Source organism: Streptomyces sp. NBC_01298 (assembly GCF_035978755.1).
GTDB lineage: Bacteria > Actinomycetota > Actinomycetes > Streptomycetales > Streptomycetaceae > Streptomyces.
The window spans coordinates 4957988-5179711 of the sequence record NZ_CP108414.1; the positions used below are offsets into that span (position 1 = coordinate 4957988).

The 221724-nt window shown below is 71.2% G+C and carries 215 protein-coding genes, 1 tRNA gene, 6 rRNA genes, 1 pseudogene and 1 riboswitch (1 of these 224 running past the window's edge); of the genes and pseudogenes, 118 read left to right on the plus strand and 105 right to left on the minus strand.

The window, feature by feature from the left end; all coding sequences use genetic code 11:
- Positions 1-37: 37 nt before the first annotated feature.
- Positions 38-862, minus strand: coding sequence for a TetR/AcrR family transcriptional regulator (locus OG730_RS22490; protein WP_327305921.1), 825 nt, complete (start codon positions 860-862; stop codon positions 38-40).
- A 345-nt stretch (positions 863-1207) separates the two neighbouring features.
- Between OG730_RS22490 and OG730_RS22495 the strand changes: the two genes are divergently transcribed.
- Complete coding sequence (locus tag OG730_RS22495) at positions 1208-2599, plus strand: NAD(P)/FAD-dependent oxidoreductase (RefSeq protein WP_327305922.1); 1392 nt, start codon at positions 1208-1210, stop codon at positions 2597-2599.
- A 147-nt stretch (positions 2600-2746) separates the two neighbouring features.
- Positions 2747-4561 carry an ATP-binding SpoIIE family protein phosphatase gene (locus OG730_RS22500; protein ID WP_327305923.1) on the plus strand — a complete coding sequence of 605 codons (1815 nt, stop codon included), beginning with the start codon at positions 2747-2749 and terminating at the stop codon, positions 4559-4561.
- 88 nt (positions 4562-4649) lie between these two features.
- On the opposite strand, the gene OG730_RS22505 is transcribed toward OG730_RS22500, so the two are convergent.
- Positions 4650-5936, minus strand: a complete 1287-nt coding sequence (locus OG730_RS22505; RefSeq protein ID WP_327309367.1) for an MFS transporter — start codon at positions 5934-5936, stop codon at positions 4650-4652.
- A gap of 123 nt (positions 5937-6059) precedes the next feature.
- Between OG730_RS22505 and OG730_RS22510 the strand changes: the two genes are divergently transcribed.
- The 6 genes and pseudogenes from OG730_RS22510 to OG730_RS22535 all read left to right on the plus strand — a co-directional run bounded on the left by OG730_RS22510 (position 6060) and on the right by OG730_RS22535 (position 13133).
- Positions 6060-6596: a MarR family winged helix-turn-helix transcriptional regulator gene (locus OG730_RS22510; RefSeq protein WP_327305924.1), complete on the plus strand. Its 537-nt coding sequence runs from the start codon at positions 6060-6062 to the stop codon at positions 6594-6596.
- A 583-nt stretch (positions 6597-7179) separates the two neighbouring features.
- Positions 7180-8704, plus strand: a 16S ribosomal RNA gene (locus OG730_RS22515).
- 283 nt (positions 8705-8987) lie between these two features.
- Positions 8988-12110, plus strand: a 23S ribosomal RNA gene (locus tag OG730_RS22520).
- A 74-nt stretch (positions 12111-12184) separates the two neighbouring features.
- Positions 12185-12302, plus strand: a 5S ribosomal RNA gene (gene rrf, locus OG730_RS22525).
- Together the 16S, 23S and 5S rRNA genes form the textbook arrangement of a ribosomal RNA operon.
- Before the next feature lie 93 nt (positions 12303-12395).
- Positions 12396-12617: pseudogene (locus OG730_RS22530) on the plus strand (hypothetical protein); the annotation flags it as partial.
- 117 nt (positions 12618-12734) lie between these two features.
- Positions 12735-13133 (plus strand): helix-turn-helix domain-containing protein, encoded by a 399-nt coding sequence (locus tag OG730_RS22535; protein WP_327305925.1) that lies wholly within the window; start codon positions 12735-12737, stop codon positions 13131-13133.
- 102 nt (positions 13134-13235) lie between these two features.
- Here OG730_RS22535 and OG730_RS22540 read toward each other — a convergent pair whose 3' ends face one another.
- Together OG730_RS22540 and OG730_RS22545 are read right to left on the minus strand one after the other, a co-directional pair.
- Complete coding sequence (locus OG730_RS22540; RefSeq protein WP_327305926.1) at positions 13236-14081, minus strand: NAD(P)H-binding protein; 846 nt, start codon at positions 14079-14081, stop codon at positions 13236-13238.
- A 521-nt stretch (positions 14082-14602) separates the two neighbouring features.
- Positions 14603-15247 carry a P-loop nucleotide/nucleoside kinase family protein gene (locus tag OG730_RS22545; protein ID WP_327305927.1) on the minus strand — a complete coding sequence of 215 codons (645 nt, stop codon included), beginning with the start codon at positions 15245-15247 and terminating at the stop codon, positions 14603-14605.
- Between the two features lie 58 nt (positions 15248-15305).
- Between OG730_RS22545 and OG730_RS22550 the strand changes: the two genes are divergently transcribed.
- The 5 genes from OG730_RS22550 (at position 15306) to OG730_RS22570 (ending at position 22602) form a co-directional block, all read left to right on the plus strand.
- Positions 15306-15542, plus strand: a complete 237-nt coding sequence (locus tag OG730_RS22550) for a hypothetical protein (protein ID WP_327305928.1) — start codon at positions 15306-15308, stop codon at positions 15540-15542.
- A 1245-nt stretch (positions 15543-16787) separates the two neighbouring features.
- A 16S ribosomal RNA gene (locus OG730_RS22555) occupies positions 16788-18312 on the plus strand.
- A gap of 283 nt (positions 18313-18595) precedes the next feature.
- Positions 18596-21719 (plus strand): 23S ribosomal RNA (locus OG730_RS22560).
- Between the two features lie 74 nt (positions 21720-21793).
- A 5S ribosomal RNA gene (rrf, locus tag OG730_RS22565) occupies positions 21794-21911 on the plus strand.
- A gap of 133 nt (positions 21912-22044) precedes the next feature.
- Positions 22045-22602 carry a GNAT family N-acetyltransferase gene (locus tag OG730_RS22570; RefSeq protein WP_327305929.1) on the plus strand — a complete coding sequence of 186 codons (558 nt, stop codon included), beginning with the start codon at positions 22045-22047 and terminating at the stop codon, positions 22600-22602.
- Here the strand turns inward: OG730_RS22570 and OG730_RS22575 are convergent.
- The 8 genes from OG730_RS22575 to OG730_RS22610 form a co-directional block, all read right to left on the minus strand.
- Positions 22599-24452 carry a type VI secretion protein gene (locus OG730_RS22575; RefSeq protein ID WP_327305930.1) on the minus strand — a complete coding sequence of 618 codons (1854 nt, stop codon included), beginning with the start codon at positions 24450-24452 and terminating at the stop codon, positions 22599-22601. The genes OG730_RS22570 and OG730_RS22575 overlap by 4 nt on opposite strands.
- A 1-nt stretch (position 24453) precedes the next feature.
- The gene (locus OG730_RS22580) at positions 24454-25869 is read right to left on the minus strand and encodes an ATP-binding protein (RefSeq protein WP_327305931.1); all 1416 of its coding nucleotides are present in this window, start codon (positions 25867-25869) and stop codon (positions 24454-24456) included.
- Positions 25870-25888: 19 nt separating this feature from the next.
- Positions 25889-27451 (minus strand): SCO6880 family protein, encoded by a 1563-nt coding sequence (locus OG730_RS22585; RefSeq protein WP_327305932.1) that lies wholly within the window; start codon positions 27449-27451, stop codon positions 25889-25891.
- Positions 27448-28773 (minus strand): hypothetical protein, encoded by a 1326-nt coding sequence (locus tag OG730_RS22590; RefSeq protein ID WP_327305933.1) that lies wholly within the window; start codon positions 28771-28773, stop codon positions 27448-27450. The genes OG730_RS22585 and OG730_RS22590 overlap by 4 nt, the downstream gene beginning before the upstream one ends.
- Positions 28763-29572: a DUF8175 domain-containg protein gene (locus tag OG730_RS22595; RefSeq protein WP_327305934.1), complete on the minus strand. Its 810-nt coding sequence runs from the start codon at positions 29570-29572 to the stop codon at positions 28763-28765. The genes OG730_RS22590 and OG730_RS22595 overlap by 11 nt, the downstream gene beginning before the upstream one ends.
- Positions 29573-29657: 85 nt before the next feature.
- Positions 29658-29966 (minus strand): DUF8827 family protein, encoded by a 309-nt coding sequence (locus OG730_RS22600; protein ID WP_008742356.1) that lies wholly within the window; start codon positions 29964-29966, stop codon positions 29658-29660.
- A gap of 338 nt (positions 29967-30304) precedes the next feature.
- The gene (locus OG730_RS22605; protein WP_327305935.1) at positions 30305-30592 is read right to left on the minus strand and encodes a hypothetical protein; all 288 of its coding nucleotides are present in this window, start codon (positions 30590-30592) and stop codon (positions 30305-30307) included.
- A gap of 189 nt (positions 30593-30781) precedes the next feature.
- Positions 30782-31591: a pentapeptide repeat-containing protein gene (locus tag OG730_RS22610; protein WP_327309368.1), complete on the minus strand. Its 810-nt coding sequence runs from the start codon at positions 31589-31591 to the stop codon at positions 30782-30784.
- Positions 31592-31781: 190 nt separating this feature from the next.
- Between OG730_RS22610 and OG730_RS22615 the strand changes: the two genes are divergently transcribed.
- From OG730_RS22615 to OG730_RS22630, 4 genes are all read left to right on the plus strand, one after another.
- Positions 31782-32390 (plus strand): LysE family translocator, encoded by a 609-nt coding sequence (locus tag OG730_RS22615; protein WP_327305936.1) that lies wholly within the window; start codon positions 31782-31784, stop codon positions 32388-32390.
- 75 nt (positions 32391-32465) lie between these two features.
- A complete protein-coding gene (locus tag OG730_RS22620) occupies positions 32466-33281 on the plus strand; it encodes a thioesterase family protein (RefSeq protein ID WP_327305937.1) in 816 nt (271 codons plus the stop codon).
- Positions 33282-33456: 175 nt separating this feature from the next.
- On the plus strand, positions 33457-34476 hold the full coding sequence (locus OG730_RS22625; RefSeq protein ID WP_327305938.1) for a C40 family peptidase: 1020 nt from the start codon (positions 33457-33459) through the stop codon (positions 34474-34476).
- A gap of 213 nt (positions 34477-34689) precedes the next feature.
- Positions 34690-35403 carry a phosphatase PAP2 family protein gene (locus tag OG730_RS22630; protein WP_327305939.1) on the plus strand — a complete coding sequence of 238 codons (714 nt, stop codon included), beginning with the start codon at positions 34690-34692 and terminating at the stop codon, positions 35401-35403.
- Between the two features lie 141 nt (positions 35404-35544).
- Here OG730_RS22630 and OG730_RS22635 read toward each other — a convergent pair whose 3' ends face one another.
- The gene (locus OG730_RS22635; RefSeq protein ID WP_327305940.1) at positions 35545-35778 is read right to left on the minus strand and encodes a hypothetical protein; all 234 of its coding nucleotides are present in this window, start codon (positions 35776-35778) and stop codon (positions 35545-35547) included.
- Positions 35779-36003: 225 nt separating this feature from the next.
- On the minus strand, positions 36004-36198 hold the full coding sequence (locus OG730_RS22640; RefSeq protein ID WP_327305941.1) for a hypothetical protein: 195 nt from the start codon (positions 36196-36198) through the stop codon (positions 36004-36006).
- Between the two features lie 190 nt (positions 36199-36388).
- Here OG730_RS22640 and OG730_RS22645 point away from each other — a divergent pair, with 190 nt between their 5' ends.
- Positions 36389-37258: an SCO4651 family lipoprotein gene (locus tag OG730_RS22645; RefSeq protein ID WP_327305942.1), complete on the plus strand. Its 870-nt coding sequence runs from the start codon at positions 36389-36391 to the stop codon at positions 37256-37258.
- 148 nt (positions 37259-37406) lie between these two features.
- Entirely contained in the window at positions 37407-37562 is a 156-nt protein-coding gene (locus tag OG730_RS22650) for a hypothetical protein (protein WP_250744641.1), read from the plus strand.
- Between the two features lie 39 nt (positions 37563-37601).
- Here the strand turns inward: OG730_RS22650 and OG730_RS22655 are convergent, their stop codons facing one another.
- Positions 37602-37964, minus strand: coding sequence for a metal-sensitive transcriptional regulator (locus OG730_RS22655; protein WP_327305943.1), 363 nt, complete (start codon positions 37962-37964; stop codon positions 37602-37604).
- Positions 37965-38158: 194 nt separating this feature from the next.
- Here OG730_RS22655 and OG730_RS22660 point away from each other — a divergent pair, with 194 nt between their 5' ends.
- Together OG730_RS22660 and OG730_RS22665 are read left to right on the plus strand one after the other, a co-directional pair.
- A complete protein-coding gene (locus tag OG730_RS22660) occupies positions 38159-38779 on the plus strand; it encodes a DUF47 domain-containing protein (protein ID WP_266878908.1) in 621 nt (206 codons plus the stop codon).
- A gap of 5 nt (positions 38780-38784) precedes the next feature.
- Positions 38785-39783 carry an inorganic phosphate transporter gene (locus tag OG730_RS22665; protein ID WP_266878906.1) on the plus strand — a complete coding sequence of 333 codons (999 nt, stop codon included), beginning with the start codon at positions 38785-38787 and terminating at the stop codon, positions 39781-39783.
- Between the two features lie 99 nt (positions 39784-39882).
- On the opposite strand, the gene OG730_RS22670 is transcribed toward OG730_RS22665, so the two are convergent.
- From OG730_RS22670 to OG730_RS22705, 8 genes are all read right to left on the minus strand, one after another.
- Positions 39883-41337 (minus strand): FG-GAP-like repeat-containing protein, encoded by a 1455-nt coding sequence (locus tag OG730_RS22670; protein ID WP_327305944.1) that lies wholly within the window; start codon positions 41335-41337, stop codon positions 39883-39885.
- Between the two features lie 79 nt (positions 41338-41416).
- Positions 41417-42853, minus strand: a complete 1437-nt coding sequence (locus OG730_RS22675; RefSeq protein ID WP_327305945.1) for an FG-GAP-like repeat-containing protein — start codon at positions 42851-42853, stop codon at positions 41417-41419.
- Positions 42854-43103: 250 nt separating this feature from the next.
- Positions 43104-43880, minus strand: coding sequence for a phosphate ABC transporter ATP-binding protein PstB (gene pstB, locus OG730_RS22680; protein WP_327305946.1), 777 nt, complete (start codon positions 43878-43880; stop codon positions 43104-43106).
- Positions 43881-43909: 29 nt separating this feature from the next.
- Positions 43910-44992, minus strand: a complete 1083-nt coding sequence (pstA, locus tag OG730_RS22685) for a phosphate ABC transporter permease PstA (RefSeq protein ID WP_327305947.1) — start codon at positions 44990-44992, stop codon at positions 43910-43912.
- A complete protein-coding gene (gene pstC, locus OG730_RS22690; protein ID WP_327305948.1) occupies positions 44992-45981 on the minus strand; it encodes a phosphate ABC transporter permease subunit PstC in 990 nt (329 codons plus the stop codon). Before pstC ends, pstA begins: the two co-directional genes overlap by 1 nt.
- A 132-nt stretch (positions 45982-46113) precedes the next feature.
- Positions 46114-47250 carry a phosphate ABC transporter substrate-binding protein PstS gene (pstS, locus tag OG730_RS22695; protein WP_327305949.1) on the minus strand — a complete coding sequence of 379 codons (1137 nt, stop codon included), beginning with the start codon at positions 47248-47250 and terminating at the stop codon, positions 46114-46116.
- A 301-nt stretch (positions 47251-47551) separates the two neighbouring features.
- On the minus strand, positions 47552-48508 hold the full coding sequence (locus tag OG730_RS22700) for a CHAD domain-containing protein (RefSeq protein WP_327305950.1): 957 nt from the start codon (positions 48506-48508) through the stop codon (positions 47552-47554).
- Positions 48489-50819: an RNA degradosome polyphosphate kinase gene (locus OG730_RS22705; protein WP_327305951.1), complete on the minus strand. Its 2331-nt coding sequence runs from the start codon at positions 50817-50819 to the stop codon at positions 48489-48491. Before OG730_RS22705 ends, OG730_RS22700 begins: the two co-directional genes overlap by 20 nt.
- Before the next feature lie 524 nt (positions 50820-51343).
- Here OG730_RS22705 and OG730_RS22710 point away from each other — a divergent pair.
- Positions 51344-51637 (plus strand): hypothetical protein, encoded by a 294-nt coding sequence (locus OG730_RS22710; RefSeq protein WP_327305952.1) that lies wholly within the window; start codon positions 51344-51346, stop codon positions 51635-51637.
- A gap of 124 nt (positions 51638-51761) precedes the next feature.
- On the opposite strand, the gene mshD is transcribed toward OG730_RS22710, so the two are convergent.
- Positions 51762-52694, minus strand: a complete 933-nt coding sequence (gene mshD, locus OG730_RS22715) for a mycothiol synthase (protein ID WP_327305953.1) — start codon at positions 52692-52694, stop codon at positions 51762-51764.
- Positions 52695-53034: 340 nt separating this feature from the next.
- Here mshD and OG730_RS22720 point away from each other — a divergent pair, with 340 nt between their 5' ends.
- Positions 53035-54858, plus strand: coding sequence for a bifunctional metallophosphatase/5'-nucleotidase (locus OG730_RS22720; protein WP_327305954.1), 1824 nt, complete (start codon positions 53035-53037; stop codon positions 54856-54858).
- Positions 54859-54921: 63 nt separating this feature from the next.
- Here the strand turns inward: OG730_RS22720 and OG730_RS22725 are convergent, their stop codons facing one another.
- Entirely contained in the window at positions 54922-55701 is a 780-nt protein-coding gene (locus tag OG730_RS22725; protein ID WP_327305955.1) for an alpha/beta fold hydrolase, read from the minus strand.
- Between the two features lie 124 nt (positions 55702-55825).
- On the opposite strand from OG730_RS22725, the gene OG730_RS22730 reads away from it, so the two are divergent.
- Positions 55826-56395, plus strand: coding sequence for a TetR/AcrR family transcriptional regulator (locus tag OG730_RS22730; RefSeq protein ID WP_327305956.1), 570 nt, complete (start codon positions 55826-55828; stop codon positions 56393-56395).
- A gap of 75 nt (positions 56396-56470) precedes the next feature.
- Positions 56471-57418: a phosphatidylinositol-specific phospholipase C gene (locus tag OG730_RS22735; RefSeq protein ID WP_327305957.1), complete on the plus strand. Its 948-nt coding sequence runs from the start codon at positions 56471-56473 to the stop codon at positions 57416-57418.
- On the opposite strand, the gene OG730_RS22740 is transcribed toward OG730_RS22735, so the two are convergent.
- From OG730_RS22740 to OG730_RS22760, 5 genes are all read right to left on the minus strand, one after another.
- Positions 57398-58843, minus strand: a complete 1446-nt coding sequence (locus tag OG730_RS22740; protein ID WP_327305958.1) for a sensor histidine kinase — start codon at positions 58841-58843, stop codon at positions 57398-57400. The genes OG730_RS22735 and OG730_RS22740 overlap by 21 nt on opposite strands.
- Positions 58840-59586, minus strand: a complete 747-nt coding sequence (locus tag OG730_RS22745; RefSeq protein ID WP_327305959.1) for a response regulator transcription factor — start codon at positions 59584-59586, stop codon at positions 58840-58842. The genes OG730_RS22740 and OG730_RS22745 overlap by 4 nt, the downstream gene beginning before the upstream one ends.
- A 63-nt stretch (positions 59587-59649) precedes the next feature.
- Positions 59650-60876 carry a S1C family serine protease gene (locus OG730_RS22750; RefSeq protein WP_327305960.1) on the minus strand — a complete coding sequence of 409 codons (1227 nt, stop codon included), beginning with the start codon at positions 60874-60876 and terminating at the stop codon, positions 59650-59652.
- A gap of 482 nt (positions 60877-61358) precedes the next feature.
- Positions 61359-62381, minus strand: coding sequence for a LacI family DNA-binding transcriptional regulator (locus tag OG730_RS22755; protein ID WP_327305961.1), 1023 nt, complete (start codon positions 62379-62381; stop codon positions 61359-61361).
- Positions 62382-62462: 81 nt separating this feature from the next.
- Positions 62463-63233 (minus strand): response regulator transcription factor, encoded by a 771-nt coding sequence (locus OG730_RS22760; RefSeq protein WP_243339450.1) that lies wholly within the window; start codon positions 63231-63233, stop codon positions 62463-62465.
- Positions 63234-63743: 510 nt separating this feature from the next.
- Here OG730_RS22760 and OG730_RS22765 point away from each other — a divergent pair.
- From OG730_RS22765 to OG730_RS22810, 11 genes are all read left to right on the plus strand, one after another.
- On the plus strand, positions 63744-63998 hold the full coding sequence (locus tag OG730_RS22765; RefSeq protein WP_327305962.1) for a MoaD/ThiS family protein: 255 nt from the start codon (positions 63744-63746) through the stop codon (positions 63996-63998).
- Positions 63999-64008: 10 nt separating this feature from the next.
- The gene (locus OG730_RS22770; RefSeq protein WP_327305963.1) at positions 64009-65493 is read left to right on the plus strand and encodes a hypothetical protein; all 1485 of its coding nucleotides are present in this window, start codon (positions 64009-64011) and stop codon (positions 65491-65493) included.
- Between the two features lie 185 nt (positions 65494-65678).
- The gene (locus tag OG730_RS22775; protein WP_327305964.1) at positions 65679-66392 is read left to right on the plus strand and encodes an LmeA family phospholipid-binding protein; all 714 of its coding nucleotides are present in this window, start codon (positions 65679-65681) and stop codon (positions 66390-66392) included.
- A gap of 164 nt (positions 66393-66556) precedes the next feature.
- On the plus strand, positions 66557-66640 hold the full coding sequence (locus tag OG730_RS44335) for a putative leader peptide (protein ID WP_350206375.1): 84 nt from the start codon (positions 66557-66559) through the stop codon (positions 66638-66640).
- Positions 66641-66816: 176 nt separating this feature from the next.
- Positions 66817-67662: a sulfurtransferase gene (locus OG730_RS22780; RefSeq protein ID WP_327305965.1), complete on the plus strand. Its 846-nt coding sequence runs from the start codon at positions 66817-66819 to the stop codon at positions 67660-67662.
- 69 nt (positions 67663-67731) lie between these two features.
- The gene (locus OG730_RS22785; protein WP_327305966.1) at positions 67732-68022 is read left to right on the plus strand and encodes a DUF1416 domain-containing protein; all 291 of its coding nucleotides are present in this window, start codon (positions 67732-67734) and stop codon (positions 68020-68022) included.
- 161 nt (positions 68023-68183) lie between these two features.
- Entirely contained in the window at positions 68184-68447 is a 264-nt protein-coding gene (locus tag OG730_RS22790) for a DUF3099 domain-containing protein (protein WP_250744599.1), read from the plus strand.
- Between the two features lie 186 nt (positions 68448-68633).
- Positions 68634-69401: a hypothetical protein gene (locus OG730_RS22795; RefSeq protein WP_327305967.1), complete on the plus strand. Its 768-nt coding sequence runs from the start codon at positions 68634-68636 to the stop codon at positions 69399-69401.
- Positions 69398-70264 (plus strand): hypothetical protein, encoded by an 867-nt coding sequence (locus tag OG730_RS22800; RefSeq protein ID WP_327305968.1) that lies wholly within the window; start codon positions 69398-69400, stop codon positions 70262-70264. Before OG730_RS22795 ends, OG730_RS22800 begins: the two co-directional genes overlap by 4 nt.
- Positions 70261-71226: a hypothetical protein gene (locus tag OG730_RS22805; protein ID WP_327305969.1), complete on the plus strand. Its 966-nt coding sequence runs from the start codon at positions 70261-70263 to the stop codon at positions 71224-71226. Before OG730_RS22800 ends, OG730_RS22805 begins: the two co-directional genes overlap by 4 nt.
- Positions 71227-71530: 304 nt before the next feature.
- Entirely contained in the window at positions 71531-72103 is a 573-nt protein-coding gene (locus tag OG730_RS22810) for a heme-binding beta-barrel domain-containing protein (RefSeq protein WP_327305970.1), read from the plus strand.
- Between the two features lie 36 nt (positions 72104-72139).
- Here OG730_RS22810 and OG730_RS22815 read toward each other — a convergent pair whose 3' ends face one another.
- Positions 72140-72268, minus strand: a complete 129-nt coding sequence (locus OG730_RS22815) for a hypothetical protein (protein WP_327305971.1) — start codon at positions 72266-72268, stop codon at positions 72140-72142.
- 87 nt (positions 72269-72355) lie between these two features.
- Between OG730_RS22815 and OG730_RS22820 the strand changes: the two genes are divergently transcribed.
- Both OG730_RS22820 and ygfZ read left to right on the plus strand, forming a co-directional pair.
- Positions 72356-72823, plus strand: coding sequence for a Fur family transcriptional regulator (locus OG730_RS22820; protein ID WP_327309369.1), 468 nt, complete (start codon positions 72356-72358; stop codon positions 72821-72823).
- Positions 72824-72855: 32 nt separating this feature from the next.
- Positions 72856-73824: a CAF17-like 4Fe-4S cluster assembly/insertion protein YgfZ gene (ygfZ, locus tag OG730_RS22825; protein ID WP_327305972.1), complete on the plus strand. Its 969-nt coding sequence runs from the start codon at positions 72856-72858 to the stop codon at positions 73822-73824.
- 173 nt (positions 73825-73997) lie between these two features.
- On the opposite strand, the gene dtd is transcribed toward ygfZ, so the two are convergent.
- Complete coding sequence (dtd, locus tag OG730_RS22830; protein ID WP_327305973.1) at positions 73998-74423, minus strand: D-aminoacyl-tRNA deacylase; 426 nt, start codon at positions 74421-74423, stop codon at positions 73998-74000.
- 132 nt (positions 74424-74555) lie between these two features.
- Between dtd and OG730_RS22835 the strand changes: the two genes are divergently transcribed.
- The 6 genes from OG730_RS22835 to OG730_RS22860 all read left to right on the plus strand — a co-directional run bounded on the left by OG730_RS22835 (position 74556) and on the right by OG730_RS22860 (position 79071).
- Positions 74556-75203 carry an RsiG family protein gene (locus OG730_RS22835; RefSeq protein ID WP_327305974.1) on the plus strand — a complete coding sequence of 216 codons (648 nt, stop codon included), beginning with the start codon at positions 74556-74558 and terminating at the stop codon, positions 75201-75203.
- Positions 75204-75276: 73 nt separating this feature from the next.
- Positions 75277-76518 carry a GNAT family N-acetyltransferase gene (locus tag OG730_RS22840; RefSeq protein WP_327305975.1) on the plus strand — a complete coding sequence of 414 codons (1242 nt, stop codon included), beginning with the start codon at positions 75277-75279 and terminating at the stop codon, positions 76516-76518.
- 20 nt (positions 76519-76538) lie between these two features.
- Positions 76539-77300, plus strand: coding sequence for a putative protein N(5)-glutamine methyltransferase (locus tag OG730_RS22845; protein ID WP_327305976.1), 762 nt, complete (start codon positions 76539-76541; stop codon positions 77298-77300).
- A gap of 198 nt (positions 77301-77498) precedes the next feature.
- Positions 77499-77939, plus strand: coding sequence for a helix-turn-helix domain-containing protein (locus OG730_RS22850; RefSeq protein WP_327305977.1), 441 nt, complete (start codon positions 77499-77501; stop codon positions 77937-77939).
- A gap of 93 nt (positions 77940-78032) precedes the next feature.
- Positions 78033-78590, plus strand: a complete 558-nt coding sequence (locus OG730_RS22855) for a hypothetical protein (protein ID WP_327305978.1) — start codon at positions 78033-78035, stop codon at positions 78588-78590.
- Positions 78591-78714: 124 nt separating this feature from the next.
- Positions 78715-79071, plus strand: coding sequence for a DUF2516 family protein (locus OG730_RS22860; RefSeq protein WP_327305979.1), 357 nt, complete (start codon positions 78715-78717; stop codon positions 79069-79071).
- A 37-nt stretch (positions 79072-79108) separates the two neighbouring features.
- Here the strand turns inward: OG730_RS22860 and OG730_RS22865 are convergent, their stop codons facing one another.
- The 3 genes from OG730_RS22865 to OG730_RS22875 all read right to left on the minus strand — a co-directional run bounded on the left by OG730_RS22865 (position 79109) and on the right by OG730_RS22875 (position 82704).
- Entirely contained in the window at positions 79109-80356 is a 1248-nt protein-coding gene (locus OG730_RS22865) for a PP2C family protein-serine/threonine phosphatase (RefSeq protein ID WP_327305980.1), read from the minus strand.
- A gap of 330 nt (positions 80357-80686) precedes the next feature.
- Positions 80687-81733, minus strand: a complete 1047-nt coding sequence (locus tag OG730_RS22870) for a C40 family peptidase (protein WP_327305981.1) — start codon at positions 81731-81733, stop codon at positions 80687-80689.
- 161 nt (positions 81734-81894) lie between these two features.
- Positions 81895-82704: a class I SAM-dependent methyltransferase gene (locus tag OG730_RS22875; protein WP_327305982.1), complete on the minus strand. Its 810-nt coding sequence runs from the start codon at positions 82702-82704 to the stop codon at positions 81895-81897.
- A gap of 163 nt (positions 82705-82867) precedes the next feature.
- Here OG730_RS22875 and mshA point away from each other — a divergent pair, with 163 nt between their 5' ends.
- Together mshA and OG730_RS22885 are read left to right on the plus strand one after the other, a co-directional pair.
- Positions 82868-84256: a D-inositol-3-phosphate glycosyltransferase gene (gene mshA, locus OG730_RS22880; RefSeq protein WP_442814989.1), complete on the plus strand. Its 1389-nt coding sequence runs from the start codon at positions 82868-82870 to the stop codon at positions 84254-84256.
- A complete protein-coding gene (locus tag OG730_RS22885) occupies positions 84249-84764 on the plus strand; it encodes a type III secretion system chaperone family protein (protein WP_327305983.1) in 516 nt (171 codons plus the stop codon). Before mshA ends, OG730_RS22885 begins: the two co-directional genes overlap by 8 nt.
- A 4-nt stretch (positions 84765-84768) precedes the next feature.
- On the opposite strand, the gene OG730_RS22890 is transcribed toward OG730_RS22885, so the two are convergent.
- Positions 84769-86058 carry an MDR family MFS transporter gene (locus OG730_RS22890; RefSeq protein ID WP_327305984.1) on the minus strand — a complete coding sequence of 430 codons (1290 nt, stop codon included), beginning with the start codon at positions 86056-86058 and terminating at the stop codon, positions 84769-84771.
- 164 nt (positions 86059-86222) lie between these two features.
- Here OG730_RS22890 and OG730_RS22895 point away from each other — a divergent pair, with 164 nt between their 5' ends.
- Positions 86223-86984: a phosphoglyceromutase gene (locus OG730_RS22895; protein WP_327305985.1), complete on the plus strand. Its 762-nt coding sequence runs from the start codon at positions 86223-86225 to the stop codon at positions 86982-86984.
- 124 nt (positions 86985-87108) lie between these two features.
- The gene (locus tag OG730_RS22900; protein ID WP_327305986.1) at positions 87109-87393 is read left to right on the plus strand and encodes a hypothetical protein; all 285 of its coding nucleotides are present in this window, start codon (positions 87109-87111) and stop codon (positions 87391-87393) included.
- 488 nt (positions 87394-87881) lie between these two features.
- Here OG730_RS22900 and OG730_RS22905 read toward each other — a convergent pair whose 3' ends face one another.
- From OG730_RS22905 to phoU, 4 genes are all read right to left on the minus strand, one after another.
- Positions 87882-88184 (minus strand): hypothetical protein, encoded by a 303-nt coding sequence (locus OG730_RS22905; protein ID WP_327305987.1) that lies wholly within the window; start codon positions 88182-88184, stop codon positions 87882-87884.
- A gap of 166 nt (positions 88185-88350) precedes the next feature.
- The gene (locus OG730_RS22910) at positions 88351-88677 is read right to left on the minus strand and encodes a hypothetical protein (RefSeq protein WP_327305988.1); all 327 of its coding nucleotides are present in this window, start codon (positions 88675-88677) and stop codon (positions 88351-88353) included.
- A gap of 100 nt (positions 88678-88777) precedes the next feature.
- The gene (locus tag OG730_RS22915; protein WP_254386622.1) at positions 88778-88930 is read right to left on the minus strand and encodes a hypothetical protein; all 153 of its coding nucleotides are present in this window, start codon (positions 88928-88930) and stop codon (positions 88778-88780) included.
- A gap of 174 nt (positions 88931-89104) precedes the next feature.
- On the minus strand, positions 89105-89782 hold the full coding sequence (gene phoU / locus OG730_RS22920; protein WP_030858619.1) for a phosphate signaling complex protein PhoU: 678 nt from the start codon (positions 89780-89782) through the stop codon (positions 89105-89107).
- Positions 89783-90004: 222 nt separating this feature from the next.
- Here phoU and OG730_RS22925 point away from each other — a divergent pair, with 222 nt between their 5' ends.
- Positions 90005-91246 carry a two-component system sensor histidine kinase PhoR gene (locus OG730_RS22925; protein ID WP_327305989.1) on the plus strand — a complete coding sequence of 414 codons (1242 nt, stop codon included), beginning with the start codon at positions 90005-90007 and terminating at the stop codon, positions 91244-91246.
- On the plus strand, positions 91243-91923 hold the full coding sequence (locus OG730_RS22930) for a two-component system response regulator PhoP (protein ID WP_007265514.1): 681 nt from the start codon (positions 91243-91245) through the stop codon (positions 91921-91923). Before OG730_RS22925 ends, OG730_RS22930 begins: the two co-directional genes overlap by 4 nt.
- 202 nt (positions 91924-92125) lie before the next feature.
- Here the strand turns inward: OG730_RS22930 and OG730_RS22935 are convergent, their stop codons facing one another.
- Positions 92126-92788: a DUF461 domain-containing protein gene (locus OG730_RS22935; protein WP_327305990.1), complete on the minus strand. Its 663-nt coding sequence runs from the start codon at positions 92786-92788 to the stop codon at positions 92126-92128.
- A gap of 612 nt (positions 92789-93400) precedes the next feature.
- On the opposite strand from OG730_RS22935, the gene OG730_RS22940 reads away from it, so the two are divergent.
- The 6 genes from OG730_RS22940 (at position 93401) to OG730_RS22965 (ending at position 99795) form a co-directional block, all read left to right on the plus strand.
- Positions 93401-93883 carry a CarD family transcriptional regulator gene (locus OG730_RS22940; RefSeq protein ID WP_003953493.1) on the plus strand — a complete coding sequence of 161 codons (483 nt, stop codon included), beginning with the start codon at positions 93401-93403 and terminating at the stop codon, positions 93881-93883.
- A gap of 325 nt (positions 93884-94208) precedes the next feature.
- Positions 94209-94964 carry a 2-C-methyl-D-erythritol 4-phosphate cytidylyltransferase gene (ispD, locus tag OG730_RS22945; RefSeq protein WP_327305991.1) on the plus strand — a complete coding sequence of 252 codons (756 nt, stop codon included), beginning with the start codon at positions 94209-94211 and terminating at the stop codon, positions 94962-94964.
- Positions 94954-95484, plus strand: coding sequence for a 2-C-methyl-D-erythritol 2,4-cyclodiphosphate synthase (gene ispF, locus OG730_RS22950; protein WP_327305992.1), 531 nt, complete (start codon positions 94954-94956; stop codon positions 95482-95484). Before ispD ends, ispF begins: the two co-directional genes overlap by 11 nt.
- Positions 95485-95589: 105 nt before the next feature.
- The gene (gene cysS, locus OG730_RS22955; RefSeq protein WP_327305993.1) at positions 95590-96987 is read left to right on the plus strand and encodes a cysteine--tRNA ligase; all 1398 of its coding nucleotides are present in this window, start codon (positions 95590-95592) and stop codon (positions 96985-96987) included.
- A gap of 126 nt (positions 96988-97113) precedes the next feature.
- On the plus strand, positions 97114-98085 hold the full coding sequence (gene rlmB, locus OG730_RS22960; RefSeq protein ID WP_327305994.1) for a 23S rRNA (guanosine(2251)-2'-O)-methyltransferase RlmB: 972 nt from the start codon (positions 97114-97116) through the stop codon (positions 98083-98085).
- A gap of 144 nt (positions 98086-98229) precedes the next feature.
- A complete protein-coding gene (locus tag OG730_RS22965; protein ID WP_327305995.1) occupies positions 98230-99795 on the plus strand; it encodes a DoxX family protein in 1566 nt (521 codons plus the stop codon).
- A gap of 89 nt (positions 99796-99884) precedes the next feature.
- Here OG730_RS22965 and OG730_RS22970 read toward each other — a convergent pair whose 3' ends face one another.
- From OG730_RS22970 to OG730_RS22980, 3 genes are all read right to left on the minus strand, one after another.
- On the minus strand, positions 99885-100664 hold the full coding sequence (locus tag OG730_RS22970) for a nucleotidyltransferase family protein (RefSeq protein WP_327305996.1): 780 nt from the start codon (positions 100662-100664) through the stop codon (positions 99885-99887).
- A gap of 65 nt (positions 100665-100729) precedes the next feature.
- Positions 100730-101143 (minus strand): hypothetical protein, encoded by a 414-nt coding sequence (locus OG730_RS22975; RefSeq protein WP_266878811.1) that lies wholly within the window; start codon positions 101141-101143, stop codon positions 100730-100732.
- Between the two features lie 237 nt (positions 101144-101380).
- On the minus strand, positions 101381-102469 hold the full coding sequence (locus OG730_RS22980) for an ABC transporter ATP-binding protein (protein WP_327305997.1): 1089 nt from the start codon (positions 102467-102469) through the stop codon (positions 101381-101383).
- A gap of 188 nt (positions 102470-102657) precedes the next feature.
- Here OG730_RS22980 and OG730_RS22985 point away from each other — a divergent pair, with 188 nt between their 5' ends.
- Positions 102658-103326 carry a hypothetical protein gene (locus OG730_RS22985; RefSeq protein ID WP_327305998.1) on the plus strand — a complete coding sequence of 223 codons (669 nt, stop codon included), beginning with the start codon at positions 102658-102660 and terminating at the stop codon, positions 103324-103326.
- A 204-nt stretch (positions 103327-103530) separates the two neighbouring features.
- On the opposite strand, the gene OG730_RS22990 is transcribed toward OG730_RS22985, so the two are convergent.
- Together OG730_RS22990 and OG730_RS22995 are read right to left on the minus strand one after the other, a co-directional pair.
- Entirely contained in the window at positions 103531-103785 is a 255-nt protein-coding gene (locus tag OG730_RS22990) for a zinc ribbon domain-containing protein (RefSeq protein ID WP_327305999.1), read from the minus strand.
- A gap of 5 nt (positions 103786-103790) precedes the next feature.
- Positions 103791-104621 (minus strand): RNA-guided endonuclease InsQ/TnpB family protein, encoded by an 831-nt coding sequence (locus OG730_RS22995; protein WP_327306000.1) that lies wholly within the window; start codon positions 104619-104621, stop codon positions 103791-103793.
- Between the two features lie 159 nt (positions 104622-104780).
- Here OG730_RS22995 and OG730_RS23000 point away from each other — a divergent pair.
- A tRNA-Thr gene (locus tag OG730_RS23000) sits at positions 104781-104857 on the plus strand.
- Between the two features lie 86 nt (positions 104858-104943).
- Here the strand turns inward: OG730_RS23000 and OG730_RS23005 are convergent.
- Positions 104944-106326, minus strand: a complete 1383-nt coding sequence (locus OG730_RS23005; protein WP_327306001.1) for an NAD(P)/FAD-dependent oxidoreductase — start codon at positions 106324-106326, stop codon at positions 104944-104946.
- 159 nt (positions 106327-106485) lie between these two features.
- On the opposite strand from OG730_RS23005, the gene OG730_RS23010 reads away from it, so the two are divergent.
- Positions 106486-107205 carry a DsbA family protein gene (locus OG730_RS23010; RefSeq protein WP_327306002.1) on the plus strand — a complete coding sequence of 240 codons (720 nt, stop codon included), beginning with the start codon at positions 106486-106488 and terminating at the stop codon, positions 107203-107205.
- Between the two features lie 102 nt (positions 107206-107307).
- Here the strand turns inward: OG730_RS23010 and OG730_RS23015 are convergent, their stop codons facing one another.
- Complete coding sequence (locus OG730_RS23015) at positions 107308-107748, minus strand: hypothetical protein (RefSeq protein WP_327306003.1); 441 nt, start codon at positions 107746-107748, stop codon at positions 107308-107310.
- 183 nt (positions 107749-107931) lie between these two features.
- Between OG730_RS23015 and OG730_RS23020 the strand changes: the two genes are divergently transcribed.
- Both OG730_RS23020 and OG730_RS23025 read left to right on the plus strand, forming a co-directional pair.
- On the plus strand, positions 107932-108900 hold the full coding sequence (locus tag OG730_RS23020; protein WP_327306004.1) for an aminoglycoside phosphotransferase family protein: 969 nt from the start codon (positions 107932-107934) through the stop codon (positions 108898-108900).
- Positions 108901-108910: 10 nt separating this feature from the next.
- Positions 108911-109384, plus strand: coding sequence for a GNAT family N-acetyltransferase (locus tag OG730_RS23025; protein WP_327306005.1), 474 nt, complete (start codon positions 108911-108913; stop codon positions 109382-109384).
- Positions 109385-109405: 21 nt separating this feature from the next.
- Here the strand turns inward: OG730_RS23025 and OG730_RS23030 are convergent, their stop codons facing one another.
- Complete coding sequence (locus OG730_RS23030; protein ID WP_327309371.1) at positions 109406-110398, minus strand: zinc-binding dehydrogenase; 993 nt, start codon at positions 110396-110398, stop codon at positions 109406-109408.
- A gap of 136 nt (positions 110399-110534) precedes the next feature.
- On the opposite strand from OG730_RS23030, the gene OG730_RS23035 reads away from it, so the two are divergent.
- Complete coding sequence (locus OG730_RS23035; protein ID WP_327306006.1) at positions 110535-111209, plus strand: pentapeptide repeat-containing protein; 675 nt, start codon at positions 110535-110537, stop codon at positions 111207-111209.
- Positions 111210-111218: 9 nt separating this feature from the next.
- Here OG730_RS23035 and OG730_RS23040 read toward each other — a convergent pair whose 3' ends face one another.
- Positions 111219-112049: a hypothetical protein gene (locus tag OG730_RS23040; RefSeq protein WP_327306007.1), complete on the minus strand. Its 831-nt coding sequence runs from the start codon at positions 112047-112049 to the stop codon at positions 111219-111221.
- A gap of 111 nt (positions 112050-112160) precedes the next feature.
- Entirely contained in the window at positions 112161-112664 is a 504-nt protein-coding gene (locus OG730_RS23045) for a hypothetical protein (RefSeq protein WP_327306008.1), read from the minus strand.
- Between the two features lie 192 nt (positions 112665-112856).
- Between OG730_RS23045 and OG730_RS23050 the strand changes: the two genes are divergently transcribed.
- Both OG730_RS23050 and OG730_RS23055 read left to right on the plus strand, forming a co-directional pair.
- Entirely contained in the window at positions 112857-113585 is a 729-nt protein-coding gene (locus OG730_RS23050; protein WP_327306009.1) for a sensor histidine kinase, read from the plus strand.
- Positions 113586-113605: 20 nt separating this feature from the next.
- Positions 113606-114214, plus strand: coding sequence for a response regulator (locus OG730_RS23055; RefSeq protein WP_327306010.1), 609 nt, complete (start codon positions 113606-113608; stop codon positions 114212-114214).
- Between the two features lie 31 nt (positions 114215-114245).
- Here OG730_RS23055 and OG730_RS23060 read toward each other — a convergent pair whose 3' ends face one another.
- The 3 genes from OG730_RS23060 to OG730_RS23070 all read right to left on the minus strand — a co-directional run bounded on the left by OG730_RS23060 (position 114246) and on the right by OG730_RS23070 (position 116925).
- Positions 114246-114872, minus strand: coding sequence for a nuclear transport factor 2 family protein (locus OG730_RS23060; RefSeq protein WP_327306011.1), 627 nt, complete (start codon positions 114870-114872; stop codon positions 114246-114248).
- Between the two features lie 236 nt (positions 114873-115108).
- Positions 115109-115723: a response regulator gene (locus OG730_RS23065; RefSeq protein ID WP_327309372.1), complete on the minus strand. Its 615-nt coding sequence runs from the start codon at positions 115721-115723 to the stop codon at positions 115109-115111.
- A 68-nt stretch (positions 115724-115791) separates the two neighbouring features.
- Positions 115792-116925 carry a sensor histidine kinase gene (locus OG730_RS23070; RefSeq protein ID WP_327309373.1) on the minus strand — a complete coding sequence of 378 codons (1134 nt, stop codon included), beginning with the start codon at positions 116923-116925 and terminating at the stop codon, positions 115792-115794.
- A gap of 494 nt (positions 116926-117419) precedes the next feature.
- On the opposite strand from OG730_RS23070, the gene OG730_RS23075 reads away from it, so the two are divergent.
- Together OG730_RS23075 and OG730_RS23080 are read left to right on the plus strand one after the other, a co-directional pair.
- Positions 117420-117977: a GlcG/HbpS family heme-binding protein gene (locus tag OG730_RS23075; protein ID WP_327306012.1), complete on the plus strand. Its 558-nt coding sequence runs from the start codon at positions 117420-117422 to the stop codon at positions 117975-117977.
- 60 nt (positions 117978-118037) lie between these two features.
- Positions 118038-119468 (plus strand): M1 family metallopeptidase, encoded by a 1431-nt coding sequence (locus tag OG730_RS23080; RefSeq protein ID WP_327306013.1) that lies wholly within the window; start codon positions 118038-118040, stop codon positions 119466-119468.
- A gap of 13 nt (positions 119469-119481) precedes the next feature.
- Here OG730_RS23080 and OG730_RS23085 read toward each other — a convergent pair whose 3' ends face one another.
- Positions 119482-120000, minus strand: a complete 519-nt coding sequence (locus tag OG730_RS23085; RefSeq protein ID WP_327306014.1) for a GNAT family N-acetyltransferase — start codon at positions 119998-120000, stop codon at positions 119482-119484.
- A gap of 86 nt (positions 120001-120086) precedes the next feature.
- Positions 120087-120662, minus strand: coding sequence for a TerD family protein (locus OG730_RS23090; protein WP_250744549.1), 576 nt, complete (start codon positions 120660-120662; stop codon positions 120087-120089).
- Between the two features lie 186 nt (positions 120663-120848).
- Between OG730_RS23090 and arfB the strand changes: the two genes are divergently transcribed.
- Positions 120849-121274: an alternative ribosome rescue aminoacyl-tRNA hydrolase ArfB gene (gene arfB, locus OG730_RS23095; protein ID WP_327306015.1), complete on the plus strand. Its 426-nt coding sequence runs from the start codon at positions 120849-120851 to the stop codon at positions 121272-121274.
- Positions 121275-121425: 151 nt separating this feature from the next.
- On the opposite strand, the gene OG730_RS23100 is transcribed toward arfB, so the two are convergent.
- On the minus strand, positions 121426-122028 hold the full coding sequence (locus OG730_RS23100; protein WP_442814990.1) for a flavin reductase family protein: 603 nt from the start codon (positions 122026-122028) through the stop codon (positions 121426-121428).
- Positions 122029-122315: 287 nt separating this feature from the next.
- Between OG730_RS23100 and cdgB the strand changes: the two genes are divergently transcribed.
- Entirely contained in the window at positions 122316-124031 is a 1716-nt protein-coding gene (cdgB, locus tag OG730_RS23105; RefSeq protein WP_327306016.1) for a diguanylate cyclase CdgB, read from the plus strand.
- 68 nt (positions 124032-124099) lie between these two features.
- Positions 124100-125119, plus strand: coding sequence for a CBM35 domain-containing protein (locus tag OG730_RS23110; protein WP_327306017.1), 1020 nt, complete (start codon positions 124100-124102; stop codon positions 125117-125119).
- A gap of 19 nt (positions 125120-125138) precedes the next feature.
- Here the strand turns inward: OG730_RS23110 and OG730_RS23115 are convergent, their stop codons facing one another.
- The 3 genes from OG730_RS23115 to OG730_RS23125 all read right to left on the minus strand — a co-directional run bounded on the left by OG730_RS23115 (position 125139) and on the right by OG730_RS23125 (position 128271).
- A complete protein-coding gene (locus tag OG730_RS23115) occupies positions 125139-126059 on the minus strand; it encodes a 1-phosphofructokinase family hexose kinase (protein WP_327306018.1) in 921 nt (306 codons plus the stop codon).
- Between the two features lie 110 nt (positions 126060-126169).
- Positions 126170-127339, minus strand: coding sequence for an N-acetylglucosamine-6-phosphate deacetylase (gene nagA, locus OG730_RS23120; protein WP_327306019.1), 1170 nt, complete (start codon positions 127337-127339; stop codon positions 126170-126172).
- On the minus strand, positions 127339-128271 hold the full coding sequence (locus tag OG730_RS23125; protein ID WP_327309375.1) for an ROK family protein: 933 nt from the start codon (positions 128269-128271) through the stop codon (positions 127339-127341). The genes nagA and OG730_RS23125 overlap by 1 nt, the downstream gene beginning before the upstream one ends.
- Positions 128272-128557: 286 nt before the next feature.
- Between OG730_RS23125 and OG730_RS23130 the strand changes: the two genes are divergently transcribed.
- The 3 genes from OG730_RS23130 to otsB all read left to right on the plus strand — a co-directional run bounded on the left by OG730_RS23130 (position 128558) and on the right by otsB (position 131173).
- On the plus strand, positions 128558-129874 hold the full coding sequence (locus OG730_RS23130; RefSeq protein ID WP_442814991.1) for an extracellular solute-binding protein: 1317 nt from the start codon (positions 128558-128560) through the stop codon (positions 129872-129874).
- A gap of 121 nt (positions 129875-129995) precedes the next feature.
- Entirely contained in the window at positions 129996-130247 is a 252-nt protein-coding gene (locus tag OG730_RS23135; RefSeq protein ID WP_254386650.1) for a DUF3263 domain-containing protein, read from the plus strand.
- A 65-nt stretch (positions 130248-130312) separates the two neighbouring features.
- A complete protein-coding gene (otsB, locus tag OG730_RS23140; RefSeq protein ID WP_327306020.1) occupies positions 130313-131173 on the plus strand; it encodes a trehalose-phosphatase in 861 nt (286 codons plus the stop codon).
- Between the two features lie 55 nt (positions 131174-131228).
- Here otsB and OG730_RS23145 read toward each other — a convergent pair whose 3' ends face one another.
- Both OG730_RS23145 and OG730_RS23150 read right to left on the minus strand, forming a co-directional pair.
- Positions 131229-132701 carry an alpha,alpha-trehalose-phosphate synthase (UDP-forming) gene (locus OG730_RS23145; protein WP_327306021.1) on the minus strand — a complete coding sequence of 491 codons (1473 nt, stop codon included), beginning with the start codon at positions 132699-132701 and terminating at the stop codon, positions 131229-131231.
- 134 nt (positions 132702-132835) lie between these two features.
- Positions 132836-133882, minus strand: a complete 1047-nt coding sequence (locus tag OG730_RS23150; protein WP_327309377.1) for a glucosyl-3-phosphoglycerate synthase — start codon at positions 133880-133882, stop codon at positions 132836-132838.
- Positions 133883-134101: 219 nt separating this feature from the next.
- A riboswitch (SAM riboswitch) is annotated at positions 134102-134260 on the plus strand.
- A gap of 17 nt (positions 134261-134277) precedes the next feature.
- Between OG730_RS23150 and thrC the strand changes: the two genes are divergently transcribed.
- From thrC to OG730_RS23190, 8 genes are all read left to right on the plus strand, one after another.
- Positions 134278-135588, plus strand: a complete 1311-nt coding sequence (thrC, locus tag OG730_RS23155) for a threonine synthase (protein WP_327306022.1) — start codon at positions 134278-134280, stop codon at positions 135586-135588.
- A 35-nt stretch (positions 135589-135623) separates the two neighbouring features.
- On the plus strand, positions 135624-135902 hold the full coding sequence (locus OG730_RS23160; protein ID WP_327306023.1) for a MoaD/ThiS family protein: 279 nt from the start codon (positions 135624-135626) through the stop codon (positions 135900-135902).
- Between the two features lie 429 nt (positions 135903-136331).
- Positions 136332-136538 carry a cold-shock protein gene (locus OG730_RS23165; RefSeq protein WP_008743607.1) on the plus strand — a complete coding sequence of 69 codons (207 nt, stop codon included), beginning with the start codon at positions 136332-136334 and terminating at the stop codon, positions 136536-136538.
- Between the two features lie 369 nt (positions 136539-136907).
- The gene (groL, locus tag OG730_RS23170) at positions 136908-138530 is read left to right on the plus strand and encodes a chaperonin GroEL (RefSeq protein WP_327306024.1); all 1623 of its coding nucleotides are present in this window, start codon (positions 136908-136910) and stop codon (positions 138528-138530) included.
- Positions 138531-138677: 147 nt separating this feature from the next.
- A complete protein-coding gene (locus OG730_RS23175) occupies positions 138678-138911 on the plus strand; it encodes a hypothetical protein (RefSeq protein ID WP_327306025.1) in 234 nt (77 codons plus the stop codon).
- On the plus strand, positions 138911-139303 hold the full coding sequence (locus tag OG730_RS23180) for a type II toxin-antitoxin system VapC family toxin (RefSeq protein ID WP_327306026.1): 393 nt from the start codon (positions 138911-138913) through the stop codon (positions 139301-139303). The genes OG730_RS23175 and OG730_RS23180 overlap by 1 nt, the downstream gene beginning before the upstream one ends.
- 17 nt (positions 139304-139320) lie before the next feature.
- On the plus strand, positions 139321-139956 hold the full coding sequence (locus tag OG730_RS23185) for a phosphoribosylanthranilate isomerase (RefSeq protein WP_327306027.1): 636 nt from the start codon (positions 139321-139323) through the stop codon (positions 139954-139956).
- 247 nt (positions 139957-140203) lie between these two features.
- Positions 140204-140836: a hypothetical protein gene (locus OG730_RS23190; RefSeq protein WP_327306028.1), complete on the plus strand. Its 633-nt coding sequence runs from the start codon at positions 140204-140206 to the stop codon at positions 140834-140836.
- Between the two features lie 46 nt (positions 140837-140882).
- Here OG730_RS23190 and OG730_RS23195 read toward each other — a convergent pair whose 3' ends face one another.
- Positions 140883-141500: a TetR/AcrR family transcriptional regulator gene (locus OG730_RS23195; protein ID WP_327306029.1), complete on the minus strand. Its 618-nt coding sequence runs from the start codon at positions 141498-141500 to the stop codon at positions 140883-140885.
- A gap of 92 nt (positions 141501-141592) precedes the next feature.
- Here OG730_RS23195 and OG730_RS23200 point away from each other — a divergent pair, with 92 nt between their 5' ends.
- The 4 genes from OG730_RS23200 (at position 141593) to OG730_RS23215 (ending at position 145622) form a co-directional block, all read left to right on the plus strand.
- Entirely contained in the window at positions 141593-142414 is an 822-nt protein-coding gene (locus OG730_RS23200) for an SDR family oxidoreductase (RefSeq protein ID WP_327306030.1), read from the plus strand.
- Between the two features lie 109 nt (positions 142415-142523).
- The gene (locus tag OG730_RS23205) at positions 142524-143330 is read left to right on the plus strand and encodes a haloalkane dehalogenase (protein WP_327306031.1); all 807 of its coding nucleotides are present in this window, start codon (positions 142524-142526) and stop codon (positions 143328-143330) included.
- Between the two features lie 122 nt (positions 143331-143452).
- Positions 143453-144913 carry an alanine/glycine:cation symporter family protein gene (locus OG730_RS23210; protein ID WP_327306032.1) on the plus strand — a complete coding sequence of 487 codons (1461 nt, stop codon included), beginning with the start codon at positions 143453-143455 and terminating at the stop codon, positions 144911-144913.
- Positions 144914-145019: 106 nt separating this feature from the next.
- Positions 145020-145622 carry a Uma2 family endonuclease gene (locus OG730_RS23215; RefSeq protein WP_327306033.1) on the plus strand — a complete coding sequence of 201 codons (603 nt, stop codon included), beginning with the start codon at positions 145020-145022 and terminating at the stop codon, positions 145620-145622.
- A 15-nt stretch (positions 145623-145637) separates the two neighbouring features.
- Here the strand turns inward: OG730_RS23215 and OG730_RS23220 are convergent, their stop codons facing one another.
- Entirely contained in the window at positions 145638-145997 is a 360-nt protein-coding gene (locus OG730_RS23220; RefSeq protein WP_327306034.1) for a protease inhibitor I9 family protein, read from the minus strand.
- 390 nt (positions 145998-146387) lie between these two features.
- On the opposite strand from OG730_RS23220, the gene OG730_RS23225 reads away from it, so the two are divergent.
- Positions 146388-147575, plus strand: coding sequence for a S8 family peptidase (locus OG730_RS23225; protein WP_327309378.1), 1188 nt, complete (start codon positions 146388-146390; stop codon positions 147573-147575).
- Positions 147576-147602: 27 nt separating this feature from the next.
- Here OG730_RS23225 and OG730_RS23230 read toward each other — a convergent pair whose 3' ends face one another.
- From OG730_RS23230 to OG730_RS23255, 6 genes are read right to left on the minus strand one after another with little or no spacing between them, the layout of a single operon-like run.
- Positions 147603-148610, minus strand: coding sequence for a pyridoxal-phosphate dependent enzyme (locus OG730_RS23230; RefSeq protein ID WP_327306035.1), 1008 nt, complete (start codon positions 148608-148610; stop codon positions 147603-147605).
- Positions 148531-149565 (minus strand): GHMP family kinase ATP-binding protein, encoded by a 1035-nt coding sequence (locus tag OG730_RS23235; protein WP_327306036.1) that lies wholly within the window; start codon positions 149563-149565, stop codon positions 148531-148533. Before OG730_RS23235 ends, OG730_RS23230 begins: the two co-directional genes overlap by 80 nt.
- Entirely contained in the window at positions 149562-150401 is an 840-nt protein-coding gene (locus tag OG730_RS23240) for a Rossmann-like domain-containing protein (protein ID WP_327306037.1), read from the minus strand. Before OG730_RS23240 ends, OG730_RS23235 begins: the two co-directional genes overlap by 4 nt.
- Positions 150402-150412: 11 nt before the next feature.
- Complete coding sequence (locus OG730_RS23245) at positions 150413-151222, minus strand: ABC transporter ATP-binding protein (protein WP_327306038.1); 810 nt, start codon at positions 151220-151222, stop codon at positions 150413-150415.
- Positions 151219-152355 (minus strand): FecCD family ABC transporter permease, encoded by a 1137-nt coding sequence (locus OG730_RS23250; RefSeq protein WP_327306039.1) that lies wholly within the window; start codon positions 152353-152355, stop codon positions 151219-151221. The genes OG730_RS23245 and OG730_RS23250 overlap by 4 nt, the downstream gene beginning before the upstream one ends.
- Positions 152345-153373 carry an ABC transporter substrate-binding protein gene (locus OG730_RS23255; RefSeq protein WP_327306040.1) on the minus strand — a complete coding sequence of 343 codons (1029 nt, stop codon included), beginning with the start codon at positions 153371-153373 and terminating at the stop codon, positions 152345-152347. The genes OG730_RS23250 and OG730_RS23255 overlap by 11 nt, the downstream gene beginning before the upstream one ends.
- Before the next feature lie 169 nt (positions 153374-153542).
- On the opposite strand from OG730_RS23255, the gene OG730_RS23260 reads away from it, so the two are divergent.
- Both OG730_RS23260 and OG730_RS23265 read left to right on the plus strand, forming a co-directional pair.
- Positions 153543-154802, plus strand: coding sequence for an MFS transporter (locus tag OG730_RS23260; RefSeq protein ID WP_327306041.1), 1260 nt, complete (start codon positions 153543-153545; stop codon positions 154800-154802).
- 151 nt (positions 154803-154953) lie between these two features.
- Entirely contained in the window at positions 154954-155292 is a 339-nt protein-coding gene (locus OG730_RS23265; protein ID WP_327306042.1) for a GYD domain-containing protein, read from the plus strand.
- Between the two features lie 19 nt (positions 155293-155311).
- Here OG730_RS23265 and OG730_RS23270 read toward each other — a convergent pair whose 3' ends face one another.
- The 3 genes from OG730_RS23270 to OG730_RS23280 form a co-directional block, all read right to left on the minus strand.
- Positions 155312-155725, minus strand: a complete 414-nt coding sequence (locus OG730_RS23270) for a PIN domain-containing protein (RefSeq protein ID WP_327306043.1) — start codon at positions 155723-155725, stop codon at positions 155312-155314.
- Positions 155722-155994 carry a CopG family transcriptional regulator gene (locus OG730_RS23275; protein ID WP_327306044.1) on the minus strand — a complete coding sequence of 91 codons (273 nt, stop codon included), beginning with the start codon at positions 155992-155994 and terminating at the stop codon, positions 155722-155724. The genes OG730_RS23270 and OG730_RS23275 overlap by 4 nt, the downstream gene beginning before the upstream one ends.
- Before the next feature lie 138 nt (positions 155995-156132).
- Positions 156133-156714 carry a GNAT family N-acetyltransferase gene (locus OG730_RS23280; protein ID WP_327306045.1) on the minus strand — a complete coding sequence of 194 codons (582 nt, stop codon included), beginning with the start codon at positions 156712-156714 and terminating at the stop codon, positions 156133-156135.
- Positions 156715-156961: 247 nt separating this feature from the next.
- Here OG730_RS23280 and OG730_RS23285 point away from each other — a divergent pair, with 247 nt between their 5' ends.
- Positions 156962-158299, plus strand: coding sequence for a lipase family protein (locus OG730_RS23285; protein WP_327306046.1), 1338 nt, complete (start codon positions 156962-156964; stop codon positions 158297-158299).
- An 83-nt stretch (positions 158300-158382) separates the two neighbouring features.
- Here the strand turns inward: OG730_RS23285 and OG730_RS23290 are convergent, their stop codons facing one another.
- On the minus strand, positions 158383-158511 hold the full coding sequence (locus OG730_RS23290; RefSeq protein ID WP_327306047.1) for a hypothetical protein: 129 nt from the start codon (positions 158509-158511) through the stop codon (positions 158383-158385).
- Between the two features lie 53 nt (positions 158512-158564).
- Here OG730_RS23290 and OG730_RS23295 point away from each other — a divergent pair, with 53 nt between their 5' ends.
- The 3 genes from OG730_RS23295 to OG730_RS23305 all read left to right on the plus strand — a co-directional run bounded on the left by OG730_RS23295 (position 158565) and on the right by OG730_RS23305 (position 163065).
- A complete protein-coding gene (locus tag OG730_RS23295; RefSeq protein ID WP_327306048.1) occupies positions 158565-159767 on the plus strand; it encodes a tyrosine-type recombinase/integrase in 1203 nt (400 codons plus the stop codon).
- Between the two features lie 103 nt (positions 159768-159870).
- Positions 159871-162261, plus strand: coding sequence for a site-specific integrase (locus OG730_RS23300; RefSeq protein WP_327306049.1), 2391 nt, complete (start codon positions 159871-159873; stop codon positions 162259-162261).
- 186 nt (positions 162262-162447) lie between these two features.
- The gene (locus OG730_RS23305) at positions 162448-163065 is read left to right on the plus strand and encodes an SMI1/KNR4 family protein (RefSeq protein WP_327306050.1); all 618 of its coding nucleotides are present in this window, start codon (positions 162448-162450) and stop codon (positions 163063-163065) included.
- A gap of 57 nt (positions 163066-163122) precedes the next feature.
- On the opposite strand, the gene OG730_RS23310 is transcribed toward OG730_RS23305, so the two are convergent.
- The 3 genes from OG730_RS23310 to OG730_RS23320 are packed head-to-tail and all read right to left on the minus strand — an operon-like array spanning position 163123 to position 166707.
- The gene (locus OG730_RS23310) at positions 163123-164682 is read right to left on the minus strand and encodes a PTS transporter subunit EIIC (protein ID WP_327306051.1); all 1560 of its coding nucleotides are present in this window, start codon (positions 164680-164682) and stop codon (positions 163123-163125) included.
- A gap of 50 nt (positions 164683-164732) precedes the next feature.
- Positions 164733-165683 (minus strand): N-acetylmuramic acid 6-phosphate etherase, encoded by a 951-nt coding sequence (gene murQ, locus OG730_RS23315; RefSeq protein WP_327306052.1) that lies wholly within the window; start codon positions 165681-165683, stop codon positions 164733-164735.
- A gap of 58 nt (positions 165684-165741) precedes the next feature.
- The gene (locus OG730_RS23320) at positions 165742-166707 is read right to left on the minus strand and encodes a MurR/RpiR family transcriptional regulator (protein WP_327306053.1); all 966 of its coding nucleotides are present in this window, start codon (positions 166705-166707) and stop codon (positions 165742-165744) included.
- A gap of 117 nt (positions 166708-166824) precedes the next feature.
- Between OG730_RS23320 and OG730_RS23325 the strand changes: the two genes are divergently transcribed.
- Both OG730_RS23325 and OG730_RS23330 read left to right on the plus strand, forming a co-directional pair.
- Positions 166825-167238: a DUF8819 family protein gene (locus OG730_RS23325; RefSeq protein WP_327306054.1), complete on the plus strand. Its 414-nt coding sequence runs from the start codon at positions 166825-166827 to the stop codon at positions 167236-167238.
- A 7-nt stretch (positions 167239-167245) separates the two neighbouring features.
- Positions 167246-167515, plus strand: coding sequence for a DUF4031 domain-containing protein (locus OG730_RS23330; protein ID WP_327306055.1), 270 nt, complete (start codon positions 167246-167248; stop codon positions 167513-167515).
- Here OG730_RS23330 and OG730_RS23335 read toward each other — a convergent pair.
- From OG730_RS23335 to OG730_RS23345, 3 genes are all read right to left on the minus strand, one after another.
- Positions 167512-168099, minus strand: a complete 588-nt coding sequence (locus OG730_RS23335) for a hypothetical protein (protein WP_327306056.1) — start codon at positions 168097-168099, stop codon at positions 167512-167514. The genes OG730_RS23330 and OG730_RS23335 overlap by 4 nt on opposite strands.
- A gap of 95 nt (positions 168100-168194) precedes the next feature.
- Positions 168195-169424, minus strand: a complete 1230-nt coding sequence (locus OG730_RS23340; RefSeq protein WP_327309379.1) for a Cmx/CmrA family chloramphenicol efflux MFS transporter — start codon at positions 169422-169424, stop codon at positions 168195-168197.
- Positions 169425-169478: 54 nt separating this feature from the next.
- Positions 169479-170213, minus strand: coding sequence for an HD domain-containing protein (locus tag OG730_RS23345; protein WP_327306057.1), 735 nt, complete (start codon positions 170211-170213; stop codon positions 169479-169481).
- Between the two features lie 110 nt (positions 170214-170323).
- Between OG730_RS23345 and OG730_RS23350 the strand changes: the two genes are divergently transcribed.
- Positions 170324-171019 (plus strand): copper homeostasis protein CutC, encoded by a 696-nt coding sequence (locus tag OG730_RS23350; RefSeq protein WP_327306058.1) that lies wholly within the window; start codon positions 170324-170326, stop codon positions 171017-171019.
- A gap of 237 nt (positions 171020-171256) precedes the next feature.
- Here OG730_RS23350 and OG730_RS23355 read toward each other — a convergent pair whose 3' ends face one another.
- On the minus strand, positions 171257-173239 hold the full coding sequence (locus tag OG730_RS23355; protein ID WP_327309380.1) for a HelD family protein: 1983 nt from the start codon (positions 173237-173239) through the stop codon (positions 171257-171259).
- A gap of 453 nt (positions 173240-173692) precedes the next feature.
- Between OG730_RS23355 and OG730_RS23360 the strand changes: the two genes are divergently transcribed.
- Together OG730_RS23360 and OG730_RS23365 are read left to right on the plus strand one after the other, a co-directional pair.
- Positions 173693-173881, plus strand: coding sequence for a hypothetical protein (locus OG730_RS23360; protein WP_327306059.1), 189 nt, complete (start codon positions 173693-173695; stop codon positions 173879-173881).
- Between the two features lie 52 nt (positions 173882-173933).
- Positions 173934-174710, plus strand: coding sequence for a glycosyltransferase family 87 protein (locus tag OG730_RS23365; protein WP_327306060.1), 777 nt, complete (start codon positions 173934-173936; stop codon positions 174708-174710).
- Here the strand turns inward: OG730_RS23365 and OG730_RS23370 are convergent.
- The 3 genes from OG730_RS23370 to OG730_RS23380 all read right to left on the minus strand — a co-directional run bounded on the left by OG730_RS23370 (position 174668) and on the right by OG730_RS23380 (position 177721).
- Positions 174668-176311: a DNA repair helicase XPB gene (locus OG730_RS23370; RefSeq protein WP_327253467.1), complete on the minus strand. Its 1644-nt coding sequence runs from the start codon at positions 176309-176311 to the stop codon at positions 174668-174670. The two genes, OG730_RS23365 and OG730_RS23370, sit on opposite strands and share 43 nt — an antisense overlap.
- Before the next feature lie 137 nt (positions 176312-176448).
- Entirely contained in the window at positions 176449-177105 is a 657-nt protein-coding gene (locus OG730_RS23375; RefSeq protein ID WP_327306061.1) for an HAD family hydrolase, read from the minus strand.
- A gap of 7 nt (positions 177106-177112) precedes the next feature.
- On the minus strand, positions 177113-177721 hold the full coding sequence (locus OG730_RS23380; protein ID WP_327306062.1) for a TetR/AcrR family transcriptional regulator: 609 nt from the start codon (positions 177719-177721) through the stop codon (positions 177113-177115).
- A gap of 84 nt (positions 177722-177805) precedes the next feature.
- Between OG730_RS23380 and OG730_RS23385 the strand changes: the two genes are divergently transcribed.
- Together OG730_RS23385 and OG730_RS23390 are read left to right on the plus strand one after the other, a co-directional pair.
- Entirely contained in the window at positions 177806-178390 is a 585-nt protein-coding gene (locus OG730_RS23385) for a peroxiredoxin-like family protein (RefSeq protein WP_327306063.1), read from the plus strand.
- 9 nt (positions 178391-178399) lie between these two features.
- The gene (locus tag OG730_RS23390; protein ID WP_327306064.1) at positions 178400-178882 is read left to right on the plus strand and encodes a GNAT family N-acetyltransferase; all 483 of its coding nucleotides are present in this window, start codon (positions 178400-178402) and stop codon (positions 178880-178882) included.
- 40 nt (positions 178883-178922) lie between these two features.
- On the opposite strand, the gene OG730_RS23395 is transcribed toward OG730_RS23390, so the two are convergent.
- Both OG730_RS23395 and OG730_RS23400 read right to left on the minus strand, forming a co-directional pair.
- Entirely contained in the window at positions 178923-179573 is a 651-nt protein-coding gene (locus OG730_RS23395) for a DUF4291 domain-containing protein (RefSeq protein ID WP_327306065.1), read from the minus strand.
- A gap of 73 nt (positions 179574-179646) precedes the next feature.
- Positions 179647-182139 carry a helicase-associated domain-containing protein gene (locus tag OG730_RS23400; RefSeq protein ID WP_327306066.1) on the minus strand — a complete coding sequence of 831 codons (2493 nt, stop codon included), beginning with the start codon at positions 182137-182139 and terminating at the stop codon, positions 179647-179649.
- A gap of 86 nt (positions 182140-182225) precedes the next feature.
- Between OG730_RS23400 and OG730_RS23405 the strand changes: the two genes are divergently transcribed.
- Both OG730_RS23405 and OG730_RS23410 read left to right on the plus strand, forming a co-directional pair.
- Positions 182226-183158, plus strand: a complete 933-nt coding sequence (locus OG730_RS23405) for a hypothetical protein (protein ID WP_327306067.1) — start codon at positions 182226-182228, stop codon at positions 183156-183158.
- A 410-nt stretch (positions 183159-183568) separates the two neighbouring features.
- Positions 183569-184198: an HAD family hydrolase gene (locus OG730_RS23410; RefSeq protein WP_327306068.1), complete on the plus strand. Its 630-nt coding sequence runs from the start codon at positions 183569-183571 to the stop codon at positions 184196-184198.
- A gap of 21 nt (positions 184199-184219) precedes the next feature.
- On the opposite strand, the gene OG730_RS23415 is transcribed toward OG730_RS23410, so the two are convergent.
- Positions 184220-184492, minus strand: coding sequence for a hypothetical protein (locus OG730_RS23415; protein ID WP_327306069.1), 273 nt, complete (start codon positions 184490-184492; stop codon positions 184220-184222).
- A gap of 252 nt (positions 184493-184744) precedes the next feature.
- Between OG730_RS23415 and OG730_RS23420 the strand changes: the two genes are divergently transcribed.
- Positions 184745-185128 carry a cold-shock protein gene (locus OG730_RS23420; RefSeq protein ID WP_323187858.1) on the plus strand — a complete coding sequence of 128 codons (384 nt, stop codon included), beginning with the start codon at positions 184745-184747 and terminating at the stop codon, positions 185126-185128.
- Positions 185129-185207: 79 nt separating this feature from the next.
- On the opposite strand, the gene OG730_RS23425 is transcribed toward OG730_RS23420, so the two are convergent.
- The 4 genes from OG730_RS23425 to OG730_RS23440 all read right to left on the minus strand — a co-directional run bounded on the left by OG730_RS23425 (position 185208) and on the right by OG730_RS23440 (position 188905).
- Positions 185208-186104: a 1,4-dihydroxy-6-naphtoate synthase gene (locus tag OG730_RS23425; protein WP_327306070.1), complete on the minus strand. Its 897-nt coding sequence runs from the start codon at positions 186102-186104 to the stop codon at positions 185208-185210.
- Positions 186101-186865 carry a futalosine hydrolase gene (locus OG730_RS23430; RefSeq protein ID WP_327306071.1) on the minus strand — a complete coding sequence of 255 codons (765 nt, stop codon included), beginning with the start codon at positions 186863-186865 and terminating at the stop codon, positions 186101-186103. Before OG730_RS23430 ends, OG730_RS23425 begins: the two co-directional genes overlap by 4 nt.
- 13 nt (positions 186866-186878) lie before the next feature.
- Entirely contained in the window at positions 186879-187364 is a 486-nt protein-coding gene (locus tag OG730_RS23435) for a DUF2771 domain-containing protein (RefSeq protein WP_327306072.1), read from the minus strand.
- Positions 187365-187522: 158 nt separating this feature from the next.
- Positions 187523-188905, minus strand: a complete 1383-nt coding sequence (locus tag OG730_RS23440; protein WP_442814993.1) for an MFS transporter — start codon at positions 188903-188905, stop codon at positions 187523-187525.
- A 338-nt stretch (positions 188906-189243) separates the two neighbouring features.
- On the opposite strand from OG730_RS23440, the gene OG730_RS23445 reads away from it, so the two are divergent.
- Positions 189244-190152 (plus strand): DUF3027 domain-containing protein, encoded by a 909-nt coding sequence (locus OG730_RS23445; RefSeq protein WP_327306074.1) that lies wholly within the window; start codon positions 189244-189246, stop codon positions 190150-190152.
- 89 nt (positions 190153-190241) lie between these two features.
- Here OG730_RS23445 and OG730_RS23450 read toward each other — a convergent pair whose 3' ends face one another.
- The 4 genes from OG730_RS23450 to rfbA all read right to left on the minus strand — a co-directional run bounded on the left by OG730_RS23450 (position 190242) and on the right by rfbA (position 194523).
- Positions 190242-191534, minus strand: coding sequence for an acyltransferase family protein (locus OG730_RS23450; protein WP_327306075.1), 1293 nt, complete (start codon positions 191532-191534; stop codon positions 190242-190244).
- Positions 191535-191630: 96 nt separating this feature from the next.
- Positions 191631-192584 (minus strand): NAD-dependent epimerase/dehydratase family protein, encoded by a 954-nt coding sequence (locus OG730_RS23455; protein WP_327306076.1) that lies wholly within the window; start codon positions 192582-192584, stop codon positions 191631-191633.
- 66 nt (positions 192585-192650) lie between these two features.
- Entirely contained in the window at positions 192651-193547 is an 897-nt protein-coding gene (locus OG730_RS23460) for a glycosyltransferase family 2 protein (protein ID WP_327306077.1), read from the minus strand.
- Positions 193548-193647: 100 nt separating this feature from the next.
- Positions 193648-194523: a glucose-1-phosphate thymidylyltransferase RfbA gene (gene rfbA, locus OG730_RS23465; RefSeq protein WP_327306078.1), complete on the minus strand. Its 876-nt coding sequence runs from the start codon at positions 194521-194523 to the stop codon at positions 193648-193650.
- 148 nt (positions 194524-194671) lie between these two features.
- Between rfbA and rfbB the strand changes: the two genes are divergently transcribed.
- The 6 genes from rfbB (at position 194672) to OG730_RS23495 (ending at position 202224) form a co-directional block, all read left to right on the plus strand.
- A complete protein-coding gene (gene rfbB / locus OG730_RS23470) occupies positions 194672-195649 on the plus strand; it encodes a dTDP-glucose 4,6-dehydratase (RefSeq protein ID WP_327306079.1) in 978 nt (325 codons plus the stop codon).
- On the plus strand, positions 195646-197022 hold the full coding sequence (locus OG730_RS23475; RefSeq protein ID WP_327306080.1) for a lipopolysaccharide biosynthesis protein: 1377 nt from the start codon (positions 195646-195648) through the stop codon (positions 197020-197022). The genes rfbB and OG730_RS23475 overlap by 4 nt, the downstream gene beginning before the upstream one ends.
- Positions 197023-197203: 181 nt before the next feature.
- Positions 197204-198946, plus strand: a complete 1743-nt coding sequence (locus OG730_RS23480; RefSeq protein ID WP_327306081.1) for an ABC transporter permease — start codon at positions 197204-197206, stop codon at positions 198944-198946.
- Positions 198947-199014: 68 nt separating this feature from the next.
- Positions 199015-200346 carry an ABC transporter ATP-binding protein gene (locus tag OG730_RS23485; RefSeq protein ID WP_327306082.1) on the plus strand — a complete coding sequence of 444 codons (1332 nt, stop codon included), beginning with the start codon at positions 199015-199017 and terminating at the stop codon, positions 200344-200346.
- A 17-nt stretch (positions 200347-200363) separates the two neighbouring features.
- Entirely contained in the window at positions 200364-200582 is a 219-nt protein-coding gene (locus OG730_RS23490; protein WP_327306083.1) for an NfeD C-terminal domain-containing protein, read from the plus strand.
- Positions 200583-200712: 130 nt separating this feature from the next.
- On the plus strand, positions 200713-202224 hold the full coding sequence (locus tag OG730_RS23495; RefSeq protein WP_327309381.1) for an SPFH domain-containing protein: 1512 nt from the start codon (positions 200713-200715) through the stop codon (positions 202222-202224).
- A 71-nt stretch (positions 202225-202295) separates the two neighbouring features.
- On the opposite strand, the gene OG730_RS23500 is transcribed toward OG730_RS23495, so the two are convergent.
- Positions 202296-202553 carry a hypothetical protein gene (locus OG730_RS23500; protein ID WP_327306084.1) on the minus strand — a complete coding sequence of 86 codons (258 nt, stop codon included), beginning with the start codon at positions 202551-202553 and terminating at the stop codon, positions 202296-202298.
- 310 nt (positions 202554-202863) lie between these two features.
- Between OG730_RS23500 and OG730_RS23505 the strand changes: the two genes are divergently transcribed.
- Positions 202864-203442: an XRE family transcriptional regulator gene (locus OG730_RS23505; RefSeq protein ID WP_327306085.1), complete on the plus strand. Its 579-nt coding sequence runs from the start codon at positions 202864-202866 to the stop codon at positions 203440-203442.
- 8 nt (positions 203443-203450) lie between these two features.
- Here OG730_RS23505 and OG730_RS23510 read toward each other — a convergent pair whose 3' ends face one another.
- A complete protein-coding gene (locus OG730_RS23510) occupies positions 203451-204464 on the minus strand; it encodes a WD40 repeat domain-containing protein (protein ID WP_327306086.1) in 1014 nt (337 codons plus the stop codon).
- 77 nt (positions 204465-204541) lie between these two features.
- On the opposite strand from OG730_RS23510, the gene OG730_RS23515 reads away from it, so the two are divergent.
- Positions 204542-205234, plus strand: coding sequence for a GDSL-type esterase/lipase family protein (locus OG730_RS23515; protein ID WP_327306087.1), 693 nt, complete (start codon positions 204542-204544; stop codon positions 205232-205234).
- A 59-nt stretch (positions 205235-205293) separates the two neighbouring features.
- Complete coding sequence (locus OG730_RS23520; RefSeq protein ID WP_266907522.1) at positions 205294-206283, plus strand: aldo/keto reductase; 990 nt, start codon at positions 205294-205296, stop codon at positions 206281-206283.
- A gap of 114 nt (positions 206284-206397) precedes the next feature.
- Here the strand turns inward: OG730_RS23520 and thpR are convergent, their stop codons facing one another.
- The 3 genes from thpR to OG730_RS23535 are packed head-to-tail and all read right to left on the minus strand — an operon-like array spanning position 206398 to position 208861.
- Entirely contained in the window at positions 206398-206988 is a 591-nt protein-coding gene (gene thpR / locus OG730_RS23525) for an RNA 2',3'-cyclic phosphodiesterase (protein WP_327306088.1), read from the minus strand.
- A 57-nt stretch (positions 206989-207045) separates the two neighbouring features.
- Entirely contained in the window at positions 207046-208398 is a 1353-nt protein-coding gene (locus OG730_RS23530; protein WP_327306089.1) for an MFS transporter, read from the minus strand.
- 25 nt (positions 208399-208423) lie between these two features.
- Positions 208424-208861: a MarR family winged helix-turn-helix transcriptional regulator gene (locus tag OG730_RS23535; RefSeq protein WP_327306090.1), complete on the minus strand. Its 438-nt coding sequence runs from the start codon at positions 208859-208861 to the stop codon at positions 208424-208426.
- Between the two features lie 120 nt (positions 208862-208981).
- Between OG730_RS23535 and OG730_RS23540 the strand changes: the two genes are divergently transcribed.
- Positions 208982-209164, plus strand: a complete 183-nt coding sequence (locus OG730_RS23540) for a hypothetical protein (protein ID WP_030156886.1) — start codon at positions 208982-208984, stop codon at positions 209162-209164.
- Here the strand turns inward: OG730_RS23540 and OG730_RS23545 are convergent.
- Positions 209157-210593, minus strand: a complete 1437-nt coding sequence (locus OG730_RS23545) for an NCS2 family permease (RefSeq protein ID WP_442814995.1) — start codon at positions 210591-210593, stop codon at positions 209157-209159. The genes OG730_RS23540 and OG730_RS23545 overlap by 8 nt on opposite strands.
- 106 nt (positions 210594-210699) lie before the next feature.
- On the opposite strand from OG730_RS23545, the gene OG730_RS23550 reads away from it, so the two are divergent.
- From OG730_RS23550 to OG730_RS23565, 4 genes are all read left to right on the plus strand, one after another.
- Positions 210700-210999: a DUF2530 domain-containing protein gene (locus OG730_RS23550; protein WP_327306092.1), complete on the plus strand. Its 300-nt coding sequence runs from the start codon at positions 210700-210702 to the stop codon at positions 210997-210999.
- Between the two features lie 278 nt (positions 211000-211277).
- Positions 211278-213755 carry a cation-translocating P-type ATPase gene (locus OG730_RS23555; protein ID WP_327306093.1) on the plus strand — a complete coding sequence of 826 codons (2478 nt, stop codon included), beginning with the start codon at positions 211278-211280 and terminating at the stop codon, positions 213753-213755.
- Between the two features lie 68 nt (positions 213756-213823).
- Positions 213824-214135, plus strand: coding sequence for a hypothetical protein (locus OG730_RS23560; protein ID WP_327306094.1), 312 nt, complete (start codon positions 213824-213826; stop codon positions 214133-214135).
- Complete coding sequence (locus OG730_RS23565; RefSeq protein WP_327306095.1) at positions 214132-214575, plus strand: hypothetical protein; 444 nt, start codon at positions 214132-214134, stop codon at positions 214573-214575. Before OG730_RS23560 ends, OG730_RS23565 begins: the two co-directional genes overlap by 4 nt.
- A gap of 4 nt (positions 214576-214579) precedes the next feature.
- On the opposite strand, the gene OG730_RS23570 is transcribed toward OG730_RS23565, so the two are convergent.
- A complete protein-coding gene (locus OG730_RS23570) occupies positions 214580-215770 on the minus strand; it encodes an MFS transporter (protein WP_327306096.1) in 1191 nt (396 codons plus the stop codon).
- 87 nt (positions 215771-215857) lie between these two features.
- Between OG730_RS23570 and OG730_RS23575 the strand changes: the two genes are divergently transcribed.
- Entirely contained in the window at positions 215858-216841 is a 984-nt protein-coding gene (locus OG730_RS23575; RefSeq protein WP_327306097.1) for an ArsR/SmtB family transcription factor, read from the plus strand.
- Between the two features lie 31 nt (positions 216842-216872).
- Here OG730_RS23575 and OG730_RS23580 read toward each other — a convergent pair whose 3' ends face one another.
- Positions 216873-217436, minus strand: coding sequence for a hypothetical protein (locus OG730_RS23580; RefSeq protein WP_327306098.1), 564 nt, complete (start codon positions 217434-217436; stop codon positions 216873-216875).
- Positions 217437-217599: 163 nt separating this feature from the next.
- On the minus strand, positions 217600-220770 hold the full coding sequence (locus tag OG730_RS23585; RefSeq protein WP_327306099.1) for a sacsin N-terminal ATP-binding-like domain-containing protein: 3171 nt from the start codon (positions 220768-220770) through the stop codon (positions 217600-217602).
- Between the two features lie 177 nt (positions 220771-220947).
- Here OG730_RS23585 and OG730_RS23590 point away from each other — a divergent pair, with 177 nt between their 5' ends.
- On the plus strand, positions 220948-221532 hold the full coding sequence (locus OG730_RS23590; protein ID WP_274548219.1) for a TerD family protein: 585 nt from the start codon (positions 220948-220950) through the stop codon (positions 221530-221532).
- A gap of 16 nt (positions 221533-221548) precedes the next feature.
- On the opposite strand, the gene OG730_RS23595 is transcribed toward OG730_RS23590, so the two are convergent.
- Positions 221549-221724 carry the end of a class F sortase gene (locus tag OG730_RS23595; RefSeq protein ID WP_327306100.1) on the minus strand. 469 nt of this gene lie beyond the right edge of the window, so 176 of the gene's 645 nt are visible here — the last part of the coding sequence; its start codon lies off the right edge, out of view — the gene reads right to left on this strand; its stop codon occupies positions 221549-221551.

Below are 221724 nucleotides of genomic sequence, written 5' to 3' on the forward strand. Positions count from 1 at the left end.
TCCCGACCCAAGCCGTCCCCACCCAAGCCGTCCCCACCTAAGCCGTCCGGGACCGCAGCCCTTCGAGCAGGATGTCGAGCAGCCGAGCGGAAGCCGCCGCCTGCTGCGCCGCGTCCGGCAGCGCGGGCGCGGCCGTCGCTATCACCAGCAGCACATCGGCCACCGTGACATCGGCGCGCAGCGCACCGGCCTCCCGGGCCCGGTCCACGAGGCGGCCGACGACCTCCAGCAGCTCACCCGCGCCCGCGTCCTCGGAGGGCTCGTCGTCCAGGCCGGTCCGCGCGGCCGCGGCGACCCGCAGATCGAGCGCTCCACCGGCCGCGACGACCTGACGCTGGTGCGGAACACGCGCGGCCTCGCCGGCCGCCGCCGACCCGTCGGCCGCGTCCGCCCCGTCGACCCCGTCCTCGCCGGGCCCGCCGACCCGCAGCACCTGCGGAGGCAGCAGCCGGCCGGCGCCCGAGGCCACGGAGGTGCGCAGGAAGCGCGACAGCGCCTGCCACGGCTCCTCCTCCTGGCCGAGAGCCGTGCGGGCCTGCTCGGTCAGCCGCGAGGTCTCCTCCTCGGCTATCCGCCGGACCAGGACGTCCTTGCTGGGGAACCGTCGGTACACGGTGCCGACACCGACCCGTGCGCGGCGTGCGACGTCCTCCATCGGAGCCCCGTAGCCGAGCTCACCGAAGACCTCGCGGGCCGCGCGAAGTACGTGTTCGAGATTGCGCTGTGCGTCGACGCGCAGCGGCGTGGAGCGACCCACGCCGTGTGTGGTGGCGCCGCCGACCATCAAGCGCCCATGGCTGTCGGTCGCGGAAGCGGCCGAAGACAGAGCGGTGGCAGAAGCATGGAAATCGGAAATGTTCATGTATATCCCCCGGTAATCATTTGTCTCCCCCCGGAGACACTCCCCGCCTTCATGTCGAGGGGGGCCACGGTCATGAGGGCCCTGGTCCTACTCCTCGACGAGTTACGAACATAGTTGAGCCAGAGTCAATTCAGAAGAGGCAGCCCCGGACGGACCACCGCCCGATCGGAGCATTCACTCTCAATTTTCCGTTCGAAGCCCCCGGAACCACACATTCCGCACCGTCTGACCTGCGCACCTTCCCTTCCATCCGCACCCCCCGACAACCTCGCCCCGCCGTCCACTCCGGTCACACAATTTGTCGGGCCTGTGGACAAACTCCCGGCCACGTTGCGTCATGGGACGGTGAAGGCTGCTAACTCCCGGGGCACGGCCCCCGGTACCCCGCCCCGTACGCGGATCCTCATCGTCGGCGGCGGCTACGTAGGCATGTACACGGCGCTCCGGCTCCAGCGAAAGCTGAGAGCCGACGAGGCCGAGGTCACGGTGGTCACTCCGGAGCCCTACATGACGTACCAGCCCTTCCTCCCCGAAGCGGCCGCCGGCTCCATTTCCCCGCGCCACGTGGTGGTCCCGCTCCGCCGCGTGCTGCCGAAATGCCGCATCGTCATCGGCGAGGCCCGGCACATCGACCACGCCGCCCGGACCGCTACCGTCACCACCCTCGCCACCGACGAGGAGGGCGGCGGCCCCGTAGAGATCGAGTACGACGAACTGGTCCTCGCCCCCGGCTCCGTCTCCCGCACCCTCCCCATTCCGGGGCTCGCCGAATACGCCATCGGATTCAAGACCGTGGAAGAGGCCATCGGTCTGCGCAATCACGTCATCGAGCAGATGGACATCGCCTCCTCCACCCGCGATCCCGCCCTGCGCGACGCCGCCCTCACCTTCGTCTTCGTCGGCGGCGGGTACGCCGGCGTCGAGGCGCTCGGCGAGCTGGAGGACATGGCCCGCTACGCCGCCCGCTACTACCACAACGTCAAGCCCGAGGACATGAAGTGGGTGCTGGTCGAGGCCAGCGACCGGATCCTGCCCGAGGTCGGCCCCGAGATGGGCACGTACACGATCCGCGAACTGCGCCGCCGCGGCATCGACCTGCGCCTGGAGACCCGCCTCGAATCCTGCGAGAACCGGATCGCCGTCCTCAGCGACGGCGCCCGCTTCCCCACCCGCACCGTCGTATGGACCGCCGGCGTCAAACCGCACCCGATCCTCGCCGCCAGCGACCTGCCCAAGAACGACCGCGGCCGCCTCGCCTGCACCTCATTCCTCACCGTCGAAGGCGTAGAGCACGCCTGGGCCGCCGGGGACGCCGCCTCCGTCCCCGACATCACCGCCCCGGAGAAGGGCGTCCCCTGCGCCCCGAACGCCCAGCACGCCGTCCGCCAGGCCAAGGTGCTCGCCGACAACCTCGTCTCGTCCCTGCGCGGCGGACTCCTCACCGAGTACGCCCACAAGTACGCGGGTTCCGTGGCTTCCCTCGGACTCCACAAGGGCGTCGCCCACGTCTACGGCCGCAAGCTCAAGGGCTACCCGGCCTGGCTCATGCACCGCGCCTACCACCTCAGCCGCGTGCCGACCCTGAACCGCAAGACGCGCGTGCTCGCCGAGTGGACGCTCTCCGGCCTCTTCAAACGCGAGATCGTCTCCCTGGGATCCCTCGAACACCCCAGAGCAGAATTCGAACTCGCGGCGGGCGGAGGCCCCAAGGACCCTCCGAAGAAGAAGGAAGGCTGATGCTGTCAGTCCCGTCGGCCACACTGGACGTGTGACCATAGGTGGGCTCACACCTGCACAGAGTGACATCAGCGTGACATCCGAGTGCCACCCGATCGCCACCGAGTGACACAGCGACCACGAGCGACACCACGAGGCTTGAAAGCAGTGAACTTCACGCGCTGGAGCGCCCGGTTTCCCGGAACGCAGCGCCGCGCCGCCGCCCGGTCCGAACACGCCGCCGCCCAGGCCAAAAGGGGTGAGGGCTCGGTCCCGGCCGCCCGCGGCGCCGTCGGCCATTCCGCGAGCGGCCCGGACGGCTGCCCCGCCGACCCCACGGTCCGCGGCACCGGTTCCGCCCCCGGTTCCGGCTGCGCCGCGGCCGCCGCGGAGGGTACGGGAACCCCCGCACCCTCCCTCGACGAGCTGTCCGTACGCGACGTCCTCGACCGCCTCCCGGCCCTCGTCGCCCTCGTGCACGGCCCCGAGCACCGCGTCGCCTACGTCAACGACGCCTACACCTCGGGCTTCGGCGCCCGCGCCCCCGGCGCCCCCGCGCACCTGGCCCTCCCCGAGCTCGGGGAGCTCGGCCTGCTCCCGCTCCTCGACCAGGTCCAGCGCAGCGGCAAGCCGCGTACCGCCAAGAACCGCACCGCTCCCGGCGGCACCAGCTCGTACACGGTCACGTGCACCCCGATCGAGTTCCCCAAGACCAGCGCCGGTTCCGACACCGGCCCGGGTTCCGACCACGAAGCGGCCGAAGCCCACACCGGCACCGGCGTCCTGATCCACCTCGCCGACGTCACCGACCACGCCGAAGCCGTCGAACGGCTGCGCGCCAGCGAGCGCCGCCAGCGCGAGGCCGCCGTCACCCTGCAGCGCTCGCTCCTCCCGCAGGAACTGGAGCAGCCCGACGACCTGCGCGTCGCCGCGACCTACCAGCCCGGCGGCACCGAAGCCGCCGTCGGCGGCGACTGGTACGACGTCATCACCCTCGGCGCCGGCCGGACGGCCCTCGTCATCGGCGACGTCATGGGCCGGGGCGTCCGCGCCGCCGCCGTCATGGGCCAGCTCCGCACGGCCGTCCGCGCGTACGCCCGCCTCGACCTGCCCCCGCACGAGGTCCTTCAGCTCCTCGACGGCCTCGCGGCCGAGATCGACGCCAGCCAGATCGCCACCTGCGTCTACGCCGTCCACGACCCCAACGAGGGCCTCCTCGCGTACGCCTCCGCCGGCCACCTCCCGATCCTGGTCCGTGACGAGGACGGCACCGTCCGCCGAGCGGCCGACCCCACCGGCCCGCCGCTGGGCACCGGCGGCTGGCTGCACACCTCGGGCACGATCGCGCTGGGCCCCGGTTCCACCGCCGTCCTCTATACGGACGGCCTGGTCGAGCGCCGCGGCGAGGACATCGACGAGGGCGTCGGCGCCCTCGAGCGCGCCCTCTCCGGCGCCCAGGGCACCCCCGCCGTGATCTGCGACCGCCTGATGCGGGCCCTCGGCGTCGATGCCGACCACGACGACGACGTCGCCGTGCTGGTCCTCCAGCAGCCCGCCCGCACCGGCGCCGACGCCGAGCTCTTCCACAACGCCGCCCTGGAACTCCTCGGCGGCGTCGAGGCCGCCCCGCGCGCCCGCGCCTTCGCCCAGGGAGTCCTGGCCTCCTGGCGCTTCCCGGTCGAGCTGTGCGACCTCGGCGTACTGGCCGCCAGCGAGCTCGTCGCGAACTCCCTCCAGCACGGCACCCCGCCCATGCGCCTGCGGCTGCGCCGCACCGACCGCCGGCTGATCATCGAGGTCACCGACGGGGACGACCACCTCCCGCGCCGCCGCCGCGCCGAACCGGCCGACGAGACCGGCCGGGGCATCTCCATCGTCGCCACCATCGCCTCGGCCTGGGGCTCGCGCCGCACTCCGGGCGGCGGCAAGGCCGTCTGGTGCGAGTTCGCCCTCCCGGACAAGGACAAGCAGCCGGACAAGTAGCCGGACATGAAGGAGCCCCGGTCCTGGGACCGGGGCTCCTTCATGTCAGCCGTACCTCTATACCCGCGCCCTGCGCTACCTGCGCTCCCTACGCGGCCACGGGCTCGGAGGAGGCCTTCGCCTGCTCCCCCGACCCGGCCACGACCGTGCTCGGAGCGAGCGAAGGGTTGTCCTGCACCGGCGTCAGGTGCTTGCCGAGCCGCAGCGCCAGCCCGGCGATGCCGAGCGACACCACGACGAAGACCCCGATGTAGAGCATCGGAACGCCGGCGGCCAGCGGCACCCCGAGCGGCCCGAGCGCCAGGGCCATCTGCTTGACCAGCGCGAAGGCCGAGTTGTACTGGCCCACGGACCCCTCCGGAGCCAGATCGGCCACCAGCGGCGCCAGCGTCGGCGACAGCATGGCCTCGCCGATGCCGAAGAGGGCGTACGTCGTCACGAACGCGGCGGCGGCCATGACGGCGCTGCCGTGTCCCAGCCCGGAGAAGGCGGCGATGATCCACGCGACGGTCCAGAGCAGGCCGACCAGCGCGATCACCCGGGACCGGCGGTGGTTCTCGACCAGCCGGAGGACGACGAACTGCGCGAGCACGATCGCCCCGGTGTTCGCGGCGAGGGCGAAGCCCAGCGTGGACGGGGAGATCCCGGCGGCCTCGGTCCCGAAGGCGGCGAGACCCGACTCGAACTGCCCGTAACAGGCGAAGAAGAGAACGAAGCCGAGGACGCAGAACTGCACCATCGCCTTGTGCTCCATCAGCCGCTTCCAGCCACCACCGGACTGCGCGGCGTCCTTGGCCAGGGCGTTGCTGATGGCGGGCACCTGCGGCATCCGCACGGTGGCGATGACCCCGGCCAGCACCAGGAACATCACGGCCTCGATGCCGAAGAGCAGGGTGAAGCTGGCGGGCCGGCTCTCGTCGACGATGAGTCCGCCGATCAGACCGCCGATGCCCAGACCGAGGTTCTGCATGAAGAACTGCAGCGCGAAGGCGCGGGTCCGGGTGGAGGGGGTGGAGCACCGCACGATCATCGTGGCCAGCGCCGGCTGCATGACCGCCTGGCCGGCGCCCAGCGCGAGCGCGGAGAGCAGGATGGCGACCACACTGGTGGACAGGCCCAGGGACAGGGCACCGAACGAGGCGACGAAGGCCGCACCGATGACGACGGGGACCGGACCGCGCCGGTCGATCACCCGCCCGGTGAAGGGCAGCGCGAGAAGCGCACCGAGGGCAAAGGCCATGAACGCACCCGTCGCCCACATGGGGTCCAGCTCTCGCACCTTCGCCGCGTAGACGTAGAGGAACGGAACCGTGAAGCCGATACCGAACGCGGTCAACGCGTTCCCGGCCTGGATCCTCCGCATCGCAGCGCCCATCACCCTGGTCACTTCTCACCACCTTGATTGCTGAAGCTTGAAGACTTCATACCTAAAGTTCGATCCTTAACACTACACACCGAAGGAGTTAGATGCCAACGGCCCCGTGCCATACTTCGAACCATGGGTGACACCCCCGACGGCACTGCGCCCGTCCACGAGCCGAGCCTCGACGAACAGATCGCCGTCTATCAGCGCGAGTTCCAGGACCTCGACCCCCAGGTCGAGAAGGTCGTCTCGGCCCTCAGCCGCCTGAACCGCCGCATGAACGTCGCGTACGGACGCCAGACGGCGGCCCTGGGCATCAGCAACGCGGAGTGGGAGGTCCTCAAGGCCCTCGTCCTCTCCGGAGCCCCGTACCGGATGGGCCCGAGCGAGCTCGCGAAGCAGCTGGGCCTGACGCCGGCGGCGATGACCCACCGGATCGACCGCATGACGGCGGAAGCACTGGTCACGCGCGAGCGGGACGAGAACAACCGCGTCCGCGTGATCGTGGAGCTCACCGCGGAAGGCCGCAGCAAGTGGCTGGACGCGATGCGCGCGGCGACGGTCTTCGAGGAGGACCTCCTCCAGGACCTCTCCACGGCGGAGCGGGGCGTACTGGGCGACATGCTCACCCGCCTCCTGGGCCGCGTAGAGGACCTCCAGTCCCCGCACTGACCGCCTAGCGGCCCGGCCCCGACCCTCGAGTTGACACGGGCCCCCCGGATCCGTAAGGTTCTTCGAGTTGTCCCTGAGCCGAAAGGTTTCGGAGACAACAAATCCCGCCGCCTCGTTGCGGCACCCAACTCAGCACGATCTCCCACTGGGAACGCATTCGGCATGCCCGAATTCATTCCTGAAGGCCGATTATGAATCGACCGGGAAATCCACTAGAGTTCGGGAGTCGGAAGGGCCCAACAGCCCCGAAGACAAACCCCGCTGACTGGGAGTCAGGCCCGAAAGAGTCTGATAGAGTCGGAGACACAAGAACGAAGGAAGCGCCCGGAGGAAAGCCCGAGAGGGTGAGTACAAAGGAAGCGTCCGTTCCTTGAGAACTCAACAGCGTGCCAAAAATCAACGCCAAAAAGTTGATACCCCGTCCATTTCGGTGGATGAGGTTCCTTTGAAAAAGACCTGTGAGGTCGCGGTTCTGCCGTGATGCTTGCAGGCAATTACACAGCGAGGACGCAGTGGACGGTCGGTCTTATTCCGACATGACTGTCCCGCTCTAAGTGCGTGTGCACCCGATTACGGGTAAACATTCATGGAGAGTTTGATCCTGGCTCAGGACGAACGCTGGCGGCGTGCTTAACACATGCAAGTCGAACGATGAAGCCCTTCGGGGTGGATTAGTGGCGAACGGGTGAGTAACACGTGGGCAATCTGCCCTTCACTCTGGGACAAGCCCTGGAAACGGGGTCTAATACCGGATAACACTCCTGCCTGCATGGGCGGGGGTTAAAAGCTCCGGCGGTGAAGGATGAGCCCGCGGCCTATCAGCTTGTTGGTGGGGTAATGGCCCACCAAGGCGACGACGGGTAGCCGGCCTGAGAGGGCGACCGGCCACACTGGGACTGAGACACGGCCCAGACTCCTACGGGAGGCAGCAGTGGGGAATATTGCACAATGGGCGAAAGCCTGATGCAGCGACGCCGCGTGAGGGATGACGGCCTTCGGGTTGTAAACCTCTTTCAGCAGGGAAGAAGCGAAAGTGACGGTACCTGCAGAAGAAGCGCCGGCTAACTACGTGCCAGCAGCCGCGGTAATACGTAGGGCGCAAGCGTTGTCCGGAATTATTGGGCGTAAAGAGCTCGTAGGCGGCTTGTCACGTCGGATGTGAAAGCCCGAGGCTTAACCTCGGGTCTGCATTCGATACGGGCTAGCTAGAGTGTGGTAGGGGAGATCGGAATTCCTGGTGTAGCGGTGAAATGCGCAGATATCAGGAGGAACACCGGTGGCGAAGGCGGATCTCTGGGCCATTACTGACGCTGAGGAGCGAAAGCGTGGGGAGCGAACAGGATTAGATACCCTGGTAGTCCACGCCGTAAACGTTGGGAACTAGGTGTTGGCGACATTCCACGTCGTCGGTGCCGCAGCTAACGCATTAAGTTCCCCGCCTGGGGAGTACGGCCGCAAGGCTAAAACTCAAAGGAATTGACGGGGGCCCGCACAAGCAGCGGAGCATGTGGCTTAATTCGACGCAACGCGAAGAACCTTACCAAGGCTTGACATATACCGGAAAGCATTAGAGATAGTGCCCCCCTTGTGGTCGGTATACAGGTGGTGCATGGCTGTCGTCAGCTCGTGTCGTGAGATGTTGGGTTAAGTCCCGCAACGAGCGCAACCCTTGTCCTGTGTTGCCAGCATGCCCTTCGGGGTGATGGGGACTCACAGGAGACCGCCGGGGTCAACTCGGAGGAAGGTGGGGACGACGTCAAGTCATCATGCCCCTTATGTCTTGGGCTGCACACGTGCTACAATGGCCGGTACAATGAGCTGCGATACCGTGAGGTGGAGCGAATCTCAAAAAGCCGGTCTCAGTTCGGATTGGGGTCTGCAACTCGACCCCATGAAGTCGGAGTTGCTAGTAATCGCAGATCAGCATTGCTGCGGTGAATACGTTCCCGGGCCTTGTACACACCGCCCGTCACGTCACGAAAGTCGGTAACACCCGAAGCCGGTGGCCCAACCCGTAAGGGAGGGAGCTGTCGAAGGTGGGACTGGCGATTGGGACGAAGTCGTAACAAGGTAGCCGTACCGGAAGGTGCGGCTGGATCACCTCCTTTCTAAGGAGCACAGTACCGATTGCAGACAAACGTTCTGCACGGTCAGCTCAGGGTGGAACGTTGATTAGTTGGCACGGTTTCCAAAACCTTCTGTGAGTACTGCTTCGGCGTGGAAAACGGTTTGAGTGGCGGGGATCGTGCTTGGCACGTTGTTGGGTATCTGAGGGTACGGCCGAAAGGTCTTATCTTCGTGATGCCGGCCCCAGTGAACTTCGTCTCCGGACGAGGGTGATGGGTGACTGGTCGTTGCTTGAGAACTACACAGTGGACGCGAGCATCTGTAGGCCAAGTTTTTAAGGGCGCACGGTGGATGCCTTGGCACCAGGAACCGATGAAGGACGTGAGAGGCCGCGATAGGCCCCGGGGAGCTGCCAACTGAGCTTTGATCCGGGGGTGTCCGAATGGGGAAACCCGGCAGTCGTCATGGGCTGTCACCCATGCCTGAACACATAGGGCATGTGGAGGGAACGCGGGGAAGTGAAACATCTCAGTACCCGCAGGAAGAGAAAACAACCGTGATTCCGGGAGTAGTGGCGAGCGAAACCGGATGAGGCCAAACCGTATGCGTGTGATACCCGGCAGGGGTTGCGCATGCGGGGTTGTGGGAATTCTTTTGATCGGTCTGCCGGCCGGTCGGCGAGTCAGAAACCGTTGATGTAGTCGAAGGACATGCGAAAGGTCCGGCGTAGAGGGTAAGACCCCCGTAGACGAAACATTAACGGCTTGCTTAAGAATCTCCCAAGTAGCACGGGGCCCGAGAAATCCCGTGTGAATCTGGCGGGACCACCCGCTAAGCCTAAATATTCCCTGGTGACCGATAGCGGATAGTACCGTGAGGGAATGGTGAAAAGTACCGCGGGAGCGGAGTGAAATAGTACCTGAAACCGTGTGCCTACAAGCCGTGGGAGCGTCGCCGTTATTCTTCGGAATAACGGTCGTGACTGCGTGCCTTTTGAAGAATGAGCCTGCGAGTTAGCGGTGTGTAGCGAGGTTAACCCGTGTGGGGAAGCCGTAGCGAAAGCGAGTCCGAATAGGGCGATTGAGTTGCACGCTCTAGACCCGAAGCGGAGTGATCTAGCCATGGGCAGGTTGAAGCGGAGGTAAGACTTCGTGGAGGACCGAACCCACCAGGGTTGAAAACCTGGGGGATGACCTGTGGTTAGGGGTGAAAGGCCAATCAAACTCCGTGATAGCTGGTTCTCCCCGAAATGCATTTAGGTGCAGCGTCACGTGTTTCTTGCCGGAGGTAGAGCACTGGATAGGCGATGGGCCCTACCGGGTTACTGACCTTAGCCAAACTCCGAATGCCGGTAAGTGAGAGCGTGGCAGTGAGACTGTGGGGGATAAGCTCCATGGTCGAGAGGGAAACAGCCCAGAGCATCGACTAAGGCCCCTAAGCGTACGCTAAGTGGGAAAGGATGTGGAGTCGCAGAGACAACCAGGAGGTTGGCTTAGAAGCAGCCACCCTTGAAAGAGTGCGTAATAGCTCACTGGTCAAGTGATTCCGCGCCGACAATGTAGCGGGGCTCAAGCGTACCGCCGAAGTCGTGTCATTGCAGCAATAGGGCCAACGCCCGCTGTGATGGGTAGGGGAGCGTCGTGTGCCGGGTGAAGCAGCAGCGGAAGCTAGTTGTGGACGGTTCACGAGTGAGAATGCAGGCATGAGTAGCGATACACACGTGAGAAACGTGTGCGCCGATTGACTAAGGGTTCCTGGGTCAAGCTGATCTGCCCAGGGTAAGTCGGGACCTAAGGCGAGGCCGACAGGCGTAGTCGATGGACAACCGGTTGATATTCCGGTACCCGCTTTGAAACGCCCAATATCGAATCAGGCGATGCTAAGCCCGTGAAGCCGTTCCGGACCCTTCGGGGAAAGGAAAGTGGTGGAGCCGGTGACCCAGACTTGTAGTAGGTAAGCGATGGGGTGACGCAGGAAGGTAGTCCAGCCCGGGCGGTGGTAGTCCCGGGGTAAGGGTGTAGGCCGAGGGGTAGGCAAATCCGTCCCTCATATAAGGCTGAGACCTGATGCCGAGCCGATTGTGGTGAAGTGGATGATCCTATGCTGTCGAGAAAAGCCTCTAGCGAGTTTCATGGCGGCCCGTACCCTAAACCGACTCAGGTGGTCAGGTAGAGAATACCGAGGCGTTCGGGTGAACTATGGTTAAGGAACTCGGCAAAATGCCCCCGTAACTTCGGGAGAAGGGGGCCATCACTGGTGATCGGATTTACTCCGTGAGCTGGGGGTGGCCGCAGAGACCAGCGAGAAGCGACTGTTTACTAAAAACACAGGTCCGTGCGAAGCCGTAAGGCGATGTATACGGACTGACGCCTGCCCGGTGCTGGAACGTTAAGGGGACCGGTTAGTCACATTTCGGTGTGGCGAAGCTGAGAACTTAAGCGCCAGTAAACGGCGGTGGTAACTATAACCATCCTAAGGTAGCGAAATTCCTTGTCGGGTAAGTTCCGACCTGCACGAATGGCGTAACGACTTCTCGACTGTCTCAACCATAGGCCCGGTGAAATTGCACTACGAGTAAAGATGCTCGTTTCGCGCAGCAGGACGGAAAGACCCCGGGACCTTTACTATAGTTTGATATTGGTGTTCGGTTCGGCTTGTGTAGGATAGGTGGGAGACTTTGAAGCGGCCACGCCAGTGGTTGTGGAGTCGTCGTTGAAATACCACTCTGGTCGTGCTGGATGTCTAACCTCGGTCCGTGATCCGGATCAGGGACAGTGTCTGATGGGTAGTTTAACTGGGGCGGTTGCCTCCCAAAAAGTAACGGAGGCGCCCAAAGGTTCCCTCAGCCTGGTTGGCAATCAGGTGTTGAGTGTAAGTGCACAAGGGAGCTTGACTGTGAGACCGACGGGTCGAGCAGGGACGAAAGTCGGGACTAGTGATCCGGCGGTGGCTTGTGGAAGCGCCGTCGCTCAACGGATAAAAGGTACCCCGGGGATAACAGGCTGATCTTCCCCAAGAGTCCATATCGACGGGATGGTTTGGCACCTCGATGTCGGCTCGTCGCATCCTGGGGCTGGAGTCGGTCCCAAGGGTTGGGCTGTTCGCCCATTAAAGCGGTACGCGAGCTGGGTTTAGAACGTCGTGAGACAGTTCGGTCCCTATCCGCTGTGCGCGTAGGAATATTGAGAAGGGCTGTCCCTAGTACGAGAGGACCGGGACGGACGAACCTCTGGTGTGCCAGTTGTCCTGCCAAGGGCATGGCTGGTTGGCTACGTTCGGGAGGGATAACCGCTGAAAGCATCTAAGCGGGAAGCCTGCTTCAAGATGAGTATTCCCACCTCCTTGAGAGGGTAAGGCTCCCAGTAGACGACTGGGTTGATAGGCCAGATGTGGAAGCCCGGTAACGGGTGGAGCTGACTGGTACTAATAGGCCGAGGGCTTGTCCTCAGTTGCTCGCGTCCACTGTGTTAGTTCTGAAGTAACGAACTGTGTTCATATCCGGTTGGTTAACTTCATAGTGTTTCGGTGGTCATAGCGTTAGGGAAACGCCCGGTTTACATTCCGAACCCGGAAGCTAAGCCTTTCAGCGCCGATGGTACTGCAGGGGGGACCCTGTGGGAGAGTAGGACGCCGCCGAACAATTATTGTAGAGAGCCCCGTACCAGGGAACTGGTACGGGGCTTTTCTGCGTTTACGGGGTGTTGAGAGTGGCCGTGCCGCGTGCCGGCGGGCCTCCCCGAGCAGCCGGTCTTCTACCCGGTCCTCAACGAGGACTACGCGATCAAAATCGCGAGGGACTCGAACGTCAAGCACAGCGGCGTCGGCTTCGTGACCCGGTTCGAGGTGGAGTCGGAGTTCTTGAGCCACTACTCCGTCCAGCAGGTGGGTGGCCGGACCATCCTCGAACTCTGGGTTCCCGCGGAGGAGTTGGATGACTTCTCGGAAACGGTGTAGGCGCCGTCGAACGGCAAGGCGTCCGGGGGCGGGGAACAGGTGGAGCACCGTAGCTGCCCGGCCCGCTCGTCGTGCCACACGTAGAACGTCGCCGGCCCGGGGAAGCACCGTTCTCGAATGCATACCCGGAGGGCCGAAGCGGTCCGCTCGAAGGCGGTGACCACGTCCGCGACGGAGGAGGCCCGCCGGTCCTCGTCCTCGGCACCCAGCCGCCAGGTGTTGGTCTCCCGTTCCACCCGCCAGCCGATCCGGCCGCCGCTGCTTGGCCGGGGCGATGAGCCGGTCGCCCAGGCCCTTTCCGCGCTGACGGAGGGCCGGGACCGGGTGGAGGCTGCCGCGCTGTTCAGGGTGTCGGTCAGGGCCGTGGACGACTGGTGGGCGAGGTGGCAGGCCGAACTCGACGCTGAGACCCGCAGGTTCTTCCGGCGGCGCCTACGCCGGCCCCACATCGTCCGCGGCTACTTCGGCGGCCCCCACGTCCGCCACACCCTCGATCAGAGCCCTTTGAGTTTCTGATCGATAGAAGCCGGCGCGAGCCGAACGGCGATCCGGCCGCGTCCCTGGCCGCCCGGCACGTCCCGAGGACGCGCCCGGCGGCCGACAGGTGCCGCCTGTCTGTCAGACCGACGCCGAGCCGAAGGCTGCGGCGTTGTCGGCGACCCACTGCGCGTAGGTGAGGGGCGGCCGGCCGGTGACCTGTTCGACCGTCGGCAGGACCTCCGCGGTCTTGCCGACCCTCGCGGTGAGTATCTTGACGTAATCGTCGATCCCCGGAGCGGGCATGCCGTAGCGGGCCATCTGGTCCCGGAACCAGTCCTCGGACTGCTCCTCGAACCGCAACGGCCGCCCTATGGTCTCCGCGATGATGCGCACGCGGTCGATCTGGGTCAGTGACTGCGGTCCGGTCACCGAGTACGCCTCGCCGGCGCGTCCGTCGAGGAGGCTGCGGACGACGACCGCGGCGATGTCGCGCGGGTCGACCGGGACCGTCGCGGCGTCGCCGTACCGCCCGCGTACGACGTCGCCTTCGATGATCTGGGGTGCCCAGATCAGGTCGTTGGTCGTGAGCCCGTCGGGCCGCACGAAGGTCCACGCCAACCCGGACTCTTCGACGGATCGTTCGAGCTGCAGGTGCATGTCGCCGATCCAGCTGCGCTCGGACCACTCGACGGACACCGAGGACAGCATCACGACATGCCGCAGGCCGGCACGCTTCGCGACGTCCAGGAATCCGTCGGCCCCCTGCTCCTGGAGAAGGGGGAACAGGAAGGCCCGCTCGACGCCGGACAGTGCCTCCGGCAGGGTCTCCGGCTCGGCCAGATCGCCGGTGACGACCTCGACCTGGTCAGGAAAGGCATGGTTGCTGGGGTCACGGGTCAGGACGCGGACCTTCTCGCCCTCCTCCAGAAGTTGCCGGACGACGTCGGAACCGACGTTTCCGGTGGCACCGGTTACCAGGATCATGGTTGAGATCTCCCATCTCGTTTGGTGTTGAAGCGAATGGAGTTCAGCTCGCTCGGTCAGGTGTTCAGGGGTGGCCAGCGCCGTTCAGGGGCGACGTAGGGCGGTTTCAGCCGCCGGAGCACGTCGATTCCGCTGTCTGAGGACATGCGGGTGGGCGCTACGGCGCCGCTGGAATCGTTGGCCGGGTCGTGCGCGATTCGGCGCTGCGGTAGGCCGAGCACATGCCGATGAGCGTGTCGTGCTCCGCACTCGACAATCCGCCTCGGCCGCCGCATTTGGCCATGATCACCTCGCGGACCGGTTCCCGGCACGGCAGCCAGCTCAATGATCAAGCCGATTGAGACGAGCTCTCAGTTGGGGAGGCACCCGGCGATGAGGGGTTGGCCAGGGCGGCCGAGTCCCGTACCTCGTCGTCGCCGTGCGCAAGACGCGCGGTCGGCAAGGCGGTGTTGAAGGAACGCAGCCAGGTCTCGGCCATGGCGGCCGCATCGGACCCGATTGCACGCCGCACCACGAGCCCGTCACTGTTCACAGCGCCGGCGCCGGGCAGTGCGTGCCGTTGATCTGCGGGCTGGGGCAGTCAGGTTGTACGCCCATGACTGGCTCCTTACGGCGACGTCGGGGCGGGGCGGGGCGGGCGCGGAGAGCAGTAGGCGGATCTCCCCGGCGACGGCGCCGATGTCGACCGGGCCGCTGGTGTCGATGGTTGTCACCGGGCCACCCAGCGAGAGTGGGCCGGGGCGGGATGCCCAGGCCGTGATGCGTTCGTCGATCTGTTCGCGGGTGAGGTCCTGGTCGAGGTGGCCCGGATGGCGCCTACGGGTGCGGAAGCGTTCGGCGACGAGGGGGGTGGGGCAGTTGCAGAACACCTGGACCAGGTGGGCGTCGAGCTGTTGGAGCCGGCCGGGTGCGGTGTCGTGGTGCCACCAGTTCACGAGTACGGCTCGCCCGGCGTCGGCCGCGAGGGTCAACAGGACGTCGTCGGCGGCACGACTCAGCCGGTGGCGCCAGGCGTGATCACCTACACCGAGGGAGTCGTAGAGCGACTCCAGGATCACGTCCTTGTCGATGAGCGGCAGGTCGAGGTGGGCTGCGAGCTCGCGGGCCAGTGTGGTCTTTCCGCTGGCCGGCAGACCAGTGACGATCACGAAGGATTTGTCGATCACGGCGACAGTCTGGCGGTCAGTACGGTGAGCGAGGCTGTGGTGAGGGAGGGGGTCGGGCATGACGCGGAGCCTGTCGATTGGCGAGGCCGTGGGCTTGCTTGAGGGCGAGCTGGGCTCAGGACAGCGAGCGCTTGGCGATGTGGCCACGGAAGACCGCTGGCTCGCCTTCCTCCGATTTGGCCGGAGGCTGGTCGATCTCGGGGAGTGGGCTCGAGAAATGACCGGGCGGGCGGCCTGGGCGACGATCCACAGATTCAAGCCGGCTGAGGTCAGGGTGTATCAGGAGCAGCTGTAGCCGTGCGGGTCGCCGCCGTGGTGCGGGGCCCTTTCCGGCGAACATCCTTCTCACTGCGCATGTGAGCTCGTTGCCCTCGTAGGGCCGCGAGGACGTCGGGGTGGAGGGCGTCCCGACGGAACCTTCGCCCGGCTCATGGCCGCCGCCGAGACTCCACGCTCGTGCGGGCCCACCGGCACACCGCCACCAAAGGCGGCTCGACGATCGGGGCCCCGGGACCCGAGCGGGTGATCACGGCAAGGGCTGCTCGTCCCGGACTCTCCGCGCCCGCCTTCTGAGGCGCGGCAGCCGGGCCACGGCTCCCGAACGGGCGACCAACTCGCCGGCCGGGCCAGGCGCCTCTATCGGCGCTGCCGCCTCGGCAAGGCCGTCTGCCGGTGCTGAACGCACCTGACTCTTACGGAGCCGCCCTCACACGGAGCCTTCGTGCCGAAGGCATCAAGGTGACCGAGGTCAACCAGCCAGACAAAGCGACACCCCGCTGGGCGTGTCACTGGCAGGGCTGACCAACCCGCATCCGGGCCGGCCGGGGCTGCCCGCCACACCTTGTCGGCTGACGGGACTCGCCGCAGTCCCCCTCGCCTGCGCCCAGGGGTGCCGCGGGTGTCCTCCGGGCCGTGTGGTGGAGCTGGTGCTGTGGAGGGATGGAGCCGGCTGCTGGGCTTTGGGCAGCGGGCCCCTACACCTAGGGAGCCCGTCGTGTCGCGCCCATTTTGACGGTGCAGGGGGCGTCATGTAGAGTCAAACGGTTGCCTGGAACTGGACAAGTTCGGCAGCCAGCCCCCAAAGAAGCAATTCAGAGTGGGCACCCTCGACTCCTCATCCAGGAATCTGAAGCCGGGAAATCCGGTGGAAAACTTCTGATAGAGTCGGTCTCGCCGGAAAGGGAAACGCGAAAGCGAAGAACTGGAAAGCGAATCCCGCTGACTGGGAATCGGACACGAAAGAGTCTGATAGAGTCGGAGACACAAGAACGAAGGAAGCGCCCGGAGGAAAGCCCGAGAGGGTGAGTACAAAGGAAGCGTCCGTTCCTTGAGAACTCAACAGCGTGCCAAAAATCAACGCCAAAAAGTTGATACCCCGTCCATTTCGGTGGATGAGGTTCCTTTGAAAAAGACCTGTGAGGTCGCGGTTCTGCCGTGATGCTTGCAGGCAATTACACAGCGAGGACGCAGTGGACGGTCGGTCTTATTCCGACATGACTGTCCCGCTCTAAGTGCGTGTGCACCCGATTACGGGTAAACATTCATGGAGAGTTTGATCCTGGCTCAGGACGAACGCTGGCGGCGTGCTTAACACATGCAAGTCGAACGATGAAGCCCTTCGGGGTGGATTAGTGGCGAACGGGTGAGTAACACGTGGGCAATCTGCCCTTCACTCTGGGACAAGCCCTGGAAACGGGGTCTAATACCGGATAACACTCCTGCCTGCATGGGCGGGGGTTAAAAGCTCCGGCGGTGAAGGATGAGCCCGCGGCCTATCAGCTTGTTGGTGGGGTAATGGCCCACCAAGGCGACGACGGGTAGCCGGCCTGAGAGGGCGACCGGCCACACTGGGACTGAGACACGGCCCAGACTCCTACGGGAGGCAGCAGTGGGGAATATTGCACAATGGGCGAAAGCCTGATGCAGCGACGCCGCGTGAGGGATGACGGCCTTCGGGTTGTAAACCTCTTTCAGCAGGGAAGAAGCGAAAGTGACGGTACCTGCAGAAGAAGCGCCGGCTAACTACGTGCCAGCAGCCGCGGTAATACGTAGGGCGCAAGCGTTGTCCGGAATTATTGGGCGTAAAGAGCTCGTAGGCGGCTTGTCACGTCGGATGTGAAAGCCCGAGGCTTAACCTCGGGTCTGCATTCGATACGGGCTAGCTAGAGTGTGGTAGGGGAGATCGGAATTCCTGGTGTAGCGGTGAAATGCGCAGATATCAGGAGGAACACCGGTGGCGAAGGCGGATCTCTGGGCCATTACTGACGCTGAGGAGCGAAAGCGTGGGGAGCGAACAGGATTAGATACCCTGGTAGTCCACGCCGTAAACGTTGGGAACTAGGTGTTGGCGACATTCCACGTCGTCGGTGCCGCAGCTAACGCATTAAGTTCCCCGCCTGGGGAGTACGGCCGCAAGGCTAAAACTCAAAGGAATTGACGGGGGCCCGCACAAGCAGCGGAGCATGTGGCTTAATTCGACGCAACGCGAAGAACCTTACCAAGGCTTGACATATACCGGAAAGCATTAGAGATAGTGCCCCCCTTGTGGTCGGTATACAGGTGGTGCATGGCTGTCGTCAGCTCGTGTCGTGAGATGTTGGGTTAAGTCCCGCAACGAGCGCAACCCTTGTCCTGTGTTGCCAGCATGCCCTTCGGGGTGATGGGGACTCACAGGAGACCGCCGGGGTCAACTCGGAGGAAGGTGGGGACGACGTCAAGTCATCATGCCCCTTATGTCTTGGGCTGCACACGTGCTACAATGGCCGGTACAATGAGCTGCGATACCGTGAGGTGGAGCGAATCTCAAAAAGCCGGTCTCAGTTCGGATTGGGGTCTGCAACTCGACCCCATGAAGTCGGAGTTGCTAGTAATCGCAGATCAGCATTGCTGCGGTGAATACGTTCCCGGGCCTTGTACACACCGCCCGTCACGTCACGAAAGTCGGTAACACCCGAAGCCGGTGGCCCAACCCGTAAGGGAGGGAGCTGTCGAAGGTGGGACTGGCGATTGGGACGAAGTCGTAACAAGGTAGCCGTACCGGAAGGTGCGGCTGGATCACCTCCTTTCTAAGGAGCACAGTACCGATTGCAGACAAACGTTCTGCACGGTCAGCTCAGGGTGGAACGTTGATTAGTTGGCACCAGATGATCTAAAGATTCTCAAGTACTGCTTCGGCGTGGAAAGAGAATTCGGAAGAGGTCTGGTGCTTGGCACGTTGTTGGGTATCTGAGGGTACGGCCGAAAGGTCTTATCTTCGTGATGCCGGCCCCAGTGAACTTCGTCTCCGGACGAGGGTGATGGGTGACTGGTCGTTGCTTGAGAACTACACAGTGGACGCGAGCATCTGTAGGCCAAGTTTTTAAGGGCGCACGGTGGATGCCTTGGCACCAGGAACCGATGAAGGACGTGAGAGGCCGCGATAGGCCCCGGGGAGCTGCCAACTGAGCTTTGATCCGGGGGTGTCCGAATGGGGAAACCCGGCAGTCGTCATGGGCTGTCACCCATGCCTGAACACATAGGGCATGTGGAGGGAACGCGGGGAAGTGAAACATCTCAGTACCCGCAGGAAGAGAAAACAACCGTGATTCCGGGAGTAGTGGCGAGCGAAACCGGATGAGGCCAAACCGTATGCGTGTGATACCCGGCAGGGGTTGCGCATGCGGGGTTGTGGGAATTCTTTTGATCGGTCTGCCGGCCGGTCGGCGAGTCAGAAACCGTTGATGTAGTCGAAGGACATGCGAAAGGTCCGGCGTAGAGGGTAAGACCCCCGTAGACGAAACATTAACGGCTTGCTTAAGAATCTCCCAAGTAGCACGGGGCCCGAGAAATCCCGTGTGAATCTGGCGGGACCACCCGCTAAGCCTAAATATTCCCTGGTGACCGATAGCGGATAGTACCGTGAGGGAATGGTGAAAAGTACCGCGGGAGCGGAGTGAAATAGTACCTGAAACCGTGTGCCTACAAGCCGTGGGAGCGTCGCCGTTATTCTTCGGAATAACGGTCGTGACTGCGTGCCTTTTGAAGAATGAGCCTGCGAGTTAGCGGTGTGTAGCGAGGTTAACCCGTGTGGGGAAGCCGTAGCGAAAGCGAGTCCGAATAGGGCGATTGAGTTGCACGCTCTAGACCCGAAGCGGAGTGATCTAGCCATGGGCAGGTTGAAGCGGAGGTAAGACTTCGTGGAGGACCGAACCCACCAGGGTTGAAAACCTGGGGGATGACCTGTGGTTAGGGGTGAAAGGCCAATCAAACTCCGTGATAGCTGGTTCTCCCCGAAATGCATTTAGGTGCAGCGTCACGTGTTTCTTGCCGGAGGTAGAGCACTGGATAGGCGATGGGCCCTACCGGGTTACTGACCTTAGCCAAACTCCGAATGCCGGTAAGTGAGAGCGTGGCAGTGAGACTGTGGGGGATAAGCTCCATGGTCGAGAGGGAAACAGCCCAGAGCATCGACTAAGGCCCCTAAGCGTACGCTAAGTGGGAAAGGATGTGGAGTCGCAGAGACAACCAGGAGGTTGGCTTAGAAGCAGCCACCCTTGAAAGAGTGCGTAATAGCTCACTGGTCAAGTGATTCCGCGCCGACAATGTAGCGGGGCTCAAGCGTACCGCCGAAGTCGTGTCATTGCAGCAATAGGGCCAACGCCCGCTGTGATGGGTAGGGGAGCGTCGTGTGCCGGGTGAAGCAGCAGCGGAAGCTAGTTGTGGACGGTTCACGAGTGAGAATGCAGGCATGAGTAGCGATACACACGTGAGAAACGTGTGCGCCGATTGACTAAGGGTTCCTGGGTCAAGCTGATCTGCCCAGGGTAAGTCGGGACCTAAGGCGAGGCCGACAGGCGTAGTCGATGGACAACCGGTTGATATTCCGGTACCCGCTTTGAAACGCCCAATATCGAATCAGGCGATGCTAAGCCCGTGAAGCCGTTCCGGACCCTTCGGGGAAAGGAAAGTGGTGGAGCCGGTGACCCAGACTTGTAGTAGGTAAGCGATGGGGTGACGCAGGAAGGTAGTCCAGCCCGGGCGGTGGTAGTCCCGGGGTAAGGGTGTAGGCCGAGGGGTAGGCAAATCCGTCCCTCATATAAGGCTGAGACCTGATGCCGAGCCGATTGTGGTGAAGTGGATGATCCTATGCTGTCGAGAAAAGCCTCTAGCGAGTTTCATGGCGGCCCGTACCCTAAACCGACTCAGGTGGTCAGGTAGAGAATACCGAGGCGTTCGGGTGAACTATGGTTAAGGAACTCGGCAAAATGCCCCCGTAACTTCGGGAGAAGGGGGGCCATCACTGGTGATCGGATTTACTCCGTGAGCTGGGGGTGGCCGCAGAGACCAGCGAGAAGCGACTGTTTACTAAAAACACAGGTCCGTGCGAAGCCGTAAGGCGATGTATACGGACTGACGCCTGCCCGGTGCTGGAACGTTAAGGGGACCGGTTAGTCACATTTCGGTGTGGCGAAGCTGAGAACTTAAGCGCCAGTAAACGGCGGTGGTAACTATAACCATCCTAAGGTAGCGAAATTCCTTGTCGGGTAAGTTCCGACCTGCACGAATGGCGTAACGACTTCTCGACTGTCTCAACCATAGGCCCGGTGAAATTGCACTACGAGTAAAGATGCTCGTTTCGCGCAGCAGGACGGAAAGACCCCGGGACCTTTACTATAGTTTGATATTGGTGTTCGGTTCGGCTTGTGTAGGATAGGTGGGAGACTTTGAAGCGGCCACGCCAGTGGTTGTGGAGTCGTCGTTGAAATACCACTCTGGTCGTGCTGGATGTCTAACCTCGGTCCGTGATCCGGATCAGGGACAGTGTCTGATGGGTAGTTTAACTGGGGCGGTTGCCTCCCAAAAAGTAACGGAGGCGCCCAAAGGTTCCCTCAGCCTGGTTGGCAATCAGGTGTTGAGTGTAAGTGCACAAGGGAGCTTGACTGTGAGACCGACGGGTCGAGCAGGGACGAAAGTCGGGACTAGTGATCCGGCGGTGGCTTGTGGAAGCGCCGTCGCTCAACGGATAAAAGGTACCCCGGGGATAACAGGCTGATCTTCCCCAAGAGTCCATATCGACGGGATGGTTTGGCACCTCGATGTCGGCTCGTCGCATCCTGGGGCTGGAGTCGGTCCCAAGGGTTGGGCTGTTCGCCCATTAAAGCGGTACGCGAGCTGGGTTTAGAACGTCGTGAGACAGTTCGGTCCCTATCCGCTGTGCGCGTAGGAATATTGAGAAGGGCTGTCCCTAGTACGAGAGGACCGGGACGGACGAACCTCTGGTGTGCCAGTTGTCCTGCCAAGGGCATGGCTGGTTGGCTACGTTCGGGAGGGATAACCGCTGAAAGCATCTAAGCGGGAAGCCTGCTTCAAGATGAGTATTCCCACCTCCTTGAGAGGGTAAGGCTCCCAGTAGACGACTGGGTTGATAGGCCAGATGTGGAAGCCCGGTAACGGGTGGAGCTGACTGGTACTAATAGGCCGAGGGCTTGTCCTCAGTTGCTCGCGTCCACTGTGTTAGTTCTGAAGTAACGAACTGTGTTCATATCCGGTTGGTTAACTTCATAGTGTTTCGGTGGTCATAGCGTTAGGGAAACGCCCGGTTTACATTCCGAACCCGGAAGCTAAGCCTTTCAGCGCCGATGGTACTGCAGGGGGGACCCTGTGGGAGAGTAGGACGCCGCCGAACAATTATTGTAGAGAGCCCCGTACCAGGGAACTGGTACGGGGCTTTTCTGCGTTTACGGGGCGGTGCACCGGCTCCTCTGTGGCGTGGAAACTCGGGTGAAGTCGGGGCGGCCGGCTGGTTAGGATCCCGGGCTATGAACGCGTACGTGATACGGCCGATTCGGGCCGAAGAGTGGGACAAGGTGAAGGAGCTGCGGCTCGCGGCCCTGCGGGATCCCGCGGCGCCGGTGGCCTTCCTGGAGACCTTGGAACAGGGCGAGGGAAAGTCTGACGAGTTCTGGCAGGAGCGGGCTGCCGGGGGTGCGTCCGGGCGGTACATCCGGCAGTTCATCGCCGAGGGACCTGACGGGGAGTGGGTCGGGACGGTGAGCATGATCGTCGAGGGGGCCGGCACGACGGACCTCTTCGACGGGGAGATCGAGCAGGACCAGGCGCACCTCGTGGGTGTGTTCGTCCGGCCGGCGCAGCGGGGGATCGGGCTGACCGAGGAGCTGTTCGGTGCCGCGCTGGAGTGGGCCTGGGGGCTGGAGGAGCCGGTGCTGGCGCGCGTACGGCTCTTCGTGCACGAGGAGAACGCGCGGGCCGGGGCGTTCTACCGGCGGTTCGGGTTCGTGCCCAGCGGGAAGGTCGTGCCGATGCCGACCGACCCGTCCGCGAAGGAGCTGGAGTACGTGTTCCCGCGGCCTGCCTAGCGGGCGGCTACGGGGAGGTCCGCTTCCGGCCAGCGGGAGCGGGCCTGTTCGCGGCTGCGGCACAGGGCGAGGAGCGGGAGCGTCGTGTCCTGGAGCAGCTGCGGCAGTTGGGGGATCGGAGCCACGGCGGCGACGTCCTCGAAGACCAGGGTCAGTGGTGGGTCGAGCCGACCGTCGGATGACCGTGCGGCCATGCGGCGGCCGTGCTCGACCACGCTGGAGGCGAGTGCGGTCAGCAGCGGCATCGCACCCGGGTGGGCCCTGGGGTCTTCAAGGGGTTCGCCCACCACGTAGAGGGTGCCCCCTTCGGAGACGAACGATGCGAGGCCGAGGGAATCGGTTCGGTTCGGGGTGCAGGATTCCCGGATGTGGATCGAGGAGAGGGCCGTCAGGGCGCGGGCCGTGAGGTGTTGGGCCTGTTCACGGCGGTCCGGGTGGGCGGTGAGGGCGCTCTCGAGCTCGCCGGCCGCGCCGGGGGCGGCGGTTGCCGCCTGGGGGTGGGTACGGAGGATGCGGACCGGTTCCTGGGCGTTGGTGCCCTGGGCCCAGCGGTGCAGCTGCTTGAAGGGTCGGTTGTCCAGGGCGGCGGCCTGGAGCCAGCTGCGCAGGAGCGTTTCCGCGGTGTCCGCGATGGCGGAGTCCATACGGGCCTGCGGGCGGACCGGGGCCAGCAGCGCGATGGCGCGGGCTGCGGCGGTGGCGCGGTCCGCGCAGCCCTCTGTGGGACTCCAGTGGATGCGGGCCGGGGTGTCGCAGAGGTGGGAGGGATCGTAGAGGAGGACGGGGCCGAGCTTGGAGCGGGCGTCCTTGGTGTCCGACCAGAGGGTGGGGGAGGACGTGATCACGAGGACGGCGCCCTGGGCTGCCGCGATGGCCGCTGTGGCGGCCGTGGTTCGGGCCTCGGGTGCCGCGTAGGCGAGGCGGTGGCCTTGGGGTGGGATTGCGGCCGGGGCCGGGGCCGGGGTCCTGGTCGGGGCGTAGCCGAAGCCGTAGCGGTACGCCTCGTCCGTGGGTGCGGCGCCGTTGCCGGGGGCTCTGCCCCCGGGCCCCTGCGCCTCGAACGCCGGCGAGGCCGGGAAGGGCTGACCCGCCGGGGAGGCCGGGATCGGTGAGGCCACCGGGTGGGGCTTGGTGGGGATGGGAACCGTGGACGGGTGCGGGGCCGTTGCCGGGGGCCAGCCCCCGGACCCCCGCTCCTCAAACGCCGGAGGGGCTGAGTGTGCCGATGAGGCTGAGTGTGCCGATGAGGCTGGGTATGGCTGCGCCGCCGGTGGGGATGTGGGGGGCTGCGCCGATGTGGGGGCCGGGATGGGGTTGCTCGGCGCGGGAGTTGGGGCCTGCCGGCCGGACTGGCGGGACTGGCCGGACTTGTCCCACTGGTCGGGCTGGGCCGGCTGGTGGGGCTGGTCGGATTGGCTCGGGTGGTGGGGTTGCCCTGACTGGCCTGACTGGCCTGACTGGCCTGACTGGCCTGACTGGCGGGACAGGCGGCGGCGGGATTTTGTGCGGGCCACGACGCCGAGGGTGAAGATGGTCAGGACCAGGAGGACCAGGAGCTGGCTGATGAACAGGCCCCAGAAGAGGCCCCAGTTGGAGAGGGCCTCGGGGGGTGTGTCCGGCCAGGCGGCCGGGATGTCGTGGGGTTGAGCTATCAGCGAGCGGACCGCGGTCGGGGTGCGGGTGAAGGTGACCTTGCTCGGCCAGGCGCCCTTCGTGAAGAGCGCCGCCAGGCCGGTGGCCGTCCAGGTGAGGACGGCCAGGCCGAGGAGGAAGGCCAGGAGGCCCACGAGGAGGCCGTCCGGGATGCCGCCCTGGGGGCGGGGGGCCGGGTGCTCCGTGCGGTCGGGCATGTCAGGCCACCGTGGTGGCCGAGCCGCCGGCGTTGCGGTGGCGTTCCATCAGGAGGGCCCGCTCCTCTGTCTCCAGCTCGGCGGCGAGGAGGTCGTCGGGCAGGCGGTGCTGGACCGAGGATTCGGTCATGGCGCGGTCGGTGAAGACCAGGGGGCGTTCCGCTTCGGTGATCAGGTGTTTGACGACCTGGACGTTGCCGTTCACGTCCCACACCGCGATGCCGGGAGTGAGGGTGGGGATGATCTCCACCGCCCAGCGGGGGAGGCCCAGGACCCGGCCCGTGGCGCGGGCCTCGTCCGCCTTTTGGGCGTAGATGGTGCGGGTCGAGGCCATTTTGAGGATGGCTGCCGCTTCGCGGGCCGCCGCGCCGTCCACCACGTCCGAGAGGTGGTGGACGACCGCCACGAAGGACAGGCCGAGGCGTCGGCCGAACTTGAGGAGGCGCTGGAAGAGCTGGGCCACGAAGGGGCTGTTGATGATGTGCCAGGCCTCTTCGACCAGGAAGATGCGCTTCTTGCGGTCCGGGCGGATCCAGGTGTGTTCCAGCCATACGCCGACGATGGCCATCAGGATCGGCATGGCGATGGAATTGCGGTCGATGTGGGAGAGGTCGAAGACGATGAGGGGGGCGTCGAGGTCGATGCCCACCGTGGTCGGGCCGTCGAACATGCCGCGCAGGTCGCCGTCGACCAGGCGGTCGATGACGAGGGCGACGTCCAGGCCCCAGGCGCGGACATCGTCTATGGCCACGTTCATGGACTGGGCCGATTCCGGTTCCGGGTGGCGCAGTTGTTCCACGATGTCCATCAGGACCGGCTGGCGGTCCGTGATGGTGTCCACCACGTAGGCGTGCGCGACCTTGAGGGCGAAGCCGGAGCGCTCGTCCAGGCCGTGGCCCATGGCGACTTCGATGATGGTGCGGAGCAGCGCGAGCTGACCCGTCGCGGTGATCGCCGGGTCGAGGGGGTTGAGGCGGATCCCGTCGTCGTTCGCGGCGATGGGATCCAGGCGGATGGGGGTTATTCCCAGCTGCTGGGCGATGAGGTTCCACTCGCCGACGCCGTCCTCGCCCTGGGCGTCCAGGACGACGACCTGGCGGTCCCGGAAGCGGAGCTGGCGCAGGACGTAGGTCTTCTCCAGGGCCGACTTGCCGTTGCCGGATTCGCCGAGGACCAGCCAGTGGGGGGCCGGGAGCTGCTGGCCGTACAGCTGGAAGGGGTCGTAGATGTAGCCCTTGCCGCTGTAGACCTCACGGCCGATGATGACGCCGGAGTCGCCGAGTCCGGGGGCGGCGGTGGGGAGGTAGACCGCCTGGGCCTGTCCCGTGGACGTGCGGACGGGCAGGCGGGTGGTTTCCACCTTGCCGAACAGGAAGCTGGTGAAGGCGTCCGTCAGGGCGGACATGGGATCTCGCATGGGCGGCCATTCCCTCCAGCTAGCGTCGGATGCCGGTGGCGAACGGCAGGGTGTTGACGAAGGCGCGGTGGTGCTCGCGGTCGCACCATTCGAGCTTCAGGTAGGACTTGCCCGCCGAGGCGCGGATGGTGCGCTTGTCGCGGGCGAGGGCTTCGGGGGAGCGGGAGGAGACGGTGATGTACCCGACCAGGTTGACGCCGGCGGCGCCGCTCGCGAGGTCTTCGCCGCGCTGGTCGAGCCGGCCGTGGGCGGCGATGTCCCGGGGGTCGACGGTGCGGTTCATCTTGGCGGCGCGGCTGGCGTCGGCCTCGTCGTTCGTCTTCTCCGTGAGCATGCGCTCGATGGCGATCTCGGTGGGCTCCAGGTCCATGGTGACGGCGACCGTGCGGATGACGTCGGGGGTGTGGACGAGGAGCGGGGCGAGGAAGTTCACGCCGACCGGGGTCATCGGCCATTCCTTCACCCAGGCCGTGGCGTGGCACCAGGGGGCGCGGGTGGAGGACTCGCGGGTCTTGGCCTGGAGGTAGGTCGGTTCGACGGCGTCCAGTTCGGCGGGCCAGGCGTTGCGCTTGGTCATGGCCTGGATGTGGTCGATGGGGTGGTCCGGGTCGTACATGGAGTGCACGAGGGAGGCGAGGCGGCCCTGGCCCAGCGGCTGGCGGACGCGGATGTCGGCCTCGGCGAGGCGGGCGCAGATGTCGGTGAGCTCGCGGGCCATGACGATGGCGAGGCCGGCGTCACGGTCGACCCGGCGGCCCTTGTGGGGGGCCGCGGCGCGGGCGATGGTGTGGGCCTCGGCGGCGAGTTCGCGGGTGAAGTGGATGCAGGCGACGAGGTACGCGCGGTGTTGCTCCGAGGAGGTCGAGACCATCGACTGGAGCTGGTCGTACGAATCGCGCAGCCAGACGGGGGCGTGGGTGTCGCCGCGGGCGGCGACGTCCTTGTCGTGGGCCTCCGGGTCGGCGGGCAGGGTGCGTACGAGCATCTGGAGGCGGGTGACGAAGCCGTCGCCGTTGGCCACGTGCTTGAGGAGGGTGCCGAAGCGGTCCACGAGGGCCTCTTGGTCCTCGCTGTCGCGCAGGCCCACGCCGGGGCCCTCGATCTCGATGGCCGCGGTGACGGTTCTGCGGTCCGCGTGGAGCAGGACGGCGATCTCGTCGGGGCCGAAGGGGGCGGCGAGCCAGTTGATGCGGCCGATGCCGGGGGGCGGGCCGACCTCGACCTCGCGGCCGTCGCCGGCGCGGATGCCGGCCTCCATGGCGCCGGAGCGGAACGTGGTGCCGCGGCGCAGGGTGCGCTTGAAGCTGCGGTTGATCTCGAACCAGCGGTAGAAGGTGCGGCCGCGGTAGGGGACGTAGACGGCGGCGAGGGCGAGCATGGGGAAGCCGGCGAGGGAGACGATGCGCAGGGTGAGGGCGGGTACGAGCAGTCCGCTCATCATGCCGAGGAACGCGCCGGCGATGATCAGGGCGATCTCGCCGGTCTCGCGGTTCTTGCCGACGATCGCGTTCGGCCGGGCCCGGCCGATGAGATACGTGCGGCGGGGCGTGACCGGGTGGAGCTGGTGGGACTGGGTCGTCACCGCCCGTCACCTCCTGTGTTCCTCGTGCTGGAGCCCGTACGGGGCGGGGGTGCGGCGGCGGGGCCGCCGCTGTTCCCGCCGCCGGAGCGTCGGCTGCTGTGTGCGGCCATGCCTCCGGAGATCTGGTTGTCGCCGCCGGCGCGGTGGGCGCCGCCGCCGCTGTTTCCGCCGCCGCCGCCGCCGCCGCCGCGGCTGCTGTGGGTCTTGATGCCCTGGGAGACGAGGGAGGCCGGGGAGCTGATGACGGCGGCCGCCTGGGCGCCGTCGGTGGCCTTGCTGCGGTTGGTGCGGGCGGAGGCGATCTCGTCGCCGAAGCCGGGGACGAAGCGGTAGATCATCGCGGAGGCGAAGATCGCCAGGAGGATGATCGAAAGGCCGGAGACGACGGCGGAGAAGGCGTTCGGGCCCTTCTCTCCGGCGAGGGCTCCGGCGAGTCCCAGGACGATGACGATGACCGGCTTCACGAGGATGACGGCGATCATGATGCCCGCCCAGCGGCGGACGTGGCCCCAGAGGTTGCGGTCGACGAGGCCGGCGTAGACGACGGTGCCGAGCAGGGCGCCGACGTAGAGGAGCGCGGCGCGGATCACGAGCTCCAGGCAGAGGATGCCGGCGGCGAGGACGGTGACGAGGGCGACGACGATCAGCATGATCGGGCCGCCGCCGATGTCGTCGCCCTTTTTGAGGGCTTCGGCGAAGGAGCCGAAGAAGACGTCGGTCTGGCCGCCGGTCGCGGAGGCGATGACCTCGGTGACGCCGTCGGTGGCGGAGACGATGGTGTAGAGGATGAGGGGGGTGAAGGCGGAGGCGAGGACGGTGAGCCAGAGGAAGCCGATGGCTTCGGACATGGCGGTGGTGAAGGGGACGCCTCTGATGGCTCGTTTGGCGACGGCGAAGAGCCAGAGGACGAGCGTGAGGATGGTGGAGGCGGCGAAGACGATGGCGTACTGCTTGAGGAAGGCGCCGTTGGTGAAGTCGACGTTGGCGGTGCCGTTGACCGCCTTGCTGAGTTCGCCGACGATCCAGGCTGCGGCGTCGGCGCAGCCCTTCGCCAGGGAGGCGAGGGGGTTGAGGGCGTCGGAGGGGGCGTTCGGGGAGAGCCCCGTGCCACTCGATCCGCTGGTGTTGCCGCCCCCCACGTTGCGTTCGCAGGATTCCTTGATCGGTCCGAAGACCCCCTCGCACCGGGTGTCCTTCGGGGGCGTGGCGGTCGCCGTCGGTCCAGGGGAGGGTGCGGCGAAGGCCCGGGAGGACAGCAGCACCATCGCTGTTTGTACGGCCGCCGCGGTTCCGGCGATGCGCAAGGGGAGGTTACCGGGCATAGGTGAAGCCTCCGAACTCTTTGACGGCCTTGCTGATGTCGTCGGAAGTGGAGGCTGGGACGTCACCTGGGACGGGTGCAGGACCGTCCTGCTGGGTGTCGGAACCGACCCGCCATCCGCCGGAGACCCAGGACAGTTCGAAGGTCCAGGTCTTCCAGGTGGTGCGCACAGGGTCAGTGGACTTCGGCCCCGACAGGCCGACCAGACCGGTGTACCAGACGGAGACCTTCGCGCCGGTGGGGCTGTAGCTCTCGACTCGGGTTCCGACGGGGACGGCGCGGGTCACGAAGGTGCTGCCCTGTGGAGCGTTCCCGTTCTGGTCGAGACCCAGAGAGGTGAGGAAGGCAGGTGAGTACGCCGCATCCTGTCGGCCCTTCAACTGGGCCGCTGCCTCAGGGGTGTAGATGGCGTCCATGATCGTGTGACGGAGGCTCATCTTTAGCATCCCCTCGGATCCGAGGGTGACGACGAAGTTGGCGGCTGCCGACTGAGCGCCCTGCTCGTCGTGCGCGAAGCCCTTCGGGATTCCGCCGGGACTCGAGTCGACGGGTTGGGTGCCCGTGGGAGCAGTGGGATTCGTGGCCGGGGCCTTGTCCGCTGTGGGGGGGGCTTCCGGGGTTCGGGACTGGTTGGCGAAGGCGATGGCCGCGATGAGGAGGACCACCACGCCGACGACGGTGATCAGGCCTCGGGGGGTGCGGCGGGGTGGGGTGTACGGGTCCGAGGGCTCCGGGAAGCGGGTACGGGTCTGGCCGGTGCCGCCGACCTCGCCGCCACCGTATTGGTCGTCGGTGCTCATTCGGTGTTCGCCCCCTCCGCGTCGTACGACGGTAGCGCTGGTATCCGCGCAGGCGCGGCGTGGTGAGTCCTCATCAGGGCTCGGGCTAGACGGCCATTCCGTAGACGATCGTGAAGAGGGTGCCCAGTGAGCCGATGATGAAGACGCCCGTCAGGCCGGCCACGATGAGGCCCTTGCCCTGTTCCGCGCTGAAGGTGTCGCGCAGTGCGGTGGCGCCGATGCGCTGCTTGGCCGCGCCCCAGATGGCGATGCCCAGGCAGAGCAGGATCGCTACGGCCATGACCACCTCGATCATGACCTTCGCTTCGTTGCCGAGACTGCCGAACGGCCCCCAGTTCGGGGCGATTCCGCCGATGATGGTGGTGATGTCGCCCTTTTCGGCTGCCAGGATCATGTAACTCACCGCCCCTGTATGGGTAGTTCCGGTAGCCCGTGCCCGGACGGCAGGGGTCACGCCCTATCTTCCCTGATGAAACCGCCGTCGGATGTCGACTTGACTGCTCTCTTTACCCGATCTGTCGCCCCGGGTGTCGTCCGTAGGTCCTGACCTGGGGTCGGGCGGCGTGTGGGGGAAAGAACGTATGGTCACTCTGTGTATCACGAGGTGTGACCGCGGGCAATGATTGTCGTCTCGGTGCGGTGGTGGCTCGGATGGGGCCGCGCCGTTTGGCGCAACGGGTGCCGCGCCCGGGGTGTGAGCGGGTGGGGGCGGCACCCGTGAGGGTGTGTGGGCTACGGGACGAGGATGTTCGCGGCGAACGGGGCGAAGCGGGTCTCGCCGGCGTGGATGACGCCGATGACCGCGCCGGTGCACCAGCGGCCGCTGGTGATGAAGACCGGGCTGTCGGTGTGGTTCGTGACCGCGGCGGGGCCGTTGTGCAGGACGCAGCCGGTCGGGTCGTGGATCGGTTGGCCGTTGATGACCAGTTCGCCCGTGGACGCGTGCGCGGAGCCGCCGAGGCCGAGGGTGAGGACGGCGGCGGCCGCGAGGGTGCCGAGGGTCGTGGTCGGGCGTCGCATGGTGGGGGAGCCTCCAGGGGGGTCGGAGCCGGAGTCGGCGCGGATGGCCGTCCTCCGGTTGTGTGGCTCACCGTAGGGCTTCGGTTTCGGGCGGTGGCGTCCGTGGAGGGGCGGATGGATGCGCCGGGGGCGCATGGGTGGGCGGTGTGCGCCGTCGCCGACCCTGTCGGGCGGGCCCGGACCAGCCCTCTACGCGAGCCAGTGCGCGGGGCGGGTGAGGGAGGGCGGGATGCGGGTCGCGAGGTTGCCCCGGGCCGCGTTCAGCTGGGGCTGGGTGAGGAAGAGGGTGCCGGTGAGGTCGGCGCCCTGCAGGTCGGTGTCGCGGAAGTCCGCGCCGATCAGGTCGGCCGTGCGCAGGTCGGCGCCCTTGAGGTCGGCGGCGATCAGGTAGGCGCCGCGGAGGTTGGCTCCGCGCAGGTTCGCGCCGGGGAGGCGGGCGCCCATCAGGTCGGCGCCGCGGTGGTTCTTCTTGCGGCCCGCCACCTTGGCCCGTACGAGCTCGCTGGTCTGGAGCAGGAGGGTGTTCGCCTCCTGGCGCAGCGGGGTGATGTCGAACTCCGCGAGGGTCTGCGGGGTGGCCCCGGTCCACCGGGTGGTGTCGGCGAGGGCGGTGCGCAGTTGGGTGCGGAGGGGGTGTTCGGCGGGGAGGGGGAGGGCCTCGGTGAGGGTGAGGGCCTCGGCGAGGTAGAAGAGGAGCTCGTGCAGGTTCCGCATCACCGGGAAGACCTCGAACATCGTGGCCTTGGTGGCGGGGTGGGAGCGCCAGTCCTGGCCGCCGAAGGTGATCTGGGAGACCTGCTGGCCGGCGCCGAAGCAGTCGAAGACGGTGCAGCCCGGGAAGCCCTGGTCGCGCAGTCCGGTGTGGATGCCGCAGCCGAAGTCCTGCCGGAGGTTCTTGCAGGGGGTGCCGGCGGGCTTGTTCACGGCGAAGTCGGTGGATTTGGAGAAGGGCAGGGCTACGCAGCAGAGCGCGAAGCAGTTGGCGCAGTCCGCCCGCAGGAGGGGGAGCGGGGCGGGGAGGGGGGCAGGGGCGCCGGGGCGGGAGTGGCCGGAGGGGCCGGAGTGGCCGGTAGGGCCGGCGGGCTGGGGCTTGGGCACGTCCCCATTGTCTCCCCGTGGGGGAGTTGGGTGCGGCTCGGGTAGCGGAAAGGCCTTGATCGTCGTGGGCGGGTCCGGCGAGCATCGCTGTATGACCGAAGTGATCGCAGTAGCCGTCATCACCTTCCTCGCCGTCATCAGTCCCGGCGCCGATTTCGCCATGGTCGTCCGCAACAGCTACCTCTACGGGCGGCCCACCGGCCTGTTCGCGGCCGCGGGGGTCGCGGCCGGGGTGCTGGTGCACGTCTCCTACACGATGCTCGGGGTCGGTCTGCTGATCGCCTCCTCCGCCGAGCTGTTCACGGTGATCAAGCTCGCGGGCGCCGCGTACCTGGTGTGGATCGGGATACGGACCTTCCGGGCGCGGACCGAGGTGGCCGTGGACCTGGAGGAGAAGGGCGGGCTGACGCCGTTCGGGGCGCTGCGGAGCGGATTCCTGACCAATGTGCTCAACCCGAAGACCACGCTGTTCGTCGTGTCCACCTTCACGCAGGTGGTCGGGCCGGGGACCCCGGTGTGGCAGCAGGCCGGGTACGGGCTGTTCATGTCCGCGGCGCACCTGGGCTGGTTCGGAGCGGTCGCGCTGTTCTTCTCCAACTCCCGTCTGCGCGACCGGATGCTGAAGGCGCAGAAGACGCTGAACCGGGCCATCGGCTCGGTCCTGGTGGGGCTCGGGGTGGGGCTGGGCTTCGCCCGCTGAGTGCCGCCCGGGGGTCGCCCGGGGGAGGGGAGCGGGGCTGGCGCCTGTGGATTACCAGTCGGTAGCGTGGCCGGCATGGGTGCCGGGAGTGGTGTCGAGAGTGGTGTTGAGGGGTTCTACGAGCGCATCGACGGGGGGCGGTTCCTGGCGAGCGGTTACACGCGCGGGCCGTGGGATCCAGGGTCGCAGCACGCCGGGCCGCCGGCCGCGCTGCTCGGGCGGGCGATCGAGGAACGGCCGGGTGGGCGCGCCGACATGCGGATCGCCCGGATCACCTACGAGATCCTGCGCCCGGTGCCGATCGGCCCGTTGGAGCTGACGACCAGCGTGCTGCGGGCCGGCCGGGGTACCGAGGTGGTCGAGGCCGCGCTCGCGCCCGCGGGGGCCGCGCCCGTGATGCTGGCGCGGGCGCTGCGGATCCGGGTGGCGGAGGATTCCGTACCGTCCGTGGTGCCCGCGCCGGAGCTGCCGCCGCCGGGTGAGGTGGGGCCGGCGCCGTTCTTTCCGGTGCCGTGGGAGAAGGGCTACCACGCGGCGATGGAGACCCGCTTCGCGCGGGGCGCGTTCGTCGAACTGGGTCCCGGGACCTGCTGGATGCGGATGAGGGTGCCGCTCGTCGCCGGGGAGGAGCCCAGGCCCCTGGATCGGGTGCTGGTCGCGGCGGACTCGGGCAACGGCATCAGCGCGGTCGTGGACTTCGGCCGGTACCTCTTCGTCAACGGCGACCTCACCGTGCACCTGCACCGCCATCCGGCCGGTGAATGGGTGTGCGTGGAGGCCCGTACGAGCGTGGACGCGGCGGGCATCGGGCTGGCGGACGCGCGGCTGCACGACGAGAAGGGCCCGATCGGGCGGAGCGCGCAGAGCCTGTTCGTCGCCCCGAGGGGGTAGGGAGGGGGAGCGGGGCCGAATACTTCGTATCGTCTGATGAGTTCACCCGTCCGCCGGGGTCTGTGCTCCAAGTGCCCCGGCTGCGTTGGTTCCTGTGCCGCTTCCCTGGCGGGATGATTCGACACGGGGTGGCGGGAGCGCCGGGAAAAGCCGTTCGATGGGGGAAGGTTGGCGGGTGCGCAGACTCTGGGTGGTCGGTGGAATCAGCTTCGGGGCGTGCCTGTGCTTTCTCGCCCTGCTCGTGATCGGTACGTACTCGGCGGCCGCGGGCATCGCGACCGGCGTCGGCGGGCGGGCCTCCGGGCTAGCGAAGGGTGCCGTGCCGGGGAAGTACCAGTCCCTCGTGCAGAAGTGGGGCAACCTCTGCCCGACGCTCACCCCGGCGCTGCTGGCCGCCCAGCTCTACTCGGAGAGCGGCTGGAACCCGGGTGCGGTGAGCCCGGCCGACGCGCGGGGCATCGCGCAGTTCATCCCGGGCACGTGGGCGACGCACGGCGTCGACGGGGACGGCGACGGGGACCGTGACATCTGGGACCCGAACGACGCGATCCCGTCGGCGGCTTCGTACGACTGTTCGCTGGCGCGGTACGTGTCCAAGGTGCCCGGGGACGCGGTGAAGAACATGCTGGCCGCCTACAACGCGGGTCCCGGCGCGGTGAAGCAGTACGGGGGCGTGCCGCCGTACCGGGAGACCCAGGGGTACGTGAAGACGATCACGACCCTCGCCAAGAGCTTCGAGGCGCCCGTCGGACGGGTCGCGCCCTCGCAGCAGGCCGCCGGGGCGATCTACTTCGCGCAGAAGCAGCTGGGGACCCCGTACCTGTGGGGCGGGAACGGGACGCCCGAGCAGGGCGGGCGGTTCGACTGCTCGGGTCTGACCAAGGCCGCGTACGAGTCGGTGGGCGTCGATCTGCCGCGCGTGGCGAACGACCAGTACAACGCCGGTCCGCATCCCTCGCGCGCGGAACTGCTGCCGGGGGACCTGGTGTTCTTCTCCGACGATCTGACGAACTCCCGGGAGATCCGGCACGTCGGGCTCTACGTGGGCGGCGGGTACATGATCAACGCCCCGTTCACCGGAGCCGTGATCCGCTTCGACAAGATCGACACGCCCGACTACTTCGGCGCGACGCGGGTGACGAAGGACGGGGCGGAGGCCTTGCCCCGGCGCGAGGGCGTCGGCAACACAGCGTGAAGCGAAGGCCCTGAGCTGCAACGATGAGTCACTCTTCGATAACGTTGGGGTGATCATTCGGTGGAGAGCGGAACGTAGCCGCCAGAACGGGCGTTCCATGGTCACTGGGGGCAGGACGAGCGCAAGAGCCGGATTGATCACCGGGGGGCGAAGGGCCGCACACAGGCGTGCGGCCGTACGGGTACCAAGGCAAGGGCAAGGGGCCGCATCACCATGGCTGGACTCACAACGGGTGGGCCGAACGTGGATGTAAGCCTGCTGTACGAGATCAACGGACTGGCGCGCCAGGCCCCCGGCTGGCTGGACCGGACGGTCGCGGTCCTCGGGGAGTACGGGATCCTGCTGGCCCTCGTGCTCCTGGTGCTCTGGTGCTGGCGCGGAGCGCGCCGGCAGGACGAGCCCGCCGCCGTCGAGACCTTCACCGCGCTCGTGTGGGCCCCGCTCGCCGCCTCGGCCGCTCTGCTCCTCAACATCCCGCTGCGCGAGTTCGTGGGCCGGCCGCGGCCGGCCGCGCAGCACGGCGGGGTCGAGGTGCTGGAGCCCGGCGCCGGGATCGGCCACAGCGCCTTCTCGTTCGTCAGCGACCACGCGACGCTCGCGATGGCGCTCGGCGTCGGCCTGTTCGTCGCGCACCGCAAGCTCGGCTTCATCGGCATCGGCCTGGCCCTGGCGGAAGGCTTCACGCGGGTCTACATGGGCCTGCACTATCCGACCGACGTCATCGGCGGTCTCGCCCTGGGCACCGCGGTGGTGCTGCTGCTCGCGCCGCTCGCAATGGCGCTGCTGACCCCGGTGGTACGGGCCGTGGCCCGGTCCCCGCGCCTGGGCGTACTGGTCCGGGCGCGCGAGCGGGTGGTACCCCGCCCGGTGGACCTCGCGGCGACCGAGCCCGCGGCGCGCGGGCACGAGAGCGACCTCGCGGCCTGACGCGGCCCTTCGGGGGGTGCCCGCGGTGTCAGCCGATGCGGTACGAGTCCCAGACGCTCAGCACCACGGCCGCCAGCAGGCACAGCGCCGCGGCCCCGAAACAGACGCGGACCGCGGCCGGGCGTGGCCGCGGGGGCGGGGTCACGGATCGCCGCCGTGGTCCGCGGTGTCCGCCTCCGCGTCGGAGCGCCGGTAGCGGGAGCGCAGCCACAGGCCGGTGGCGGTGGCCGCGGCGGTGGTGACGCCGATGGCCAGGGCGACGTCGCCGGGCCCGTCGGCCGTGCCCACGGGGCTGGCCCGGGCCGGGGTGGCGGGGGCGAACGCGATCAGCAGGGCCCAGGTGAGGGCGGCGAGTCGTGGCGCGGGTCCGGGCATGAGTCAAGGGCAACCGCTCCCGGGCGCGTCGGCCAGCCGGGCCGTCCGATCGGGCGACTCGCGGGCGGAGCGGCTCCGGCCGGGTCGGTGGAGGGCAGGGCTGTCGGGCAGGCGGCCTGGCCGGCGGGTGACTGGCGGGCCGCCGCGCGGGTGACCCGTCGGGCCGGACCGGACGGCCGTCGGGCGGGTGCCGTGCCGGTGCCGTGCCGGTGCCGGGTCCCCCGGTTACTCCGGCGCGTGGCCGGTGGCGTCCTTGCGGGCCAGGTCGCGGGAGCGGCGGGCCGGGCCGCGCCAGCCGCACGTACAGACGGCCAGGCTGAACGAACCCCGCTCGGAGGTGCTCGTGGCGTGAGCGGCGTGATCGGTGTGATCGGTGGAGGGTGCCGGCGCCGGGCCCGAGGGGTCGCGGGGCAGCGGCACTGCGGCAAGCGGAGGGGCGAAAGTCGCTTCGGTGTGCGGTTCCACTCCACCAAGGTACCGGGCCGGGGGCGGGTGGGGCACTGGCCCGGGGCGGGGAGCCCGCGGCCGTGACGGGAGGCCCGGGACCTCGTTAAGCGGAGCGGGTGGGGCCTCGGGCAAAAAGCGGTCACGCGTTGGGGGTTGGCAGGCGATGGTGGTGCACCAGCACAGGCGAGGGCGCGCGGGTCGGGCTGCGGTCGCGGTCGGCCTGGCCCTGGCGGTGGCGGCGTTGAGCGGGTGCGGCGGCGACGCCGTCGCGGGCGATGACGGCCGGTCCGGCGCGGGCGGCTTGTCCGGCGACGACGGCCGGGCCGCCGGCGACCCGGCGGCCACGGTCCGCGCGGCCGCCGACGCGCTGGCCAGGAGCGGGAGCGCGCAGGCCCGTACGGCCATGGAGATGGCCACGGGCGGCACCCGGGTCACGATCCGGGGCGAGGGCGGGGTCGACTTCAAGAACCGGATGGGGCAGCTGCTCGTCATGCTCCCCGACGACGCCAAGGGCAAGGCCGAGCACCGGCCGATCACCGAGCTGCTGGTGCCCGGCGCGCTCTACATGAAGAACCGGGGCGCGGGCGTCCCCGCCGACAAGTGGGTCCGCGTCGACACGACGGCCCTGGCCGACGGGAACCTGGTCACGGGCGGCGCCACCGACCCGATGGCCGCCGCCGAGCTGCTGCGCGGGGCGCAGGAGGTCACGTACGTGGGCGAGACCGAGGTGGGCGGCACCAAGGTGCGGCACTACCGGGGTACGACCGATATCGCGCGGGCCGCGGCGCAGGCCTCACCGGCGGTGAAGGGGGCGCTGGAGGCGGCGGCGAAAGGGTTCGGCAAGGACGCGGTGCCGTTCGACGCCTACCTCGACTCCGAGGGACTGCTGCGGAAGGTCCGCCACCGCTTCACCTACGTCAACGATGGCGTGATCGATGTGTCCTCCACCACGCTGCTCTACGGCTTCGGGACTCCGGTCACCGTCGTATTGCCCGCCGAAGGGGACATTTACGCCGGGAAGATCGCCGATTAGCCGGCCGGAGCCCCCGGGGGCGGCGCGATCGGGTCATGGCCGGGTAGCCGGAAATGGTCCATCCGTGTCATGCGCGCCGCGCCGTGCGCTCCCTACGCTGAGAAGCCGAGCGCCGGCGACCGGACGACGGCAGATTGAGGTGACACGCGTGACTCCCGCAGGCGGTTCGACGGTGCAGGACCTCGTGGCTCTCGCCGAGATCGAGCTGTGCGGAGAGTTGATCATCGCGGCGTCGGCCGTGGCCGAGGAGAGGCTCAGCCAGGACCGGATCGACGAGGTGCTGATGGGCGTGTGGTCCGGCTGACCCCCGCCCCGGGCCGGGTCCGTCCCTCGTGTGCATCAGTCAGGTGCGCAGCAGCCGGGCGATCGCCTTCGTCGCTTCCTCGACCTTGGCGTCGATCTCTCCCCCGCCCTTGAGGGCCGCGTCCGCGACGCAGTGCCGCAGGTGCTCCTCCAGTAGCTGGAGCGCGAAGGACTGGAGCGCCTTCGTGCTCGCCGAGACCTGGGTGAGTATGTCGATGCAGTAGACGTCCTCGTCGACGAGGCGCTGGAGCCCGCGGATCTGGCCCTCGATCCGGCGCAGGCGCTTGAGGTGCTCGTCCTTCTGGTGGTGGTAGCCGTGCACCGGGCCGGCAGCCGTGTCGCCGGCGGTGTCCTCGGCCGTGTCCGTGGTGGCTCCGGAGCCCTCCGCCTGGATGGCAGTCATGCGTCCTCCCGTGGTCCGGAATGGGGGACCTATACCCCTCATGGGTATAGGGTACCGGCCCCCGGCCGAAGGGGCAGGGGCTCGTGGTCCTCACTCTGCCTGATGGAGGACACTGGGGAACGGCCGGTTAGCCGTGGCCGGGGGATGCGCCTAGCATCAGCCTGACCGAATCCAATGCACCCCGAGGACCTCACGTGCGATTTCGTCTGACCCCCAGGGAGACGAGCTTCTACGACATGTTCGCCGCATCCGCGGACAACATCGTCACCGGCTCGAAGCTCCTCATGGAACTGCTCGGAGCGGACTCCTCCGCCCGGGTCGAGATCGCGGAGCGGATGCGGGCAGCGGAGCACGCGGGAGACGACGCGACCCACGCGATCTTCCACCAGCTCAACTCCTCCTTCATTACGCCGTTCGACCGCGAGGACATCTACAACCTGGCGTCCTGCCTCGACGACATCATGGACTTCATGGAGGAGGCGGTCGACCTGGTCGTCCTCTACAACGTGGAGGAGCTGCCCAAGGGCGTCGAGCAGCAGATCGAGGTACTGGCGCGCGCGGCCGAGCTGACCGCCGAGGCCATGCCCCACCTGCGCACGATGGAGAACCTGACCGAGTACTGGATCGAGGTCAACCGCCTGGAGAACCAGGCCGACCAGATCCACCGCAAGCTGCTCGCCCAGCTCTTCAACGGCAAGTACGACGCCATCGAGGTGCTGAAGCTCAAGCAGATCGTCGACGTGCTCGAAGAGGCGGCCGACGCGTTCGAGCACGTCGCGAACACGGTGGAGACCATCGCGGTCAAGGAGTCCTGAACCTCGTGGACACCTTCGCTCTGATCGTGACCATCGGTGTCGCGCTCGGCTTTACGTATACGAATGGTTTTCACGACTCCGCGAACGCGATCGCGACCTCGGTCTCGACCCGTGCCCTGACCCCGCGCGCGGCGCTGGCGATGGCCGCGGTCATGAACCTCGCCGGTGCCTTCCTCGGCAGCGGGGTCGCCAAGACGGTGAGCGAGGGCCTGATCGAGACGCCCCACGGCAACCGGGGCATGTGGATCCTCTTCGCGGCGCTCGTCGGCGCGATCGTGTGGAACCTGATCACCTGGTACTTCGGCCTGCCCTCGTCCTCCTCGCACGCGCTGTTCGGCGGCATGGTGGGCGCGGCGCTGGCGGGCGGTACGGAGGTGCTCTGGTCGGGAGTGGTCGACAAGGTCGTCATCCCGATGTTCGTCTCGCCGGTGGTCGGCCTCGTCGTCGGTTACCTGGTGATGGTCGCCATCCTGTGGATGTTCCGCCGCGCCAACCCGCACAAGGCCAAGCGCGGTTTCCGCATCGCGCAGACGGTGTCGGCGGCCGGCATGGCGCTCGGCCACGGTCTTCAGGACGCGCAGAAGACCATGGGCATCGTGATGATGGCCCTGGTCATCGCCGACGTGAACAGCGCGGGCGACGAGATCCCGGTCTGGGTCAAGATCGCGTGTGCCGTGATGCTCTCGCTGGGTACGTACGCGGGCGGCTGGCGCATCATGCGCACCCTCGGCCGCAAGATCATCGAGCTGGACCCGCCGCAGGGCTTCGCGGCGGAGACCACCGGTGCCTCGATCATGTTCGGATCGGCGTTCCTCTTCCACGCGCCGATCTCCACCACCCACGTGATCACCTCGGCGATCATGGGTGTGGGCGCGACCAAGCGGGTGAACGCGGTCCGCTGGGGCGTCGCCAAGAACATCATCCTGGGCTGGTTCATCACCATGCCGGCCGCGGCGCTGGTCGCGGCGCTCAGCTTCTGGGTGGTCAACCTCGCCTTCGTGTGACCGTAGGCGCCTTGCGCGTCGTGCGCGAGCAACCCAGTGCGCCCCGCCGGATCGGCTGATCCGGCGGGGCGCACTGGTGTGTGGGACGAGCGGCTCGGGTCAGCCCGCGAAGCGGTAGCCGAAGTTGGAGGCTCCGGCGGGGCCGCCGAGGGTGGTCAGGCCGAAGCTGGTGGCCCCGGTGCCGGTGAGGCCGGTGCCGGGGGCGGTGGTGAGGTTCCAGACGCGGCCGGTGTAGCCGTCCTCGCCGTTGCCGCCGACGTAGACCTCGGGCTTGCCGTTCTTGTCCGAGTCGATCGCGGCGATCGCGGAGCCGAAGTGGTCGTCGTTCTCGGAGGCGCTGGGGATGCCCACGGTGTTCTGGGTGAGGGTCTTGGCACCCGTTGTGGTGATGCCGGTCTTGCCGCCGCGCAGCACGGTGAGGGCGCCGGCGTGAGCGGTGGTGGCCGCGTCGTCACCGGTCTCGTACGAGGCGCCGATCAGCAGGTCGGCGAAACCGTCGCCGTCGGTGTCGGTGATGTCCAGGACGCTGCCCCAGCGGTCGCCGATCTCGGACACTCCGGGGACGCCGGCGGAGGACTGGGAGAGGAGCAGACCGGGCGTGGTGGTGTTGAGGCCCTTGGGGCCGCCGTAGTTCACGCTGACGGCATCCCGTACGACTTCGGTGTTGAACGGGGAGTAGCCGAGGCCGACGGCCAGGTCCAGGTATCCGTCACCGTTGAGGTCGCCGAAGGCGGAGCCGTAGAGGTTCGAGTAGTCCGCGTACTCCTTGAAGGTGCCGCTGCCCTTGACCAGGCCGGTGCGGCTGCCCTTGAGGACGGTGCTCGCGGGCTTGTAGTCGCGGTGGCCGACGACGGTGACGTCCGCGAGTCCGTCGCCGGTGATGTCTCCGACGAAGAGGCCGTCGCCGCGCAGGCCTATGCCGTCCTCCTTCCAGATGTCGCGGACGACGGTGGACGCGGCTCTGCCCGTGGTGCGGTCGATCGGCCCGGACAGGACGGCGAAGGTGTAGCCGAGGCGGCCGCCGTGGGCGCGGATCACGATGTCGTCGGTGCCGTCGCCGTTGATGTCGCCGGCGCCGAGGCCGGCACCGAGGAGCCCGGGGTCGGTGGACGTCGAGGTGCCCTCCGGGAGGGTGGTGGAGGCGCCCGTGATGCCGTTCTTGGAGCCCCAGAGGATGGTGTTCTTCGAGACCCACTGGACGTACAGGTCGTCGTAGCCGTCGCCGTCGAAGTCGCCGTGGGCCGAGACCTCGCGCCACTTGCCTTCCGCGACCGCGTCCCCGGGGACGCCGGGGGTGGCCTGGCTGATGACGGTGGCCGTGTCGTACTTCAGGCCGGTGGCCGAGCCGTAGGCGATGGTGACGGCGCCGGCCCGCTTGGCGCCGTTGACGGTGGCGGTGTGGGCGCCGATGGCGAGGTCGGGGTAGCCGTCGCCGTTGAAGTCGGCGGTGGAGGCCTTGGAGGGCGCCGGGGCCGCGGTGGCCGGGGTCAGGGTGGTGAGGCCGAGGACGGCGGCGGTGCAGGCGGCCGTGGCGAGGAGCGTGCGGGTGCGCATGGGCTGGGTTCCCCCCGGAACTGGTTGGTGGCGCGGTGGGGCCGGCCCCTCGGCAGGAGGGGCCGGCCGGAGCTGCTGCCTAGTTGTTGAACCAGGCGCCGAAGTGGGCGCCGCCGTAGCCGCCGCCCAGGGTGAAGGACCTGGCGCCGGTGCCGGTGAGGCCGGTGGCGCCGTTCTGGAGCTGCCAGACGCGGCCGACGAAGCTGTCCTCGCCGTTGCCGCCGACGTACAGCTCGGGCTTGCCGTCCTTGTTCGCGTCGAGGAGCTCGACCGCCTCGCCGAAGTGGTCGGACTTCTCCGAAGTGCTGGGGACGCCCGCGGAGTTCTGGGTGAAGAGCTGGGAACCGGTGCCGGTCAGGCCGGTCTTGGAGCCGCGCAGCACGGTGATCGCGCCGGCCACCTGGGTGGTGGCCTCCGTGCCCGACTCCCAGGAGGCGCCGACGACGAGGTCGGCGTAGCCGTCCTTGTCGATGTCGCCGAGGGTGACGTCGTTGCCCCAGCGGTCGCCCTTCTCGTTGACGCCCGGGACGCCGGGGCTGTTCTGGTCGTAGTAGCTGGAGGGCAGGGTCGTGCTGGCGCCCTTGGGGCCGCCGTAGGTGACGGTGATGCCGCCGGTCAGGTTCGGGTCGTAGCCCGCGGGGTTGCTGACGAAGTCGCCGTAGCCGTCCCCGTTGATGTCCCCGAAGGAGCCGCGGTAGCGCGCGTTGACCTCGCCGCCCTGGACCAGCCCGGTGGGGGTGCCCTTGAGGACCTGGGCTCCCGCACCACCCTGGGTGCTCGTACCCATGGTCACGATGTCGGCGATGCCGTCGCCGGTCATGTCGCCCACGCTGACCGAGCTGGTGGAAACCCTGTCCTTGGCCTCGGTGTCCCGGAACTGGGCGGAGGCGGGCTTTCCGGTGGTGCGGTTGAAGGGGCCGAACCGTGTGGCCATGCCCCAGTTCGCTTTGTACGGGTCGCCGACCTGGGCGGGCAGGACGAGGTCGTCCTTGCCGTCGCCGTTGACGTCCCCGATCGCCAGGGAGTTCGTCTGGATCCGGGGCGACTGGGTGGTGCCGGTGCCCGCCGGGAGTTCGGTGCCGCCCGAGATGCCGGTCGGGCTGCCCCACAGGACCAGGATCTGCCCGCTGGTGATGACCGCCAGGTCGTCGTAGCCGTCGGCGTTCAGGTCGCCGTGGGCGGACGAGAGGCCCCAGCCGAAGTCGGCGGCGGTCGGTTCGCCCGGGACGCCGGGGGTGGCGCGGCTGATCAACTGCTGCTTGTCGAAGCGCGGGCCGGTGGGGGAGCCGTAGACGAAGGAGACGAGACCGGCGCCCTTGAGCCCCTTGACGGTGGCGCGCGGGGCGCCGACGGCCAGGTCGGCGTAGCCGTCGCCGTTGAAGTCGGCGGCGTCCTTGGTCAGGGGCTTCGCCGGGGCCGCCGGGGCGGCGGGTGCGGCCGTGGCGGGGGACGGGCCGGTGACGGCCAGTACGGCCGCGGCGCAGGCGGCGGCCGTCAGGTACGTGGTACTACGCAAAGGATCCCCCGGTGTCCGGCGGCGACCTCAAGGGCCGCATCCGCTACGCAACTTGTCGCTGGCGTACGTATGACCGACGAGCGGGGGACAGGGTTGGTGTGATCCGGGTCACGTTCCGCGGTGGGTGTGCGGGGCCCGGGAAAAGAAGCGGGCCGGTTCCCCCCACCCAGGGGGAACCGGCCCTTTTCTTTCTTTCGCCTTGCGGTGGCACCGCCATGCAGCACCGCAGGACGCTTGTTCACATCTCGGTTTAGCCGAAGCGGCCCGAGATGTAGTCCTCGGTCGCCTGCACGGACGGGTTCGAGAAGATCCGGTCCGTGTCGTCGATCTCGATCAGCTTGCCGGGCTGGCCGACCGCGGAGAGGTTGAAGAAGGCCGTGCGGTCGGAGACGCGCGCCGCCTGCTGCATGTTGTGCGTCACGATGACGATCGTGAAGCGCTCCTTGAGCTCGCCGATCAGGTCCTCGATGGCGAGGGTGGAGATCGGGTCAAGGGCCGAGCAGGGCTCGTCCATCAGGAGGACCTGGGGCTCGACCGCGATGGCGCGGGCGATGCACAGGCGCTGCTGCTGGCCGCCGGAGAGGCCGGAGCCGGGCTTGTTCAGGCGGTCCTTGACCTCGTTCCAGAGGTTGGCGCCCTGGAGGGACTTCTCCACGATGTCCGAGAGCTCGGACTTCTTGAAGGAGCCGTTGAGGCGCAGGCCCGCCGCCACGTTGTCGAAGATCGACATGGTGGGGAAGGGGTTCGGGCGCTGGAAGACCATGCCGACCGTGCGGCGGACCGCGACCGGGTCCACGCCGGGGCCGTACAGGTTCTCGTCGTCCAGCAGCACCTTGCCCTCGACGCGGCCACCGGGGGTGACCTCGTGCATGCGGTTCAGGGTGCGCAGGAAGGTGGACTTGCCGCAGCCGGAGGGGCCGATGAAGGCGGTCACGGAGCGGGGCTCCACGGTCATCGAGATGTCGTCGATGGCCTTGTGGGTTCCGTAGAAGGCGGACAGTCCGCTGACGTCGATTCGCTTAGCCATGAGGGGTCACTTCGCTTTCAGGAGTCGCGTCAGCGACCGGTCTTGGGGGCCTTCCAGCGGGCGATGCCGCGAGCCACCAGATTGAGGATCATGACGAAGGCGATCAGGACGAGGGCTGCGCCCCAGGCCCGGTCGTAGGAGGCTTCACTGCCGACCTTGTACTGCTCCCAGATGTAGAGGGGGAGCGAGGACTGGGCGCCTTCGAAGGGGTTGTTGTTGATCAGCTGGGTGCCGAAGACCAGCAGCATGATCGGGGCGGTCTCACCCGCGATGCGGGCCACGGCCAGCATCACGCCGGTGGCGATGCCGCCGATGGCCGTGGGGAGGACGACCTTGAGGATCACGCGCCACTTCGGCACGCCGAGGGCGAGCGCGGCCTCGCGCAGCTCGTTGGGGACGAGCTTGAGCATCTCCTCGGTGGAGCGGACCACGACCGGCATCATCAGGATCGACAGGGCCATGGATCCGGCGAAGCCGGAGGGGCCGAAGCCGAGCATCAGGTTCCACGTCGTCAGGATGAACAGACCCGCGACGATGGAGGGGATGCCGGTCATGACGTCGACGAAGAAGGTGACGGCCTTGGCGAGCGGGCCCTTGCCGTACTCGACCAGGTAGACGGCGGTCAGCAGGCCGATGGGGGCCGAGATCGCGGTGGCCAGGGCGACCTGCTCGATGGTGCCGAGGAGGGCGTGGTAGACGCCGCCGCCGGCCTCGAAGGAGGTCACGCCGTTCATCGAGTGGCCGAGGAAGTCCCCGTCGAGGACCTTCATGCCGCGGCTGATGGTCGTCCACAGCAGCGAGAGCAGCGGGACGAGCGCGAGGATGAAGCAGACCCAGACGACGGAGGTCGCGACGCGGTCCTTGGCCTGGCGGCGGTTCTCGACGATCGAGCTGGCCGTGTACGTGATGACCACGAAGAGGAGGGCTGCCAGCAGACCCCACTGGATCTTGCTGTGGAGGCCGAGGACGGCGCCGGCGCCGGAGCCGAGGGCGACCGAGGCGACGGCGATGGCGGCCGGGGCCCAGCGGGGCAGGTGGCCCTGCGTCAGGCTGCTGGGGGCGACGGACCGGTGGGCCCGGGAGGGGCGCGGGTCCTGGAGTGCGTGGCTCATCAGGCGTTCGCCCCCGAGAAGTCCTTGCGACGGGCGATGATCAGCCGGGCGGCGCCGTTGACCAGCAGGGTGAGCAGGAAGAGCACGAGGCCGGAGGCGATCAGAGCGTCGCGGCCGAACTCGTTGGCCTCGTCGAACTTCGCGGCGATGTTCTGCGCGAACGTGCCGCCGCCCGCGTCCAGGATGTGGCCGGAGATCAGGAAGCTCGGGGAGAGGACGGTCGCGACGGCCATGGTCTCGCCGAGCGCGCGGCCGAGGCCGAGCATCGAGGCGGAGATGACTCCGGAGCGGCCGAAGGGCAGGACCGACATCCGGATGACTTCCCAGCGGGTCGCGCCGAGGGCCAGTGCGGCTTCCTCGTTCATGCGCGGGACCTGCAGGAAGACCTCGCGGCTGACGCTGGTCACGATCGGCAGGATCATGATCGCGAGCAGGATGCCGACGGTGAAGAGCGAGCGGGCGACGCCGACCTGGGTCTTGTCGAAGACGTAGGTCCAGCCCATGTACTCGTCGAGCCACATGTTCAGGCCGCCGAGGTACGGGACGAGGAAGAGGGCGCCCCAGATGCCGTAGATGATCGACGGCACGGCGGCCAGCAGGTCGACCACGTAGGCGAGGGGGGCGGCCAGCTTGCGCGGCGCGTAGTGCGAGATGAACAGGGCGATGCCGACAGCGATCGGAACCGCGATGGCCATCGCGATGATCGAGCTGACGACGGTGCCGAAGAGCAGGACGGCGATGCCGAAGACGGGGGGGTTGGCCGACGCGTTCCAGTCGAACGTGGTGAGGAAGTTGCCCTCGTTGTCGGCCAGTGCGATCGAGGCGCGGTAGGTGAGGAAGACGGCGATCGACGCCATGATCACCAGGAGCAGGATGCCGGAGCCCTTGGAGAGGCCCGCGAAGATCTTGTCACCGGCGCGGCCGGTGGACCTTCCGCTCTTGGAGACAGGCGGAGCCGTGTCTATCTGGGTGGGTGTGGTGGAAACCATGATCTTTCCGGTCTGGATGGGGGGCAGGCCCCCTGGCGGCGGTGCACCGGATCCCCTGGGTGGAGGGGAGGGTCCCCGGGCCGGTCCGCCCCCCGGACGGGGGGAGCGGACCGGTGGTCCCGGGGGTCTGGATCAGGCGAGCTTCGCGATGACTTCGCGGACCTTGGCGTTGATCTCGGCCGGGATCGGCGCGTAGCCGTTCTCGAGCAGGATCTTCTGGCCCGCGTCGGAAGCGGTGTAGTTCAGGAAGGACTTCACGGCCGGGAGGGTCTCGGCCTTGTTGCCCTTGTCGCAGACGACCTCGTAGGTCACCAGGACGATCGGGTAGGCGCCCTCGGCCTTGGTGGCGTAGTCGAGCTTCAGCGCCAGGTCGTCGCCGGTGCCGGAGATCTTGGCGGCGGCGATGGCCTTGGAGGCGTTCTCGCCGGTGGCCTTGACCGGAGCGGCGGCGCCCGTGGCGACGTCCACGGTCTTGATGCTCTGCGAGGAGGCGTACGAGAGCTCGAAGTAGCCGATCGCGCCGTCGACGGCCTTGACCTGCGAGGCGACACCGGCGGAGCCGGAGGCGGCCTGGCCACCCGGGGCCGGCCACTTCTTCGCGGGCTCGTAGGTCCACGCCTCGGGAGCGGCGGCCTTGAAGTACTTGCCGAGGTTCTCGGTGGTGCCCGAGTCCTCGGAGCGGTGGAAGGCCTGGATCGCGGTGGCGGGAAGCGTGACGCCCGGGTTCAGCTTCTTGATCGCCTCGTCGTCCCACTTCTTGATCTTGTCGTTGAAGATCGCGGCGAGGGTGGGGGCGTCGAGGACCAGCTTGTCCACGCCGGCGACGTTGAAGCCGATGGCGATGGGGCCGCCGACCATCGGCAGGTCGATGCCCTGGCCGCCGGTGCAGATCTTCTTCGACTCGGCGACGGCCTCGGGCTTCAGCGCGGAGTCCGAGCCGGCGAAGCCGACGGTGCCCTGGTTGAAGGCGACGATGCCCTCACCGGAGGAGGAGGACTTGTAGTTGACCTCGATGCCGGGGCAGGCCGCCATGTACGCCTTCACCCACAGGTCGACCGCGTTCTTCTGCGCGGAGGAGCCCGAGGCGAGGAGCTTGCCCTTGGCGTCGTCACACTTGATGTCACCCGCGGCGACGGTGGGCTTGCCCGAGGCGCCGGCGTCGCTCTTGGTGTTGTCGTCCGAACCGCACGCCGTGAGGACCAGGGCGCCGGACACGACGAGCGCCCCGAGGGCGGAGGCACGAAGCATGTTCTTGCGCTGAAGCTTCACTTTCGGGTGTTTCCTTCCAGAAGCCGCCGGCCGCTTTCTGAATCGGGGCGGCGTGCGAAGAGGACTACGTCGGTTGCCCGGAGGAATCGTCCGCCTTCGCGGTGACTCGCTCCCTGCATCTCCGAAGTTAGGCAGATCAGGTGAAGCGGCCGACCGGGGTAAGTGAACGGATGGTGAACCGTGGCGGACGGGGTGGTGCGTCCGGGCGGTTTCGGCATCCGGCGTCATCTCCCGTTACCCCGCCGTTACCGATGCGTGACCGTCGGGGGGCGTACGGTGCCGCCGCCCCGGTCGGTCCGGGTCAGACCCCGGCGTGGCTGGAACCGGCTGGTTGCCACAGGTGCTGGAAGGTGGCGCGGGAGGCTTCGACCTCGTGTCGCTGGTCCGCGTGCAGGACCCCCAGGGCGTACGCCGTGGCCGGGGCGATGCGGGGGGTGCGGGCGGCCGTGGCCGAGGCGGCGGCCGCCTCGGCGGCGTCGCGGTGCCGGGTCAGGGCCTCGCCTGCGACCGTCAGGCGGGCCACGTCGCCGCCCAGGGCCTCCTGGGCGTAGCGGTGGACGCGCAGCAGGCGGCGCACCTCGTTCCAGGCGCTGTCGTGGTCCGCGTCGTACGGGTGCGAGGGCGAGGGGGCCGGCAAGGAGTGCACCGCCGTGCACAGGCGGGAATGAGCCACCTCGGCCAGGGGCACCAGAACGTCGTCCACCCGCCCCCGGGCCGCCACGGGGTCCAGCGGGACCTCGGAGGCCAGCACCGCCACCGCGTCCGCGACCGCGTGGAAGCGGGAGGAGCCCAGCGCCTGCAGGGTCGCGGAGTGGGCCCGGGTCCGGGCCAGGGTGAGCTGGCGCTCCAGCAGGGCGCCCGCGCGGGCCGAGCCCACGGTCAGCGAGCCCGCCGTCCCGCGCGGAGCGGGTACCTCGGGACTTCCCGACAGCCGCTGCAGGGCGTCCATGAGCCGCAGCAGCCGGGCCGCGTACGCGTGCTCGTCGGCCAGGGTCGCCGAGAGCCACACCAGCTCGGTGCGCAGCGAATCCGCCCAGGAGGAATCGGCCGCCGCCCTGAAGGTGGACAGGGAGCAGGAGATCCGGCGCGCAGCCCCCCGCAGGCTGCGCGCCGCCTCACTGCCCTCGGCGCCCCCGTTCGCGGCGCCCTCCTCGTGCAGGCGCAGGCCCCGCAGGAATGCGGTGGCCTGCGCACGCAGGTACGTACCGAGTACGGTGCCTGCCGTCGTCGCGGTCAGGTCATGATTTGGCTGAGCCACGCCGGCGCCTCCGCGCGTCAATGAGCATCTCCTGAACGTGCCGCAGCGGCTGGCCCTCGCTGTCCGTGCTGTGCCGGGTCCATTCGCCGTCCGGGCCCAGGTGCCAGGAGGTGGTGGCGTCGGACATGCCGGTTTCCAGCAGCCGGTCCAGTGCCGCGCGGTGGGCCGGGTCGGCGACCCGGACCAGTGCCTCGATACGGCGGTCGAGGTTGCGGTGCATCATGTCGGCGCTGCCTATGTACACCTCGGGTTCGCCGCCGTTGCCGAAGGCGAAGACCCGGGAGTGCTCCAGGAAGCGGCCGAGGATCGAGCGGACCCGGATGTTGTCCGAGAGCCCGGGGACACCGGGGCGGATCGCGCAGATGCCGCGGACCCAGATGTCGATGGGCACGCCCGCCTGCGAGGCCCGGTAGAGGGAGTCGATCAGTGCCTCGTCGACGATCGAGTTCATCTTGAGGCGGACGTACGCGGGGCGGCCCGCCTTGTGGTGCGCCGCCTCCTTGTCGATCCGGGCGATCAGGCCGTCGCGCAGCGAGCGCGGGGCCACCAGCAGCCGGCGGTAGGTCTCGCGGCGCGAGTAGCCCGACAGCCGGTTGAACAGGTCCGAGAGGTCGGCGCCGACCTGCGGGTCCGCGGTCAGCAGGCCGAGGTCCTCGTAGAGCCGTGCCGTCTTGGGGTGGTAGTTGCCGGTGCCGACGTGGGAGTAGCGGCGCAGCGTGTCGCCCTCCTGGCGGACGACGAGCGACAGCTTGCAGTGGGTCTTGAGGCCGACGAGGCCGTAGACGACGTGGCAGCCGGATTCCTCGAGCTTGCGGGCCCACTTGATGTTGGCCTGCTCGTCGAAGCGGGCCTTGATCTCGACGAGTACGAGGACCTGCTTGCCGGCTTCGGCGGCGTCGATCAGGGCGTCCACGATCGGGGAGTCGCCGGAGGTCCGGTACAGCGTCTGCTTGATCGCGAGGACGTCCGGGTCGGCGGCCGCCTGCTCCAGGAAGGCCTGCACGGAGGTGGAGAAGGAGTCGTACGGGTGGTGGAGCAGTACGTCGCGTTCGCGCAGCGCGGCGAAGATGTCGGGCGCGGACGCGGACTCGACCTCGGCGAGGTCGCGGTGCGTGCCGGCGACGAACTTCTTGAACTTCAGCTCCGGGCGGTCCAGGGAGGCGATCCCGAAGAGGGCCGTGAGGTCGAGGGGGCCGGGGAGCGGGTACACCTCGGACGGGTTGACCTTCAGCTCCTGCACGAGCAGGTCCAGGACCCCGGGGTCGATGGACTCCTCGACCTCCAGGCGCACCGGCGGGCCGAAGCGGCGCCGCATCAGTTCCTTCTCGAGGGCCTGGAGGAGGTTCTCCGCGTCGTCCTCCTCCACTTCGAGGTCCTCGTTGCGGGTCACGCGGAACATGTGGTGCGCGAGCACCTCCATGCCCGGGAACAGCTCCTCCAGGTGTGCGGCGATGACGTCCTCCAGCGGGACGTAGCGCTGCGGGGAGGCCTCCAGGAAGCGGGAGAGGAGCGGCGGGACCTTGACGCGGGCGAAGTGGCGGTGGCCGCTGACGGGATTGCGTACGACCACGGCCAGGTTCAGGGACAGGCCGGAGATGTACGGGAACGGGTGCGCGGGGTCCACGGCCAGCGGGGTGAGCACCGGGAAGATCTGGTTGCGGAACAGGGTGAAGAGGCGCGCCTGCTCCTTCTCGGTGAGGTCGGGCCACCGGATGAGGTGGACGCCCTCCTCGGCGAGCTGGGGGGAGATGTCCTGCTGGAAGCAGGCGGCGTGGCGGGCCATGAGCTCGCGCGAGCGGGTCCAGATCTGGTCCAGCACCTCACGGGGCTGGAGGCCTGAGGCCGAACGGGTGGCGACGCCGGTCGCGATGCGGCGCTTGAGGCCGGCGACGCGGACCATGAAGAACTCGTCGAGGTTGCTCGCGAAGATCGCCAGGAAGTTCGCGCGCTCCAGGAGGGGCGTCGTGGGGTCCTCGGCGAGCTCCAGGACGCGCTCGTTGAAGGCGAGCCAGCTGCGCTCCCGGTCGAGGAAGCGGCCCGCGGGCAGCTCACCGGTGTCCTTGTCGTCGTAGGCGTCCAGATCCGCGTCGAGATCCGGTTCCAGATCGACGTGCGGGCGGTGGGCGGCTATGGACCCCAGGCGGGCGTGGGCGCCGGTGGCCGCGCGCGCGGCCACCGCCTCGGGCGTGGCGGCCGCGGCGGCCACGGAGGCGGAGATGTCGGCGGCCGACGGCGCGGACGGGGACGCGAACTTGTTCGGCGGCTGCTGGGTGGGGACCTCGGTGGGGGCTGCGCTGGGCTTGTGGCTCATGACTCCATTCTTCCGCGTACGCGGAAGGACGGGCGCGTCGGACGGGTCGGCCGTCAGTCGGAGTCGGGGCTGCATTGCGTCAGCTTCGCGACCGCGCATTAATGCCCGGTTAATGGCGTATGGCTTCCAGGGTCCGGGCGGGGGTCGTCTGGTGCCGACCGGGAACCGGGGGAGCCCTTGGCCGCGCCTGCGGAGCGGGGACGCCGCCGTCCGCGCCGGGCCGGGCCGGCGCCGTGGGCGGGAGCCGGGTCTGCGGGTGCGGGGGGCCGGGGGGTGTTCTAGCGTCGGTGGGAGGGAGGGATGTCCTGCCGAGTCGGTCCGGTACGGGGACCGGGCCCGGGGCCGTACGTCGGCCGCGTGCGCTCGGCGCCGTTCGCGTGTGGTCCGGCATGCCCGGTCCGGGCACTTCGTCGCCAGGTACGTCGCCAGGTACGTGCCGCCGGGTCCGGGTCGGTCCACCGGGCACCCGGGTGGGGCCGGGCAGGTCCGGGCCGCGCGGTGATGCCCGAGAGCAGGTACCTCCCATGCGCACGTCGACCCGTATCGCCGGTGTCCTCGCCGGTCTGACCCTCGCCCTCGGTGGCGCCTCCCTGGCGGCTCCGGCCGTTCACGCGGCCCCCGCCGTCCACGCGGACGTCTCGGCCTGCATCAACCAGGTCGAGCGGGAGCTGCACGGCGGTGAAGCCCCGGCGTCCGTCCGCGCGTCCTGCTCCCTCGCGGTGGGCGGCTCCCAGGACACCTGCGTGTCCGGTCTGACCGGGGGCGCCGGTGTGACCAAGGGGACCGCGGTGACCGCCTGCAAGCTGGGCGCGCAGTAGGCCGCGGGGAGGGCGCCCCCGGCCGGGCCTCCCGGCCGAGCCTCCCGGCCGGGCCTCCCGGCCGAGCTCCGGGCTGGGCCCGGGGTGCCCTTCAGGCCGGGGGTGCCCTCCAGCGGTGTGCCCGTCAGCTCTCCGTGCGGTACATCAGGTCCACCTCGTGGGTGGAGAACCCGAGGCCCTCGTACACGGCCAGGGCCGCCGGGTTGTCGGCGTCCACGTAGAGCATCGCCGTGGGCAGGCCCGCCGCGGCCAGGTGGCGCAGCCCGATCGCGGTGAGGGCCTTGCCGAGGCCGCCGCCCTGCGCGCCGGGGCGTACGCCGAGGACGTAGACCTCGCCGAGCTGCTGCTCGGCGTGCACCTTCGTCCAGTGGAAGCCGATCAGTTCGCCGTCCCGCTCCGCGAGGAAGAAGCCCGCGGCGTCGAACCAGGGCTGCGCGACGCGGTCGTTGAGGTCCCGCTGCGTGAGCGAGCCCTGCTCGGGGTGGTGGGCGAAGGCCGCCGCGTTGACGGCCAGCCAGGCGGCGTCGTCGGCGCCGGGCACGAAGGTGCGTACGGTCACGCCGGCGGGCAGGACGGCCTCCGGCAGGGGGGCCGCATCCGCGCCGAGCGGGCGGCGGAGCTGGCGCAGTTCGCGGAACAGGGTCAGGCCGAGCACCTGCGCGAGGTGCCGGGCCGCTGACTTGCCGCCGTGCGCCCACACCCGGATCCGCTTGCCCGAGGCGGCCAGCAGGGCGGTGCCCAGTGCCCGCCCGTGGCCGCGCCCGCGCAGCGCGGGGTGGACGACGAGCTCGGCCGCGGGGGCCTCCACCGGGTCGGTGTCCTCCAGTTGTCCGTACCCGGTGAGCCGCCCCTCGGCGGTGAGGAGGAAGTGGCGGATCCCCTCTCTGGCCCCGCCGCGCAGCTGGAGCCGGCCCTGCTCGGACACGGCGGTGGTGCCGTCGGTGCGGGCCGCGTCCTCGATCAGGGCGAGTACGGCGTCGGCCTGTTCGTCCGTCAGTTCGTCGAGGGTCTGGATCTGCCGTCCCGGCTCCAGGACCACTGCTGCGTCGTCAGTCATGGAACCGAGCCTACGACCACGCCGGGGGCCCGGCGGGGTGCGGCCCGGACGGGCGCCGGGACTGCCGCGCGGTCGGCCCCGCGGACGGCCTGCCGGCGGGGCCGTGGGCGGTCGCGCCGACGGTGTGCGGACGGCCCCGAACGGCCCGCGAACGGCCCGCGGACGGCCTGCGGACGGTCCGCGGACGGCCTGCGAACCGCCTCGTCGAGCCCGCCGCCGACGGCTCCCCGTCGGTTGTGTGTAACCAGCTCGATACCCGGTACCCCTGTCGCGCTACGCGCGTTGACTCTAGGCTCGGGCAGACCTCCCGAGATGTATCGCTGTCCGCAAAGGGGAACAAATGTCAGCGACGCCACAACGGCACCGCCGAACCCGCCGGTTGGCCCTCTCCGCCCTCGCCGTGGCCACGGCCGGCGGTGCGATGATCGCCGCCGCCCTTCCGGCCGGAGCCGCGAGTGGTGACGGATACGGCCAGGACCACGGCCGCACCGTCGACGTACAGCTGCTGTCGTTCAACGACCTCCACGGCACCCTGGAGCCCCCGCAGGGCTCCTCGGGCAACGTGACCGAGCGTCAGGCCGACGGCACCACCAAGGCCATACCCGCGGGCGGTGTCGAGTACCTCGCCACCGGTCTGCGCGAGGCCCGCAAGGGCCACAAGTACTCCGTCACCGCCGCCGCCGGTGACATGATCGGCGCCAGCCCGATGGTGTCGGGGCTCTTCCACGACGAGCCGGCCATCGAGGCGCTCAACGACCTCGACCTGGACGTGACCAGCGTCGGCAACCACGAGTTCGACGAGGGCAAGACCGAGCTGCGCCGCATGCAGTACGGCGGCTGCCACCCGGTCGAGGGCTGCTTCGAGTACGGCAAGGAGTTCGGCGGAGCCGACTTCAAGTACCTCGCCGCGAACGTGGTGGACGAGAAGACCAAGCGTCCGATGATGAACCCCACCTTCATCTGGAAGCGGGGGGACGTGAAGATCGGCTTCATCGGCGTCACCCTGGAGGGCACCCCCGACATCGTGACCGCCGACGGGGTCAAGGGCCTCAAGTTCGGCGACGAGGTCGAGACGATCAACAAGTACGCCGAAGAGCTGAACAAGCAGGGCGTGAAGTCGATCGTGGCCCTGATCCACGAGGGCGGCCTGCCCGCGAGCGGCGCGTACAACTACGACTGCAACGTGCCGGGCGCCGGCGCCGGTGTCTCCGGTGCCATCGTCGACATCGCGAAGAACGTCTCGCCGAAGGTCGACGCCCTGGTCACCGGTCACACGCACCAGGCGTACGCCTGCAACATCCCCGACCCGGCGGGCAACCCGCGCACGGTCACCTCGGCCGCCTCCTACGGCCGGCTGTTCACGGACACCACCCTCACGTACGACCGCGCGACCAAGGACATCGTCCGTACGCCGGTCGCCTCGCCGCTGGTGGTCCAGAAGGTCGTCAACCGGGACCAGCCCAAGGCCCCGGACCTGACCGCGCTCATCCAGCGCTGGAACGCGCTGGCCGCGCCGATCGCGAACCGTCCCATGGGCTACATCTCGGCCGACATCCCGGGCCGCGGCTCGGAGGCGTACGAGAAGCCGCTCGGCGACGTGATCGCCGACGCGCAGCTCGAGGCCCTGGCCCCGGCGGCCAAGGGCGGCGCCCAGCTCGCCATCATGAACCCGGGCGGCATCCGCGCGGACCTGGCCTACAAGGCCGCCGGCGCCGAGGGCGACGGAGTGGTGACGTACGGGGAGTCGTACACGGTCCAGCCGTTCACCAACATGATGACGGTCGTCGACCTGACCGGCGCCCAGCTGATCACCGCGCTCCAGCAGCAGGTCAGCGGCCCGGTCAACGGGGTGAGCCCGAAGATCCTGCAGGTCTCCAAGGGCTTCTCCTACACCCTGGACACCACCAAGGCGGGCGCGGACCGCATCGTCGTGGGCTCGGTGAAGCTGAACGGCGAGGCCATCGATCCCGCCCGTACCTACCGGGTCGCGATGAACGAGTTCCTCGCGGGCGGCGGCGACGGCTTCGGCGTCCTGAAGGAGCACAAGAACAAGCTGGTCGGCGCGTCCGACCTGGACGCCCTCAACGCCTACCTGAGCGCGCACTCCTCGGCGGCCGCGCCGCTGGCCCCGCCGGTGGCGGACCGGATCACGGTCATCAAGTAACACCTGAGCGAAGAAGGGGCGGTGGGCCACTGGCCCGCCGCCCCTTCGGCGTTCCCGGGGTCCTCAGCGCGTCGCCAGGAAGGCGCGGACGGCCTCGTGGAACTCCGCGGGGTGCGTGAACGGCAGGAAGTGGTCGCCGTCCAGGGGCGTGTACGAGGTCCCGGGCCGCCGGGTGACCATCGCGTCGGCCTGGGCCTGCGGCAGGGAGGTGCTGCGCGTGCCGTGGATCAGCAGGGTCGGGCAGTCGCTCGCGAGCCAGGCGGCCCGGTGGTCGCCGCGGCAGGCCTCGACGGAGTCGAGCATGTCCTGCGGGTGGAACGGCAGTCGCCAGCCCCCCTCGGGCAGCAGGCGCAGGGCCTGGGCCACGAACTGGGCGCCCACCGGCCCGGCCGCCTCGAGGAGTTCCTCGCGGGTGGGGGCGGAGTAGCGCATGGCCCGGAGGAAGGCCATCCAGCCGCTGTCGGCGGGGTCGATCTCCACGGCGGCTTCCGCGTTGACCAGCACCGAGATCCGCTCGGGGTGGGCGGCGGCCAGGTGGACGGCGTTGAGTCCGCCGAGCGAGTAGCCGAGGAGGGCGACGGGTGCGTCCAGTCCGAGGTGGTCGAGCAGGGCGACGGCGTCGGAGACGTAGCCGGCACGGCTGTAGTCGGCGGCCCGGTCGGAGTCCCCGTGGCCCCGCTGGTCGGGGGCGATGACCCGCCAGCTGTCGCCCAGGGCCTCGGCGAGCGCGGCGAAGGCGAGGCCCTCGGACATGCCGCCGTGCAGGGCGAGCAGCGGGCGGCCGGGGCCGCCGAAGTCCAGGTAGGACAGGGTGCGGTCGTCGATCTTCAGCTCGTGGCGCATGGCGTTGCTCTCCCCGTGTGTGCTGGTCGCTGGGCGTGAGTTCAGCCTGCCAGGATTTGGGCAACCGCGCAATACGGTTGTGTAGCGCGCTTGCCCAAAACTCTGCCGCGGATACGATCCGGGCATGGGAAATCGCGAGGACCTGCTGGCCGGAGCCCGGCGCTGCCTGGAGGAGAAGGGCTACCTCCGGACGACCGTGCGCGACATCGCCTCGGCGGCGCAGGTGAGCATGGCCGCGATCGGCTACCACTTCGGCACCCGCGAGGTGCTCCTCAACCAGGCGCTGTTCGCGGCCATGGACGAGTGGGCCGCGGGCTCGGGCCGGCTCACCGGGCAGGGCGGCACCGCGCGGGAGCGCTACGCCGACACCTGGGACCGCAAGATCCGGGACTTCGGCGAGATGCGCTGGCTCTGGGCCGCCTCCGTCGAGGCCTTCGTGCACGCGCAGTCCTCACCGGAACTCCTCGCGGTCCTGGCGGAGGGGCAGCGGCAGAACCGGCGGATGGTGGCCGCGCAGTTGCGCGGGGTCCCCGTCGAGGAGGTCGCGGAGGAGGACGTACGCAGCCTCGGATCGGTGCACATCGCGCTGCTGACCGGGGTCATGGTGCAGGTCCTGACCGACCCGGAGCACGCGCCGGACGGCCGGTCCCTCGCCCAAGGCCTGCGCCTGATGGCGGAGTTGCTCGAAAGCTGACGCTACCCGTGGGTAGTAATGCATGGCTCCGCACGCCATAATCCGGGCCACCACTGGGTCGGCAAAGGGGCGGGCATGGGCGCGGGCATAGGCGTGGGCGTGGGCGTAGGCGTGGGCACGGATACGGGCGCGGGCGCGCCCACGGGGCTGCGGCGGCGCAGCTTCCTGGCGGGGGCGGCGGCCCTGGGCGCCGCGGGCGCCGTGGCCGGGCTCGGCGCGGCGCCGGCCGCCGCCGCCGCGGGACTCTCCACCCAGGACTGGATGAGCGGGCTCGGCGATGCCACCCCCCTCCAGCGGATGACCATCCCCGGCACCCACGACTCGGGCGCCACCAGGGGCGGGCTCTACGTCGCCTGCCAGAACACCTCCATCGCCGACCAGCTAGGCTCCGGGATCCGCTTCCTCGACGTCCGCTGCCGGGTGACCGGCGGATCGTTCGCGATCCACCACGGCGCGTACTACCAGAACCTGATGTTCGGCGACGTCCTCGCCGCCTGCTGGAACTTCCTCGCCGCGCACCCCTCCGAGACCGTGCTGATGCGGCTCAAGCAGGAGTACTCCGAGGAGAGCGACGCCACCTTCCGCGCCGTCTACGACGACTACCTGAACAACCGTGGCTGGAGCCCGCTGTTCAAGGTCGCCGACTCGCTGCCCACCCTCGGCCAGATCCGCGGCAAGGTGCTGCTGCTCCCCGACAACGGCGGCCTGCCCGGCGGCCTGCGCTACGGCGACGGCAACGTCTTCGACATCCAGGACGACTACATGGCCGAGCCCTTCGCCAAGCGCGGCAAGATCGAGAACCACTTCCGCAAGGCCGCCGCGCAGCCCGGCAAGTTCTTCATGAACTACACCAGCACGGCCGCGGCCCTGCCGCCCCGCTGGAACTCCGACCGCCTCAACCCCCAGGTGCACGCCTTCGTCGACGGCTCCGAGCTGGCCGGCCGGACCGGGCTCGGGATCGTCCCGATGGACTTCCCCAACACCCGCTCCGGCCTGGTCGCCTCACTGATCCGGCACAACTGACGCCTGCGCGGGCGGCGGAGTCGGCGCGCCCGGGATGCTGAGCACCGCCTCGGTACCCGGGCCGCCGTCCGCCGGGGCGCGCAGGGCGGCCGTACCGCCCGCGCGCTGCACCGTACGGGCCACGATGGACAGGCCGAGGCCGCTGCCGGGCAGGGCCCGGGCGGACGGGGAGCGCCAGAAGCGCTCGAAGACGTGCGGGAGGTCGTCGGCCGGGATGCCGGGGCCGCGGTCCCGTACGGTCAGCTCGCCCGCGCGCAGCGACACGGTGACCGTGCTGCCCGGCGGGCTGAACTTCACCGCGTTGTCCAGGACGTTGACCACCGCCCGCTCCAGGGCCGCCGCCTCGCCGCGTACGTACCAGGGCGCCAGGTCCGAGTCGAACTCCAGCTCCGGACCGCGCAGTCGGGCCCGGGACAGCGCCGTCCCCACGATGTCGTGCAGGGCCACCACGCCGAGCGGGCCGGGGGTGGCCGCGTCCGGGCGGGACAGCTCCTGCAAGTCGCCGATCAGCGAGGCCAGTTCCGTCATCTGCGCCTTCACCGAGGCCAGCAGCTCCTTGCGGTCCTCGGGCGGGATGGCCCGGCCGGTCTCCTCGCTGCGCGCCAGCAGTTCGATGTTGGTGCGCAGAGAGGTGAGCGGGGTGCGCAGCTCGTGGCCGGCGTCCGCGATCAGCTGGGCCTGGCGCTCCTGGGAGGAGGCGAGGGCGGCCGTCATGGAGTTGAAGGACCGCGACAGCCGGGCGATCTCGTCGTCGCCCTCGTCGGGGATCCGGACGGTGAGGTCCTCGGTGCGGGCGATGTGCTCGACGGCGCCGGTCAGTTCGTCCACCGGGCGCAGGCCCGTACGGGCGACCCACAGACCGGCCACGCCGGCGCCGAGGACGCCGACGGCGGAGACGAACAGGAGCACCCAGGCCAGGGTGGACAGGGGTTCGGTGACGTCCGAGAGGGGCTTGGCCACCGAGATGGCGGCGAGGGAGTTCTGCAGTCCGGGCCCGGCGGACAGTTCCACGGGCTGGGTGTAGATGCGGACGGGGGTGCCGTCCGTGGTCTTCCCGTCGTACAGGATCGCCCCGCGCGCCCCCTTGGCGACCTCCAGGTCGTACTCCGAGACCGGGAGGGTGTTCTTGCCGTCCACCATGCAGCGGCCGGCCGTGGGCAGCACGATCTGCACCTGCGCGCTCAGGTTGTTCTCGAAGAGGCCGGGCACCTTGTCCTGGCAGCCGTACCGGCTCAGCGCCTGACTGGCCTGCGCCCGGGCGTTGGTTGAGCGCAGCGAACTGTTCAGCTGGTCGTTCAGCTGCGTGCGGACCATGAACCAGCTCACGCAGGCCACCGCCGCCACGGCCAGTGCCACCGCGACCGTGACCAGCAGGGCGAGCCGGGACCGCAGCGGCAGCCCGCGGAATCTGGCGGCCGGGCTCACTCCGGACCGCCGGGGTGGTCTCCGGCCCCGGCCGCGCGCAGTACGTAGCCCACCCCGCGCACGGTGTGGACCAGGCGGGGCTCGCCCCCGGCCTCGGTCTTGCGGCGCAGGTACATCACGTACACGTCCAGGGAGTTGGAGCTGGGCTCGAAGTCGAAGCCCCATACGGTCTTGAGGATCTGCTCGCGGGTCAGGACCTGGCGCGGGTGTGCGAGGAACATCTCCAGCAGGGTGAACTCGGTACGGGTCAGCTCCACCGGGCGGCCGCCGCGGGTGACCTCGCGGGTGGCGAGGTCCATGCGCAGGTCGCCGAAGGTGAGGGAGTCCTCCGGCTCTCCCTCCCCGGGGGCGGGGGCGGCGTAGGAGCTGCGGCGCAGCAGGGCGCGGACGCGGGCGAAGAGCTCGTCGAGCTCGAACGGCTTGACCAGGTAGTCGTCGGCGCCCGCGTCGAGGCCGGTGACGCGGTCGCCGACCGTGTCGCGGGCGGTCAGCATCAGGACCGGCGTGGTGCTGCCGGCGGCGCGCAGCCGGCGGGCGGCCGTCAGCCCGTCCATCCGCGGCATCTGGATGTCCAGGATGATCAGGTCGGGGGCGTACGCGTCCGCCTGGTCGAGGGCGTCGAGCCCGTCGACGGCGGTCTGCGTGCCGTACCCCTCGAAGGCCAGGCTGCGGCGCAGGGCCTCGCGTACGGCCGGTTCGTCGTCGACGACGAGGATGCGCTGCTGGTCGCCTTCGGCGCTCATACGGGGTCCCCCCAGGTGGTGGTCGGTCTCCTACCAGGCTCGCACGGGCGCCTGGAAGTCGGGCTAGAAGGAGGTCCCGAAACCGTTCGCGGTGTTGCCGTTGTTGTCGCTGTTGCCGCCGCTGTTGCTTCCGTCGCCGCCGGGGCCGCCCTTGCGGAGCGAGGGGAGGTCGGCCTTGATCGTGTTGACGGGGATGGCGAAGCCGAGGCCGACGCTGCCGGCGGAGCCGCTGCCGCTGGAGGGGGAGTAGATCGCGGAGGGCATGCCCACGATCTCGCCGTTCATGTTGACCAGGGCGCCGCCGGAGTTGCCCGGGTTGAGGGAGGCGTCCGTCTGGATGGCCTTGTACGAGGTGGTGTCCGTGCCGGTGTTCCCGTTGAACTGCTGGCCGCCGTAGGAGAAGGGGTAGCCGTCCTGGGGGGACTGCTGCTGCTCCGACTTCGGGACCTTCACCTCGCGGTCGAGCGCGGAGACGATGCCGCTGGTGACCGTGCCGGTGAGGCCGTCGGGGGAGCCGATGGCGACGACCTCGTCGCCGATCTTGGTGTTGTCGGAGTTGCCGAGGCTCGCGGGCTTGAGGCCGCTCGCGCCCTCCAGCTTGATGAGGGCGAGGTCCTTGTCCGGGTCCGTGCCGACGATCTTCGCGCTGTACTTCTTGCCGTCGCTCATCGTCACCTGGATCTGGCTCGCGCCGTCGATCACGTGGTTGTTGGTGACGATCTCTCCGTCGGCGGTGATCACGATGCCGGAGCCGGTGCCCTGGCCGGAGCCGGTGCGGGTGTCGATCCGGACGACGGAGGGGCTGACGTTCGCGGCGACGCCGGAGACGGTGCCGTTGCTCGACTGGGAGATGGTGCTGCCGTTGACGCCGGTGCCGGTGCCGTTGGTCTTGTTCAGCATCTGCTGGACGGCGGCGGCCGTTCCGCCGCCGACGACGGCGGCCGCGAGGGCCACGGCGGCGAGGAGGGCGACCGGGCGCTTGGCCCGGGCGTGGCCCTGGCCCTGGCTCTGCGGGGCGGGGGCCGCGGGGGCGGCCTCGCCCCAGGTGGCCCAGCCGCCGTCGCCGCTCCCGCCGCCTTGGGGGACGGTCTCGCCCTGGATGACCGGGGCGGCGTGGGCCTCGTGCCAGCCGGGGGCGGGGGCCGCCGGGGGGTAGGCGGGCGGCGGCGGGTACGCGGCGTCCTGCGCGAGCCGGTCACGACCGCGCTGCCAGTCCTCGCCCCAGGGGGCGGGCTGCTGGGGGCGGTTTTCCTGGGGGTACTCGCCTTCGCGGCGGAGGTTCTCGGTCATGGGTATGACTCTGTCCGCGGATCATGAGAGCTTCCTGAGTCCCGGCTGAGAAGCCCGACAGAACCGTGTATGCCCGATATAAGGCTGGGCTGGGCCGGGTGCGCTGGGCGCGGGTGCGTGAGCCCTGCGGGGCTGTTCCCTGCCCGCCCTTCCACCGTTCCCCGGGGCGGAGCCCCGGACCCCCTGGGGCTCCGCCCCAGACCCCGCGCCTCAAACGCCGGCGAGGCTGGGTACATCCAGCCCCTCCGGCGTTTGAGGAGCGGGGGTCCGGGGGCTGGCCCCCGGAACGGGTCCGGGCAGCGCCCGGGGAACGGGCGAAGGGCGGGTAGGGGACAGCCCCGCAGGGGCGACCCGGCCGCACCCGCCCACCGGCCCCGTGCCGGGACGGCGGTGGCGTGCACCCCGCCCGGCCACCGCCGGACGGAGTCCGGCGCAGCGGGGCGAAGCCCGCGCAGCGGTGTGAGCTCCGCGTCGAGAAGGAACTATCGGCAGCCGCAGGAGCGGCGGATGACCAGGGCCGACGGGAACTGCTTCAGGCGTTCGCGGCGCGAGCCCGCCACCCGCAGGGCGTCGTCCAGGACGAGGTCCACCGCCGCGCGGGCCATCGCCGGGCGGTCCGAGGCGACCGTGGTGAGGGGCGGGTCCGTGAGGGCCGCCTCCTTCACGTCGTCGAAGCCGGCGACCGCCAGCTGCTCGGGGACGTCGATGCGGAGCTCGCGCGCGGCCCGCAGCACGCCGATCGCCTGGTCGTCCGTGGCGCAGAAGATCGCCGTGGGCCGGTCGGGCTTGGCCAGGACCTCCAGGGCGACCTTGTACGCGTCGTAGCGGTTGTACGGGGCTTCGATGATCCGGCCCTCGGTCGAGCGGCCGGACTCCTGCATGGCCCGGCGCCAGCCCTCGACGTGGTCGGCCACCGGGTCGCCCACGGACGGGGTGTTCTCGATGCCGCCGATGCAGGCGACGTACTCGTGCCCGTGCTCCAGGAGGTGTCGGGTGGCGAGCTGTGCGCCGCCGATGTCGTCCGTGACGACGGCGACGTCGTCGATGGCCTCGGGGCGCTCGTGGAGGAGGACCACGCGGGCGTCCCACGCCTCGATCTCCGAGGCGGCCTGCTCGCTCATGCCCTGGCTGACCAGGATCAGGCCGGAGACCCGCATCCCGAGGAAGGCCCGCAGATAGTGGACCTCGCGCTCGGTGCGGTAGTCGGAGTTGCCGACCAGCACCATCTTTCCGCGCTCGGCGGCGGCCTGCTCGACCGCGTGCGCCATCTCCGCGAAGAACGGCTGACGGGCATCGGGGACGATCATGCCTATGAGGTCGGTGCGGCGCGAGGCCATCGCCTGGGCGACCCGGTCAGGGCGGTAGCCCAGTTCCTTGATCGCGGCGAGGACACGCTCGCGCGTGGCCGGGGCAACCGGCCTGGGTCCGTTGTTGATGACGTAGCTCACGACGGCGGTAGAAGTACCCGCAAGTCGTGCCACGTCATCCCGCGTCACCTTGGCCACGCGCGGAAGTCTACGCGGGGTGACCTACCTCTGGGCAGGGCGTCCGGAGGAGGTCATTCCCACAGCTTCTTTACCCGCTCCCTAGTCCATCCGGGTGAGTGCCGCCGCGGCCCGCGCGGAGGCCTCGGCCGCCGCCTTCGTGGCCGCCTGCGCGGCCGCTTCCGCCGCCGCCCGTTCCACCTTCTCCGGGGTGACGAAGCGGTACCCGACGTTGCGGACGGTACCGATCAGCGACTCGTGCTCGGGCCCGAGTTTCGCGCGCAGACGCCGTACGTGCACGTCGACGGTGCGGGTGCCGCCGAAGTAGTCGTAGCCCCACACCTCCTGGAGGAGCTGCGCGCGGGTGAAGACCCGGCCCGGGTGCTGGGCGAGGTACTTCAGGAGTTCGAACTCCTTGAAGGTCAGGTCCAGGACCCGGCCCTTCAGCTTCGCCGAGTACGTCGCCTCGTCGACCGACAGGTCACCGTTGCGGATCTCCATCGGGGAGTCGTCCGAGCCGAGCTGCTGGCGGCCGGTGGCGAGACGCAGCCGCGCCTCGACCTCGGCCGGTCCCGCGGTGTCGAGGAGGACGTCGTCGATGCCCCAGTCGGCGGTGACGGCCGCGAGGCCGCCCTCGGTGACGACGAGGATGAGCGGACAGCCGGGCCCCGTGGAGCGGAGCAGCTGGCACAGCGACCGCACCTGGGGCAGGTCGCGGCGGCCGTCCACGAGGATCACGTCGGCGCCCGGGGTGTCGACGAGGGCGGGGCCCTCGGCGGGCGCCACCCGGACGCTGTGGAGCAGCAGGCCGAGGGCCGGCAGGACCTCGGTCGAGGGCTGCAGGGCATTGGTCAGGAGCAGGAGTGAGCTCATGCCCGACCACCTGCCCGGGTCGGGCGGAAGTACTGCTGGTGTGCGTGCGCAGGTGCGTGAGCCTGTACCTCTGCCCGCACCTGCACTTGCACGACGGTTCGCTGGTCCATCACGTCGGTTCCTCCTCGGTCCCGTCGAGGACTTTCGCGGCACTGCTTCGTACGACTTGCCGGTGTCCGCCCGGTCCCCGCGCCCTGAGGCCCGGATGGACACCACTGTTCTCGGTCCGTTCAACGTGCTGAAAGCACAAAAGGACCCGGGGGCTACGTTGCCCGGATCCTCTCGGCAGCAGAATAGCCCACCCGCCCCGGCGGGGCCGAGGCTTCTACACCTTCCACTTCTGTGGTTCCCGCCACCCCCGGGACCTGCATATGCGCCGGTTTCACCGGATCGGTGGACCGGGAGCGGGCTGCCTGGGCGCACGCGGGGCGCGTGGAGGCACGCCGGGATCGGGGGCGCGAGGGGTGATGATGGAGGCCGACGGCAGAGCGCCGACGAGAGGAGCGTGCAGTGGCAACCGGAACCATCCGCTACTGGGCGGCGGCGAAGGCCGCGGCCAAGACGGCGGAGGAGCCGTACTCGGCGCGGACACTGGCCGAGGCGCTCGACGCCGTGCGGGAACGCCACCCCGGGGAGCTGACCCGGGTCCTGCTGCGCTGCTCCTTCCTCGTGAACGAACAACCCGTGGGCAAGCGCCCGCACGATTCCGTCGAGCTGACCGAGGGGGGCACCGTCGAGGTGCTCCCGCCGTTCGCGGGCGGGTGAGCGGACCCCGATGACTACACCGAGCACGCCCGAGGAACAGCAGCACCTGCAGCAGCAACAGCAGCAACAGCAGCAGCAGCAAGAGCAGCCCGATGCGTACGGGACCCAGACCTGGCAGTCTCCGACGTGGGACACCTCGTACCAGCCGGTCGTGGCCCCGCTGGACGGCGTACCGGCGCAGTACCCGGTCGCCCCCGAGGGCTGGTTCCGCGAGGAGCCGCAGGCGCAGCAGCAGCCGCAGGCCCAGGAGCCCGTCTCCGGTCAGCAGTGGGGGCAGCAGCAGGCGTACGCCGATCCTTACGCGGACCCGTACGCGGATTCCTACGCGGCGCCGGCCCCGGCCTACCCGCAGACCCCGGCGCCGGCCCCGGACCCGGCTCCGGCCCCTGCCCCGGACCACTGGTTCCGCGAGGAGGGGCAGGCACAGCAGGCCCCGCAGGCCGAGCCGCGGCAGCCGTGGGGGGAGACGGCCTACCCGGCGGCCTACCCCGGCCCGTCCGACCCGTTCCAGCCGGAGGCCCAGGCGCACGCCCAGGGACAGCCCCAGGCTCCCGCCCCCGCCCCGGCGTGGGCGGCGGAGCAGGCTCAGGCCCACGCCCATGCCCAGGCCGCGTACCTCCCGCAGCAGGCGGCCGAGGTCCCCGGCGGGGTTCCCGCCGCGGAACCGATGGCCGACGGGGCGACGGGCGAGGAGGAGCCCGCCTGGTCGCCGCCCACCCTCGCCGGCAACACGCTGCGCGCCGTGGACCCGGCCCAGGCCCGCGCCGAAGGCCGCTCGCCGATCATCGATCCCGGTCCGCAGGCGGCCATACTGACGGCCGCCCTCGGGCTGGTCATCGCGTGCGCCGCCGCGCTGAGCGAGTACGCGCTGCTCGCGCCGCTGATCGCCCTCCAGGGCCTCACCGCGGCGGGCTGGTTCCGCCTCAACGGCATGTGGCCGGCCCGTCAGGGCATCGCCCTGGCCTTCGCCGGGGCGGTCGTCGCGGACGCGGCCGTGCTCGCGGTGGAGGAGCCGTACGGCCCCGGGGCGATCGTCGGCACCCTCGGCGCCTGGGTGCTGCTGACGCTGGTGCTCCAGCTGCGCAGCCACGCCGAGCCGGACGAGCGGATGTACGGGCTGATGGCCTCGGTGGCCTCGGCCGCGCTGGCCATCGTCTGCGCCGGCTACCTCGCCGCCGACTCCGGCGCCGTGAGCGTGGGCGCCGCCGCCGTGGCGGTGGCCGTCTTCGCCCGGGCGCTCCCGCTGCCCACCGCGCCCTCGGTCGGCGTCTCGCTGGCCGCCGCGGCCGGTGCGGGCATCGCCGTGGGCGGGCTGACGTCCGTGGGCGCGGGCGGCGCGCTGATCGGCCTGGCGGCCGGGGTGTGCGCGCTGATCGGGCTGCGCGTGGCGGCGTACGACTACCCGTCGAAGTTCGTCCACATGACGGCCGGTGTCGCGCTGCCGCTGGCCGCGGCGGCCCCGGCGGTCTACCTGATCGGCAGGGTGGTGGGCTGACGGGGCCGAGACCTTCGCCCCACCCCACCCCAACCCACCCCACTCCACGACGCCCGCCCCGGCTCTCCGGGGCGGGCGTCGTCACACCGCGGCACGAGCCACCTCACACCCCGTCATCTGACAGCGCCCTCACGGCCGGACATGGTCCACTGGCCCGACGTACCAATCGTCTGGGGGGTGGGCACGTGCGTGTCCTACGTGTCGTTGTGATCATCGGAGTGGTCCTCGGCGGCCTGTTCGTCGGGCTGGACCGCTGGGCGGCCGGCTATGCCGAGGACCGCATGGCGGAGCGGATCTCGGCCCGGCAGGGCCTGTCCGGGGTGGGGGTGGACATCAAGGGGTTCCCGTTCCTGACCCAAGCCCTCTCCCGCGACCTCGACCAGGTAGACCTGAAGGTGGCCGGCGCCGACGTGGCGACCTCGGACGGCCGTACGACACACCTGTCCCGGCTGCGGGTCGCCTTCCGCGGGGTGGAGCTGAACGGCGACTACAGCGGCGGCACCGCCCGCTCCGCCACGGGCTCGGCCCTCGTCACGTACGCCGACCTGACCGCGGCGGCCCAGCCCGGGGTGACGGTCGCCTACGGCGGGGCGCCCGGCAAGCTGAAGGTCACCGCGAGCGTGGAGTTCCTCGGCCGCACCCTCAGCCGCAGCGTGATCTCGACGGTCTCCCTGGTCGGCGCCGGAGAGGCCAAGGGCGGGAGCACCGTCCGGGTCCGCGCCGACGAGGTGCCGGGCGAGGGCCTCCCCGGGATCGAGGCCGTGGTCCGCAAGAAGACCGACTTCGACCGGCGGATCGACGAGGGTCTGCCGTCGGGGGTCCGGCTGACGACGCTGACCTCGGACGCGGCCGGTGTGGTGCTCACTCTGGGCGGTAAGAATCTGGCACTGGCCGGATAGTGAGACGAGTGGGTCCGATCCGCAGATGGGAGGGGGTTGCGAGGCCCCGCGCACCCCGCGCCGGAAGATCGGCAAGGGTTGCGATCTCATTATCCGGACGATCCTGTCTCGAAATATGACATGGCGGTGACAGGGCGGCCGATTCGTCCCTACGATCCATGGCTATGAAGCATCAGCAGGCGGATCTCACGAAGCGACGGGCAGTAGACCTGTGTCGCGTCGCCGCCATGCTCTGTCGATCCATGTGACGTGTGAGCGCATCCCGCTCCATTGCCGGACGACGGCCTTCCGCTTTCCCGTGTGACCACCTCTGCCTCCCGCCCTCCTGAAGCCTCCCCGCAACAGGACTCGTGAGTGCACCCGGACGCACGTACCCCGCACCACCAGCACCACCCCGCCGCACACTGCCCCGGAGGAGAACACCATGAGCCGCAGCGACGTCCTCGTAGACGCCGACTGGGTCGAGGCCCACCTGAACGACGCGAACGTCGTCATCGTCGAGGTGGACGAGGACACGTCCGCGTACGACAAGAACCACATCACCAACGCCGTCCGGATCGACTGGAAGAGCGACCTCCAGGACCCGGTCCGCCGCGACTTCGTGGACCAGGAGGGCTTCGAGAAGCTCCTCTCCGCCAAGGGCATCTCCAACGACGACACCGTCGTCCTCTACGGCGGCAACAACAACTGGTTCGCGTCCTACGCCTACTGGTACTTCAAGCTCTACGGCCACCAGGACGTCCGCCTGCTCGACGGCGGCCGCAAGAAGTGGGAGCTCGACTCCCGCGACCTGGTCGACGGCACCGAGGTCCCGAACCGCCCGGCCACCGCGTACAAGGCCAAGGCCCAGGACACCTCGATCCGCGCCTTCCGTGACGACGCGGTCGCCGCGATCGGCACCAAGAACCTGGTCGACGTCCGCTCGCCCGACGAGTTCTCGGGCAAGCTGCTCGCGCCGGCGCACCTCCCGCAGGAGCAGTCGCAGCGTCCGGGTCACATCCCGAGCGCCCGCAACATCCCGTGGTCGAAGAACGCCAACGACGACGGCACCTTCAAGTCCGACGAGGAGCTCACCGCCCTCTACCAGGCCGAGCAGGTGGACCTGGCGAAGGACACCATCGCCTACTGCCGCATCGGTGAGCGCTCCGCACTCACCTGGTTCGTGCTGCACGAGCTCCTGGGCCAGGAGAACGTCAAGAACTACGACGGCTCGTGGACCGAGTACGGCTCGCTGGTCGGCGTGCCGATCGAGCTCGGCGCCAACAAGTAGTTCCGGGCAAACCGGCATTCCGGGCATGCGACGCCCGTAGTCATACCTCTCTAGGACAGGACAGAGAACATGTGTGGAGCAAAGATCGGCGGGCCCGACCTCTCGACGCTGAAGCCCGGTGAGACGGCCATCCAGGGTCAGATCACCAAGGACGGCGAGCCCGTCAGCGGTTACGTCCGCCTGCTGGACTCGACCGGCGAGTTCACCGCCGAGGTCCCGACCTCGGCCACCGGTCAGTTCCGCTTCTACGCGGCCGAGGGCTCCTGGACGCTGCGCGCCCTGGTGCCCGGCGGCCAGGCGGACCGCGCCGTGGTCGTCGTCGAGTCCGGCGGCGTCACGGACGTGGCGATCGCGGTCTGAGCACCGCACCTGTGTGACCGCATGACCGCATGACCGTATGACCGGCCGAAGGGCCGCACCCCCGGGGGTTGGACGCCACTGGTTCGGGGTGCGGCCCTTCGTGTCGTTCCCGGTCCGTTCCGGGCCTCCCCGGGAGCGTGGGGCGGCTCTACTCTGGAGGCATGTACGCCCGGCGCCGACGCGCCTATTTCCTGCTCATGGGCGGATGCCTGTTCCTCTTCGTCTCCGCCTGGTCCTTCGTGCGCCTGTGGTCGGTCGAGGCCGCCGTGGCGCTGTGCGTGGTCGCCATGGTCATCCCGCCGGTCGCCGCGATGGTCGCGAACCGGCGCGGTCCGGACGACCGGTGGTGGGACGATCCCTCGGGCGACGCGAAGTCCGACGAGTGGTGGGACGAACTGGACGGAAAGCGGCGTCACGAGGATTGAAACCCGTTGAGATAAAAATGTAATAAGGATGATCGCGGCATCTCCCCATGTGAGGGTGTTTTCTGTGTACGCGGGCAATCGATCCGCGACTCCAGTCCTGTGGGGGGACTTCTTTTGGAACACGAACAGACCATCCCTGAGCAGCGGAAAGAGGGGGAGACTGCCCCGGAATCGGGCACTCCGGACGTGATTGCGGACGCAACTGCGGACGGGACTGCGGACGTAACCGCGAACTCCCCCCGCCGCCGCCGCGGCCGGCCGTTCCTCCTGATCGCGGGCGCCGTCGCCCTCGGCGTCCTGGCGGGCACGGTCACCGGTTACGCGATCCAGTACGACCGCGAACCGACCCCGCTGGCCCCGCTGGCGCAGGCGGACCTGGTGGAGCCGAAGGCGCTCGCGCCCGACGATGCGACCACGCACAAGACGATCAACGCCAACCGCTGGCACAAGACGGACGACGACCTCGCGAAGCTGCTGATCGAGGCGCCGGGCGGGGCCAAGGTCGATGGCTCGGGCTACCTGCCCATCGAGTACTTCGCGACCTTCTTCAAGCGCCCGGACGGCCAGCTGAGCTATCTCGCGGAGCAGAACATCAGGCGGATCGCCTCGGTGAGCTGGAAGAAGGGCGACGACACCTTCGTCGACGTGCGCCTGATCCAGTTCAACGACCGCTCCGGCGCGGACGACTACCAGCGCAACCAGTCCGGCTACATGCCCCAGGACGAGTACGCGGGCAACGACGGCGTCGTGATTCCGGGTCTCCCGTCGGAGCTCGGGCACGTCTGGGTGGACTCCAAGGCGGACGAGAAGCCGGGCTACCTCCCGATGCGCGGAGCCCGCGCCATCGCCCGTCGGGGCGACATCGTGCTCGACATCCACTTCGTGAACAACCGCGGCAAGGTCAGCGAAGGCGACGTCGTGGACCTGGCCAAGCGACAGCTGGAGCGACTGTGACCGAGCCTCAGAACGACACGACTCCGGCCGAGGCGGAGGTCCCGGTCGCGGCCGAGGTCCCGATCCCGGCCGCGGACCCGACGTCCGGGGCCGAGCCCGAGGCGAGCGCCGCCGCGCCCGCGAAGCCCGCGCGCAAGGTCAACCGCAAGACGGTCGCCCTGATCGCCGGCGGCGTGGCCGCCGCGGTGCTCGTGGGCGGCGGCGTCTGGGCGTCCTCCGCGATCGCGGACGCCGACCGGGACGCGCCCACGGCCTACTGGATCCCCATCGGTGCGGAGCCCTCGAAGCGCGAAGCGCCCGGCTCCGTGCCGCCGAACGCCCTCTCGGGCAAGCTGCTGCCGTTTCCGGCCGGGTTCCTCCCGGGCCCGGACCTGGAGGAGGACGGCAACAACTTCTTCATCTCCGGGGAGAAGGCGATCGAGAGCTTCAAGGAGACCCGCGCCGGCCTCACCAGCTCCGAGCGCAAGGACCGCGACAAGATGCTGGCCGGGCTGAAGCTCAAGGGGCTGGCAGGCCGCAGCTACGTGAACGAGCGGACCAGCTGGTTCGCCGAGATCCGCATCATGCAGGCCGATCCGAAGGCCGTGGGCGCGTTCTCGGACGTCAGCAAGAAGTTCCTCGATTTCAAGGGTGACGGCCGCCAGGCGCCGAAGGTGGACGGGTTCCCGGACGCCAAGTGCTCCTTGGAGGCGATCGGCGAGAAGAAGAAGGAAAAGATCGACTCCATCGACTGCGTCGCCGTCAAGGGCGACGTGATGGTCACCTTCCGCGCGTACGGGCCCAAGCCCTTCGCCACCGCCAACGCCGTCGCGCTCTTCCAGAACCAGATGAACCACCTGAAGTCCCCCGGGGAGTCCGCGTGACCGAGCAGCACACCACCGGACCCGTGTCGGCGCCCCCCGAGGACGCCGCACCGCAGCCCGCCGTGGACGAGCAGGGGGCCGCCCGGGCCGCCGCGTTCGCCGCGGACCCGCTCGCGGCCAACCCCTTCGCGGCCCCGCAGGCCCCGGAGGTCCCCGCCGCGCCCAAGGACCGCCGCAAGCTGTTCGCCGCGCTGCGCTGGACCGCCGCCGTACTCGTCTTCGCCGCCGTCGGCACGGGTGTCGCGTACGAGGTCACCCAGCCCGAGCGCACCGACATCCCGGGCCTGTCCACCAAGGCCGACGGCCGCTGGACGTTTCCGAGGCTGGCCAAGCCGGCGTTGCCGCCGGGCGCCGCCCTGCCGTTCGCCGAGGACAACCCGGACGGCATCCACTACGCCGGTCTCACCGAGCTGCTCCTGCCGGCTCCCAGCGGATCGGCCCCCGACTCCACGCTGAAGCTGGAGAAGGACGGGGTGGTGACCGTCGACACCTTCCTGGAGGAGTACGACGCCACGGGCCGCGGGAAAATGAAGGAGCAGTTCGCGAACGAGGGGCTGCGCCAGATCGTCGCCCGCGGCTGGACCACCCCGGACGGCACCCGTACCCGGGTCTACCTGCTGCGCTTCCACGCCTCCGGTTTCGTGGACAACTTCAAGGGCTGCGGTGCCCTCGCCACGCTGAACGGCGTGGCGCGGCTCCAGTCCGACGACGCCTGGATGCGGGCCAAGAGCTCCCAGCGGACCGAGCTGGGGCAGGACGGCGCGTACAGCGGCCCCAGCGCGCGGAGCGCCAGCGACGTCACGCTCTACCGGGAGGCCAAGCCCACGGGCGACGAGCAGACCGCGCTCGCCTGCCTCCAGTCGGGTGACATCCAGGCCGTCGTCCTCCAGAACCGCAAGGACGAGGTGGCCGCCGTGCCCCTGCACCAGACGGTGATCCTCCAGCTCCAGCTGCTCGGCTAGCGCACGGCCGCCGCGTGAGCCCCCGTACGGGCCACCTCACACCGTGCCCCGGTCCCCAGGCCAGTAGGCTTGGGGACCGGCCCCGTAACGCCACCTTGAAACCATTGAGAACACCGAGGAGCACCCCGTGCTTGAGGCAGTCTTCACCTCCCTGCTGGTCCTGGTCTGTGTCGGCGTCCTCGCCTTCTCCGTCCTGGCCGTGAAGAAGCTCTACCAGGGCCAGCGCTGATCCCCTCGGATCTGCAGCCGACCGCCCCGGATACCGGAACCCCTCCCACAGATCGCCTGAGCTGAGCAGCCACCCATGATCCAGATCCCGTCCGACCTGAACCCGGGTCTCGTCCCCCTCGCCTTCCTCCTCGGCAACTGGGAAGGCGCAGGCGTCTTCGACTTCCCCGGTGAGGAGAAGTGCAACTTCGGCCAGGAAGTCGTCTTCAGCCACGACGGCCGGGACTTCCTGGAGTACACCTCCCACACCTGGGTGCTCGACGCCGAGGGCAACAAGGTGCGGCCGCTGGAGTCCGAGTCGGGCTACTGGCGCATCGACAAGGACCGCAAGGTCGAGATCGTCATGGTCCGTGACCAGGGCGTCGTCGAGGTCTGGTACGGCGAGCTCGCCGACAGGAAGCCGCAGATCGACGTGGTCACCGACGCGGTCGCCCGTACCGCGGCCTCCGGCCCGTACAGCGGTGGCAAGCGGCTCTACGGCTACGTGAAGAGCGACCTGATGTGGGTCGGCGAGAAGGCCACCCCCGAGGTGGAGCTGCGCCCCTACATGTCGGCGCAGCTGAAGAAGGTCGTCACGCCCGAGGAGGTCGCGGAGATGGCGCGCAACCTCCCGGACATGCCGGACGACGGCATCGCCTTCTTCCGCTAGACCGCTAGACCGCTAGACCGCCAGGCCGCTAGACCGCTAGACCGCCAGGCCGCCAGGCCGCTGGACCGCCTGGCTGCCGGACCGCCGGGCGGCCAGGTCGCGCGCGTCCGTACGCGAGCGTTCGCAGGAGCCCCCGGCCGCCCCGGCCGCCGGGGGCTCCAGCACGCCCGGGCGCCTTCCGCCCGTGCCGGGCCTTCCCGCACGGCCTCCCCGCTCCCCTCCCGCGGGCCCGAGGCCTACACTGGCCGGGTGGTGACCACCGACAGCACCGAAAGCACCGAGGGCCTCGCCGCCCCCGAAGGCGGCGACTGGAAGAGCGACCTGCGCCAGCGCGGATACCGCCTGACGCCGCAGCGCCAGCTCGTGCTGGAAGCGGTGGACGCCCTGGAGCACGCCACCCCGGACGAGATCCTCGTCGAGGTGCGCAGGACGGCCTCCGGGGTCAACATCTCCACGGTCTACCGGACGCTGGAGCTCCTGGAGGAGCTGAAGCTGGTCTCCCACGCCCACCTCGGGCACGGGGCCCCCACCTACCACCTCGCCGACCGGCACCACCACATCCACCTGGTCTGCCGCGACTGCACCGAGGTCATCGAGGCGGACGTGGACGTCGCCGCCGAGTTCATCTCCAAGCTCCGCGACACCTTCGGCTTCGAGACCGACATGAAGCACTTCGCGATCTTCGGCCGCTGCAAGACCTGCGCCGCCAAGCAGCACTAGGGCGACGCCCGGCAGGGTCGTACGCTGGTGGCATGACCAGCAGCCCCTTGCTCCATCTCCCCGGCGCCGTACAGGCCGAAGGCCGCGACGAGGGCGTCGCCGCCCACTACGGCGAGCTCTACGGAGAACAGCGCGCACTCGCCGACGGCCGCGGCTTCGTGGACCTCTCCCACCGCGGGGTGGTCACCGTCACCGGCCCGGACCGGCTGAGCTGGCTGCACCTGCTGATCACTCAGCACGTCACCGCGCTCCCGGCCGGCGAGGCCACCGAGGCGCTGATCCTCTCCGCGAACGGCCACATCGAGCACGCGCTCTACCTCGTCGACGACGGCGAGACGATGTGGATGCACGTCGAGCCCGGCACCCAGGAGGCGCTGATCGCCTACCTGGAGTCGATGATCTTCTTCTACCGCGTGGAAGTCGCCGACCGGACCGCCGAGTTCGCCGTCGTGCACCTGCCGGCCGGCTCCATCGCCGAGGTCCCCAAGGAACTCGCCGTACGGCAGACCCCGTACGGCCGCGACGTGTTCCTGCCCCGCGCCGACCTGGAGGCCTTCGCCGCCTCCCACGGCCCGGTCGCCGGGCTGCTGGCGTACGAGGCCCTGCGCGTCGAGGCGCACCGGCCGCGGCTCGGTCTGGAGACCGACCACCGCACCATCCCGCACGAGCTCGGCTGGATCGGCACCGCCGTGCACCTGCAGAAGGGCTGCTACCGCGGCCAGGAGACGGTGGCCCGCGTCCACAACCTGGGGAAGCCGCCGCGCCGGCTGGTCTTCCTGCATCTGGACGGCTCCGAGGTGCTCCTCCCCGCGCACGGCGCGCCCGTACGGCTGGCCGCGGACGGGGAGGAGGGCCGCCAGCTGGGCTTCGTGACCACCTCGGTCCGCCACCACGAGCTCGGCCCGATCGCCCTCGCGCTGGTCAAGCGCAACGTCCCGCTGGACGCCCCGCTGCTGGTGGGCGGAACGGCCGCCGCCCAGGAGGTCGTCGTAGCGCCGTAGCGGCCGCCCTAGGTCGTCTCTTTCGGATCTTGTCGGCCGAGTCCGCGGCGTCTGGTGCCGTGCCTGGGCGTGCTGTCGGGGCGCTCGCGTGCTGGGTGTACGTGGTCGCCTCGGCAGTGCGGCCAGGCGCGGTGCCAGGCGTCGCGGGCCCGGCAAGATCCGAAAGAGACGGCCTAGATGTCGATGACGATGGTGAACGGGCCGTGGTTGGTCAGCGAGACCCGCATGTCGGCCCCGAACCGGCCCGTTTCCACCGTCGCGCCCAGCGCCCGCAGCCGCGCCACGACCTCGTCCACGAGCGGCTCGGCGAAGGCGCCGCCCGCGGCCGCGTTCCAGGTGGGGCGCCGGCCCTTGCGGGCGTCTCCGTAGAGGGTGAACTGGGAGATCACCAGCAGCGGCGCGTTCACGTCGCTGCAGGACTTCTCGGCCTCCAGAATCCGCACCGACCAGAGCTTGCGCGCCAGCAGCTCCGCCTTCTCCGGGGTGTCGTCATGGGTCACCCCCACCAGGACGCACAGCCCCTCCCCGACGATCTCCCCGACGGTCTCGCCGGCCACCACGACGCTCGCGCCGTCCACCCTCTGCACCACTGCTCGCATAACACCTGTGTACCAGGCGTGCACCCGTCCGGGGCCGATCGGGTGGAGTGGGACTGCGTCGGCACCGTGCGGAGTGGCACGATGCACGCAGGCGGTGCCCCCAGCACCGGTCGAGGGGACGGACACGAACGCATGAATACTTCTGGTACCTCCGCACCTGCATCTGCTCCTGCGCCCATCGGACCCGTCGGACCCGTGGGATCCGGTACGACCGTCGCGTCCGCGGCGACCGCGCTGGCCTCTGAGATCTCGGCGAACTCGGCGCCGCGGCCGCCCGCGCAGCGGACCGGCTCGGACGTTCCGACGGCGGCGACCACCGCGCTCGGACTGCCGGAGCTGCGCGGACTGCGCCGCGACGCGCAGCGCGACGAGGCCGATCTGAGCTACGTACGCCGGATCCTCCAGGGCCGCATCGACATCCTGCGCGCCGAGCTCGCGCGGCGTACGGACCCCGAGACGCCGGTGGTGGACCGGCTCTCGGAGATCCTCGCGGACGCCCCCTCCAGCCGTAGCGCCTCAGCCCGGCACGTCACGCTCGGCACCCCGCACGGGGAGGAATACCGGCTGCTGGCGGCCGAGATGCTCTCCGACGTGGAGCTGTCGGACCTGGGAGCGCGCACGGACGAGGAACTCCACGAGGGCATGGGCAAGTTGGTGCGCTACGAGCAGCAGGTCTCGCGGCGCCGCCAGCAGCTCCAGCGCACGGCCGACGACTGCAGCGCGGAGATCACCCGGCGCTATCGCGAGGGCGAGGCGCAGGTGGACGACCTGCTGGCCTGAGGACGCGGGGGCGCGGGAGCGCGCGGGAAATCCGCGCGACGGGGTCGGGTCGGGCCGATTAGCGTGGGCGGCTATGAGCGCTGACGTCCGGCCGATCGCCGTATCCGAACTTCCCCGGTGGCTGCGCGCCCAGCAGACCGGTTTCCTGAACGCGGCGCACCCCACGGCCGAGGACCACGCCCTGCTGGCCGAGTTCGCCGACTGCGCCCGGACCCAGGGCGGCTTCGACGCGGACACCGGCCGGTGCGTGGCGACCTTCCGTTCCTTCCCGCAGGAACTGACCGTGCCCGGCGGGGAGTTCGTCCCGTCGAGCGCCGTCACGAACGTGACCGTGGCGCCCACGCACCGCAGGCAGGGCCTGCTGACCCGGATGATGGCCGCCGAACTGGCCGCCGCCCACGCGCGCGGTGACGTGGTGTCGACGCTGATCGCCGCCGAGTACCCGATCTACGGGCGGTACGGGTACGGGCCCGCCACCTCCGTCTCGGAATGGGAGATCGACGTACCGCGGACCGGACTCGATCCTGCCGCCGTCCCGGGAGACGGCGGCAGGATCGACCTCGTGGACGAGGCCGAGGTACGGGAGCTGGGCCCGGCCCTGCACGAGCGGCTGCGGGCGGCGACCCCGGGTGCGGTGAGCCGCGACGCCCGGTGGTGGCGGGTGATGACGGGCGCGGAGACGTTCTCGCACAACCCGTACACGCCGTCCTTCCACGCGGTGTACCGGACCGCGGAGGGCGAGGTGGCCGGCCTGGTCCGGTACACCGCCGACGACCACTGGACCGATGCCAAGGTTCCGCAGAACACCGTGCAGGTGCGGCAGTTGCTCGCCCTGACCCCGGAGGTGGAGCGGGCGCTGTGGCACTTCCTGTGCTCCATCGACTGGGTGGTGAAGGTCCGCACCGGCTACCGCGCCCCCGACGACCTGGTCGCCTCCCTGCTGCCCGACCCGCGCGCCGCGCGGACGGTGACCTCGGCCGACTGGCTGTGGGTGCGGCTGCTGGACGTCGTACGGGCCCTCGGCGCGCGGACGTACGCCGTGCCCGGGGTCCTGGTCCTGGAGGTCGTGGACCCGACCGGTCCGGCGGGCGGGCGCTACCGGCTCGACGCGGGCGCGGGGGACTGCGTACGCACGGAGGAGCCGGCCGACCTGCGCCTGGACGTGGGCACACTGGGGTCGCTGTACCTGGGTGACGCGTCGGCGGTGCGCCTGGCGGCGCTCGGCGCGGTCACGGAGGAGCGCTCCGGGGCGCTCGCGCTCGCGGACGCGGTGTTCCGCACGGCGCGCCGCCCGTGGTGCCCGGACATCTTCTGAGGCGTGGAGGACTGAGGTAGTTGGCAACACTGGTGGAAGTCCTTCGCGCGGCCGGCTGCGTCTTCGCCGAGGAGGAGGCGGAGCTGCTGACGGCCGCCGCCGAGGACGCGGGGCACCTGGAGGGGCTGCTGGCCCGGCGGGTGGCGGGCGAGCCGCTGGAACACGTCGTCGGCTGGGCGGAGTTCTGCGGGCTGCGGATGGCCGTCGGCGAGGGGGCCTTCGTGCCGCGCCGGCGCAGCGAGTTCCTCGCGCGGGAGGCGGTGGTGGCGGCCCGGCCCGGCGCGGTGGTCGTGGACCTGTGCTGCGGGGTGGGCGCGCTGGGCGCCGCCGTGGCCGCGGGGGTGCCGGGGGCCGAGCTGCACGCGGCGGACATCGACCCCGCCGCGCTCGCCTACGCCCGGCGCAACGTGTCCCCGTACGGCGGCAGCGTGTGGGAGGGCGACCTCTACGCGGCCCTGCCCACCGGGCTCCGGGGCCGGGTGGACGTGCTGGTGGTCAACGCCCCGTACGTCCCGACCGGGGAGATCGGCCTGCTGCCGGCGGAGGCCCGCGACCACGAGCCGCCCGTCTCCCTGGACGGCGGGGCGGACGGCCTGGACGTGCACCGCCGGGTGGCCGCCGGAGCCCCGCCCTGGCTCGCGCCGGGCGGCAGCCTGCTGATCGAGACGAGCGCCCGCCAGGCCCCGGTCACGGCCTCGGCCCTGACGGCGGCGGGCCTGTCGGTGCGCGCGGTGAGCTCCGAGGAGTACTACGCGACGGTGATCATCGCGAAGGCACCATAGGCACCATAGGCACCATAGGCACCATAGGCACCATAGGCACCGTAGGCGGTGTCCTGCGGCGACCGCGGCGAGGAACGGTCGCCACCATCAGTGACCTCACCCTCTGGACCCGCCCCGATCTCCACCGCGGCGACTGAGGGTGGGAGTTATTGCAAGCAGCTGCTTGCAATAGTTAGCACGGTGCGGCAGGATCGGGGCATGGCATCGCTCAACGTCGGGAATCTCGGCGAGTACCTGCGCGAGCAGCGGCGGCAGGCGCAGCTTTCGCTGCGGCAGCTGGCCGATGCGGCGGGGGTGTCGAATCCGTACCTCAGTCAGATCGAACGCGGGCTGCGCAAGCCGAGCGCGGACATCCTGCAGCAGCTCGCCAAGGCGCTGCGGATCTCCGCCGAGACGCTGTACGTGCAGGCCGGAATCCTGGACGAGCGGGACCGCGACGCCGTGGAGACCACGGCCGTGATCCTCGCCGATCCGTCGATCAGTGAGCAGCAGAAGCAGGTGCTGCTCCAGATCTATGGGTCCTTCCGCAAGGAGAACGCCGCGGAGGCCGAGGCCAAGGCACAGGTCGAGGCCGAGGCGCGGGCAGCGGCCGAAGCCGCCGCCACCGACGGCGATGCCGAGAACCACCGCACGAACTGAGCACGCACCGCACTGAGCGCACTGAGCAAGCACCGCACTGAGCAAGCACCGCACTGAGCACGAACCGAGACCGTGATCCGGGAGGACCACCACATGGCCATCGCCGATGACCTGAAGAAGACCCTCACCGACCCGACCCCCCTCTACTTCGCCGCCGGCACCGCCGACCTCGCCGTGCAGCAGGCCAAGAAGGTGCCCGGGCTGATCGAGCAGCTGCGCGCCGAGGCCCCCGCGCGCATCGAGGCCGTGAAGAACACCGACCCGAAGGCCGTGCAGGAGAAGGCCAAGGGGAAGGCCAAGGAGGCGCAGGAGGCGGTCAGCGCCACGGTCGCCGAGGTGCTCGGCGCGATCGACGCGAAGAAGATCGGGGAGACCGCCCAGGACCTGGCGCTGCGCGGGGTCGGCGTGGCCGCCGAGTACGCGGTCAAGGCCAAGGAGGCCTACGACAAGGTCGCCGAGCACGGTGAGCAGACCGTACGGGCGTGGCGCGGCGAGGTCTCCGAGGAGATCGTCGACATCGCCGTCGTCGTGGAGCCGGAGGCCGCCGCGCCGGTGGCGGAGGAGCCCGCCGCGGAGCCCGTCGCGAAGAAGGCCCCGGCGCGCAAGGCGGCGGCCAAGAAGGCAGCCGCCGAGCCGGCCGACGAGAGCTGAGCGAGACGTGACGGACCGGGCACCCGCGGGGCGTCCGGTCCGTTGTGGTTTGGGAAAGTGGCTCTGCCGGTAGCGTGGAGGCAGGTGGCATCCGGCGGACAAGGCGCGAGAAGGCGGTCAGACGATGTTGATGAACGGGTTCGATACCGGAGTGGTTCCGCTGCTCGGGCTGGCGGTGCTCGGGCTCGCGGTCGTCGCCTTCGTGTTCGCGCTGATGGCGCGCGAGGACGCGTACCGTGCGGCCGACAAGAAGACGAAGACCTTCTGGTCGGTCCTCCTCGGCGTCACCGTCGCCATCGACTATCTCGTCTGGTCGGGGACGCTCGGCGGCATGCTCTTCCTCATGATCGCCGGTCTCGTCGCCACCATCGTGTTCTTCGTCGACGTGCGTCCCGCGCTCAAGCAGGTTTCCGGCGGTGGCCGGCGCAGCGGCGGCAGCAGCAGCGACGGGCCGTACGGGCCCTACAACGGCGGACGGTAGGGCGTAGGGCGGCTCCGTAGAGCTGCGGGCGGGCCCGTCAGCCTTCGGCGCGGGAGAGCAGGACGACGGCGACGTCGTCCGTCAGCTCCCCGCCGTTGAGGCGGCGGGCTTCGGTCACGGAGGCTTCGAGCAGGCCCTCGCCGCTCAGCCCGTCGGCCAGGTGGCGGTTGATCATCTCGACCATGCCGTCCTGCCCGAGCCGCTCCTTGCCCTGGCCGATCTTTCCCTCGATCAGGCCGTCGGTGTAGAGCATCAGGCTCCACGTGCCGCCCAGTTCCACCTGGCGGCGCGGCCAGCGGGCCCGGGGCAGCAGGCCGAGCGCCGGGCCGCTGTTCTCGTACGGGAGCAGGCGCGCGGGGCGGCCCGGCCGGGAGATCAGCGGCGCCGGATGGCCGGCGAGGCACAGCCCCGCGCGTCGGCCGTCCGGGGCGATGTCCACGGTGCAGAGCGTCGCGAAGATCTCCTCGCAGGGCCGCTCGACTTCGAGGACCTCCTGGAGGGTGGCGAGCAGGTCGTCGCCGCACAGGCCGGCCAGGGTCAGCGCCCGCCAGGCGATGCGCAGCTCGACGCCGAGGGCGGCCTCGTCCGGGCCGTGGCCGCAGACGTCGCCGATCATCGCGTGGACGGTGCCGTCGGGGGTGCGGACGGTGTCGTAGAAGTCCCCGCCGAGGAGCGCGCGGCTGCGGCCGGGGCGGTAGCGGGCGGCGAAGCGGAGGTCGGAACCCTCCAGGAGCGGGTGCGGGAGCAGTCCGCGTTCCAGCCGGGCGTTCTCCTGGGCCCGCAGTTTCGATTCCGCGAGCTTGTACTGGGCGATGTCCGCCCGCTTTCTTTCCACCGCGTAGCGGATGGCCCGGCTGAGCAGCCGCCCGTCGAGCTCGTCGCGGAACAGGAAGTCCTGGGCCCCCACCCGTACGGCCTCCGCGGCGCGCTCCGCGTCCTCCTCGGAGGTGAGCACGAGGACGGCGTGCCGCGGGGCGATGCGGAGCACCTGGCGCAGCGCGCCGAAGGGATCGGCGGCGTCGCCGGAGGCGGAGCCCGCGCCGCCGTGCGGGAGCGCGAGGTCGAGCAGGACGCAGTTCACGTCGGGGGTGAGCAGCCGGGCCGCTTCCGTGAGGTTGCGGGCGCTGCGCAGCCGGATGCGGTGGCCGTCGACGTCGAGGATCTCGGGGACGGTGAGGCCGCCGGCGGGGTCGTCCTCGATCACCAGCAGGGTGAGCGATGACGCGCCGCCCGGGCCGCTCTCGGTGGCCGGGATGTCCCTCTGCCGCGGTACGGGTACGGGCATTCTCCGGTTCCTTCCCGCCCCCTCGGGGGTTCGCTCGTCCGGCGACCCTAGCCTCGGTACGGGGGAAGCGGAATGGCGGGTCCGGTGCGGGGCTCCGGCATATGCCGTTATCGGGTGGGAAAGTCCGCGTCGACGAATGACGAACGTCACGGAACGGGGGGTGCGGCGTCCCGCCCTCCGAGACATCTCACCGAGACATTCGAGACATCTCACCGGGACATCCCCGCCGGGACATCCCACGGGGTCATCTCGCGGGGACATCCCACCAGGACATCTCGCCGAGACGCCGGGACGGCTCCCCGTTCCCCGCCGGAGGCGTGCCGCCCGCCGTTACGCGTCCGGCCGGACCACGGCCTTGATCGGCATGGAGCCCGCGCCCGCCATGGTGACGTTGCGGCCGGGACGGGGGGCGTGGACCATCGCGCCGCCCCCGACGTACATCCCGACGTGGGTCGCGTCGTCGAAGTAGATGATCAGGTCGCCCGGCCGCATGTCCTTGATCGCGACCTTCGGCAGCCGCAGCTGCTCCTGCGAGGTGCGCGGGATCCGCTTGCCCGCCGCGAGCCAGGCCTGCGAGGTCAGCCCGGAGCAGTCGTACGAACCGGGTCCCTCGGCGCCCCACACGTACGGCTTCCCCATCTGGGCCGTCGCGAACTGCACGGCGCGCTTGCCGGCGTCGGTGGCCGCCGCGCCCGTGGAGCCGGTCATCGCGCCCGTGGACAGCCAGTCGGTCTGCGCCTTGTTCTGGGCTTCCGCCTCCAGCTGCAGCAGCCGGGCCTTCTGCTCGGCCTCCAGCTTGCTTTCGAGGTCCTCCGCCGCCTTGATCTTGTCCTCGACCTGCTTCTTCGCGGCCTCCTGCTTGACCCGGTTGGCTTCCAGGGTCTCCCAGTGGGCGCTCGCGTCCTTCGCGTACTGCTCCAAGTCGGTCTGGGTCCGGTTGAGTTCGGAGATCAGGTCCGAGGTGGCCTTCTCGCCCTGGCGCAGCCGGTCGTGGCCGTCGAGGAACTGGGTCGGGTCGTCGCTCAGGGCCAGTCGCACGCCGGGCGGCAGGCCGCCCGCGCGGTACTGGGCGCGGGCGGCGGCGCCCGCGCGGGTCTTCAGGGCGGTGATGCGGTTCTGGCCCGCGAGGACCAGGTTGGCGATCTCCACGATCCTGTCGGACTGCGCCTTGGCCTCGCTCTCCGCGAGGTTGAAGGCGTCCGTGGCGGTGCCGGCCTCGCGGTAGAGGCCCTCTATGTCCTTGCGGACCTGTTCCAGGGACTTCGGCTGGGGCTCCGGCGCCGCGAACGCGGTGCCGGCGAGCGCGCCGGGCGCGGACAGCAGCGCCATCGCGCAGAGCAGAGTGAGGGCGATCGAACCGCGTCGTCGTTTCCTCATGGTCCCCCCAGACACCGGATTGATTAATCGTCAGTAACTTGTGACTGCCTTCGGGATGGTGCCACGAGTCGGTGAATTCCAACACCCTTGTGGATATCCATCCGATGCGTCCCGAACGACCCGCCGGCACCGGCAGCCCCGCCCGCCCCGGAGCCCGACGTTCACCCCGAAGGCCTCAACGCTTCCCATCGCACCGTCAGTTCCCCCTGACGCCACCGCACCGGCCCGTCCGCCAGCGGCCAGTCACCGGCCAGGGCCCGCGCCGTCCGGATCCAGCGCTGCCGCGCCCCGTAGGAGGCGTACGGGGCCGCCGCCGCCCACGCCCGGTCGAAGTCGCGCAGGAACGCGTGCACCGGCTCGCCCGGCACGTTGCGGTGGATCAGCGCCTTCGGCAGCCGCTCCGCCAGGTCGGACGGGCGCTCCAGGGAGCCCAGCCGGGTCGCGAAGGTCACCGTGCGCGCCCCTTCGGGCCCCAGCGCGACCCAGACGTGGCGCCGCCCGATCTCGTCGCAGGTCCCCTCCACCAGCAGCCCGTCGGGAGCCAGCCGGGCACACAACCGCTCCCACACCGCCTCGACCTGCTCCTCGTCGTACTGGCGCAGCACGTTCGCGGCCCGGATCAGCGCCGGCCGCACCCCGCCCTCCAGCGGTACCTCGAAGCCGCCGTGCCGAAAGCTCAGGCCCTCCCGCTCGTACGGCTTCGCGCCCGCCACCCGGGCCGGTTCGATCTCGATGCCGACCACCCGCACCCGCGGAGCCGCCTCCCGCAGCCGGGCCAGCAGCTCCACCGCCGTCCAGGGCGCGGCCCCGTAGCCGAGGTCCACCGCCACCGGCTCGTCCGCGCGCCGCAGCGCCGGGCCGTGCGTCGCCGCGATCCAGCGGTCCATGCGGCGCAGGCGGTTCGGGTTCGTCGTCCCGCGGGTCACCGTGCCGACGGGGCGACGAGGGGGAGGGGTGGAGCGGGAGGCCATGTGCAGAGAGTAAGCGGAGGGTTCCCGCGCGATAAAAATCCGGGACGGGGGCAGGAAAACCGGCGGTCCCGGAATGCGGGGGACGGCCGTCCGGGTTGCACTCCTAGAAGAGCGCCCACAGCGCTCTGCGTGTCATGCCGTCCGAGCGAGAGGAACTGCTCCCTTGAGCCAGTACGTGTCCCGCATCGGCGGCAGCATCGGCGGCCGGTTCGCCGCGGCCCGCTCAGGCACCCGGCACGAGCCGCCGCGCCTGCGCCTGCCCGCCGGCGTCGGCGGGCACCGCAAGCCGCGCCGCGTCGCCATGCTCAGCGTGCACACCTCACCGCTGCACCAGCCCGGCACCGGTGACGCCGGCGGGATGAACGTCTACATCGTCGAGCTGGCCCGGCGCCTCGCGGCGATCAACATCGAGGTCGAGATCTTCACCCGGGCCACCACCGGCGGCCTGCCGCCCGTGGTCGAGCTCGCGCCCGGAGTCCTCGTACGGCACGTGGACGCGGGCCCGTACGAGGGCCTCGCCAAGGAGGAGCTGCCGGCCCAGCTGTGCGCCTTCACCCACGGCGTCATGCAGGCCTGGGCCCGCCACCGCCCCGGCTACTACGACCTGGTCCACTCCCACTACTGGCTCTCCGGCCACGTCGGCTGGCTCGCCGCCGAGCGCTGGGGCGTCCCGCTCGTGCACGCCATGCACACCATGGCCAAGGTCAAGAACGCGGCGCTCGCCGAGGGCGACACCCCCGAGCCCGCCGCCCGCGTCATCGGCGAGACGCAGATCGTCGACGCCGCCGACCGGCTCATCGCGAACACCGCCGAGGAGGCGGACGAGCTCGTCCGCCACTACGCGGCCGACCCCGGCAAGGTCGCCGTCGTCCACCCCGGCGTGAACCTGGAGCGCTTCACCGTCGGCGACGGCCGCGCCGCCGCCCGGGCCCGCCTCGGGCTGCCGCAGGACGCCGTCATCCCGCTGTTCGCGGGCCGCATCCAGCCCCTGAAGGCCCCCGACATCCTGCTGCGCGCCGTCGCCGAGCTCGTGGACCGGGAGCCGGCGCTGCGCTCCCGCCTCTTCGTGCCCGTCGTCGGCGGGCCGAGCGGCAGCGGGCTCGCGAAGCCGGAGGGGCTGCAGAAGCTCGCCGCGAAGCTCGGCATCGCGGACCTCGTGCACTTCCACCCGCCGGTGGCGCAGGACGCGCTCGCGGACTGGTTCCGGGCGGCGTCCGTGCTGGTCATGCCCTCGTACAACGAGTCCTTCGGGCTGGTCGCCATAGAGGCGCAGGCCACCGGCACGCCGGTGCTGGCCGCGGCCGTCGGCGGGCTGCCCGTCGCCGTCGACGACGGGGTGACGGGGATCCTCGTACCCGGCCACGACCCGGTGGACTACGCCCGCCAGCTCAGGCGCTTCGTGGACGAGCCGGGCCTCGCGGACCGGATGGGCGCGGCGGCCGCGCGGCACGCGCAGTTCTTCGGCTGGGACACCGCCGCGAGCGGCACGGCCGACGTGTACACGGGGGCGATGCACGATCACCGCCGTCACGTACGCTCCCACCATGGCTGACGCTGACGTCCACGGGATCATCGAAGCGACGCTGACCGGCGCGGAACTGAGCTGGGAGAGCCCCGCGCCGGGCTCGTACGTGGTCCAGCTCCCCGGCACCCGCAAGCTGAGCACCACCTGCTCGCTCAAGGCCGGGAAGCACTCCCTGTCGGTGAACGCCTTCGTGATCCGGCACCCGGACGAGAACGAGGCCGGCGTCCACCGCTGGCTGCTGGAGCGCAACCTCAAGCTCTACGGCCTGGCCTACGCGGTCGACGCGCTCGGCGACGTCTACCTGACGGCCCGCCTCCCGCTGTCGGTGATCACCCCCGACGACCTGGACCGGCTGCTCGGCACGGTCCTGGAGGCGGCGGACGGGGCCTTCAACACCCTGCTGGAGCTGGGCTTCGCGAGCGCGATCCGGCGGGAGTACGAGTGGCGGGTCTCGCGGGGCGAGTCCACGCGCAACCTGGACGCCTTCAAGAACCTGACGCAGCCGTCGGGGACGGCGGCTGCGAAGCCGGAGTAGGGGCTCAGGCGGCCGGAGCCACCGGAGCCACCGGAGCCACCGGAGCCGTCGGAGCGACGACCTCCACGACCGCCCCCGTTCCCGGCTCCGCAACGGGGAGCCCCCTCATCAGCAGCCAGTAGCCCCCCGCGGCGATGGTCCCCAGGACCGCCGTCGCGCCCCACAGCCAGCCCGCGCCGAAGTGCTCGATCGCGAAGCCCGCCATCAGCGGCGCGATCAGCGAGGCCACCGCCCACGACAGCGTGTACATGCCCTGGTAGCGGCCGCGCCCGTGCGTCGGGGAGAGCCGCGCGACCAGGCCCATCTGGGTCGGGGAGTTCACGATCTCGGCCAGCGTCCACACGCAGACGGTCAGCGACAGGCTCCACACCGAGCCGCCGAAGGCCGTCAGCCCGAACCCGTACCCGGCCAGCAGCGCCGAGATGACCAGCAGCTTCTGCGGATCGCGGTGCTCGATGAACCGGGTGACCGGGATCTGCAGCACCACGATCAGCACGCCGTTCACGGCGGCGACCAGCCCGTAGTCCACGGTGGAGAACCCGGCCGCGCCCATCGCGAGCGGCAGCCCGAACGAGCCCTGCATGAAGATCAGCGAGATCAGGAACGACAGCCCGACCACACCCATGAACCGCCCGTCCCGCAGCACCGTCCCCAGGCCGATCTCGGGCTCGGCGGCCGCCTTCTCCGCCGCCGTCTTCTCGGGCCGGGACTCCGGGAGCTTGAGGTAGACGAGCACCGCGCACACCAGCGTCAGGGCCGCCTCGCCGAGGAACCCGGCCAGGTAGCTGTACTCGGCGACGAAGCCCGCCACGGTCGAGCTGACGGCGAAGCCGAGGTTGATGGCCCAGTAGTTCAGCGCGAAGGCCCGTACCCGGTCCTCCGGGCGGACGATGTCCGCCATCATCGCCTGCACCGCGGGCCGCGAGGCGTTGGAGGTCATGCCGACCAGCAGCGCCACCGCGGCGATCGCCGCCGGATGCTCCATGAACCCGAGCAGCGCCACCGAGAACGCGGTCGACGCCTGCGCCGCCATCAGCGTGGGCCGCCGGCCCAGCCGGTCGGTGAGCACGCCGGCGACGAGGGAGGACACCACACCGCCGAGCCCGTGCAGGGCCACCACAAGTCCCACGAAGGAGGCCGAATAGCCCCGTTCCAGGGTCAGGTACAAGGTCATGAATGTGGCGACGAAGGCCCCGAGCCTGTTGACCAGCGTGCTCGTCCAGAGCCACCAGAACTCCCGGGGCAGTCCCGCCACGCTCTCGCGCGCGGCCCGTCTCAGACTGGCAACGGACATATGGAATCCCCCCGCAGGTGTAAGCGTCCCTCTACTGGTTCGCACCCTACGGATCCGGGTGTTCGGGAGCCACTGGATTGACGGCTGGCGTCAATCGGGGGACCGTCCCACATGCCGTACACACCGCGCGCGAGGGGGCGGGTGTGTCCATTAGGCTCGTACGCATGGCCGACGCACCGTACAAGCTGATCCTCCTCCGCCACGGCGAGAGCGAATGGAACGCGAAGAACCTGTTCACCGGCTGGGTGGACGTCAATCTCAACGAGAAGGGCGAGAAGGAGGCGATCCGCGGCGGTGAGCTGCTCAAGGACGCCGGTCTGCTCCCCGACGTCGTGCACACCTCGCTCCAGAAGCGCGCGATCCGCACCGCGCAGATGGCGCTGGAGGCAGCCGACCGCCACTGGATCCCGGTCCACCGCTCCTGGCGCCTCAACGAGCGCCACTACGGCGCCCTCCAGGGCAAGGACAAGGCCCAGACCCTCGCCGAGTTCGGCGAGGAGCAGTTCATGCTGTGGCGCCGCTCGTACGACACCCCGCCGCCGGCGCTCGAAGACGGTACGGAGTTCTCGCAGTCCGGGGACCCGCGCTACGCCTCCATCCCGCCGGAGCTGCGCCCGCGTACCGAGTGCCTCAAGGACGTCGTCGTCCGCATGCTCCCGTACTGGTACGACGCGATCGTCCCGGACCTGCTGGACGGCCACACCGTCCTGGTCGCCGCGCACGGCAACTCCCTGCGCGCGCTGGTCAAGCACCTCGACGGGGTCTCCGACGCCGACATCGCGGGCCTGAACATCCCGACCGGCATCCCGCTCTCCTACGAGCTGGACGCCGACTTCAAGCCCCTCAACCCGGGCGGCACCTACCTCGACCCGGACGCCGCCGCGGCCGCCATCGAGGCCGTCAAGAACCAGGGCAAGAAGAAGTAGCACCAGCGACCTGCCCCCGGTCCGCGCACACCGCGCGGACCGGGGGCATTCGTCTGCCCTGCCGCGAGCGGCCCGCGCATCGCGGCGATCGAGTCCACGGAATCGGGGGCGGATCGCCGGCCTCGTGATCGACGCCAGGGTGGTGGACGAGGACCTCCGGTGGGAACCGGTGCGCTTGGACCTGTTCGGAGTGCGGCTGTTCCGGATCGACGAGAGCCGCGGCTTCGCCTGGGTCCTCTGCGATCCCCCGCAGTTCACCCGCTTCGACGGCCGGTTGCAGGTCGGCCTGTGCGCCGAGCGCTTCGACGGCCCGCCCCCGGCGAACGAGCGGGAGGTCTTCGAGGGCTCCGAGTTGGTGTTCGCCGCGGCCGGCGGCAGTTGGAGTGCCCTCCACCCCTGGGAATCATGACGCGGTCCTGCCGGGGGACTCGTACCACCGTTCCGACCCAACGGGAGCCGTAGGGACGGACATTGGACCGACTGGCGATCGGCGCCCCGGACGCCTCCGTGAACGCCAAGGGCGCGGACGGCGCCACCACCGCCACGGCCGCGGCGAGCTACGTGACCGTCTCCTCCAGCGGCCCGTACAACGCGCCCGGCCTGCCCGCGCCCGCCGGCACGTTCCGCATCCCCTCGCTGCTCAAGGTCACCGACCTGAACAACGACAAGCAGCCCGAGCTCGCCTTCGCGGTCGCGGCGACGGCACGAAGGACGGCAAGGTCGCCGGCGCCGCGCCCACCCGCGTCGTCAAGCCGCCGACCGACGCGCAGGTCACGACAGGCCCCTGTTCGGCACGCTCGCCCGCTGACAGGTCGCCGACCACTCGACCGAGCCCGTTCTCCGGGAAGCCCCCGAACCTGCCGGCCCTCGGAGGAGGGGGGCTTCTCGTTGCCCGGCTCAGGCGCCGCCGGTCACGCCGGGGACGACGAAGCGCCTGTGCAGGGGGGAGATGGCCACCTGAGGGTCGCCCTGGACGCCCAGTTCCCCCTTGATCACGGGGGCGATCCGGTCGGCGATGAATCGGGTGAACTGGTCCTCCGACTCCCAGATGTCGTGTGCGTGGAAGCCGTCGTCGGCGAACCAGCTGGTGTGCAGCACCAGCCCGTCGGGAACGTCCTCCTCCCAGCCCACGCGGGCACGGGCGGCGTCGTACAACTCGGGTGTGAGCTCGGACCATGCAAGGTTCATCGCGATTGCCACGGCGGTTCTCCCAGTCACCTCGGGTGCCGCGGGCTGCGCGGCACGGCATGACGACGCTAAGCAGGACGGGAGGGCCGGGCATTTCGGAGCGGGCATTCGGACGCAGGCGGCGGCGTGGCGGCGCCAGGGGGCGCTGAAGCGTGGTGACATCCGTGTCCGGCGGTCGTCACGGTGCGGGGCGGGGGAGCGGCCCCCGGTCCGCCGGCGGGCCCGGCGGGCGGGGCCGCGTCGCACGTTCGGCGATCTTGCGGTCCATCTCCGCGCGCCACGCGGCCGCGTTGCTGCCGTCGATCTGGCCGGCGAAGGCGCGGTACGCCGCGGCCACGAGCGCGTCCGGGGCGTTCGGGCGGGCGCGTGCGATGGCCCACAGGGCGTTCTCCGTCGGGGTGTCGAGCCCCGTTTCGGTGCGGACGCCGCGCCCCGACAGCACGTTGGTCAGGACACTCTCGAAGTTGCGCCGCAACTGTTCCTGGCTGGGGTGGCCGTAGCGCATGGCCGTCTCCGTCTCCTTCTCGATGGGGTCGACGCGAAGGGCCCCGGCCGACGCGATGTCGGACGGGGCCCTTCGCGTACGGGTGGCCGGGTGGGCGGCCTCAGCCGCCGCACTGGCAGGGGGCGCCGGACTGGCAGCCGCAGCCGCAGCCCGAGCCGCAGCCGCAGGCCGCGAGCAGGGGCAAGCTCAGGCGCAGGCCCTCCGGGGGCTGCGCTTCCTGCTCCGGGGTGATGGGGACGGGGGAATCGGGCATGGATCCTCCTCGTAGGCGTTTGGCCTTCGCCCTCATTCATGCCCAGCCGGGCCCCCGCGTCAACGGCGCATTGGGGGCTCGTTGTTGATCCAGCCCGTGAGGGGGGTTAAGCCCTGCCGGTCCAGCCCCTGCCGGTCCAGCCCCTGCCGGTCCGGCTTCCCTCGGCCCTCCGGCTCAGACGCCCTCGACCTGCGTGGGTGCCTGGAGCTCGTCCGCGTGCTCACCCGTCACCAGGTAGACCACGCGCTTGGCGACCGACACCGCGTGGTCCGCGAAGCGCTCGTAGTAGCGGCCCAGCAGGGTCACGTCGACCGCCGTCTCGATGCCGTGCTTCCAGCGGTCGTCCATCAGGTGCTGGAACAGCGTGCGGTGCAGCTGGTCCATCTCGTCGTCGTCCTGCTCCAGCTGGAGCGCCAGGTCGACGTCCTTCGTGATGATGACCTCGGCCGCCTTCGCCATCAGCCGCTGCGCGAGCTGCCCCATCTCCAGGATGGTCGCGTGCAGGTCCCGCGGGACCGCCGTGTCCGGGAAGCGGAGCCGGGCGAGCTTGGCCACGTGCTGCGCCAGGTCGCCGGAGCGCTCCAGGTCGGCGCTCATGCGCAGCGAGGTGACCACGATGCGCAGATCGGTGGCGACCGGCTGCTGGCGCGCGAGCAGCGCGATGGCACGGGCCTCCAGGTCGTGCTGGAGGTCGTCCACCTTCTGGTCGGCGGCGATGACGCTCTCGGCGAGCTTCAGGTCGGCGTCGAGCATGGAGGTCGTGGCCCGCCCGATGGCGGAGCCGACCAGCCGGGCCATTTCGACCAGGCCTTCACCGATCGAGTCCAGTTCCTCGTGGTACGCGTCACGCATTCTCGTGTCCCTCTCTCGACCTACTGCTACTGCCGTACTGCTGCCCGGGGCGGGCCGGTGCGGGCCATCGGCCCCACGTTGCCACGGTGAACCCCGAACGCGACCGACTCCGGCATCCCAAGTGAATCAGCACGGTCGTCAGGGTGAACTCTGGGCGACGAGTGTTCGAGGTGCCACCCGAACGGCTGTGGAAGTGTCCTCGCACCTGCTTAACCTGGAGTCATGGACGTGAACGCGGCGGTCGCCGCAGCTGCAGCGATTGCCGGTCTTTGCACCGGTGTGATCGCGATGCTGGCGTTCCGCTGGAGCGAGCGCGACCAAGCCCGCCCCACCCGGAGCTCCATGCGCCCCGACATCAACGCGGTGCTCCCACCCGGAGTGGACACCGTCCTCTCCGTACTCCGCTCCTCCGCCGTCGTGCTCGACGAGGGGGACGCGGTGGTCAAGGCCAGCTCGGCGGCATATGCCCTCGGCCTGGTCCGCGGCGGCAAGCTGGCCGTCGAGCCCATGCTCCACATGGCCCGCGACACCCGGCGCGACGGGGAGATACGGCAGGTCGAGCTCGACCTGCCCCGGCGCGGCACCGGCCGCGGCGAGGCGCTCGCCGTCTCGGCGCGCGTCGCCCCGCTCGGCTCCCGCCTCGTGCTCCTCCTCGTGGAGGACCTCACCGAGGCCCGCCGCATCGAGGCCGTACGCCGCGACTTCGTCGCGAACGTGTCGCACGAGCTCAAGACCCCGGTCGGCGCGATCTCCCTGCTCTCCGAAGCCGTCATGGACGCCTCGGACGACCCCGAAGCGGTGCACCGCTTCGCCGGCCGCATGCAGATCGAGGCCACCCGCCTGATCAACCTCGTACAAGAACTCATCGACCTCTCCCGGGTACAGAACGACGACCCCCTGGAGGACGCGGAGCCGATGCGCGTGGACACGCTCGTGGCCGAGGCCATCGACCGCTGCCGCCACACGGCCTCCGCGAAACAGATCACCATGGCCGCCGGCGGCACCGCCGACCTGCGGGTATGGGGCAACCGGGGGCAGCTCGCGGCCGCCCTCGGAAACCTGGTCGAGAACGCCGTCAACTACAGCCCCGCCCGCACCCGCGTCGGCATCGCCGCGCGCCGGGTGACCGCACCGGGTGGAGACTTGATCGAGATAGCCGTGACCGACCAGGGCATCGGCATCCCGGAAAAGGACCGCGAGCGCATCTTCGAACGCTTCTACCGTGTGGACCCGGCCCGCTCCCGCGCCACGGGAGGAACCGGCCTGGGCCTTGCGATCGTGAAGCACGTAGCGGCTTCGCACGGCGGGGAGGTGTCGGTCTGGAGCTCGGAGGGTCAGGGTTCCACCTTCACCCTGCGACTCCCCGAAGCGGCCGCGCCGGTCCCGGCGACGGCCTCCGCACCCGCCCACCCCCAGCTCGAACACACCGCACCAGCCATTCCTGCCCCGGAGGTCCTTCCGTGACCCGAGTGCTCGTCGTCGAGGATGAGGAATCCTTCAGCGACGCCCTGTCCTACATGCTCCGCAAGGAGGGCTTCGAGGTCGCGATCGCCGCGACCGGGCCCGACGGGCTGGACGAGTTCGAGCGCAACGGCGCCGACCTCGTCCTCCTCGACCTGATGCTCCCCGGCCTGCCCGGCACGGAGGTCTGCCGGCAGCTGCGAGGCCGCTCCAACGTCCCCGTGATCATGGTGACCGCCAAGGACAGCGAGATCGACAAGGTCGTCGGGCTGGAGATAGGAGCCGACGACTACGTCACGAAGCCCTTCTCCTCGCGGGAGCTGGTCGCCCGCATCCGCGCGGTCCTGCGCCGCCGCGGCGAGCCGGAAGAGGTCACCCCGGCCGCCCTGGAAGCGGGCCCCGTCCGGATGGACGTCGACCGCCACGTGGTCACCGTCGCCGGAGCCAAGGTGGACCTCCCGCTGAAGGAGTTCGACCTGCTGGAGATGCTGCTGCGCAACGCGGGCCGCGTACTGACCCGCATGCAGCTCATCGACCGGGTCTGGGGCGCCGACTACGTCGGCGACACCAAGACCCTCGACGTCCACGTCAAGCGCCTGCGCGCCAAGATCGAGCCGGACCCGGGCGCGCCCCGCTACCTGGTCACGGTCCGAGGCCTCGGCTACAAGTTCGAGCCGTAAACCGTAGACGGAGGGCCCCGGGCCCTTCCCGTCGCCGGTCGGAGGCCGGCGCAGCGTCCCGAAGCCCGGGAGGCCCCTAGGGGCCGAGCGGTGCGAGGGGCGCGTGTGGGAGGTGCCCGGCCCGGAACACGGGAACGGCCCCCGTCCGCATCGAGCGGACGGGGGCCGTTCCTGTGGAGTGCTGCGTACGGTGCTTCGCGCCTCAGTGGCCGGCGGAGGCGGACGCGGAGGCCGACGCGGACCCGGAGGGGGATCCGGACGGGCTGCCCGCGGGCGAGCCCGAGGGGGAACCGGACGGCGCGCCCGAGGGGGCGCCCGAGGGGCTGCCCGACGGGGTGGCGCCCGGGACGACCGCCACGGCGGTCGGGCCGTAGCCCTCGTACATGCCGGTGGCCGGTACGACGAAGGCGTCCAGCTCCACGTCACCCGAGGTGCTCAGCTGGAAGACGATCTTCTGGACGTTGCCGTCCATGAGGGAGTCGCCGCCCGCGATCACGGCGGAGGCGTTGCCCTTTCCGCCGAGGAGGACGGAACCGCCGGCCGGGATGACCACCTTGGAGCCGCTGCCCGCGGGCTTCAGCGTCACGGTGCCCTTGCCACCCGGAAGGGTGATGGCGTCGAGCGTCTGCTCCTTGGTGCCGTTGTTGAACACCGTCGCGGAGACCGCGGCCGGGCCCTTCTTGTCCTTCTCCTGGGTGATCACCAGAGCGTTCTGGACCTTGATGTCGCCCTTGGTGACGGCGGCGTTGTCCGGCTTGACCTGGAGAGTCGGCGCGTCATGGCCGGCGGCGCAGGCGCCCAGCGAGACGAGCGAGAAGGCGACGGCGGTGGCGGCGAGGGCGCCGCGTCGAAGGCTGCGGCTCACGGGGGAGGCAACTCCTTGGACGAACGGAACGGAAGGGTGGACGCCTCGGAGCGGCGAAGTAAAGCCGCTCTAAGGATGTGTCAGCGCGCTTAGGTTACCGAGCCGCCGCCCCGCCCCCGCACCCGACCCTCCGCAGTGTGGGCCCGGGCCCCGCGCGGGCTCCCGCCCCTGCTCCCGCCGCTGCCGTCACGGTGCCGTCGGGTCCGGGTGATCTTTCATTCGCATAAGGCCCGCTCGCAAAGGCGGGCGGGGCTCCGGTGATCAATTTCCGGATTTCATCGAACACCGCCCGGTGATCAATTCCGGGATTGGGCCGGAACGGACCCGTACGGGTGGCCGCCAGTCGAACGGAGCAGTTCGGTTTCCGGCCCCCGAAACCGTCAAAACGGGACGTAGGTCACATCGTCGGGGCTCCCGGGCAGGTGTAACGTAGCCGTTTCGCCCGGTCCGCGCAGCGCCTCCGACCTGCGAATACCGTCTTCAGCGGGCCTCTCCCAGCACGTTCCTGTCGCTGTTGTCAAGCCCTGAGATGTGCCCTGACCTGCGAAAACGCCATTCATAACGGTCGATTCTCGTGTTACCCTGGATAGCCACGGAAGGGGTACCTGTCACATGACGTTCAAGGTTGGCGACACCGTGGTCTATCCCCATCACGGGGCCGCGCTGATCGAGGCTATCGAAACTCGCCAGATCAAAGGCGTGGACAAGACCTACTTGGTGCTCAAGGTCGCGCAGGGTGACCTGACTGTTCGCGTACCTGCGGACAACGCGGAGTTCGTGGGCGTTCGCGACGTAGTCGGCCAGGACGGGCTGGACCGGGTCTTCGAGGTGCTTCGCGCACCGTATGCAGAAGAGCCGACGAACTGGTCCCGGCGCTACAAGGCAAATCTGGAAAAGCTCGCTTCTGGCGATGTCATCAAGGTCGCCGAAGTCGTGCGTGACCTGTGGCGTCGTGAGCGTGAGCGTGGGCTCTCCGCAGGGGAGAAGCGCATGCTCGCGAAGGCGCGTCAGATCCTGGTGAGCGAGCTCGCGCTCGCCGAGAACACCAACGAGGACAAGGCCGAGGCCCTCCTCGACGAAGTGCTCGCGTCCTGACGCGATCATTCGTGCGCTTTGTCGTACACAGTTGTGCCGCGGTGCCCGCTGACAAGGAGACTTGTTGCCGGGCGCTGCGGCATGTCTGCACCCATGTCTGAAAACATTTCGGCCTGAAAACGTCCCTGCCCGAACGCACCCAGTCCGAAACGCCCCAGCCTGAAGCACCTGCCTGAAACACCTCAGCCCGAAACGTCCCACTGGCGTACCGGGTCCGGGCAGCCGACTCGACCGGTCGTCACGGAAGGGGCGAGGGCGTCGCACCCGGCACGCTTCAGGCCATACCCATGTCGGCCGAAGTCACAAACCTGGCTCGGAGCTACTGATGTCTGACGAATCGCGCCCCCACCGCACCGCCGCGGTGATCCCGGCCGCCGGCCGCGGGGTCCGTCTCGGTCCCGGCGCCCCCAAGGCCCTGCGGACCCTGGCCGGCACCCCCATGCTCATCCACGCCGTCCGCGCCATGGCGCGCTCCCGTGCGATCTCCCTCGTCGTCGTCGTGGCCCCGGCCGACGGCACCGCCGAGGTGCGCCGGCTGATCGACGAGCACGCCCTGCCCGAGCGCACCGAGATCCTGGTCGTCCCCGGCGGGGAGACCCGGCAGGAATCCGTACGCGCGGGCCTGGACGCCCTCCCGGCCGACATCACGGCCGTCCTCATCCACGACGCGGCCCGCCCCCTGGTCCCCGTCGACACCGTCGACTCCGTCGTCGAGGCCGTCCGCGACGGCGCGCCCGCCGTCGTCCCCGCGCTGCCCCTGGCCGACACCGTCAAGGAGGTCGAGCCCGGCAGGCCCGGCGAGCCCGAACCGGTCGTCGCCACCCCCGTACGGGCCCGGCTGCGCGCCGTACAGACCCCGCAGGGCTTCGACCTGGCCACGCTGCGCCTCGCGCACGAAAAGCTGGCCCGACTCAGTGGCGACGGCGAGGGCGCCACGGACGACGCCGGCATGGTGGAACAACTCGGCGTCACCGTCGTGGTGGTCCCCGGCCACGAAGAGGCCTTCAAGGTCACCCGCCCGCTCGACCTGGTCCTCGCCGAGGCCGTACTCGCCCGCCGGAGGGCCACCGATGCCTACTAGCCCCGCAACCGATTCCGCCCCCGCCGCCCCCGCGGCCCCGCTGATCCCGCTCGTCGGCATCGGCACCGACGTGCACGCCTTCGAGACCGGCCGCGAGCTGTGGTGCGCCGGCCTGCTCTGGGAGGGCGAGGACGGCCTCGCCGGGCACTCCGACGGGGACGTCGCCGCGCACGCCGCCTGCGACGCCCTCTTCTCCGCCGCCGGCGTCGGCGACCTCGGCGCGCACTTCGGCACCTCCCGCCCCGAGTGGTCCGGCGCCGCCGGAGTCACCCTTCTGGCGGAAGCCGCCCGGATCGTCCGCGCCGAGGGCTTCGAGATCGGCAACATCGCCATCCAGGTGATCGGCGTACGCCCGAAGATCGGCAAGCGGCGCGAAGAGGCACAGAAGGCGCTCGCCGCCGCGGCGGGCGCCCCCGTCTCCGTGTCGGGCACCACCACCGACGGACTGGGCCTCACCGGCCGCGCCGAAGGCCTCGCCGCCATCGCCACGGCCCTCGTCTACCGGACGAACCGGGCCTAGTACCCCGTACGGATACACCCCTCCCGCAGTTCCTCGCCAACAAAGCGGGCCCCGCGTGCCGAAAGGGTCGCGGGGCACTGCTACAGGCGCACTACCCTGGATGCCGTGACTATTCGCCTGTACGACACCAGCGCCCGGCAGATCCGTGACTTCACCCCGCTCGTACCGGGCTGCGTCTCGATCTACCTCTGTGGCGCCACCGTGCAGGCGGCTCCGCACATCGGGCACGTCCGCTCGTACCTGAACTTCGACATCGCGCGCCGCTGGTTCACCTACCGCGGTCTCGACGTCACCTTCATCCGCAACGTCACCGACATCGACGACAAGATCATCGGGAAGGCCGAGGACCAGGGCCGCCCCTGGTGGTCCATCGGCTACGAGAACGAGCGCGCCTTCAACGACGGCTACAACGCGCTGGGCTGCCTCCCGCCCACGTACGAGCCGCGCGCCACCGGGCACGTCCCCGAGATGATCGAGATGATGCGCGGGCTCATCGAGCGCGGCCACGCGTACGAGGCCGACGGCAGCGTCTACTTCGACGTGCGCAGCTTCCCCGGCTACCTGGAGCTGTCGAACCAGAACATCGACGACCTCCGCCAGCCCGACGAGGGCGTGGCCGGCAAGCGCGACCCGCGCGACTTCGCCATGTGGAAGGCCTCCAAGCCGGGCGAGCCCGACTGGGAGACCCCGTGGGGCCGCGGCCGTCCCGGCTGGCACCTGGAGTGCTCCGCGATGGCGCACAAGTACCTCGGCAGCGCCTTCGACATCCACGGCGGCGGGCTCGACCTGATCTTCCCGCACCACGAGAACGAGATCGCCCAGGCCAAGGCCTTCGGCGACGAGTTCGCGAAGTACTGGATGCACAACGCCTGGGTCACCCTGTCCGGCGAGAAGATGTCCAAGTCGCTGGGCAACTCGGTCCTCGTCTCCGAGATGCTCAAGGTCTGGCGCCCGATCGTGCTGCGCTACTATCTCGGCACCCCGCACTACCGCTCGATGATCGAGTACAGCGTGGAGTCCCTGCGCGAGGCCGAGTCCGGCTTCGCCCGCATCGAGGGCTTCATCCAGCGCGTCATCGAGAAGGCCGGCGGTTCCGTCGAGCCCGCCGCCGAGGTCCCGCCCGCCTTCGCCGAGGCCATGGACGACGACCTGGGCGTCCCGCAGGCGCTCGCGATCATCCACACCACCGTCCGCCAGGGCAACAGCGCGCTCGCCGCCGACGACAAGGACGCGGCCATCGCGCGCCTGTCGGAGGTACGGGCCATGCTGGGCGTCCTCGGACTCGACCCCCTCGACCCGCACTGGGCCGGCGAGACGGATCGCGGAGAGGACCTCCACGGAGCCGTGGACACCCTCGTGCGCCTGGTCCTGGAGCAGCGCGAATCGGCGCGCGCCCGCAAGGACTGGGCCACCGCCGACGCCATCCGCGACCAGCTCCAGCAGTCGGGCCTGGTCATCGAGGACAGCCCGACCGGACCCCGGTGGACGCTCGGCCCGCGCTAGGCGCGTACCCCCGAGAGGTCTCCCGGAGCCGTCCGACTGGCGGACTCGGATTGGGCCGCCCGGCGATCCGGGCGGCACACTCTTCATACGTACATATCGCAGCACCAACGAAATCAGGTAGAGGTCATGGCCGGGAACAGCCAGCGCAGGAACCGCCGCACGTCCAACAAGAAGGGCGCGACGGTCGGCAGCGGTGGCCAGCGGCGCAAGGGCCTCGAAGGCAAGGGCCCCACGCCCAAGGCCGAGGACCGCAAGAAGCACAAGGCCAACCGCATCAGCAACGCCATGGCCCGCCAGGCCGCCAAGCGCCGCCCGGCCCCCCGCCGCGGCGGCCCCAAGGGCACCAGCGAGATGGTCGTCGGCCGCAACCCGGTCTTCGAGGCACTGCGCGACGGCGTACCCGCCGTCACCCTGTACGTCCAGCAGTTCATCGACAACGACGAGCGCGTCCGCGAAGCCCTCCAGCTCGCGGCCGAGCGCGGCAACATCAACCTGATGGAAGCCCCGCGCCCCGAGCTCGACCGCCTCACCAACGGGCTCAACCACCAGGGCATGGTCCTCCAGGTCCCGCCGTACGAGTACGCGCTCCCGGACGAGCTCACCGCCGCCGCGTACGACAACGGCGAGGACCCCCTCATCGTCGCCCTCGACGGGATCACCGACCCCCGCAACCTCGGCGCGATCATCCGCTCCGTCTCCGCCTTCGGCGGCCACGGCGTGGTCGTTCCCGAGCGCCGCGCCGCCAGCATGACCGCCGGCGCCTGGAAGTCCTCGGCCGGCACCGCGGCCCGTACCCCGGTCTCGCGCGTCACCAACCTGACCCGCGCCATCCAGGACTACAAGAAGGAAGGCATCACCATCGTCGGCCTCGCCGCCGAGGGCACCCACGAGGTGCACGAGCTCGAGGCGCTGGGCGGCCCCGTCGTCATCGTCGTCGGCTCCGAGGGCAAGGGCCTCGGCCGGCTCGTCGGCGAGAACTGCGACTACCTCGTGCGCATCCCGATGCCGGGCGGCGCCGAGTCGCTCAACGCCGGTGTCGCCGCGGGCGTCGTCCTCTACGAGGCGGCCCGCCGCCGCGCCACCCGCGGCCGCGTCTGAGCCGCCGCTTGATCCACTTGGCTCACCGGGCGTGACCCGTGAGCGTGCCACCCCGCCCCTTACGGGCGGGGTGGCTTGATTTGACGGGTCTCGGACACATCCCTGATGTCAAGGCAGTGTCCTAAACACTCATCACTCGGTTAGATGAGTGTGGACACCAGAACGCCAGGGTTCGACGACCAGCCCGCGCTGAGCATGGTCAAGGTGCCGTGCGACCCCGCACAGGTCATCGTCAACCACGCCAGCTTCCGCGTGCGGCTCGCACCGAGCCCCAGCGCGCGTCCCAGGCCCTCCGGCGCCCCGGGGCTCGCCCCGGCACTCGGCGGAGCCCTCGCGGCCGCCGGAGCGGGCGCCGCCCGCCGCCGCCCCGTCGTCTGGAGCGGCAAGTCCGCCCCCGGCGACGCCGCCGCCAGCGCCGCCATGGGCGGCCTGCTCCAAGCCGTACGCGACCACGGGCGCGCCCACGACGGCCACGCGGAGTACGACGGCGGCGCCACCCAGACCATCCCGCGCGTCGACCTCGCCCACGACCTCGCGGACGACACCCTCGCCACGCCGACCGTCATCGGCCAGCGCTCGTACGGCGACCCCGACGAAACCGACACCCGGCTCCAGCCCGTGGTGGGAGGCCTCTCCCACCCCCACGAGGCCTACGACGCCGCCCACTCCGAAGGCACCGGATCCGCGGACTCCCGCCGGGCCCAGGGCGACGCCCGCGCGCAGGCCTCGTACTACCCCGGCCGCCGCATGAACCTCGGCGTCGTGCTGCTCCCGCTGCGCGTCTTCCTCGGCTTCATCTCCATCTACGCCGGCATGGGCAAACTGTGCGACCCCGTCTACTTCGACGGCGGCGAACGCGGCTCCATGGTCACCTGGCTGCACACCCTGCAGCCGTGGGCCCTCGCCGAACCGCTCCGCGACTTCGCGCTGGCCCACCCCGTCGGCGCCGGACTCAGCGTGGCCTTCCTCCAGGTCATCGTGGGCGTCCTCACGGTCTTCGGCCTGTGGCAGCGGTTCGCCGCCTGCTTCGGCGCACTGCTCTCCGCCGCGCTGCTGATGACGGTGAGCTGGAAGACCGTCCCCGCCTACGACGCCCCCGACATCATCTACCTCGCCGCCTGGAGCCCACTGATCATCGCCGGCGCCCCCGTCTACTCCCTCGACGGCCGCCTCGCCGGCGAGGCCTGGCGCACCCTGGGCCCCCGCTCCGAAGTCTGGCGGCTGCGCCGCCGGGTCCTGCGCCGCGGGGCCGTCATGGCCGGCGTCATCTGCGGACTCACCCTCCTCATCGGCTCGCTCCTCGGCGGCGCCGTCCGCTCCACCACCGTCGTCACCGTCCCCGGACCGGGCGAGGCCCCGAGCAACTACCTGCCCGGGCGGCCCCTGCCGAGCACCTCCAAGCAACTGCAGCCCGCACGCCCCACCTCCCCGAAGCAGGCCGCGAAGCCCTCGGCCGGACCCTCCTCCCCGGCCGCCAAGACCGGTCGCACGGCCGCCGGTTCGAGCTCCCCGACCGCCGGCTCCGGCTCGCCCAGCGCGACCCGCGGTACCACCAGCGGCACCAAGACCCCGCGCAGCACCCCCCGCCAGTCCACCCCGCAGAAGCCCCCGGCCACCTCCACGGGAACGAGCGGCGGCGGCTCCACCGGAGGCGCGGGCAGCACCGCGCCGAAGAAGCCCGACCTGCTGGGCGGACTGCTCGGCGGCTGACGGACGCCGCGGGGGAGCGGCCACACGGTGAAGGGCCCGGCACGCGAAAGCGTGCCGGGCCCTTCAGCGCGTACGGGGCCAGAACGCCCCTACGCGGCGTTCTGCGCGGCCAACTCCCGTGCCGCCTCGGTCAGGTCCTTCGCCGTGTCGATCGCCCGCCAGTAGGCCCCCTGGGGCAGCGGGAAGCCCGCGAGCCGCCGCTCACGGGCCAGGCGCGGGAACGTCGTCCGCTCGTGGTCCCCCAAATCCGGCAGCAGAGCCGCGAATTCGGGCCCGAAGACGTACACGCCGGCATTGACCGGATACGGGGACTGCGGCGCCTCGATGAAGTCCAGTACGTGCCCGTACTCGTTGATCTCCACCACCCCCCACGGAATGCGCGGCCGGGCGAGCGCCAGCGTGGCCGTGGCACCGCGCTCGGCATGGAAAGCGGCCATCTCGCGCAGCGAGAAACGGGTCCACACGTCGCCGTTGGTCGCGTACCAGGAGCGGTCGGGATGCGGGAGGTGCCGGGCGGCGTACTTCAGGCCCCCGCCCCGGCCCAGCGGCTCGTCCTCCACGACGGTGGTCACCCGCAGCGGCAACGGCGCCTCGGCCAGCCACTGCTGGAGCACCTCGGCGAGGTGCCCGCAGGAGACCACCGCGTCCGTCACCCCCTCGGAGGCCAGCCACGCGAGCTGGTGCCCGATGATCGGCATCCCCGTACCGGGGATCTCCACCATCGGCTTGGGGCGGTCGTCCGTGTACGGCCGCAGCCGCGAACCCTGGCCCCCCGCCAGGACAACCGCCTGGGTCGGGGAGGCCGGGAACGCGGCCGCGTGGGATCGGTCGGAACGCCCGGAGCTTTCGGAACGCTCGGAATCGGTCATGTCGTTGTCGTCATTGTCGTCATTGTCGTCGTGTTCCGGTGCGGAAGGGCGTGCGGCGGCGGCCGTCAGCCCATGGAGGCGACGCCGGACGCGTACGCGGTGTCGCACACCGGCCGCGCGAACGACTGGGCCTTCGTGGGCCCGTAGGCGTCCACCGCGGCCCGCCCGAGGGCGCGCGCGATCCCCACGCAGTGCTCGGCGAGGGACGGCCGCCGGTCGACCTCCTGCTGGAGGTGGGTGAGGACGTCACCCGGCTGCTCGCCCTGCTGGATCTCGCTCAACAGCTTTTCGCGCAGCACGTCCTGGGCGGCGCGGGGCTTCGCGGGGACGGAGACGTCCTCGGCGGACGCGGTCAGGATCTGGGAGGGGGTGTTGTCCGCCCAGGGGACCATGGTGACCGCGAGGGTCCCGGACAGGACCAGGACGACGGGCAGGACCAGGGCGAGGGATCGGCCGATACGGCGGGCAGTGTGGGTCACGAGGGCGAGAGTAGCGCTCGGTGAAGATATGGCGACATTTAGTCACCCGGTCGGGGGATGGTTCGACGTGGCTTTTCGAATTAAGGGTTGACGCTTGGGGCCGAATGGCCCGATCTGCCGGACTCGGGCGCCAACTCGGACCAGACTTCGGACGGGACTTCGGACCGGAACTCGCGCCGAAGGGGCGCCCCTTGACGGGACGCCCCTTCGGCGGCTGCGGTTCGCTGCGCGTACGGGTCAGCCGGAGAGGCGGGCGCCCGAGGAGGTCGAGAACACGTGGATCTCGTTGCCGCGCGGCACCACGTGCAGCGTGGAGCCCTTCTCGGGCACCTGGCGGCCGTTCACGCGCACCACGATGTCCTGCGAACCCTCGGAGTGCGAGGTCGAGCCGTAGACGTACCCGTCGGCGCCCAGCTCCTCGACGACGTTCACGGTGATCTCCAGGCCGCCCGTCTCGCCGATGTCGAAGTGCTCGGGACGCACGCCCACGGTGACCGTGCGGTCGCCCGCGTCGGCGGCCGCCGTCAGCGCCTCGCGCGACACCGGGACGACGCTGTCGCCGAACTTCACACCGCCGTCGGTGATCGGGACCTCGACGAGGTTCATGGCCGGCGAGCCGATGAACCCGGCGACGAAGAGGTTCGCCGGGCGGTCGTACATGTTGCGCGGGGTGTCGACCTGCTGCAGCAGACCGTCCTTCAGCACGGCCACGCGGTCGCCCATGGTCATGGCCTCGACCTGGTCGTGGGTGACGTAGACGGTGGTGATGCCCAGGTCGCGCTGGAGGGCCGCGATCTGCGTACGGGTGGACACGCGGAGCTTGGCGTCCAGGTTCGACAGCGGCTCGTCCATGAGGAACACCTGCGGCTTGCGCACGATCGCGCGGCCCATCGCGACACGCTGGCGCTGACCGCCGGAGAGCGCCTTCGGCTTGCGGTCGAGGTACTGGGTCAGGTCCAGCATCTTCGCCGCGTCCTCCACCTTCCGGCGGATGGTGGCCTTGTCCTCGCCGGCGATCTTGAGCGCGAAGCCCATGTTGTCGGCGACGGACATGTGCGGGTACAGCGCGTAGTTCTGGAACACCATCGCGATGTCCCGGTCCTTGGGCGGCAGGTGCGTGACGTCGCGGTCACCGATGCGGATGGCACCGCCGTTGACGTCCTCCAGGCCGGCGAGCATGCGCAGTGAGGTGGACTTGCCGCAGCCGGAGGGGCCGACGAGGACGAGGAACTCGCCGTCCGCGATCTCCAGCTCCAGCTGGTCGACGGCGGGCTTGTCGCCGCCGGGGTACAGACGGGTCGCCTTGTCGAAAGTGACAGAAGCCATGGTGATGAATCCCTTCTACCGGCAGGAACGTGCCGGACGATCCGAGTGGAAGGTCTAGTCCAGTGGACTGGACTCGGCCCGACGCTACCCGCCCGCGCCGCTCCTGTCAGCACCTGGACGCGACCGATTTCCAGGGCGTTTCCACAGGCCGGGGGCGACTGTCAGAGGCGGCTGCTTTGATCACGCCCATGACCATCTACGACGTGACCCGCGCGCTGCCGGACATCGAGACCCTGCGCGACCGCTGCCGGGCGATGGCGGCGCTGGAACTGGTGATCAGCGGCGAAGAGGACGACGGCTACTTCTCCTACGATCCGCAGTGGGGCCCGGGCGAGGAAGCGGCACTGATGGACAACGGCTCCGGCGACGACTACGCGATCGTCTTCACGGCCGACGGGGTCTTCGGGCACGGCTTCGACCACGAGTCGGTGATGAGCCCGTGGGCGGACACCGACCACGAGGACGGCTGGCCCGGCCTGACCGACGGCATACCCGAGGCCTTCCGGCCGTACCTCACGGAGCCCGCCTTCTGCGTCGACGGAGTGCTCAACGCCACCGCAGTCTTCTGGCGCGAGACCGCCGACACGCAGTGGCGCGCGGGCAAGGTGGAGTTCCCGGAGGGCAAGTCCGACCCGGACGGCGCGGACTACCTCTTCGAGCTCCTCGTGGCGGGCACCCCGGAGGCCTACCGCGACTTCGCCGAGGACTACTACGAGACGGACCTCCCGCTGGAGGCGATCCGCCACGTATGGGAGCTGCGCCCGCTCACGCAGGCGGTCGTGGACGCCCTCAACCCGGGGCTGCCGCTGGCGGCGGTGGCTCCGCGGGTGGCGCGGGCGGGGTATCCGGGGGTTTGAGGGTGGGGCAGAGCACCAGATTTTTGACCTGCTGAGGGGCCAGAGCACTTCACTTTTGACCCCAGTGCCGCCCTCGCGAGCAGCGCTTCCTGCTTCACAGTCCGCTGCCGTCTGGTGCAGCCCTGAGGGATGCACCAGACGGTCTTACGCAGACTCCACAGGCATGAAGACCGACGGCCCGTCGGCCCGTTGCTCGTGCATGGCTTATGCGGTCAGGCCGCACTCCGGTAGTTCCGACGCCCGGATGAGAGAGGGCGGGCACTTGCCGGGAGGCAGCGCCGTCACCACCAGGTTGTACAGCCGGAGCCCCTCGTCGCGGAGGTTCACCGCGGCGTTCGCGTCACGGTCATGGACGGCCCCGCAGGCGGCACACGTCCACGACCGGACGGACAGGCCGAGCCGCTCGCCCTTGGTGTGGCAGGCGGAACAGCGCCGGGTGGAGGGGAAGAACCGGTCCACGACGATCAGGCGACGGCCAGGTCTTCCACCACGAGCACTTGGTTCTCGCGCACGAGGCGGGTGGTGAGCTGGTCGAGGCCTTCCTTCCGGACGTCACTGATCAAGGCGTACAGCCTGGCGATCTTCGCGCGGGCCTTGCCGCGGTTGGCTGATCCCTTCTGCTTGCGGTGCAGCTCCCTCTGGAGCCGCGCCAGCTTCTTCTCGTACTTCTTCAGTAGCTTCGGATGGTCCACGGTGCTGCCGTCGTCCAAGGTGACGAGTGCTGCCAGTCCGAGGTCGATGCCGACGGCCTTCGGGGTATCCGCACCGGGGGTGAGTGCGGCGGGCAGAGGTGCGATCCGCTCTTCCACGAGGGCGTAGAGGAAGAAGCGGCCGGCGCGGTCGCGGGTCACCGTCAGCTTCACCGGCGTGATCCCGGCGGGCAGTGGGCGGGACCAACGCACGTCCAGTGGCTCCGTCTGCTTCGCCAGGGCTATGAGCCCCGTGCCCGGCCGCTCGGGGTCCTCGTGCCAGCGGAAGCCGGTACGGACGTACGTCGCCGAGCCGAGGGAGACGCTGTGCTCCTCCCATGCCTTCACCCGGAGTGCCAAGCCCTCGTTGTAGACCCACCGGCAGGCGCCGAACGTCCTCAGCAGCTGCTCGGCCTGCGCGTCGATGGGGTAGAAGCGGTAGCGGTAGGCACGCTGTTGCGTCCCCGGTTCCTTGGCGCGGCTCGTGATCGGTTTGGCGGCACGCTGCTGGTGCTTGCGCTGGTCCGGGATGCCCAGGACCTCGCGCTTGAGGCGCTTGGCCTCGGCGCCCATGACGCGCTTCACCTGCTCCGCGGCTTCGGCCACGAACCCTCCCACCCTTACGGTCCGATAGTCGGACGTGTACTTCAGTACGGAGAACGAACGGGTGGGCGGGGGGTTACCGACGTCGGAAAGTTCTTCGCGGCGGGGTCTGGCGGCTGTGTAGAGTGAAGGCGATTCTGTGCGCTGTGCAGTGTCATATGTGCCCCCTTAGCTCAGCTGGCCAGAGCGCCGCTCTTGTAAAGCGTAGGTCGTCGGTTCGAATCCGACAGGGGGCTCCATTCCAGGTCAGAGGTTGTGTGATCACTGGGATTCGTACAGAAGCGGAAGGCCCCGGGTGATCACCCGGGGCCTTTTTGTGTGTCCCTCAGCCGCGGCCCGAGATGCGGTCTGCCAGGCGGGCCAGCGGGGTTGTCGTAGGGGTGTGGGTGGTGGATTCTCGGCGGTCCGCTTCGCGGTAGGCGGCGTAGAGGGCCTGGACGCCCAGCCAGCGGAAGGGTTCCGGCTCCCAGCGGCGGACGCGGTGGTTGACCCAGGGGAGGGTCGTGAGGTCCGTCTTGTCGCCCAGGACCAGGTCGCGCAGGGTGCGGGCCGCGAGGTTGGCCGTCGCCACGCCGGAGCCCACGTAGCCGCCGGCCCAGCCGAGGCCTGAGGTGGCGTCCAGGGTGACCGTGGCGCACCAGTCGCGGGGGACGCCCAGGACTCCCGACCAGGCGTGGGTGATTTCCACGCCGGTGAGGGCCGGGAAGAAGGAGGTGAGGAGGTTCGTGAGGGAGGCGATTGTGGCGGGCTGGGTGCGGCCGTCGTTGTCGGTGCGGGAGCCGTAGCGGTAGGGGACGCCGCGGCCGCCGATGGCGATGCGGTCGTCGGCGGTGCGCTGGGCGTACATGTAGGCGTGGGCCATGTCGCCGAGGGTGGCGGCGTCGGACCAGTTGAGTTGGGCCCACGTCTCCGGGGGGAGGGGGGCCGTGGCGATCATCGAGGAGTTCATCGGGAGCCAGGAGCGCTTCTGGCCCTTGAGGGCTGCGGTGAAGCCCTCGGTGCAGCGCAGGACGTACGGGGCGCGGACCGTGCCGTACGGGGTGAGGGCGCGGCGCGGGGCGATCTCCGTGACGGGGGTGGACTCGTGGATGACGACGCCGAGGCGTTCGCAGGCGGCGGCCAGGCCCTTGACCAGCTTGAGGGGGTGGATGCGGGCTCCGTGCGGGGTCCAGGAGGAGCCGACGGCGTCCGCGACGTTGATGCGGGCGCGGGTGTCGGTGGCGTCGTAGAGCTCGCGGTCCGTTTCACCGAAGGCGAGTTCGGCGGTGTGGAAGGCCTTGAGGCGGGAGAGCTGGGCGGGGGTGCGGGCCACTTCGAGGACTCCGCCGCGGTGGATGTCGGCGTCGATGCCCTCCTTGGCGGCGGTGTCGATGACCTCGGTGACGGTCTCGTTCATGGCCTGCTGGAGGCGCTGGGCGGCGGGGCGGCCGTGCAGGGTGGCGTAGCGGTCGCGGCCGGCGATGCCGTTGTAGAGCCAGCCGCCGTTGCGGCCGGAGGCCCCGTAGCCGCAGAACTTCTGCTCCAGGACGGTGACGCGCAGGTCGGGGGCGGCGGTCTTGAGGTAGTACGCGGTCCACAGGCCGGTGTAGCCGCCGCCGACGATGACGACGTCGGCGGTGGTGTCGCCGGTGAGCGGGGCGCGGGGTGGGTGGGCGGGGGCGGTCTCGTCCGTCGCGTACCAGAAGGAAATTCCGCCGTTGATCGTCATGGGGGAGTTGCTACACGGGGTTGTGGAGGGGTGTCCAGGGGCGTGATGTCGGGTTTCGGGGGCTGAGGGGTGGCCGAATGGCTGATGTGGGGGGTCTGGATCCTCCTTATGGTGGAGCGGGGATTTTGTCAGGTTTTTGTATGAGAGGTGCGGGTTCGTATGGCGCGCGTGGTGAGGGCGGGGCGGCTGGTCGCGGCGGTGGCGGCCGTGGCCCTGTTGGGCGGGGCGGTCGTCGGGTGCGGTTCCGGGGAGGGGGAGGGGAGGGCCGTGGCCGTCTCCGAGGTTCCGGTGCGGACGAGTCCGATCGCCGCGCGGCTCGCGGGGCTGCCCGCGGTGGTGGAGGGGGCGAGGATCGTCGTGGGAAAGCCGGACGCGCCGCGTACGGCGCAGGTGCTGGTGGATCCCAAGTGCGGTCACTGCGCGCGGTTCGAGGAGGCCGGCGGGGAGTCGCTGCTGAAGCTGGCGGTGGCCGGGCAGGTGAAGATCGAGTACCTGCTGGCGTCCTTCCTGGACCGGGACGGGGCGAGCGGTTCGGTCGATGCGGTGAACGCGCTGCGTGCGTCGGTGGATTCGGGGAAGTTCGCGGAGTACCACGCGGCGGTCTTCGCGAGTCAGCCGAAGGGGAGGTTCACCGGCGAGCTGCTTCTGCGGATCGCGGACCGGGTGCCGGGGCTGCGCGGGGCGGACTTCGACGCGGCGGTGAAGGGGCGGAAGTACGAGGGGTGGGTCGCCGAGGCGGAGCAGGGCTTCGAGGCGACGGGTGCGCAGGGGACGCCGATGGTGCTGGTGGAGGGGAAGGCCGTGGGGGCGAGGGACGGGTCGCTGTTCGACGCGGGGGCGTTCGCGCGGGCGTTGAAGGGCGTCGGGATCGGGGCTTGACTCTGGGAGGTTCGCGCCGGTATCCGGCTGCGGGGCGTCTCGTCGGACCGGGCGCGAAGAGGGTGTCACCCGTATGTCGGTGACACCCTCTCGTCGTGCGTCCTAGACGGAAGAGTCGTCGAAAGGGTTGTGCATGATGTCCGACTCCTCGCAGCTCACGACGTCGCCGTAGGAGTTGAGCTTGCAGATCTGGAAGAGGGCCTGGTCGACCCAGCCGGCATCCAGGTAGGTGCTCCACTGGGCCTGCGACTGGCCGCTGGGGATGGTCCGCATCTTCCAGGTCCGCTTGCCGATCTCGCCCCAGGTGACGAGGCGGATGCCGATGGTGTAGCCGTCGGTCCGGAGGTCCTTGGCGACGATGTTGATCGGGTCGAGGCGGTAGGGGTTGATCCGCCAGCCGATGCCCACCTTGCCGTAGTAAGCGGTGGACGAAACGTCCGTCAGGGTGCCGGGGGTCTCCGCGGCCGCGGGGGTGGCGATGAGCGTGGTGATGACGGTGGCCAGAGCCGCGCCACCGGCGACGAGGCTGTTCTTGAGACGCAAGGATCCCCCAGGGAAGGCGTGTTGGCTGAGAACGCTCACTCTAGCTCGAACTTGATCGTGCCTGAACGGTCTCAACTGGGCCCACCTGCTGGTCATTCGGCCTTCCGCCGGCTTCCCGCCGGCTTCCCGCCGGTGACCGGTGACCGGCGCGCGGCGTCGAGCCGGCGTGCCTAGGGTTGGCTCATGGACTTTGCGGCGGTCGGCGGCTCGGGTGGGAGTGGGTTCGGCGGGGTTCCGGCGCCGTTCGCGCGGGCGCAGGTGCGGGACAACGGGGCGGCCGGGCGGGAGTTCGTCGACGCGCTCCCCGCGCGGGTGGCTTCGTTCCTGGAGCGGTGGGAGCTACGGGTGACCGGGCCCGGGATGTACGGGGTGACGGCCCTGGTGCTGCCGGTGGTGCGGGCCGACGGGACGGCGGCGGCGCTGAAGCTGCCGGCGCTGGACGAGGAGAACGCGGGCGAGGCGCTCGCGCTGCGCGCGTGGGCCGGGGAGGGCTGCGTACGGCTGCTGGCGGACGACGCGGAGACCGGCACGCTGCTGCTGGAGAGCCTGGACGAGGGCCGGCCGCTGTCGGCGTCGGCCGTACGGGACTCCGGGCGTGCGGTGGAGGTGGTCGGCGGGTTGCTGGCGCGGCTGACGGCGGTCCCGGCGCCGGCCGGGCTGCGGCGGCTCGGGGACGTGGCGGCGGCGATGCTGGAGGCGGTGCCGGGGGCGCTGGCGCGGCTGGGGGAGGGCCGCGAGCGGGGGCTCGTCGCGGACTGCGCGGCGGCGCTCGCGGAGGTGGCCGGGGAGCCGGGGGACCGGCTGCTGCACTGGGACCTGCACTACGACAACGTTCTGGCGGGCGGGCGCGAGCCGTGGCTGGCCATCGATCCGAAGCCGCTGGCCGGTGATCCGGGGTTCGAGCTGCTGCCGGCGCTGGTCAACAACTTCCGGGCGCGGGAGGTGCGGTGGCGCTTCGATTCGCTCGCGGAGGCGGTCGGGGCGGACCGGGAGCGGGCGCGGGCGTGGACGTTGGGGCGGGTGCTGCAGAACTGTCTGTGGGACGTGGAGGACGGGGACCGGCCGGCGGTGGTGCAGCTGCGGATCGCGGAGTCGCTGCTGGGGCGGGGTGGGGTGGGGGAGGGGAAGGGCGGCCGGCGCGGGGGCTCGTAGGGTGCAGGGCATGATCCGTAGCGCAGTCCTCAGCGACGTACCCGTCATCCAGGCCATGATCCGCGAGCTCGCGGAGTACGAGAAGGTGCCGCACGAGGCGCGCGCCACCGAGGAGCAGTTGCGGGAGGCGCTGTTCGGGGAGCGCCCGGCGGCGTTCGCGCACCTGGCGGTGACGGCGGAGGGCGAGGCGGTCGGGTTCTCGCTGTGGTTCCTCAGCTTCTCGACGTGGCGGGGGGTGCACGGGATCTACCTGGAGGACCTGTACGTCCGTCCGGGCGTGCGCGGCGGCGGCCACGGCAAGGCGCTGCTGCGGGAGTTGGCGCGGATCTGCGTGGAGCGCGGGTACGAGCGGCTGGAGTGGTCGGTCCTGAAGTGGAACGAGCCGACGATCGCCTTCTACGAGGCCCTGGGTGCGCGGCCGCAGGACGAGTGGTCGGTGTACCGGCTGACCGACGGGGCGCTGGCGGAGCTCGGGGGCGAGTAGGTCGTCCGTGCCGGTGGCCGCTCAGGGTTCCAGGACGACCTTGCCGGTGGTGGCGCGGGTTTCCAGGTCGTGGTGGGCCGCGGCGGCTTCGGCCAGGGGGTAGCGCTGGAGGGCGGGGCGCAGGCGGCCGGTGGCGGCTTCGGCGAGGGCGCGGGTTTCGAGGAGGCGCAGGGGGTCTTCGCCGCCGGCGCGGCGGAGCATGGCGGGGCCGAGGACGTGCTGCGTGGTGATGCCGCGGGCGTCCAGGGCGGCCTGTTCGGTGTCGGTGAGGGCGAGGGGGCCGCCGGACCAGCCGAAGACGAGGTGGAGGGCGTCTTCGCGGAGCAGGCCGAGGGCGGTGCGGGCGACGGCTCCGCCGACGGAGTCGAAGAGGACGGTGGCGCCGTCGGGGTGGTGGGCGCGCAGGGTGTCGGCCCAGTCCGGGGCGGTGTAGTCGAGGGCGAGGTCGGCGCCGTTGGCGGTGGCGCGGGCGGTTTTGGCGGGGCCGCCGGCGAGGGCGACGACGGTGGCTCCGGCGTGCTTGGCGTACTGGACCAGCAGGGTGCCGATGCCGCCCGCGGCGGCGGGGACCAGGGCGACGGAGCCGGGGCCGAGGTCGGCGAACTGGAGGATGCCCAGCGTGGTGCGGCCGGTGCCGATCATGGCGACGGCGGTGGCGGGGTCGAGGCCGGCCGGGACGGGGTGGAGACGGGCGGCGTCGGCGACGGCGTACTCGGCGTAGCCGCCGGGGGCGAATCCGAGGTGGACGACGACGGTCTGTCCGAGCCATCCGGTGTCCGTGCCGGGGCCGACCGCGTCGACGGTGCCGGCGACTTCGCGGCCGGGGACGGTCGGCAGTTCGGGCAGGGGTGCGGGCGGGCCCTGGACGCCGCGGCGCAGCGCGGTGTCGAGGAGGTGGACGCCGGCGGCGGCCACGGCGACGCGGACCTGGCCGGGGGCGGGGACGGGGCGGGGGACGGACTCGTAGGTGAGGTTCTCGGCGGGGCCGAAGGCGTGGAGGCGGATGGCGCGCATCTCGCCGGGGGCGGTCGAGGTGTGGGCCGGGGCGGTGGCGGTGGTGGTGGCCGTGGTGGTGGTCATGGGGACAGCGTCCGACCTCGAGCGGGGTTGAGGTCAAGGGTTTGTCGGTGGGGTCGGTCAGGATGGGGGGATGGCGCGAAACGGGCAGCAGCAGACGGTGAAGGCGGCGCGGCGGCCGGAGGTGCGGTTGCCGGAGCTCAGTGGGTGGGAGGACGCGGAGCTGGAGCCGGACGGGGACTACGACGGGCTGGAGTTCGTCGAGGTGGACCTGGCGGGCGGGGACGGGCGGGGGGCCCGGTTCATGGACTGCGCGCTACGGCGCTGCGTGCTGGACGAGGCCGGGCTGGCGAAGGTACGGATCCTGGACTCGGTGCTGGACGGCGTCCGGGGGGTGGGGACGGACCTGTCGGGGGCCTCGCTGCGCGACGTGGAACTGCTGGACGCCCGGCTGGGCGGGGTGCAGTTGCACGGGGCGGTGCTGGAGCGGGTGCTCGTGCGCGGGGGCAAGATCGACTACCTGAACCTGCGCACGGCGCGGCTCAAGGACGTGGTCTTCGAGGGGTGCGTGCTGGTGGAGCCCGACTTCGGGGGCGCGGTGCTGGAACGGGTGGAGTTCCGGGACTGCGAGGTGCGGGCGGTGGACTTCACGGGCGCGCGGATGACGGACGTGGACCTGCGGGGTGCGCGGGCGCTGGAGATCGCGCGGGGGGTGGACGCGCTGGCCGGGGCGGTGATCAGCGCGGGGCAGCTGTTCGAGCTGGCTCCGGCGATGGCCGCGCAGCTGGGGCTGCGGGTGGTCCCGTAGCGGGCGCCGTCAGGCGGGGCCGTACGGCCAGTGCGGGTCGTTCCAGCGGTCGCCGTCGTGGAGGCTGAGCAGCCGCACGGTGTGCAGGACCTCTTCGGGGGCGCCGTGGGCGCGTAGGCGTGCGGGCGCGCGGCTCGCGAGCCAGTCGGTGAGTTCCGTCCGTACGGCTTCCTCCTCCCCCTCCTGCCAGAAGACCCATGTGGACCAGGGGAGGGCGTAGCAGAGGAGGTCCCCTTGCCAGGCGTGGACCGTGTCGGCGAGGTGCTGGTCGGCGACCGGGTGGCGGAGGGTCTCCCAGTCCGCGAGCCAGGGGCCGATGCTGCCGGAGGCTTCGGTGCACACCTGGAGGACTCCGCGTACGGGGACGGCGGGGTCCGGGCTGAGGAGGGTGTGGGCCCACCAGGCGTGCAGGAACTCCGCTACGGCCGCGCTCTGCGGGGCGGGCCACTGCTGCCATGCGCCGCGGTCGAACGAGATGCCGACCCGGTCGATGTCCCACGCGTAGTCGCCGAGGCCGTCGGTCAGCTCGCGGGCGAACTGCGGCAGGACGCGTCGCAGCACGGCGCCGTGGTCGTTCCAGTCGGGGGCGCTCCAGGTGCGGTGCACGAGGTCGGGGTCGAGGTCGTCCGTGCCGGGGAGCTTCAGCAGGGCGAGGTCCTCCGGGCCGCCCCAGTGGCATTCGCACTGGACCTCGTCTGCCGGGGCGGTCATCCCGCGGAAGGTGACGGCGAGCTGGTCCAGTGCCCGGTCGAGCCGTGCGCGGGCGTCGGCCGAGGCGTCGGCGGAGGCGTCGGCGGAGGCGTCGGCCCGGCGGCCCGGGCCGTGGTGGTGGTCGGTCATGGTCGGCGCTGCCTCACGGGGACTCCGGGCCGTGCGGACCCGAAGAGCGCGACCTTACCTGCCGGTCGTCCCCGGCGGCCCGGCGGGGCGGTGGCCCGGCAGCGCGGCCGGTCAGGCCGGGACGCGGGGGAAGCGGGACTGGAGGGTCCAGACGACCGGGTTGTCGCCCAGGCCGTCGTGCATGTCGACGAGGTCCGCGATCACGTCGTGGAGGAAGTCCCGTGCTTCGCGGCGCAGCAGGCGGTGGCTGAAGGTGAGGGGGGCCTCTTCCGACGGCATCCAGTCGGCCTCGACGTCGACCCACCCGAAGCGGCGCTCGAAGAGCATGCGGTCGGAGGACTCGGTGAAGTCGATCTCGGCGTACTGCCGGTTCGCCGCGCGGCTGCCGCGCGGGTCCTGGTCGAGCTGCTCGACGATGTCGCACAGCGCCCAGGCGAAGTCCAGTACGGGCACCCATCCCCAGGCTGTGGACACTTCCCGGTCCGCGGTGGTGTCGGCGAGGTAGACGTCCCCGCAGAACAGGTCGTGGCGCAGCGAGTGGACGTCCGCCGAGCGGTAGTCGGTCTGCGGGGGGTCGGGGAAGCGCCGGGAGAGGGAGTAGCCGATGTCGAGCACGTACCCGATGGTGTCATGGGTGGGGCGGAGGGTGCCCCGCCCGTCCGGGAGCGGAGGGGCGCAGGGGGTCCGTGGGGGCGGTCCCGTGGGGGTACGGGCCCGCGGATCAGAGTTGCTGATGCCCCCCTGGGGTGTCGGGTTCGCCGGATTAAGCTCGGCGCGTCCGGGGGGTCGTGGCGAGAGGGGACGGGCGTGGGGGGAGCCGGGGGGCAGGGGGAGGCCGTGGTGGCCGGGGTGCTGCGGGAGCGCCACCGGCTCGCGGCCGAGCTGCACGACACCGTGACACAGGGGCTGACCAGCATGCACCTGTTGCTCGACGCCGCCGACCGGGAGTGGACGCGGGAGCCGGTCCGGGCCCGGCAGCTGGTCCGGCAGGCCGCCGCCGCGGCGCGCGAGAACCTCGCCGAGGCCCGGCGCATCATCCACGACCTGGCTCCGGTGGAGCTGGATGGGGCGGCGGCCCTGGCCGATGTCCTGCGCGAGCTGTGTGCCGGGACGGACGGGGCCCGGTTCCGGCTGGAGGGAGAACCCCGGCCGGTGCCGGGCAGGGTCGAGGCCGCGGTGCTGCGGGCGGCCCAGGGCGCCCTGGCCAACGTACGGCGGCACGCGCGGGCGTCGGCTGTCGTGGTGACGCTGACCTACCAGCCGTACGTGCTCGCCCTGGACGTGTGGGACGACGGCGTCGGGTTCGATCCGGACGGCGGTGGCGGCGGTGACGCGGCCGCGCGCCCGGGTGGGGACGGGCTGCGGCTGCTGCGTCGCCGGATCGCGTACCTGGGGGGTACGGCGACCGTGGAGAGCAGTCCGGGTGGGGGCGGGACGGTGGTGTCGGTCTGTGTGCCGGTACCCGCTCCCGTACCCGCTCCCGTACCGGTCCCCGGGCACGGGCAGGGTGCGAGACCGGGGGCGGGGGCGGCGTGACTCCGGTGCGGATCCTGTTGGTGGACGATCATCCCGTCGTGCGGGCGGGGCTGCGGGCACTGCTCGGCGGGTGTCCCGAGTTCGAGGTGTGCGGTGAGGCCGCGGACGGGGGCGCCGCCCTGCGGATGGTGCGCGAGCTGGGTCCCGAGCTGGTGCTGATGGACATCCGGATGGGGCCGGGGATGTGCGGGGTGGAGACCACGCGGCGGATCGGGCGGCTGCCCGCGCCGCCGCGGGTGGTCGTGCTCAGCAGCTACGAGTCCGATGCGTACGTCGTACGGGCCGTGGAGGCGGGTGTGGCGGGGTACCTGCTGAAGGGGTCCCCGCCCGACCTGCTGTTCCAGGCGCTGCGGACGGTGGCGGCGGGGGAATCGGCGCTGTCGCCGTCGGTGGTCTCGCGGCTGATGAGCCGGTACCGGGCGCCGAGTGCGGCGCTGACGGCCCGGGAGACCGAGATCCTGGAGCTGATCGCGACGGGCCGCTCCAACCGGGAGATCGGCTCGGCCCTGTTCATCAGCGGGACGACGGTCAAGACGCACCTCGTGCACGTCTACGAGAAGCTCGGGGTGGAGAACCGTACGGCGGCCGTGCGCGCGGCCGTCGACCGGGGGCTCATCGGGCTGGGGTGATCTCCCGGACGGAACGGCGCGGTGGGATGGGTCAGTTCGGGTACGCGATCTGGACCGCGGTGCCGTTGTACTGCCAGAGCGGGGAGAAGACGCGCTTGCGGATCTTCCAGACGCCCGCGGACTTCACGTACTCGTCGCGGTAGCGGATGCCGCGTACGACGACGGTCTCCGGGGCGGTGGCGGTGGCCGGGTACACGAGCTGGGCGGTGGCGTGGCTGTCGCCGGTCGCGGTGTAGCGGCCGGTGACGCGGACGTAGGCGTTGGCCGTGACGTGGGTGGAGTAGCCCCAGGCCGCCGCGCCGTCGAGGTTGGCGACGACCGCCTCGATGCCGGACTTGACGATGCCGGCGGTGCCGTCGGGGTGGGCCATGACGGTGAGGGTGGCGTCGTCGGTGAAGAGGGTCCGGAAGACCGTCTTGTCCTTGGTGTCCACGGCGAAGAGGTAGGTCTCCAGCAGGCGGTTGATCGCCAGCTCGTCCTCCGCCGAACCGGCCGGGCCGGGGCTGTAGGAGGCGGTCGAGAGATCGTCGGACGCGGTGGCGGCAGTCGCGGCGGCGGGCGTCGCGGTAGCGAGGGCACCGAGCCCGGCTACGGCGGCGCCGGTGCCCAGCATGGTGAGCATGCGGCGGCGTTCCGGGGCGAAATCGGTGGTGGGCATGGCGGGTTCCTCTCGACACGGCTGGTGGCGCCCGGGCCTGCTCGGGGCGGTCCGGGCACTGACGAGCCTGTCGTGTCGCCGCCCGCGGGGGATCGGCGCGGCGTACGAGCGCGATCTCGTACGGATGGACGATGCCGTGCGGTGCGTGCGATGCGTGCGGTGCGTGCGGTGCCCGGCGGTGCCGTGCGGTGCCCGGCGCTGCACGGCGCTGCCGGTGCCGGGCTCTCGCGGGGTGCTCAGGGCAGGAGGCGTTGCTCCTTGGCCACCGAGACCGCGCCCGCGCGGGTGTCGACGCCGAGCTTGTCGTAGATGCGGCCCAGGTGGGTCTTGACCGTGGCCTCGCTGATGAAGAGGGCGCGGGCGATGTCGCGGTTGCCGAGGCCGCGGGCGAGCTGGCCGAGGATGTCGAGCTCGCGGTCGGTCAGGGTGGGCCGGTTGCCGCCGCGCATGTGGGCCATCACGCGGCTGGCCACGGGCGCGGAGAGCGTGGTGCGGCCCTGGGCGGCGGAGTGGATCGCGGCGAACAGCTCCTCGGGGCGTTCCGCCTTGAGGAGGTAGCCCGTGGCGCCCGCGCCGATGGCCCGGGTGATGTCCGCGTCGGTGTCGTACGTGGTCAGGACCAGGACGTGCGGGGGGTTCGGGGCGGCGGTGATGCGGCGGGTGGCCTCCACGCCGTCGATGCCCTCGCCGAGCTGGAGGTCCATCAGGACCACGTCGGGGCGGAGTTTGGCCGCGAGCGCGACCGCCTCCTCGCCGCTGCCCGCCTCGCCGAGCACCTCGATGTCCGGCTCGCTCCCGAGCAGGGCCAGCAGGCCGGCGCGGACGACGACGTGGTCGTCGCAGAGGAGGATCGTGGTCGCCGCCTTGGGGGCCGCCTGCTCGGGGTCAGGGGTCGTCGCGGACGGGTTCTCGTTCGTGGTCACGGGGTGGACTCCAGGGGGATCGACGCCGACAGGACCGTGCCCTCGCCCGCGGTGGATTCGATGGTCAGGGTGCCGCCGAGCTGGCGGACGCGGGCGCGCATCGCGGGGAGGCCGTGGCCGCGTTCCCCCGCGGTGGAGCGGGTCGGGGTGAAGCCGTGGCCGTCGTCGGCGACGTCCAGGACGACCTGGTCGCCCAGGAAGCTCAGCGTGAGGGCCGCGGTACGGGCCCCCGAGTGCTCCCTTACGTTCGCCAGCGCGCCCTGCGCGATGCGCAGCAGTGCCTGCTCCGCGCGGTCGGGGAGGGGGACCGGGGCGCCCTCCAGGTGGAAGCGGACCTCGGTCTCGGGGCCCGCGTCCAGCGCGCGCAGGGCGTCCGGGAGGCCGGCGCCGTCGGCGAGTTCGGGCGGCGCGAGGTCGTGCACGAGGCGGCGGGCCTCGGCGAGGCCGCGTGCGGTGATGTCGGTGGCGGTACGGACGTGCGCGCGGGCGGTGCCGGGGTGGGTGTCCCAGGTGCGTTCGGCTGCCTGGAGGAGCATCTGCTGGCTGGACAGGTGCTGGGCCAGGGTGTCGTGGATCTCCATCGAGAGGCGCTGGCGTTCGGCGAGGGTGCCGGCGCGGCGTTCGGTGGCGGCCAGTTCCCGGCGGGTGCGGATCAGGTCGTCGATCAGGGTGCGCTGGGCTGCCGCCTGGCGCTCCATGTGGACGAAGACGGCGGTGGCGAGGGCGGCGACGGCGGGCGGGGCGAGGAGGAGGTTGGGGTCGAAGGGCTCGCCCGAGCCGGAGGTCTGCGCGAGGCGGAGCTGGGCCGCGACGACGAACACGGTGAGCAGGGCCACGAGCACGACGGCCGCGCGGGGCGGGAGGGTGCGCAGGGCCGTGTAGAAGAGCGGTACGGCGCACCAGGCGAAGCTCGGCGCGAGGACGACGAGGACCACCCAGACGGTGACGACCACGCCGAGCCACAGGAGGCGGCGCAGGGTGGGGGCGGCGCCGAGGGCGGGGCCGAGTACGTAGAGCAGGGCCAGGGTGATGCCGAGGGCGATGATCCACGGGGTGCGGGGTTCGTCGGGGTGGCGGAGGAGGAACCGGGCCACGGAGGCGCCGAGGAGGAGGAAGAACGCGGTGTGCATGACCGTGGCGAGGGCGCGGGTGTCTTGGTGGGGGGTGGTGGTCACCGGGCTCGGTGGGGCCGCGGGGGCGGCCGGGGCCGCCGGGGCTGGTGGGGGCGCGCTGGTCACAGGGTGCTCCTGGGAGGGGGTGGTGCGTATGTCCATGGTGCCGGGTGGTGCGGGTGGGTGGCGCTGCGCGGGGGTGTCCCCTCCCCGCCCTTCGCCCGTTCCCAGGGCTCCGCCCTGACCCGTTCTGCCCGGGCTGCGCCCGGACCCCTGGGGCTCCGCCCCAGACCCCGGTCCTCAAGCGCCGGACGGCTGGATCGGGCTGCGGTGAAGGGCCAGGTAAGCGCCCCGCGGGGGGTTGCCGCATCAGCCGATCGGTTGACCCCCGCATCAGCCGGTGGGGGGCGGGTTCCGAGCCGGTACGGGGACGGGGTGGTGGGGGTGGGCGGGAGAGGGTTGGAGCAACGGCAGAACAGCCCGCCGTGCCGACGTTCACAGGAGCAGCAGACATGAACACCCGCACCCGCGTTCTCACCGGTACCGCCGTCGCCGTCGCCCTCGGCGCCGGAGCCTTCGGCGCGGTCAGCGCCAGCGCCGCCCCGGCCTCCGCCCCGGTCGCGGCCCCGGCCGCCGTCGCGAAGAAGGACGGCGACAAGAAGAACTTCACCACCTCCACGCACCTCACCATCGACGCCGCCACCCGCGCCGCCCAGGCCGCGCTGGACGCCGCCGAGAGCGAGAACCAGAAGGTGACCGTCGCCGTCGTGGACCGCAACGGCAACACCATCGTCACGCTGCGCGGCGATGGCGCGGGCCCGCAGTCCTACGAGTCGGCGCAGCGCAAGGCCTACACCGCCGTGTCCTGGAACGCCCCGACCTCGGTGCTCGCCGGCCGCCTCGCGCAGACCCCGAACCTGAAGGACATCCCCGGCACCCTCTTCCTCGGCGGCGGCACCCCCGTCCAGGCCGACGGCGCCCCCGTCGCGGGTGTCGGCGTGGCCGGCGCCCCGAGCGGTGACCTGGACGAGAAGTTCGCCAAGGCCGGCGTGGACGCCCTCAACAAGTAGCAGCGCCGAGGAGCAGCAGCGCCTAGGAGCAGCAGCGTCGCGGGACGTAGTCTCGAACGCGTGGATCAACGCGCACTCTCCCGCCTGGCCGCCCCCGCCGTCGCCGCCCTGCTCGCCCTCACCACGGGCTGCACGGGGGAGACCGTGCAGGGGCGGCCGGGTGCGTCGGGGGTGCGCGACCCGTACTTCCCCAAGGCCGGCAACGGCGGCTACCAGGTCGAGCACTACTCCCTGGACTTCGACTACGACCCGGCCGACGGGCGGCTGCACGCCACCGCCGTCATCACCGCCCGTGCCGAGCAGGGGCTCAGCTCCTTCAACCTCGATCTCAGCGGGCTCCAGGTGGAGGGCGTGAGCGTGCAGGGCGCCGGGGCCCGCTTCAACCGCTCCGGCAACGAGCTGACGGTGCGCCCCGCCGAGGACCTGGAGCGCGGGGAGGTCTTCCGTACGGAGGTCGACTACTCCGGCCGGCCCAGGACCGTCACCGACCCCGACGGGTCCCGGGAGGGGTGGATCGTCACCCCGGGCGGCAAGGGCGCGGTCGGCGTCGGCGAACCCGTCGGGTCGATGGCCTGGTTCCCGGGGAACCACCACCCGAGCGACAAGGCCACGTACGACATCACGGTGACCGTCCCGCGCGGGTACGAGGCCGTGTCCAACGGCGAGCTGCGTTCCCGTACGGAGGAGGACGACGGGCGGACCGTGTTCGCCTGGCACTCGGCGGAGCCGATGGCGAGCTACCTGGCGACCGTGGCCGTCGGGAAGTTCGAGGTGGCGACCGGGCGGACCGCCTCCGGGATCCCCGTGTACACGGCGGTCTCGCCCGGGGAGGCGAAGGCGAGCGGGGCCGCGCTCGCGCGGCTGCCCGAGATGGTGGAGTGGGGCATCGGGCGGTTCGGCCCGTACCCCTTCTCCGCGACGGGCGCCATCGTGCTGCCAGCGCACAGCCTCGGCTACGCGCTGGAGACGCAGACCCGGCCGGTGTTCCCGGGGGCGCCCGGCAGCGAGGAACTGGTGCTGCACGAGCTGGCGCACCAGTGGTTCGGGGACTCGGTGTCGCCGGAGTCCTGGAAGGACATGTGGCTCAACGAGGGCTTCGCGACCTACGCCGAGTGGCTGTGGACCGAGGACCACGGCGGTCCGAGCGCGCAGCGGCACTTCGACGCCTACCTCGCCGGGGACACCCGCGTCGACGACGCGGCGGGCTCGGACTGGGACGCCTTCCCGCCGGCCGCACCGCCCGGCCCGAAGGAGATCTCCGAAGCCCCGGTGTACGGGCGCGGGGCGATGGTCCTGCAACGGGTCCGGCAGGAGGTCGGCGACGAGAAGTTCTTCGCCCTCGTACGGGGCTGGGCCGCCGACCACCGGCACGGGAACGCGAGCACGGCCGATTTCACCGCCTACGCGGAGGAGAAGACGGGCCGTGATCTGACGGAGGTCTGGGACGTGTGGCTGTACGGGAAGGACAGCCCGAAGGCGCCTAAGCCGTGAGTTCCCCCGCCCCCTACAGCGCCTTGCGCAGGACCGTGCAGGGGCGGCCCGCCTCGCGGTCGGCGGCCCGGCGCAGGGTGACGTAGCCCTGGGACTGCCAGAAGGCGAGGGCCTTCTCGTTGGCGTCGAGCACGGCGATCCGTACGCCCGAGCGTCCCGCGTCGCGGAAGCGGTCCTCGACCATGGCGACCACGGCGCGGCCGTATCCCTCGCGGTGTGCGGTGGCGTCGATGAGGAGGAGACCGATCCACGGGTCGGGGTCCTCGGACGCCGGGTCCGGGTGGTGGGCGAGGGTGGCGGCCAGGCCTACGAGGCGTCCGGCGGAGCGGGCGAGGAGGACCTCGGCGCCTTCGTGCGCGAGCTCGTCGGCGAGGGCGGCGGCGACCTGTTCGACCGTGATGCGGCCGGGGTCGGGGAAATCTCCGCTGAGCTCGAAGAACGCGTGGTTGGTCGCGTAGAGCGTGGCGATTTCGGTGAGGACCGGGCCCGGTAGGGCGCCGTCCTCGACGGGGGCGAGCGGCAGGAGGATCACGTACGGAACGGTAGCGAAGCCCCCTCCCCGGACGGCCGGGAGGGGGCTTCAGCTGAGTCGCGTCCCGGGGACGCGGGCGCTCAGGGTCAGACGTTGACGCCGAAGTCTTGGGCGATGCCGGTCAGGCCGGAGGCGTACCCCTGGCCCACGGCGCGGAACTTCCACTCGGCGCCGTTGCGGTAGAGCTCGCCGAAGACCATGGCGGTCTCGGTCGCGGCGTCCTCGGAGAGGTCGTAGCGGGCGATCTCGACGCCGCCGGCCTGGTTCACGACGCGGATGTACGCGTTGCGGACCTGGCCGAAGTTCTGGCTGCGGGTCTCGGCGTCGTAGATGGAGACCGGGAAGACGATCTTGTCCACGTCGGCCGGCAGGCCGGCGAGGTTGACGTTGATGGCCTCGTCGTCGCCCGCGCCCTCGCCGGTGCGGTTGTCACCGGTGTGCACGATGGTCTGGTCCGGGGTGGACTTGTTGTTGAAGAAGACGAAGTGGCCGTCGGAGACGACCTTGCCGAGCGCGTTGACCGCGATGGCGGAGGCGTCCAGGTCGAAGTCGACACCGGTGGTCGTGCGGGTGTCCCAGCCGAGGCCGACCGTGACGGCCGCGAGGCCCGGGGCCTCCTTGCTGAGCGAGACGTTTCCGCCCTTGGAGAGGCTTACTGCCATGGTGACTGGTGTCCCTTCCTAGTCTCACTTGGTCTCACTTGTCGTATGGACCGTGAGAGTGCCCAAGTTACCGCTGACCTCCATAACGCGGGGAGAGGGGCGCCAGGTTCCGCATTCCGGGAAATGTCCGCGATGCGGGCGGAAATGCGGGTGACGGGGACCCGGCGGGCACGGATCATAGGGGGCATGCCTGGTCCCTATGTCATCCGCGGTTCGGTCGTGCTCCCCGAGGGCGAGCTCGCCTGGCGTTTTTCGCGGTCCTCCGGGCCGGGCGGCCAGCACGTGAACACCTCGGACTCGCGCGTGGAGCTGCTCTTCGACGTCGCGGCGACGAAGTCGCTGCCCGACGTGTGGAAGGAGCGGGCGCTGGAGCGCCTCGCGTCCCGGCTGGTCGACGGGGTGGTGACGGTACGGGCCTCCGAGCACCGCTCCCAGTTCCGCAACCGCGAGATGGCGCTGGTCCGGCTGACCGCGCTGCTGGCCGAGGCCACGGCGCCGCCGCCGAAGGCGCGCCGGGCGACGAAGATCCCCCGGGGGATCAACGAGCGGCGGCTGCGCGAGAAGAAGGCCCGCGGCGAGACCAAGCGGGGACGGGGCGGGCGCGACTGGTGACGGCGGGCCGGGCGGCGGGGGAGGACCGCCCCGGCATCAGCCCGGCCCGGCCCGGCGTCAGCCCGGCATCAGCCCGGACCGCCCCGGCATCAGCCCGGCCCGGCCCGGCATCAGCCCGGACCGCCCCGGACCGCCCCGGACCGTCCCTGCCTCAGGGCGCCAGGTGCCGGTAGCGCCCCCGGAAGTACGTCAGCGGCGGGGAGTCCGGCGCCGGCTGGCCGGCGGTGAGGACGTGGCCGATGACCAGGGTGTGGTCGCCCGCCTCGACGCGGTTCTCCGTACGGCACTCCAGGGTGGCCAGCGCTCCCGACAGCAGCGGGGCGCCGGAAACTCCGCCGCGGGTGTAGGGGACGTCCGCGAAGAGCAGCCGGTCGCTGATGCGGTTCTTCATGGAGAAGCGGCTGGCGATCTGGACCTGGTGGTCGGCGAGCACCGACACCGCCCACAGCGGCTGCTCGGCCAGCAGGTCGTCCATCCGGGAGCCCTCGCGCACGCTGACGAGGACCAGGGGCGGGTCCAGGGACACGGACATGAAGGCGGTCGCCGTCATGCCGACGTCCTCGCCGCGGCTGCCGACCGACAGCGGGGGTTCCTCCGCGGTGATCAGGCACACGCCCGCGGTCAGTCGGGACATCGCGGCCCGGAACTCGTCGTTGCTCACCCCCACAGCATGGGGTGCGGGTACGGAAAGTGGTGTCACGGGGGTCGTAGGGGGCACGGTCGGGACGCTACTGTCACCCCTCGCGCGGCGCATCGGGCGCAGGGCGGAGCCGCTCCCCGGCCCGTCGACCTAGGCCGTCCTAGGGCCGGGCGTATCGTTTGCTTCCGGGAACGGGTCGGGTGGAGGCGTCGGAACGGGACCGCGTGGAGCGACGCGGCGGTCACCTATATTCATCTCATGTGACTTGAGTCACAGAGAGCAAGATTTGTTGACCCTGTGTACCTGCCGCACAGCTCACTGTGATTCAGTGGACGGGACACCGCAACGAAGCGCCGATGACAAACCTGGAGTTGCTGTCGAGGTCTCGGGGAGAGCGAGCAATGGAGACCGAGTCGGAGCCGTACGTCCGTCTTGCGACCCTGCGGCAGCTGCACCGGGTGGTGGCCGAGCTCAATACGGCCCGGAGCCTGGCGGACACCCTGCAGACCGTCGTGGACGGCATCGTCCTGGGTCTCGGCTACGAACTCGCCTGTGTCAACCTCGTTCGCCCCGACGGTGATCTGGTCGTCGCCGCCTTCGCGGGCGACCCCGCCGCCGAAGCCCTGATCACCGGCCGCGTCGGCTCGCGAGCCTCCTGGGAACGCCGTCTCACGATGGGCGAGAACTGGGACGGCCTGCGCTTCATCCCGCACACCGAGGGCTGGGTCCTCGTCGAGGACGACGTCCCGCAGTGGCACACCGAGGGCCCCGATCCGCGGTTCGAGGACGAGTGGCACCCCGAGGACCGGCTCTACGCACCCATGTACGCCTCCGGAGGCGAGCTGCTGGGCGTGGTCTCCGTGGACCGCCCGCGCAACGGCCGCCGGCCCGGCGCCTGGGGCCGCGAAGCGCTCCAGATGTACGCCTTCCAGGCCGCGATTGCCATCAGCAACGCCCGGCTCCGCGCGAACATGCAGCGGGCCCTGGTACGGCTGGAACGTGAACAGCAGGCCCTGCGGGCCAGTGAAGAGTCGTTCCGCCAGGCCTTCGAGTACGCCCCGAGCGGCATGGCGATCGCCGAGATGGGCGGCGACCAGCACGGCCGCCTGCTGCGTACCAACGACGCGCTGTGCCGGCTGCTGGGACGGCCCGCCTCCGTGCTGCGCCGGTACTCCTTCTCCGACCTCGTGCACCCCGAGGACATCGGCACCCTGCTGCGCACCTCCGCCGAGGGCGGCCGCGCCGAGCTGAGGCTGGGGCGGCGCGACGGTACGTACGTCTGGGTCTCGCTGCGCAACTCCGTCGTCGCCGACGCCGCCGACGGGCCGCGCTTCCTGCTCACCCACGTCGAGGACATCGAGGAACGCAAGCGGCACGAGCTGCAGCTCGCCCACCGCGCCAGCCACGACTCGCTGACCGGCCTGCCCAACAGCGCCGAGCTGCGCTCCCGGCTCGGGGCCCGGCTCTGTCGCCGCCCGCAGTCGGTGCGCGCCACCGCCGTGGAGGCGCTGGACGCGGCCTTCGAGACCCGGCCCTCGGTGGAAGGCGGCCCCGGCGGGCACGGCGAGCACGGGTTCCGGCCCGACGGCTTTCCCGAGCCCTTCGAGTTCCCCGGCGGCATGGGCGGCCCCGGTGGCATGGGCGGCGGCTCGCCCGCGGGGGGTCCGTACGACCACCACGTGCACACGGTCGCGCCGGCGACCGACATCGACGACGGTACGAAGGGGCTCGCGGTGCTCTTCTGCGACCTCGACGGTTTCAAGTCGATCAACGACCGGTTCGGGCACCACACCGGTGACGCGGTCCTCATCGAGGTGGCCCGGCGGCTGACGACCGGGGTCCGGGACGGGGACACGGTGGCCCGGCTGGGCGGTGACGAGTTCGTCGTCCTCGCCGACGGGCTGGGCGCCGCCGACGCCGCCGACCTCGCCGTGCGGCTGCGCAACGCGATCATCCCGCCGATCCGGGTGGACGGCCGGGCGGTCCGCGTGGGAGCCAGTTTCGGCATCGGCTGGGCGAGCTGCGGCATGTCGGCCGACGAGGTGCTGCGCTCGGCCGACCAGCGCATGTACATCGAGAAGCGCTCCCGTTCGAAGGCGCACCGCAGGGCCGGGTAAGCTCTCGGGCCGCCCGTGGGCGCACCTGTTCGGGGTAGGCTCCCCGGGGTCGAAAGGAGTGACCTGCGATGACGACGCCCGCGAACCACGGCCCGAACAACGGGGCGAACCAGCCCGAGGATGACGACCCGTTCGGCTACCTCTACGAGGACGGACAGGCCGCGGGGGCCACCCCGCCCGGGCAGGGCGGCGGGTACGGCTACCCGGGACCCGGGGCCGGCAGCCAGCCGGGCGTGCCCCGGACCTCGTACAACCAGGTCCGCACCGTCGGTGACCGGCCCTACGGCGGCCAGCGCGGGCCGGTGCCCTATCAGCAGGGCCCCCCGCAGCAGCAGGCCTACCAGGCCCAGTACCAGGCCCCCGAAGCGCTCCAGGCGGGCGGCTACGGCGTTCCGCCGCAGCAGCAGCCCCCGCAGTACACCCAGTCCCTGCCGCTGCCGGGCTCCGGCGGCGGCCACGGTGGCGGCGGGTCCAGCCGCAGGGGCATGCTCATCGCGGCCGTCGCGGTGGTCGCCGCGGTGGCGATCGGCATCGGCGCGGCGGTGATCTTCGGCAAGAAGGACGACGCCGACAAGGGCAAGAACACGGCGAACACGGGCCAGAGCCCGTCGGCACCCGCCCCGACCCCCTCGGGCCAGCCGAGCAACTCCGCGCCGGTGGACGCCCCCCTGCCCAAGGGCGACGCGGGCGGCTCCGGCATGGTGATCAGCGGCGGCGCGCAGCTGGATGGCACGGTGAAGGGCGCGGAGAGCGCGAGCGGCCAGTACGTGGGCAACTTCAACCAGCCGGGCGCGGCGGTCACCTGGACGCTGGACCTCCCCAAGGGGGGCACCTACCGGCTCTACGTGCGCTACGGCATCCCGGGTGAGGACGCCAACGCCACCCTCGCGGTGAACGGCAAGCCCAACACCTCGCCGCTGAACATGCGGAACTTCGCGAAATCCCCCCAGGGTGACTGGGAGAAGGGCTGGCAGACCACCTGGGGCCAGGTGACCCTCAAGGAGGGCACCAACACGGTCAAGCTGTCGTGTGAGTCCGGCAACAAGTGCCAGGTCAACATCGACAAGCTGTGGCTCCAGAAGGGCTGAGCGGCAGCGAGAAGGCGTCCTAGCCCTCCGTGACCTTCACCGACCCCCGTACCTCCTCGTAGGTGCGGGGGTCGAAGTCTCCCGCCGTGGGGGCCGCGACCGTGGCGGCCGAGAGGGCCACCGCTCGGGTCAGGCGGTCCGGCCAGGCCAGGCCTTCGGTGAGGGCCGAGAGGAGGCCCGCGACCGCGGAGTCGCCGGCGCCCGTGGGGTTGCCCGCCAGGGCGCGGGGCGGGGCCGCGCGCCAGGTGCCGGCGGAGGTGGCGGCGAGGAGTCCGGCCGGGCCGAGCGAGGTGACCACCGCGTGGGCCCCGCGGCGGCGGGCGTCCCGGGTGGCGGGGAGCGGGTCGCGGGAGCCGGTCAGCTCCGCGAGCTCGGCGGCGTTCGGTTTGATCACGTCGGGGCGGGCCGCGACCCCGCGGCGCAGGGCTTCGCCGCTGGTGTCGAGGAGGACGGGCACGCCGGCCGTGCGGGCCGCCCGTACGAGGGTGGCGTAGGCCCCCACGGGTACGCCCGGGGGCAGGCTGCCGCACAGGGCCACCGCGCGGGCGCCGCCCGCCAGCAGGGCCTCGTAGCGGGAGAGGAACCCGGACCACTCGGCGGCGGTGATCAGCGGGCCCGGTTCGTTGAACTGCGTGGTGTCCCCCGAGGCCTCGTCGACGACGGCCAGGGTGCGCCGGGTGGTGCCCGCGCAGGGGACCAGCTCGTCGCGGACGCCGGGGGAGCCGGCGAGCAGCTCGCGTACGAGGGTTCCCGTGGGGCCGCCCGCGAAGCCGGTCGCGGTGACCTCGTGGCCGATCGCGGCGAGCACGCGGGCCACGTTCAGGCCCTTGCCGCCGGGGCGTTCGGTGACCTGGGTGACGCGGTGGGAGGCGTGCGCGAGCAGGCGCGGTACGCGGTAGGTGACGTCGAGCGCGGTGTTGAGCGTCACGGTCAGGATCATGGCGGGCCCCGGTCTCGGTGTGTGCGGCCTCGGGCGGGGCAACAGCATGCCAAACGGAGAAGCGGTCGGCCCAGTACCCCGGGCCGACCGCTTTTGTGGGAGATCCCGGGTCAGTTGCCCGCCGCGAGCGGGTTCACGATCCATTCGCCGCGCCGCATGACGCCCCGGACGTCGAAGGCGGAGTCGAGGACGACGAGGTCCGCGTACTTGCCGGGCTCCAGCGAGCCGACCTGGTCGTAGACGCCGATCAGCTTGGCCGGGTTGGCGGAGATCGCCTGGACCACGGACTCGACGGGGAGCTTGTCGAGGGTGACCGACCGCTTGAAGGCGGTGTCCAGGGTGAGCGTGGACCCGGCGATGGACCCGCCCTCGACGAGGCGGGCGACGCCCTCCTTGACCTCCACCTCCAGCGGGCCGAGGTGGTAGATCCCGTCGCCGAAGCCGGCCGCGTCCATCGCGTCGGTGATCAGGGCCACCCGGTTCGCGCCCGCGTGGTGGAAGGCCAGCTCCAGCATGGCCGGGTGCAGGTGGGTGCCGTCGTTGATCAGCTCGACGGTGACCCGCTCGTCCTCCAGCAGGGCCGCGATGGGGCCGGGGGCGCGGTGCTCCAGGCCGGGCATCGCGTTGTAGAGGTGGGTGGCCACGGTCGCGCCGGCGTCGATGGCCTCGCAGGTCTGCTCGTACGTGGAGTCCGTGTGGCCGATCGCCGCGATGACCCCGTGCTCGGCGAGCAGCCGTACGGAGTCCAGGCCGCCGGGGAGCTCGGTGGCGAGGGTGAACATGCGGGCGGCGCCGTGCGAGGCGTCGATCAGCTTGCGGACCTCGGCCGGGTCGGGGTCGCGCAGCAGGTCTTCCTTGTGCGCGCCCTTGCGGCAGGGGTTGATGAAGGGGCCCTCGAAGTGGATGCCCGCGATGTCGCCCTGCTGGGTCAGCTCGGCGAGCAGTCCGGCGCGGCGGGCCAGTTCGTCCAGGTCGCCGGTGACGGTGGAGGCGACCAGGGTGGTGGTGCCGTGCTCGCGGTGGGTCCGTACGCCCTTGAGCACCTCCTCGGCGGTGCCGGAGGTGAAGGAGGCCCCGCCGCCGCCGTGGTTGTGCATGTCGACGAAGCCGGGGACGATCAGGCACCCGGTGAGGTCGACGACGGCCGCGTTCTCGTCCGCGCTGCCGGCGATGCGCTCGCCGTCGACGATGAGGCGTCCGCCCTTGACGATGCCCGTGGGCAGCACCACGTCGGCGCCGGAGAGAACGGTGCTGCGGCCCACATGTGCGCTTCCGGACATCAGGCAGGTACCTCCGTGGCGAGTAGATCCCAGGCGAGCAGCCCTGCACCCAGGCATCCGGCGGTGTCCCCGAGGGCGGCCGGAACGATGTGGGGCAGCCGCTGGAACGTCACGCGTTCCTCGACGGCCGTCCGTAGTGGTGTGAACAAGGTTTCCCCGGCCTCGGCCAGTCCGCCACCGATGATCAGCGTGCGCGGGTCCAGCAGGGTGATCGCGGTGACCAGCCCGTCGGCCAGGGCGCCGATGGCGGCGAGCCAGACCTCCCGGGCGCGCTCGTCGCCGGATTCGACGGCCTTGGCGCAGTCCGCGGCGTCCGCTTCGGGGTCGCCGGAGGCGGCCGCCCAGGCGCGGCTGACGGCGGAGGCGGAGGCGAGGGTCTCCAGGCAGCCGCGCTGGCCGCAGCCGCAGGCGGGTCCGCCGGGGCGGACCACGATGTGGCCGATCTCGCCCGCGTACCCGTGCGCGCCGGCCTCGATGCGGCCGGCGATGCCGATGGCTCCGGCGATGCCGGTGCCGAGGGGGACGAACAGGAAGCGGTCGGCGCCGCGGCCCGCGCCGATGCGGCCTTCGGCGAGTCCGCCCGTGCGGACGTCGTGGCCGAGCGCGACCGGGATGCCGCCGAGGCGTCTGCCGAGCAGTTCGCGCATCGGGACGTCGCGCCAGCCCAGGTTCGCCGCGTAGACGGCGATCCCGTTCTCGGCGTCGACGATGCCGGGGACGGCCACGCCGGCCGCGGAGGCGGTGGTGTGGAAGCGTTCCCGGCCGAGGTCGAGGAGCTCGGCGGCGAAGTCCTGGATCGTCTCGACGACGGCTTCGGCGCCCCGCTCGCGGCCGGTGGCGCGGCGCGCTTCGTGGAGCAGGGTGCCGTCGGCGGCGACGAGGGCGGCCTTCATCCCAGTGCCGCCCACATCGAGGGCGATGACGTGTTTCACGGGTTTCACGGGTGACAGTCTCGCGTGATCGGAGGGCAAAGGTCTAGTCCACTGAGAGGGATTGTTGAGTGGCCATACAAATTAGGGACCTTCGTCGGCGGACGGGCCGGTACGCGGGCCCGTACGGGGGTCCGTACGCGGGTCCGTACGTGCGTGCGTACGCGGGTCCGTGCGTGTGTGCGCGTGCAGGCCGTGTGCACGTTTGGGGTCGGATGTTGACCAGGATCAAAAGTGGTGTAGACCTTTACGCGAATCGTACGGAACAACCTGGGGTGGAACGAGAACTGTGAAGGCCCGAACTGTCCAGGCCAGAAGGCTGAACCTCGCCGCGTCCGGCCTCGCACTGTGCCTGACCACGGTGACGCTGACCGGCTGCGGCGCCGTGTCGGGCGTCACCGGGGACAACGAGGTCACCCTGAAGGTCGTGGCGGCCGACTACGGGGACAAACCGGAAAACTCCTCCAAGCCCTACTGGAAGGACCTCGCCGCGGCCTTCGAGAAGCGCAACCCCGGCATCAAGGTCCAGGTCGAGGTCTACTCCTGGGAGGAGGTGGACGCCAAGGTCGCCGAGATGGTCAAGGCCGGCGAGGCCCCCGACATCGCGCAGATCGGCGCCTACGCCGACTACGCCGCCGACGGCAAGCTGTACACCGCCGACGAGCTGCTCTCCGTGAACACCCAGGCCGACTTCCTCGATCCGCTCGCCGAAGCGGGCAAGGTCCGGCGCGATCAGTACGGCATGCCCTTCGTGGCCAGCACCCGGCTGATGTTCTACAACGAGAAGCTCTTCGCCGACGCCGGCATCATCCCCAAGGACGGCAAGACCCCCTGGCGCCCCAAGAGCTGGGCCGATCTGGAATCGGCCGCCAAGAAGCTCAAGGCGGACGGCGTCCCGACGCCCATCGCGCTGCCCCTGGGCCGCGAGGAGGCGCAGGCCGAGACGATGCAGTGGCTGCTCGCGGGCGGCGGAGGCTACGCCGACAACGAAGACCAGTACGCGATCGACTCCCCGAACAACATCGCCACCCTGGAGTTCCTGCGCGACGACCTCGTCGGCGCGGGTCTGACCGGCCCCGTCGAGCCGGGCAAGCTGAACCGCCAGGCCGCCTTCGACTCCTTCTCGCGCGGCGAGGTCGGCATGCTCAACGGGCACCCCACGCTGCTCAAGCAGGCCGCCGCCAAGGGCGTGAAGTACGGCATGATCCCCATGCCGACCTCCGACGGGGTCAGCCACCCCACGATGGGCGTCGCCGACTGGGTGATGGCCTTCAAGGCCGGCCACCAGACGCAGTCCGGGAAGTTCCTGGACTTCCTCTACGAGGCCGAGAACGTGACGGCCTTCACCGAGAAGTACGACCTGCTGCCGGTGACCACCAGCGGCTCCCGGGCGATGGACGCCTCCACCGGGTCCTCCTCGGCGGAGCTGAAGACCTTCCTGCACGCCCTGCCCAACGCGCGGCTCTACCCGGTGGGCAAGAAGTCCTGGGCGACCGTGAGCGAGGACATCAAGAAGAACATCGGCAAGGCCGTGCAGCCGGGCGGGCAGCCCGCGAAGATCCTGGCGGACCTGGCGGAGGCCGGGCGCAAGGCGGATCCGCGCTGATCCGTGCTGACCGGCGCTGACCGGCACTGATCCGTGCCGACCCGAGCAGCCCCGCGCCGACCCGCGCGGGGCTGCTCCCGGTCGGGCGGGCGCTGTCGGAGGGCGGAGTTAACCTGGCCGTATGACGGACGCGGACGAGAGGCCGCCCGCCGGGCTGAGCCCCGACGAAGCGGCCGTACTGGCCTACGAGGCCCGCACCTGGCCCGGCCCGGGCGCCAAGGAGCGGGCCATAAGGGAAGGACTGGGGATGCCCCCGGTCCGGTACTACCAGCTGCTCAACGCGCTGATGGACGATCCCAGGGCGCTGCGGCACGCCCCCGGCACCGTCAACCGCCTGCGGCGCATCCGGGAGGCCCAGCGGGCCCGGCGGTAGCGCCCGAGGCCCGGGCATCGCCCGCGCCGTAGCCGTGGCCCGGCTGGGCCGTTAGGGTCGTGCGTATGGGGAGCCATCCGCACGATCTGCCGATGCCCGTCACCACCGCCGGACGCGAGGGACTCGAAGCCCTCCTCCGCGCACCGCGCCGCTCCGTCGTCGCCCTCGACTTCGACGGCACCCTCGCCGACATCGTTCCCGACCCCGACCAGGCACGGGCCCACCCCGGAGCCGTTCCCGCGCTCGCCGCGCTCGCCCCCGAGGTCGGCTCCATCGCGGTCGTCACCGGCCGGCCCGCCGGGGTCGCCGTCCGCTACGGGGGCTTCGCCGGGGTCCCCGGACTCGAACACCTGGTGGTCCTCGGCCACTACGGAGCCGAGCGCTGGGACGCCGTGAGCGGCATCGTGCACGCTCCGGCCGAGCATCCGGGGGTCGCGGCGGTCCGGGCCGAGCTGCCCGGGTTCCTGGACGCGATCGGCGCGTGGCGCGGGACGTGGATCGAGGAGAAGGGCCAGGCACTGGCCGTCCACACCCGCCGCGCGGCGGACCCGGAGGCGGCCTTCGCGGCCCTGCGCGAGCCCCTGGCGGGGCTGGCGGCCCGGCACGGCCTGATGGTCGAGCCGGGGCGGGCCGTACTGGAGCTGCGGCCGCCGGGCATGGACAAGGGCGTCGCGCTCACGGAGTACCTCGCGGAGGTGGGGGCGCAGGCCGTGCTCTACGCCGGGGACGACCTGGGTGACCTCGCGGCGTACTCGGCGGTGGAGAAGCTGCGCGCCGGCGGGATGCCGGGGCTCCTGGTCTGCAGTGGCTCGGCGGAAGTCCCGGAACTCGCCGCCCGCGCGGACCTGACCCTGTCCGGCCCGTCGGAGGTAGTCGCCTTCCTGTCCGCCCTGGCAGCGGCACTGACCGAGCCCGCACCTTCCTGACGCGGCGCCGCGAAGCCGGGGAGGCCCGCCAGGGCCGAGCCGTGCGAGCGGTGCGTCAAGAAGGAGAGGGGTCGCGCAGGGCGTTCAGCTGGGCCGTGAGCCATGGGGCCGGGGGGAGGGCCGTGGCTGCCGCCGCCAGGCGTTTCGTGCGGTCCGCGCGTTCCGCCGACGGCATGGAGAGGGCGGCGTGCAACGCCTCCGCCGTCGCCGTCACGTCGTACGGGTTCACCGTCAGCGCGTCCGCGCCCAGTTCCTCGTACGCGCCCGCCCCGGTGGACAGCACCAGCGCGCACCCCGCCTCCGAGACCACCGGGATCTCCTTGGCGACGAGGTTCATGCCGTCCCGTACGGGATTGACCAGCGCCACGTCCGCCAGCCGGTACACCGCCAGCGATCGCGCGAAGTCGTCCTCGACGGAGACGATCACCGGCCGCCAGTCGTCCGTACCGAACTCGGCGTTGATCTCCGCGGCCAGCTCCCGCACCGACTGCGTGTACTCCCGGTAGACGGCCAGGTCCTGCCGGGACGGATAGGCGGAGGCCAGGTGGACCACCTCCTCCTGCCACCCGGGGTACGTGGTCAGCAGCTCCCGGTAGGCCAGCAGCCCGCGCAGGATGTTCTTCGACAGCTCCGTCCGGTCCACCCGCGCGATCGTCCGCAGGTCGCCGACCTCCGCCCGCAGCGCCGCGAGCTTGTCGTCCACCTCCGGCCGGTGCGCGAGCGCGCGCAGCTCGTCCCCGTCCACGCCGAGGGGGTAAGCGGTGACGTGCGTGAACCGGGCCTGCCCGGGCCGGTCCCCGTCCGCGCTCCTCCCGCGGTGCTGCACGCCGCGCTCGGGACCGTCCGGAGCCGATGCCCGCGCGAGCCCGTGCACGTCGTCGGCCACCGCGCCGCTGATGAAGTTGTCCGCCCACTCCCGGGTGTGGAACCCCAGCCGGTCCGCCCCGAGCATCCCCCACACCAACTGGCTCCGGATGTCCTGCGGAAGCATCCCCAGGAAGTCCCGCGAGGCCCACGGAGTGTGCGTGAAGTGCCCGATCCGCAGGTCCGGGCGGAGCTCCCGGAGCATTCCGGGGGCCAGGGCCAGGTGGTAGTCCTGGATCAGGACGGCCGCGTCCTCGGCCGCCTCCTCCGCGAGGGCCGCCGCGAAGGCCTCGTTGTACGTGACGTACGAAGCCCAGCGCCGCCGGAACTCCGCGTCGAAGACCGGCTCGCGCGGGATCTCGTACAGGTGGTGGTGGAGGAACCACAGCACCGAGTTCGCGATGCCGTTGTACGCGTCGTCGTAGACCGCCGGGTCGATCGAGAGCATCCGTACGCCCGGCTCGCAGACCCCCTGCCGTACCGCCTCCCGGTCCGCGTCCGACAGCGCCGCGCAGATCCACAGCGCGTCCGGCTGCTCCGCGAGGGCGGCGGAGAGCCCGGAGACGAGGCCGCCCCCGCCGCGGCGGGCACTGAGCGTGCCGTCCGCGGCGAGGGCGTAGGAGAGGGGGCCGCGATTCGCGGCGACGAGCACCTGGGAAGCCATGCGGCGAACCTAGCCCGCCTCGCCTCCGGTCAAACGTCGGTGCCTGCGCGTACGCCGGACCGAGAGGAAGACCACACCGCCGAGTGCGGCGAGCGTGGCGGCCGCCGTCCCCTCAGCCGGAGCCGCGTCGGGGGTTACGCCACGCGGCGGCGCGCGTACTCCTCGATGTCCCGCATCGGCGGCCGTTCCTCGGTGTCCACGGTGTAGGTGTGCGGTACGAACCCCTGCGGGCCCCGCTCGAACTGTGTCAGCTCGGGGCGTACGAGGTGTCCGCGCGAGAGCCGGACCTGCGCCGTGCGGTAGATCGCCGCGGCCATCCGGCCCAGGGCCTGGCCGTCCTGGTGGCGGTGCAGCCGCACGCCCACGTCCACCTGGGCCAGCGCGTCCAGCCCGGCGGTGTGCAGCGCGTCCACCAGCAGGCCCAGCTCGACCCCGTAGCCCACGGGGAACGGCAGCCGTTCGAGGAGCTCGCGGCGTACGGCGTACTCGCCGCCCAGCGGCTGGACGAAGCCGGCCAGCTGCGGCCAGTGCAGGTTGAGCAGGGGCCGGGCCACCAGCTCCGTGACCCGGCCGCCCTGGCCGTGGGCCCTGGCGGAGGCGAGCCCGCCGGGCTCCTGGCCGTGGGCCCTGGCGGAGGCGAGGCCGCCGGGCTCCTGGCCGCCGAGTTCCGGACCGCCGAGCTCCGGGCCGAGCGGGCGGTCGTACATCGCCTTGACGAACCGCACGTCCGGCTCGGTCAGCAGCGGGCCGACGATTCCCGAGACGAAGGCCGACGAGAAATCGCGCAGGTCGGCGTCCACGAAGCAGACGATGTCCCCGGTGGTGGCCAGCAGCGAGCGCCACAGCACCTCGCCCTTCCCGGGCAGCGCCGGGATCCGCGGCAGGACCTCGTCGCGGTGCACCACCCGGGCCCCGGCCTTGGCCGCGACCTCCGCGGTGCGGTCGGTGGAGCCCGAGTCGATCACGACGAGCTCGTCCACCAGGGGCACCGGCAGCCCCTCGATCAGATCGCGCCGGATCACCTCGACGATCTCGCCGACCGTGGCCTCCTCGTTCAGCGCCGGCAACACCACGCTCACCGTGGTCCCCGCTGCCCGCTTGGCCGAAAGCAGCTGGCCGAGCGGTCGGTCGGCGGCGGACCAGGAGCGGTCTGCCAACCAGCGCTCCACCTCTTCCAGCACCTTCAGCACTCCCTGTTCCATCACGGGTTCTACACGGGTTCGACACGGGGATCATCACTCGTTTGGACCGAAATGTGATCCATCTCGCGGTTCGGACGGCTGTCTCAACCCCCCGGACCTTCGGTTACAGTCTTGAACAACGCGATGGCCCACCGCATGCCGGGGGGCCCGCGTACAAACGCACCGGCGCGCCACAGAGCGCGTGTGCCGGTGCCATACCGCTCATCCAGAGGGGCAGAGGGACACGGCCCGTTGAAGCCCCGGCAACCCTCCAGTCGGTTCTCGCGATCGCGCATTCCAGCGCCGCCAGCGAGGTCCCCGGCTAGGGAAGGTGCCAAATCCGTCTCATGGCGAAGTGCGCCATGGGGAAGATGAGGAGAAAGGGCCTCGCCATCATGGCTGCACAGTCTGTCGCAACCTCTGCCGAAACCGTTGAGAACATCGCTTCGGGTACCTCCGTCGATCTCGGTCCCGCCACCGGCCTTTCCTGTCGTGAGTGCGGTACCCGCTTCGAGCTCGGCCCGATCTTCGCCTGCGCCGAGTGCTTCGGACCGCTCGAAGTCGCCTACGAACTGCCCCTGGGCGACCCGGAAGCCCTGCGCGCCGCCATCGAGGCCGGCCCGAACAACATCTGGCGCTACGCGCCGCTGCTGCCCGTCCCGGCGGACGTGGCCTCCAAGCCGAGCCTGAACCCCGGCTTCACCAAGCTCGTGGACGCGGCCAACCTGGCCAAGGAGCTCGGCTTCACCGGCAAGCTGTACGTCAAGGACGACTCCGGCAACCCGACGCACTCCTTCAAGGACCGCGTCGTGGCCATCGCCGTCGAGGCCGCCCGCGCCTTCGGCTTCACCACCCTCTCCTGCTCCTCCACCGGCAACCTGGCCGGCGCCGTCGGCGCCGCGGCCGCCCGTGCCGGCTTCCGCTCCTGCGTGTTCATCCCGCACGACCTGGAGCAGGGCAAGGTCGTCATGGCCGGTGTCTACGGTGGCGACCTGGTCGGCATCGAGGGCAACTACGACGACGTCAACCGCTTCTGCTCCGAGCTCATCGGCGACCCGCTGGGCGAGGGCTGGGGCTTCGTCAACGTCAACCTGCGCCCGTACTACGGCGAGGGTTCCAAGACCCTGGCGTACGAGATCTGCGAGCAGCTCGGCTGGCAGCTGCCCGACCAGATCGTCATCCCGATCGCGTCCGGCTCGCAGCTCACGAAGATCGACAAGGGTCTGCAGGAGCTGATCAAGCTCGGCCTCGTCGAGGACAAGCCGTACAAGATCTTCGGCGCCCAGGCCGAGGGCTGCTCCCCCGTCTCGACCGCCTTCAAGGCCGGTCACGAGGTGGTCCGCCCGCAGAAGCCGAACACCATCGCCAAGTCGCTGGCCATCGGCAACCCGGCGGACGGCCCGTACGTCCTGGACATCGCGCGCCGCACCGGCGGGTTCGTCGAGGACGTCAACGACGAGCAGGTCGTCGAGGCCATCAAGATCCTCGCGCAGACCGAGGGCATCTTCGCCGAGACCGCGGGCGGCGTGACCGTCGGCGTGACGAAGAAGCTCGTCGAGAACGGGCAGCTCGACCCCGCGCTGACCACCGTGATCCTGAACACCGGTGACGGCCTCAAGACCCTGGAGGCGGTGGCCGCCGACAGTGGCCAGACCGCCACGATCCGCCCGAGCCTGGACGCGTTCCGCGCCGCCAACCTCGCCTGATTCCTCCCCCTGCACACCGGAAAGGCAGTAGCGCCATGAGCGTCAACGTCCGCATCCCCACCATCCTGCGCACCTACACCGGCGGCCAGGCCGAGGTCTCCGCCGAGGGCGCGACCCTCGAAGAGGTCATCCAGTCCCTGGAGACGAGCCACCCCGGCATCGCCGCGCGCGTCCTGGACGACCAGGGCAAGCTGCGCCGCTTCGTCAACGTCTACGTCAACGACGACGACGTGCGCTTCGAGGGCGGGCTGCAGACGTCCACCCCGGACGGCGCCGGCATCTCGATCATCCCCGCCGTCGCGGGTGGCTGCTGAGCCTTCGGCCGAGCCATTGGCTGAGCCTGCGCGGCACCTCGTGAGACCTCGCGGAAACTGAATTGCCCCCTCCGTTAAGAAACGGAGGGGGCAATTCTGCTTGGTTGGGCGCGGTAGAGTTGGGGAAGTCCCCTCCGCTGTTCTTGCCCGCCGCATATGAGCGGGCCGCGTGAGGGTTGACATTGAGTCAACATGCAAGTGCGCTATGGGTCGTTGGCGTGGTTTGTCCGGCCCGAGTTGCCCTGGAATATTCCAGGTTTTCACCCTATTTCAATCTTTCGCTGTGTCCAGAATTCTCGTCGGAATGACCTGTTGCAGACAGCAGCGGTGCGGATACATTCAGCCCCGGTCGAGGCGTTCCGGCGCAAGTTCTGACCCGGGACCGCGAAGTGCGGTCCTGCGCAAGGGCCAGTAATAGGGGAGTTAGGCATGGCTCAGGGCACCGTCAAGTGGTTCAACGCGGAGAAGGGCTACGGCTTCATCGCGGTCGACGGTGGTGCGGATGTGTTCGTCCACTACAGCGCCATCCAGATGGACGGGTACCGCACCCTTGAAGAGGGTCAGCGGGTCGAATTCGAGATCTCGCAGGGCCAGAAGGGTCCGCAGGCGGACATGGTCAAGCTCGCCGCCGGCTAGTCCGACCGCGATCGACCACCGACACGTACGCGGTCACGCACGGCGGCCGCGCACGACGGCACAACGGCATATGTACGAGGGGCCCACATCCTGGACACGGGATGCGGGCCCCTCGTGCGTGGCGGCTCCGGAGCCCTTGCGGCGTCCGGCTGTTCATCCCGGGTTGCCCGAAGCCGCTTGCACTCGGGGGGGTCGAGTGCTAATCATTGGCGTTAGCACTCTCCTGGTGAGAGTGCTACCTATACGAGGACCGGGTCAGTGAGGCCCGCAGGGTCCGGCGGGAAGAAACCGCCGGGCACGCAGGCCGTCCGTCGCGGGCGCGGGCGCGGTCCGGGAGCAATCCACCGCTGTCCGGGAGGACCACTTCAGATGGCCAAGATCATTGCGTTCAACGAGGAGGCCCGGCGCGGTCTCGAGCGAGGCATGAACCAGCTCGCCGACGCCGTCAAGGTCACCCTTGGCCCCAAGGGTCGCAACGTCGTCCTTGAGAAGAAGTGGGGCGCCCCCACGATCACCAACGATGGTGTCTCCATCGCCAAGGAGATCGAGCTCGAGGACCCGTACGAGAAGATCGGCGCCGAGCTGGTCAAGGAAGTCGCCAAGAAGACGGACGACGTCGCCGGCGACGGTACGACCACCGCCACCGTTCTCGCCCAGGCGCTCGTCCGCGAGGGCCTGCGCAACGTGGCCGCCGGTGCGAACCCGATGGCCCTCAAGCGCGGTATCGAGAAGGCCGTCGAGGCCGTCTCCGCCGCCCTGCTGGCGCAGGCCAAGGACGTCGAGACCAAGGAGCAGATCGCTTCTACGGCCTCCATCTCCGCCGCCGACACCCAGATCGGCGAGCTCATCGCCGAGGCCATGGACAAGGTCGGCAAGGAGGGCGTCATCACGGTCGAGGAGTCGCAGACCTTCGGCCTGGAGCTCGAGCTCACCGAGGGCATGCGCTTCGACAAGGGCTACATCTCGGCGTACTTCGCCACCGACATGGAGCGCATGGAGTCGTCCCTCGACGACCCGTACATCCTGATCGTCAACTCCAAGATCGGCTCGGTCAAGGACCTGCTGCCGCTCCTGGAGAAGGTCATGCAGTCCGGCAAGCCGCTGCTGATCATCGCCGAGGACGTCGAGGGCGAGGCGCTCTCCACCCTCGTCGTCAACAAGATCCGCGGCACCTTCAAGTCCGTCGCCGTCAAGGCTCCGGGCTTCGGTGACCGTCGCAAGGCCATGCTCGGCGACATCGCCATCCTCACGGGCGGCACGGTCATCTCCGAGGAGGTCGGCCTCAAGCTCGAGAACGCCGGCATCGACCTGCTCGGCCGCGCCCGCAAGGTCGTCATCACCAAGGACGAGACCACCATCGTCGACGGTGCCGGTGACAGCGACCAGGTCCAGGGTCGCGTCAACCAGATCCGCGCCGAGATCGAGAACTCCGACTCGGACTACGACCGCGAGAAGCTGCAGGAGCGCCTGGCGAAGCTCGCCGGCGGTGTCGCGGTCATCAAGGCCGGCGCCGCGACCGAGGTGGAGCTCAAGGAGCGCAAGCACCGCATCGAGGACGCCGTTCGCAACGCGAAGGCGGCCGTCGAAGAGGGCATCGTCGCCGGTGGCGGCGTGGCCCTGCTGCAGGCCTCCTCGGTCTTCGACAAGCTGGAGCTCACCGGCGACGAGGCGACCGGCGCCAACGCCGTCAAGCTCGCGCTGGAGGCCCCGCTCAAGCAGATCGCCGTCAACGGTGGTCTCGAGGGTGGCGTCGTCGTGGAGAAGGTCCGCAACCTGCAGATCGGTTGGGGCCTGAACGCCGCGACCGGCGAGTACGTGGACATGATCGCCGAGGGCATCATCGACCCGGCGAAGGTCACCCGCTCCGCGCTGCAGAACGCGGCGTCGATCGCGGCCCTCTTCCTCACCACCGAGGCCGTCATCGCCGACAAGCCCGAGAAGGCCGGCGCGGCTGCCGGCGGCGGCATGCCGGGCGGCGACATGGACTTCTGATCCACCCCCGGGCTCTGGCCCGAAGGTAGATCGGCCGTTCGCACCACGCAGTACGTACCGAGGGCGGCATCCCCAGCTGGGGATGCCGCCCTCGGGCGTTTCCGTCAGTCGCTCGCGCTGTAAGACGTTTTGTCTTACGCTTGGGCCATGGCTGACACCGTGACGATCCGCACCGACTCGGAGACCGAGCACGCTCTGGATGTACTGACCCAGGACGGCAGCTCACGATCCGTTGCCATAAGGGCGGCGGTGCTGGAGGCTGCCCTGCGCAAGGAGCGCGCCGCCGCGCTGCGCCGCGCGGTACTGCGGATGCCGCTGGGCGAACCCGACGGCATCGACATCGCAGCGGAACTCTCGCGAAATCGCGAGGACGAGCGCTGATGATCTACCTCGACTCCGCCGCGATCGTGAAGCTGGTCCACGCCGAATCCGAGACGCAGGCGCTGCGCGACTGGCTCGATGTCAGGGCGGACACCGGATGGGTCAGCTCGGTGCTGGCAGAGGTGGAATCCTTCCGGGCGTTGGCCCGCCATGCACCGCAAGCCGCCGCGCGGCTCCATCTCGTCCTGGACCTGATCGATCTGATCAACCTCGATCCGGGCATCCGCATCCTGGCCCAGACCGTGCGGCCTGCCACCGTTCGAAGTCTCGACGCCATCCATCTGGCGACGGCGCTCGGCCTCGGCACGCGGCTGACCTCGTTCGTCACCTACGACAAGCGCCTCGCGGATGCTGCCCGCGATGCGGGACTGCCCGTCGATGTCCCCGCGTGAGCTGGTTGACTGCCGGCATGACTGACGTGAGCGGCGACGTGTTCATCAAGATCTGCGGGCTCAAGACCGCGCGCGACGTCGAGGCGGCCGTGGCGGCCGGGGCCGAGGCCGTCGGCTTCGTGTTCGCGCCCGGCAGCCCGCGTACGGTCGACGCCGCGACCGCGCGGGAACTCGTCGGGCACGTCCCGGACGGGGTGCTCACCGTGGGGGTGTTCCGGGGGCAGTCCGTCGCCGAGGTGCGGCGGTTCGCCGAGGAGAGCGGCGTACGGGGCGTGCAGCTGCACGGCGAGGAGGGCCCGGAGGACTTCGCGGCGCTGCGCGCGGACGCCGCGGGCCGCACCCTGCTGCGGGCGACCGCGCACCACGTGGAGCGCTGCGGGGAGTACGGGGAGGACCTGCTCCTGATCGACGCCCCGGACCCCGGCTCCGGCAAGCCGTGGAACTGGGGCTCGGCGGAGTTCACCGCCCCCGCGGGCCGCTGGCTGCTGGCGGGCGGACTGACCCCGGGCAACGTGGCGGAGGCCCTCACGGTCACGGGCGCCTGGGGCGTGGACGTCTCCAGCGGCGTGGAGAGCGAGCGCGGCGTGAAGTCCCCGGACCTCATCCGAGCCTTCATCGCGGCGGCCCGCGCGGCGGGGCCCCGCCGGGCCTGAGCACGGGGCCGGCCGCCCGCCCGGCACCGGCGGCGAAGCCCCCAGGCCCTTCCGGGCCCGGCCTTCGGGCCCGGCCTTCGGGCCCGGCCCACCTGCTCTTCAGCCCGTCCGGCGTGTGAGGACCGGGGTCCGGGCGTGTGGATCCGCTGCGCCGTCCGGCCGCTTGCCGCAGGTGTCTCCGTGGACCGGGCCACTGGGGGTGGTCGGCTGGCCGACGGCCCATCGCCCACGCCGAAAGCTGGTCCCCGTGAAACGAGCCCGTTTCCTCGCCGCCGCAGCCGTCGTCGTCCCGTCCCTGCTGGTGGCCGTGCTCGGCAGCGCCGCCGCAGCCGCCCCGCTGCCCGATCCGAAGCCGCCGGTCCCGCACTGCATCACCCCCTTCGACGGGGACCTCAACGAGCTGTACGGCGTGAAGGACCGCATCATCGGTCCGGTCCCCTGTCGCGAGACCTACGCCAAGGCGAAGTGGGTCAGGATCGCGCCGGGCTGGGGCACGGCGCCGAGCGGTGCGAAGGCCGTCTATCCGGCCGGCTACACGCCGCAGCGCCCCGATCCGATCGACGACTTCAACTCCAAGTTCGTCAGCGCCACGTACGTCCACGACCTCGGCACGCCGCGGGAGCAGCGCTTCACCTACAAGAAGAGCCGGGTCCTGCGCACCGGTCTCCTCGGCCCCGACGGCGTTCCGTACTCGATCGCCATCTCGCCGCCGTTCAAGGCGCTGGACCTCGGCACGCACACCACCCTCGTCCTGTTCACGCTCACGGCGCAGCACTGCGACGGGCTCGGGACGGTCGAGGAGGAGAACTGCCTGCCCGCCGGCACCTTCGAGTACACGAGCAACGCCCCCTTCGACGTGATCCCGAAGCCCACCGGCTGAGCAGGGCGGCAGGACCGCGGGGGTCAGGCGTCAGGCCGTCGGGCCGTCAGGCCAGCGAGTCGATCCAGCGCTCCAGGCGGCGCCCCTCCGTGGCCATCAGCTCGGGATCGCGGAAGGTGTTCGTGAGCAGGGAGACGCCCTGGTAGGCGGCGATCAGGGCGACCGCCAGCTCCCGCGCGTCCGCCGCGCGGCCCATCGCCAGGAACTGCCCCTCGGCCCAGTCGAGCAGCACCCTCATCACCTTGGCCAGGGTCTGGTCGAGGCCGTCGTCGCGCTTGTCGAGCTCGGAGGCGAGCGAGCCGGTGGGGCAGCCGTGGCGCGCGGTGAGCTCGCGCTGTTCGACCCAGCCGGAGACGAGGGCCTTCAGCCGGGCCTGGGGGGTGGGGAGCGCGTCCAGGGCGGTGATCAGACCGGCCAGGTGCTGCGCGTGGGCGTCGATCGCCGCTTCGACCAGCTGGTCCTTGGTCTTGAAGTAGTAGTAGACGTTGCCGAGCGGGACGTCGGCCGCGCGCGCGATGTCGGCGATCGTCGTCTTCTCCATGCCCTGTTCGTGCAGGACCTGGGCCGCGGCGGCGGCGAGGCGTTCGCGTTTGCCGCCGCGCTTGGCCCGGGGGCGGTCCGCCCGGGCTTCCGGGGCGGCTTCGGCGGCATCTGAGTAAGTCACCTGACTCACTATAGACGGGCACCGCCCGGCGGGCTATGGTCGTGCCATGAGTTGGTCAGCCGACTAACTCACTTCACGGGTGGGAGCCTTTCATGTTCGTCATCACGGGTGCGACCGGAAACGTCGGCAGCGAGCTGGTACGGATCCTCGCGGCGGCGGGGGAGCAGGTCACGGCCGTCTCCCGGCGGGCGCCGGAGGGCGCTCTGCCCGAGGGGGTCCGCCACCATCGGGCCGACCTCGCCGAGCCGCGGAGCCTGCGGCCCGCGCTCGCCGGGGCCGGGGCCCTGTTCCTGCTCGTCGCCGGCGAAGATCCGCGGGCGGTCCTCGACCTGGCCGCGGAGGCCGGCGTACGCAGGGTCGTACTGCTGTCCTCCCAGGGGGTCGGGACCCGGCCCGAGCAGTACGGGCACCCGGCCGCCTTCGAGGAGGCCGTGCGCCGGTCCGGTCTGGAGTGGACGGTCCTGCGCTCGGGCGGGCTCGATTCCAACGCCTTCGCCTGGGCCGAGTCGATCCGTACGCACCGCACGGCCGCCGCGCCCTTCGGGGACGTCGGGCTGCCGACGGTCGACCCGGCCGACGTCGCCGAGGTCGCGGCGGCCGTCCTGCGGGGCTCCGGGCACGAGGGCCGCACGTACGACCTGACCGGCCCGGCGCCGGTCACCCCGCGCGAGCGGGCCGAGGCGATCGCGGGGGCGATCGGCGCGCCGGTGCGGTTCGTGGAGCAGAGCCCCGAGGAGGCCCGGGCGCAGATGCTGACCTTCATGCCGGAGCCGGCCGTGGAGGGCACCCTGTCGATCCTGGGCGCCCCGCTCCCCGCCGAACGGGCCGTCAGCCCGGCCGTCGAGCTGATCCTCGGCCGCCCCCCGCGCCCCTTCGCCGCCTGGGCATCCCGCACGGCACCGGCCTTCCGCTGACGACCCGCCCGGTCGGCCCGACCGCTCGCCTCACCCGGCCGTCCGGCCGTCCGGCCTGCCTGCCTGCCGGCCCGCCCCATCCCATCCCGTCCCCGTCTCCGGAGGAGCCATGCCCGTACAGCCCGTACTCGACTCGACGGTCCACTACCGGGAGGCCGGCGACCCCGCCGGAGTCCCCGTGGTGTTCCTGCACGGGAACCCGACCTCCTCCCACCTCTGGCGGAAGGTCCTGCCCGCCCTCGGCTACGCCTTCGCCGATCACGCCCGCTACCTCGACGCCTGGTTCGACGCGCTCGGCCTGGACGAGGCGGTGCTCGTCGGGCACGACTGGGGCGGCGCGCTCGCCTTCGACCGGGCCGCCCGGCATCCGGGGCGGGTGCGCGGGATCGCGTTCACCGAAAGCATCGTCAAGCCGATGAGCTGGGAGGAGTTCCCGGAAGGCGGCCGCGAGCTGTTCCGGGCGATCAAGACGCCAGGGGTGGGGGAGGCCATGCTCCTGGACGCGAACGGGTTCGTCGAGGGGCTGGCCGGCAGCGGCGTCCGCCCGATGGACCCGAGCGACCTGGACGTGTACCGGGCCCCGTACCCGACGCGGGAGAGCCGGCGCCCGCTGCTCCAGTGGGCCCGGTCGATGCCGCTGGGCGGGGAACCCGCCGAGGTGGTGGCGCGGGTGGCGGCGTACGGGGACTGGCTCGCGGGGAGCCCCGCGATACCCAAGCTGCTGCTGACCTTCGCCCCGTGGCCCGGGGCGATGACGGGACCCGAGGCCGTCGAGTGGTGCGTGGCGAACGTCGCGGGCCTGGAACTCGCCCGGCACGACGACGTGCCCGCCGGGCACCACACCCCCGAGGACCACCCGCTGCTGGTCGCGGCGGCGGTACGGAACTGGGCGGAGCGGCACGGACTGTGGGGGTGAGCAGCCGGTTGCTCCGAGCGCCGCGAAGGGGGCGAAGGGCGCGCGGCACGGGTCTTCGGACCCTTCGGCGGCGGACGTAGGTCCCTGTCCGCGGGCCTTCCGCCCCGGGGAGACTTCGCATCATGGACACTCTGGATTCGGTGATCGTCAACGTCAACGATCATCTCTGGACCTACCTGCTGATTCCGCTGGTGGTCGGCGCGGGCCTGTACTTCACGGTCCGCTCCCGGGGTGTGCAGCTGCGCCTGCTTCCCGAGATGTTCCGGGTGGTGAAGGAGAAGACCCCGCCGCGCGCCGACGGCCGCAAGCAGGTCTCGTCCTTCGGCGCCTTCACGATCTCGGCCGCCGCGCGCGTGGGCACCGGCAACATCGCCGGTGTCGCCGCCGCGATCACCCTGGGCGGCGCGGGCGCCGTGTTCTGGATGTGGATGATGGCGCTGATCGGCGCGGCCTCCGCCTTCGTGGAATCGGCCCTCGCCCAGCTCTACAAGGTGCGCAATGCCGGCGGCGCCTACCGGGGCGGTCCGGCGTACTACATGCAGCGGGCGCTCGGTAAACGCTGGCTCGGAGTGCTCTTCGCGGTGACGATCACGGTCACCTTCGCCTTCGTCTTCAACGCCGTGCAGGCCAACACCATCACCGCCGTCGCCGCGGGCTCTCTCGCGGACACGGGCGGCTCGAACTGGTTCGGCCCCTCCCTCGGCGTGCTGCTGGCCGCCCTGCTGGGGCTGGCCGTCTTCGGCGGGGTCAAGCGGATCTCGTCCATCACCACCGTCCTGGTCCCGGTGATGGCGATCGTCTACCTCCTCCTCGGCGCGGCGGTGGTCCTCCTCAACATCACCGAGTTCCCCCGGGTCATCGCCGACATCGTCGGCGGCGCCTTCGGCTTCCGCGAGCTGGCGGCCGGCGGCATCGGCGCGGCGATCCAGCAGGGCATCCGGCGCGGCATGTTCTCCAACGAGGCGGGCCTCGGCTCCGCCCCGAACGCGGGCGCCGCCGCCGAGGTCTCGCACCCGGTCAAGCAGGGCCTCGTACAGTCCCTGGGCGTCTTCTTCGACACCCTCCTCGTCTGCACGATGACGGCCTTCATCGTCCTGGTCAGCAACCCGGAGCTGTCGGGCCGCCAGGGCGCGGACCTGACGCAGACGGCGCTCAGCGAGACGCTGGGCGGGTGGGCCGGCCACCTGCTGACCGTCGTCGTCTTCATGCTCGCCTTCAGCAGCATGATCGGGAACTACTACTACGGCGAGACCAACATCCAGTTCATCACCCGCAAGCGGTGGGTCCTGCCGGGGTACCGGGTGCTCGTCCTGTCGGCGGTCGTCCTGGGCTCGCTCGGCTCGGTGTCGGTCGTCTGGAACCTGGCGGACGTGTTCATGGGCCTCATGGCGCTGATCAACCTCGCCGCGATCATCCCGCTGTCGGCCATCGCCTTCCGCCTCCTGGACGACTACCTCGCCCAGCGCCGCGCGGGCCTGGAGCCGGTCTTCACCCGCGACCGCATGCCGGACCTCCGCGGCGTCCAGTGCTGGGACCCGATCCGCACGACGGTCCCGTCGGCGCAGGCACCGGAACGGGTGTAGCGGGGCCTGCGCCACCCGATCGTGGGACGGGGAAGGCAAGCGCCCGCCGCCCATCGGCGGCCCGCCCTACCCTCGCTGGCATATGCCACAGCAGAGGGGATCCGCGATGACGGCAGCCACGCCCGAGCCCGGCCGCACCACCGACGGTCACCCGTGGGAGTACCTGCTGCGGAGCTGGTGCGACCTGGACGTGCCGAAGGGCTGGCGGGCCGAGATCGACGGCGGCCGGATCACCTTGGACCCACCGTCCCACCGTCATCACCACGCCATCGCGGCCACGGTGCAGCGCGCGCTGTACGGGGTTGTGCCGCCCGACTTGGGTGCCTACCAGTGGCTCGGCATCCACATCGCCGCACTCGGCAAGCTCTACGTACCCGACCTCGTGGTCGCCCCCGCCGCCCTGGTCGATGACGTGGCAGCCGAGGTCTCCGACCCCGTCGACGCGGCCGAGGCGCTGCTCGTGGTGGAGATCACCTCCAAGAGCAGCGCCGAGGACGACCGGAAGAAGAAGCTCTGGGCCTACGCCCACGCCCCCGTCCCGGTCTACCTCCTCATCGACCGCTTCGACGAGCACGGCCCCACGGCCACCCTGTTCACCGAACCGCAGAACGGTGCCTACAAGCACGCCGTCCGCGTCGCCTTCGGCGACGCGTTGCGGCTCCCCGAGCCCTTCGCGGTGACGGTCGACACGGGGAGCTTCCCGCACTGATCCAGGGCAGGACCGCTAGAACGCCGGGCCGGAGACGGCGACCGGGCCGTCCGGCTCCACCGAGGTCACGACCGCCGTCGCCCGCAGGGATTCGACCTGGTCGGGGGAGAGGCGGGCGCTGAAGCCGTTGAGGGCGTGGCGGTAGACGTGGACCGGGGTGATCCCGTACGCGTCCGCGACGGCGGCCGGGTCGAGGCCGCGGTGCACGGTGACGATGTACGCCGGCCACTCGGCCGGGGCCGTGGCGGATGCGGGAGCGGGAGCGGCGGGGCCGGTCGGGGAGGGGGCGGCGGCGTGCGCGGGCAGGGTGGCCGAGGCCGCGAGGGCGAGGGCGGCGAGGGTCGTCGGCAGGGTCCAGCTCGTACGGGTACGCATGACGGCGAGGCCACCACGTACGGCCGGTCCGGTCAACGACCGTCGGCGGCGCGGCGGTCACGGGCGGGAGTGAACCGCGGGAACCGCGAATGCGCCCCTCCCCGGATGCGTGCGCGGTGCCTTCCGTACGGGTGAACCTGCCGACCCGCGCCGCATCCGCGCGAGGTGGTCGCGCAGGTCGGGAAAGGCCGGAAAGCGAAGGGCGGAATCCTTTCTTCAGTCCGTACGAGAATCAGCCCGCAGTGCGGCCGGACGGCCGGTCCGGCCCGGTCAAGGCCGACCGACGGCCCGCCGATGAACGGGAGGGCCGCACTCCGGGACGCGTTCCCCGTCGAACGGAGGCGGCTTCCACATGCCGCCCTCCACTCTTCGGGAGTCCCCTCGATGTCCATGCGCCTGCTCGCCCGCGCCGCCACCACCGCCCTGCTCGCCATCACTCCGGTGGCCATCGGTACCGCGTCCGCCGACGTCGCGCCCGAGCCCACCCCGGTGCCGCTGACCGTCTCGGCCAACGCCATCCCCGGCCAGTACATCGTGACGCTGGAGCCCGGCTTCGACCCGGCCAAGGTGGCGGAGCGGCTGGGCCTCAAGCCGAAGTTCCTCTACACCAAGGCGATGAACGGCTTCGCCGTTCCGATGACCCCGCTCCAGCTGCAGATCGCCCGGGTGGCCCTGGGCGTGAAGTCGGTGGAGACGGACGCGAAGGTCTCGGCCCCGTCGAGCGTGCCGTCGACGGCCACCGCCCTGCGCGGGCCGTCCGCCTCCTGGGGCCTGGACCGGATCGACCAGAAGGAACTGCCGCTCGACAACACCTTCACCACCGAGGGCAACGGCGCCGGGGTGACCGCGTACATCCTCGACTCGGGCATCGAGTACGCGCACGACGAGTTCGGCGGCCGCGCCACCTTCGGCTTCGACGCGATCAACGACGGCCGCAACGGTCTGGACTGCAACGGCCACGGCACGCACGTCGCGGGGACGGTCGCCGGGAAGACGTACGGGGTGGCGCGCAAGGCGAACGTGGTCAGCGTCCGGGTCCTCGACTGCACGGGGAAGGGCGACTCCTCCGGGATCATCGCGGGCCTGGACTGGGTGGCCAAGAACGCCAAGCAGCCGGCTGTCCTGAACGGCTCCCTGGGCGGGGACAAGTCCCAGGCCGTGAACGATGCGGCGACCGCCGTCTCGGACGCGGGCGTGCTGCCGGTCATCGCGGCCGGCAACTCCTCGATCGACGCCTGCAATGTGTCGCCCGCATCGGCGGCCAGGGTGCTCACGATCGCCGCGTCCAACAAGTACGACGAGGAGACGGACTTCTCCAACTACGGCGAATGCGTCAGTCTCTACGCGCCCGGACAGGAGATCCTCTCCGCGAAGCTCGGGGGCGGCTCCGTGGCCCAGAACGGCACGTCCATGGCCGCACCGCACGTCACCGGTGTCGCGGTCCTCTACAAGCAGGCCAACCCGAAAGCCACGCCGGCGGAGATCGCCGAGTACATCGACGACGAGTCCACGAAGGACGTCCTTAAGAGCGTCAGCAAGTCCAGCCCGAACCGCCTGCTGTTCACCAACGGCCTCTGATCGCCGCAGGCGCGAGGGCCGTGCCGCTCACGCAGCGGCGCGGCCCCACCTCATCCGCGACCACGGCAGCGCCAGCTCGCTCCGGCCGGTCACCTCGCGCGGGGCGAGATCGGCGATCGGGGCGGCCTCGCGGTGCCTCGCGTAGACGGTGTCCACGTAGCGGTGGCCGGTGTCGGGGGCGATGAAGAGGACCGTGCGGTGCGGTGAGCGCTCGCGCTCGTGGCGCGCCGCGAGGTAGCCGGCGCCGGTGGAGAGCCCGGCGAAGACCGCGTGCCGGCGCAGCAGGTCGACGCTTCCGGCGAGGGCGGCGTCGAAGGAGATCCAGTGCAGGGTGTCGTACAGCTCGTGCGAGACGTTCCCGAAGGGGATGGAGCTGCCGATCCCGGCGATGATCATCTCGGGGTCGGTGACGTGTTCCGAGCCGAAGGTGACGCTGCCGTACGGCTGGACGCCGACGAGTTCGACGTCCGACGTGTCGGCGGCGTCCTCGCGGAGGTAGCGGGTCAGGGCGCCGGTGGAGGCGCCCGAGCCGACTCCGCCGACGACGGTGAGCCCGGCCGCCGTCGTGCCGACGGCCTCGCGGATCCGGTCGGCGATCGCGCGGTAGCCGAGGTAGTGGACGTCGTCGTGGTACTGGCGCATCCAGTGGTACCCGGGGTGCTCGGCGAGGATCTCGTGGATCCGCTCGACGCGCCGCTTCTGGTCGAGCTTCAGGTCGCCGCACGGTTCCATCTGCTCCAGCGTCGCCCCGAGGACGGCCAGTTGGGTCCGCAGCGTGTGGTCCACGGTGGCCGACCCGACGATGTGGCAGCGCAGGCCGTACCGGTGGCAGGTCAGGGCCAGGGCGTACGCGTAGATCCCGCTGGAGCTGTCCAGCAGGGTGTCCCCGCGGCGTACGACGCCGGTGTCGAGCAGGTGGCGCACCGCCGCGAGGGCGGAGACCACCTTCATCGTTTCAAAGCGCAGGCAGACGAGCCGGTCGTCGAGGCGTATCAGGTCCGGCCGGCCGATCGACTCCGCGATGTGCTGGTCCATGGTGGGGGATCTCCTTCGCAGGGGTGGTGCCGGTCGTGAAGGTGCGGGTGGCGGGGATGCCGTGGGCGGATAGGGCGCGCAGGCAGCCGCGGACGCGGCGGCGCAGCCCCGGGGCGGCCTGGTCGAAGAGCACGCCCGCGACCGCGCCGCTGTGCGCGATCTGTACGCCGACCGCCCCGGACCGGTGGGCGAGGGCGGCGAGCGTGTCGAACTCCGGGTGGCCGAGCACCTCTTGGCCGCGCCGTGCGCTGGCGGTGGCGACCGCGCCGAGCAGTTCCGCGCTGCCGGTGGCCACGGCCCGGCGCAGCAGCGCGCGCAGCCGCTCGTAGGCCCGTACGTCGCTGCGGTCCACGTCGGCCACGTCGGCCACCGGCAGCGCCAGGGTGTCGACGGGCGCGCCCCCGCCGAGGGCGCAGCCCACCACGACCAGCGGCGGCAGGGCCGGGCCGAGCACCTCCAGGACCCGGCCCTCCCGCTGGGCGAACAGCACCGGGCGGCTGCCCAGCATCAGCGGATCGGAGGCGAGCTCGGCGCGCACGGCGAGCGCGGCGACCGTCGAGGGGTCCAGCCGCAGCCCGTACGAGTCCGCGACCGCGCGTACGGCCGCGATCACATCGCTGCTGGAGCTGCCCATGCCCAGGCCCACCGGTATCCCGCCGGTGAGCCGCAACTCCCCGCCGCAGGGCGGCCGACCGGTCCGCCGCGCGCACTCCGCGACCGTGAGGGCCGCGGCCCGCGCCGCCTTCGTGCGGTCGGCGGGTACGACGGTCAGCGCCTCGGGCGGCGTGCCGGGACGGCGGACGTACGCGGCGCTGCTGCCGGGGCCCGCCATGGGCAGGGTGACCAGTCCGGCGCACCTGCGCCCGGCGGCGTCGAGGAAGACGCCCTGGAGGATCTCGCCGTGGTGGCAGGGGGCCCGCCCGGTGCCGGGAGCGTCCGTGGCGCCGGGGTTCACGCGCCGCCCGCCGTCCGGTAGCGGTACAGGACCGTCTCCTCGGCGCTGAACTGGGAGAAGGGGAAGGGCTCCGCGGACAGGGCGCTCACCCCGGAGCCGAGGAAGGCGCGGGCCACGGCGCTGCCGGTCTGCGCGTAGACGACCAGCGGGATGCCCCGGGAGCGGCAGCGCTCCAGGATCGTGTCGAAGGTGCCGTTGCTCAGGGTCATCCCGGTGGCGACGACGGCGTCGGCGGTGTCCAGTACCTCGTGCATGTCGTCGGTGACCGGGTCGCCCCACTGGGTGGCCCTGAGGTTGAGGTCGCAGGGGAGCGGACGTCCGCCGCGTGCGCGGATCGCCGCCACGAGCGGGTTGACGACCCCGATGAGCCCGACCGTGGCGCCCTCCTCGATGTCGAGCAGTCCGGCGATGGCCGCGTCCCGTGCCCCGGCGCGGACCTCCGGGGTGCCGGCGGGGAGGGTGACCGGCTCGGCGTCGCCCTCCCCGGCCGCCACGCGGTGGGGGCGGGTCTCGGAGAGGTAGGCGTCGAGGGCGGCGATCCGCAGCGGGCGGGGGGCCTCGCGCAGGAGGACGTCGAGGGGGGTGCCGGAGGAGTCGCGGCAGACGGAGGGGTCGATCTCGCCGGCCTCGAAGGCGCAGCCGCCGAAGGATCCGCCGAGGCGGACCAGGACGTACTGGTTGAGGTAGGTGGTGTCGCCGCCGGCCAGGCGGGTGCCGTGGTGGATCCAGAACACGCTGGTGGCGACGAGCGAGGAGGGGAGCGGGCCGTGCTCGCCGGCGAGTACGGCCGAGAGGAGCGCGTCGACGGAGGTCGCGGGGGTGGTGGTGGGGGTCATGGGGTTCCTGTTCACAGAGCGGTGTGGGGTGTCGGCATCGGCGCCGGTGTGCGTACGGGGAGCGGTCCGCGGTAGCTGACCTGCGGGTGTCCGAGGGCGTCGGTGGTGAGTTCGGCGTCCACTTCGAAGACCTCGGCGAGCCGCCGCGGCGTCAGGACGGCGGCCGGCGGGCCGGCGGCGATCAGGCGGCCGTGGTGCAGGAGCAGCAGCCGGTCGCAGTACCGGGCGGCGAGCGACAGGTCGTGCAGGGCGACCAGGACCGTCTGGGGGGTGGCGGCCAGCAGTTCCATCAGTTCGAGCCGGTGTTTCACGTCGAGGTGGTTGGTGGGTTCGTCGAGCAGGAGCCCGGACGGCTGTTGGGCCAGCGCGCGGGCCAGGTGGGTGCGTTGCCGCTCGCCGCCCGACAGGGCCTTCCAGGGGCGGTCGGCGAGCGCGGTGAGCCCTACGCGTTCCAGCGCGGCGGCGACCACGGCCCGGTCGGTGGCGTCGGGCCCGCGCCAGCGGTCGCGGAAGGGGGTCCGCCCCAGGCCCGCGATGTCGGCGACCGGCAGATCGCCGTCCGCGCCCGCGTCCTGCGCGACGAAGGCGACCCGCCGGGCGATCCGGCGCGCACTCCAGCCGCGCACGGACTCCCCGTCGTACCGGACCGCGCCCGCGTCGGGAGTCCGCAGCCCGGCCAGGCAGCGCAGCAGCGAGGACTTGCCCGAGCCGTTGGGGCCGAGCAGTGCGACGGTCTCGCCGGGGGCGATGTCGGCGCCGACCCCGCGCACGACGGGGGTGCCCGCCACCGACCAGCTGAGGTCTTCGGCGGTGATCCTCACAGTTCCCCCCGCTTGCGCAGGACCAGCAGGAAGATCGGTACGCCGAGCAGCGCCGTGATCACGCCGACGGGCACCTCGCGGGGTCCGAAGGCGATCCGTGCCAGCGCGTCCGTCCACACCAGGAACACCGCGCCCGCCAGGGCCGCGTAGGGCAGCAGCACCCGGTGCAGCGGCCCGACGAGGAACCGCACCCCGTGGGGGACGATCAGCCCGACGAAGCCGATGGCGCCGACGGTGGCCACCGCGACCGCGGTCAGCACGGCGGTGACCACGAGCAGCAGCATCCGCGTGCGCCGTACGTCGATCCCCAGGGACGCGGCGGTGTCGGTGCCGAAGGCGAGCCCGTCGAGGGCGTTCGAGCAGAGCCAGGCCGCCGCCAGCCCCAGCGGGGTGACGACCGCGCAGACCGCGACGGTGTTCCAGCGGGCGGGCGCCATCGAGCCCAGGAGCCAGTGGGTGACGGCCCGGGTGGTGTCCGCGTCCGCCGAGGCCATCAGGACGAGCGAGGTCAGCGCGGTGAAGAGCTGCCCGATGACCACGCCGGTGAGGACGATGCGTACGGAGTCCAGCCCGGTGCGCCGCAGGAGCAGCAGGAGCAGCCCGAAGGAGAGCAGCGCTCCGGCGAGCGCTCCGCCGGTGACGCCGAGGGTGCCCGCGCCGATGCCGAGGACGACCACGGTGACGGCTCCGGCGGAGGCGCCCGAGGAGACGCCGAGCAGGTAGGGGTCGGCGAGGGCGTTACGGGTGACCGCCTGGAGCACCGCTCCGCACACGGCGAGGGAGGCGCCGACGAGGGCGGCCATCAGCACGCGCGGCAGTCTCAGGTCCCAGACGAGCGAGTCCAGGAGCGGGGGCAACGGCGCGACGTCCAGGCCGAGTCGGCTGCCGAAGACGCGGGCGAGCCCGGTCCAGCCCACGTCGGCGGCGCCGATCCGTACCGCTGCCGCGACCGAGGCGGCCAGGACGGCGGTGGCGAGGAGGAAGAGGCCCGCCCCCGTCGCCGCGGACCGGCGAGGGGCCGGGCCCGGCCCCCGCGGGGCCACCGGGTCGGCGGGCACCGGGTTGGTGGGCACGGAGTCGGCGGGCACCGGGTCGGTGGGTACAGGATTCGCCGCTACGGCGTCAGCGGACATACCCGAGGTCCTTCATCCCGGCCGCCAGCAGCCCCAGGGCGTGCACGGAGCGCACCGAGGGGTCGAGTTCGATGCCGGGCACTTCGAGGATCTTGGCTTCGCGGACCGCGGCGAGCTTGGAGACGACCGGGTGCCCGGTCATGGCGGCGCGCTTCTCGGCGGCGCTGTCGCCGGGACGGCCGCGCTCGGACAGGTCGCCGATCACGATGAAGTCGGGGTCGCGCTCGGCGACTTCCTCCCAGGAGACCTCCGGCCAGTCCTCGTCGACGTCGTCGAAGGCGTTCTTCGCGCCGACGATCCGGCTCATCTCGCTGGGCAGGCCGGTCTTCCCCGCCACGTAGGGCATGCCGTTGAAGACGGAGTAGAGGTAGACCACGGTGGGCTGTCCGGCGCCGCCGGGCACCTTGGGGGAGTTCCGCGCGGCCTTGGCGACGGCCGCGCGCTGGTCGGCGGCGAGTTTCCCGGCCCGCTCCTCGGCGCCGAAGACCTTGCCGAGGTTCTCGTAGTCGGAGAAGAGCAGCTCGAAGGGGGTCCGGCCGGCCGGGTTCTGTCCGGGGCAGTCCACGGCGCTGACGAAGGTCGGGACCTTCAGGGCGGCGAGCTCCTCGCGGGTGCCCGCCCGGTCCTTGGTGAAGAGGTCCGCGGAGCCGCCGATGACGAAGTCGGGGGTCGCGGCCCGCAGTTGCTCGCCGGTCGCGATCTTCGGGGCGATGACCGGGATCTTGGCGTACGCGGCCCCGTACGCGGCGGGGATCTTCGTCTTGAGGTTGGCGGTGCCCGCCATCGAGTCCTGGAGCCCGAGTTCGAGCAGGGTCTCGGTCGAGGTCTGGTCCAGGGCGACGGCCCGCTGCGGCGGCGCGGCGAAGGTCGCCTGGCGGCCGCAGCTCGTGACGGCGGTCGCGGTGGAGGGGGTGGAGGCGGTGGAAGGGGTCTTGGCGTCGTGGGCGGCGGGTGCGGAGCAGGCCGCGGTGGCGAGGGCGAGGGTCAGGGCGATGCCGAGGCGGGCGGGGTGGCGCATGGGTTCTCCGGTCTGGGCGGGGCGGGGCGGGTGGAAGCGAATGTGGGCGTTGTCGTGCACCGGGCAAGAGCGCTGCGTTCGAGGGGTACTGTAATGGTATTCATTTTCATTAAGAACCCCGGGGGGTGGTTCGCCGGGCCCCCTCCCCTCCCCAAGGAGCAGTCGCACCATGGCAACCACACCCGCGCCACCGGCGCCCAAGTCCGTTGACCCGCGCCCACGTTCGGTCCTGCTTGACGTGTCGTTCCTGCGCCTGTGGGCGGGTACCACCGCCTCCGGACTCGCGACCTGGGCCCTGCCCTTCGTCCTCGGGCTCGCCGTCCTCCACCGCGACCTGAGCGCCGCCGGCCTCGGTCTGGTCCTCGCCGCGCGCACGGTCGGCTTCCTCGCCGCCGTCACCGTCGGCGGCGTCCTGGCCGACCGGCACTCCCGCCGCGCGGTCGTCCTGTGGTCGGCCCTGGCGGCGGCGGCCGCAGCACCCCTCCTCGCGGCCGGACTGGGCCGCTCGCTCCTGCTGATGACGGCCGCCGCAGCCCTCGCCGGGGCCGGACAGGGCGCCTGCCGCCCGGCCTTCCAGGCGCTCACCGCCGAGACCGTCGACCCCGGGCGCCGTCAGCAGGCCAACGCCGCCATGACCATGGCCGTGCGCGGATCCACCCTCGCCGGACCCGCCCTGACCGCGCTGCTCGCGGGCTTCCTCGACGTCTCGACCCTGCTGCTCGGCATCGGCCTGCTGTGGCTGGTCGCCGCGCTGGTCCCGGGCAAGGGCCGGGGCGTCGCCGCCCGTGCCGTCACCGCGCCGCGCGCGAGCTTCCGCACCGAGTTCCTGGAGGGCGTACGGGAGGCCCGCCGCCACCCCTGGTTCCTCGCCGGACTGGCCGCCCTCGTCGCGGTCATCGCCCTCGGCTACTCCGCCACCAGCGTCGCCCTGCCCCTGATCAGCCGGGACCGCTACGCCGGCGCATGGGTGCTCGCCGCGGCCATGACGGCCTACATAGTGGGCGCGCTCGGCGGAGCCCTGGTCATCGCCCGCTGGCGGCCGCGCTCACAGGGCTGGGCCGCCTTCGCGGGACTGGCGGCGTACGGCTGCGCCCCGCTGAGCCTGACGCTGCCCGTGCATCCGGGGGTGGTCGTGGCCGCCTACGCCGTCGCCGGGACCGGGATCGAACTCTTCAACGTGCCCTGGTTCACCGCCACCCAGCGCGAAGTCGCCCCGGAGCGGCTGGCCCGCGTCTCCTCGCTGGACTTCCTCGTCTCCTACGGTCTGGCCCCGGTCGGCCTCGCCCTGATCGCCCCGGCCATCGACGCCTTCGGCGTCACACCCGTCCTCGGCGCCTGCGCGGCCGCCTGCTTCCTCGTGCCGGCGGCTGCGGCCCTGGTCCCGACGGCCCGCCACTTCGCGCGGAGCGCCCCGGCGCCGGTGGCCTGAGCCGCGTTGGGCCGTGGCGGTGGCCGTCCCCGGCCGTCCGGGGGAACGGCCGGAACGGCCGCGTCGCGGTCCGCCCCTTCCGCAGCCCGGCGTGGGCATCGTCGTCTCGTCGTCGTTGACGACGACGACGAGACGAAAGAAGGTGGACGCGATGCCGCTGTATCTGTCGAGGTTCAGCTACACGCCGGAGACCTGGGCGAGGCTGACGGCCCATCCCGAGGACCGCTCACAGGCCGCCAAGTCGTACATCGAGTCCGTCGGCGGGAAACTGCACGGCTTCTGGTACGCCTTCGGCACGCACGACGGCTACAACCTCTGGGAGGCCCCGGACGACGTGTCGATGGCCGCGGTCGCGCTGGCGATCAGCGGGGGCGGCGCGCTCAGCTCGTTCGAGACGACGGTCCTCCTGAGCATCGACGACACCCTGGACGCCCTCCGCAAGGCCAAGCGGATCCGCTACCGGCCTCCGGGCACCTCCGACACGCCATGACCTCGGCGGTCGGCGCTCTCTAGACCTTCACGGCCGCGAGTCGCGCGCCGCAGAGCGCGGTGAGGTCCTCGGGGTCGGAGGTGAGGACGGTGACCGGGCCCGGCGCCGCGAGCGCGGTGGCGGCCAGCATCGCGTCGATGGCGTACTTGTGTCCGTGCAGGCCGGCCTCGCGGAGCAGGGCCTTGGCGGCGTGGGCGATCTCCTCGGTGACGGGCTCGACCACCACCCTGGACAGCGCCCACGTGAGGGCCGGCATGTTGATCTTCGGGTGGACCACCTCCACGAGGGTGGCCGTGCTGGTGATGACCCGCATGTCGTCCGCGAGGGCGAGGGCGAGCCAGCGGGTGATGGTGCGATCCCGCAGCACGGCCTTTGCGAGTCCCTCGCTGTCCAGCACGAGGGTGCCTCCGGGCTTGGTCGGCTTCGGCGTCATACGACGTCCTTCTGCTCGGTGTCGCTGTCGGAATGCCCTCCGTGGGCGCGGCGGAATTCCTCGCGGGTCGCGTCGATCTCCTCCGCGGTGATCGGTCCGTGCTCCGCCTCCGCCACGGCGACGAGCTCGGCCAGGTTGTCCCGTTCGATCTGGCGGGCCACGGCGGCGGTGACGTAGGCGGAGAGGCCGGAGGGGCCGCTTCGGGCGCGAGCGGCCTCGGCGATGTCGCGGGGCATCGAGATGGAGTACTTCTGGGTGGCATCGCTCATGCCACCCATGCTACTTCCGATGCTACCGCCGCGTTCGGCGTGTGGGGCGTAGACGTACATGTGCATAGGCTCTCGGCATATGCGCGGCTGCGGAGGCTTTTGCGTGCCGGTTCGCACGATGGGGTGATGGCTCGTGCGTCAGTCCGTGCTGATGCGGGCGTGGAGGTGTTCGTCGTGCCAGCCGTCCGTGTGGAGGAGGGCGCCGCGCATGGTGCCCTCCAGGGGGTAGCCGGACTTCAGGGCGACGCGGCAGGAGGCCGGGTTGGCCGTGGAGTGGGTGATGCGCAGGCGGTGCAGGCCGAGTTCCCCGAAGGCCCAGGGGGTCAAGGCGGACAGGCCTTCGGTGGTGGCTCCGGCGCCGCGGCCGGCCGGGAGGAGCCAGTACATGAACTCCCCGCTGCCGCCGGTCAGATCGAGGTCGGCCAGGCCGATCACGCCGACCGCGCAGCCGCCGTCCGCGGGGGCGAGGGCCCAGACCGCCGTGCGTTCGGCGTGCCAGCGCTCGCGCCAGCGGGCGATGCGGGTGACGGCCTGCTCCTTGGTGAGGGGGTCCGGGCGGTTCCAGTGGCGGATGTCCGGATCGGCGTACGCGGCCACGAGCGCGGGGGCGTCGTAGGGCTCGCAGGGGCGCAGGCGCAGTCCGCAGGGGAGGTCGTACGAGGGCTGGGCGAGGGCGGCCATGCGGCCGGCCGGGACCACGGGCGGTATCGAATCGGTCATCGGATCATTGTCGGCCCCTCGTCCGGCCCCGGTGGTCCCGGGTCCGGCCGTGGTGGGCCGTGGTGGGGCGTGGTGGGGCGTGGTGGGTGGTGACGGGCCGTGGTGGGCCGGGGTGGGGCCATTGGGGGTCGGTCGCCCCGGTGGTCGTAACAACCGGCGGACACTTCGTCACGGTAAGCGACATTTCATCCCATTCTTCCTAGTCTCACGTCCCGGTACCGAGTGACCGAACGAAATGGACGATGAGATGAGACGACGGCTTTCCGCGATCGCCGCGGCCGGTGTGGCCGCGATCCTCGCGCTGGGCGGCGGGGCGACCGCGACCGCGAACGCGACCGGATCCGGAACCGGGGTCACGAACCCGGACGGCGGCAAGGGCGGCAAGGGGCTGTGCGCGCCGGGGGTTCCGATCGGGCCGGAGGGCGAGAAGTTCTACGATCCGCCGTCGCCGCTGCCCGAGGGGGACCACGGTGACCTGATCTGGGCCCGTCGCGTCGACGCCCCCGACGGTGCGCGCGCCTGCCGGATCCTGTACCTCTCGACCCTGCAGACCGGTACCCGCGTCGCCGTCTCGGGCATCGTGGCCTGGCCCGACGCCCCCGCGCCGCGCAGCGGCCGCAACGTGGTGGCCTGGGCGCACGGGACCGTGGGCGGGCCGCGCCAGTGCGCGCCCTCCGCGGTGCCGAACCCGGCGACGGACCTCATCGGCTACTACACCTACGACAGCCCGTGGGGCATCGACGTCGGCGTGCCGGCGCTGACGCAGTTCCTCGACTCGGGCGACGTCGTGGTCGGTACCGACTACCAGGGTCTGGGCACGCCGGGCGTCCACCAGTACACGGTGGCCGTCACGGAGACGAACAACGTCCTGGACTCGGTCCGCGCGGCCCGCCAGATCGCCGACGCCCGCGCGAACCGCAAGGCGGCCGTCCTGGGCTGGTCGCAGGGTGGCGGCGCGGCGGCGTTCATCGCCCAGAACTACAAGGCGTACACCCCGGAGACCAACCTGGTCGGCATCGCGGCGCTGGCGCCCGCCGCCAACCTGGGGCCGGACTTCCGCGGCCTGGTGCCGCCCGGCCCGACGGACGCCACCTCGCCCTCCCACAACGCGGCGCTGCGCGTCAACGTCTACCGGGGCTTCCTCGCGGCCTACCCCACCCTGAAGGCCGAGGACGTGCTGAAGCCGGCCGGGCTGGAGGCGCTGCGCGGTGACGGGGTGATGTGCATCGAGCACCTCGCCGACGTGATCCAGAACAACGTGGGCAACGTGGGCCAGCTGGACACCCTGTTCCAGCCGCTGACCGTGGTGCCGGAGGTCTGGCACCAGCGCTTCCGCGAGAACACCCCGGGCTACGTGACCTCGGTGGCGCCGATCCTGGTGATGCAGGGAACGGCGGACACGGTCATCAACCCGTACTCCACCGATGAGTACGTGCGGCGGGCCTGCGGCTTCGGCAAGCCGGTCGAGTACACGAAGTACCAGGGGGCGACGCACCAGACGATCCCCAACGTCGCGGAGCCGGAGTACCTGGGCTGGATCGCGAACCGCTTCGCGGGCAAGCCGGCGCCGTCCAACTGCGCCTGACGGACGGCGACACCCGAAGCAGTGAAGGCTCCCGGCCGGTGGACCACACCGGCCGGGAGCCTTCGTACGTGGGGGGCCGCCGGTCAGCGGCCCACGGGGACGGGAGCCGCGTCCGGTACGGGTGCGCCGGCTGCGGCCGGTGCGGCCTCGGGGGCCGGCTCCGCGTCCGGGGCGGCGTTGAACTCCTCCAGCATCTGGTGTGTTAACTGCACCTTCTCCGGCTCGTTGGGCAGGGCGACGTGTCCCCCGCTCAAGGAGAGCCCGCGTGAAACCGAACCTGCACCACGACCTGATCGAAGGCCGGGCCGATGTGCCTCGCCTCGGGTCGGTGGCCAAGCTGGAGACCCAGCACCCGCCGTACGCCGTCCTCACCGCGTCCGGTGAGGTGGTCGAGCCCGCCCTTTCGTACCTCCGGGACCTGGCGCTCAGCGACAACAGCCCGCTGACCGGCCGCAGCTATGCGCATGACCTTCTGCGCTGGTTCCGGCTGCTGTGGTTCCTCGATCTGCCGTGGGACAAGGCGTCCGAGGCGGAGGCTGCCGCCCTCGTGGGGTGGCTCCGTACGGCACCCAACCCGCAGCGCCGCCGGAGCAGTCCTGACTCGCCACGGCCAGGGTCGGTGAACATCCGCACGGGTAAGCGGTACCTCCAGGCCGGCTATGCGCCGAGCACGATCAACCACGCATTGACCGTGGTCAGCAGCTTCTACGCCTTCCACCGTCACTACGGACGTGGCCCGCTGACCAACCCCGTCCCGGAGTCGCTCGCACAACGAAGGGCGCTGGCGCACCGAAACTCCACCGAGCCGGCGCAGCCATTCCGGCGGGCACGGCTACGGCAGCGAGTGTCGAAGGGCGACCCAAGGGCGATTCCCGACGTTCTGTGGGACGAGTTCTTCGAAGCGATGACGCATGATCGGGACAGGGCCGCTGTCCTGCTCTACGTCTCCAGCGGTGCCCGAGCCGAAGAGCTTCTGGGGGTCACCCCGGCCGATATCGACTGGTCACGGCAGGTCTTCCACGTGATCTCCAAAGGGACCAAGGAACGGGACCCCGTACCGGCCAGCCCGCAGGCCCTCATCGTGCTCGCGGCCTACCTCGACTCCATCGGCCTGCCCGCGGCTCACGAGCCCGTGCTGCGGACGCGGCGCGGCCCCGACAAGCCCCTGAGTTACTGGGCGATGCGCCGGGTCGTCCAGCGGGCCAACGCGAAGCTCGGTACGAACTGGACGCTGCACGATCTTCGCCACACGGCAGCCAGTCGTATGGCGAACGACCCGAACCTGACCCTGACCGAGGTCCGGGCGATCCTCCGGCATGCGGACTTGGCGACCACGGGCCGCTACCTCAATGCCCGCGTCGAGGACCTCTTCGATGCCCTGCAGGAGCACTACAACCGGCCCAAGGTCGTGCGCAGTATTGCGCCTGGCTACGACGAGGACGACTTCAAGGCGGTGTTCGGTGCCTAACCGTCAAACTCCCGACACCTACACCGCGCGAAACCGCCGCGTCGCCTCCTACCGAGAGGGTGCACGGCCAGAGGCGCCAACGAGCCGGTTCTCCACTGCGTCCGTGAAGGCCGCACCGGCACCGCGGCCAGAGGTCCCGCCGGCGCCGTTCGGGGATCTCTCCCGGGCGACGTTGGAAGAGGTCCGGGAGATCGCCACAGGAGCACTCAAGGGGCGTTCAGACCGTTCCCACGCGAACAAGCGGCGCCGTGGAATGAACATGCTGCTCGCCCACTTGGAGACACTGCCAGGGGAGACCTGGCAGCAGCGGTGGGAGGCGAGCGGCTTCGACGGCGAGAACGCGCCCTCGGTCAACATCCTCGCGCGTGAGGGGTTTCAGTACGACGGCTTCGACCTGATCACGGCCGCCAAGATGGCCTTCTGCCTTCGGGTGGTCCAGCCGTCGGTGTCAGGCTTCCGCGCCAACAAGTTCACGCGGTACGCCGAGCCCTTTCGGGAGATCCAGAACGACCCACTCCTGGACCGGTTCTTCGAGGCCGTTGACGGACACCCCACGATGGGACACGTCCACAAGGCACGTGCGAAGTTCGATCTCACCTGCGCGCTGACCACTCAGGGCATCGCACTCGAAGATCTGACGCCTGCGGCTCTGCTGCACTACTCGCTGGAGTCGAAGCGTCTCGGGCTGACCCACGGGGCCAACAAGAACCACAATCGCTTCGCTGCGCTCGGTGCCTGGCAGTTGCTCCACGCCATGGAGCACTTTCCGGCTGAGACGCCACCGACGCTCAGGACGTTCGTGTACACCGGTCAGCGGACGATCGAGGAACTGGTGGACCGCTACGCGATCAAGAGCCTCTCAGTCCGACAGCTGTTGATCGACTACCTGACCCGCAGGCGGGCGGAGACTGACTACGTCACCGTCACCGGCCTTGCTCGGAACCTGGCCAAGCACTTCTGGGCCAAAATCGAGGAGCTCAGCCCGGGACACCCTGACCTGGTCCTCGGCCAAGACCTCTACGACCAATGGCGAGCCGAGCTCCAGACGTGCACCACTGGTGGCGGCCGGGAGCTGAGGAAGCGCCTGGACCCGGAATCCATCCTCCTTGCCGTTCGCGGCCTCTACGTCGACCTCCACAGCTGGGCTGTCGAAGAGCCGGAGCGGTGGGCGCAGTGGGTCGTTCCGTGCCCCATCCGTCCGCAGGATCTGAAGGGGTTCGGGAAGCGCAGGCGGGAGATCAATCGGCGAATGGCGGACCGGGTCCGCGTCCGGCAGCCGCTCCTGCCCGCGCTGGTGGCCCACGTAGAAGCACGCCACGAGTTCTACGCCGGTCTGCTGGATGCCGCTCGCCCGATCGCGCTCGGTGAGGAGTTCATCCACCAAGGGCGCCGTTACCGGCGCCGGAACTCCGACTATGACCGGCGCATGGCTGCGGCGGAGGCAGAGCCGGCGGTGAGGATCACGGAAGAGGAATCGGGTGAGCGGATCAACGTGACCGTTGTCGAGGACTCCGCCTTCTGGGAGTGGGCGGCAGTCGAGGTGCTGCGGCACAGCGGAATCCGGGTGGAGGAACTCTGCGAGCTCACGCACCTGAGCATCCGCCAGTACCAACGGCCTAACGGCGAGGTCATCGCCCTGTTGGTGGTCGCGCCGTCGAAGAGCGAGCGCGAGCGAGTGATTCCGATGTCGGCCGAGTTGTTCCACGCTGTCGCGCAGATCCTTCGCCGTCATACGCGCAACGGCAGGACCATCCCCCTCGTGACCCGGTACGACCCGCACGAACGGACATGGTCGGAACGGATGCCTTTCCTCATGCAGCGGCACCTCGGGACTGCGATCGGTGTCATGTCTGGCGCAACGGTGCTGGCCATGCTTGGCCGCAGCTGCAAAGAGCTGGCCGAGACCAACCCCGCATTTGAGGATCTGACGTTCACCCCGCATGACTTCCGTCGGCTGTTCGCCACCGAGGTTGTCAACGGTGGTCTGCCGATCCACATCGGAGCTGCCCTGCTTGGTCACCTGAATCTGCAGACGACGCAGGGATACGTCGCAGTATTCGCCGAGGATGTGGTCGGCCACTACCAGGCCTTCCTCAACCACCGGCGGTCTCTGAGGCCCGAGGTGGAATACGGCGAGGTCAGCCCACAGGAATGGAACGAGTTCGAGGAGCACTTCGACAAGCGCAAGGTGGAGCTGGGCAACTGCGCGCGGCCCTACGGGACGCCCTGCCAGCACGAGCACGCCTGCATCCGCTGCCCCATGCTCCAGATGAACCCCAAGATGCTGCCGAGGCTCGCGGAGCTGGAGAGGGACCTTCTCCTGCGCCGCAAGAAGGCCGAGGAGGAGCAGTGGCTCGGCGAGATCGATGGCATCGACCTGACGCTGACCTTCCTCCGCACGAAACAGGCTGAGGCAGCTCGACTCACTCACCGTCCAGTGGTGGAGCTGGGCCTTCCTCGCCCCCGTCGTGAGCGGCCTGAGGCCGAGGCATAGGGTCGCCGGATGGCCGACAGGTTTGATGTGGCGCAGGCCCTTGCGGGAGCGTCGGGTGGGCGGGCCCGAGTATGGGACTTCGCCGCGCAATTCGCGGCGTCTTGGGCGACGCCTCTCTCGCCGGGGGACGGATTTGTGCCGGCGGAAGTGCGCCGTGCAGAGGAGCGACTGGGGTACCGGTTTCCCGTGGCTCTCCACGAGGCCTACGCGCTCTTCGGCCGCCGCCGCGATCTCGTTGCGCAGCACAACCCCTTGCTCCCTCCGGACGAACTGCTCCTCGATCCGTCCGGACAGCTGCTGGTGTTCCGAAGCGAGAATCAGGGTTGCGCGGGATGGGGCGTTCCCCTTGATCAGCTGTCGGCCGATGACCCACCGGTGGTCTTCTTCTCGGACTACTTGCCCGACCTGGCGTGGGAGCCGTTCATGCCAAGCTTGTCTCTCGCCTTTGCGGAGACGATCCTCAGCGAAACGGTGATGGGCAGGCGCTACGACCCGACCGGACGAGACTGCGTGGCTACACCAGAGGTCCTTTCCGGCGTTGAAGATCAATTCCAGCCGGTCGGGCTGCCGGTGTACCCGGCCTGGCACTCTCCTACGGAACCTCCGATCCGGTGGTTCTCCGCAGCGGGCAAGTTGCTGTGTCTGGAGCCCGGAAACTCAGGACAGGATCTGGTAGTCGTCGGCAGGACAGAGGGTGACCTCCTGGAGGTACTGCGGGCGATCCCCGGCGAGTGGTCCGATTCGGCGGACACGGCTAACCGGGCGGAACCGGAGGAGCAGCACGACCTGGTTTTGCCGTTCTGACAGGTTTCGCCGCCAGGTCGTCGTCATGGACGACGGCCCGGCGGCCTCCGCCTGGCATCAGCGGACAGGTACAGCTACTTCCTCGGTGACAGGCGAGGCGGTACTCGGGGTGGCAGCGGTGCTCTCCGCCGTCAGTTCCTCGTCGCCCTCCTCCCGATTGAGTGAAGTGCAGAGAAGCCGGGTGAAGCCGAAGAAGTAGGTGGCGGCGAAGCCCACGAGGTAGCCGACGGCCAGGCCGCCCGCGTAGATCGCGATGGTCATCCCCATGCCCGACTTGCCGTCCAGCAGCGGGAACAGCGCCCAGCCCGAGGGGCCGATGGCGGTGGAGCCGAAGGCGGTGCCCAGCTGGTTGAAGAGGCCCACGAAGGCTCCGCCCGCGGCGCCGCCGACGCAGGCGGTGATGAAGGGGCGGCCCAGGGGGAGGGAGACGCCGTAGATGAGGGGTTCGCCCACGCCCAGGAAGCCGGCCGGGAGGGCGGACTTGATGGTGGCGCGGATCGAGCGGTTGCGGGGGAGCTTGTAGTAGACGGCGATGGCCGCGCCGACCTGGCCCGCGCCCGCCATGGCGAGGATGGGGAGCAGGACCGTGTAGCCGGTCTGTTCGATCAGCGTGGTGTGGATGGGGATCAGGGCCTGGTGCAGGCCCAGCATGACCAGCGGGAGGAACAGGCCGCCGAGGACCAGGCCCGCGAAGGCGCCGCCGGTGGCGAGCAGCCAGGTGGCGAAGGAGCCGATGGCGGAGGAGACCTCACCGGCGACGAACATCAGGCCGAAGATGGTGACGAGGCCGGAGATCAGCACCGTGAGGGTGGGGGTGACCAGGACGTCGAGCGCCTCGGGGACCCACTTGCGGCACCACTTCTCCACCTGGACGGCGAGCAGCGCGGCCGCCAGTGCGCCGAGTACGCCGCCCTGGCCCGGGGAGAGCTGCTGGCCGAAGGCGTCGATCTTCGCGACGCCGGGGAAGACGATGATCGCGGCGACCGCGCCGCCGAGGATGGCGGTGCCGCCGAACTCCTTGGCCGTGTTGTAGCCGACGAAGACCGCGATCAGGGACATGAACCCGCTCGCCATCGCGGCGAGGGCGGGGACTACGGCCGGCACCCAGCCCATGTTGGTGAGGAACCCATTGAGTCCGGCGATGATGCCGCAGCCGATGAGGGCCGGGATCAGCGGGACGAAGATGTTCGCGATGCGGCGCAGGAACAGCTTGAAGGGCGTGGAGTTCTTCGCCTTCTGGGCGTTCTTGATGGCCGCGCCCTGGGCGGCGAGTTCGTCGGCGCTGTGACCGGCGCTGTGACCGGCGCCGGTGCCGGCGGGTGCGGGGGCGGCGGGCGCCGTCGCCGCCGCCGCCGAGCGGCCTTCCGCGACCAGGGCCTCGAACTCGGGCGTGACGCGGGCGACGGTGCCCGGGCCCAGCACGATCTGGTACGTGTCGTCCTCGACGACGCCCATCACGGCGGGCAGGGCCTTGAGGGCCTCGTCCTGGACCAGGGTGCGGTCGCGCAGGGTGATCCGCAGGCGGGTCATGCAGTGCGCGATGGAGAGGATGTTGTCCGGACCGCCGACCAGGGGAAGGATCGCGGCGGCTGTGGCGCGGTTCTTGTCAGTGGACATCGTGGTGTTCGCCTTGCTGCTGGGGGTCAGCGGGGAGTGGCAGGGGTGGGTCAGCGGGGGGTCCGGGCCGGGGCCTGGGGCGGGGTCTGGGTGAGGGCGGCCCGGAGGTGGCCCTGGGAGGCGGTGAGGAGTTCGGCGGCCGTGGGGCCGTCCACTCCGCCGAGGATGACGAGGATGGCCTGCTTGACCTCGCCGTCGGACGCGGTGAGCGCGGCCTCGATCTCGGCGTCCGGGGCGCCCGTGGCCAGCGAGACGATGCGCCGGGCGCGGGCGCGCAGCTTCTCGTTGGAGGAGCGCATGTCGACCATCAGGTTTCCGTAGGTCTTGCCGAGCCGGATCATCGTGAGGGTCGAGATGAGGTTCAGTACGAGCTTCTGCGCGGTACCGGCCTTCAAGCGGGTGGACCCGGTGAGGAGTTCGGGTCCGACGACCACCTCGATGCCGTGGTCGGCGGCGGCGGCGAGCGCGGAGCCGGCGTTGCAGGACAGACCGACGGTGAGCGCGCCGCGCTCCCGGGCGAACTCGACGGCGCCGATCGCGTACGGGGTGCGGCCGGAGGCGGAGATCCCGATGACGGTGTCCTCGGCGGTGAGGGCCAGCTCGGTCAGGTCCTCGGCGGCCAGTTCCCTGGAGTCCTCGGCGCCCTCGACGGCCTTGACCATGGCGGAGGGGCCGCCCGCGATCAGGCCGATGACCTCGGAGGGGTCGGTGTTGAAGGTGGGCGGGCACTCGCTGGCGTCCAGTACGCCCATCCGCCCGGCGGTGCCGGCGCCCGCGTAGATCAGGCGCCCGCCGCGGGCCATCCGCTCGGCGATCCCGTCGATGGCGGCGGCGATCGTCTCCAGCTCGCCGGCGACGGCGGCCGGGACGGTGGCGTCCTCGGCGTTCATCAGGCGGGCGATCTCCAGGGTGGGCAGCCGGTCGATCTCGGCCAGTTCGGGGCGGAAGGCCTCGGTGGTCAAGGTGGCGAGCTGGGCGCGGAGTTCGGCGTACGCGGTCATGGGCTTCGGCTCCTGAGCTACTGGCTGGTGGTGTCGCTGGTGCTGCGGGCTTGTGCGGCTAGCGGGTGGTGCCGGCGCGCTTGGAGGTGGGTACGGGGGTGTGGTGGCGGGGCGCGAGCGCCTCGTACGAGGCTGCGAGCGCGGGCGCCGCCGTCTCGTAGGTCTGCTGGGCGACGCCCACGAACAGGCAGTCCACGACGAGGAGCTGGCTGGTCCGGCTCGACATGGCCGCCGGGCGCAGCTGGGTCTCGCGGGCGGCGGAGGTCGCCAGCACGAGGTCGGCGTAGTGGACGACGGGGGAGTTGGCGCGGGCCGTCAGCGCGAGCGTGGTGGCTCCGTGCTCGAAGGCGGTCCGCAGGGGCTCGATGACGTCGCCGGTGCCGCCGGAGTGCGTGATGGCGACGGCCACGTCGCCGGGGCGCAGCAGTACGGCGGTGGTGACGGCCAGGTGCGGGTCGTTGTGAGCGTGGGCGATCAGGCCGATGCGCGACAGCTTCTGCGCGAGGTCCTGGGCGACGAGGCCGGAGGCGCCGACGCCGTAGATCTCGATGCGGCGGGCGCCCGCGAGGGCGGCGACGGCCGAGCCGAGGGCGGCGAGGTCGATGCCGGCGGCGGTGTCGGCGAGGGTCTGCGCCTCCTCCTGGGCCAGCTTGGCGACCACGTCGGCGAGGGAGTCGTCGACGGCTATGTCCACGGTGACGGCGGGGGCCGCGCCGGACTCCTGCTGGGCGGCGAGGGCGGCGAGCGCGAGGCGCAGGTCGCGGTAGCCGGCGTAGCCGAGGAGGCGGGCGGTGCGGACGACGGTGGCCTCGCTGGTGTCGGTGCGGGCGGCGAGGTCGCTGACGGTGAGCGCGGCGCATCCGGCGGGGTCCCCGGCGACGGCCTCGGCGACGGCCTGCATGGAGCGGGTCATCGAGGGGCCGAGGCTGCGGACGCGGGCCCGCAGGGCGGCGGGGGCCGGGACGGGGGCGGGGGCGGTGGGGTCCGCGCCGCCTCTGAAGGTTTCTTTCAGGTTCTCGCTCACCCTTGAAACTTATTTTCAGAGGGGCGGGAACGTCAAGACGCCATAAGTCACCGGCGGGAGGGGACCTTCGCCAGGGGGACCTTCGCCACGGGGCGGGTCCGGGTCCACAATGTGTCCATGGACCACGCGACCCCCCCAACCCCCCTTGAGCAGGCGCTGCACGCCGCACGCGCCCTGGTACTCGCCGATCTCGTCGCGGGCGATGTCGCCGAGGCCTATGTCGTCTCCCTCGTCGAGGACGCGGTCACGCACCGCCGGTGGTGGGTGGAGCAGTGGCCGGAGGGCGTCGACTATCTCGCCGGGCTCGTCGCCCAGGACGTGAAGGACGCGCTGCTGGAGAAGTACGGGCGCTGGCCGCTGTGCCCGGTCTGCGGCCACGGCGAGCCGCACGCGCTGGACGTGGAGCCCGAGCTCGGCCCGGACCCGATGTGGGTGTGCTCGGAGGCCGGCGTGCGGGTGGCGCCGGTCGGCGGCCTGGGACCGGTCCTCGGCGGCTCCGGCGGCGGCTCCGGTTTCGGCTTCGGCGAATGAGCCGCCGGTGACGGTGTACATCGACCCGCCCGACTGGCCGGGACACGGCCGCCTGTGGTCGCACCTGGTCAGCGACACCTCGTTCGAGGAACTGCACGCCTTCGCGGCGTCGATCGGCTGCCCGCCGAAGGCCTTCGAACGCGACCACTACGACGTCCCGGAGCAGCGCTACGCGGACGCGGTGCGCGCGGGCGCGGTGGAGATCGGCAGCAAGGAACTGGTCCGCCGGATCACGGCGGCGGGCCTGCGGCGGCCCAAGGGGCGGCCGGCGCCTTAGCGGTGCCCGGGGCCGGTGGTGTCCGGGGCCTCGGTGGTGTCCGGGGCGGAGGCCACCATGGCGATCTGCGCGAAGGCGCCGATCAGCACAGTGCTCTGCAGGGCCACGAGGTTGCCGAAGGCGAAGGACGCCACGAAGGCGGGGACCGCGGCGGTGTGCAGTACGAGTGCGGTCCGGCACAGTCGGCCGCCTGTGGTCCACAGCCGCCGGGACTGTCCCGTGGGGCACCACAGGGTCCACGTGATGAAGGCGGCGGCCAGGCACCCGACCCCCACCACCGGCGCGGGTGCGTCCAGCGGAGCGGTGGCCCCCGCACCGATGCCGTGTTCCGCCACACTCACGGCGTTGAAGACGAAGACCGGCGGCCCGGCCACGGTGAAGGCGGCGCCGATCCACCGCATCCTCTTGATCCGCACCTTCCGGGGCGGGCCGAGAGGAGACGGGGTCCGGCGGCCGGCCCGTTCGTGGAAGTCCAGGAACCGCCCGGCCGCGCCCCGGAAGTCGGTCGCCAGGACCAGTCCCATGCCGCTCGCCAGGAGCCCCCACCCCAGCAGGAACAGTCCCGGACCGCCGTCGTCCCCCATGACCCCGTCTCACCCCTTCCGCGTCCGGCCCCCCGCCGGACGGGCACACGCTAGGCCCCGTACGGGGCCGCCCGGCATGCCGGAATCCGGCAGTCTCAGCGGGCTGCCGGCTGCCGGGTGTCGGCGGTGAACGGTGCGGATTCCGAGGACGCGGCCACCACGCGGGTGGCGCGCGGCCCCGTACGGCGGTCCAGGCGCAGCGCCACCAGGCCCAGGGCGATCGCGGTGATCGTCATCGCTCCGCCCGCCCAGGCGGTGGCGGAGTAGCCGTAGCCGGCGTCGATGACGGTGCCGCCGAGCCAGGGGCCGCCGGTGTTGCCGAGGTTGAACGCGGCCGTGGTGGTCGCGCCGGCCAGGGTCGGGGCGGCGCCCGCGACGTTGAACATGCGGGCGTTGAGCGCCGGGGCGGTGAAGAACGCCGAGAAGCCGAGCAGGAACGAGAGGGCGATCGCGGCCGCCGCCGTGGAGGCCAGCAGGGCCAGCGCCGCCAGGAAGACGGTGGAGGCGGTGATGCCCCACAGCATCACCCCGAACAGGTGCGCGTCGGCGATCCGCCCGCCCAGCGTGGTGCCCACCAGCGCGCCGATCCCGAAGAGGCCGAGGATCCACGGGACCCACTTCGAATCCAGCCCGGCCACGTCCGTGAGCAGCGGGGAGAGGTAGCTGAAGGCGCAGAAGACGCCGCCCGCGGCGAGCGCGGTGACACCGATCGACAGCCACACCTGCCGGTCGCGGTAGATGCGCAGCTCGCGCGCCAGCGTCGGCTTCTCGGCGGGCAGCGGGATCTTCGGGATCAGCGCGAGGATGCCGACCAGTGCGATGGCCGAGGCCGCGCCGACCGCCCAGAACGCGGAGCGCCAGCCCAGGTGCTCACCGAGGAACGCGCCGGCCGGTACGCCGAGGACGTTGGCGATGGAGAGCCCGCCGATCATGACGGCCATCGCGCGGGCCCGCTGGTGCCGCTCGACCATCGCGATGGCCACGGCGGCGCCGACCGCCCAGAAGCCGGCGCAGGCGAGCGCCGAGACGATGCGGGAGGCGAAGAGCAGCTCGTACGAGGGGGCCAGCGCGCCCGCGACCTGCCCGAGGCCGAAGAGGGTGATCAGCGAGAGCAGCGTGGTGCGCCGGGGCAGCCGCAGCGTGGCGACGGCGAGCAGCGGCGCACCGACGACCATGCCGATCGCGAAGGCGGATATGAGCAGGCCCGCCTGGGGGATGGTGACGCCCATGTCCTCGGCGATGGGTGGCAGCAGCCCGGAGAGCATGAACTCGCTGGTGCCGAGTGCGAAGACGGAGAGGCCGAGGATGTAGACGGCTACGGGCATACGGGTGCGTTCGGCTGCTGCGGGCATGAACTACCTCAACCACGACGAACGGGATCACATTCCCGGGGGCCGATCGCTCCCGCTGCTGCTCCCGCCGCCGCCCTCGCCGCCGCCCTCGCTCAGCCGCACCAGCTCGGCGGCCAGGTTCGTGCGGGCCGGGGCCTCCCAGTGCGCGGCCCCGTAGGCGGTGCGGAAGAGGCGGGGCAGGGCCAGGAGCTGGCGCAGGACGGCGGCCCGGCCGTCGCGGAAGGCCTCGTCGGGGACGAATCCGTACTCGGCGCGCACGGCGGCCGCGTAGGCGGCGTACTCCTCGGGCGCGCCCGCGAGGACGCCGAGGTCGGCGTCGCAGAGGAGCTCGCCGTCGGCGTCGCCGGGTGCGGGGTCGTGGGTGATCGTCAGCCGGACGAGGCGGGCCACCTCGGCGGTGCGGTCGCCGTCGATGCCGAGCTCGGGCAGGGCGCGCTCGGCGAGGGCGGCGCTGCGCTCCTCGTTCTCGGAGCGGTCGGGGCGGTAGACGGCGTCGTGGAACCAGGCGGCCAGCTCTACGGCGGGGAGGTCCGTTCCCGTTCCCGTGCCCTCCGCTGCCAGTACGTCGACGCGTGCGAGTACGTCGGCCAGGTGCGCGGTGGTGTGGTACCTGCGCTGCGGCTCCGCCCAGGCGGCGAGGAGGCGGTCGGCGTAGGGGGCGGGGTCGCGGTCGGGGGCGGCTCCGGCCGCGGCGGTGGTGGCGTGCCAGCGGGCGCGGAGGTCCTGCTCGCGTCGCGTGTCGGAAGTCATGGCGGATGTCATGCGCACATTGTGGTGGTGACGTGATTGTGCTGGTGGAGGGTGGGCGGAGGCCCGTACCCTGGATATTGGACTAGACCTATTTTCCAATGTGGGACGAAGGATGGGATTACATGAGCAACCGTGCGCTCCTGGAGGTGATCGCCCTCGACGTGGAGGACGCGGTCGCGGCCCAGGCCGGTGGGGCGGACCGACTCGAACTGGTCACCGACATGGCCGCCGACGGGCTCACCCCGCCGCGCGAGACCTTCGCGGCGATCCGGGCGGCGGTCGGCATCCGGCTGCGCGTGATGCTCCGGAAGGCGGACGGCTTCTCGGCGGGCTCCCCGCAGGACGTGGAACGCCTGGTCGAGGAGGCGCGGGCGCTGCGCGCGGAGGGGGCGGAGGAGTTCGTGCTGGGCTTCCTGAACCCCGACGGCAGCCCCGACCTCACCGCCGTGGAGGCGGTCGTGGCGGAGCTCGGCGGCTGCGGGTGGACGTTCCACCGCGCGATCGACCGGGCGGCCGACCGTGACCAGCTCCGCAAGTCGGTCGCGGACCTGGCCGGGCTCGACACCTACCTGACCGCGGGCGCGGCGGGCGGGGTCGACGAGGGCCTGCCGGTGCTGCTGGCGGAGGCGGCGAAGTCCGGCACCCCCGGGTACGAGCCGCGGATCCTGGTCGGCGGCGGCCTGGGCCTCTCCCACCTGCCGGTGCTGCGCGAAGCGGGCATCGACGCCTTCCACATCGGCAGCGCGGCTCGCCCTTCCGGGTGGGACCGGCCGGTGTCGGCGGCGGCGGTCGCGGAGTGGCGCGCCGCCCTGTCCTGACCGGACGGGAGCGGGGGCCTGCCCTGCGGGGCCAAGTCCCCTACCCGCCCTTCCACCGTTCCCCGGGGCTGTGCCCCGGACCCCCTGGGGCTCCGCCCCAGACCCCGCGCCTCAAACGCCGGCGAGGCTGGATTGTGCCGCGCAGCGGCACATCCAGCCCGTCCGGCGTTTGAGGACCGGGTCCGGGCAGAGCCCGGGGAACGGTGGAAGGGGCGGGTAGGGGACAGCCCCGCAGGGCTACGCCAGGGCCCCCGGCAGCGGGGCGGCGTGCAGGACGGTGAGGCCCGAGACGGCTCGGGTCAGGCAGACGTACAGGCGGCGCAGGCCGGTCCGCTCGTCCGGTTCGCCGGAGACCACCTCCGCCGGCTCGTGCAGCACGACGTAGTCGTACTCCAGACCCTTGGCCAGCGAAGCCGGCACCAGCGTCAGGCGGGACTCCGCGGTCGTCTCCTCACCCGGTGCCAGGTACGGGAGGCCCGCCTCCGCCAGCGCCTCCCCGAGCTCGGGGATCCACGCGTCCGCCGCGATCAGCCCGATCGACCCCTCGTGCACGAGGGAGGCCCGGCAGGCCTCGATCACCGCCGCCGGAAGGGCGGAGGGGGAGTCGACCGAAGAGACGATCAGCGAGCCCGGGGTCTCTCGGACGGAGGAGACCGGGGAGAGGCCCGGCGAGATCGCCGGCAGCAGCCGCGAGGCGTAGGCGATCACCTCGCGCGGTACGCGGAAGCCCGCGGTCAGTTCCTCCAGCACCGCGCCCGGCTTGCCCAGATGCGCCAGCGCCTCGTCCCAGCTGCGCGTCGCCCACGGGGTCGTGCCCTGGGCGAGGTCCCCGAGGACCGTCGCGGAGCCGGTCGTGCAGCGCCGGCCCACCGCCCGGTACTGCATCGGGGACAGGTCCTGCGCCTCGTCGATGACGACGTGGCCGAGCGAGTGCGTGCGCTCCACCAGGTCCGTCGTCTCGTCGATGAGGACCAGGTCCGCCGCCGACCACTTCACCGACTTCACGCTGCGCGCCGGCTTCGCCCAGAGGAGGAGTTCCTGCTCCCGCGCCGAGAGGACGCCCTCCGCGTGCGCCGCGAGGAACTCCGCGTCGGAGAGCAGCCGCAGGACCAGCTTCGCGGGCTCCACCAGCGGCCACACCGCCTTGACCACGGCCTTCACGGCGGGATTGCGCGCCACCGAGTCCTGGACCCGGTCGTCCGGCGCCTCGCCGGCCTGCTCCATGCGGACGAGGACCGCGTGCGCGATCCGCTGCGGGAGGGCGTCGCGGGCGGCTCCGTAGCGGATGTCGCGGTTCTGGAGTTCGACGACCATCTCGGCGATCTCGTAGGCGGGTACCCGCCAGCGGCGCGATCCGCGGACCACCATCAGCGGTTCGACCGGCTCCGTCACGTGCGAGTCGACCGCGCGGCGCAGCACCTCCGCCATGCGGGCGTCGCCCTTGATCACGGCGGTTTCGGCGGTGTCCGCGCCGCGTACCTCCAGGTCCGCCCGGGCGACCAGATCGTCGACCGTGGCCTGCTTGACCTCCAGCTCGCCGAGGGCGGGCAGGACCTGCTCGATGTAGTGCAGGAAGGAACGGTTCGGCCCGATGACCAGGGTGCCCGTACGGGCGAGGCGGTCGCGGTGCGCGTAGAGCAGGTACGCGACACGGTGCAGGCCGACGGCCGTCTTGCCGGTGCCGGGGCCGCCCTGCACGCAGACGGAGCCCGACAGGCCGGAGCGGACGATCTCGTCCTGCTCGGGCTGGATGGTCGCCACGATGTCGCGCATGGGGCCCACGCGCGGGCGCTCGATCTCCTGCTGGAGCAGCTTGCTGACGGCCGCCGCCTCGGCGGGGTCGGAGAGGTGCTCGTCCTCGTACGCGGTCAGCTCGCCGCCCGTGTAACCGAAGCGGCGGCGCAGCCCGATGTCCTGCGGGTCGTTCTTGGAGGCCCGGTAGAAGGGCTGCGAGACCGGCGCGCGCCAGTCGATCACCATCGGATCGCCGCCGGCGTCGTGGACGTGGCGGCGGCCGATGTAGAACTGCTCGCCCTCCGCGCCCTCGGAGAGCTCCGCGCCGGGCGCGTGCAGGTAGTTGAGGCGGCCGAAGAAGAGGGGGGTGTGGGAGAGGTCGGCGAGTGCCTTGATCCGGTCGTCGATCTGGGCTTGGAGGACGACCGCGTTGACCCAGTTCGCGGTGACGTCGCGGATGTCGAGGTTCTCGACGTCCTCGCGCATCGCGCGGAGCGCGGACCGGGAGGCGGCGAGGTGGGCCCGCTCGCGGCCCAGGGGATCGGTGGCGGCCTCGCCGGGTGCTGATGCGGCGTCGGGGTCGGTGACGTGGGCGTGCGCGGGCACGGAACTGCCTCCATCTGCTGAGGACCTGCGTGATGCGGGCGGACGGGCCCGCCGGTTTCCGAGCGGCGGGCGGCGCTCCCGGTGACGCGGGCGGGAGGCGGCAAGAGCGGGGATTCTAGTCATCGCGGAGCCGCTGCGCGAATGGAATTAATGGATTCAGCGGGGGCCGAAAGTCCTTTGGCGGGGTGGCCCCGTACGGGGGGTGTTCGGGTCGTGTCCTCCTTCGGACAGAGCCCGTAGGGGGCGGCATGGGCCGGGAGGAGGATGCCGGGGACCTGGAGGTTCAGCCCTCAGGGCGATGTGACAAGCCGGGCAAAAACCGACCATGGATACATGAGCACCGCAACCTACACCCCGGTCCAGGGTCGCCGCCCTCGCGGCGCCACCGCCACTTCCGACTCCCGCCGCCCCCGGCACAGCGCCGGCAGCGTCCTGCGCGCCGCCAAGGTGTTCGCGGCGACCGCCGTGAGCGTCGTCGTCCTCGGTGAGTACGCCGAGGACGCGGGCGTCATACGCCGCTGAGGCCCGGCGCCTCCGCTCGGGGGCCGGGGCGTTGATCCACTAGGGTCGCGCCGTGACCCTGAGTCCCGAGCCCGGCCGCTCTCCGTCGCCCCGCGCCGATGTGCTGCTCGCGGGCCTGCTGCTCGTGCTCGGCGTGCTCTGCGTCGCCCTGCGCATCCCGGTGGCCGAAGCCCTCGCCCCCGGGCTCTCCGCCGCCGAGTGGAGCCCGCCCGCCGCGTATCCGCCCTTCGCGGCCATCCTCTTCGCCCCGGCCGCCTGGCTGCCGACGGGCGTACTGAAGGCCGTCCTGGTGTGGGGCAGCGCCGGGCTGTTCGCCCTGCTGATCCTGCTGTCGTGCCGGCTGGCGGGACTGCGGGCCCGGCCGGGCGCCGTGCTGGCCGCCACCGTCGCCGGGCTGTGGCTGGAGCCGCTGTTCCAGACCCCGCTGTCCGGCCAGATCGCCCTGGCCCTGGCCTGCCCCGTCCTGTGGGACCTGCACCGGCCGCGCGGCGCCCTCGGCAGGGGCTTCGCGCTGGGCGCGGCCGCCGGGATCACCCTGACCCCGGCGCTGCTGATCCCGTACCTCCTGCTGACCGGCCAGGTCAGGGCCGGACTGACCGCGCTGGGCGCCTTCGCCGGCACCGGCCTGCTCGGGCTGCTGGTCCTCCCTGGTGCCTCCGCCGAGTTCTGGTCCCGGCACCCGCCCGCGGGCGGCCGCTCGCTCCTGCTGGACTGGCCCCACCTGTGGGTGTGGACGGTCCCGCTGCTCACGGCCCTGCTCGCCGCCGCGCTGCGCCGGCGGGTCCGTCAGTCCCCGGCCAGCAGCTCGTCGGCGTCCATGATCCGGTAGGCGTAGCCCTGTTCGGCCAGGAAGCGCTGGCGGTGCGCGGCGAAGTCCTGGTCGATGGTGTCGCGCGCGACGACCGAGTAGAAGCGCGCCTCGTGGCCGTCCGCCTTCGGGCGCAGGACGCGGCCCAGGCGCTGGGCCTCCTCCTGGCGGGAGCCGAAGGTACCGGACACCTGGATGGCGACCGTGGCCTCGGGCAGGTCGATGGAGAAGTTCGCGACCTTCGAGACGACCAGCACGCTGATCTCGCCCTCGCGGAAGGCGTTGAAGAGCTTCTCGCGCTGCGCGTTGGAGGTCTCGCCCTTGATGACGGGCGCGTCGAGGTGCTCGCCGAGCTCGTCGAGCTGGTCGATGTACTGCCCGATGACCAGCGTCTGCTCACCCGCGTGCTTGCGCACCAGCGCCTCGGTGACCTTCCGCTTGGTGGCGGTGGTCGCGCAGAAGCGGTACTTCTCCTCCGTCTCGGCGGTCGCGTAGGCGAGGCGCTCCGACTCGGTGAGGTTCACGCGGACCTCGACGCAGTCGGCCGGGGCGATGTAGCCCTGCGCCTCGATCTCCTTCCACGGGGCGTCGAACCGCTTGGGCCCGATCAGCGAGAACACGTCCGACTCGCGGCCGTCCTCGCGCACCAGCGTCGCGGTCAGGCCGAGGCGGCGGCGCGCCTGGAGGTCTGCGGTGAACTTGAACACCGGAGCCGGCAGCAGGTGCACCTCGTCGTAGAGGATCAGGCCCCAGTCCCGGGAGTCGAAGAGCTCCAGGTGCGGGTAGATGCCCTTCCGCTTCGTCGTCAGGACCTGGTACGTGGCGATCGTGACGGGCCGGATCTCCTTGCGCGTGCCGGAGTACTCGCCGATCTCCTCCTCGGTCAGCGAGGTCCGCTTGATCAGCTCGTGCTTCCACTGGCGGGCGGAGACGGTGTTCGTGACCAGGATCAGCGTGGTCGCCTTGGCCTTCGCCATCGCGCCCGCGCCGACCAGGGTCTTTCCGGCGCCGCAGGGCAGCACGACCACGCCGGAGCCGCCGTGCCAGAAGCCCTCGACTGCCTGCTGCTGGTAGGGGCGCAGCGCCCAGCCGGTCTCGTCGAGTTCGATCGGGTGCGCTTCGCCGTCCACGTACCCGGCGAGGTCCTCGGCGGGCCAGCCCAGCTTGAGCAGGGTCTGCTTGATCTGCCCGCGCTCGGAGGGGTGCACGGCGACGGTGTCGGCGTCGAGGCGCGCGCCGACCAGCGGGGCGACCCGCTTCGACCGCAGGATCTCCTCCAGCACCGGCCGGTCGGTGCTGGTCAGGACCAGTCCGTGGACGGGGTGCTTGGAGAGGGTGAGCCGGCCGTAGCGGGCCATGGTCTCGGCGACGTCGACGAGCAGCGCGTGCGGGACGGGGTAGCGGGAGAACTCCACGAGGGCGTCCACGACCTGCTCGGCGTCGTGCCCGGCGGCCCGCGCGTTCCACAGCCCCAGCGGCGTGATCCGGTACGTGTGGATGTGCTCGGGGGCGCGCTCCAGCTCGGCGAAGGGCGCGATGGCGCGCCGCGCGGCCGCGGAGAGCTCGTGGTCGATCTCCAGGAGGAGGGTCTTGTCGCTCTGGACGATGAGGGGCCCGTTCACGCACGTCCCTTTCGGCGTGGGAGGACCGCCCGGACGCGGGCGGCCAAACCTCCAGTCTGCCGTATCGCTCCGCGGGCCGGGCGGTTCTGGTCGCGCGACGGCCGTCACGGGCGCCGCCCCGGCCGGTACGGGCGTGCTCAGGGGGCGGGCGTGGAGGTGGCGAAGGCGAGGATCTCGGCGGCGGCCCCGCGGAGGGTGGGGAAGTGGCGGTGGGCCTCGGGGTGGGCTTCGGGGGTGTTGACCGTCCAGACCGTCATGCCGGCCGCGAGCCCCGACCGGACGCCCGAGGGGGCGTCCTCCACGACCAGGCAGTGGGCGGGGTCGGCGCCCAGCAGGGCCGCGCCCCGCAGGTACGGGACCGGTGAGGGCTTGCCCTCCGCGACGGCGGCGGCGTCCACGAGCACCGGCGGCACGGGCAGGCCGGTGCGGTCGAAGCGGCCGCGCACCCGGTGTGCGTAGTTCGAGGTGACCAGGCCCCAGCTCCCCGGGGGCAGGGCGGTCAGCAGCTCGGCCGCGCCGTCGAAGGCGGCGTAGGTGCCGGAGCGGACGTCCTCGTCCTCCAGCTCGTGCAGCGCGGCCAGGCACGCGTGCGGGTCCAGCTCCGGGGCGACGGCCGCGAAGGTCTCCATCGGGCGGGTCCGCAGGGCCACGGCGTGGACGGCGTCCGGGTCCAGCCCGTGGCGGGCGGCCCAGGTGGCCCAGACCCGGCGCTGGTTGGCGACGGCGTCGACGAGGGTGCCGTCCACGTCGAACAGGACGTACCGGGCGGGGGCTGCGGCGGCTGCGTGGGTCACCGGCGGATCATGCCAGGCCGCGCAGCAGCAGGTTCAGGCCGCCCTCGAATTCCCGCTCCTGGCTGACCGAGCGGGCGTCGCGCGCGGTGGCCGTCATGTACGGGAACTCCTCCGCGGGGAGACCGGCGATGGCGGTGGTCCCGGGGCCGGCCAGCGGCCCGAGGCGTTCCAGCTGCGTGGCGCCGAGCACGTACGCGATGAGCGCGCGCAGCGCGATCACCCGGTCCTCGGCCTCGACGCCGGCCTCGGTGAGGACGCCGAGCACGGTTTCCGACCAGCGCAGCCCGCTCGGCGAGCGGTGCCGGTGCGTCAGGGAGAGCGCCAGGGTGTCCGGGTGGGCGCTCATGGCGTCGCGCAGGCGGCGGGCCAGGACGGTGATCCGGCCGGGCCAGGGGCCCGGGGGCGGCGGGGTGCTGTCGACGCCGCTGAGGACGAGTTCCACGACGAGCGCTTCGAGTTCCTCGCGGCCCGGGACGTAGCGGTACAGGGCCATGGGGCTGGTGCCGAGCTCGGTGGCGACGGCGCGCATGGAGAGGCCGGAGAGCCCGTCGCGGTCGATGACGGAGAGGGCGGCGGCGGCCAGTTGGTCCGGGGTGTGGGAGCGGGGGCGCGGCATGACGGTTGACAGCGTACGGCATACGCCTACGCTGGAGGGGTAGGCGTACGGCATACGCCTACGCCTGTCGAGGGAGGGTTTCCCATGTTCGAACCCGGTTCCGTGGTACCCGTACGCCTGCTCACGCCCCTCACGGGAGAGGCCGTCCCCGTGCCCGATCCCGAGCGGCTGGTCCATCTGCAGTTCCGGCGTTTCGCCGGCTGCCCCGTCTGCCACCTCCACCTGCGCTCCGTCGTCCGGCGGCACGCGGAGATCGAGGCCGCCGGCATCCGGGAGATCGTGCTCTTCCACTCCGCCGCGGAGGAACTGCGCCCGCACACCGCCGACTTCCCCTTCGCCGTGGTCGCCGATCCGCGGCAGCGGCTGTACCGGGAGTTCGGCGTCGAGTCCTCCCCGCGCTCCCTGCTGGACCCGCGCGCCTGGGGCCCGGTGCTGTGGGCGGTAGTCCGGTCGGCCGTCGAGGTGGTGCGCGGCCGGGAGCGGCTCCCCGCCCCGCGACAGCCGAACGGACGGCTCGGCCTGCCCGCCGACCTGCTGATCGGGCCCGACGGGACGGTGCTGGCCGCCAAGTACGGGGAGCACGTCTACGACCAGTGGTCCGTCGACGAACTGCTCCGGCTGGCAGCGGCGGCCCGATATTCCGTGGGCATCGGGGAAGGCTCCGCATAGGGTCCGCGCATGAGCAGCGATCAGCAGGGCTTCGTACCGCCGGCGGAGATGTTCGAGGTGCCCGTCCGGCTCGTCGGGGAGGGCTTCCGGCTGGAGCCCCTCGGGCCCGAGCACAACGAGGGCGACCTCGCCGCCTGGAGCGGCAGCGTCGCGCACGTGCGCGCGACGCCCACCTTCCTGGGTGACTGGCCTCCGGAGGGAGGCATGAGTCCAGAGGAGAACCTCGCCGACCTGGTGCGCCACGCGGGGGACTTCGCCGAGCGGCGGGGGTTCACGTACAGCGTCCTGGAGGGGGAGCGCGACGGGGAGGGCGAGGTCATCGGCTGTCTCTACATCTACCCGGCGCGCGAGGATCCGGCGCGCGTGCGCGTCAGTTCCTGGGTGCGCGCCGACCGGGCCGCGCTCGACAAGACGGTGTACGAGACCGTCCTGCGCTGGCTCGTCGAGGTCTGGCCCTTCGACGCGGAGCGCATCGACTACGCGGCGAGGTGATCGGCCGGTCCCCCGGTCCCCCGGGGCCGCCGCGGCCCCCTTACGCGCCCAGGTGCTCCAAGGGCCCCGCCGGATAAGGGGTTTCCGGCGGGAGCAGGGCCCGCGCCGCCTCCGGTTCACCGGAGCGGAGCAGGCCGTGGACCTCCCGGGCCAGCGGGGTGACATCGCGGACGGAGACCGTCCACTCGTCGGCGTAGGCGCGTGACATCGGCCCGGACAGGCCCAGTTGCAGCGAACGGTGCGGCAGCGGGTTCAGGTGCAGGTCCCGCTCCGGGTCCCACTGGACGCGGGCGGGGGCGGTGCGCAGCGTTCTCGCCCAGGCCTCGCGGTCGGCGTGCACGCCGGGGACGTAGTGCGACAGGCAGGCGCCGCTCAGGGCCCGGTCGAAGCCCGCGCGGGTGATCTCGACGGCGAGCACCGTCTCCTGGTCGGCCTTGGTGGCCCAGCCGCAGCGGTACATCATCCAGAGGAAGGACGGCTTGACCCAGGTCATCCGCTCGCGCTTCCAGGCGGGCGGGAAGCGGCCGTCCCGGGCGGCGGGCACCCCGATCCGGGGGTGGTAGGCCTGGTACACGGTGACGGTGCCGGCGGTGTGCGCGGCGCGGATCTGGTGGCGGGGGACGGGGTGGGCGGTCGCTTCGGACACGGTCGCTTCGGGCACAGTCGCGTCGGGCACGGTCGTTTCGGGCATGCCCCCAGGGTGCGGGCCCGCGCACCGCCCGGGCCAGGGGTTTTCCTTCCGCGGGTACGGAGCGGACCGCGCGCTAGATCTGGTCCTCCTCCAGTTCCGCGACCCCCGTGATCCGGTGCAGGGCGAAGGTCCGTACCTCGTCCGCCGTGTGGTCGTACCCGGTCACGAAGCCGCCCTCCACGCGCACCGGGGCGATGACCCGCTGGCTCGCCGCGCCGTCGGCGTTGACGTAGCCGATCCACACCGCCGACCCGGTGAGCGCGGCCGCCTGCACGGTCGCCAGCGTCTCCGCCGCGCTCGTGCGCGGGAGTTCGCCGGGGCCGGTTCCGGGGCCGCTCGTCCCCGCGGCGGAGGCCGGCTCCTTGCGGACCGCCGTCGCCGCCAGGTCGCCCGCGCGGATCGCCCGTACGGCCGCCCCCAGCAGCGTCCGGTCCGGGACGGGAGGCCCGTCCGGTACCGGTACGGGCAGGGCGCGCGCCGGGGTGCGGTGGGCGTCGGCGCGGGAGACCAGGACGTCACCCGTACGGGATTCCGCGGCCGGGGCGTACCCCATGGCCCGCAACCCGTCGAGCAGCGCGGTCGGTTCGGCCTGCGCGGCCAGGACGGTCGGCGCGAGGCGGCGCAGCCCGAGGCCGGCGGACCGCTTGTCGGCGAGGATCTCGTTCAGCATGCCGTCGTCGTCGCAGCGCACGTACGAGGAGGCCGCGCCGACCCGGAGGTGTCCGTGCCGCCGGGCCACGTCGTCGATGAGGTACGACAGCGGCTGCGGCACCGGGGTGCGGCTGTGCTCGGTGAGGAAGGACTGCAGGTCGACGGCGGTGTGGCCGGCGTCCAGGGCGCGTCTTACCGATCCGGGCGTGAACCGGTACACGGTGGCCCCGCCCTTGGACTCCACCTCCGCCAGCACGGCCAGCACCTCGGCGAGGGCCCGCCGCAGCGGCCCCGGAGCCACCGCCGTCAGGTCGGCCTGGAGCAGTACGTGGTCCACGGGCTCGGGCAGCAGCGGCGCGAGCAGGGGCGCCGGGTCGCGGCCCTCCAGCAGGGCCCGGCCGGGCGCGGCGAGCGCGCCCCGGCCGGTGACTCCGAGCACCTCCGCCTCGGTCAGCGTCCAGCGTGCGAGGCGGGCGCGCAGCTCGCTCGTCCCGCGCACCGGCCGCTCCCAGTCCAGGCGGGCGAGCAGCGCGGCCGGGTCGGGGGAGGCGCCCTCGGGGAGGGCGGCGAGCAGCCCGAGGATGCGGCGGCGCACCTCGGGGGCGGCGGAGCGGTCCAGTTCGGCGCCGAGCGCGGAGAGGGTACGCCCCTTCGCGTCCTGTTCGCCGACCAGCCCCGGGGTCCGGGTGGCGGTCAGCCAGGCCGCCGCCAGCACCGACCAGCGCTCGGCGGGCGGGACTTCGAGCCAGTCGTCGAAGGCGGGGGTCGGGGCGTACCGCTCGTCGGCCTCGCCGTCGCTGGCGAGCAGGCCCGCCGCGTAGGACAGTTCGATCCAGAACGCCGCCGACGGCTCGTCGGTGTCGAGCGAGGCCGCCGTCCGCTTCAGGTCGCGTACGGAGAGCCCGCCCGCGCGGAGCACGGCCGGACCGGTGTGCTCCCAGGACTTCACCAGCTCCTCGACCGTCGACAGCGCGGCCAGTGCCTGGCCGGCCGCGTTCGCGTCCACAAGCTGTGGACGGTGCTCGCGGTGCGCGGGAACCTCCGGGGGCAGCGGCTCCGTCAGCCGGTGCGCGAGCCCGCCGCGCAGGTACAGGGCCACCTCGCGCGGCAGCAGCACCGTGCGCGCGGAGGCGGGCAGCAGCAGGCCCCGGTCGCGCAGCCAGCGCACCGGAGGCGTCGGATGGGGCGTCACTTCCCCGTACGGCGGGCCCCAGACGAGCCGGCCCAGCACCTGGTGGGCCTCGGCCGGAGCCTCGTCGAGCAGCGCCGACATCCGTACCGGGTCGGTGAACAGGCCCGTCAGCGCGGTCACCGCCGACACCGGGTCGTGCGTCGGGGGCAGCCCGACGGCCGCCACGATCTCCTGGATCCGGGTCGGCGACATGCCGGCCGTGGCCTCCGCGACGGTGGGGCCGAGCCCGGTCGGGGAGGGGCGCGTGGCGGAGGGGGCGAGCAGTTCGCGGGCGGTGCGGACCAGGCGCAGCCGTTCGTCGTCGCCCCAGACCAGGGCCTGCTCGCGCAGGGTGGCCAGGGCCCGGGGGAGTTCGGCGCGCGCCCCGTTGTCGGCGCCGGAGGTGGTGCCGGTGTCACCGCTGAGCAGGGACTTCAGTACCGCGTACGGGCAGGGCTCCGGGCCCACCGCCAGCGCCTCGGCGGCCTGGAGGGCGAACCGGTCCAGGTGGTCCAGCGCGCGCACCACCGAAGCCCGCGTACCGGCCCGGGTGGCGAGCTGCGTCACGTCTCCGGGGACCGGGCTCAGCAGGTCGGGCCGGGCGCGCAGCAGGGCGCCGAGCCCGTCGTCGTCGCGGGCGCGCAGCGCTTCGGCGAGGGAGCGCGGAGCGCTTCCCGCGGTGCTCGGGTCAGGCACGGTCGTCGCCTCCTGGTCGCGTCGGCCGGTCAGTCGGCCGGTCCCCATCCGGTCAACGGTATCCGCTGTGCCCCCGGCCGCTCCACGGGCGCACGCGCTACCTTCTGTCCAGGTGGCACGGGAGGAGCCGGGGCGTGGGGATCGAGAGCGACCATCTGGTCTACGAATATCTCAGCCGGGTCGGGGACTTGGCGCAGCGCAGGCAGCTGCCGTCGGGGGATCGGATGCGGCTGGTCGCGGGGCTGAGGGACGAGATCGACCGGCGTCGGGCGAAGTACGAACCGGAGACGACGGCGGCGGTCCGGCGCATTCTGGAGCGGATCGGCACGCCGGAGGAGGTGCTGGACACGCTGTCGACGACGGGCGGGGCGCAGCCCGTTCCCCCGGCCCCGTTCGCTTCCTCCACCCCCTCCGCCTCCGCGGTGCCGGTGCAGCGGGGGCCCGCGCCGCCGCATCTCGCGGGGCTCGACGAACTGGGTTCCGGCGAGCGGCTGGAGCCCGACTGGTGGACCGTCGGGCCGGCATCGACGGTGGAGGGCTTCGCGGGCGGGATCGAGATCCCGGAGCTGCTGAAGGGGCCGGGCGGGGCGCGGGGTCCGGAGCCCGGCCCGGATCCGGAGGATTCCGCCGAGGCCGCTCCCGGGTCGCGGCCCACGCTCAGGGGCTTCCTGCGCGAGCGGCGGCGCCGGGCGAAGGCGGAGGCGGCTCCCGCCGCGCCGGCGGCCGCGCCGCGGCCGAAGCCGTACGCCTTCCTGCTGCTCGCGGCGGTGACCCTGGCCGCGGGGGCCGTCTCCGGCTACTGGCTGCTGCTCGCCGCGGGCTGGCTGCTCGCGTACGCCTCGCGCGTGCTGGGTCCCGCGGAGCGGAAGTGGGTGGTCTTCGGGCTGCCCGGGGCGGTCTTCTCGGCGGCGGTGGTGTGGCTGTGGGGCCGCCTGAACGGCCGCTGGGGCGACGCCCTGGCCGACGACGCCCTGAGCGGAACCTTCCGGGACCTCCTGCCCTGGCTGGTCCGGCTCGCGGCGGTGTCCTCGGCGCTGTACCTGCTCTGGCGCTCCCGGCGCCGCTGAGCCCCTCCGGGGTCGGTGGCCGCTCCCTGCGGCGGCGTTGCCGGGGACCTGTCCCCGGACCCCTGCGCCTCAAGCGCCGGCGGGGCTGGGGTTGTGCCGGGGCTTGGTGGCTGCGGGTGGGGGCCGGTGCCGGGGGCGGGGTGGGGTGTCGGCCTGGACTGCATGATTTAGGCGCCCTGCCCTCCGCTTCGACAGGGCGTGGCGTGCTCTCGCGCCACACATCACGCTTTACGTCCCGGCCAACACCCCACCCCGCCCCCGTCCCCGGCCCCGGCATGCAGCCCCCGACCCCGGGTGGGGGGACATTTCAGTCCCGGCCGGGGCTGACATGTCACCAAATTTCACCGCCTGGTAAGGCGAGGCTAAGTCTACGTTCCCGGCCGCGGTGCCCGGGTCGGCACAATGGAGCCATGACTCCCGAGACGCAGCTGACCGTCGGGTTCGACCTCGACATGACCCTCATCGACTCCCGGCCGGGCATCAAGGCGGCCTTCGAGGCGCTCTCGGCCGAGACGGGCACGTTCATCGACACCGCGCAGACCGTTTCGCGTCTCGGCCCGCCGCTGGCGCAGGAGCTCGCGTACTGGTTCCCCGAGGCGGAGATCCCCGCCGTGGCCGACCGCTACCGGGAGATCTACCCCGCCTACGCCATCGAGCCGACCCCGGCGATGCCCGGTGCCCGCGAGGCGGTCGAGGCGGTCCGCGCCCTCGGCGGCCGGGCGATCGTCGTCACCGCCAAGCACGAGCCCAACGCCCGCCTGCACCTGGACCACCTGGGGATCAAGCCCGACGCGGTCATCGGCTCGCTGTGGGCGGAGGCCAAGGCGACCGCCCTGCGCGAGTACGCCGCCCAGGTCTACGTCGGCGACCACGTCGGCGACGTCCGCGGCGCCCGTACGGCCGGAGCGGTGTCGGTGACGGTCCCGACGGGCCCGTGCCCGGAGCCGGAACTGCGCGAGGCGGGCGCGGACGTGGTCCTGGCGGACCTCACGGAGCTGCCGGCCTGGCTCGCGGAGTACGAGCGCACGCGGACGGCGTAGCGGACCGTTTGAGCGGGAGGCCTACGCCTGCGGGGCGCGGGCCGCCGTGCGCTGCGCGGCGGCCGACCGCAGCACGCCCGCCGCCGAGATCATGAAGCCGACGCCCATGAGCATGCACACGGCCCACGCGTACGAGGGGAACGGGTCCGTGTCGAGGAAGAGCGGGGCCATCGTGGCGAGCGTGGCGACGGCGCCGACGATGAAGACGATGCCGCCGGCCTTGACGAGCGCGTCACCGGGGCGGGCCGCGTCGGGGTCCACGGGCTCGGGCTGAGGCTGAGGAGTAGGGGTCACCGGGCCAGGGTAGTTCCCCGCCCCTCGGACGACCCCGTCCGGTGGGCCGCACCCGCGGATCCCGCGGATCCCGCGCGCCCGAGGAGGGGCGCGAACGATACCGGCCAGTGCTCCTGGCCGGTATGGGTGGAGCAGCTTGACGAGGGGTAGATAGACGGCGAGGCTTCGGGCAATGGCAGGCAAGAGCAAGCGCTGGATAGCCTGACCTGCGGGAACAGTGGTTTGGCTGACTGGTGGAATGGGGTGCTCGCTTTGCCTACCGGCAAGGTCAAATGGTTCAACAGCGAGAAGGGCTTCGGCTTCCTCTCCCGCGACGACGGCGGCGACGTCTTCGTTCACTCGTCCGTGCTTCCCGACGGGCTGGACGCCCTCAAGCCCGGCCAGCGCGTCGAGTTCGGTGTCGTCGCGGGGCAGCGCGGTGACCAGGCGCTTTCGGTGATAGTCCTGGATCCGGCACCCTCCGTCGCGGCCGCGCAGCGGCGCAAGCCCGACGAGCTCGCGTCCATCGTGCAGGACCTCACGACCCTGCTGGAGAACGTCACGCAGCAACTGGAGCGGGGCCGTTACCCCGACAAGGCGCACGGCGGGAAGATCGCCGGCATGCTGCGCGCCGTGGCCGACCAGCTCGACGTCTGACCCTCGCGCACGACCGTGCCCCGCCGCCCGTCAGGGCCGCGGGGCATGGTCATGTCCTACGGCCTAAGGGCCTGCGGGCCTACGGGAAGGCCAGCGCGTCCGCTGCGATGGCCGGAACCAGGCCCTCCGCGGCCGCCCTGGTCAGCAGGCCGCGCACCGCCGCGTAGCCGGCTTCGCCGAGGTCGGCGGTGAACTCGTTGACGTACAGCCCGATGTGCTGGTCGGCGACGGCCGGGTCCAGCTCCTGCGCGTGCTCCCGTACGTAGGGCCGGGACGCCTCCGGGTCCTCCCAGGCCATCCGGACCGACGTACGGGCCGACTCGGCGAGCGCGCGCAGCGCGTCCGTGCCCAGCGAGCGCTTGGCGATGATCGCGCCGAGCGGGATCGGCAGGCCGGTCGTGGACTCCCAGTGCTCGCCCATGTCGGCCAGGCAGTGCAGCCCGTAGTCCCGGTAGGTGAAGCGGGCCTCGTGGATGACCAGTCCGGCGTCGACCCGGCCGTCGCGCACGGCGGGCATGATCTCGTGGAAGGGCAGGACGACCACCTTGCCGACGCCTTCGGGCAGCACGTCGGCGGCCCACAGCCGGAACAGCAGGTAGGCGGTGGAGCGTTCGCTCGGCACCGCGACCGTCTTGCCGGTCAGGTCCACGCCCGGCTCCCGCGTCAGGACCAGGGGGCCGCAGCCGCGGCCCAGCGCGCCGCCGCAGGGGAGCAGCGCGTACTCCTCCAGCACCCACGGCAGGACGGCGTAGGACACCTTCAGCACGTCGAACGCGCAGTCCTCCCCGCGCTCGGCCAGGCCGTTGGTGATGTCGATGTCCGCGAAGGTGACGTCGAGGGCGGGTGCGCCGGGGATCCGCCCGTGGGCCCAGGCGTCGAAGACGAAGGTGTCGTTCGGGCAGGGCGAGTACGCGATCCGTACGGTCCCCGCGGCCTCCGCTGCGGCCGTTCCGTCTGTTCCGGTCGTTCCGGTCATGAGGGTCCTCCCCAGGAAGCGAGTACGGGGCCCAGGGCCCGGAAGCCGTCGGCCAGCGCCGTCAGCGCATCGCCGATCCGCCAGGCGTCGCGGTCCCGCGGGCCCACGGCGTTGGAGACGGCTCGGACCTCCAGGACGGGCAGCCCGTGGGCGGCGGCGGCCTCGGCGACCCCGAAGCCCTCCATGGCCTCGGCCCCGGCGAGCGGGTGCCGGGCGGCGAGGGCGGTCGTACGGGCGGCCGTGCCGGTGACGGTGGAGACGGTCAGTACGGGGGCGAGCAGCGCCCCGGTGGCCTCGGCGGCGCGCGCGGCGAGCTCCGCGGGAGGCAGGTGCACGCTGCGGCCGAAGCCGAGTTGCACGACGGTGAGGAAGCCCTGCGGGGTCTCGGCGCCCAGGTCGGCGGCGACGATCGCGTCGGCGACCACGAGGGAGCCGATCGGGGCGGCGGGCGCGAACCCGCCGCCGATGCCGGCGCAGACGACGAGGCCGTAGCCGTCCGGGGCGGCTGCCGCGAGCGCCAGGGCGGTCGCGGTGGCGGCTGCCGCGGCGGCCGGTCCGACCCCGGCGACCAGCACGTCGAAGGCTCCCCGGCGGTGGATGAGGTAACCGCCGGGGAGGGTGCGCGGCGGTTCGCTGCCGGGGGCGTGGTCCGGGCCGTGCTCGTCGACGGGGACGTGGTCCGGATGAGGGACCGGACCGGACAGGCCCCGGACGACGGAGTCGGCCTCCGCCGTCACCGCGGTCACGATGAGCGCGCGCATGGTGGGCGTGTGACTACTTGAGCTTGACGTTGAAGGCCCAGACGGCGAGGGGCTTGCCGTCTTCGGAGACCTGGACGATGTTCAGCTTCTTGGAGGCCGGGGCGTCGCCCTGGCCGCCGGTGGCGAACAGGTCCGCGCCGGGGAAGCTGCGGTAGGTGTTGGAGGAGGGCTCGGTGATCGGCTGCCCGTCGAGGACCGCCTGCCACTTCTTGCCGTCCTCGACGACGTCCGGCTCGACACCGAGGCGCAGCGTGTCGCCGCGGCCGTAGCTGATGTTCTTGGAGTGCTTGAGGTCGTTGAAGCACTCCTGGACCTTCTCGCCCGTGAGCTCCTTGGCGTCGCTGCAGGCGGCTTCGGTGGACACCGACGAGGTGCCGACCGTCACGGTCGCCAGCGGCGTCGGCTTGTCACAGGCGGAGAGGAGGAGGAGGCCGGCGGAAACGGCTCCGAGGGCCGCGACGCTGCGGCGGGCCCTACCCGAGAAAAGCGGTGCGGTCATGAGCCGAAGGCTATCGGGCGGGTGGCGTGCCTTGCTGCACGGGGTGGGGTGGTGCGGCGCCGTGGCGCGAGCGGCCCCGGCTGCGCCGGGCTTTCCGGGGCTCCGCCCCGGCCCCGCTCCTCAACCGCCGGAGGGGCTGGATTCGGCCGGCGCCCGTCCTACGCCACCCGCGGGCGCTGTGCCCCCGAGTGGGTGTGCCGCGGGGACGTGAGGAAGCCGCGCAGGGCCATCGCCGTGCCCAGGGCCACCACCACCGCGGCCACGGACATGCCCAGGACGCCGTTCAGGGGGAGGGCGATGCCGATCGATCCGCCCAGGACCCAGGCCACCTGGAGCAGGGTCTCCGAGCGGGCGAAGGCGGACGTGCGGACGGCCTCGGGCACGTCGCGCTGGATCATCGCGTCGAGCGAGAGCTTCGCGAGGGCCTGGCAGAAGCCGGCCACCGCCGCCAGGATGGCCATGAACACCCCGCTGAAGAAGACCGCCGCGAGGACGGCCACCGCGAGGGTCAGGGACAGCACGGAGGCGATGATCGCCTCGGGCGCGCGGGCCCGGAGCCAGGCCCCGACGGCGGTTCCGCAGGCGTTGCCGACGCCCGCCGAGACGCCGACGATGCCCAGGGACACCGCCGCGCTCTGCCCGGCGAGCGGGTGCTCGCGCAGCAGGAACGCCAGGAAGAAGATGAGGAACCCGGACAGCCCGCGCATCGACGCGTTCGCCAGCAGCCCGCACAGCACCGGCCGGCTGACCGTGCGCAGCCCCGGGCGCTTGGAGTGCGCCTCGTGGGTGGAGAGCCGGGCCCGGCGTTCGCCCTTGGCCTCGTCCACCTTGTGGGGCAGCGTGAACGCCGCGAAGGCGCCCCAGAGGAAGATCGCGCACGCCCCGTAGAGCGGCCACGGTGGTCCGATCGTGTGCAGGGCGGCGCCCACGGGCGCGGCGGCGCCGGTGGCGAGCAGGCCGGCCAGGGTGACCCGGGAGTTCGCCTTGACCAGGGAGAACCCCGGTGGGAGGAGTCGGGGGACCACCGCGCTGCGGACCACTCCGTAGGCCTTGGAGGCGACGAGGACCCCGAGGGCGGCCGGGTACAGCTCCAGGCCGCCGGTGGCCACCGCGCCCGACATCATCACGGCCAGCAGGGCCCGGGTGAGCATCGCGCCGGCCATCGCGGCCCGCCGCCCGTGCGGCAGCCGGTCCAGCAGCGGGCCGATCACCGGGGCCAGCAGGGTGAAGGGGGCCATCGTGATGGCGAGGTACAGGGCCACTCGGCCGCGCGCCTCGTCGGTGGGGACGGAGAAGAAGACGGTGGAGGCGAGGGCGACTGTGATCATCACATCACCGGCGCCGTTGATCGCGTGCAGTTCGATCAGTTTGCCGAGGCCCGATTCGCCCGCCCCGTGGGCGTGCGTGGCCCGCCGGATTCCGCGCGCCGTGCCGGTGAACGGCAGGTGGAGGGCACGCCCGAGGGCCCGGCCGGCCCGCCTGGCCGGTCCCGAGCCGTCATCGGACGACCGTACGGGTGCCACGTGGCCATAGTGCCCCACTTGGTCCCCCGGAACCTGCTTCCGGCGCGTCGCGGGGACCCGGCCGCCCCCAGGGTTGGCCGTGGGTGTCCGCGAATCGGACCTTGCATGTGGGCCGAAGGCGCCGGAGGAGGTAGCGTGCGTAGCGCGCCACCGGCGGTTGCTCCTGGCCGCGCGCCTCTTCGCGATCCCGCAGAATGGATCGCAGGTAGGTGCGCCCTGGAACCCGATCGGGCGCGGACGTCGACGCGGCCCCCTGGTCCGCTCCGCCCGCGCTACGTAGGGACAGCCGACGGGTCGTTGTGGACGACAAGTACGGACGGCGCACTCGTGAGACGGCGTAGGAGAGAACGAGACCTGTGAGTGCTGCGACGACGCGAAGCCGTACCCCCGACCGCCTGTGCGTCGAGGCGGTGGACCTCGCCCGAGCGGCGGCCGAAGAGGCCGCCTACCCCGGAGTGGTGGGCGAGCACACCGCCGCCATCGCGGAAGGTGACCGGGTCGTCACGCACTTCTTCGAGTGCAAGGACCCCGGCTACCGGGGCTGGCGCTGGGCCGTAACCGTGACGCGCGCCTCCCGCGCGAAGAACGTCACCCTCGACGAAACGGTGCTCCTGCCGGGCGAGGACGCCCTGCTGGCCCCCGAGTGGGTGCCGTGGAGCGAGCGGCTGCGGCCGGGCGACATGGGCCCCGGGGACCTGCTCCCCACCGATGCCGAGGACCTGCGGCTGGAGGCCGGCTGGTCGGGTGAGGACGCCCCGCCGCCGAACTCGGTGGTCTCCACCGAGATGGCCGAACTGGTCGAGGCGGAGGACGCCGACGTCACCGACCGCGCGGTCGTGCCCGTACGCGGCTCCATCACCTCGGTGGCGGAAGAGCTGGGCATGCGCCGGGCGCGGGTGCTCTCCCGCTACGGGCTGCACAGCGCGGCCGACCGCTGGGACGAGTCCTTCGGCGCGAAGACCCCGATGGCGCAGGCGGCCCCGGCCTCGTGCGTCTCCTGTGGCTTCCTCGTCGCGATCGGCGGCTCGCTGGGCCAGGCGTTCGGCATCTGCGCGAACGAGTTCGGACCGGCGGACGGCCGGCTGGTCTCCCTGTCCTACGGCTGCGGCGGGCACTCGGAAGCCGCGGTCATGCCGAAGCCGCCGCGACCGGCGCCGCCCGTCCTGGACTCGATGGCCTCGGACGAGTTCCACCTCCGGCCGTCCCCCGATTCCGGATCGGTCCCGACCACGGACCCCCTGGCCCCGGATCTGGGCCACTCCTGATCGGCTGTTGACCGGCTCCTGAGCAGCGAAAACGGCGGCGGCCGGGCCCCTTCGGGCCCGGCCGCCGCCGTTCGCGTGCTCCCGCCGCCTCAGCCGGCGGTGGCCGCCGGGGACGGCTCGGGCTCGGCCACGGCGGGCTGTGCCTGCGGCTGCGGCTGCGGCTTCGACTGGGACTGCGGCTTCGACTGGGCCGCATCGGTCCCGCGCTGCTGGAGCCTGCGGACGAACCACGGCGTCCAGTTCTTCAGCTTCATGGCCGGCGACTCGATCAGGTGCCAGGACAGCGCCGCCAGCACCAGCGTGCCGGCCATGGCCAGCAGCAGGAAGACCGGCTTGCCGTACTTGGCGTAGCCCAGCAGGGCCAGGGCCTGCTCCACGGTGAAGCCGTAGATGTAGATCCCGTACGAGTAGTCCCGCTTGCGCCCGATCTTCTGGAACGGCCGCGGCAGCCGGATCGCGAGCCACAGCAGCAGGTAGGCGAAGGCGGGGTAGCCGAAGACGAAGACCCCGCCGAAGGCCAGCGAGCCGCCGAGCACCACGGCGGACAGCAGCGCCAGGCCGTCGTGGACCGGCACCCGGTCGCGGTACAGCTGGAACGTGGCGCCGATCAGGAACACGAAGCACAGGTGAATGATGAAGTGCACCGACATGGCGCCCAGGAACGGCACCTCCACGGCGGCGCTCATGTTGCCGGGGATGCCGCGCGGGGAGGGGGCGGCGATCCAGTCCCGCAGGATCAGGATGCCGAGCAGGGCGGCCGACAGCGGGACGAGCTTGCGGGCCCGCGTGAGCACGCCGGAGGCGGCCATGACGCCGACCATCACGTAGCAGAGGATCTCGTACTTCAGGGACCACAGGGCGCCGTTGACGCCGGGGTCGAAGTTGGTTCCGCGGACCTTTCCTTCGGCCAGCACACCGGCTATGTCCCAGTGCGTGCTGATGGAGGTGTTCCACGTGCCCTGGAGGTAACTGACCGGGCCCTGGGGGTGGTTCCAGTACCCGTCCACCGAGCCGTGGAGGTAGGAGTACAGGAAGGGGACGATGATCAGCGACGACACCAGGAGCGAGCCCCACAGGCCGGGCAGGATGCGCAGGGCGCGGTGCCAGGCGTAACGGCCGGAGGTGCTGCGGGCGCCACTGCCCGTGATCATGAATCCGGACAGCACGAAGAAGCCGATGACGGCCATCTTGCCGACGTCGGTCTGCTGCCCGCTGTACTTCCACAGCGGGTCCAGGGGGCCCCAGCCGAGCGGCCACACGTGGGAGAGCACGACCGAGGAGGCGAGGAGCAGGCGCAGGACGCCGAAGCTGTTGGCCCGGGGTGAGTACAGCTCACCGAGGGTTCCGCGCCGGCCGGGCAGGACTGGTGCGCTGCGAGACATAGGGGAGTCAGACTTCCTTGAAGGGGGTCCGCCGGGGCGCGGCGGTGGGCTCGGCGGTCGGCTCGGCGGTGCGCCTGCGGGGACCGGAGGTCCTGCTCAGACGCCGACCGGGCACACGGCGGTCCACAGCTCGGCGACGGCGTCGCGCAGGCTCCGGACCGGCTTCCAGCCCAGCGCCCGCTCGGTGGCGGAGATGTCGAGCTGCTGCCACTCGGTCTCCGGGCCGGTGCCGGCCGGGGCGGGCACCTCCACGATCCGCGTCGGTACGCGGCTCTCCTCGATCAGGAGCTCGACCACCTCGCGGGCGGACGTCGCCCGGCCGAGCCCGAGGTTGAGGACCGGCGGGCAGGCGCGCTCCGGGGCGAGGGCGAGGACGACGGCGTCTACCCCGTCCTGGAGGTGGAGGAACTCGCGCTGGGCGGTGAGCGGCATCAGCGACAGCTCCGCGCCGTCGGCGGCCAGGCCCTCGGCCAGCTTGCCCGCCATGACGCCGAGGAGGCTGTGGGCGGGCTGGCCCGCGCCGATGACGTTGCCCAGGCGCAGCACGATGGCGTCCAGGCCGTCCTCGCGGACGGCCTCGGTGATCAGCTCGGTGGCCCGGAGCTTGAGCTGTCCGTAGAGCGTCGAGGGGCGTGCGGGGGAGTCCTCGCCGTAGCTCGTGCCGACCGGGAACAGGCCGTACTCGTGCACGGATCCGATCTGCACCAGCCGCGGCGGCTTCGCCATGCCCCGCAGGGTCTCCAGCAGGCGTTCGGCCATGCCGAGGTTGGCGGGGACCATCTGCTCGTCCGTCAGGCCCCAGCTGCCGCCGGCCGCGTTGACGATGACGTCGATCCGGTGCGCCGTCAGGAGCTCGGCCAACTCGGCCGGCGGGTCGAGGGTGAGGTCGAAGGCGGCGAACTCTCCCGGCAGCGTGACGGCCGGCGCCTTGCGGGCGACGGCGAGCAGGCCGTGGCCGCGCTCGTCGAGCGTGGCGCACAGGGCCCGGCCTATGAAGCCGGTGGCTCCGAGGACGGCCACACGGGGCAGGGGCTGGCTGGTGTGCGACATGGGCGTGGGCTCCGGACGGTGGGGAGAGAGGTGGTGGCTGGGGGCAGTCGGGGTGGGGGTGCGCCGTCAGCGGTGGTCAGAGCCGGCGACGTGCCGCAGCAGGGTGCGGGCGCCGTCGCCCTGCTTGTTCTTCAGCGCGCCGGGGAGCATCGTCAGCGCGTGGATCCGGGAGGACAGGTGGAGCCGGGAGGCCTTGGCGGCCTTCGTCCAGCCCGCCTTGTCCAGGCGGTCCGCGACGTCCAGGAAGAAGCGGTTGGCCTCCTCGAAGCGCTTCCCGGTGAAGGCCTGCTGGGAGGAGATGCTGACGGCGTGGCGGCGGTACTGGAAGCACAGGGTGTCCGACAGGGACATCTGCTCGCCGGCCTGGAGCAGGTCGATGACCAGGGCGAGGTCCTGGGTGACCTCCAGGTTGTCCCGGAAGCCGGCCGTGCGGACGGCCTCGGTGCGCCAGCAGATGGAGGGGAAGAACAGCCAGTTCCCGCGCAGCAGGCTCGTGGCGAGGGCCTCGCCGCCCATCAGCACCTCACCGGTGAACCGGGGCTTGTACAGGCGGCGCTTGGACTGGTCGGCGAGCCCCTCGGTGGGCTTGCCCGCGCCGTCGATGACCTCGACGCCCGGCTGGATCATGCCGATGCCGGGGTGCTTCGCGATCGCGGCCCGGACGGTGGCCACGTACTCGGGCAGCATGATGTCGTCGGTGCCCATCATCACGAAGTGCTCTTCGCGGACCAGTCCCAGGCACTTGCGGTAGTTCCCGGTGACGCCGAGGTTCCGCTCGTTGCGCTGGTAGGAGACGCGCGGGTCGTCGAGCTCCGCGAACCAGCCGGGAACGGACGGCTCCTTGCCGTCGTCGACCACCGTGAGCCGCCAGTTCGGGTCCGTCTGGGCCCGCACGCTGCGCACGGCGGCCTGCATCAGGGCCACGTCGCCGTAGTAGGGCAGCATGATGTCGAGAGTGGTCATGAGGAGTGCACCGGGGCCTTCGGGAGGGACGGAACGGGAGGGGTTCGCCAGTCGATCGCCCGGTCCGGGCCGAGCGGCTGGGGGGAGGGCTCGCGGAACGTCACGCGGCGCTCTTCTCGTCGAGCAGGGCCAGCAGGTAGGCGCCGTACCCGCTCTTCAGCAGGGGCCGGGCCAGCTCGCGCAGCCCGTCGTCGGAGAGGAATCCGGCCCGCCAGGCCGCCTCCTCGATACAGCCGATCTTGAAGCCCTGGCGCTCCTCGATGACCCGTACGAACTCCGAGGCCTGGACCATGGAGACGAAGGTCCCGGTGTCCAGCCACGCCGTACCGCGGTCCAGGACGGTGACCTCCAGGTCGCCCTTCCTGAGGTAGGCCTCGTTGACGGCGGTTATCTCCAGCTCGCCGCGGGCGCTCGGCTCGATCGCGCGGGCGATCTCGACGACCCGGTTGTCGTAGAAGTACAGGCCGGGCACCGCGTAACGGGACTTCGGCTTCTCGGGCTTCTCCTCGATGGATATCGCCCGGCCGTCCTCGTCGAACTCCACCACTCCGTACGCCGTGGGGTCGGCGACCGGGTAGGCGAAGACGACGCCGCCCTTGGGGTCGGTGCGCTCGGCCAGGCGCGTGCCGAGGCCGCTGCCGTGGAAGATGTTGTCGCCGAGGATCAGGGCGACCGGCTCCTCGCCGATGAACTCGGCGCCGAGCGCGAACGCCTGGGCGATGCCGTCGGGGCGTTCCTGGACCGCGTAGTCCAGATCGAGGCCGAACTGTGATCCGTCACCGAGGAGGCGCCGGAACTGCTCCTGGTCCTCGGGAGTCGTGATGATCAGGATCTCGCGGATACCCGCCATGACCAGCGTGGAGAGCGGGTAGTAGACCATCGGCTTGTCGAAGACGGGAAGCAGCTGCTTCGACACGGCTCGGGTCAGGGGCCAGAGCCGGGAGCCGGTGCCGCCTGCAAGGAGGATTCCACGCATGCGTGCCACCATACGTTGCACGCCTTCCGGGGTGATAGACGACGAGGTCCGGCCGCCCGCGGGGACCCGCGGGCGGCCCGCGGCCCGGTACAGAGGGGACGGCGGGGGATGCTGCCCCCCGGGCGTGGGCCAGTAGAGTGAAAGCACTATGCGCATTCTCGTGACCGGTGGCGCCGGTTTCATCGGCTCGCAGTTCGTCCGCTCCATACTCTCGGCAGACCCTGCCGCCAGGATCACGGTCTTCGACAAGCTGACCTACTCGGGCGTCGAGGAGAACCTCGCGGCCGTGGCGGGCCACCCCGGCTACGCCTTCGTCCGCGGCGACATCTGCGACGTCGAGGCCGTCGACCAGGTCATGGCCGGTCACGACGCGGTGGTGCACTTCGCCGCCGAGTCCCACGTGGACCGCTCCATCGCCGGTGCCGGCCCCTTCGTGATGACCAACGTCGTGGGCACGCAGGTGCTGCTGGACGCCGCCCGCAAGCACGGCGTCGGCCGCTTCGTCCACGTCTCCACCGACGAGGTGTACGGCTCGATCAGCGAGGGCTCCTGGACCGAGGAGTGGCCGCTCGCGCCGAACTCCCCGTACTCCGCCTCCAAGGCCGGCTCCGACCTGCTGGCGCTGGCCTACCACCGCACCCACGGCATGGACGTCGTGGTGACGCGCTGCTCCAACAACTACGGGCCGTACCAGTTCCCCGAGAAGGTCATCCCGCTCTTCACCACCAACCTGATCGACGGCAAGAAGGTCCCGCTGTACGGCACGGGCGGCAACATCCGTGACTGGCTGCACGTCGCGGACCACTGCCGGGGCATCGAGCTGGCCCTGCACAAGGGCCGCGCCGGCCACGTCTACAACATCGGCGGCGGCGTCGAGCTCACCAACAAGGAGCTCACCGGCCTGCTGCTGGACGCCGCCGGCGCCGGCTGGGACATGGTCGAGCCGGTCGAGGACCGCAAGGGCCACGACCTGCGCTACTCCCTCGACATCAGCAAGATCAGCGAGGAGCTCGGCTACGCCCCGCAGGTCGGCTTCGAAGAGGGCCTGGCGTCGACGATCACCTGGTACCGCGAGAACCGCGCCTGGTGGGAGCCGCTCAAGGTGAAGGCCGCCCAGCAGTCGTGAACGCCCCGGACGCGGCGGGCGCCCCACAGACAGCGGTGACCGCCAAGCGGTCGCCGCTGGCCAGGATCGCGAGCGCCCTGCCGCCCGGCACCCTGCTGGTGATCACCGGCACGGTCGTGCTGGGCGCGGCCTCGTACATCCACCTGATGGCGGCGGGCCACAGCCTCGACACCGACGGCATGGCCGCGCTCTCGGTGCTCTGGACGATCCTGATGTCCGTGGGCATCGGCCTCTTCTTCCCCGTCGAGCAGGAGCTCACCCGGATCGTCGCCGCGCACCGCGTCGCCGGTACGGGCGTCTCCGGCATCCTGCGCCAGATCGCCGGGCTCACCCTCGGCATGATCGTCCTGCTGGGGGCCGGGCTCGCCTGGGCGGCCCCGCTGCTCGCCGACACCTTCTTCTACGGGCACACCGAGATGGTCGGCGCGCTCGGCCTGGCCTTCGCCGCGATGGGCATCAGCAACATCTGCCGCGGGGTGCTGGCCGGCCTCGGCCGGTTCGGCCCCTTCGGCTGGCAGCTCGGCATCGACGGAGTCCTGCGCATCGGGCTCGCCGTGGGCTTCGCCCTCGCCGGGGTCCGCTCCCCGCAGGCCTTCGCGCTGATCCTCACCGTCGCCCCGCTCGTCGCCGCCCTGGTCACCTCGGTACCCGTCTTCCGGGGGCTCGCCGCGGGCCCGCGGGGCCGCTGGTCGGGGCTGCTGGGCGGCCTCGGCCCGCTCGTCGTCTCCACCCTGCTGTCCCAGGTCGTCGTCAACGCCGCCGTGGTCAGCACCAAGCTCCTCGCGCCCGAGGACGGCGCGCTCGTCGCGGGCCTGCTCAACGCGATCGTGCTGGCCCGGGTGCCGCTCTTCGTCTTCGGCTCGCTCCAGGCCTCGCTCCTGTCCGGGCTGTCCACCGCGGCGGCCGCCGGGGACCGCGCCGGCTTCTCCCGGCTGCTCGGGCGGACCTCGGTGGTCGTGATCGTGCTCGGCCTGGCCGGGGGCGTCCCGGCCACCCTGCTCGGACCGTGGCTCATCGAGGTGCTCTTCAAGTCCGAGGCGGGACTCGGCCACGCCGTGTTCTTCTGGATCTCCGCCGGCACCCTCTGCTACATGCTGGCCATGGTGCTCGGCCAGGCCCTCCTGGTCCTGCACAAGCACCGCCTGCAACTCCTCGGCTGGGCCGTGGCCACCCTGGTCCTGATCGGTGCGACCCTGCTCCCCGGCGAGGTCTCCACCCGGGTCTGCGTCGCCTACACCCTGGCCTCCTTCGCGGCGGTCCTCGGCATGGCGGTGGCCCTGTGGGCGACCTTCCTGCGCCGGCCCCGGGCCGTGGCGCCGGTGGCGGCCACGGGCGGCGACGCCGTGGAACCGGCCCTGGCCGACCGGTCCTGACGGGGGGCTCACGCCCGGGGCCCTGACCGGGGCCCTGACCGGGTCTCACGCCCGGGCCCCTGACCGGGTCTCACGCCCGGGCCCCTGACCGGGGCTCATGCCCGCGGCCCTGACCGGGTCTCACGCCCCGGTTGGGTGACCTGGGGTGTGGGCGCCCGCACGGCGTGATCCGCTGGGCGGGATGAAGACCTCCGTGCGCCCCGAGACCCACACCGGCCAGGCGGCCCCCGCCCGCACCCGCCTGTCCTGGGTGGACTTCGCCGTGGCGGCCGCCTTCCTCGTGCTGGGGTACGCGATCCTCCAGGTCGGCAAGGGCACCACGGTCAACTTCGACCCCGCCGACGTCCCCGACGTGGACACGGACCCCGCGAAGCTCCCGTACTACGCCGCCCGCAGCGTCCTGCGCATGTTCATCGCGCTGATCGCCTCCGTGGTCTTCACCTTCGGCTACGCCTACGCCGCCGCTCGCAGCCGCCGCCTGGAACGGGTGCTGATCCCGGCCCTGGACATCCTCCAGTCCGTCCCCGTCCTCGGCTTCCTCTCCGTCCTCGTCACCTTCTTCGTCGCGCTCTTCCCCGGCTCGCTCCTCGGCCTCGAATGCGCCGTCATCTTCGCGATCTTCACCTCGCAGGCCTGGAACATGACCTTCGGGTTCTACGCCACCCTGACCTCGCTGCCCCGCGAACTCGACGAGGTCTCCCGTTCCTTCGGCTTCACCCGCTGGATGCGCTTCTGGCGCGTGGAGGTCCCCGCCGGGGTCATCGACCTGGTGTGGAACGGGATGATGAGCTTCGCCGGCGGCTGGTTCATGCTCGTGGCCTCCGAGGCGGTCTCCGTCTCCGGGCAGGAGTACGCCGTCCCCGGGCTCGGCTCGTACGCGGGCACGGCCATCGGCGAGGGCGACCTCGGGAAGGTCGGCTGGGTCATCCTCGCGATGACCGTCACCATCGTCACCGTCAACTTCTTCTTCTGGCGGCCCCTGACCGCCTGGGCGGAGAAGTACAAGAACGAGCAGTCGGAGTCCACCGACGTCCAGCGCAGCTACGTACTGGACTTCCTGCGCCGCTCCCACTGGCCCCGCCTGCTCGGCCGCGCCACCGCCCCCGCCCGCGACGCCACCGGCCGGGCCGCACGCGTACTGGGCCGCGACGACATGGCGCTGTCCGTGGACCCGGCCCGCCGCCGGACCGGCGACGTGGTCTTCACCATCGTCGCCGGAGCCGTCATCCTGTGGGGCCTGTACGACCTGGTGCGCTACCTCCAGCGCGAGACCGGCCTCGGGGTCTTCGGGGAGCCGCTGCTGCTCGGGCTGATCACCTTCGTCCGGGTGATCGTGCTCGTCGCCGCCGCCACCGTCGTCTGGGTGCCCGTGGGCGTGTGGATCGGCTCCTCGCCCCGGCTCACGAAGATCGCCCAGCCCGTGGTGCAGGTCCTGGCGAGCTTCCCCGCGAACCTGCTCTTCCCGGTGGCGGTCTGGTTCTTCCTCCGGACCGGACTGAACATCAACATCGGCTGCGTCCTGCTGATGGCGCTGGGCGCCCAGTGGTACATCCTCTTCAACGCCATCGCCGGAGCCATGGCCATCCCCTCCGACCTCAAGGAGGCCATGGACGACCTCGGCGTCCGCGGGCTCCAGCGCTGGAAGCGCCTGATCGTCCCGGCCGTGTTCCCCTCGTACGTCACCGGCGGCATCACCGCCTCGGGCGGCGCCTGGAACGCCTCCATCGTCGGCGAGGTCGTCACCTTCGCCGGGACGACCCTGTCCGCGACCGGCCTGGGCGCGTACATCTTCCACGCCACCGAGGCCGGGGACTTCCCGAAGCTGATCGCCGGGATCGCCGTCATGAGCATGTACGTCGTCGGGCTCAACCGGCTGTTCTGGCGGCCCCTGTACCGGCTCGCGGAACGCCGCTACTCCCTCTGACCCCTCCGAGATCCGTACTCCACCCGATGCCCGACACCCGACACCCGAGCCGTCCGAGGAGCCCGCCGATGACCGCGACCGCGACCGCGCCGACCACGATCCTCCAGGCCGCGGCCCTCACCAAGTCCTACGCCGGCGCCGACGGGGAGCTGCCCGTGCTCGGCGGCATCGACCTGGAGATCCGCGAGGGGGAGATCGTCGCCCTCCTCGGGAAGTCCGGCAGCGGCAAGTCCACCCTGCTGCGCTGCCTCGCCGGACTGATCCCCGCCAGCTCCGGCTCGGTCACCTACCGGGGCGAGGAGCTGCGCGGGGCGAATCCGGGCACGGCGATGGTGTTCCAGACCTTCGCGCTGCTGCCCTGGCTGACGGTGCAGCAGAACGTGGAACTGGGCCTGGAGGCCAAGGGCATGGACCGGGAGGCGCGGGCCCGGCAGGCGGTGGAGGCGATCGACCTGATCGGCCTGGACGGCTTCGAGTCGGCCTACCCGAAGGAGCTCAGCGGCGGGATGCGCCAGCGCGTCGGCTTCGCCCGGGCCCTGGTCGTGGAGCCGGACGTGCTGATGATGGACGAGCCGTTCTCCGCCCTGGACGTGCTCACCGCCGAGAACCTGCGCGGCGAGCTGATGGAGCTGTGGGCCTCCGACCGCTTCCCCGCCAAGGCGGTGGTGCTGGTCACGCACAACATCGAGGAGGCCGTGCTGATGGCGGACCGGGTGGTGGTGCTGGGCTCGCGGCCCTACGGGACCATCAAGGAGACCTTCGCGGTGGACCTGGCCCGCCCCCGGGACCGCGGCGGCGCCGAGTTCGAGCGGATCGTGGACGCCGTGTACGCGGTGATGACCGGCCGCACCGCCCAAGCCACCGCCATCACGCCCGCGGCCCCGCCCGCCAAGCGCACCCCGGCCAACACCCCGCTCCCGGCGGCCAGCGTCGACGGGATGGCGGGCCTCGCCGAGATCGTGCTCCAGCGGGGCCCCGGCGACGGCAGCGTGGACCTCGCCGACCTGGCCGAGGAACTGGGGCTGGAGGTGGACGACGTACTGCCCCAGGTGGACGGGCTGGAACTGCTGGGGCTGGCCGAGGTACGGGGCCTGCACCTGGTGCTGACCGCGCGCGGCACCGCCTTCGCCGGGGCCGACGTACAGGAGTCGAAGGAACTGTTCGCCGAGGGGGCCATGGAGGTCCCGCTGGTCCACCTGATCCACACCACCCTGCAGCGCTCGCGGGGCGGTACGCAGCGGGCCGGCTTCTTCCGCGACCTGCTCTCGCACCACTACACCAGCGAGCAGCTGGAACAGCAGCTGGAGACGGCGACGGACTGGGGCCGCTACGGGGAGCTGTACGGCTACCACGCGGACGGCGAGGAATACCGGCTCGACGAGGAGCCCGGACGGGGATAGCGCCGTACGCTCGGTGCATGGGGGAAGCGGACATGGTGGGACTGGACGGCCGGGTCACCGGAACGGTCGGGCCGGGGCTGGTCGGCGAGGTCATCGTGCGGATCCGGGGCGGGGCCGAGCACTTCCTCGCCCACCCGGCGCCGGGGACGGGCCGCCTCGCGGTCGGGACGGTGGTCACGGTGGTCGAGTACCTGCCGCCGCGGACGGTCTACGTGATGGCCGCGTACGGGGACTGAAGCGGCTGCCGCCGCTCTCTCGTATCAAGATGGCGACAAGATTCGGCCGCCGTCTTCACGCCGCTTTGACGCGGGCGCACACTCGCCTTCTTCGGTGGTGAACGCCACCGCGTACGAGGGGGAGTTGCCGATGTCTGTCGGCGTACTGGCAGGGATTGTCGTGGGTGCGATCGCGGCCGCGATCGGCCTGTTCAAGCTCATGTGGCGGGTGGCCGAGCCCAACGAGGCGCTGGTCATCTCCGGCTCCGCGCACAAGACCGAGGGCATCGCGGAAGGCATGGGCTTCCGGATCGTCACCGGGCGGGGAACGATGGTGATGCCCGGCGTACAGGCCGTGCGCAAGCTCTCGCTGGACCTCAACGAGACCCAGCTGAACGTGGACTGCGTGACCCACCAGGGCATTCCGCTGCGGGTCAAGGGCGTGGTCATCTTCAAGATCGGCGACGACTTCGTGTCCATCGCCAACGCGGCCCGCCGCTTCCTGGACCAGCAGAAGATGATGCCCGAGCGGGTGCACATCGTCTTCGCCGGTCATCTGCGGTCCATCGTGGGCGGGTTGACGGTGGAGGACATGATCCGCGACCGGGAGAAGCTGACCGGGCAGACCCGGGCGGCGTGCGGCACGGAGATGGAGAAGCTCGGCCTGATCGTCGACTCCCTCCAGATCCACGAGATCGAGGACCCGACGGGCTACATCAAGAACCTGGCGATGCCGCACGCGGCGGCCGTCCAGCGGGACGCGCGGATCGCCCAGGCGGACGCCAACCTGCGGGCCACCGAGGCCGAACAGGCCGCCTTCGCGCGGATGTCGGAGGCCACCCGGGACAGCGAGATCCTCCAGGCCGGCTACCAGGCCGAGCGGGACAAGGCGGCCGCGACGGCCCGGCAGGCGGGTCCGCTGTCGGAGGCGGCGGCGCGGCAGGAGGTCGTGGTCCAGGAGACCCGGGTGGCGGAGCTGGAGGCGCACCGGCGCGAGCAGCAGCTCCAGGCGGACGTGCGCAAGCCCGCGGACGCGGCGGCGTACGAGACCCGGACCCGGGCCGAGGCGGACCGCGACGCGCGCATCTCGGCGGCGCAGGCCAAGGCGAAGGAGACGGAGCTCGCGGCCGCGGCCGAGGCCACCCGCGTGACGACGGCCGCGGCGGCCGACGCGAAGGCCACGGAGGCGCGGGGCCTGGCGGCGGCGACCGCCACCCGTGCGACCGGTGAGGCGGAGGCGGCGGCGACCCAGGCCAAGGGCCTCGCGGAGGCGACGTCGGCGAAGGCGAACGGACTGGCGCAGGCGGAGGCCGCCAAGGCGAAGGGCCTCGCGGAGGCGGCGTCGATCCAGGCGCGGGCCGCCGCGCTGGCGGAGAACCAGGAGGCGGTGGTCGCGCAGCAGCTCGCCGAGAACTGGCCGGCGATCGTGGAGGCGGGGGCGGGTGCCTTCGGCAACGTGGAGCACATGATCTTGCTCAACGGGGCGGAGGGCATGTCGGAGATGTTCGCGAAGGCCCTCACGATGGGCGGCACGGGCCTGGGCCTGGCCCGCCAACTCCTGTCGACGATGTCCCCGCCGACCCCGCCGACCCAGCCGGGGGCGACCCCGGTGAACGGCGCCTCCCCGTCCGATTCCCACCAGATCCCGATCCAGGGCTCGTAGCCGGCGTCTCTCGGGGCCCGCTCGTCAGCCCCGCCCAGGCGCGTTGTCGGCTGGACGGGGCTGTGGCGCTGCTAGCGGTGTTGCGCGGGGGCGGGGGGCCTCGACACATGGTCGGGGCCCAGACCGGAGCGGATCGCCTCCGCGATCCGCTCCACGTGTTCGGCGCGCAGCATTCCCATATGTACGTACGCCCGGCCGGAGTTGGTCACCCGGCCCTGGATGCCGCTCCAGGCCGAATCCGGGAGGCCCAGGCCCGCTAGGGCCTCCTGCATGGCGGCCGTCGCGTCGTCGGCCTTCTGGTGGCAGTCTCGCCACACCTGCATCTCCATCGTTCCGCCTTCCCTCGAAGTGGTCAGCCGATGGCATGCTCACCCGCCCTTTGGGACGGATATCCGCTCGTGCGAAGACAGTTGGGCCGCTCTGGCGCTACCGTTTGAAGTGTCCAAAGCGTCCCTGGGAGGGAGCTTGAACCAAGCGTTGTCAACGGCTATGGCGGACGCGGGCCTGAGCCCGCGGAAACTTGCCGGACGCATCGGGGTCGCGACGAAGACGGTCGAACGTTGGCTCGCCGACCCCGAGCGGGTACCGCACGCACAGACCCGGGCCGATGCGTCCCGGGCGCTTGGAGTTGATGAGCGCATGTTGTGGCCCAGAGCAGTGGCGGACCGCATCAAGACGGGCCACGACCGAGAGCTCGTGCACGCCTACCCCTACCGGTCGGCCTGCCCGTCCGGCGTCTGGGGCGAGCAGATCGACGGCGCGCGGGAGAATCTCTTCTTCGCCGGCTACACGAACTACTTCCTCTTCCTGGACCAGCCCGCGTTCGCGGACACCCTGCGCCGGAAGCTCGACGCGGGCTGCCGGGTGAGGTTTCTGCTCGGTGATCCGGACGGGGAAGTGACCCGTCGGCGCGAGGCGGTCGAGGGAGTGGCCCTCACCGTGTCCACGCGGATTCGGATCACCCTGGAGTACCTGGAACGGCTGGGCCGTATCCCCGGCCTGGAGGCCCGTTTCAGCACGGCGGACGATGCCGTGCACCATGTCGGCCTGTCTCTCTTCCGGTTCGACGACAACGCGTTCGTCACGCCCCACCTCGCCCGGCTCGTCGGGCACGACTCCCCGCTCATGCACCTGCGCAGACAGGGACCGGGTGGCCTCTTCGACCGGTTCGCGGAGAGCTCTGAGGAGCTGTGGAGCCGAGCCACCCCCGTGGGATAGGCGCCCGGTCAGCGCTTCGGCGGCCGGCGCCGCAGCAGCCGCTTCGCGGCCAGGGTGATGGCGAGGGCCAGGACCAGGACGAGGGCGCCCTTCGTGAAGCTGCCGGATTCGGGGGCCGCGGGGGCGCCCGGGACCGGGGCGGGAGCCCCGGGGGCGGATGCCGTCGGCGACGGCTTCGCGGCCGGGGCCACCGGGACGGCGACGACCCGGCTGCCCACCCCCTCCGCGCCGAACATCAGCGTCGACCCGTCCGCCGTGTACGTCACGGACTCCGCCTGGCCCTGCCACGGCGCGGCCACCGCCTCCCCGTCCCCCGCGGGCCGCCCGTCCTTCCACGGGTACGTCCTCGCCCACAAGTACCCCCGCAGCACGAGCTGCCCCCCGTCGGGGGAGAACGCCCCGTCCGTGACCCACGGGACGTCCCCGATCCGCCGGAAGGTGTTCGTACCGGAGGCGGACAGGGCGGCCGGGCCCTCGTAGAGCCCGCCGGCCTTCTCGTCCTTGCTCGCGATGTACACCCGCCCCGTCACCGGGTGCACCATCAGCGCCTCCGCGTTCCGCGGTCCGTCGGCGTACTTCACCGTGAACTGCTCGGCCTTGAGCGTGGCGTCCCCGAGGGTCTTGGGCTCGGCGAAGCGGTAGATCCACACGTGGTTCCAGGAGCCGCCCAGGTTGTCGCCGATGTCGCCGACGTACAGCCGCCCGTCGGGGCCCAGCGAGATCCCCTCGACGTCCCGGGGCTTGCCGATGCCCGTCAGGGTGATCCGGGCGACCGTCTTGCCGGTAGCGGAGTCCACGGCGTAGACGTACGGGCCGTCGTCGCTGTCGTTGTGCGTCCAGTAGACGCCGGGGTGGATCCGGCTGGCCGCGAGCCCGCTCGACTCCTTGATCCGCGGGTCGGTGATCGTGAACCCGGACGCGGCGGACCCGGACGCGGCGGACCCGGACGCGGCGGCAGCCGCCGAGGGCACCAACACGAGGGCGGCGGCGGCAACGGTCAGGGGCAGCAGGTGCGGGCGCATGCCCCTACCCTGCCAGCCCGCCCCGCGTGTCCGGCATCACAGGCGCCGCGGCCCCCGTGATCCGCGAAGATGACCGGATGCGTTTCATGTTCGTCGGGGATTCCATGACCGTCGGATGCGCCGGCGACTACACCTGGCGCTACCGGATGTGGCAGCACCTCGACACCACCTTCGACGGCCCGTACGAGATCGTCGGGCCCCGCGACGGGCTCTACGACGCCCGCGCGGACGCGCCGCCCAGCGATGCCTACGCCGACCCCGGCTTCCCCGCCGGGGCCCGCCGCCACCTCGCCGGCTGGGGCGAGGGCTGGCAGCACATGGCCCCGCTCATCGGGCCCGCCGCCGGCGCCGCCGCGGCCGACGTGCTGCTGGTCTCCCTCGGGCTGATCGACCTGGGCTTCTACACCGCGGCCGAGGGCACCGCCGACAACGCCCGCGCCTTCATCGCGCAGGCCCGCGCCGCCCGGCCCGGGATCCGGATGGTCCTGCTGCCCGTCATACCCAACATCAGGGCCCGGGACGACGCGCCCTTCGCGCGGCAGGTCGAGCTGTTCAACGAGCTCCTCGCCAAGGCCGTCGCCGACCTGTCGACCCCCGCCTCGCCGATCCTGCTGGCCGCGCGCCCGGAGGCGTACGACATCGACCGCGACACCTACGACGGCACGCACCCCAACGCCTCCGGCGAGCACCGCCTCGCGGGTGAGTTCGCGGCGGTCCTCCACCAGGCCTGGGGCCTGGGCGGCCCGTACCGTCCCCGCGAGGACACGTAACACGCGCTTCACGAGCGGGTCTTGCTTCGAGCGCACTCCAGGCAGTTGGCTAGTGGCCCATGGAGTACACGCAGCTCGGACGCACCGGTCTCAAGGTCAGCCGACTTGTCCTCGGCACCATGAACTTCGGCCCCCAGACGGGAGAGCCGGAGAGCCACGCCCTCATGGACACGGCCCTCGACGCCGGCATCAACTATTTCGACACGGCCAACGTGTACGGATGGGGCGAGAACAAGGGCCGTACCGAGGAGATCATCGGTACCTGGTTCGGCCAGGGCGGCGGCCGCCGGGAGAAGACGGTCCTCGCCACCAAGGTCTACGGGAGCATGGCCGCCGAGGGCGACCCGTGGCCCAACTACGACCGCCTGTCGGCGCTCAACATCCGGCGGGCCGTCGACGCCAGCCTCAAGCGCCTGAACACCGACTACATCGACATCTACCAGTTCCACCACGTGGACCGGCTGACGCCCTTCGAGGAGATCTGGCAGGCCGTCGAGGTCCTGATCCAGCAGGGCAAGGTGCTGTACGCGGGCTCCTCGAACTTCCCCGGCTGGAAGATCGCCCAGGCCAACGAGGCCGCGGCGCGCTCGGGGCGGCTCGGCCTGGTCAGCGAGCAGTGCCTCTACAACCTCGCCGAGCGGCGGGCGGAGCTGGAGATCATCCCGGCGGCCGAGGCGTACGGGCTCGGCGTCATCCCGTGGTCCCCGCTGCACGGCGGGCTGCTGGGCGGAGCCATCCGCAAGGCGTCGGAGTCGGGCCGGACGGCGACCGGCCGCTCGGCGGACGCGCTCGCGAACAGTTCCGTACGGGCGCAGGTGCAGGCGTACGAGGACCTGCTGGACAAGCACGGACTGGAGCCCGGCGAGGTCGCCCTGGCCTGGCTGCTGACGCGTCCCGGGGTCACGGGCCCGATCGTCGGGCCGCGTACGCCGGAGCAGCTCGCGTCCGCGCTGAGGGCGGTGGAGCTGGAGCTGTCGCCGGAGGTGCTGGCCGGGCTGGACGAGGTCTTCCCGGGGCCGGGTCCGGCTCCGGAGGCGTTCGCCTGGTAGGAGTCGCCTCCGGGCCTACTGGCCCACGGCTGCGGCCACCGCCACCACGACGAACATCAGTACGAGCACACCGGCCATGACGCGGTTTCTGGTCTTGGGATCCACCCGTCGAGCCTAACGCGACCGGGCCCGCCCTTCGGACGGAGGGGCGGGCTCGCCCAGTTTCCAGGACCCGACGACCTCGTAGCGGGGCCGTTCGCCCGGGACCCCGGAGTCGGGCAGATCGCTGCGGACCAGGCTGAGCTCGCCGACCTGCCAGCCGGTGCCCTCGAAGGAGGCCAGGGCCGCGGCGTAGGGGCGGACGTCGTGCCGCTCGTCGCGGAGCCTGCCGAGGGTGAGGTGGGGGGTGTAGCGGTGGTGCTGCTCCATGGGCACCCCGGACCGCCGGGCGGCGGCGTCGGCGCGCTCGGCGAGCATGCGCAGGGAGTCGAGGTCCCCGGCGGCGCCCGCCCACAGGGAGCGGTGGCCGAAGTGGCCGGAGCCGTGGATCCGCAGCGGGAAGGGAGCGCTGCGGGCCGCGGCGCGGGCGAGGCGGGCGTGCAGCTCGGGGAGCACCTCGTCGTGGACCTCGCCCATGAAGGCGAGCGTGAAGTGCCAGCCCGCCTCCGCGGTCCAGCGGAGGTGATCGTCGCGCAGGCCGCGCACGGCCCCGGCCAGTTCCGCGATGGCCGCCTCGGGCGGGATGACGGCTGCGAACAGTCTCATGGTGCCGAGCCTATCGGCGGGGCTGGACACATCCAGCCCCGCCGGTCTGGTGAGGCGCTACGCCGCCGTCGCCAGCTGGCGGCGGCGGTCCGAGGGGACGAAGGTGACGCCGTGGCGGTTCACGCTGAGGCGGAGGTTGCCGATGCGTGACAGGACGAGGCCGATGGTGACGGCGGCGGCCAGGGAGACCGCTCCGCCCGCGGCCATGCCGATCCGCGCCCCGTAGGTGTCCGTGACCCATCCGACCAGCGGGGCCCCGATGGGGGTGCCGCCGGTGAAGACCATCATGAACAGGGCCATCACCCGGCCCCGCATCTCGGGGTCGGTGGCCATCTGGACGCTGGAGTTGGCGGTGACGTTCACCGTCAGGCCGAAGACCCCGATGGGGACGAGCAGCGCCGCGAACAGCCAGAAGCTCGGTGCGAAGGCCGTCACCAGCAGGAGGACGGAGAAGAGCACCGCCGCCGCGACCAGCAGCCGCAGCCGGGACAGGCCCCGCCGGGCCGCCAGCAGCGCGCCCGCCAGGGAGCCCGCCGCGATCAGGGTGTTGAACAGGCCGTACGTGCCCGCGTCGCCGTGGAAGACCTTGCTGACGAAGGCGGAGAGCCAGATCGGGAAGTTGAAGCCGAAGGTGCCGATGAATCCGACGAGCACGATCGGCCAGATCAGCTCGGGCCGCCCGGCGACGTAGCGCAGACCCTCACGGAGCTGGCCCTTCGCGCGGGGCTGGACCTCGACCTGGTGCAGTTCGCGGGTCCGCATGAGCATCAGGGCCGCGATCGGCGCCGCGAAGGACAGGCCGTTGAGCAGGAACGCCCAGCCGGAGCCCACGGCGGTGATCAGGACGCCGGCGATGGCGGGCCCGACCAGTCGCGCGGACTGGAAGTTGGCCGAGTTCAGGCTGACCGCGTTGGCCACCTGGTCCTTGCCGACCATCTCGGAGACGAAGGTCTGGCGGGCCGGGTTGTCCACGACGGTGACCAGGCCGAGGAGGAAGGCGGCGAGGTAGACGTGCCAGACGTTGACGTGACCGGCGAGGGTGAGGACACCGAGGGCGAGGCCGGTGAGGCCCATCGCCGCCTGGGTGAACAGCAGCAGCGGGCGCTTGGGCAGCCGGTCGGCGAGTACGCCTCCGTAGAGGCCGAACAGCATCATCGGCAGGAACTGCAGCGCGATGGTGATGCCGACCGCGGACGCGGAGCCGGTCAGGGAGAGGACCAGCCAGTCCTGGGCGATGCGCTGCATCCAGGTCCCGGTGTTCGAGACGACCTGGCCGGTGGCGAAGAGCCGGTAGTTGCGGATCTTCAGCGAGCTGAACATGGAGTTCTTGCCCGGCGCGGGCCCGGCGGCGGCGCGCGTAGTGGTGGGTGTGTGGCCGGGGGCGGAGTCTGCTCCGGGTCCCGTACTCAAAAGGGGTCGCCTCCTGGCGTCGTTCCTATAGGTGCGCGAGCTTGTCCAGGACGGGCGCTGCTTCGCGCAGCTTCGCCCATTCGTCCTCGGTCAGCCCGTCCGCGAGCCCGGCGAGGAAGGCGTTGCGCTTGCGACGGCTCTCTTCGAGCATCGCTTCGGCCTCCTCCGTCTGGCGGACCACCTTCTGGCGGCGGTCGTCGGGGTGCGGTTCCAGCGTGACCAGTCCCTTGGCTTCCAGCAACGCGACGATGCGCGTCATGGACGGCGGCTGCACGTGCTCGCGCCGGGCCAGCTCACCGGGGGTGGCCTGGCCGCAGCGGGCGAGGGTGCCGAGGACCGACATCTCGGTCGGGCTCAGCGATTCGTCGACGCGCTGGTGCTTGAGGCGCCGGCCCAGCCGCATGACGGCGGAGCGGAGGTCGTTCACGGCGGCTGCGTCGTCACCATGGGAAAGGTCATGCATGTTCTTTAGAGTAACTCATTACTCTACCTAAGGAACACCAGGTATCTGGCGTCACTCGTACGGGTGAGTCGGCTCCGGAAAGTGACACGCGTCCATGCCCTGTGCCCCGACTCTTTCGGCATGGGGACACATGTGCTGAGCATGCGCATAGACGGGGAGCTCCTCGACAGGCTCCGGACTCATGCCGCCAAACGAGGAATGAGCGTCCAGGACTATGTGGTCCGGACGCTCATTCGCGACGATTTCGACGAACGCTTCAAGGCGGCCGTCGACGAGACGGAGAAGTTCTACGGGCTTACGTGAGGCCCAGCGCCGGCATCGCGTAGTAGAAGACGAAGACCGCGGACACGACGTACATGGCCACCGGGACCTCGCGGCCCCGGCCGGTCGCCAGCCGCAGTACGGAGAAGGCCACGAAGCCGATGCCGATGCCGTTGGTGATCGAGTACGTGAACGGCATCATCACCATGGCCAGGAAGGCCGGGACGGCGATGGTGAAGTCGTTCCAGTCGATGTCCCTGACCGAGCCGGCCATGATCAGGAAGCCGACCGCGACGAGGGCGGGCGTGGCCGCCTGCGAGGGGACCATCGTGGCGAGCGGCGTGAGGAACAGCGACACGGTGAACAGGCCGCCGGTCACGATGTTCGCGAGGCCGGTCCTGGCCCCCTCGCCGACGCCCGCCGTGGACTCCACGAAGCAGGTGGTGGCCGAGGAGGAGGAGGCGCCGCCCGCGGCGACGGCCATGCCGTCGACGAACAGCACCCGGTTGATGCCGGGGAAGGAGCCGTCCGGCTTCGTCAGCTTCGCCTCGTCGCCGACGCCGAGGATGGTGCCCATGGCGTCGAAGAAGCAGGACAGCAGCACGGTGAAGACGAACAGGATGCCCGTCAGCATCCCGACCTTGCCGAAGCCGCCGAAGAGGCTGACCTGACCGATCAGGCCGAAGTCGGGCGCGGCCACCGGGTTGCCCGGCCACTCCGGGACCGTCAGGCCCCAGGCGGCGTCCGGGAGCTTGGTGATCAGCTGGATCACCAGGGCGGCGACGGTCATGGCCACGATGGAGATCAGGATCGCGCCGGGGGTCTTGCGGATGATCAGGGTCAGCGTCAGCAGGACGCCGACCACGAAGATCAGGACGGGCCAGCCGTGCAGGTGGCCGTTGCTGCCGAGCTGGATCGGGACCGTGGTGTGCGCGACATCGGGGATGCGGGTGACGAAGCCCGAGTCGACCAGGCCGATCAGCAGGATGAACAGGCCGATGCCGATCGCGATGCCCTTGCGCAGGCCGAGCGGGACGGCGTTCATGACCCGCTCGCGCAGGCCGGTGGCGACCAGCAGCATCACCACGAAGCCGGCCAGGACCACCATGCCCATGGCGTCGGGCCAGCTCATGCGCGGGGCGAGCTGGAGGGCGACGACGGTGTTGACGCCGAGGCCGGCCGCCAGCGCGATCGGGACGTTGCCGATCACGCCCATCAGCAGGGTGGTGAAGGCCGCGGTCAGCACGGTGGCGGTGACCAGCTGGCCGCCGTCGAGCTGGTTGCCGTACATGTCCTTGGCGCTGCCCAGGATGATCGGGTTCAGCACGATGATGTAGGCCATCGCGAAGAAGGTGGCGAATCCGCCGCGGACCTCGCGGCCGATGGTCGAGCCGCGCTCGGAGATCTTGAAGTAGCGGTCCACGGGGGCCGTCGTGCTCATGGGGGTCCTGGTCCTCGGTGGTGGTTTCATACGACGAAAACGGGCCAAGCCCAAACCGTTTCAGTATGAACACATGAACGAAGGGGCGTCTATCTCCGCGCGTAGACCCTGAGCCGACCGGCCTAGACTTGTCCCCATGGCGAAATGGACTGCGACGCACGAGGCCCCCGAGCCCCTGGAGGGCCCGATCGTCGGCACCGTGACCGGTGGCACGATCATCTGGTTCGCCCTCTTCCTCTTTCAGCTCCCCTTCTACGGCTGGTTCGCGGACCGGGGCATGCTGTGGTGGGTCTGGACCTGCGCGGTCGGCGGGGTCCTCGGCCTGATCGGCCTCTGGTACGTCCGCGGCCGTGACGCGGCGCTCAAGCGCCACGCCCTCGAGCTGGCCGCCCGGAACGAAGACACCCAGGCGGGCCCGGCTCCCCAGGCGGGCTAGCGTCCGGGGTCGCGCCCGGGTCGGCGCCCGCGACCCGCGTGCGGGAGGTCTGCCCGCGGTCCTCGTGCCGTTCCGACGGCCTCCGTGGACGGGGTGGATCCATCCCTGCGGGTCCGCTGTGGCGGGGCGCGCAGTTCCCCGCGCCCCTGCCGGGGCCGCCGTGCGGCCACGGCCGCGGGTCGTGAGGGGCTACCCGAGGACGATCTGGCTCATCCAGAAGTCGGATCTTCGCACTTTTCGGCGGGTGGAGGAGGGGAACGACCTTTACCGTCGGAACCATGACGGATCGGGCGCAGATCGAATCAGAGGGACCGGAGCCGGGCGCCAGCGCCGGCACCGCACCCGCCGGGACCGCCATCGACGCGGGGGCCGAGCTCGATCCCGTCCACCCGGTCCGGCCACCCGCACCCCGCTTCAAGCCGGCCGGCCTGAGCACCGCCGAAGTCGCCGAGCGCGTCGCCCGCGGAGCCGTCAACGACGTGCCCGTCCGCAGCAGCCGCTCCACGTCCGAGATCGTCCGCGCCAACGTCTTCACCCGCTTCAACGCCATCATCGGCGTCCTCTGGGTGGTCATGTTCTTCGTCGCGCCGATCCAGGACAGCCTCTTCGGCTTCGTGATCATCGCGAACACCGGCATCGGCATCATCCAGGAGATGCGCGCCAAGAAGACCCTGGACGGCCTCGCCGTCATCGGCGAGGCCAAGCCCAGCGTCCGCCGCGACGGCCGCACCGCCGAGATCTCCACCTCCGAGATCGTCCTCGACGACGTCATCGAGCTCGGCCCCGGCGACAAGGTCGTCGTCGACGGGCTCGTCGGCGAGGCCGACGGCCTGGAGATCGACGAATCCCTCCTCACCGGCGAGGCCGACCCGGTCCTGAAGAAGCCCGGCGACCCGGTCATGTCCGGGTCGTTCGTCGTCGCCGGCGGCGGGGCCTTCACCGCCACCAAGGTCGGCCGCGAGGCCTACGCCGCCCAGCTCGCCGAAGAGGCCTCCCGGTTCACGCTCGTCCACTCCGAGCTGCGCTCCGGCATCTCCACCATCCTCAAGTACGTCACCTGGATGATGATCCCGACCTCCATCGGCCTGATCATCAGCCAGCTGATCGTCAAGGACAACAACCTCAAGGACGCCATCGCCCGCACCGTCGGCGGCATCGTCCCGATGATCCCCGAAGGCCTCGTCCTCCTCACCTCCGTCGCCTTCGCCATCGGCGTCATCCGGCTCGGCCGCAAGCAGTGCCTGGTGCAGGAGCTGCCGGCCATCGAGGGGCTCGCCCGCGTCGACGTGGTCTGCCTCGACAAGACCGGCACCCTCACCGAGGGCGGCATGGACGTCACCGAGTGCCGCCCGCTCGGCGGCGCGGACGCCGCGTACGTCAAGAAGGTCCTCGGCGCCCTCGGCGAGAGCGACCCGCGTCCCAACGCCAGCCTCCAGGCGATCATCGACGCCTACCCCGACAGCGCCGAGTGGCGCTGCACCGAATCGCTGCCCTTCTCCTCCGCCCGCAAGTACAGCGGCGCCAGCTTCAGCGAGGGCGACGGCGAGAACAACACCTGGCTGCTCGGCGCCCCCGACGTGCTGCTCCCGGCCGGGGACCCGGCCCTGGAGGAGATCAACGAGCTCAACGAACAGGGCCTACGGGTCCTCCTGCTGGGCCGGGCCGCCCGCGAACTCGACGACCCGGCCGTGGCCACCGGGGTCAAGCCGACCGCCCTGGTCGTCCTGGAGCAGCGGCTGCGCCCCGACGCCGCCGACACCCTGCGCTACTTCGAGGACCAGGGCGTCAAGGCCAAGGTCATCTCCGGGGACAACGCCGTCTCGGTCGGCGCGGTCGCCGGCAAGCTGGGCCTGCCCGGCGCCGAGAACACCGTCGACGCCCGCAAGCTGCCCACCGAGCAGGGCGCCATGGCCGAGGTGCTCGACCAGAACGCCGTCTTCGGTCGGGTCACCCCGCAGCAGAAGCGCGACATGGTCGCCGCCCTCCAGTCCCGGGGCCACACGGTCGCGATGACCGGCGACGGGGTCAACGACGTGCTCGCGCTCAAGGACGCCGACATCGGCGTGAGCATGGGCTCCGGCTCGGAGGCCACCCGGGCCGTCGCGCAGATCGTGCTCCTCAACAACAGCTTCTCCACCCTGCCCTCGGTGGTCGCCGAGGGCCGCCGGGTCATCGGCAACATCACCCGCGTCGCCACCCTCTTCCTCACGAAGACGGTCTACTCGGTGCTGCTGGCCGTCCTGGTGGTCTGCTCCCAGGTCGAGTACCCGTTCCTGCCGCGCCACCTGACGCTGCTGTCCACGCTGACCATCGGCATCCCGGCCTTCTTCCTGGCGCTGGCGCCGAACAAGGAGCGGGCCAAGCCGCACTTCGTGAAACGCGTGATGCGGTACGCGATCCCGGGCGGGGTCATCGCCGCCGTCGCCTGCTTCGTGACCTACGTGATCGCCCGCCACCACTACTCCGGCCCCGACGCCCTCAAGGCCGAGACCAGCGCCGCGACGCTCGCGCTGTTCCTGACCTCGATGTGGGTGCTGGCGATCATCGCCCGCCCGTACACCTGGTGGCGGGTCGGCCTGGTCGGCGCGATGGGCCTGGCGTTCCTGATCGTGCTCGTCGTGCCCTGGCTCCAGGACTTCTTCCAGCTCAAGCTGGAGGGCGCCGTGATGCCCTGGACCGCCGTCGGCATCGCCGCCGTGGCGGCCGTCCTGATCGAGTTCACCTTCCGGTGGGTGGACCGGAGGTTCCCGGCGTAGCCGGTGGCTGTCGGGTTCACCCATTAGGGGACTGGACGGGTGGTTCGTGAGGTCCTCATACTTGCTGTATGGCTACGAAGAAGATCACGATCACCGTGCCCGAGGAGCTCCTGGAGTCGATCCGCTCCCGGGTCGAGTCGCGGGGTGTGTCGGCGTACATCACGGAAGCTGCTGTGCGCATGGACGCGGTGGACAGACTGGGGGAGCTGTCGACGCTGTTGGAGGAGGAGTACGGCCCGTATGACGACGAGGCGTACGACGCCGTGCTGGACCGGATCGCGGCGATCGACACGTGGCACGACGAGCGGCGGGCTCAAACGGCCCAGGCGGCACAAGCGGCCGAAGAGGGCGAAGCCTTCCCCCAGGAGCAAGCCGCGTGACGCCTCGCCCTCCGCGTCGGCTGCCGCCGCGCAACCGTACGTTCGTCCTTGACTGCGAGGCACTGTCCAAGGCGACGCTCGGTGATCAAACACTCGGGCTCTTCGTCAAGGCCGCCTCGCGGGCGGGAATCCGCGTCGTCACCTCGGCGCTCACCCTCCTGGAGGCCTGGGATCCCCGTGCGGGCGCGCGGACGAAGGCGTGGGACTGGACGCTGTCCCGAATCGAGATCGTCTATGTCGACGAAGCCATCACCTCCAAGGCGCAGGAACTCCTGACGGAGGCCAAGCTGCACGGTCACAAGTACGCCATCGACTCGGTCCTCGCCGCAGTGGCGCTCCAGTGCGCGCAGCGCGGTGACCAGGTGGCCGTGCTCACCTCGGACGTCGACGACATGCGACGCTTCCTGGACGGGACCCCTGTCGCCATCGAGGCGGTCTGACGTCTCACGCCGCCAGGCCGAGGTCCCGCTCCGTACGGTGCGCGATCCGGCCGCGCAGGCCCAGGATGGCCGCCGCGGCCAGGAGGCCCGCGATGAGGGCGCCCCACCACAGGACCGCCGGGCCCACCCCGGTGTACAGGGCTACGCCCGCCGTCAGGGCGGAGAAGCGGGCCGTGCCCCAGGTCCAGCTGAACGCGCCCTGGTAGCGGCCGCGGGCGTCCGCCGGGGCCAGGTCGGCCACCAGTGAGGCCGCGATGCCCGCCACGGCCACCTCGCCGAGCGACCAGACGACCACCGAGACCACGTACCCGGTGACGGAGTCCGCGACCCCGGTCAGCGCCACCCCGGCGGCGACCAGGACGCTGCCCGCGGCCAGCACCGGCAGCTGCGGCAGTCCCGACAGGCGGGCGGTCACGAACGGCTGCAGGGCCACCACCAGGACGGCGTTGACCGCGGCCAGGGCCCCGTACACGGCCGGCGAGAGGCCGCTGTCGCGGACGGCCAGCGGCAGCGCCACCTCGGTCAGCGAGTACACGAACAGCTGGATGCCGAGCAGCGGGAGCAGCAGCATCATCAGCCGGTCGCGCAGGACGACCCCGTAGCCCGTCCCCGAGGCCTTGGTCGGGGCGGTGCGGGCCGGCTCGCGCAGCCGGGTCGCGACCACCGTCGCGTAGATCAGGGCGGAACCGGCGTCGACGGCGAAGAGCAGCCAGTACCCGTGCGCGGCGAGGAAGCCGCCGAGGACGCCGGCGACGGCCGTGCCGATGTTCACCCCCCAGTTGAACAGGGCGTACGCGCGCTGCCGCCAGCCGGTGTCCACCGAGTCGGCCAGCAGTGCGAACGCGGCGGGCCCCACGGTGGCTCCCGCGGTGCTGAGCAGCAGCGCGGAGGCGGCCATCGTCCAGAGCCCCGGGGCCAGGAACAGGGCGCCCTGGGCGACGGCGGAGCCGATGAGCCCGATCAGCATGGTCGGGCGGCGGCCGATCCGGTCGGCGAGCAGTCCGCCGAGGGCCGGGCCGAGCAGGTGGCCGGCGCCCAGCGCACCGAGGACGAAGGAGATGTCGGAGCCGGTGATGCCCCGGTCGGCGAGGAGGAAGACCAGGAACGGGGTCACGAGGTAGCCGAGCCGGTTGACGACCGTACCGGCGAAGAGGGTCCAGACGAGGGGCGGGAGTCCGCGGAAGGAGGAGGGCATGGGAGGAGCCTGCGGGGGGACGGCCGCGGGTCCTATTGATTAAGGTGGGGCCGAATCCAACGGGCGGCGGCGGGGGTACGTGGAACCATGGAATACGAACTGAACTTCTCGGCCGCCGATTTGGCGCAGACCCGATTCTCCGTGTCCCCGATGTGGGAGGTCGTCACCAGCTTCCGGCTGCTGCACGCGGAGACCGACCCGCCGCTGCACCGCCGCTGGGCCGCCCAGGTGCGGCCCCGGCTGCTGAGCGCGGGCCTGGACCGGGGCTGGCTCGCCGCCCTGATCCCGGGCGGCGGCTACCTCGCGGACTTCCTCAACCCGACCCCGGCCGGCCCCTTCCCGGAGCTGGACGCCGAACTCGCGGCCATCCGCGGCAGCAGCCCGGAGAACGTGCGCGCCGACCTGGCGACGATCGCCACGAAGAACGGGCCGGTCGCGCGCCTGAGGCTGCTCCACGAGGACCCCGAAGCCGTGCTGGAGAAGGTCACCGACGAGATCCGGACCTACTGGGAACTCGCGCTCGCCCCCTACTGGCCCCGGATCCGCCAGCTCCTCGAAGCCGACGTGTTCCACCGGGCCCGGCAGGTCGCCGAGCACGGCTCCGCGCACGTCCTCAACGAGCTCCACTCCACGGTGACGTGGGACTCGGGCACCCTGCGCATGGTCCGCCGGGCCTGCGCGCTGACCCGCGCCCAGACCGGCCCCGGACTGCTGCTGGTGCCCTCCGCCTTCGCCTGGCCGCGGGTGCTGACCCGCTCGGTGGCCCCCGATCCGCTCCAACTGGCTTACCCGGCACGGGGGATCGGCAGCCTCTGGGAGCCCCGCGCGACCAAGGCCACCGACGCGGTGGCCGCCGTACTGGGCCGCTCCCGGACCCTGCTGCTCGCCGAGCTCGACACCCCGGCCTCCACCACCCAACTGGCCCGCCACAGCGGCCTGTCCGCCGCCGCGGTCTCCCAGCACCTCACGGCGCTGCGCGACGCGGGACTGGTCACCGGCCACCGCGCCGGCCGTTCGGTGCTGTACGCCCGGACGGCCATCGCGGACGCGCTGCTCACGCCGGTGGGGTGAGCGCAGGCGCGCCGGCCCCGGAGAATCCCGGTTACAGGGGCGCCGTCTGCACCCTGCCGTTGAACCGGCCGCCCACTCGATCGGCGAGCCAGGTGATGCGATCGGTGTCGAAGGCGGCGTTCTTGACGTGCACGTGGACGGTGTGGTCCTGCGAGGGCTCGTTCTGGTAGAGGTCCCGGGAATTCACGGTCAGCGTGAGGTACGCGTATTTCTGCGGGACCCGTTCCAGTCCCGCTTCGGGAACGGCGGGCCAAGCGTCCAGATCCCACCGGACCGCGGCGAGATCCGACCCCAGGGCGTCGATGAAGGGCTCGGCGCGGTCCAGCGGACGGGACCAGTCGAACACTCCGATCGGGAGGCACTCCGCCGGGTCGTCTCCGGCCTTCGAGGAACCGTGCGCCTCGCCGGCCGACGACCACACGAGGTCGGGCAGTACGCGACGTACGCGCGCCAGGACATCCGCCGACGTGATCGTGGCTTCGAAGTCGACCTCCGCGTGATCGACGCTCGAGATGTCCAGCAACGTACGCACCGCGCGTATCGCTGCTGCCAGGTCGGCGGTCGTGAGGACGGCAGCCGCATCGGAGTTGCTCATACCGGAACCCTATGACGCCCTTCACGGGCCGGCCCGGACCGCCGGACGACGGTCCCGAGCGACCCCGGATGAGACGCGCCCTGTGCGTGACCACGCCGGAGAGCCCGGACACCGCCCCGGCTGCGACCCGCAGCTCACCCTCTGGTGAATTGCCGATCAAGTCTTAGTCGAACCAGCGGTCCCGTTCCAGTTCCGCCGTCCGTGACGGGTCCTCCAGCAGGGCCGCCACCTCGAAGCGGCGCGGCCACTGGCCCGCCGCCCAGGCGAGGGCCGCCGCGACGCCCTCCAGGGTGGAGGCGTGCAGGGTGCCGTCCGGGGTGCGGCGCCAGTCGAGCTCGACGCCGCCCGCCTGGAGTTCCTCGTGCTCCACGTAGCTCTTGGGGGTGGCCGGGCCCAGGAGCTGGTGCACCGATTCGGGGACCTCGTGCTCCTCGCCCTCGGTGGTGACCTCCGCCGGGACGGTCTCCGAGAGGCGCCGGACCTGGAACAGCTCCGCCAGGTCGGCGGCCCGGGACGGGGCGACGGGGAGGAGCGGGAGGCCCGCCGTCAGGGGGAGCAGGTCCGGGGCGTCCGCGATCAGCGCGTCCGCCGCGTCGACCACGACCACCTCGCCGTCCACGACCGCGCGCAGCTCGTCGGGCAGGGTGACCTGTTCGGGGTCCAGGTCCGCCAGCGCCCCGTACAGGCCGTGCAGTTGGCGTCCGCCGACCTCCCGGTCCGGGTCGGCGAGGCGGCCGAGCAGCTCGGCGGCGCCGCCCGGCTCCTCCAGCAGGGCGGGCACGGTGGTGCGTACGCCCAGGGCCCGCAGGACCTGCTCGTCCTCGAAGCCGGTGGCGTCCGCCGGGGTGTAGAGGCCCGCCAGCAGCGGGTCGCCGCCCGCCGAGCGCAGGCCGGCCGGGCGGCGGCCGTCCAGGACCGGGTGGTCGCGCAGCCACCAGGCGGTGTACGAGCGCACGGAGCGGGTGGTGCCGTCCGGGAGCAGGACCCGCACGGGCTGGGTCAGGGCGTCGCGGAAGGGCGGCTGCGCCAGCATGGCCAGGGCCTGGGGCCAGCAGTCGTCGTCGACCAGGTCGAGGTCCCGTACGGCCACCAGCTCGGTGGCGACCGGCGGCACGGGGGTGTCGGGCAGCTGGTCCAGGAGGTCCTCGCACCACACGTCGACGGCGCCGAGCAGACCGGCATCGTCTGGCTCGGCGAAGTCCCCGTCGCGGGGCTCCAGTTCGTCGGGGTCAAGGACCACGTCGGTGGCGCGGACCAGCTGGAAGGCGGCGAGGACGCCCACGGCGGTGAGGGTCCGCTCGTCCCAGCGCTCGACCAACTCGGTGTCCACGTACGGGATCTCGTCCTCGCGCACCACGGAGGCCAGCGGGGAGCCGGGCAGCAGCAGTTCGCCGGCCGGGGTCGGCTCGCCGTCCTCGTCGGGCAGGGCGAGCGCGCCCAGCCACGGCTCGTCGCCGGGGGAGAGCTCGGCATCGCGGACCAGGCCCAGCACGATGTCGGCCAGTTCCTCGGGGTCGAGGGCGTCCTCGTCCCAGATCTCCCCGGAGTCCAGGGAGGCCGCGACGGCCGCCCGCACCTGCGGGGTGGTCAGGACGGCGCGCGGGCTCGCCGGGAGCGCGCCGAGCTTCTCCAGCAGCGGGTGCACCGCGTCGGGGTGGGCCACCTTCAGCCCGAGCCGCGCCAGGCTCTGCGGACTCCCCGAACGCGGGGTACCCGACCGCGGGGCGTCCGCGCCGGGCAGCAGCAGGTGCCGGGGCCCGATCGCGGTGCGGCCGTCGGCCAGCGGCACGGGGAGCCCGGAGAGCCGGTCGGGGTCGACCCCGGCGAGGCTGTCGTAGAGCCGGTACCACCACTCCGGGGTCCGCTCGATGCCGGCGATCCGCTCGATGGCCTCGCCCAGCGGCAGCCGGCCCACGCCCAGGGTGCGCAGTTCGGGGCGGCGTTCCAGCCCGGCCGGGAGCAGGGTCGGCAGCACCTCCGCGAGGACCCGTACGGTGTCGGCGCCCGCGCCCTCCACCACCTCGGCCTCGAAGGGGCGCAGGGCGGACCGCTCTTCGGGCTCCCCCTCGGCCGGAGCCTCGGCGGGGGCGGCGGGCGCGAGGAAGGCGGTACGGGGCAGGCGCGCGATGACGGCCGCGCGCAGGGCCCCGTCGAGCTCGCCCTTGCCGAGCGGGCCGGGTACGAGGTCCACGAGCGCGGTGCTCACCGGGTCCCAGGAGCCCAGCAGTTCGGCGTACGCGTCGGCGGCGCGCTCCACGAGGAAGTCGGTCAGCGGCCCCGGCGCGGGGTGCCGGCGGGTGGTGTCCAGCGGCAGGGTCGCGATGAGCAGCGCGGGGATGCCGAGCGGTTCGTCGGTCGGGGTCGGCGCGTGCACCACGGCGGCGGTCGCCGGGCGGACCGGGGCGCCTTCGGCGTCGACGGGCACGGACCAGGACACCGCCCAGACGGGCCGCAGCCGTTCCTCGACGGGCCGGTCGGCGAGCAGCGCCTTCTCGATGGGGCCGGAGTGGCGCACGGTGCGCCAGCGCTTGATGTCCGAGGCGGAGTCGGCGATGACGGTGTACGGGCCTTCGACGCGGCGGGTCAGGGTCCGCACGCCCCCGGCCGGTGTGTCGACGACGACCTCGGCGAGCCCCGGCAGCGTCAGCAGCAGGGCGTCGTCCACGGCGGCGAGCAGCCGCCCGGCCAGCTCCTCGGCGGCGGCGTCGCGCAGCGGGAGGACCACGACGGTGTCGTACCCCTCGGGCGCGGTTCCCTCGGCGGGCAGCGGCAGCCGCAGCAGCGGGACGTGGCCGTCGCGGCGGCGCAGCTCCTCACCGAGTCCGGAGCTGCCGACGGCGGCCCCCCGGGCCAGCTCGCGGGCCTCGGCCAGGGACCAGCGCACGCCACCGTGCCGGCCCAGGACGGCGGGCTCGTCGGAGACGGCCAGGACGGCGGCGAAGCCGACGCCGAAGCGGCCGACGCTCCCGGAGGAGTCGTCGCGCTTGGCGGAGGCGCGCAGCGTGGACAGCGATTCCACGCCGGTGGCGTCCAGCGGGGAGCCGGTGTTGGAGACGGCGAGCAGCGCGTGCCCGTCGGGCTGGTCGGTGCCCGCGTGCAGGGTGAGCCGCAGCCGGCCGGGAACCCCGGCGCGGGCGGCCGCGTCGGCGGCGTTCTGCGCGAGCTCGATGACGAGCCGGTCGCGGTAGCCGCCGAGCGCCAGGTCCTCCTCGGCGTTGGCGTCCTCACGGAACCGGGCCGGTCCCGCACCCCAGGCGTCGAGCACCCCGCGCCGCAGCCGGGCCGTGCCGAAGGGGTCCACGCCGTCCTGGGCCGCCGTCACTCGCACGCTCACGCTGCTGCCTCCAAGCTGCACTGCGATGTACCGCGCCGTATCGCGCCGTACGGCATCCGCGGAACACCGGATGCCGAGGTCCCGAAGGTATCGCGTACGTCGAGCGGCTCCGCAAACGAACCGGCTTCAGGCAGACTTCATGAGTCGGTATCGCACTGCTATTTGTGAGGATTGCGCATGATCACGCTCACCAAGGAAGACGGCCCCGCGGACCTGGGCGGCGTAACCCACCTGTCCATCGGGGTCTCGTGGGACCCCACCGTGGGCAGCAGCGGCGGCCTGTTGGGCAAGCTCAAGCGGAAGGTCGGGACCGACCTGGACCTGATCGCGATCGCGATGCAGGGCTCGGACCCGGTCCGCCTCGCGGGCCTCGACTCCCTGGACCCCATGGGCAACGGCTCGCTGCTGCACAGCGGCGACAACCAGACCGGCCACGGCGAGGGCGACGACGAGACGGTGACCGTCGAGTTCGCCCGGATACCGGGCAACGTCACGTCCATCGTCTTCGTCGCCGCCGCGTACAAGAAGGGCAGTTCCTTCCAGAGCGCCCGCAACATCAGCTTCAAGGTGTACGACGGCACGGGCGGCAGCACCCAGCAGGTCGCGGACATCTGGCCGAGCCTGCTCGGCACCGACAACGGCTGCGCCGTGGCCAAGGCGATCCGGGACGGGGCGGGCTGGAAGCTCCAGGTCATCAACGAGACCGGGAAGATCAAGCCGGGCGACGAGCAGGCCCTGATGCGTTTCGCCGTGGCGAAGTAAGCGCCCGATCAGCGGGCTACGCCTTCCCCACGAGGTGCGCGAACACCACGACGTTGGCGTCCCAGTGGCGGTCCTTGGTGAGGTTGCCGCCGCAGGTGATGACGCGGAGCTCGGCCTTGCCGTGGGTGTCCCCGTAGACCTTGTCGGTGGGGAACCGGTCCTTCTTGAAGGTGTCGATCTCGTCCACGGCGA

What these genes read in the sequence shown, in the direction of transcription:
- OG730_RS22790 (WP_250744599.1), top strand. Translation starts at nt 68,184, where the DNA reads ATGTACGCCCGGCGCCGACGCGCCTATTTCCTGCTCATGGGCGGATGC.
- OG730_RS23070 (WP_327309373.1), bottom strand. Translation starts at nt 116,925, where the DNA reads ATGCACACCGCGTTCTTCCTCCTCCTCGGCGCCTCCGTGGCCCGGTTC.
- OG730_RS22575 (WP_327305930.1), bottom strand. Translation starts at nt 24,452, where the DNA reads ATGCCCGACCGCACGGAGCACCCGGCCCCCCGCCCCCAGGGCGGCATC.
- OG730_RS23410 (WP_327306068.1), top strand. Translation starts at nt 183,569, where the DNA reads ATGACTCCCGAGACGCAGCTGACCGTCGGGTTCGACCTCGACATGACC.
- groL (WP_327306024.1), top strand. Translation starts at nt 136,908, where the DNA reads ATGGCCAAGATCATTGCGTTCAACGAGGAGGCCCGGCGCGGTCTCGAG.
- OG730_RS23225 (WP_327309378.1), top strand. Translation starts at nt 146,388, where the DNA reads ATGCGCCTGCTCGCCCGCGCCGCCACCACCGCCCTGCTCGCCATCACT.
- OG730_RS23160 (WP_327306023.1), top strand. Translation starts at nt 135,624, where the DNA reads ATGAGCGTCAACGTCCGCATCCCCACCATCCTGCGCACCTACACCGGC.
- OG730_RS22980 (WP_327305997.1), bottom strand. Translation starts at nt 102,469, where the DNA reads ATGGCTTCTGTCACTTTCGACAAGGCGACCCGTCTGTACCCCGGCGGC.
- OG730_RS22620 (WP_327305937.1), top strand. Translation starts at nt 32,466, where the DNA reads ATGGGTGCCGGGAGTGGTGTCGAGAGTGGTGTTGAGGGGTTCTACGAG.
- OG730_RS22705 (WP_327305951.1), bottom strand. Translation starts at nt 50,819, where the DNA reads ATGAGCCACAAGCCCAGCGCAGCCCCCACCGAGGTCCCCACCCAGCAG.
- OG730_RS22540 (WP_327305926.1), bottom strand. Translation starts at nt 14,081, where the DNA reads ATGATCCTGGTAACCGGTGCCACCGGAAACGTCGGTTCCGACGTCGTC.
- OG730_RS23210 (WP_327306032.1), top strand. Translation starts at nt 143,453, where the DNA reads ATGGACACTCTGGATTCGGTGATCGTCAACGTCAACGATCATCTCTGG.
- OG730_RS22510 (WP_327305924.1), top strand. Translation starts at nt 6,060, where the DNA reads ATGGGTGACACCCCCGACGGCACTGCGCCCGTCCACGAGCCGAGCCTC.
- thrC (WP_327306022.1), top strand. Translation starts at nt 134,278, where the DNA reads ATGGCTGCACAGTCTGTCGCAACCTCTGCCGAAACCGTTGAGAACATC.
- OG730_RS23110 (WP_327306017.1), top strand. Translation starts at nt 124,100, where the DNA reads ATGACGACGCCCGCGAACCACGGCCCGAACAACGGGGCGAACCAGCCC.
- OG730_RS22605 (WP_327305935.1), bottom strand. Translation starts at nt 30,592, where the DNA reads ATGCGACGCCCGACCACGACCCTCGGCACCCTCGCGGCCGCCGCCGTC.
- OG730_RS23280 (WP_327306045.1), bottom strand. Translation starts at nt 156,714, where the DNA reads ATGACCGATTCGATACCGCCCGTGGTCCCGGCCGGCCGCATGGCCGCC.
- OG730_RS22600 (WP_008742356.1), bottom strand. Translation starts at nt 29,966, where the DNA reads ATGATCCTGGCAGCCGAAAAGGGCGACATCACCACCATCATCGGCGGA.
- OG730_RS22865 (WP_327305980.1), bottom strand. Translation starts at nt 80,356, where the DNA reads ATGCCCGTACCCGTACCGCGGCAGAGGGACATCCCGGCCACCGAGAGC.
- OG730_RS22985 (WP_327305998.1), top strand. Translation starts at nt 102,658, where the DNA reads ATGACCATCTACGACGTGACCCGCGCGCTGCCGGACATCGAGACCCTG.
- OG730_RS23200 (WP_327306030.1), top strand. Translation starts at nt 141,593, where the DNA reads ATGTTCGTCATCACGGGTGCGACCGGAAACGTCGGCAGCGAGCTGGTA.
- OG730_RS23480 (WP_327306081.1), top strand. Translation starts at nt 197,204, where the DNA reads ATGAAGACCTCCGTGCGCCCCGAGACCCACACCGGCCAGGCGGCCCCC.
- OG730_RS23260 (WP_327306041.1), top strand. Translation starts at nt 153,543, where the DNA reads ATGGCAACCACACCCGCGCCACCGGCGCCCAAGTCCGTTGACCCGCGC.
- OG730_RS22940 (WP_003953493.1), top strand. Translation starts at nt 93,401, where the DNA reads ATGACGTTCAAGGTTGGCGACACCGTGGTCTATCCCCATCACGGGGCC.
- OG730_RS23075 (WP_327306012.1), top strand. Translation starts at nt 117,420, where the DNA reads ATGAACACCCGCACCCGCGTTCTCACCGGTACCGCCGTCGCCGTCGCC.
- OG730_RS22770 (WP_327305963.1), top strand. Translation starts at nt 64,009, where the DNA reads ATGACTACACCGAGCACGCCCGAGGAACAGCAGCACCTGCAGCAGCAA.
- OG730_RS23030 (WP_327309371.1), bottom strand. Translation starts at nt 110,398, where the DNA reads ATGCGCGCCATCCGCCTCCACGCCTTCGGCCCCGCCGAGAACCTCACC.
- OG730_RS23535 (WP_327306090.1), bottom strand. Translation starts at nt 208,861, where the DNA reads ATGCATGACCTTTCCCATGGTGACGACGCAGCCGCCGTGAACGACCTC.
- OG730_RS23270 (WP_327306043.1), bottom strand. Translation starts at nt 155,725, where the DNA reads ATGACGCCGAAGCCGACCAAGCCCGGAGGCACCCTCGTGCTGGACAGC.
- rlmB (WP_327305994.1), top strand. Translation starts at nt 97,114, where the DNA reads ATGGCCGGGAACAGCCAGCGCAGGAACCGCCGCACGTCCAACAAGAAG.
- OG730_RS23310 (WP_327306051.1), bottom strand. Translation starts at nt 164,682, where the DNA reads ATGTCCACTGACAAGAACCGCGCCACAGCCGCCGCGATCCTTCCCCTG.
- OG730_RS23185 (WP_327306027.1), top strand. Translation starts at nt 139,321, where the DNA reads ATGACTGACGTGAGCGGCGACGTGTTCATCAAGATCTGCGGGCTCAAG.
- OG730_RS22780 (WP_327305965.1), top strand. Translation starts at nt 66,817, where the DNA reads ATGAGCCGCAGCGACGTCCTCGTAGACGCCGACTGGGTCGAGGCCCAC.
- OG730_RS23495 (WP_327309381.1), top strand. Translation starts at nt 200,713, where the DNA reads ATGTCTGTCGGCGTACTGGCAGGGATTGTCGTGGGTGCGATCGCGGCC.
- murQ (WP_327306052.1), bottom strand. Translation starts at nt 165,683, where the DNA reads ATGACCGCGTACGCCGAACTCCGCGCCCAGCTCGCCACCTTGACCACC.
- OG730_RS22925 (WP_327305989.1), top strand. Translation starts at nt 90,005, where the DNA reads ATGGACGTGAACGCGGCGGTCGCCGCAGCTGCAGCGATTGCCGGTCTT.
- OG730_RS23025 (WP_327306005.1), top strand. Translation starts at nt 108,911, where the DNA reads ATGATCCGTAGCGCAGTCCTCAGCGACGTACCCGTCATCCAGGCCATG.
- mshD (WP_327305953.1), bottom strand. Translation starts at nt 52,694, where the DNA reads ATGACTGACGACGCAGCAGTGGTCCTGGAGCCGGGACGGCAGATCCAG.
- OG730_RS22840 (WP_327305975.1), top strand. Translation starts at nt 75,277, where the DNA reads ATGAGCGCTGACGTCCGGCCGATCGCCGTATCCGAACTTCCCCGGTGG.
- OG730_RS22895 (WP_327305985.1), top strand. Translation starts at nt 86,223, where the DNA reads ATGGCCGACGCACCGTACAAGCTGATCCTCCTCCGCCACGGCGAGAGC.
- OG730_RS23435 (WP_327306072.1), bottom strand. Translation starts at nt 187,364, where the DNA reads ATGACCGCACCGCTTTTCTCGGGTAGGGCCCGCCGCAGCGTCGCGGCC.
- OG730_RS23450 (WP_327306075.1), bottom strand. Translation starts at nt 191,534, where the DNA reads ATGTCTCGCAGCGCACCAGTCCTGCCCGGCCGGCGCGGAACCCTCGGT.
- OG730_RS22490 (WP_327305921.1), bottom strand. Translation starts at nt 862, where the DNA reads ATGAACATTTCCGATTTCCATGCTTCTGCCACCGCTCTGTCTTCGGCC.
- rfbB (WP_327306079.1), top strand. Translation starts at nt 194,672, where the DNA reads ATGCGCATTCTCGTGACCGGTGGCGCCGGTTTCATCGGCTCGCAGTTC.
- OG730_RS23500 (WP_327306084.1), bottom strand. Translation starts at nt 202,553, where the DNA reads ATGGAGATGCAGGTGTGGCGAGACTGCCACCAGAAGGCCGACGACGCG.
- OG730_RS22785 (WP_327305966.1), top strand. Translation starts at nt 67,732, where the DNA reads ATGTGTGGAGCAAAGATCGGCGGGCCCGACCTCTCGACGCTGAAGCCC.
- OG730_RS22870 (WP_327305981.1), bottom strand. Translation starts at nt 81,733, where the DNA reads ATGAGGAAACGACGACGCGGTTCGATCGCCCTCACTCTGCTCTGCGCG.
- OG730_RS22810 (WP_327305970.1), top strand. Translation starts at nt 71,531, where the DNA reads ATGATCCAGATCCCGTCCGACCTGAACCCGGGTCTCGTCCCCCTCGCC.
- otsB (WP_327306020.1), top strand. Translation starts at nt 130,313, where the DNA reads ATGGGGAGCCATCCGCACGATCTGCCGATGCCCGTCACCACCGCCGGA.
- thpR (WP_327306088.1), bottom strand. Translation starts at nt 206,988, where the DNA reads ATGAGACTGTTCGCAGCCGTCATCCCGCCCGAGGCGGCCATCGCGGAA.
- OG730_RS23545 (WP_442814995.1), bottom strand. Translation starts at nt 210,593, where the DNA reads ATGAAACCACCACCGAGGACCAGGACCCCCATGAGCACGACGGCCCCC.
- OG730_RS23010 (WP_327306002.1), top strand. Translation starts at nt 106,486, where the DNA reads ATGGCGCGCGTGGTGAGGGCGGGGCGGCTGGTCGCGGCGGTGGCGGCC.
- OG730_RS22615 (WP_327305936.1), top strand. Translation starts at nt 31,782, where the DNA reads ATGACCGAAGTGATCGCAGTAGCCGTCATCACCTTCCTCGCCGTCATC.
- OG730_RS23275 (WP_327306044.1), bottom strand. Translation starts at nt 155,994, where the DNA reads ATGAGCGATGCCACCCAGAAGTACTCCATCTCGATGCCCCGCGACATC.
- OG730_RS22910 (WP_327305988.1), bottom strand. Translation starts at nt 88,677, where the DNA reads ATGCGCTACGGCCACCCCAGCCAGGAACAGTTGCGGCGCAACTTCGAG.
- OG730_RS23455 (WP_327306076.1), bottom strand. Translation starts at nt 192,584, where the DNA reads ATGTCGCACACCAGCCAGCCCCTGCCCCGTGTGGCCGTCCTCGGAGCC.
- OG730_RS23390 (WP_327306064.1), top strand. Translation starts at nt 178,400, where the DNA reads ATGAGCAGCGATCAGCAGGGCTTCGTACCGCCGGCGGAGATGTTCGAG.
- OG730_RS23145 (WP_327306021.1), bottom strand. Translation starts at nt 132,701, where the DNA reads ATGGCTTCCCAGGTGCTCGTCGCCGCGAATCGCGGCCCCCTCTCCTAC.
- OG730_RS23335 (WP_327306056.1), bottom strand. Translation starts at nt 168,099, where the DNA reads ATGGGGGACGACGGCGGTCCGGGACTGTTCCTGCTGGGGTGGGGGCTC.
- OG730_RS23570 (WP_327306096.1), bottom strand. Translation starts at nt 215,770, where the DNA reads ATGCCCTCCTCCTTCCGCGGACTCCCGCCCCTCGTCTGGACCCTCTTC.
- OG730_RS22725 (WP_327305955.1), bottom strand. Translation starts at nt 55,701, where the DNA reads ATGCGCCACGAGCTGAAGATCGACGACCGCACCCTGTCCTACCTGGAC.
- pstA (WP_327305947.1), bottom strand. Translation starts at nt 44,992, where the DNA reads ATGAGCCACGCACTCCAGGACCCGCGCCCCTCCCGGGCCCACCGGTCC.
- OG730_RS23350 (WP_327306058.1), top strand. Translation starts at nt 170,324, where the DNA reads ATGAGCAACCGTGCGCTCCTGGAGGTGATCGCCCTCGACGTGGAGGAC.
- OG730_RS22670 (WP_327305944.1), bottom strand. Translation starts at nt 41,337, where the DNA reads ATGCGCACCCGCACGCTCCTCGCCACGGCCGCCTGCACCGCCGCCGTC.
- pstC (WP_327305948.1), bottom strand. Translation starts at nt 45,981, where the DNA reads ATGGTTTCCACCACACCCACCCAGATAGACACGGCTCCGCCTGTCTCC.
- OG730_RS23520 (WP_266907522.1), top strand. Translation starts at nt 205,294, where the DNA reads ATGGAGTACACGCAGCTCGGACGCACCGGTCTCAAGGTCAGCCGACTT.
- OG730_RS23580 (WP_327306098.1), bottom strand. Translation starts at nt 217,436, where the DNA reads ATGAGCAACTCCGATGCGGCTGCCGTCCTCACGACCGCCGACCTGGCA.
- OG730_RS23355 (WP_327309380.1), bottom strand. Translation starts at nt 173,239, where the DNA reads ATGCGCGAGGACGTCGAGAACCTCGACATCCGCGACGTCACCGCGAAC.
- OG730_RS22570 (WP_327305929.1), top strand. Translation starts at nt 22,045, where the DNA reads ATGAACGCGTACGTGATACGGCCGATTCGGGCCGAAGAGTGGGACAAG.
- OG730_RS23325 (WP_327306054.1), top strand. Translation starts at nt 166,825, where the DNA reads ATGGACCACGCGACCCCCCCAACCCCCCTTGAGCAGGCGCTGCACGCC.
- OG730_RS23575 (WP_327306097.1), top strand. Translation starts at nt 215,858, where the DNA reads ATGGAATACGAACTGAACTTCTCGGCCGCCGATTTGGCGCAGACCCGA.
- OG730_RS22590 (WP_327305933.1), bottom strand. Translation starts at nt 28,773, where the DNA reads ATGCCCGGTAACCTCCCCTTGCGCATCGCCGGAACCGCGGCGGCCGTA.
- OG730_RS22970 (WP_327305996.1), bottom strand. Translation starts at nt 100,664, where the DNA reads ATGACCGATTCCGAGCGTTCCGAAAGCTCCGGGCGTTCCGACCGATCC.
- OG730_RS23560 (WP_327306094.1), top strand. Translation starts at nt 213,824, where the DNA reads ATGGCTACGAAGAAGATCACGATCACCGTGCCCGAGGAGCTCCTGGAG.
- OG730_RS22595 (WP_327305934.1), bottom strand. Translation starts at nt 29,572, where the DNA reads ATGAGCACCGACGACCAATACGGTGGCGGCGAGGTCGGCGGCACCGGC.
- OG730_RS23215 (WP_327306033.1), top strand. Translation starts at nt 145,020, where the DNA reads ATGACGGCAGCCACGCCCGAGCCCGGCCGCACCACCGACGGTCACCCG.
- OG730_RS23340 (WP_327309379.1), bottom strand. Translation starts at nt 169,424, where the DNA reads ATGCCCGTAGCCGTCTACATCCTCGGCCTCTCCGTCTTCGCACTCGGC.
- pstB (WP_327305946.1), bottom strand. Translation starts at nt 43,880, where the DNA reads ATGGCTAAGCGAATCGACGTCAGCGGACTGTCCGCCTTCTACGGAACC.
- OG730_RS23020 (WP_327306004.1), top strand. Translation starts at nt 107,932, where the DNA reads ATGGACTTTGCGGCGGTCGGCGGCTCGGGTGGGAGTGGGTTCGGCGGG.
- phoU (WP_030858619.1), bottom strand. Translation starts at nt 89,782, where the DNA reads ATGCGTGACGCGTACCACGAGGAACTGGACTCGATCGGTGAAGGCCTG.
- OG730_RS23265 (WP_327306042.1), top strand. Translation starts at nt 154,954, where the DNA reads ATGCCGCTGTATCTGTCGAGGTTCAGCTACACGCCGGAGACCTGGGCG.
- ispF (WP_327305992.1), top strand. Translation starts at nt 94,954, where the DNA reads ATGCCTACTAGCCCCGCAACCGATTCCGCCCCCGCCGCCCCCGCGGCC.
- OG730_RS23385 (WP_327306063.1), top strand. Translation starts at nt 177,806, where the DNA reads ATGTTCGAACCCGGTTCCGTGGTACCCGTACGCCTGCTCACGCCCCTC.
- OG730_RS22855 (WP_327305978.1), top strand. Translation starts at nt 78,033, where the DNA reads ATGGCCATCGCCGATGACCTGAAGAAGACCCTCACCGACCCGACCCCC.
- OG730_RS23255 (WP_327306040.1), bottom strand. Translation starts at nt 153,373, where the DNA reads ATGCGCCACCCCGCCCGCCTCGGCATCGCCCTGACCCTCGCCCTCGCC.
- OG730_RS23395 (WP_327306065.1), bottom strand. Translation starts at nt 179,573, where the DNA reads ATGCCCGAAACGACCGTGCCCGACGCGACTGTGCCCGAAGCGACCGTG.
- nagA (WP_327306019.1), bottom strand. Translation starts at nt 127,339, where the DNA reads ATGTCCGGAAGCGCACATGTGGGCCGCAGCACCGTTCTCTCCGGCGCC.
- OG730_RS23285 (WP_327306046.1), top strand. Translation starts at nt 156,962, where the DNA reads ATGAGACGACGGCTTTCCGCGATCGCCGCGGCCGGTGTGGCCGCGATC.
- OG730_RS22710 (WP_327305952.1), top strand. Translation starts at nt 51,344, where the DNA reads ATGCGCACGTCGACCCGTATCGCCGGTGTCCTCGCCGGTCTGACCCTC.
- OG730_RS22965 (WP_327305995.1), top strand. Translation starts at nt 98,230, where the DNA reads ATGAGTGTGGACACCAGAACGCCAGGGTTCGACGACCAGCCCGCGCTG.
- ygfZ (WP_327305972.1), top strand. Translation starts at nt 72,856, where the DNA reads ATGACCAGCAGCCCCTTGCTCCATCTCCCCGGCGCCGTACAGGCCGAA.
- OG730_RS22730 (WP_327305956.1), top strand. Translation starts at nt 55,826, where the DNA reads ATGGGAAATCGCGAGGACCTGCTGGCCGGAGCCCGGCGCTGCCTGGAG.
- OG730_RS23100 (WP_442814990.1), bottom strand. Translation starts at nt 122,028, where the DNA reads ATGCGCCGCGCGAGGGGTGACAGTAGCGTCCCGACCGTGCCCCCTACG.
- OG730_RS22860 (WP_327305979.1), top strand. Translation starts at nt 78,715, where the DNA reads ATGTTGATGAACGGGTTCGATACCGGAGTGGTTCCGCTGCTCGGGCTG.
- OG730_RS22720 (WP_327305954.1), top strand. Translation starts at nt 53,035, where the DNA reads ATGTCAGCGACGCCACAACGGCACCGCCGAACCCGCCGGTTGGCCCTC.
- OG730_RS44335 (WP_350206375.1), top strand. Translation starts at nt 66,557, where the DNA reads ATGAAGCATCAGCAGGCGGATCTCACGAAGCGACGGGCAGTAGACCTG.
- OG730_RS23555 (WP_327306093.1), top strand. Translation starts at nt 211,278, where the DNA reads ATGACGGATCGGGCGCAGATCGAATCAGAGGGACCGGAGCCGGGCGCC.
- OG730_RS22760 (WP_243339450.1), bottom strand. Translation starts at nt 63,233, where the DNA reads ATGAGCTCACTCCTGCTCCTGACCAATGCCCTGCAGCCCTCGACCGAG.
- OG730_RS23175 (WP_327306025.1), top strand. Translation starts at nt 138,678, where the DNA reads ATGGCTGACACCGTGACGATCCGCACCGACTCGGAGACCGAGCACGCT.
- OG730_RS23400 (WP_327306066.1), bottom strand. Translation starts at nt 182,139, where the DNA reads ATGGGGACCGGCCGACTGACCGGCCGACGCGACCAGGAGGCGACGACC.
- OG730_RS23205 (WP_327306031.1), top strand. Translation starts at nt 142,524, where the DNA reads ATGCCCGTACAGCCCGTACTCGACTCGACGGTCCACTACCGGGAGGCC.
- OG730_RS23485 (WP_327306082.1), top strand. Translation starts at nt 199,015, where the DNA reads ATGACCGCGACCGCGACCGCGCCGACCACGATCCTCCAGGCCGCGGCC.
- OG730_RS23165 (WP_008743607.1), top strand. Translation starts at nt 136,332, where the DNA reads ATGGCTCAGGGCACCGTCAAGTGGTTCAACGCGGAGAAGGGCTACGGC.
- OG730_RS23230 (WP_327306035.1), bottom strand. Translation starts at nt 148,610, where the DNA reads ATGGACCAGCACATCGCGGAGTCGATCGGCCGGCCGGACCTGATACGC.
- OG730_RS22745 (WP_327305959.1), bottom strand. Translation starts at nt 59,586, where the DNA reads ATGAGCGCCGAAGGCGACCAGCAGCGCATCCTCGTCGTCGACGACGAA.
- OG730_RS23240 (WP_327306037.1), bottom strand. Translation starts at nt 150,401, where the DNA reads ATGACCCCCACCACCACCCCCGCGACCTCCGTCGACGCGCTCCTCTCG.
- OG730_RS23250 (WP_327306039.1), bottom strand. Translation starts at nt 152,355, where the DNA reads ATGTCCGCTGACGCCGTAGCGGCGAATCCTGTACCCACCGACCCGGTG.
- OG730_RS23515 (WP_327306087.1), top strand. Translation starts at nt 204,542, where the DNA reads ATGCGTTTCATGTTCGTCGGGGATTCCATGACCGTCGGATGCGCCGGC.
- OG730_RS23005 (WP_327306001.1), bottom strand. Translation starts at nt 106,326, where the DNA reads ATGACGATCAACGGCGGAATTTCCTTCTGGTACGCGACGGACGAGACC.
- OG730_RS23590 (WP_274548219.1), top strand. Translation starts at nt 220,948, where the DNA reads ATGATCACGCTCACCAAGGAAGACGGCCCCGCGGACCTGGGCGGCGTA.
- OG730_RS23540 (WP_030156886.1), top strand. Translation starts at nt 208,982, where the DNA reads ATGGGGACACATGTGCTGAGCATGCGCATAGACGGGGAGCTCCTCGAC.
- ispD (WP_327305991.1), top strand. Translation starts at nt 94,209, where the DNA reads ATGTCTGACGAATCGCGCCCCCACCGCACCGCCGCGGTGATCCCGGCC.
- OG730_RS22630 (WP_327305939.1), top strand. Translation starts at nt 34,690, where the DNA reads ATGGCTGGACTCACAACGGGTGGGCCGAACGTGGATGTAAGCCTGCTG.
- OG730_RS22735 (WP_327305957.1), top strand. Translation starts at nt 56,471, where the DNA reads ATGGGCGCGGGCATAGGCGTGGGCGTGGGCGTAGGCGTGGGCACGGAT.
- OG730_RS23460 (WP_327306077.1), bottom strand. Translation starts at nt 193,547, where the DNA reads ATGACCACTCTCGACATCATGCTGCCCTACTACGGCGACGTGGCCCTG.
- OG730_RS23490 (WP_327306083.1), top strand. Translation starts at nt 200,364, where the DNA reads ATGGGGGAAGCGGACATGGTGGGACTGGACGGCCGGGTCACCGGAACG.
- OG730_RS22580 (WP_327305931.1), bottom strand. Translation starts at nt 25,869, where the DNA reads ATGCGAGATCCCATGTCCGCCCTGACGGACGCCTTCACCAGCTTCCTG.
- OG730_RS23220 (WP_327306034.1), bottom strand. Translation starts at nt 145,997, where the DNA reads ATGCGTACCCGTACGAGCTGGACCCTGCCGACGACCCTCGCCGCCCTC.
- OG730_RS22850 (WP_327305977.1), top strand. Translation starts at nt 77,499, where the DNA reads ATGGCATCGCTCAACGTCGGGAATCTCGGCGAGTACCTGCGCGAGCAG.
- rfbA (WP_327306078.1), bottom strand. Translation starts at nt 194,523, where the DNA reads ATGCGTGGAATCCTCCTTGCAGGCGGCACCGGCTCCCGGCTCTGGCCC.
- arfB (WP_327306015.1), top strand. Translation starts at nt 120,849, where the DNA reads ATGCCTGGTCCCTATGTCATCCGCGGTTCGGTCGTGCTCCCCGAGGGC.
- OG730_RS23360 (WP_327306059.1), top strand. Translation starts at nt 173,693, where the DNA reads ATGAGCACCGCAACCTACACCCCGGTCCAGGGTCGCCGCCCTCGCGGC.
- OG730_RS22750 (WP_327305960.1), bottom strand. Translation starts at nt 60,876, where the DNA reads ATGACCGAGAACCTCCGCCGCGAAGGCGAGTACCCCCAGGAAAACCGC.
- OG730_RS22535 (WP_327305925.1), top strand. Translation starts at nt 12,735, where the DNA reads ATGCATACCCGGAGGGCCGAAGCGGTCCGCTCGAAGGCGGTGACCACG.
- OG730_RS23425 (WP_327306070.1), bottom strand. Translation starts at nt 186,104, where the DNA reads ATGACCGGAACGACCGGAACAGACGGAACGGCCGCAGCGGAGGCCGCG.
- OG730_RS22645 (WP_327305942.1), top strand. Translation starts at nt 36,389, where the DNA reads ATGGTGGTGCACCAGCACAGGCGAGGGCGCGCGGGTCGGGCTGCGGTC.
- OG730_RS23510 (WP_327306086.1), bottom strand. Translation starts at nt 204,464, where the DNA reads ATGCGCCCGCACCTGCTGCCCCTGACCGTTGCCGCCGCCGCCCTCGTG.
- dtd (WP_327305973.1), bottom strand. Translation starts at nt 74,423, where the DNA reads ATGCGAGCAGTGGTGCAGAGGGTGGACGGCGCGAGCGTCGTGGTGGCC.
- OG730_RS23505 (WP_327306085.1), top strand. Translation starts at nt 202,864, where the DNA reads ATGTTGTGGCCCAGAGCAGTGGCGGACCGCATCAAGACGGGCCACGAC.
- OG730_RS22915 (WP_254386622.1), bottom strand. Translation starts at nt 88,930, where the DNA reads ATGCCCGATTCCCCCGTCCCCATCACCCCGGAGCAGGAAGCGCAGCCC.
- OG730_RS23345 (WP_327306057.1), bottom strand. Translation starts at nt 170,213, where the DNA reads ATGACATCCGCCATGACTTCCGACACGCGACGCGAGCAGGACCTCCGC.
- OG730_RS23060 (WP_327306011.1), bottom strand. Translation starts at nt 114,872, where the DNA reads ATGCCCACCACCGATTTCGCCCCGGAACGCCGCCGCATGCTCACCATG.
- OG730_RS23180 (WP_327306026.1), top strand. Translation starts at nt 138,911, where the DNA reads ATGATCTACCTCGACTCCGCCGCGATCGTGAAGCTGGTCCACGCCGAA.
- OG730_RS23135 (WP_254386650.1), top strand. Translation starts at nt 129,996, where the DNA reads ATGACGGACGCGGACGAGAGGCCGCCCGCCGGGCTGAGCCCCGACGAA.
- OG730_RS23550 (WP_327306092.1), top strand. Translation starts at nt 210,700, where the DNA reads ATGGCGAAATGGACTGCGACGCACGAGGCCCCCGAGCCCCTGGAGGGC.
- OG730_RS23430 (WP_327306071.1), bottom strand. Translation starts at nt 186,865, where the DNA reads ATGCGCGCGCTCATCGTGACCGCGGTGACGGCGGAGGCCGACTCCGTC.
- OG730_RS22505 (WP_327309367.1), bottom strand. Translation starts at nt 5,936, where the DNA reads ATGGGCGCTGCGATGCGGAGGATCCAGGCCGGGAACGCGTTGACCGCG.
- OG730_RS23090 (WP_250744549.1), bottom strand. Translation starts at nt 120,662, where the DNA reads ATGGCAGTAAGCCTCTCCAAGGGCGGAAACGTCTCGCTCAGCAAGGAG.
- OG730_RS22890 (WP_327305984.1), bottom strand. Translation starts at nt 86,058, where the DNA reads ATGTCCGTTGCCAGTCTGAGACGGGCCGCGCGCGAGAGCGTGGCGGGA.
- cdgB (WP_327306016.1), top strand. Translation starts at nt 122,316, where the DNA reads ATGGAGACCGAGTCGGAGCCGTACGTCCGTCTTGCGACCCTGCGGCAG.
- OG730_RS23380 (WP_327306062.1), bottom strand. Translation starts at nt 177,721, where the DNA reads ATGCCGCGCCCCCGCTCCCACACCCCGGACCAACTGGCCGCCGCCGCC.
- OG730_RS22655 (WP_327305943.1), bottom strand. Translation starts at nt 37,964, where the DNA reads ATGACTGCCATCCAGGCGGAGGGCTCCGGAGCCACCACGGACACGGCC.
- OG730_RS22835 (WP_327305974.1), top strand. Translation starts at nt 74,556, where the DNA reads ATGAATACTTCTGGTACCTCCGCACCTGCATCTGCTCCTGCGCCCATC.
- OG730_RS22635 (WP_327305940.1), bottom strand. Translation starts at nt 35,778, where the DNA reads ATGCCCGGACCCGCGCCACGACTCGCCGCCCTCACCTGGGCCCTGCTG.
- OG730_RS22875 (WP_327305982.1), bottom strand. Translation starts at nt 82,704, where the DNA reads ATGGCCTCCCGCTCCACCCCTCCCCCTCGTCGCCCCGTCGGCACGGTG.
- OG730_RS22885 (WP_327305983.1), top strand. Translation starts at nt 84,249, where the DNA reads ATGGCTGACGCTGACGTCCACGGGATCATCGAAGCGACGCTGACCGGC.
- OG730_RS23035 (WP_327306006.1), top strand. Translation starts at nt 110,535, where the DNA reads ATGGCGCGAAACGGGCAGCAGCAGACGGTGAAGGCGGCGCGGCGGCCG.
- OG730_RS22550 (WP_327305928.1), top strand. Translation starts at nt 15,306, where the DNA reads ATGACGCGGAGCCTGTCGATTGGCGAGGCCGTGGGCTTGCTTGAGGGC.
- OG730_RS23115 (WP_327306018.1), bottom strand. Translation starts at nt 126,059, where the DNA reads ATGATCCTGACCGTGACGCTCAACACCGCGCTCGACGTCACCTACCGC.
- OG730_RS23040 (WP_327306007.1), bottom strand. Translation starts at nt 112,049, where the DNA reads ATGACCGACCACCACCACGGCCCGGGCCGCCGGGCCGACGCCTCCGCC.